Raw genomic sequence first — 230686 nt, 5'->3', positions numbered from 1 at the left:
AGCCACTGAGTTTCACATAATCGCTGTTTTTCCACGAAGCGATATCCTGATTACCGGTCTGTTCTGCAATTTTTTGGCAGCAGCTATCCAGGTTCCTGAAGAATAAAATGTTTTCGGCCTGTAAAGATTCTTCGTTCATGCTTTGATACCTCTGGTTAGGGAGATGGCTACAAATGTTTGCTTGGTTTATCGGTTATCAGATGCGCCATAAAAATACAGAAAAAGGCCCCATATCAAAATAAAAGAATATGATTTTGCCTTGTGGATCATGATTTGAAAATGATAATTACAAGCCAGGGCCCGAATGTAGGCTTTACAGCTTCTTTAAGTTTATCCATTTTAGTTCTTTTTGTCATTTAATTAGTTGTATTCCAGTGTTTTGTCTTGTATTAAATAATGGCTCAGCTTTGGTCAGCCTTTAAGTAGATTTTTGGCTAAATGTGCCCATAAATTTACAGTTGTCTGCTGCTGCCATCGGCAGGCAAAACCAGCAAACTATTTTACAACTAACCAAATTTTAAATGAAAAAGAACCTATTGCTATTGTTCATGCTAACCTGCATTTACTATGCGGCGCATGCACAAACAAAGACCGTTTCGGGACGAGTTACCGATGCGAAAACAAAGGAGAGCCTGATTGGTGTAACCGTGAGTGTGCCTGGTACAAAAACCGGTACTGTTACCGATAACCAGGGCAGGTTTAGCCTTAGCATCCCCGATGACGTAAAAAGCCTTACTTTCGGCTATGTAGGCTATCAGCTGCAAACCATTACCCTTACGGGCAAGCCCATGGAGGTTGCTCTGCTACCCGAACAGAACAATTTGAATGATGTTGTAGTGGTAGGATATGGTACCCAAAAGAAAAAAGATTTAACCGGAGCCATTGCAACAATTAGTGGAGAAGAACTGTCGGGCAGGCAAACCTTGCAGGTTTCTGAAGCTTTGCAGGGTGCGGTAGCAGGGGTATCGGTTACCCGGAGCAGCTCGGCACCGGGCTCTGGTGCCACAGTTAGGGTTCGGGGTATTACTACATTGAATAATAACGACGCACTTGTTGTGGTTGATGGTATTCCTGTAAGTAGCATGGATTTAGTGAACCCGAACGATATTGAATCGCTCAATGTGCTCAAAGATGCAGCATCGGCTGCCATATATGGATCACGTGGTGCCGCAGGGGTAATTTTAATTACTACCAAACGGGGTAAAACCGGCGCTTCTAATCTCGAGTACAATTTTGAGTATGCCTTGCAAAAACCTACTGCATTGCCGGCATACGTAGATGCGCCAACCTACATGAAATATTTTAACGAACAGGCTACGAACGATGGGGCAGCAACCGGCCCCTATGCCAACGATTATATTGTGAATTTTGAAGCCAACAGGGCTGCAACTCCCGATAAATTTCCATTTGCCAATACCGATTGGCAAAAACTGATTATGACCAATAAATATGCTCCCAGAGAGCAACACGACCTGGTATTTACCGCAGGTAACGAAACGCTGAAAACCAAAGCTTCGTTAGGTTACCAGAATGTAGGTGCATTTTACGATAACTACAATTACGAACGCTATCAGTTCAGGATTAATAATGATATCAAAATTTCAGCGCAATTAAATGCAACAGTCGATTTAGGATTGAGAAGGCTGAACAATATTGCTCCTGTAGCCAATCCTTTTAGTGGCCAGATACCAATTTACGAGGCAAGGGTAATGCCACCAATTTATGCCGACCGTTATACCAATGGTAAATATGCTATTGCGAAAGATGGTAGAAATCCGCTTGCACAATTAAATGAAGGAGGTACTACTACAGGCCGTTCCAACCAATTGCAGGGCCGTTTGGCATTAAATTTTAAACCGGTAGCGGGTTTAACACTTACTGGTATTCTGGCGCCAACCTTTGATTTTAATAAAACAAAAGCCTTTTCTAAAAAGATTACCTACACACTTGCCGACGGATCGCCAACAACTTTGTCGAACACTGCCTTAACGGTTTTAAGTGAGAGCCGGAACGAGATTTACCAGTTAACCAGTCAGTTTCTGGCCAATTACAACAAAACAATTAATAATCACAATTTTAGCGCTTTGCTGGGCTACGAGGGCGTATACAGTAACCAGGAGTCGCTTGGCGCATCGAGAAGTGGTTTTGTGCTTACTGATTTTCCGTACCTGGATGCAGGCTCACAATTGTTGAGAGATAACTCGGGCGATGCATCAGAAGCGAATCTCCGTTCGTTCTTTGGCCGTTTAACCTACGATTACAAAAGCAAGTACTTTTTACAGGCAAATTTACGCTACGATCAGTCTTCGCGGTTTGCCCCCGCATACCGCGATGCTTATTTCCCTTCCTTTTCTGCAGGATGGAGCCTGAGCGAAGAAGAATTTATGAAAAATATTAAATGGATCAGTTTCCTGAAGCTGAGGGGTTCTTATGGTGAAGTTGGAAATGAACGGATCGGAAACTATCCTTATCAGGCCAGTATCGACCTGAGCACTGCCTTATTTTACCAAAATGGAAGTGTAATTCCATTAAACGGCGGTGCACAAACTGTTTATGCCGTTCGGGACATTTCGTGGGAGACCACAAAATCAACCGACATTGGTATTGATGCTGCTTTTTTGAATAACAGATTGAGCCTGACTGCCGATTATTACCGAAAAAGAACCACTGATATCCTCCTGGGCCTGGATATTCCGATTAACCTGGGATTTGACAGGCCTACCCAGAATGCTGGAGTCCTCGATGTTAGAGGTTGGGAAATGGCTATAAACTGGAAGGATAAAATTGGCGGATTGAGTTACAGCGCAGGTTTCAACCTTTCAGATGCCAAATCGAATGTTGTAAATATGGGGGGAACACAAATACTTGGCGATCAGTCTATTTTTGAGGGAAGCCAGTTTAACGAATGGTACGGTTATCTGTCAACAGGCATTTACCAAACTGCTGCCAGCGCAAATGCTGCACCACGAACCAGTAATGCAGTTACAGCGGGCGATTTAGGTTATGTTGATATCGATAACAACGGGATTATTAATGCTAACGACAGGGTTTTGCTTGGTGGATCGTTGCCAAGATATCAGTATGGCGGTAACATCAATCTGGCTTATAAAGGATTCGATTTTGGTATCAGTTTTCAAGGGGTAGCTAAACGCCTGAGCAGGTTAAACAGTGAAGTGGTTAGACCCTTTCAGGAACAGTTTGGCAATTTCCCTGAGCTGATTGATGGCAAATTCTATAGCAAAAACAACACGCCTGAGCAAAATCTGGCCGCTCAGTATCCACGTTTAACCAATACCGTTTCCGGAAATAATTATGCATTGTCTGATTTTTGGTTGTTCAATGGGGCATATTTTCGGATCAAGAATACAACTTTGGGCTACACCATAGCCGATAAGCCCTTGCTGAAAAAAGTTGGTTTACAATCTATCCGGTTTTATGTGGCGGTGAATGATTTCTTCACCAGCAGCAAATTTCCCAAATATGCCGATCCCGAGTCGGGAAATGCGTCTTATCCAATTGTAACCACCTTTTTGGGTGGTGTAAATGTAAAATTTTAATACACAGGGATATAAACCTTATTTAAAATGAAAAAGAACCTCTTTATCATATCAATTTTGAGCATTTGCATGTGTGCATGTAAAAAACTCGATCTAAATCCTTTAAGTTCACCTTCAACAGGAAGCTTTTATGCTAACCAGGTAGAGCTCGAACTGGCAGTAAACGACCTGTATCGCTTAGATTTCTGGACACCCATTAAAGAAAATACAGGCGCCTGGGAAGAATTTTTCTCTGATAATTGTTACTATCGCGGCGGAGCCGGCTCAAATCCCGTTATTGCGGGTACACAATCGTCATCAGATGCTTTTTCGCTTACCTTCTGGACCAATTCTTACAAGGCTATTGCAAGGGTTAATGCTTTTCTCGAAAATAAAGACCGTGCAGCAGCCAACACGCCAGCAGCGGTTATAACTACATTGGAGGCCGAAATGCGACTCATCAGGGCCTATCAGTACAGTAAACTCATCACCCATTTTGGCGATGTGCCGCTTAACCTCAAAACCCTTACGCTCGAAGAATCGTATCAGGTAAAAAAGAACACTAAGGCAGAAATCTATAATTTTTTAAAAACAGAATTTGATTTTGCGGCACAAAACCTGCCACAGAGCTATGCCTCTTCGAGTGTAAAAAGGCTTACCAAAGGAGCGGCATGGGCGCTTAAAGCCAGAACTGCACTTTATATGGGCGATTGGGAAACTGCGCGTGATGCGGCCTCGAATGTGATAAACCTGACCGGCGCAGGCGCTTACACTTTAAATACTTCATATAGCGCACTTTTCCAAAGAAGCGGGGAGCTGAGTACAGAAATTATTCTCAGTATTCCCAGAGATCAGACGCAAAAAGTTTCGGCAACACCAGATGATATTTTATCGAGAAATGCCGGAGGTTTTGGTGCAACCATGCCAACCCGCGAACTGGTAGATGCTTATGAGTGTACAGATGGAAAACCAATTAACGAATCGCCACTTTATAATCCGCTTAATCCTTTCGCTAACCGCGATCCGAGGCTTGCAGCAACTGTAGTGCCTTTCAATACTTACTGGCTGGGCTACAATTATAATCCTCATCCCGATTCTTTGCAGGTTTGGAGCTCAAAACTGGGCAGAAAAGCTACCAACAACGATTCGAGGGCTGTGGCACCATTTGCCAGTTTTACAGGTTTCCTGTTTAAAAAAGGAGTAGAGCAAAGCTGGTCTGATACCCATATCGAAGATAACGATGCCATTATTGTACGTTTTGCAGAAATGTTGCTTACTTATGCCGAAGCCAAAATAGAACTCGGTCAGATTGATGCCACTGTGCTCGATGCAATAAACCGTGTAAGGGCCAGGGGGTATGGAGTGGCTGTAACCAATACGGGCGCTTATCCGGCTGTAACAACGCTCGATCCTGTTCAACTCAAAAAAATCCTGAGACGTGAACGAAGGGTCGAATTTGCTTTCGAAGGATTACGTTATATGGATCTGATGAGGTGGAAACTGGCCGAAAAAGCATTGAACAAACCCATTATTGCCTTGCCAGATCCTGCAAACCAAAACAGGGCAAAGTGGCCTTTTCCGGGTATAACACCAATTGATGCAGACGGTATTGCCGATTATTCAGGCTTCGGAACTGATGTTAAAATACAGTTTGTAAGAAAGTTCGATGCCACAAAACAATACCTGTGGCCAATACCACAGCAGGAGGTAAGATTAAATCCAAACCTTACCCAAAACCCTAATTATTAAGCATTTTAAAAAAGATGAAAAACATAAAAACAAGTATCTTTTGGGGTGTCGCATTGGCACTTGCCACACCATTTTTAGTCAGCGCCCAAACAAAACCATTACAAGTAAGTGGGGTGTATCCACATTTGGCCACTTTTAACGAGGGCTGGCCAAAAACCGAGGAACAGAAAAAGAAAGGCGGGCAGGGCTTTGAAAATGGTATTGGTGCCATAACGCCCTGGGCAGGACAGCTTTGGATGGTTACCTATTCGCCACACGAGCCCCATGGCAGTGCCGATAAACTTTACAGTTTGGATAAAGATTTAAATGTAACCATCCATCCCGAAAGCATTGGTGGAACGCCCGCTAACCGCATGATTCACCGCGAATCTAACCAGCTCATTACCAGCAGTTATTTTATTGATGACAAAGGAAAGGTGAGGACAATCCCATTCAGTGTAATGCCTGGCCGGATGACTGCAACCGCAAGACACCTCACTGATCCTGAAAATATGGTCTATTTTTATGATATGGAGGGCATGTTGTATGAAGTAAATGTACATACCCTGGCGGTGAATAAACTCTTTCACAAGCCTGTTCCCGGCTGGCATGGTAAAGGAGCCTATACTGCCCAGGGCAAACTGGTGGTAGCCAACAATGGCGAGGAAGCTGTTTTTAAAATTACCAAAGACATGCTGCAGGCCGGAAACCTGCCACAAAACAATGAAGAAAAAGGCGTGCTGGCCAGCTGGGATGGTAAAAAATGGGAGATTGTTGAACGCAGGCAGTTTACTGATGTAACTGGTCCGGGTGGTATTTATGGCAGTCCGGATAATAAAACCCCGCTGTGGAGTATTGGCTGGGATAAACGTTCGGTAATACTCAAATTGCTTGATAATGGGCAATGGTACACTTACCGCTTGCCTAAGGCGGCGCATACCTACGACCACCGCGGAGGCTGGTATACCGAATGGCCGCGCATACGTGAAGTGGGCAATGGTAAAATGCTGATGGATATGCACGCCATGATGTACGATTTCCCCAAAACCTTTTCGCGTGCTAACAGTGGAGGTATTGCTCCGCTTAATACCCATTTGCGCTATATCCCCGATTTTTGCAACTGGAACAACCAGATTGTAATTGCCACTGATGAAACCACGGTGCTGGAAAACCCTTTGGCCGGAAGGGCGCAATCCAACTTGTGGTTTGGCCAGTGGAGTGATTTAAAAACATGGGGTAGCCCCACAGGTTGGGGTGGCCCCTGGGAAAAAGATGCGGTTAAGGCAAACATTCCTTCAGATCCTTATTTGATTAATGGTTTCGATAACAGGTTGCTGCATCTGCTAGCAGATAAGCAAACCACGGTAACCCTGCAAATAGACGAAAAAGGAAACAATAACTGGAAAGATTACAAAAAAATCAATCTGGAAGCCAATAAGTACCAGTATTATCTGCTATCTGCCGATATGAAAGCGACCTGGATCAGGTTTAAAACCGATAAAGATTGTATTGCAACTGCTTTTATGCACTTTAGCGGAAAGCCGCATAGCTCAAATCCTGCATTGTTTAAGTCGCTGGCAGATATTACCGATAACAGCGAGGTTAATGCAAACCTTATCCGGCCTGCAAATTTTAACAAAAACCTGCAGGTGCTGCAAGTTCCCCAAAATAAGTATACCGAAATAGATGAGAAGCTAACCACAGTTAGCAATACCGCCGATAGCAGTGCACAGGTTTTGCGTTTAGGGAAGTTAACAAAAGGATATTCAGTTGATGATGCTTCGGTAATTGTTAAAGATGCAACAGGTACTTTCCGTTTGCCTAAAGGTTCGGCAGCTTACGAAACTTTTGCCTATCGCGATAAAAGGGAAATAGAATCTGAGCGCTTTATGCTAAATATCACGGGTACTTTTTACGAGGTTGGCCGCGAGAGTGGATTTATCGCTTTGCGCCCGGTAACTACACATAACAAAAAAATAGTCGATTTCTGCACCTGGCGGGGATTATTGGTATTCAGTGGAACAAAGAAAGATGCAAAACCCGATGGGCAATATTTTGGAAATGAAGCAAATGGTTTATGGTACGGTGGTGTAGACGATATGTGGAAGATGGGAAAAGTAGTTGGTGTAGGGAGTGTTTGGAAAAACAGTAGCATTAAGAAAGGCGAGATTTCGCTTCCTTACCTGATGACAGGTTACGATCGCAAAAAGGTTAGCTTAACAGCCAATAAAACAGTAAAAATTACCCTCGAAGTAGATTTCGATCTCACCGGTTTTCACCAGTACAAAACCTTTACGCTTACGCCAGGAAAACCAGTTGAATACGAATTTCCTGCTGGTTTTAGTGCGCACTGGGTTAGGGCGGTAGCCGATAATGATTGCACGGCCACGGTTACTTTTAACTATCAGTAAATTATGGAAAAGATTGATGGTAAAAGTGTGTGGCAGCATTTATTCAGCACGGTAGTAATCGTTGCTGCATTAGGTTATTTTGTAGATATATATGATTTGCTGCTGTTCGGTATTGTCCGCATTCCAAGCCTGATTGAACTGGGGCTTGATGAAACAGCACAATCTGTAGAAGGAGCCAGCATTTTGAACTGGCAAATGAGTGGTTTACTGATAGGCGGTATACTCTGGGGTATTTTGGGCGATAAAAAAGGGCGTTTATCTGTGCTCTTTGGTTCCATTGTAACTTATTCTATTGCCAATTTTGCTTGTGGATTTGTTCAGGATATTACCATTTACAAAGTTTTGCGTTTTGTGGCCGGTATAGGCCTGGCAGGCGAACTGGGCGCCGGAATTACATTGGTTTCTGAAAGTTTGCCCAAAAAACTCCGTGGCATTGGGGCCTCGGTAGTTGCAGGTGTAGGTTTGTTGGGGGCTGTGGCTGCTTATTTTACCGTCGAGCTCTTTAGCTGGCGTTATGCTTACTTTACAGGTGGTGGTTTAGGCATATTGCTGCTTTTGTTAAGAATTGGCGTGTTCGAATCGGGTATGTACACGCAGATTGCCGAGCGCGAGCAGGTGCGCAAAGGGAGTTTCAGCTCTTTCTTTACCAATAGCCGGCGCTTAAAACTTTACGCCAGATGCATCGGTATCGGATTGCCAACCTGGTATGTAATCGGTATACTGGCTACTTTCAGCAACGAATTTGCAAGGGCTTTGGGCATAACCGAAGTGGTAAAACCAGGCCTTTCTGTAATGTGGTGTTACATTGGTCTGGCCACCGGCGATTTGCTGAGCGGTGTATTAAGCTACCTGTTTTGCTCCAGAAAAAAAGCGGTAATTCTGCTCATGCTTTTTACGCTATTAGGAACTGTTATTTACCTGTACGGCGGTGTGGCCAATCCCACAGGTATATATCTTATGTGTCTTTGGCTGGGCTTTGGCATTGGTTATTGGGCCATGTTTGTTACCATCGGCGCCGAGCAGTTTGGCACAAATTTAAGGGCTACTGCAGCAACAACCATTCCCAACATGGTTAGAGGAACAGTGGTATTAATGACTACTTTATATGGGGCTTTAAAACCCGATATTTTACCGCTTCATGCTGCTGCGGTAGTGGGCCTAATTTGTTTTGGTATTGGTATTTACAGCGTGCTTACCATACCCGAAACGCATGATAGGGAACTTAATTTTATAGAGCAGGATTAACAGACGCATTTTTAATTTCTTAAAAAAACAACCATTGTTTGGTCTTCAACATGTTGGATTCAGTTTGGTCTGAATCCAACATTTTTTGTTTTATGGCATTGGAAATAAGTTGTTATGTTTATAGTTGGTGAAAGTTTTTTTAGTTTTGCTAAACAAAATCTGAAGTGCAGGTATAAAAAACTATTGATAATAGTAAATAAGCACTGTCGATTAAAAAATGTTATTTAAAGATTAAACTGTACCTTGGAGCCAGCCAAGCTTACAACAAACCAAAAAACTCAGCACAACGTAACATCCCTGAAATGGCGTGCTGGTTAAACAGCGAATGACTATATTTTTGCAAAAACTTTTTAAAACAGGAGCATTGTATCCCGTAAAAGGAATAAACTGTAGGAAATTTTACCATGGATAAATTTAATTTTCCTGACGGTAAGAGTACCCTGCATACCTTATGGTGGGAGGCGATGTGTATGGGCGAGAAAGATGCCTTTCTAAACCTGTACAAAGGGCTTTACAGGAGTTTAGCCGGATTCGGTTTAAGGGTTCATGCCGACTCCGAAATGGTTACCGATACATTAAATCAGGTATTTCTCGAACTTTGGGAGAAACACGATAAACTGCCGAGGGTAGAACAGGTGGAATCATACCTTCGTACCATTTTAAAGCGAAAAATTTTAAAACGAATCGCACAGGAGCAGCGCTTAAATAAGGCAATCTCAGTAATTGTAACCGAAGATGAGGCGCTGCTGGAAATGCCTTATGAAGAGTTGATTGTAAAAATCCAATCCGATGAGCTGGTTAAAAACAGTTTACTTGCCGCCCTCGAAAAACTAACTCCACAGCAGCGAAAATTAATCCAATTGCGTTTTTACGATGGATTGAGTTATGAAGACGTGGCAAAAAGAACACAATTAACCGTTAGAACAGCCTATAACACCATTTATAGTGCGTTAAAATTTTTGCGTACCCAGCTTAAATTTTAGCCTTTTTATGCCCGCCAGAGCAGGTTTCTAAAATAAATTAAAAAAAGTTAAAAAATACTTGGTAAAAATTTCAATTACTGTGCACTGGTATTAAAAAGCCGTTCCATGATTGACGAATATAGATACCCTGAAGATTTTTTAATGGATGATACCTTTAAGCAATATTGCGAAGGTAGCAACCAAAAATGTGTGATTTTCTGGGAGGAATGGATTAATAAACACCCCGAAAAACATAATACAATATACGCTGCAAAAAAAATGTACCAGCTTTTAAGCGGTAATTTAAAGCCGCTTAACCAGCAGGTAGATTACCTTGCAGCACAGCTAAACCCGGTAATCAAAGTTAAAAGATTCAGGGCTTTACATTACGCTATTGCTGCTTCGGTATTCATTCTGCTATTGGCCGGGCTAATGTACCTGGTTTATGAGCGACCAAATAAGACCATTCATTATGCCGGAAATTTTGTAGCCAAAAGAGGAGAGAAAAAGAAAATTACGCTGCCCGATGGTACTTTGGTATACCTGAATGCTGATAGTAAAATTGAACTTGGAGATCATTTCAACCAAAGTGATAGAAATGTACGGTTAACAGGCGAAGCTTATTTTGATGTAAAGCACGATGCCGCCAGGCCTTTTTTTGTGCGGACCAAAGATTTTAAAATCAGCGTTTTAGGAACTGCTTTTAATGTGAAAAGTTATGCTAACGAACATGAATCGGAAGCTACACTGGTGCGGGGTACCATTAAGCTCGAAGATAATACCGGCTTAAACAAAAATATTGTAATTCTTAAAGCCGGGCAGAAAATTACCTATCACCTGTTACATGCTCAGACAGATCCAGGCCTTTCTGTGACAGATGAGGCAGAGCGCTTGCCTAAAATTGAAGTCAATAACCTTACCCTGATTGATAAAGAAGTAGTAGAATCGGCATGGACGAATAACAATCTCATTTTTGCGAACGACAATTTTGAAGATATTAAAACACGATTGGAGCGTTGGTTTAATGTAACTATTGAGTTTAAAGATAAAGAGCTGGCTGGCTATACTTATACAGGGCACTTTGAAAACGAAGATATCTTAACAATTCTGGATAACCTGCAACGCGTAAAACATTTTAATTTTAAAAAGAAAGGAGAACACATCACCATAACCAAATAAACAAACTAACCAAAATAAACCTGTATCGAAAAGAAAAAGGGGAAGTGCTCGAACACATTCCCCCGATAATTTTTTGATCTTTTTTCTAATCTGGGGTTCCTCACTGGACATGCGTAGCCCCAAATAAACCAATCAAAAAACAAAAATATGATTAAAATTTACATTAGTCAAGCCTCGCCATGGCTCAGGCTCCTTTCTAAAGTCATCATTCAAATGAAGATTGCATTCCTATTAGTCTTTATTACCTGCCTAAATGTTTCTGCAAAGGTTTTCTCGCAAGAAAAACTTACACTCGATCTTAAAAACATCAGGCTCGAGAAAGCTTTGCAAACTATTGAAAAACAAAGTGGCTATCGGTTTGTGTATAGCCCAACCGAAGGTCCTTTTAATAAGGTAGTTAGCATCAAAACCAACCAGGCCTCACTGGAAGAAGTTATGCGCACCTTACTCTCTGGTACAGCACTCAGCTTTTCTGTACAGCAGAATAACCTCATTACCATTTTGAAAGATGAAATGGCCAATCAGGATATAATTGTAAAAGGTATGGTTAAAGACAGTACAGGTGTTGGGCTACCCGGCGTTTCAGTCGCTGTAAAAGGCATTAAGGGAATCGGTACTTCTACTGATGGGGATGGTAAATTCAGCCTGTCAGTACCCGATAATGCTACCCTGGTTTTTTCGCTTATCGGTTACGAAACCGTAGAAAGAAGGGCTACAAGCGCATTAACCGTAGTCTTAAAAGCTTTAGACAATAATCTGGATGAAGTAGTGGTACAGGCTTATGGTACAACCACGAAGCGCAAAACTACAAGTGCAATAAGTACCCTGGATATGGCCAATGTAGCTCCGTTACCGGTACAGTCAATCAATGATGCGGTTGCCGGTAGGTTATCAGGTATTATCGTTACCGCAAACAATGGGGCGCCTGGTAGCAAAAGCGGTATTTTAATTCGTGGCCAAAGTCCTATTTACGTAATCGATAATGTAGTTCGATCTGCTAACGATTTTTCCAATTTAAATCCAAACGATATCGAAAGTTATTCGATATTGAAAGATGCCGGTGCTACGGCCTTATATGGTAATCAGGGAGCAAATGGTGTGGTATTGGTAACTACCAAAAGAGGTAAGGAAGGAAAAGCAAGTATTAGTTATTCGTATAATCAAATATTTTCTCAACCTACGCTATTTCCCGAAAAACTGAACTCTTACGACCAGGCAGTAGCCAGAAATAAATTGTATGCTGCCGAGGGCCGAACTCCTTTTAGAACAGATGCCGAATTGGAGAAACTACGTACCGGTTCCGACCCCTTCAACTTTCCCAATACAGATTGGCAAGCTTTAACAATGAAGAATTTTGCCCCTGAAATGAGGCACGATTTATCGGTAACCTCTGGCACCAAAAAGCTAATGTACTACGCAGGTCTTTCCTATTACGATCAGAAAAGCATCCTAAAAACGGATAATAATTACAATAAGCGTACTACTTACCGTCTAAATACGACCAGTGAATTCGAAAACATCAACTTAAAGGTAATGGCAGGCTTAGATGGTTTCATAGAAAGTAATGTTACTCCTGGTGCTGGTTTTGGTGCCATATACAGTCATATTCAAAACAGAACACCAGAGCAATTGGCTGTTAACGAGTTTGGTTTGCCCACTACACAATCTGATAACCCGGTAAGAGAGTTGGATCCAAAATCAGGTTACAACAAAGGTTTTGCTAAGATTTTAAATACCAATTTGGGCTTAGAATATGCAGCTCATTTTTTAGATGGTTTAAAGTTTAAGTTCAATGGAACCTATACAACCTATAATAATGTAGGCAAAAACTGGAATTACCTGGCACCGGCTTATAACCTCAACAGTACAACACCAATATATGGCAATCCACCGAGTTTGAGTGTATCACAAGGACAAGGCAGTACATTAACGCTTCAAGGGTATATACTATACAACAAAACCTTTGGAGATCATAGCATTGATTTTACAGGGGTGGCTGAGCGCCAGCGCGATGAGGCATCGTCTGTTAATGGAAGCAGGGTTGGTTATCAGATTATTTTTGACCAATTAGTTGCTGGCCCGGCATTAAACCAAACTGTAGGCGGAGGTGAAAGCGAGGCTGCAAGGGCCGCATTATTGGGAAGGCTAACCTACACCTACAAATCAAGATATTCAATAGAAGGATCTGTTAGAAGAGACGGTGACTACCTTTTTGTACCTGGAAAACAATGGGGTACGTTTTATGCTATTTCCGGAAATTATATCATTTCAGATGAGCCATTTATGAAATCGCTCAAAGAAAAACACATATTAGACTTTTTAAAATTAAGAGGTTCTTACGGCGTACTAGGTGATAAAACAGGAGTTGGCGCATTTGGATACGTACCTGCTTACGGTATTAATTCGCAGGCTTATGTTATTAATGGAAATGTGGTTCAGGGCACCTCAGAACCAGGTAGTTTACCTAGTAGTATTTATTCATGGCAAACCATTGGCAACAGAGATTTAGCCTTAGAATTCGGAACGCTTAACAATAGGTTAAATGCGACTTTCGATTATTTTTATACGCGCAGAACCGGATTTGTAACCAGTGATCCACGTTTTGCTCAAACATTAGGTATTGGTTTACCACAAATTAATTTTACCGAAGGCGCTACCCGCACAGAAGGCTTTGATTTTAATATTAACTGGGCAAGTAATATTGGCAGTTTGACCTATAAAATAGGTTTCAATTTTACCAGATTTAATTCGTTAACAGAACGCTCGGCAGCTGACGATGATGCCACCTTAAAAAATCCGTATACACGAATAACCAATACTACAGGTAGCTTTTTACAAACTGGTTATTTAAATGATGGATTTTATACTGATAACAGTCAATTGTTAACTGGTGCCCGTCGTATTACTTCCATCAATGTAGGTGCAGGAGATTTAAAGTATCTGGATTTAAACGGTGATGGGCAGTTAAATGGAGATGATTTTAGAAGGATAGGTAGTAACACTACTCCAAGAACCAATTACGGTGTTACCTTGGACTTAGGTTATAAAGGTTTTTCTTTTAGCGCTGTTGTTCAGGGATCCGGAAATAGAGACCGGTATATTGGCGATGTGATTCAAGGAACAAGCGGACAGAATCTTCTCGTTTATGATTTTCAAACTGATTACTGGCGACCAGACAATACTGATGCTATTTTTCCAAGAGCAGTAAGCAATGATGCCGTTAATGGAAGTAATAGCTCCAGGGGAAGTGATTTCTGGTTAGTTAAATCAAAATATGTACGTCTGAAATATGTGCAATTGGGTTATGATTTTAAACAAGGTTTATTGAAAAAATCGCCCTTTCAAAGCCTGCGTTTATTTGCCTCGGGTACGAATTTGTTAACATCAGCCAAGAGCCAGAAATATTTTATTGACCCGGAGTCAGATACCAACAATTACAGTTATCCTATCCAGCGCACCTTTGCATTGGGCTTAAGCGTAGGTTTCTAATTAAATTATTAAAATCATGAAAAAAATTATAACAATACTTGGAGTTTTTACTGGTTTGCTGGTATTAGGCTCATGTAAAAAAGTTTTGGATGCGGAGCCTTTGAGTTTAATCAGTCCGGATGTGGTATGGAGCAGTAAGGCGAATGCCGAAACTTTTATTTACGGTACTTATGGCATCATGAATGCCTACAATGGTGGTACAAAAGGTGCACAGGATATTTATACCGCCAATATCATTGGTGCTTATGGCAATGCAAGCGATGCTTTACCTGTTTTTACAGAAACCTTAACCAACAGGAGTGATTATGGTTTTAATAACTGGGCAGACATACGCCGTTGCAATGTAATTATTAAAAATGTAACCGAATCGGCTGGTATAGCAGAGGCCGATAAAAAAGCTTTGATTGCAGAAGCAAAGTTTTTAAGGGCTATGTCTTATTATAGCATTGCCAGAAGAACAGGGCGTATAGTCTGGATAGATAAGGTGTTAACCGAAAATGATGACCTTAAATTGCCGAGTACTGCAAACCCAACCGAAAGTTATAACTACATTATTAAAGATCTGGAGGATGCAGTGGCCGATTTACCAACTACTAAAATTACCGGACGTACCAATAAATACGTAGCTGCAGCATTTTTAACTGAAGTGTGCTTACAGGCGCTGGCCTATAAAAACTATCCTGCAGCTCCGAATGTTGCACCTGGCGATCCATTACTGGATAAAATCATTACCAATGCCCAATTGGTAATAAGTGGTGGTTATGCCCTTGAAGCAGATTATGAAGGTATGTTTAACGAAACCAAAAGCACTTCGAATGAGATTATCTTCGCTATTTACAGGAAGGCTATTAACACGTCTCTTTCAGATACACCAATGCAACACCAGTTGCCAAACATTAAGCCTGAAACGATTACGCAATTTGGTGGCTCACCATTATTTAACAAGCCAGTTCCTTTTGAAGTTTGGCCCGAAAACTTCCCTACGCAAAACTTTACCGACGATTATTTAACTATTGATAAAGCAGATCCTACAAGAGCTTTGCCATGGAACCAAACTTCACAGTATCTTAATGCAGTTGATGAAGGGGTAGATGTAATTGCTCCTTTTGTTAAATCAGGTTTTCCGGATGATAAAACCGCTAAGCTAAACAATGACGTAGTAGTCAAAATGGGTCGCATTAAACCTGGAAGTACAGAAACTATGCTGACACTTACCAACGAAAACCGCGACGCCAGGTGGAAAGCTTCTATCATTAGCGACAATAGCACATTTTATGGCGAATTATTTAGAACAAGTTTAAAAGGTAATTCTGGCCGCTTTTTAGGTACCATTAATGGTGGGGGCTACGAAACCAGTTTAAGTAATATGTATTGGCGCAAAGGTTTGTATACCAATGTAGCACCAAGTTATTTAAACAGCGTTAACACCGATTATCATTGGGTTTGCATGCGATTGGGCAGGATATATTTAAACTTGGCCGAAGCCTATTTATTAAAAGGCGATTTAACCAATGCTTTGTTAAACCTGAATAAAACAAGAACCTTTCACGGAAAACTTCCGGCTTCAACAGCGGGTACAACCGCCGCTGCATGGAAAGATTACAAAACTGAAAGAAGGGTGGAACTTGCTGAAGAAAACGATCGTTATTATAGCTTACTGCGCTGGGGTAGATTTGGTGGTGATGCAAATAATGGCTTGGCTTCCGGTCAGTCTATCAGTGAGTTAACTGAGTCGATACGGGTAATGGACTTATCAAAAGACAGCAAATCTTTCTCAATAGTAACCGGGCCGTTTAACAATCAATATAACAATAGAAAATTCGACATTTCCAGAAGATATCTGTTTCCGATAGCACAAGGTTATATCGATAATAATGCCAAGTTCGGTCCGCAAAACCCAGGATGGTAACCTTAATTAATTAAATCATGAAATTAAAAATAAAACACATATCCATGCTGATGATGATCCTATCATTGGCTTTGTTCTCTTCTTGCCTTAAAAAGGGATTAACAGATTACCCGGTATTTGATACTAATGAAATTACGCTGGTAAATGTTGAGTACCGTTTTAATGGTACGCAAACGATGAATGGGCAACCGGTTGTAGCCTATCAGAAATTGAATGCAACCCAAACGGTTGATAAAACAAATGCTATTATTAATGTAGCTATATCAGTACCTGCTGCCAATGGGCAGTTTACCGCTGCCGAAAAAGCTAAAGTAGTGCAGAGTAAATTGTGGTTTTATATGAATATCTCAACGGCAGCAAGCATTGCACCAACTGGTGGAACAGCTACGCTTGGCGATCCGACTGATGCAACCAAACCACTTAAATATGTGGTAACGGCAGCTAATGGTGCAAGCAGAGTCTGGACAATTAATGTTACATCATTTACAAACCTTTAGATTTATTAGAAATGAAAAAAATACAATTTATCATTGCCTTTTTACTTTTTACCAGCTTAGGGGCAATGGCACAACTTCACACAGCTACAAATACATATTCAGGTAACGGTGCAACCTTGCATGTTTATGTTGTACCCAATGATCCGGCTCCATATCCTTTAGATTTCGGATATGCCGGAGGTGGGCAAAATACAAACAGCAGCTATAATGGTACCACATTATATGCTAATTATTCCGAACAATCTCGCACTTATACAGGATATGTAGAGGTAATTTATACTTCTGTGCCTACGGGAAGTAGCCCTCAATCAGGCGATTTTAAACTTTATTTAAGAATTGATAAAGATAGTAATGGTACATTCTATTTCGTTGAGAACGACATGCCTTCACCTGTAAGGATAGAATATTACTAAATATTATAGCGTGATTTGGACAATGCTAGTTAGTTGGTTTAGTTTAGAGTCGCTAAAATTTTAGCGGCTCTTTTTTCACACACACACACACACATTTGAAATTAATTAAGATGATTAAGGTAAAAATACTTTTATCAGGCCTGCTCGCATTTTTTGTATCGCTTTTGCAGGCGCAGGTTTACCAGATTGATATTAAAAATAAACCGCTGCCAGAACGGAGCAATATCGCCATGTCCGCGATAAACCCGGGTGGTATAAAGCTTGGGGTAAACAGTCAGTACTTCACTAAAAACGATCAACCCTGGTTTCCGATGATGGGTGAGTTACACTATAACCGCGTAAGGCCACAGGATTGGGAAACTGAAATTTTAAAGATGAAAAGCGCTGGTTTATCTATTATTGCTACTTACGTTTTTTGGAACGAGCACGAACGAGTGAAAGGGCAATGGAACTGGACTGGCAACAGGAATCTTCGCCAGTTCATTCAGGTCTGTCAGAAACACGATATGTATGTATGGTTACGCATAGGCCCCTGGAGCCACGGCGAACAGTTAAACGGTGGTTTCCCCGATTGGATTCAACGCCTCAAAGGACATCGCAGTAACGACCCTGAATATTTAAAAGCATCGGCTGTTTTGTTCGATCAGATTGCACAACAAACCAGGGGTTTGTTTTTTGCCAATGGCGGACCAATTATCGGTACTCAGTTAGAAAACGAGTATGCCAGTGGTCAGGCAGCACACATCAGTACGTTGAAAGAAATGGCCCAAAAAGCACAGATTAATCCCGTTTACTGGAGTGTAACGGCCAATACCGTATTCGACGATCGCAAAATGGAGGTAATCCCGTTACAGGGTTCTTATGCTTACAGAGGCTGGGAAAGGGCAGGCGGAGGAGCTACAAAAGACTTTTTGTACGGTAACGACCAATGGATCATGACCGATGCTTTGGGCAAAGTTTTTTATGATGTAAATAAATTTCCGCGAGGACTTTGCGAGCAAGGTGCGGGTAGCCAGATGACTTACCGTAACCGTTTTGTTGTAGAACCTGAAGTTATAGCTGCACATTTGCAAAACCAGATCGGCCGTGGAATGAACCTCGTAGGTTATTACATGTTTCATGGAGGTACACAAACTCCGGGTTTAAAAGAACCCGGTTACCCTGAAAGTTATGATTTTCAAGCTCCAATTGATGAATTTGGTTTGCTCCGCCCTTCATACAAACAACTTAAAGTATTGCATACTTTTGTTAACGATTTTGGAAAGGAACTGGCTCCTATGCAGGTTTATGAGCCCGCAAATCCCGTTCGTGAAGAAAAGAATACCAGCGATTTAAGATATGTAGCCCGGGCAAATGGCAATAGTGGCTTTCTGTTTTTAGGTAACACGCAGGTACGCATTACCATGCCCGATAAAACGGTTTCAATGCAGGTAAATTTAGCTGACGAGACGATTCATTTCCCAACATTATTACTTAAAGGACAAACTACAGCCATTTTGCCTTTCAATTTAAAAGCAGGTGCTGCTTTAATTAAGTACGCCACAGCACAGCCCTTTGCCAAATTGGTGAATGGTAAAAATATCAGCTTGTTTTTTAAACGCTTAAATGGTGTAAATCCTCAACTGGCAATCGATAGCCGTACGTTAAAAAGTAAAGATATTGCAGGCTGGAAAGTTACCCAAACCGGCAATCAGTTACAGTTAGTTGGCGGTAGCCGCAACGATTGTAGCTTTACCGATGTAGATGGAAACCAGGTGAAAATAATATTTATTACCACTGCACAAGCCGAAAATGCATGGCGAACCCAATTGAATGGACAGGATGCACTTTTAATTACCCAGGCGGATGTTTTAATGCAAAAAGGCCAGCTTACCTTAGCACAATTAAACAAACCGGTGTTCGACATGATGGTTTACCCTAAAGGCTTTAAAGCCTTTAATACCGCTGCTAAAAAGTCTATCAATACACTTTTTGATACCTATACATGGCAGTCAGCGGTTTACAAACCACAAATTGCCATCAAATACCCTACCCATAAAACAGCCGAAATTACACTGAACCCTGCACTGCCTAAAAATGTAAATGATGTTATCTTAAACGTAAATTACCGCGGCAATGCTTGCGACCTTGTTCAACAGGGAGCAATTAAAACAGATAATTTATTTAATGGCGAAACCTGGCAAATTAGCCTCAATAGATTTTGGAAAAAGGGTAATGTTAGCCTTAATTTACAAGATTGGGATGATAAAACTACTGGAGTATCAGCCAATTTGGTGCAGGAAATAAAAGCCAAAGGAACAGGTTTTACGGCTATCACTGCAGTTCCACAATACAAAACAATTATAAATTTGAAGCCCTAACCATAAAATACACCTGCTTTTTTAAGCAACAAGACTACACAAGATAGATTTTATGAATAGGTTAAAGCTATATTTATAACCACACAATGAAAAAATACATTACACTCTTACTATTGTGCATAGGCCATCAGCTCTATGCACAAACCATAGATGTTACTCAGTTTGGTGCTCAGCCCAATAGTTTTGCCGATGCTACTGCAAGTGTTCAAAAAGCAATTGAAACAGCAAAAGGAAAAGCCAATACCCTGCTGAATTTTCCAAAAGGGAGATATGATTTCTGGCCTGATAGTGCTACAGAAACGAATTATTACATTTCAAACAGTTCATCTGAAGTTGAGTTCCCGGTTAAAAAACAACGGGTGGGGCTGTACCTTAAAGACTTGAAAAACCTCACCATTGAAGGCAACGGATCTGTTTTTGTATTTCATGGTAAAATGATTACCTGGGTAATTGATGGCAGCGAAAATATCCGGATCCAAAATCTTTCAGTCAACTATGAGCGCCCGGGTATGTCTGAAATGACCCTGCAGGAAATTACACCCACCTCGGTTACGGCTAAAGTACATCCTGATAGCAGGTTTGCTATTATCGATGGCCATTTAGAATGGTATGGCGAAAAATGGATCACTAAAAATCATCATGCAGTGCTGGTTAGGCCAACTGCAGGCACCTTGTTTTACAGTAACTGGGATGTTTTTGCCAAAAGTAAAGCTGCACAAATTGCACCAGGTGTAGTGAAATTTACCGGCGATTTCTCCAGATTTAAAGCCCTTCCTGGCGATGTACTGACCGTTAGAGATCGTTACCGCGATTACGTAGGGGCATTTCAAAACCGCTCTAAAAACATCAGTTTGCAAAACGTTAACATGTTTTCGATGCATGGTTTAGGCATTGTATCGCAATTTTGCGAGAACCTGCACTACGATAATGTTGCCATTGCGCCAGAACCGGGGAGTGGCCGCGTAATTGCCTCATCTGCTGATGGTATGCATTTTTCGGGCTGCAAAGGGCAGATTACACTTAATAATTGCCGTTATAATGGCATGCACGATGATCCTGTTAATGTACATGGCACGCATTTAAAAGTAAGTGAAGTAGTATCGGCCAATACTTTAAAGTTAAAATTCATGCACCACCAGACTTATGGTTTTAATGCTTTTATTCCGGGCGATACGGTAGCTTACCTGCACAGCGCTGCATTACAGATTTTTGCACAGGGGGTAGTTAAAACGGCTAAATTAATCTCCGAACGCGAAATGCTTGTAGAGCTCGAAAAACCTTTTCCGGCCGAATTGAAAGCAGGTGATGCTTTAGAAAATGTAACCTGGACACCGGCCGTAAAAATTACCAATTGCAGGTTCGAAGGTACCATTTCTCGGGGTACGTTAATTACTACCAGGCGCAAAGTGCTGATCGAAAACAATGTCTACTACCGCACGGGTATGCAGGCCATCCTGATCGAAAATGATGCCATGGGCTGGTACGAATCGGGTCCGGTAACCGATGTAACCATTCGCAACAATCAGTTTATTGAATGTGGTTTTAATAGTGGGTCAGATAATTATGCGATCAAAATTAATCCAGAAAACAGCGAGTGGGTTAAAAATTACTATGTCCATCGCAACATCAGGATTGAAAATAATACCTTCAAGCAATACGATTATCCGGTTTTATCGGCAAAGAGCACAAATGGAATCTTTTTTATCAATAACAAAATAGAAAAATCTGATTTTATGCCGGCTGGTAAAGCACGTGCAGCGTTAAATTTTTGGGGATGTACAGGTGTACAAATTAAAGGAAATCAGTTTGTCGATGAAAAACCTGCGATCCAATTGAAAGATATGGTTAAAAGCGATATCAAATCGGATATTAAGTTCGAAGTTCCTTTAAAAAAGAATTAACTAAAGGCGTGATTTAGTTTAGCAATTGGCTAAAACTGTTGAAGATTAAAATTTTGTTTTTCTTTAACTTACGCCTTAATTCAACAGATTAACCAAATGAAAATAAGATTTTTACTGAATTTACTTTGCATCGGCGTGTGCCTGAGTGTACATGCACAGCAAAATAATGCGCTTAAACTCTGGTATACCAAACCGGCAACCCAGTTTGAAGAAGCTTTACCACTCGGTAATGGTCGTTTGGGCGCCATGGTATATGGAGGCATTGAGAAGGAGCGGATTTCGCTCAACGAAGCAACATTATGGTCTGGCGGACCAATAGATGCCGCCAAAATCAATCCAAATGCCCACCAATACCTGCAGCCTGTGCGCGATGCTTTATTTAATGAAGATTATAAAAAAGCCGATTCGCTGGTGCATTTTATGCAAGGCCCATATTCTGAAGCTTTTATGCCACTGGGTAACCTGTTTTTTAATTTTGCCAATAGCGGCAAGGTTTCCAATTACAAGAGGGAACTCGATATTCAAAATGCCGTGTCAAGAGTTAGCTACCAGGCCAACCAAACTACCTACACGCGCGAAACTTTTGCCTCACACCCACAGCAGCTTATCATTTTCAGGTTAACCGCTTCCGGAAAGGACAAACTCAATTTCTCCTGCAATTTCGATAGTAAGCTGTTAGCTAAAAGTTTGGTTAAACAAGGTATGCTGGTACTTAAAGGTTGGGCGCCGGTACATACTGAGCCCAATTACCGCGGCAATATAGCTAACGCAGTAGTAAACGATACAGTAAATGCCATGCGCTTTGTTTCCATGCTAAAAGTGTTAAAAACTAATGGTAAACAGGTTTTGAAAGATAGTACTTTAACTATTAAAGGCGCAACAGAAGTGGTTTTAGCCCTTTCTATGGCAACCAGTTACAATGGTGTGGATAAGAACCCCGGAACAGCAGGTAAAGATGAAAATGCGATAGCAGCTGCTTACCTTAAAAATGTTGCTAATCGCAATTACGAAAGCATAAAAACTGCACATCAGGTCGATTTCAGGAATTATTTTGACAGGGTATCGTTACAGCTGGGAGATACTGAAAACGAAAAACTAAGCACTGTAGACCGGCTTAATCGTTTTGCTGCTGGTAAAACCGATAATAGTTTAATTGCTTTGTTTTACCAATACAGCCGTTATTTGTTAATTAGCTCGTCACGTATGGGGGGGCTTCCGGCAAATTTACAAGGCATTTGGAACGAATCAGTACGACCGCCCTGGAGCAGTAATTACACCACCAATATTAATGCACAAATGAACTACTGGGGCGCAGAAACAGGTAATCTATCCGAAATGCATCAGCCCTTGCTTGATTTTATCATTCGTTTGGCCGGGCCAGGTGCCATTACTGCAAAAAACTTTTACAATGCCGAGGGCTGGGTATGTCACCATAACAGTAGCATGTGGGCTATGACTAACCCTGTGGGCGATAGTGGTGAGGGCGATCCCTGTTGGGCCAACTGGCCAATGGGAGGTACCTGGTTAAGCACTCATCTATGGGAACATTATGCTTTTACGCAAGATCAGATTTTTTTGAAACAACAAGCCTACCCCTTAATCAAGGGCTCCGTACAGTTTTGCCTCGATTTTTTAACCGCCGATAAAAAAGGTTATCTGGTTACTGCACCCTCAACTTCGCCAGAGAATGTTTACATCACCGATAAAGGTTACGCAGGCCAGACTTTGTACGGTAGTACTGCCGATATGGCCATGATCAGGGAGTTATTTGCCGATTACCTGAAAACGGCTGTGCTATTAAAAGTAGATGAAGCCCTGCAAACCAAAGTGAAGCAGGCCATGGCTAAACTTTATCCTTATCAGATTGGTAAAAAAGGAAATTTGCAGGAATGGTATCATGATTGGGAGGATCGTGAACCACACCACAGACATTTATCGCACCTGTTTTCGGCTTATCCGGGTTACAGCATCACCACAACCGAAACACCAAAACTGGCCGATGCTGTACGTAAATCGCTCGAATTACGCACCAACGAAGGTACAGGCTGGGCCATCACCTGGCGGATAAACCTATGGGCAAGGATGCAAAATGCCGAACGGGCTTACGATGCAGTGAAAAAATTAATGCGCTTTGTAGGTAAGGATGCAGCCATCAAATATGGGGGTGGCGGTATTTATGCTAATTTGTTTGGTGCCCATCCACCTTTCCAGATTGATGGAAACTTTGGTGGTGGGGCAGGCATAGCCGAAATGCTGCTGCAAAGTCATCAGGGCTACATTGAACTATTGCCAGCCTTACCTGTAGAGTGGAAATCAGGTGCCGTTAAAGGTTTGGTAGCGAGAGGGAATTTTGTAATAGATATGAGTTGGAAAAACGGAAAATTAACAAACGCCAGCATACTTTCGCGTAAAGGTGGTAATTGTAAAATCAGCTATATGGGTAAAACCAAAGTATTGAGCACCCAACCCGGTAAAAATTATCTGGTGAAATTTTAAAGTTGAGGCGGGTAAAAAACTGAATAAACTTTGCTTAAAGTTAATGATGTTTAAATAATTAGGCATAAAAAAGGCCGGGAATATTTCTATTTCCGGCTTTAATTTTTGTCTACGGAGCGAGGGTTACGTGTGTTGCATTCCGGTGGTCTCCAAAGGGGAGGCTTCACAAAATGAAGCATTCGTTACATTACTTATTTCGGGATTTTAAGGCATTTGGGAGTTTCGAAATGTCCTGAAAGTCAGTTTTATTCACCCAGCCTTTACCTAATGTTGGGTCTTTGGCCATATAGCGTTCGTAGAAATTTACACTTTTGGTATCTGAATACCGGTAATGGTCGAAAATATCCCCCTCACCCAATACCCTGGGGTCATGCTGCTCGGTAAGTTTCGCCAGCATTTTTGTTCTTAACCTTTTGATTGTTGCCAGATATTTGGATTGATGAATCAGGTTGTTCATGCATTGCGGATCCCTGGCTATGTCGTATAATTCTTCATCTGGTCTTTTTCCGAAATTCCATAACCAGTATTTGAACCTGTCGTCAGTAGCATAAACATTATTCAGGCACAGCGTTTTTGTTGGGCTGCCATCAGTGTTCAGATAACCGGTAATCGGGTCGCCTGAAGGCCAGCGGTCTGGTTTAAAGTTTTTCAGAAATAACATGTGTTCTTCGAAAATACCTCTAATCGGATAACCTTCATCGTTTGGACGGCCTACATCGTGCCGCTCTTTACCAACCAGCACAAAATTGCGGTCTTTTGCTATTATGCCAGATTGGTCTGAAGAAAAGATATCAACCAAACTTTTACCTGTAATGGCTGCCATTGGGTTTTTATCTTTCCTGACATCTGCCAGCTGTAAAAAGGTGGGTGCAAAATCTATAAAACTGATATAATCATCAATCTTTCTGCCGGGGTGTTTAATTCCATCGGCCCACATCATGGCTAATGGCAGGTGATTGGAATACTCGTATTCTTGACCTTTGACTCTTGGGAATGGCATGCCATTGTCGGAGGTTACCACAATAAGGGTATTGCTAAGCTGCCCGTTTTCTTCAAGTTGTTTGAGCATTTTGCCCAACTGTTTGTCAAAATACTCGATTTCAAATGCGTAATCAAGCAAGTCCGTTCTAACTGAATCTGCTTTAGGCCAGAACGGATAAATGTCTGTATCCGGAACATCGGATAATTTTTTACCACCTTTGTTGAGCCCCGATCCGTATTCATAACTGCGGTGGGGTTCTAATCCGCCATACCAGAAAAAGAATGGTTTTCCCTTTGTTGATTTAAGGAATTCGGTAAAATTAGCCGCATAGTCTACATTGCTGATTTGCGGTGTTGGTGGTACGGTAGTAATTTTGTTGAAAGCATTCACCAGCATCTGGCGGGGCGATCCATCTGTATTTTTGGCTACAACCGGACTTACCCCTTTTCCGGTAAATCCTACCTGATAGCCGTTTTCGGCAAGCACTTCGGCAAATGAGCGAAACTTAGCCGGAAAATAGGACCAGTGATTTGCTGCCTCCTCAAGCTGCCAGGAATTTCTACCGGTAACGATACATGAGCGGGAAGGTGCACATTTGGCATTTGGGGTATAGGCGTTTTTAAACAACAACCCGTTTTTGGCAATCCGGTCAAAGTTGGGCGTTTTTACCCAGCTGCAGCCGTACGCTCCCAAATGCTGGTAGGTAACATCATCCATGATGGCAAACAGAATATTGGGGCGCTTTTGCTCCGCTTTTTCGCGTTTTTGTTTAAATGCGTAAAATGCAAAAATTGCCAATATACCCATTATCAAAATCCATTTTTGTTTCCTTTTATTTTTCATGTGTATCGGATAAGTTGATGGTTAATGCTTCTTTGCCGTTCCAGGTGCGGTTTATGGTTTTTCCATTCTGTAATTTAATGTCGATTTGAAATGCTTTTCCATTCCTTCTAATCACTATATCGAATACGCGATCAAAAGCACAGATATTTTTGAGTTCCATAAAAGCCCATTTAGCTGGCATTGCCGGTTTAATAGCAAAGCGCTGAAGCCCGGTTGGGGTAATTCCGAATAGCCCTTCGGTAATGGTTCTGCAGTAGAGCGCGCTCTCGGCCGAGAGATGCCTTTGCCCACCCTCAGGCCATGCTTCAACGGGGTAGGGCACGTGTTCGCCTAAAAGTCTTGTAGCACTGTAATAGTCAAAATAGTGCATATACTTGTCTTGTTGTCCGGAGGTAAACATTCCCCTGAACGCGTATAACGTGGCGCGATCCCAAAAGGTCTTATCTCCCGATTCAGTTAATATTCCATTATAGGTCCAGAGTTTATCCGAAAACAGTGCCTTTATAGTTTGTTCTTCCCTTTCGTTAATGCCAAAAACCAGTGGCAGGCAAATCCAGGCCCTTAGCTTTTCATTGGCATCATAATAACGGTAGGTTTCAAAACCTTCAACCTTAGCACCAAAATATTCATTTATCGCTTTTCTTAGTTTTTTTGCCTTTTCCCGGTAATATGTAGCCAGTGAATTGTTTCCTAAAGCCTGCATCAGGTCGGCTGATGAAAGATAAGCTGCATAGGCAATGGTGTTGGTTGCCAGATTAATCTTTCCTGCCGGAAACCGGCCTTCGAGCTCATCTGCATCTGAACGGATTACCCCTTGTGGGCTATACTTGCGGTCGAGGTACTCCAGGCACCATTTAACAAGGCTGGAAAGCTCTTTTGCTTCATCTTGTTTTCCCTTGGCCAGTGCAAAACGGGAGGCACCGTACGCAATCATGGCCATGTCGCCACGATCTCCGGCGCCATTCCAATAACTGGTACCTTCAGCCACGATCGAACTCGGTATAGGTTTGTATTCAGGATTCATATATTTTGCAAACATCCTGAAGCTGTTTATTGCCGATTCATTACCGTTGATGTCGCCCAGAAATGGGAAAAATGGATTGGCGTATTCAGCCTGATCATTAGCCCATATAGCAGCATAGTAGCTACCTCCGCCAGGGCCATGCATCAATCCATTTTTAGTATCGTAGATACTTTCTGCTGCCCTGATTTTAGAAAAGGCGAAAAGGCTGTTGATTGTATCATTGGGTGTGACCAGTTGTAGGGAATGCTGCAGACCCTTTAAATAAGCCATGCGTTTTTCCTGCTCGAAATCTGCATGGAAGTTATAGGGCTGGTCAGTGATTTTGCGGCCGTAAAATGCTATCTGATATTGAAATGATGCACCTGGGGCAACGAGCTGTCCGGTAATTGGGCTTGCAGATGCAGCCACAAGGTAGGTGCCATAAACCCCCTTGGCAGAGTCGGTACGATATTCCGGGAAATGGTTTTCAATTGATAATTTAACAGCGGAGTTGCTATTATTTTTAAATTCAATCTTTTCGATAATGGCTGCTTTATCGGTTGAAGGGAAAATAGTTCTGATGATCTTGAGCGGGCCATCAGTTCTGCTTTCGATGCTAAGCGTTCCATTGAGGGTAAATCGTTCAGGATATTCGTGCATCTGTTTACCATCGGCACTAATCTGGAGTAAAGAATTGTCGTTGTACTCCCTGATCAGACTTCCATGGGTATTATTGGGGATGGTTCTGAGCATTGGAAAAACAAGCTTTCTATTCAATAGGAGCATACCATTGTTATCCGTGCCGTAAGTAATGATACCTGATACCTGTAAGCCGCTCATCTCAATATGATCCTGGTGGGTATCTTTATTTTTAACCTGCCAGTAAATAGCATTTTCCTTTTTTTTGAGTTCCCATCTTTTGCTATTCTGGGCTTTGGCTACGCCAGATATTGTCAAAATGGATAAGAGTAGGATTATTTTATTTTTCATTTGTTTGGGTTGCTGCGTAGGGAAGTTGATTGTGATTTTTTGTTATGGATTGCAAAACCGGGATCTGTTATGCTGATGAATTTTTAGGCATTTGTGGATTTGCGTATTTGCGCTGTTATTTTCGGATTTGAAGTAGTAAGCATATTGGATATACCTGTTTTTTCATGTTTCTGTTCCATATACATTGCGCTAATTTTTTGTGTAAAAAGTTGATTAGTATCGTTTATTTCTTTAGAAATTAAGATAAAGATAGGTCTATCCGGCACTAAAATAGCATTTGATCGTATCCAAATGTATCGCAGAAAAATGTATAGTTAAATATTTGTTTATCAGATTTTTATTTTTGTTGTTACTTGTTTTTGGATGATTGACTCAGTTGTGTGCAAAGTGATTATTGTGTTTTTTGAAAGTTTTAGCACCAGTAAGATCAGCTAGCTGAGGCTCTTTTAACTTTATCTATGCCTATGTATCACATGAAACCTCGGGATCTCGTAATAAACCTGAGAATTTTAATGGCAGAAGTTTTGGCTATACTAAACATCTGGAGTTTTAGTCCTGATATTAACCATATTTTTTTATGTTTGTAAACAGATGTTTAGTATGTGTAAATTGCTTTTGCAGGCATACAAGCAGCTATTTTGTTAATCATCGCCCAGTAAAAACAGAAGTATAACCAAATGGATTCCAACGCTTCCCTAGTCAATAATCAATCTGCTTTCGAGGCGCTGGATCTATGCTGCCAGAAAATAATCGAAAAAATGGGCGACAAGCCTATTGAGGACTGGAGGCTATCTGATTACAATGCTTTGAGCAGCAAGCTGGGTAGCCAGACAAAAGTTTACCTGAGTATCAATACATTAAAACGCTTGTTTGGGCAGTTGAAAACCCCGCAACGTTATTTTCCCCAGAAAGCTACGCGTGATGCGCTGGCACAGTTTATCGGATATCGTGACTGGCATGAATTTGAGCTGGTAAACGCTGTTGGAAAAGGAACTGTCACTGAAACGGTCACAATTCCTGAACCACAGCTTCCCCTTAAGAAGAAAAAGGCCAATGGCAGAGTAATGGCGCTAATCCTTTCTTTAATTGTTGTTTCGGTTGCAATCTCAATTTATTTCCTGTTTTGGAAAAATAATGGTCTTGATGCTCAAAGGGCAGAATTGGTATGTGAAAATCCTTTTGGAAGCGTACCGCACACGGCAGTATTTAAACTCAAATCAACTGGCGATTCAGATCGCCAATACCACATAGATTTCATGGATGAGGCTACTACTGCGGAGATAAGTGGCCGCAAAGAAGTGGCTAAATTCTTCCGAAACCCTGGTGTGGTTTATGCTACGTTGTTAGCCGGCAACAAGCCCATCGATACGGTTGCGGTTTACATGCAAACAAAAGGCTGGGTTGCAAATTCAGGAAACGACACTTCCACGGCCTTTCCAATTGCAGGGCTTAAGCCTTTAAATCCTAAAAATATTTCTGTTTCAAAAAAGCAGTTGGATTCTGCCGGCCTGGCAACCAATAAGCCATTTTTAGTAGGCTACAGCAACATTAAGCCTTCAGGTATCAGTGGTGATAATTTTTCGTTCAAATGCCGTGTTTTTGCCGAACAGAGCCGGCCAGGAACACAATGTGTGGAAACAACAATCATTATCCTTGGAGAAAAGCACAGGCACCTTTTAACACTCAACAGGCAAAACTGTGTTGCTTTTTCAGAGTATAAGTTTTCAGAAAAACGGGTGATTGGGTCCGAACAATTCCTGGGCGCATTGGCATTCGACCCCGTAAATGGCGGCGATATTGAAATCCGCGTGGTAAATAAACATGTTTCACTGATACTAAATCAGAAAAAGGTGCTGGAAGTCAGCTACAACAAGACGATTGGTAAGGTGATGGGGATCAAAATTTTATTCAGCGGGATAGGTAAAGCTGTATCGCCTATACTTCAGGATTTATCAACCAGGGAGATTTTTTAACGGTAACGGCATTTATGCCAAACCGAATTGCTGATAAAGCTTACTAATTTGTATGATTTCTCGTCCATTTTGATTTTGTTATATCTATAACTATCTGTCAATTAGTTTTTTAGGTGTTCTTTATTTTGTTGCATGATTTGGACTTAAGAATTGTGACTAATTGTCTACACGCTACATAACTTAGATGTTAAAGTTCCCTGGGTAACCGAAAGTTATGCAGGGCAACAACCTAACCAACAATATGTTCTGGCCGGAATAAATTGATTTTATTTAAAACCAACTCTACATGAAAAGATCCAAAACACTTTTGTACGCTTAAGTTCAGCTATGATGTTTTTGGTATCCTTTTAAGTGATTTGAAACAAACATGCAACCTTAACCAAATTTCCAATTATGAAAAAAACAACTATTTTATTAATGGCCGGCTTTTTATTGATGTTTGGCTGTAAAAAAAACAAAATTGCAGAAGATTTAAATACCAGTACGCTAAAGAGCACAAAAAAAGCCTCAATTGCGCAAAACCTTAGCTTCAGCAGCGACAGGACTTATAATCTGAATGTTGTCTATTTTATTCCTAATGATCTGGATACCCTGGCTGGCTACCAAACCAATTTAAGCGATATAATGCTTTATGCCCAACAGTGGTTTAAAGATGAAATGACACGAAATGGTTATACCAACAAAACTTTTGGCTTGTACAAAGATGGTGCTAATGTGCGCATCTCTGTAGTTCGCGGAGCTCAACCATCAAGCTATTATGGTCGGAATGGCGGCCTGATGGCGACAGAAATTAATACTTATTTTGCGGCTAACCCCACCGAAAACAGCAGTACCCATACTTTAGTACTAACTCCTCCTTATGGTTATAACCCGGATGGTTCGCTTATCGAAGGTCCTTACGGAGGCTCAGGCCATTGGTGTTATGCCATTTACTATGATGGTATGCACCTGAACCACAAAGGCGCTGCAGGTACCGAAGGAGACCGCTGGACTTTATACGTAGGTGGTATGATACATGAATTGGGCCATGCTTTTAATTTGCCACATGATAAACAAAAAGTATCAGAAACAAATACCATAGGGAAAGCATTGATGTACCTGGGCAATTATACCTTGGGTAAAACACCAACAATTTTAACGGCAGCCGATGCCGCTATTATGGACCGTGCAAGTGTTTTCAATACAGATGCAGGATCCTATTACGGTGCAGTGACCAATTCGATAAGTAGGATTTGGGCAAATTATGATGCACTTACGGGCGCTATGGTTGTTTCTGGTAAATTTAGTGCCAGTAATCCGGTTACCGCTGTTGCCTATTATAACGATCCTAATGTGAACAATGAAGGGGTTGGAACCAATAAAGATTATAATGCGATTACCTGGAAATCAGGTATAATCGGCACTGACAGCTTTTACGTATCTATGCCAATCAACGAGTTGGAGTACAAAACCAGTGCAACCCCTTATGAGATGAAACTGAAGTTTGTACATGCTAATGGTTCGCGGACAGATTTCCTATATACCTATAACTTTAATGCAAGTAATGTACCTGTTTTAGACTTTGGTTATAAGACAAATTATCTGAGCAGAACTGGCTGGACAATTGCCTCTTCTAGTGCTACCCAGTCTGGCAATCCGGCAACAGCTGTGTTAGATGGAAATACAACAACTTTCTGGCATTCGCGCTGGTCTACCAATCCGGTTTCATATCCACATAACCTGGTTATTGATATGGGGGCAGTTAAGGCTGTTAACGGTATTGCCTGGAAGCACCGCGAAGGTTCTACCAGAAGGGCTGTAAAAACTGTTGAGATTCTGGGCAGTACCGACGGTGTAAATTTTACCAGCTACGGTACCTTTACGCTTAGTAATAGCAATGATGGAATGAACTATATTAATTTAGGGGGCACCAAAAATATCCGCTATTTTAAAGCAAATATGATTAATGCCTGGGATGGTACCCAATTTGCTGCTATCGCCGAGCTTTACGCCTATTAAATTCTACCTGTGAAAAACAACCTGGCCGATACCATTTTCGGTTCGGTCAGGTTTATTGTTTTGAAGAGAAGATTTTAAAAACAGATTGATTTATTTTTCGATATCCGTTCCTTCAAGTTTAAACTGATAAGGCCATTGATCATAATGTTTAGCCCTTTTTTCAAGTGTAAGATGCTGTTTGGGTGCGCCAGTTATAACCAGCCAGAGATATTTGGTGTTTTTGGGCAAGGTAAACGAAGGAGCTTTGCTGTTCTCATCGAATACTTTTCCATAACTACGTTTTCCTGTTGTGCTACAGGCCATAAAACCATATTTCCAACCTGCTATTTCCGGATGGACATTGTAAAACCCAGGCATGCCTGCAACTCCCTTAAATTGTAAACTTATTTTGCTGCCGGTATCTGGTACTTTAAGTCTAATGGCGTTGTATCCGTAGTTTTCCGGACAATTTTCTGCGTCAACCTGATACCAGCCATCAGTCATCGAAGTCAGTTTGGTATGGTGTTGATTTGCATAAGGACTGGCAATTTCTTTTATCCTTTTAAGATCCCAGCTCACAAAGTGCCTTGCAGCATCAAAAGTTTCTGCAGTAAACTGATCTTGCGAAATTTTTGTGATTCGCTTGTAAGTCTGCACAGGGTCTTCATCTTTTTGTACCGCCCTCAATAGTTTGCCGTAAAAGTCTTTACCGTGTTTTTCTGCCCAATACTCAAGTAAAAATGGTGAATGGTATTGGTTTTCAGGATGTAAAAACGCCAGGTGGGTATGGTTGATAAAACCTTTGAGGTGAAAGTTTTCAAAAGTTAACCAATCGGGGTATACCTGCCATAGCAGATATTGGGCACCCATTTCGTTAATTGGTCCGTCAAAACAAGTATTGTTATTGTCGCATTTTGCCATAAACTGAAAAACGTGCCCCAATTCATGGGCCAGTACGCCATAAGGTTCTTTATTAATACGTACAGCCGGCGACCATAAAATGCCAACTTTTTCTTCCTCACCCCAACCATAGGCTGTGGTGCCAGTACCACCATTAATAAAAAACAAAATCTTATACCGGTCGCTAATCGATTGACCTTTCTTCAAAACTTTCAGTTCATTGACGTAATAATTGTAATATCGTTCAAGTTCTGGTAACATTCTGGCAATATTAAATCTTTTCTCAGGATTGCTGTTTACCATTGGATCATTACCATATTCCTTTGCCCAGTAAATAACAAAATTTTCAGATTGGATACTCCTTTTATTACTGTACTCGCTGTTGTTATTATTAAAATCATTGTTGTCAGGTACTGTAGAGATTTTTTTGGGTAAATATACCTCCTTGTGAGTGTCAGCTAATAGCTTACCTGTGCTTACCGTTATCGCCAACATAATTAAGGCGCAACATAATTTGATTCTCATGGCTTTATTCATTAATTTTTTATAGCAGTAGCTAATAATACCACACTTGTTCTGTTACTGTTTACTTCCGGGTTAAAACCAACTTTCATTAAGAAATCGCCCGAATATACTTTCTCCTTATTTATAGGCGATCTGGTGTTGGGGTAGAGGTTAATTTCTTCGATTTTATATTTTTTTGCCGGGTCTAATCCTTTGAGTTTGATGGGCAAAATAACGCCATTGGTAAACAGGGTTGCCACGTAATAATTAAAAATTACGGCCTGGTTTTGGGCTTCATCCACATAAGCAATGGAAGCGATTTTGTTTTCGTAAGGATCCTGCAGGCGGTATTGCTGCCCGTGCCAAACAATATCTTTAAAACTGTTGTAGGTTTGCACCGCATTTTGGCTAAACAACAGATCGTTTTTGCTGAGTTCATTTACACGAACATCGTAACCCAGTTTACCCATCATGGCCACATCGGTTTTAAATTTAATGGGCTGCTTACCCATGTCGGTAATGTGGTTGTCGACAGCGATAGATGGAAAATAATACGAATATTCCCACTGGATAAAAATACGGTCGTAAGGGTTGGTGTTATCGCTGGGCCAAAATTCGGTAAAGTATTTCAGTGCAGCATAATCTACCCTCGATCCGCCTCCTGCGCAAAGCATCATAGGGGTTTTAGGGTATTTTTTTCTGATCCGCTCCAGTACATTGTTTAACCCGTTGATATACTCCAGGTAAAAATGGTCCTGATTTTTTAACGTTGGCGAATGCGCATTGTAGATTAGCGAATTGCAATCCCACTTAATAAAAGCAAGCTCAGGCACTTCTTTAAAAAGATTTTCAACCGTCTGGTACACAAAATCCTGTACTTTCGGATTGCTTAAATCGAGCACCAGCTGGTTGCGCATGTAATATTCTTTGCGCTCTGGCTGCCTGATTACCCAATCGGGATGCTTTTCGTAAAGTTCGCTCTTGGGGTTAACCATTTCGGGCTCAATCCAGATACCGAATTTTACGCCACTGGCTGTAGCCTCTTTACCCAAAGTACTGATGCCGTTTTTGAGCTTTTGCCGGTTGTACTGCCAGTCGCCCAGGCCCGATGTAGAGCCATTGCGCGGATATTTGTTGCCAAACCAGCCATCATCAAGTAGGAAAACATCAACGCCCAGTTTTTTGGTGTCTTTAGTCAGTTCGTTTAATTTCTCATCATTGAAATCGAAATAAGTGGTTTCCCAGTTATTTAAAATGGTAGCGCGCTCGCCTTTGCCATCGGCTAGCTGGTAATTGCGCGCCCAGTTTTGCAGGTTGCGGCTCGCTTCGCCTTTTCCGTTAGAGGAGTAAGTATAAACAAAGCGCGGGGTAACGAAATTTTCACCGGCTTTAAGGGTATAGTTTGATGAGAAGTTGTTGATACCGGCAGTAACGCGAACATAATACTCGTCGAAAGTTTCATATTCTAGTTTAAAATTGCCCGTCCATTCCAGCGATCCGGCAATTACTTCGCCCAGGTCTTCTGTCGCGGGCTGATCGATAGAGAGCATAAAGGAAGAGGAGTGGAGCAGGTTGGTGCGGGTACCGAGTTTCGAATCGATGGTTTTAATGCCGTGCAAAAGTTGTTGCTCTTCCGAACGCATTTCGCGTGTAGCACCACTGTAATGGCTTTTTAAGAAGAATTTTTTACCGCTTAAGGTGAGGTTGGCCGAAGCATATTTATTGAGCACTACACTACCTTTCTCGTTGTGTGTAATTTCTGCCCATTGCTCAATTACATTTTCGTTGTAATAAGCCAGGTATTTAAGGATAACCCTGAAATTGTATTTCGGGTCTTTAAGTATCACACTGGTGAGTTTGCGGTTTTGATCGAGCTGTTCTGTTTTTACTTCGCTAAAGGCCAGTACGGTCGATTTATTGCCATCGGCATGGGTTACGCTCAAAGCAGGTTCCAGTAAATTAACTGAGCCGGAGGCAATGTAGGCTTCACGCTTGTTTAAAAGGTCGTCTGATCCGGGCTTGTACTTATCTAACTGCTGAATGCCGGGGTATTCTTCACTATTGGTGAGTTTTTTACCCAGATAAGTCGATAATAAGGATTGCTCCTGATCGGTTGCTAAAATGAGTACATTGTTTTTGGTCGCAATTTCGATTGCTTTCTGGGCATAGCCCTTTAAACTGATAGCAAATAGTATTGCCGGTATAATTAAATATTTCCTGGTCATTAAAATTTATAAGCGGTTAAAGTTTGAATGTTGTTTCTGCAAAAATATTCTTAAGTAAGCTGGAAAGAAGCCAAAGCGGGATACAAAATCTGAACAGTATTCTGTATGGCTAAAGTGCTGATGAAGAATGGCTTGTTTTTTAATAAATATAGATTATGGATAGCGATCCCTGCCATACAGTAAAAAATGATTGCAGTAAAGCAGCTGGTTTTACGTCTTTTGGCATATAAGTAAATGATAATGATCATCGCAACAATGAGAGGCATTTTTGTTCATGATGCATACGGGAAAAATTATATTATAACCCTGGTTCCTGAATAAACCGCTTTACAATTAAAAGAAAGATTGTCTATACCGCCAAAATTTCTTCAGTCGGTTGTTTTGAGCCTTGGTTGCAGTCGCTTTTATCCAAAAGTACGATTGGTTTAGCGTAATAAACTACATCCATTTATATTATCTGCTTGTTTTTAATGGTTTGTATCAGAGGTTTTTACGTGTACATTAATTTGATATGAGCTTTGTATGGCTAAATTTTAGCATCTGCTTTATTATAGTCCTAATATTGAGAAACCAAATTTTAAACTAACCCAGGTTTCGTAATTGTTTTGAGTATTACAGACCATGTGTGTTTGCAGACTGCCTTTTAAACGGACGTCCATTAGCATACGAGGTCGTTTTGCAAAATATCGCCATAAGCGCTGGTATTCTGCAGCTGCATATTGTTTAGTATTAGTTAATATATTTTAATTATTGTAAACAATTTGCGTCGGTATAACGAACGAAAAGTATTAAACCGGGTTAACAGAACAAAATAACCAAATTTCAAACCAATAAACATATGACCAAAATTTACTTTCAAAGATTAAACCCCTTAGTTCATTATCGCAGACCGGATTTGACGAATAATAGCCAGTTTATATAAACTATTGGATTGCCAGGCTGTTAGCAACAATTTTCGTTAGAAAATCCTCAACGCCAGGAGATCACCAGCCACACAATTAAATTTTTTTAATATTAACTCTTTTAAAATGGTTAAAGTTTCTACAAGCGTTATATATGTCTTGTTCTTATCTGTTTTTGGAATTAAAGCTGCTTCAGCCAACTTAGTAAATAAGCATTTACTTGTTGAAAGTCGCCTTTTTCAGCAACAAGATACTATTAAAAAGGTCAGTAAACCCGATACGATCGGAGAGATGATGAAGACCCTGGTCAGATTCAACAAATTGAGAGATACTCTGGATATTTTCAGATCGAAAAATGTACCTAACCTTTCACTTCAGCAAATGGTAAAAGGAAACCTGGCAGGGGTATACGTGCAGGAAACCTCGGGTGAGCCCGGATCGGAGCAAAGCATGATCGTACAAGGGCCGTCAGGGCTTATATTTGCTAAAAAGGATATGTATAGTCTGCAACCGGCTGTATATTTAAACGGCGTACCGTTAGCACAGGATCATCCTTTTGCGTATGATGTGCAGAAATATGACTACACCCGTATCGGACCTGCCAATAATCTCCTATCGCAGATTAATATCGATAATGTAAGTTCAGTCGTAGTGATCAAAGATCCCTTTGAGCTTGCGAAGCTAGGCCCAAATGCGGCCAATGGAGCGATATACATCACTACAAAAAATGCGAAGAGCGGCTCGAGGGAAATTAGCTTAAATTCATACTATGGGTATGCACTTCAACCCGGGGTGTCGCCAACGAATGGCGCTTTTGAAAATAACTTCAGAAAGCCTTTCTATCAAAAATATGCCACTACGGCTAATTATAATACCTACGCCAGCTATCTGAGAGATTCAACGAATCTTGATTACTTTGGGAAGTCTAACTGGGATGACCGCTATTACCAGACATCACCCAGCTATACCGTTAATTTAGGCATAACCGGTGGTTCTGAACGCGCAAATTTCAGGTTCTATGGCTCTGCAACTCAGGATGCCGGTAATGCCGATAAAACTGGCCTGAGCCGTTACAATTTATCTTTTGGCCTGAACATGGCACCATTCAAGTGGCTTACCGTGTCGAGTTCGATCAATGCAATCAGATTGGACAGGGATCGTAACCGTAGTCTCCGGGATCGCTTCGCCGAGACGCAATATATCCCCGATACTTCAAATCCCCTGTCGCCAAATATTGATAATTACAGTTCCTATTTAGCAATAGTAGATGGTGCGACTGATTTAAACCGTACCACAGGAATTAATGGAAATTTTATCCTCAGCGCTAAATTTAAGCGGCTTACCCTGACCACTTCCCTGTTGGGTGATTACACAGAAGGAATCAGAGATGTCTTTTTGCCATCGACTTTACTGGCAGGTATTAGCTATGTATCTAACTATTTTGGATATAATCAGCGGTTGATTCTGGATAACCGCGCAAGTTATGAGTTTGATTTGGGAAGTAAATTTCATAAACTAAAAGCTGATTTGGGTCAATCCTTTCAGTCTGATACCTACAAATACAATTACACACGGGGCTATAACGGGCCTAATGATTTTATTAAGATTATACAGGTTAATGGAAACGCAAATTCCGGTTTTGATTACCTGAATGCGTATGGAGATTTTTATGTTTTCAGGTTTTTGGATAAACAGCGCAGCCGGTTGTTTTCCTTTTATGCAAGCGGATCTTATAAATATAAAAACTTAATCAGCGTTGATGCGATTTTGCGCCGGGATGGATCATCTAACGGCCAGCCTGATAGCCGCTGGTTATTTGCTCCATCTTTCAGTGCATCCTGGAGCCTGAAACATCAGTTCCTCGGTTCAAGTGATTTTATAGATGCGCTTGATTTGAGTGCCGGGTGGGGAAGAACAATGCGTCCTTTTATGGATGACCGTTTTGCCGCTGGCCCGCAGTATACTACGGTTAATGGCTGGACAGATGAGCCCACATTGCCTGGATATGGCTCATTTATCGGAGTGGCTCGTCCATATACATCAGGTTATGTAGGCTATAATATACCATTACCGGTTTCTGACAGAACGAATATTACCCTTTCTTCAAGCATGCTGAAGGGAAGGTTAACTGCTGCTGTAACTGTATACAACCGAGATGATAAGCGTCAGGTAATCAATCTTCCGGTGGCCCAGGAGCTTGGCTATACAACAGAATACAAATCCGGACTGGATGTCAACAACCAGGGTGTAGAGTTTTTGGTAACTGCCGTACCGGTTCAAAGTAAGGCCGGTTTAGGCTGGCAAACAGGTTTAAATTTGAGTTATAACCAGAATAGGGTTAATGCACTACCGAATGGCTTGCAGGAGTTGATCTACCAAAACAATAAATTACAGGTTGGTGCATCTGCGGGGTCTTATTGGTTATACACCAATCAGGGCATTTACGCAAGCGATGCTGAGATTCCTGTAAATCCGCAAACAGGTCAGAAAATGACTTTTAACGGAATTGCCCTGAAAGCAGGAGACCCCAGATGGGAAGATGTGAATCAGGATTTTCGTATAGACCAGAACGATAAAACACTCGTAGGAGATAGGTTACCCAAAATTATCGGAGGCTGGAGTAATACGCTCAGTTATAAAAGATTTGACCTTAACTTTAATATTTTTTTCGCCCTGGGTCAAAAGGCCATTAACCAGTATGACGCAGCCCGCTATGATTTTATCAACAGGGAGTCGGCAAATAATATCACTTCCGTTCGTGAAATTACAGCGTGGCAGTCTTTTGATGCAGCCAGGCAATATCCAATATACAACCCATTTAGCTCAGTAGTGCCTTACCGTGAAGATCAGGATCTCTTTCTGGAAAACGCATCCTATGCGAAGTTAAGATCGGTAACCCTCGGTTACGACTTTACAGCCATGCTTAAAAACAAAGCGAAGATAAAACGGGCGTACTTATATGTTAGTGGCACGAATCTGCTGACAGTAACCAGCTTTTCAGGGGTAGACCCAGAGCTTGTTAACTACAATGGAATGTATGATGGGGCCAATATAACCATACCCAAAACATTCGTATTAGGCTTTAAACTTGATTTATAATCCACATTGAGCATGACATTTAATTTTAGATATAACAGGATACGCTGCATCAGCGTCATTATCCTTACGCTGGCCGTGGTCTTATTTTGCGGTTCATGCAAAAAAATAGATGAGACGCAGTCTACAAGACTGCAGAAGGAAACGGACTCATGGAAAACGATTGATGATGCGAAGGCCAATTTAATAGGCATGTATGCATTAATGAGAAATGCATTGGCAGCTGATAATGGCCACTGGCTAATGGGCGACTTGCGGAATGGAGATTTTCTTTCAACCAACAGAGCAGATTTGCAAGCTATTATTGAAGGCCGTTTAAATGCATCTTACCCGGTAATAAACAGCATTACAAACTGGAGAAGATTTTACGCTGTTGTTAATGCTACCACGATATTTATCGAGCGTTCACCTCAAATTGTAAAATCAGATAACAGGTACACTCAGGCCAATAACAATGTAGATATTGCACAGGCCAGGGCGCTAAGGGCCTTTGCCTACTTTTACATGGTTCGCATCTGGGGAGATGTACCATTATTGACCACAACGCACGATGGCGATTTTATTAAGGCACCACGCACTTCAAAAGAGCGGGTATTATCCTTCTGTAAAACCGAATTATTGGCAGCAGCCCAGGTATTGCCTTTTAGATATGGCGGTACAGATGTAATTCTGCCCGGGGCCTACTACGGTTTGACAACAGGTACTGATCCCAATTGGTATGGTACCTTGATGACAAGGATTTCGGTGTATTCCCTATTGGCCCATGTTACTGCATGGCAACAAAATTATCTTGAAACTGATATTTATACCAAGTTTGTGTTAGATAACTACACTCAGCTGGTTGAGCCCGGTGTAACCGATTATAACTGCAGGTACCTTACTATTAATGAGCTTACGCTAAATGTACGTACAAACGAAACGCAGCAGGTTAATCCGTTTGCTTATAAACGTGCAACACAGCTTTTAGGATTTGCTTTTGAGTACGGCTACGGTTATTCTTCAGCAAATGGGCATATCGAGCAGCTTACCCTGGCCTCGCCGTTTGTACCTAAAGTACTGCCCGAAATTTTTGTTCCAAAAGACAGCATTAGAAAGATTTTTACTAATCCTGCCGATTTGAGGTTTAGCATTGATCCCCAGACAGGGCTTTACCGCGAAAACTATTTCACTCAGTACGGTACTCAGCGCCCAATGTTCAGCAAAATTAAGATTATTGAGGCGGTAGCTAATACCAGCGATTATGCCGTATTCTCATCTGCTGTTTTATTTACCCGTCTCGAAGAGATTACGCTGCTCAGAGCCGAAGCCCTGGCGGTAATGGGGCAGAAAGAAGGTGCGGTACTGGCGCTAAATAAAGCTGCAGCACTAAGGGGCTATATTCCATATCCGGATGGATCGACCAAAGATCTGATCAATGAAATTTTTGCTGAAAGAAGAAGAGAGCTAATGGGCGAAGGCTGGCGATGGTATGATCTGATCAGATATAATAGAATCAAGCGGACCAGCGGAACATTTATCACTAAGAATGGACAGCCATTAACATTTGCCCAGGCAGAAAGTGCAGGCGCTATTTACTGGCCGGTTTCACAGGATGTGATTAATGCCAACCCTGCCATCACACAAAATAACTTCTGGAAATAAGCGATCTAAACGATGAAATCAATCATAAAAATAAAAACGATGCTAATACTGGCTATAGCTTGCCTGGTATTGCCATCCTGTAAAAAAGACTCTCCTTATCGTGATTACCAAAACGAGGTACAAGAATTTAACGGTAATGTGCTTCGGTATCTGGAAACGCAACCAGCCACATTCAGCTCCTTATTAAAGGTTCTGGACAGGAGCCCTGATTTAAAAGAACTGCTCAATAGCGGCAAGGTTACCTTGTTTGCTCCTACTAACGAGAATTTTGCTGCAGCGCTTTATGAATTGAACCAGATCAGGACCGAGCAAAACAAACCTCAGATAACATTAGAGAATGCCGATCAGGTGGAGTTGGAAACCATGTTGGATAAGTACATTATCGCCGGGATGAATACCACTGATTACTATAAGTCTTTCCTGGATGGTAGTTATGTCCGTACCGCTAAATTCAATTATCAGATGCACATTCAATATCAAAAGCAAAATGCATCAGGCTTTCAGGGAGGAGGACCGGTTACCATAACTTTCTCAGATCCTAAGAACCTTACGGTCAAAACCAACTGGCAGAGAAGCTTAACCAACGCGGTAAATATCAGAACCAGTAATGGGATCATTAATATTTTAAGTCCTACCCACATTTTCGGTTTTGGTGATTTTACGATCAAATTAAATAAATAATAACATGAGATCAGTTATAAATAAAATAAAGCCGTTTTATGGGCTACTGCTTCTGGTGGTAGTGGCAGCCGGCTGCAGAAAAAATTTACCCGACGATTCACTTTCTTTAAGCAAGGACACGCAGTTTACCCAAACCCTTTACCAACCTGTTTTAGGTAGAAACAACTTGTTTAGTGGAAATTTTAATCCTGGAACTTCATCCTTACCTGTCGACTTCAAAATTGTGAATATGAGAAGATTTAACGGGGAGGCAGCACCAGAACTGAATGATTATTTCCCGGTAAAAATCTGGAAAAAGGCTTATGATGGCACTGAAAAATCACTGGCTGAGATAGAAGGTAAAAGAGGGGTAGAGAACCATAAACTTTTTGAGATTCGTGAGCATTCAGGTCAGTTTTTAATGTGGGATGCTGCTAAGTCTGATTTTGTCAAATCACAACCAGATTCAGGCTATGTATTCGATGTGGAAATGTCTAATTCTGGTGGGAAACGTTATTTCCGTAAAATGCGTTTAAGGCCATTTAGAGAAAGGCCATACGAGCCTTCAAACTTCGATCCGGTTACAGGGCAGGAGGTGCGGACATCGGTCAATCCTTCGGTAGTGAGTAACATCAGAGGTGAGCGCACAAACAGGTTTTTAGGTTCATCAGATATTCAGGTCTTATTTAACAAGGTTACCGGCGGGCCCGGCAATACGATATCATTCAAATTTGTTGATACGCTTTTCCGCACTATTGACCCTAATAAGTTCGCAACCACGCAATGGGAAAATGTGGTGCACGGTTTCAATATGGTTAAAACGGCCGAAAAAGTAACCTATCAGGTTGCCTATCCAATTCCATTAAATGATTACCCAACAAAGTATACTACCAGCTCAGGAGCTCAGGCTAGCTCAATGTTCCGGTTTGAGCGCATAGGATTTGGAAATACCCTGCAAAAATCAATTCTGGGATTAAATTATAATATCTATGAAAAGGGCGACTGGGAAATCATATTCTGGTTCAAAACAGAGAAACCAAGATTTGCTAACGACTAATGGAGACAGTATTTAAAATCAAGCAAAATATAACTATGATAAGATATATCACTGCAGTCATGATGATATTTGCCTGTTTGCTCGGCAAAGTACAGGCGCAGGAAAAAATTGCGGTAACAGGAAAGGTTGTAGATGCCAGTTCTGTTAAAAAAGAAACAGTGCCAGGGGTAACTATCCTGCTTGTAGCCACCAACCAGGTTATCGGGCAAACAGATAACGACGGAAATTTCAGGGTGACGGTTGCTCCGAACGCCGAATTGAAATTTAGCTATGTAGGAATGGCTCCGGTAACGGTTAAGGTGAACAGCAGACGTAATTTTACTGTCAGCCTGGAGCCATTGAATAGTAACACTTTAAAAACAGTCGAAGTGGTTTCGGCAGGTTACGTAACCAAAACCAGGACACTGTCTACAGGTTCAATTGTTAAAATTTCAGGTGCGGATATCCAGGGGCAGCCTGCCGGCGATGCTATTTCCTTGTTGCAGGGAAAGGTTGCAGGTTTAAATATACAAAACAGCACCGGTGCACCAGGTTTCAGGGGATCTGTGCAGGTACGTGGTTTATCAAACATCAATGTTAGCGGATCGGGCAACAACGCCTATTTAACTCCTACTTCACCTTTATATGTGATAGATGGTGTACCGGTAGATGACAATGCTACATTTTCTTATGGCTTTCAGCAAGCCGGACCTGGTACTTCACCGGCATCACAAATCCCGGCAGAAGATATAGAAGAAATCCAGCTGCTTAAAGATGCAGCTGCTACTGCGCTTTACGGTTCAAGGGGTGCATATGGCGTAATTCTGATTACGACCAAACGCGGTAACTCTAAAGTGCCGGTGGTAAGGTATCAGGGCTCAGCCTTTTTAAGTACTGTGCCACAGCTCAGATCGGTAATTGGCGGAATAGAAGAGCGTAATGTAAGGCTAAAGCAGATTATGCAGTATGATTCTACTTATTATCACGCACTGGGCACCATTAATGCCGTAGATTTTCTATCTGATAGTTTAAACGCCTATTATAATAACTCTACAAACTGGCAGTCATATTTCTACAGGCCTACCTATAACCAGAACCATAACCTTTCCATTTCGGGTGGTGATGTGGCCTTTAACTATAAAGTAGCTTTAGGTTTATATGATGAGGACGGTGTACAACGCAATACAGGCTATTCCAGGTATATTTTAAATACCACAATGACGTACAACCCCAGCCGTAAGTTTAAAATTTTGGGGCAGTTAAATAATTCGGTACAACAACAGCAAACCGGAAGCGGTAATGGTATTTTTAATACCGGGGTTGCCAGTGGGGGGAGCGCTTCATCATTACTACCCCCACCATCCCTGTATTCTGCTGTAAACCAGGTGCAAGGGGCCACCGAAAGTGATAATGACAATAAAACATTAAACACCTTTGCCGTGGTACAGCTCGATTATGAAATTTTAAAGAATTTTAAAGCAAGTACGGTAGTCAATTATACCAATATTACCGGCACCAGAGATAATTTTGTGCCAGCAGCTATCAACGGCGGATTTGCTAATTTTTATTCTTATAACGACCGCTCTACCAAACTATATAACAGGAGCAGCCTGAGCTATGTTTTTACGATAAACGATAAGGCAAATGAGCCGGCACATAATTTTAGTGTCTTTGCATTTACCGAGATTAACAGCTCAAATTTCAAGGCAGATGCGATTTTAAATGACCGTACCGTAAATGGCTACATCCGTGGCCCGGTTACCCATAACCCGGCATATAACCAAACGCTTGGAGGTACATTAGATAATTTCAGCGATTTCCGCTCTGTTGGCTTTGCCGGACAGTTCTCTTATAACTACAAGCAAAAGTATGTATTGGATGTTAACTATCGTGTGGATGGAACTTCAACCAATGGCCCTTTGGCTGGTTATGTGAAAAACCCTTCCGTTTCGGTAAAATGGAATTTTGACAAGGAAAACTTCTTACAGGGTAACCACTGGTTGGATTATGGGGATATCCGTTTGAGTTATGGCAGTAACATCACGCCAAACGGAAGTATCTACGATGTTTACGGAAGATATTTTGGTGGTGGTGCCTATAACAATATCCAATCGGTAGTTATTGATCAGAACCGTTTACCAAACCTGAGCTTACAACCAACCAGAAATACAACTTTAAACGCAGGGCTCGACTTTAGTATTTTTAAGAATAAACTTAACGTAAGTTTCGATACTTATTACAAACAGGTAGATAACATCTTCCGCGACAAGGGAATTGCCAATATTAACTCTTTTGCGAATGTAACCACCGTAGAAACCAGTAATGTAAATTATGGATGGGAATTTCAGGTTAACTCAAGACCATTGAACCCAAATAGTCCATTCAAACTTAATGTTTATGCCAACCTGGCGATTAACAGGGAAGTTTTGGCTGCATTGCCTGACGGCGCGAGACAACTTATTGCACTTGACCCCGACTTTAATCAGGATATCTATTACCGGCTGGGCATCAATTCATTATCGAATTTTCTGTATAATACCAAAGGTGTTTACAAAACAACCGATGATGTGCCAATTGACCCTATGACAGGTAAACGGTACCGCACAGGTGGCACTAATGTGCAGAACTATTTCCGGGCCGGCGACCCAATCTACACGGATCTGAATGGCGATTATATACTCGATCAAAATGACAGGGTGGTGGCTGGCAACTCGCAACCTCAGATTACCGGGGGTATCGGCGCGATGTTGAACTACAAGAACTGGAGTATCGAGGTAAATGGTTCGTTCACATTGATCAGGGATGTATTAAATAACGCCCTTGCTGCACAGTTCAGGAATTTTAATAATCCAACCAGGCTCGGTAATCTGGTACCCTTATCTGCTTACAGCTACTGGAATGGTGTGGGTACAAGCGGGGTTTATCCGAATCCTTTCGATTATACCAGGGCTGGTATAGTGGATCCTTTCCGTTATGGTCAGACCTTGTTTCAGGAAGATGGTACTTACTTTAAGCTCAATTCGGTGAAATTATACTATACCCTGAATAAAAGTTTTTCGAGCAAGTTCGGGATCAACCGCGCCAATGTATATGTCACTGCACAAAACCTGGGTTTCATTACCAATTACTCAGGGCCAAATCCCGAGGCGGTAACGGCCCTCGGACGTGACAGTTCAGGCGGTTATCCATTAAGTAAACAATTTGTGTTAGGTCTCAATTTAGAATTTTAACCGGAGTTTCATCATGAAAAAAATAACCCAAATCATATTTGTGCTCATTATTGCCATCAGTGTTTTCAGCTGTAAAAAATTTCTGAATGTTACGCCAATTGATAACCTCTCGGGTAATAACTACTGGCAGAGTCCGTCAGATGTAGAGAAATTTATCAGTGGGATTTACATTAAACTCAGGAGCAGAATTCTCGCTAACGGCAGCACCTTTTTTACTTTTGCCGACATCAGATGCGCCCCAGTGGTAAATGCTGCCAATAACGCGGGGTTTACAAATTTTATCAATAACGACCTTAAAGGCGCTATAGCATCTTCAAATGGCAATAGTTATTTCTACAATTTCAAAGGTGCTACGGAGTGGAAGCCTTTTTACGATGTTATTGGCAGTGCCAATATCCTGGTCAAAGAAGTAAGTGAAATGCCAGCCTCAGCCATTAGCGATGAAGATCGGAAAAGGTATATGGCCGAAGGCGTATTTATCCGGAATTTATGTTACTTCCTTCTGGTGAGAATGTATGGAGACGTACCGTATTATACCAACGCCTACAACGATCAGCCCCTTGGAAGAAGTAATCAGGTTACAGTAATGAAAAGCTGCATTGCCGATATGGCTGCGGTTAAAGACGATTTACCGGTGACTTATGTGGATGCCAGTCAGGTTGGAACAAGGGCTATGCGGGGAGGAGCATTGGCACTGATCATGCACATGAATATGTGGGCGGCCGGTTTTGACAGCGGCGATAAAACAGCCTATTATCAGCAGGTACTCAAGTATGGACAAGAGCTTGCTGCTTACCCGGATTATGGTCTTTTGGATTACACAGCTGAGAATAATAAGAAAATCTTCAAAGGCAATACCAAAGAAAGTCTTTTCGAAATAGTTTCGAATGCAAATTATGGAGAGGTAATTTCCCAGTATGATAATCCCTCAACATTCTTCTCCAGGTATCCGTTTCGTGGCACAGTAACCACCACCACCTCTCAGATGTACTTTACCACTAAATTCATGCAGAAAGTTTTTCCGGCAGGAAACGGCGATGTACGCAGGGCCTTGTGGTTTGAAAATGCTGAGTTAGGAAACAATACTTTCCAGTTGAAAAAGTTTTCGAATACCTATCCAAGTGGTACAAATAATTCGATTTCCCATGACGATAGCCGCATTATATTCCGCTTATCCGATGCCCTGTTGCTAACCGCAGAGGCAGCAGCAAATCTGGACGATAATATAACAGCCCAGACATTTCTAAATAAGGTAAGGGGAAGGGCCCAGGCAACCCCGGTTAGTTCAGTGGGCGACCAGTTAAAAGACGATATCTATTACGAACGCGTAAGGGAGTTGTTTTGTGAGGGGCAGTATTTTTATGATCTGGTACGTACCAAAAGGATCTTAAATTCTGAATACTCCGATCATCCTATAGGTGTTGCAGACTTCAACGCCGGAGCCTGGACCTGGCCAATCAGCGAATCGGCGCTGAATAACAACCCCAATATGACCTTAAACAATTTCTGGAGATAAAAAAATAAGAAATGAAGCATAAAAATATTAACCTGTTGGTGCTGGCAGTATTACTTTTTCTGGCCAGTGCATGCAATAAAGAATATTATGTAGACTCTGGTGTATTAACACCAAATTACAATGGAACCATACTCCAGTATTTAAAATCAAAACCTGCCATGTTCGATACTACCGTAAGGGTTATTGCACTTGCCGGTATGAATGAGGTTTTGGATAAGGAGAATGTAACTTTTTTTGCACCCACCAGTTCATCTATTTATAAATCTGTAAAAGCACTGAATGCCTATCTGTTGCAGAACGGCCGTGATACAGTTAAACAACTATCGCAAATAAAACCTGAGGTCTGGCGTAAAACCCTCTCGCTGTACATTTTTAAAGGTACCAACCGGTTGAAAGATTACCCTCAGATTGATACACTTGCCTACACCGCTTTTCCGGGCCAGTCTTATTCATCGTATGGCGGTGGCCGGATCATGAATATTGGGGTAATCTTTAATGATGCTTCAAGCGGGAGTACAAGTATCAAATACGCAGGTTACAGGCAGCTGTTTCTTTCCTATATAAAAGATTTCACCAAGCCACAGCAGAGCCTGGTGAATATACCTGTGGCCACATCAGATATTGCACCAAACAACGGAATTATCCATGTACTCCGGCAGGCCACTCTATCCGGGAGTACCCTGGTAAATAAGCACAATTTCGGATTTGTCAATGATATTTTTATCAACGATGTATTGGCAAGCGGTATCATGCCGGCTCAGTAAATAATTTAATTAAAGCAATTTAGCAGATGAAATATCTTAATTATAAATATAAGACCAGTGTTTTTCAGATTGGTTTTTTCCTGCTGGCAACGCTTTTGTTTGCCTGTAAAAAAAACGAAGTAGAACTGAAGGATCCTTATGCGAATGGAAAGGAATCGCTTGGTATCCAGTTCAGGTCCAAAGCGCCTAGTCCGGCCATCGCCTCCTCAGGCGATGTGGTTGATGTTAATATCCGGGGGCTACTCAAGTACAAGGATAAGTTTAAATTGTATGTGAATGAACTTGAGGCAGAAGTGCTAAACTATAGCGATAGCACTTTGCAGTTTAAAGTTCCTTTGAATGCAAGTACTGGGGGCATCTGGGTAACTGTTGATGATGCGAGCCTCGATAATCAAACCTTTTTTGGGCCAACATTACAGATTGCCGGCAAGACAAGCCTTGATGCAGGTTTTCAGGTTGTTAATGGTTCTAATTATACCATATATGATATCCTGCGCCTGGCTTCAGGCGGTTATATACTGGCTGGAGCATTTACCGATTTTGAAAATAAGGCAACAAAGGATCTCCCTGTTGGTAACATTGCACAAATCAATGCTGGCGGTGCAGTAGAAACAACACTAAAATTTGGTATTGGGGCTAATTATCTGCTCAATTCAGCAGAGCGCATTTCAAGCGGTGCGCAAAACGGGAAGTTTTTAATTGCCGGTAATTTTTCAAGCTTTAATACAAAACGGCCCAATAGAGCCAATATAAACAGCCTCACCAGGTTAAATGTCGACGGAACGCTCGACTCAACAATCATCGATGTGGTAAATGCAACACCTAACGATCCTTCAAAAAACAGGGATACAGTGCCGAGTTTTAATGGCGGCGTACAGGGCACAATCAAAAAAATCTTCACTTTCAATGACCAGGTTTACGCAGTTGGGAATTTTGATTATTACTTAAGGGCTTTTTACGAGCGCTCGACCTATGATGCTAAAGTATATGACCGCGTGCTGATGAGGCAAATGGTACGTATGGATATGGATGGATCGATGGACCAGACCTTTCACTATAATGCAGCAACCAAACAAAGTCCTAATGGTGCAAATGGGATTATAAACGATGCTATACAGCTCCCCGATGGAAAGCTTATCCTGGCCGGTACCTTCACCAGCTTTAACGGGATAAGCAGAAACCGCCTGGTGAGAATAAATCTGGATGGTTCGGTAGATGCGACTTTCAATATAGGCACGGGAGCAGACGACGAGATTACTTCGATTACCTATAATGCTACAACAAAAAAAATACTGGTTGCAGGGCCATTTAAAACTTTTAACGGTCAACCGCGTACAGGGGTTGCCATGCTAGAAACCGATGGCAGCCTGACAGCAGGTTTTACTTTCCCAAGTCTTAGTGGTGGTATTGTAAACTATGCTGGACAGCTGAATAACGGAAAAATAATCGTTGCAGGAAGCTTTAATAAATACAGGGATATCCTCCGTCAGGGATTTATGGTACTCAATACAGACGGAACACTTGCCAGTGGCTACAACAATACCGGTGTGTTTCAGGGAACGATCGAAAAAATGATAGAAACTACCTCAACGGCAGGGAACCCTGCAATTATCCTGGTGGGAAACATTTTCAGATTCGATAATATACCTGCAAAAAACATCATCAGAGTAGAATTGCTCAATTAAAGACATATTCATAAGCAAATTATTATGGAACAGCATAAAATAGCACTTTCGAAACAGGTTACTTACTGCCTAACGTTTTGTTTTTTCTTTCTTTTGTTAATCGGTAGCGCCTGCAATAAGCGCTTTGAGAATATCTTACCTGTATCCGGCCGCAATGATACGGCTGGGGTAAGCTCCGGCAAACCAAAAGTACTCTATATCATTCTTGATGGTGTAAGGGGCTCGGCAGTTGCTGCAATAAAGCCGGTTAACATCACACAAATCAATAAAAATGCAATATATTCCTTTGTAGGGCTCACCGACAGCACGCAGCTACCCGTGAGCAATGCAGGCGCCTGGACAAGTCTGCTAACTGGAGTGGATCCTGGCCTGCATAAGGTTTCAGGGGATAATTTTTCGGGTAATGATTTGAGCCATTATCCATCAATATTTACCAGGATTAAACAGGAACGGCCAAATTTTTCGACTGTTTCTTATACTTCAAGCGAAGCTTTTAACCAAAACCTGGCAGCCGATGCCGGTGAAAAACAAACCCTGGCTACAGATGCAGATGTGCGCACTTCCACAGTGGCGAAACTAAAAGATGCTAAGGTTGATTTACTGGTGGCACAGTTTCATGGTGCAGAAATAGCGGGAGCTTCAGGTGGCTATACAGAAGGAAATGCAGGTTATCAAACTGCAATCACAACCCTGGATAGTTACATTGGTGAGATGATCGCATCGCTGAAATCACGAGCTAGTTTCCGGGATGAGAACTGGCTGGTTGTAATTGCTTCAAACAAAGGTGGTGTTACTGGTAATCCGCGCACAGATAACAGTTTATTTGGTGATGACACGCGTAATACTTATGTGGCGCTATACAATCCAAAATTTGCATCAAAGCTTTTAGGCAAACCCAATACTACCGATGTGCCATACGCAGGTAGCGCACCAAGGTTTCAATCTACAGCCAGCTCAACGGTAACTGCGGTTTTAAGTAACACCTCAGTTGGAAATTTTGGTACTACGGGAGACTATTGCCTGTTCTTTAAAACAAGAAACGATGAATCAACGAATAGCTACTGGCCAGGCTTTTTAGGTAAAACTACGAATTTCGCAGGTGCAGGTTCAGGTGGCTGGATTTTTACGATGTCTGCGGCAAATTTTCAATTCGACTTTGGAAATTCTTCACGTCCCGATGTCTCTCTGATCCGGGATGGTAAGTGGCATACCATAGCCATGAAATTATCGACTGAGGCAGGTGTGCGTAATCTAACCTTATATTCCGATGGAGTGAAACGCTATACAATTGTGGTTACAGGTAAAAATCTGGATAATGCCACCACTGCTTTGAGAATTGGAGCGCTTCAAGACGGCGCGCGGCTAACCAATATGTTAATTAGGGATTTGGCCATCTTTAATGCTACAATGACTGATGCAGAAGTGATAGCCGCCATGAAAAGGGAAGTTACTGTAAACAGCCCATATTTTGCCAACCTGGTTGGCTGGTGGCCAATGAAAGAAGGCAATGGCTTCGTATTAAAAGACCGTTCGGGAAAAAACAATGATTTTATTTTAAGCAGTAATGCTACCTGGGCAACATTTAACGATTTATCGCCAAATATAAATCCCGAGATAGTTGGGGCTGCCTACCGTACCGTTCCAAATAACGTCGATTTGCCTTTCCAAATCTATAACTGGCTTGGGATTTTACCCCGCGCCGAATGGGGGCTTACCGGCAAGTCCTGGCCTCCCGCTTTTACTGAGGTAATAACTAACTAGTTGATTTATTAAACGAAATTTTTGAGATGAAGAGCATATATAAGCTATCATTATTAATCATAGTTGCCCTGTCAGCCTGTAAAAAATATGGCTATGAGGTAGAAGACGGCTATGATGATAATGCAGGAAATGTGAAGAGTATTACTGTAGATACCAACAGGCTATTTGTAGACCGTTCGGCCTTTGCAAAGGCCAGGGTTTTCCCGGGATTGGTTGGGGATGATGAGCCAAGGGTTACCGATGCAAAGTTTACCCTTGATTTAAATTTTAGTACGCAAACTGCAGATGTGCTACGGATCTCAGTTGCTCCACAGCCACAGTTTGGAACAGGCTACTATGCCCCGCCCGGAGAGTTGATTAAAATCATAGTTCCTGATGGTGTAAACGGACTTAGTGTACAGGTTGGTGGGCATACCGATAACCTCACGGGCGTGAGTCCATTGCTGAGGGATCCGGTTATTGTAGTCCGTAAGCAGCTTTTTTCAGGAGTCAATTATGTGCGTAATCTCTATGGTGGCTACATTTACATCAATGCCACTTTTGCCTTGTCTGCACCAGTAGCTTTTAGCATTACAGGCGCTTGCGTAGCACCGGATTTTGAGCTGGGCAAGTCGATCGATGCAACCTGGATGGCTCAGGTTAAAGCCTCGCAAGTTCCCTGGCTCGAGCTGCGTTGCAGGAGCGTAGTCTATTTGGTTCCAAGAGACCTGGTGGTTGAGAAATTTACCTCATCCAGAGATCCTTTAACAAACCCTACAGCCCTGATGACCAAATGGAACGAAATTTTTGATCAGCATTATAATGCCTGGATGGGTTTATCTGCAAATGCTCCTGATGAAAGGGACAGGAGTCCACAAGGTCCGTGGAGAGGAACCGTTGATATCCAGATCAGCGGTTTCCCGACCGCGGCAGGCCACTCTGGCTTTCCGTTTATGGGATTGTTAAATTACAACGGAAGCGAATGGTTCCAAACCTGGGTAAGTTTAAATCAGTTAACTACAAACCAGCCACATCCTAACTGGGGTACCTATCACGAGTTCGGGCATAACTGCCAGCAAAATACCACCTGGAACTGGTCTGCTTTGGGTGAGTCTACCAATAACCTTTTCTCTTATAAAGTTGCAAAGGCATATGGCCAGGATTTTAGGATATTACATGCCCCTAACGAATGGAACGATGTTGCCCTTGCCTACGCTGCCACGCCGGCCAGTGCTACAAAAAATTTCGATATAGATTTAAACGGCGGCCGCGAAAACGGTTCATTTGCGCGCACCGTACCCTTTGTTCAGTTACTCGAAAAATTTGATTACGGCTTGCTGACCTATATTTATACCAAAGCAAGGCATGCACCGCGTTTAGCGAATAACGACCAGGATAAAAAAGATAATTTTTATGAATGGTCATGCGAGTATACCAAAACCGATTTATTGCCATTTTTCAATGCCTGGGGTATTACGGTGAGCAATATCTCTCAGGCAAAAATCAAGGCTGCAAATTATCCGGAGTTGTCTAAAGCAATATGGACTTACAATATCATGACTAAAACCGGAGGAGACGGCCCGGTACCGGTTTCGGCCACACCGATACCTACTACAGTAATTTCTGCAAGTTCACCTGCCCAGGAAGGCTCTTTGGCGAATTTGGTCGATAATAATACCGCTACTATCTATCATTCAAAATACTCATCGCCCACAGCTGCCGAGAGCTTTCCGTTTACCATCATTGAAAGTACCGGAACAGCTGCTGCGCCTGTTAAAGGGATCAGCTTTGTACAGCGGATTGGGGTAAGCAACGGCTATGTAAGAAACGTTGAGATTTACACCAGTCCTGATAATATAAATTACACACTTGCAGGAACGACAACAGTGCCACAAAATGAAACCAGGTACAATTACGCATTTCCAGGTGGCACAATAACCACCAGATATGTTAAAGTGATTGTTAGGACCGGGGCAAGTACAGTATTTATGTCATTATCAGAACTTACATTATTTAAATAGGCGCTTAAATATTTTAATATGATTCATTTCATCCATAAAAAACAATTATTACTGGTATTGTCATTTTGCCTGCTGGCTTTTGCGGGATGTAAAAAATACCCCAATCCACCCTCATTTAACGAGGAGCTCGATAATACAGTTATTCCATCCAGAAAAGTACTCGTAATTAGTATCGATGGTTTGACAGGTACGGAGTTGCAAACAATCGCACCACCCGCAATTACGGCATTGCAAAAGAACAGCAAATATTCTTACACCCCCCTTAAAGAACCGGTTACCAATGATGTAACATCCTGGGTATCGATGCTGACCGGGGTTTCATACGAAAAGCACCTGGTTTCGACAGACGACTTCCAGCCGACTACCGATCCCAATGCAGGCGAGCATGATGCAGTTCCGATAAGAAGAAATGTACTGGATTATATCATGAGTGCGACAGGATCAAAAACGGCTTTTATTTCGCCATGGAGTAACCTGCGCAATTACATAAAGGTTGCCGATTACCGCCCGCTGGTAGCCACAGATGAAGCCGCTAAAGACTCGACCATAAGTTTACTAAATAAGTATGTTGGCATTAATGCTGCTGTGGTCAATTTTAGGGAGGTAGCTGCGGCAGGGGCCAATGGCGGATACCTGGCTGCTAATGCAGGATATAAAAATGCGGTTTTAAAGGCAGATAACTATGTTGATGAAATCATCAAGTCAATTAAAGCCCGTAAAACATACAATCAAGAAGAATGGTTAATTATCATAACCACTAACCACGGAGGCGCTGATAATGATGCTAAACCTGGCTTTATCATGTTATCAAATCCTTCGTTAAAAGAAGAAACATTGGTAAAAAGAGCCTACACAGGTTTTAATTTAAAAACGCTGAATGCACTGGCATCTGCGCCCAATACCAATAGTCTTTATGATCCGGGATCGAACAAAAGCTTTACAGTACAAATGGACGTCAAATTTAATGATGTTGGAGGATACTGGCCGGGTTTCTTAAGTAAAGGTACACCTTTCGCCAGCGAAAAGATCACCGGTTGGATGTGGGAACAGGCCGGAGGATCGTGGAGCATAAATTATGGGCAGACTTCAAGGGTTCAGTTGTCTGTTGGGGCTGCTTTTGGAGATTTAAACTGGCATACTTTAACCATGACAGTAAAATACATCAGCCCAACAAGCAGGATTATGACGGCTTATGTAGATGGGGTTTATAAAAGCGAAAAGGACTTAACGAATTTGAATCTGACGAATACGGAGATGCTATCTGTGGGCAACAGACAAACGGTTAATACGAATTTTGTTGCTGCCAACCTGCAATACTTCAATGTAGCCCTGGATAGGGAGGTAGTTGCTGCCAATTATAAGATACAGGATATTACCAAGCATCCAAATTATGGTAATCTGACAGGGTTTTGGCCTATGAACGAGAATGCGGGCCGCACGCTTATCAATTATGCGCCAAACGGATATAATATGGCAGTTACGGGAGCATATGCATGGGTATCGCTGGACAAAAACGCTCCCCCAAGCTATCCGGCAATCGGTACCGGCCCATCATCGGTTACTACCCCGAATGCCATAGGAGCGATAATGATGTACTGGACCAGGACAAAGATTGACCCGGTATTTGATATCGATGGAGATCCGATACTATCGAAATTTGAGGCAGATTTTCTAAAATAAGACAACCATTTGGCAAGCCGCCTGATTATTTGAGTAGCATTTAAAGGATTATGATAATTAGTTGATAGTTTAGTTGGAGGTATTGCCCTGGTGGCAATGCCTTTTTTCTACATTGCAGACGAAGTTATAAGAATTAAGTTCAGGAACCAGATAAGTTTTTTTCTGTTCGCATGCCGGACTGGATTATTATTAAGTAAAACAAAAAAAATAGATGTCGAAATTTAAGCCAACAAACAAATGCCTTTTAAGGCGACTATTCGCAAATAAGCGGTGGTCAACTGTTTTTGCCAGATTATTTACCTTGTTCTTAACTATACTGGCGGGAGCAACTTTTGCGCAACAAAAACCCAATGTGATAGTAATTTATATCGATGATTTGGGATATGGAGATTTAAGTTGTTATGGCGCCACAAAAATTAATACACCTAATGTCGATTTACTTGCAAAGCAGGGATTGAAATTTACAAACGGGCATACCACCTCTGCAACATGCACACCTTCCAGATACGCGCTGATGAGCGGTGAATATCCCTGGCGTCAAAAAGGACATAATATTTTGCCTGGCGATGCAGCTTTAATCCTTTCAACCAGTACAATCAGTTTACCCAAAGTGTTCAAAGCTGCAGGGTATCAAACAGGGATTGTCGGGAAGTGGCATTTAGGTTTAGGAGATAAAATAACCAAAGATTGGAATGGTGATATCAGTCCGGGGCCAAATGAAATCGGTTTTGACTATTCCTTTATCTTTCCCGCTACAGCTGATCGGGTTCCTACCGTATTTATGGAAAATCACCGGGTAATCGGATTGGAAAAAACCGATTCAATTGTGGTAAGTTATCAGAAGAAAGTTGGAGATGAACCCACCGGAAAAGAAAATCCGGAACTTTTGAAACTCGATGCTTCTCATGGCCATAATTCTACTATTGTGAACGGTATCGGACGTATTGGATTTATGAAAGGTGGGAAAAAGGCGCGCTGGACCGACGAAGAACTTGCACCGACCTTTTTAACTAAGGCCATGGAGTATATTGAAAAGAACCAGAAAAAACCGTTCTTCTTATATTATGCACTAAATGATATTCATGTTCCACGAATGCCGGCTACTATGTTTAAAGGTAAAAGCCAAATGGGTTACAGAGGCGATGTAATACTCGAAATGGACTGGGCCGTAGGGCAGATTACAAAACAATTAGATCAATTGGGGTTGACTAAAAATACCATCATAATTTTTAGCAGCGATAACGGCCCCGTTTTGGATGATGGCTATGCTGACGAAGCCATTGCTAAACTAAACGGACATTTACCTGCCGGTTCACTAAGAGGCGGTAAGACCAGTGTTTATGAAGGCGGAACCAGAGTGCCCTTTATAGTTTCCTGGCCTGGAAAAATTAAACCAGGTAAATCAGATGCTTTAATTAACCAGGTAGACTTATTGGCTTCATTCGCAAGTTACTTTAAAATTCCAATCAAAAAGGGTGAAGCGGGTGATAGTGAGAATCACTTCGCTGCTTTAACCGGTAATGAAAAGCTCGGCAGGAAAATAATGATTGAGGAGGGAGTTAACAACTTAGCAATTGTAAAAGACGATTGGAAATACATTGCCCCTTTTGGGAAAAATGCAGATCAGTTATACAACTTAAAGACAGATATTGGAGAAAAAGATAATTTGGCAGCAAAATATCCGGAAAAGATAAACGAATTAAAATCATTGCTTTCTGAAGCTATGGATCGCGCTGAACACCTTAATTAACGCAATTCAAATGGAGACAAAATGGCAAGTATTGGTCTAAAGGGATGTCCAAACACTACCAAATATACCGACATGCTACGAAGGATTGGTGATCTATCGTATAACGGTAAACCATTAGGTTAGTTGATTAATAAATTGCGTAGTGATGGATATTGCTGCGCAATTTTTAATTTAAGGCTGCGCCTTGGTGAAAAGTCCGGAAAACAAAAAACCCGACTATCGTCGGGCTTCGTTTCTTTGGGCGGAGAGCGAGGCTCCCGAACCCGGGGCTGAAATCCTGCTTTAATATGGTTTAATAGATATATTCGATAACTGACTCACCGAATTGCTCACCTTGATTTTTTACTGCAAATGCTATTATGTAAAGATAGAAATTTTAATTAATTAAAGGAATGCTTAATTGGTGATGTTAATAATACAACCTACTGCTACTGGTCATATAATCTGGTAATTTTATTTCGGAAGGAACCGAAGGGAGTCGAACCTTTGGTTGTAATGTATTGAAAATCAGTATTTTTTAGTTTTATTGAGCGTTCAGGCACCAAAAACTCACCTCTATTTTTTTTAATGCAAATTCTTTACTATAAAGATACGGAAATAGCCGGAATCTGCACAAAATAAATATCAAATCAAGACCAGGCAAGCATCTGTAAAAAGCTGGTTGGGTAGACTTTATATAAGAGATAAATTTAAAGTGGTCAATTGAATTTTATGCTACTGGGGTAATGCCAGGAAAGTCAACGCCTAGGTCATTACAAAGCCTTCGAACTTTTCTTCTGTAGCTCGACTGAGCTGACATCCAGTTCTTTTTGCCAGCTAGTGGTAAAATGCGATGATCACTATGATTCGGTCGATTTTTTCGTTCTGCGGCTTTGACCTCAAAGTGAAGTAATCGCAATGGATTTCCCACTGGACTTACCTCATTGTCCAAATCAAATATTGTACGATGCTCTTCTTCATTAAAATTTTCTTGTTTGTACCTTAAATCCGCCATCAGTTGCGCAAGCGAGCAATCTTCTGTTAGGTAATCGAGATCATAAATATCCTTACTAGCTCGGTTTGAGGCAGTCATCAATTTGAGTAAACCAATATCTCTTATAGATGCTAGTCTCGCTCCATTAACAAGTTGTGGACCGTCTAAAAAACGAGCGTTCTGAATTATCTCTAATTTAATATTGAATTTGCCTTTTTTTACCCAAAAACGTAGAAACATATATTGATCACTTTCGTCGCAAGGGTAGTCAAGGCGAGAGAGATTTTCTCCAAAGTATGCTTTTGTCTCATCCTCTATTTTTTTATAACCAGATTTACCAATTATATCAGAAAAGAAAAGGTCTATATCTATAGATTCTCTATGGTCATACCTAATGGCAAGATTTGTTCCACCGCCCAATGACGCATTTTTTAGGCTTGAAAGACTTTGAATTTCAATAATGGTTTCAAGCAGTTCTGTAGAAACAGCGGATATTAATACCTAGAAAAGTGTTTTATCTGATAGCGTTTTGCTACCATAGTACATACCATATTGCTGATACGTTCTTTTGTAGATTTAAGTTCTTTAACGATTTCTGTACGCTTGTATAAGCGTTCTAAGCGCATAATATCACTAGTAAATGTACTTTCGGTTGTGGCATAGAGCGCCCTTGGGATAATTAAATCCTTATCTTCCTGAACATCCAGATGAGATGGGTTTACATCCCAGAAAAGTTCTTTAGGAAAAATGGTCGCTATGTTATCTGCCGATTTCTCTGCTGCAGCTTCCAATGCGGCAGAATATGCTTTCAGGTTCGCCGAAATTATTGGCGCTGATCTTGTGGTGGTAAATGCAGTCCGCCTTCCCTTACCCAGTTTGACCCCAGCGGGTATTGATTATCCTATAGATAATCAGCAAAATCTCCTTGAGGACGCGCTGCAAAGACTGAATATAATCAAAAATGAATTAAATACTGAGAAAGATGATCTGTAAAAAGCTAAAGCTGGGCCTGAAGTGACACTAAAGGCTGAAGTCGGAGATGCTGTAACAGTAATGCATTGTTCATTAAAAGTGGTTCTTCCCCAATTTTGGTCTGCGATCCGTTTACACCGGAACTGCTGCGACAGCAGGAAATTAGAGCGCAGTGACGCGTTTAACTGTGGTTCTGTATTGATACGATCCCAATCTCCTGGGTAACGGGGATGAAAGCATAACCCACATAGATATGGCCTGACGATCATATTTATGTATAGCTTGGGTTAAAAGGTCTGATACGGTTTTTTCTTTACATCATCTAACGTTCTGGCTAAAAGTGCCTCAATTTGAGGAAGAGGCATGAGCCTTATCCAGGTAATTTAACCTCAAAACACGTCCGCTCATTAATAGAAGAAACGCTGATGAATCCGCCATGTGCCCGTGCAATTTCACTTGCAATATATAGGCCCAGGCCAAGCCCCTGCTGGCCGGGCTGGACTTTACCCCTGGAAAATGGCTTGAACAAATGCGGCAAGATGTTTTTAGGGATCGGGGTTCCGTCATTCGAGATTTTAATCAGATAACCTTTTTCTTGTTGAGTGAAATCAATAGCTATTGGTTTTCCTTTGCTGCCATGGGTGATCGCATTTGAGAGTATGTTAGAAATTAACTGCGCTATACGCTTGTTATCTACTACCGGAATGTCTGTGTAGGTAATATTTTTGTTGATGATTATATCTGGCCATGCCATCTTAAGTTCTGTGATTACCTGTTCGATAGTTTCCTCCAGGCTGAGATGGTTATCGTAGTTGAGTACAATACCTGAGCCCAGTTTTCCGCTGGCGAAGTCTAAAATGTTATCGATCAGCCCGCGTGTACGAACAGCCGCATCGCTGATGATCTGCGCTAGACGCTGATTCCGCTCATCTAAGTTTCCTTTTAACTGAAGTTGAACTGCGCTTGAGATGGCGCTTACCGGATTTCTGAGGTCATGGCCTAGCATCGCAATGAATTGCTCCCGGAGTTCGGCCTCGCTTCGTTCTTTGGCAATGGTACGATCCCTATCAGCAAGCTGCTCCTGAGAATCCAGGTGAAAGCCGATAAGTTCAGCAAACAGTTTAAGGGTATTAACCACTTTGGGATTATTTACTTTTGCTGGAACGCGGTCAATGGCACATAATGTTCCGAAAAAAGATCCGTTTTTTAATATGATCGGTACAGAAATATAGCTTTGAAGGCCATATATTTTTGGGGTATGATGATCTTTATATAAGGGGTCTTGGTCAACTTGATCAATAACGACTACCTGCCGATGCTGCATGATTTCATTACAGATCGTCGTTTCCAGTTTCAGTTCGCCGCCGGCATGAAGGCCAAAGCCTATTTTATCCAGTGTAGCACATGCGACCCAGGAAAATTCATCAACCCTGGCGATGGCTGCAAATCCCATTCCCGTGGTCTCACAGGCCAGCTCTAGAATATGGTTTACGGAAGGAATGTTAGATACTCGCTCAATATCCTTCAAAATGTGTTTTCCTGGATCGCTCATTAAATATTCTGGCCGGTTTTGGTGTAAATTTAGAAAAAATCAGTTAACTATTAGTGCCTGGTCTGTCCTGGAACAGTAATGTTACCAGGCACTAAAATACTTTGAGAAAACTAGCCCCGGGGGGTATCATCTGCCGGCAGTGTTTGACTTGGACAGGATTTACTAGCTTCACTGGATTAATGATTACATAATAAAGGGTGAGGTTAATTTTTTACTTACAGGCCCGTGCCTACTACCATTTGTGGGAAACTAAATCATTTTAAATAAGAACAATCCATTTAATTAGACTACATTAGAATGTTCACGATATTTTTTTGCCCTCTTATCATCGTTGTTCAATTATTCTCCTACTACCTCACTGTTTTAATATTTAGCTATGGAAAATCTCACCGAAGAGCAAAAGGTAATCGCTTTTGTAGACAAAATAATACTGGAATGGCCGGATATTTTTGATCGTTTCTGCTTTAAAAATAAGCATGTTATCTACATCCACTTCCTCAAACAGGCCTCTTCCAAAACCTTCATCCATACCCTTCTCCCTAAAATGGGAATGTTTGTTGACTTTAAATCTGAGATACAACTTGTTTTTCTGAATAAAGTTCATAGCAGCGAACTGACGATTATCGTTAATGACAAGCTGTCGGAGACCTGCCGGAATGTGGTATGTTAGATCAATATGAGACCTTCAGGGTAGCTGAAATTTTCCAGGCTGTTGATGTACCCGGGTGCGCCATTGATAGAGCAGAATGTTTAAAAGGCCTCAAGAGTTTCCTTCATTAGCATATTTTTCAAAAACCAAATTTGTTCCGCATGGCAATAATATTTCAAACTCTATCTATTGGAGACGCCCATATCAGGTTAGCTGTAGTGACCGATCCTTTTCAGGCCGATTTATGGGTATACCGCGTCTCTTCAATTAAAACCGCGCATGGTGAGTGTTACTGGTTTATCACTCCGGATAAACAAGATGCAACCCTTCTAGTTTATTTTACCTCGGCAGACAGCGCGCAGGTGAAAGTCTATTTTACCAGCAATTACGAGGATGCCGGGTGGCAAAATGAAAGTCTCTTCAGGGGGAAATTTGGGTAAATACAATTTGTTGTTCAATTATTTATATCCAGAGAGATCAACCTTAAGGAGCGACTAGAGCTGATTAATGTGCGCTGATCTTGTTAAGATGCCTCCTCTGATCGGCTTAAAAATATAACTTTTTGATTTTCAATATATTTATGTATATTTGAAGACATTAAAAAAGAAATAATGCAACAAGGAACAGTAAAATTTTTCAACGAGACAAAAGGTTTCGGATTTATCGCACCCGCTGATGGCGCTGCGGAACTTTTTGTACACGTATCAGGTTTAATAGATACTATTCGCGAGAATGATGTCGTAAACTTTGAGGTTGAAGAAGGCCGAAAGGGCCCTAATGCAATAAATGTTAAGATCGCATAAGATAAACCTTTATATTGTATGGACATCTTTCCGCAAGGAAAGGTGTTTTTTTTTTATTCCAGTAATTTATGCAAGAAAATTAATCTGATTAAGTTGAATTGCATCGGTTAAGGTGAGCATTCCCATACCGATGCTGCTTAAATTTCCAGGGCTTGCTCGAAGCCGAGAAATAATAACTATATTGCCGTACTTAATTTTATCCGACACGGGCCTATTTTGGCCGCTAGTTTAATTTTTCGTAATTAAACTTCAAGATAAAATATGTTAATCCCCATCTTCCTGATTATCCACTGGTATGCTTCTTTGTTTTTCCAGTCTTTCTTCCACCATCGTTATGCGGCACATAATCATTTTACAATGAGCAAGGCCTGGGAAAAATTCTTTTATATCTGCTGCTTTCTCACGCAGGGTTCATCTTATATCAGTGCAAGGGCCTACGGATTGATGCATAGGCTTCATCATGCCCATACAGATACGGTGAATGACCCGCATTCTCCTTCATTTTTCCAGAGTATACCAGCATTGCTCTGGAAGACACGCAATAGCTATAACGATATCTTCAAAGGGTACACAATTGTGGAGGAGAAGTACAGTAAAGATCTTCCCGAGTGGCAATCCTTTGATAAATTTGCTCATAATTGGTTGGCGCGGGTACTTTGGGGTGTGCTGTACACTGCTATTTACGCTGTCTTTGTAACCCACTGGTGGATGTGGTTATTCCTTCCCCTAACATTTTCTATGGGTGCCTTGCAAGGAATCGCTGTCAACTGGTGGGCCCATCGGTTTGGCTATAGAAACTATGCGCTAAGAAATACCTCCCGGAACATCCTGCCATTGGATCTGCTTTTCTGGGGAGAGGCATATCATAATAACCATCACAAAAATCCAGGAAGAGCAAATAATGCAGTAAAGTGGTTCGAATTGGATACTGGTTATGCTGTTATTAAGCTCATGCATAGATTGAAGATAATCAAGCTTAAAGCAATGCGTTAATCGCTGGCCCAGATTGATTTTTTGTTAAAAATAGTTATAATCATTTTTCGATCGCGTGGGATTTTAATGATCAGATAAAATACATCCCCGCTGATAGCGATTTCACATAATTTTAAAAAAACAAATTCGATTTGAGCTACCCGGGTTTTCGATACCGAAATTTTAAGCCTGAATCTTTACAACAAATACGAGTTTGAAATTTTCGGTGTAAGCCCTCAACTTCTTTTTAATGTACTATTCTTTTGCGGCTTGGGACTTGAATGCATTAGTTTCTTCTATGGGTAAAAATATCCAAACATGATACGGGATTTTGATATAATGTACAGGAAAACACACTCTAAACCATCATCTCGGAAACGCGTGCAAGAAGTTTATCAATATCAAATGGTTTATCCATGAAACTATCTGCTCCACATTTTCTTGCCAAAATATTCCCGTTAGACTCCGCCGACATCAGTAATACGGGGGTTTTATTCTCCGGGAATCTCGTTTTAAATATTCTACAGAGTTCATTACCATTATATCTAGATCCCAAGAGCCTGATATCCATTACAACCAAATTAAAGTTCTGTTTATTTATAAATTCAGGATCAGGTGCAATCGTGAATACAGTGGTCTGATAGTCTGCGATTTCGAAGATTAATTGAAATAATTCGCTAATTTCCTTATCATCCTCTATTATGAGTATGTGCTTTTCCATCGATGTCGATTTTAAGTGATTCCAATACGGTCACGGCAATCGAAGTCGAAGGCAATAAGAGTATCTCGGAGTATAAACACATGATTGAGGAAAAAGTTTAATAAATGTTAAAATAATAGGTAAAGTTTGGCTGCCGAATTTGCCTGCATAGGATATAGTTTCACCGGCAAGGGGATAATTGGCAAATTGTTCTGGGCTGTAGCCATATTTAACTTGAATGCCCAAAACCAAAATTTATCTCCAGAAAGACCTCTGCCAATTGAGTTCGGTGGTCGCAGCAATACAGGTTTTTCCCGGGCAAAACCACTGGATAGGTTACGCTTATGATTTCTCAATAGGGGCCTTACAAGGTTACTGTGGAGGGACATGAGATCTTTGTAGGTTATTTCTTTAAAACAAAAAATGTAAGGATGCTAACACCCAGGTTTTTTTTAATTTATTAATCGTTTAAGTGAAAACTTGGGTTTACAATGGACGGATAAAGGAATTTTGCAATATTTGAAATCCCTTTAATCATTGACTTAAATTTTAAAATTTTCCCACTTAATATTTGTCAAGAAGTTTTAATCGTCTGTAAACACCCATAATAACACTTGAAACAACGGGCGAAATACTTCGATTACGACCTTTAAAGCTCATTTATTTGTAACTTGCAAATAGTCGAAATGATTTAACCAATGCAAACAATACTAGGATCAAATCCTAAGTATGTTCATCTGTTTAGTCCAATTAGTAATGTCATTATGTTCAAATTTATCCACGCTATTTAGATTATATACATCAACCAGAACATTTTCCAATATATGAAAACTCATACACCTTAAGATGTTACAACCTATGGTAGGATAAGCGCGCTACTTTTCAAAATATTCTCTATTTTTACCAACAGCATAATTTTGTCTGCCTGTGGCGATCGCAAAAATTTGGTTCGCTGCTAATTTAAAGCAATTGTGCGTATCCGTTTATCTATGTCAAACAATAAAAACTACGACGCCGAATTTTGCGGGAGTCTGGCTATTCATCAAACCAATTCTGTACAGGATTATGGTTTTTTGCTCGTAGTCGAAAATGAGAAACTGGAAATTATCCAGGGCAGCGAAAATTTAAGCACATTAACGGGGATTCCCATTCGCGAACTCATCGGAGCTCCCGCTACCTCAATATTTCAACCTGAGGATTTAACACGTTTGAAAGCAGAGATTGCAAAAGGAAACCGGATAAGGATTCCTTTTCCATGCACGATCATGGTCGATCAGCAGCCCAAAGCGCTTTATGTTTTGTTGCATGTAAAAGATGGGCAAACCATTCTCGAAATAGAGCAGGTATACGGCAGGGTAGAGCGAAGCTTTACAGAGGTATTTCAGGAAGTTAGATCCTTTATTTCTTCCATTGATGAAATTAATGACCTGGATGCAATTTGTAAAGCAAGTATCCAGGAGATAAGGCGCCTGGCGGGTTTCGATGGAATCAGGATGTACCGTTTCGACCGCGAATGGAACGGGATGGTAATTGCCGAAGAGGTAAGCAATGGGCTTGAGCATTATCTCGGACAAACCTTTCCGGCATCTGATGTACCAAAACAGGCCCGTGCACTGTATATCCGGAGCCCTTATCGCTTTATTCCAAATCGTGAATATCACACCCACAAACTGTTTCCGGTGATTAATCCCATCAGCAATACCTTTTTAGATCTTTCCGACTGCAACTTGCGAAGTATAGCCGCTGTACATTTGGAATATATGGCCAACATGAACGTTATGGCCTCGATGTCTATCAGGGTAATGGTTAACGGCAAGCTATGGGGGCTCATTTCATGCCACCATATCACAGCTAAATATCTAAATGCGGAGCTACGTTCTATTTTTGAATGGCTTAGTATGGAAATTTCGCACCGGATATCGGCGGTAATTAAGCAGCAGCAACTTAGTCAGCTGGCGGAGTTAGCCCGCGAGCAGGCCATTATCCGTGAGCAGATAATTGGTAAAGGATCTCTCGATGGCGCCATTACAGCAGATGAAAACAAAACGATTCTTTCGCTGTTTAACAGCGCAGGATGTGCCATTAAGCTGGGCGGAAAGATAAGCAGCATTGGCCATGTGCCCGAAATGCATGACCTTGAAAACCTGTTTTTATGGACAAGCGGAAAAACTGTAACGGGTATAATGGCCATAGAAGACCTTGGAAATAGCTATGAAGAGGCTAAAGACTACGCCGGGATAGCCAGCGGACTTTTAATCATACCCATTGATGTAGAAAAAGCAGATTACCTGTTATGCTTTAGGCCGGAACTTATCCGCGATATCAAGTGGGGAGGAGATCCCAATAAGGCCATAAATTTTGAGCCCGATGGCAAGCGTTATCATCCCCGTCATTCTTTCAAGATGTGGCTGGAAACTGTCCGGGGGCAAGCTTTACCCTGGAGTGAGGCAGAAATAGCAATTGCCGGCTCGCTAAAAGACTTTATAACCGACTATCGTTTGGCCAATCCATATCAATTTCAATAATCATCTCAAAATGCCTATGAACAAAAGAGAAAATGGGAATGATAAATACGTAATAGCTATCGGCGCTTCAGCCGGAGGACTGGAAGCTATTCATGAGTTTTTCGACCACATGCCTCTTAATGAGCGCTTCGCATTTATTGTGATACAACACCTTTCATCGGCGCATAAAAGCTTACTGGTAGAACTTGTTTCAAAACATACCCACATGAAGGTGTTTGAAGCGCAGAATAACCTGGCCATACAGCAAAACTGTGTTTACATCATTCCAAACGATAAGCTTATGACCATTAGCGCAGGTAAACTTAAGTTAGCAGAGAAGTCGGTTATTAAAGCACCCAATACCGCCATCGATCATTTCCTTTACACACTGGCCAACGATAAAAAAGAAAAGGCAGTTGCGATAATCCTCTCCGGTACCGGAAGCGATGGCACCAAAGGAATTCAGGCCATTAAGGATTGTGGTGGGCTGGTAATTGTTCAGGATCCACAGACTGCAAAATTTGATGGTATGCCTAACAGTGCTATTTCATCAGGGAATGCCGACTATATTCTTTCGCCTGCTGAAATGAGCAGGGAGCTTTTAAATTACGCTAGCGAGCGCCAGGCAGAGATCCTGGAAAATGGTCATTTTGACGAGCAACAGCTCGAAGAGATCTTCCAAATGGTTCATCAGCATTCGGGCAATAATTTCGATCTGTACAAAACCCCAACCATTGTGCGCAGGATAGGCAGGCGCATGAACGAGAACGGTATAGCTACACTTAAAGATTATATCAGGTTTTTGCGTAAAACACCTGCGGAGGTGAGCACATTAGGACAAGACTTTCTGATTGGCGTTACCAAATTTTTCCGTGATGGCGAAGCCTTTAAGGCGCTTGCTGAGCAGTTAACCAAAATTATTGAAGAAAAAAAGGCCGTAGATTCCCTAAAAATATGGGTTTGCGCTTGCAGTACCGGCCAGGAGGCCTACACGGTGGCCATGATCGCCAATGAATGCGTGGCGCGAGCAAAGAAAACCATCGACATTAAAATATTTGCTACAGACATCGATGAAAAAAGCATTGAAATTGCAGCAAAAAACCAGTACCCGCACACCATAAAAAAAGAAATACCAGAAGAGCTGTTCAACAAATACATGGTTCAGGACGGCCAGTACTACGGTGTTCGATCCAAATTGAGAAAGCAAATTGTGTTTGCCAAACATGATGTTGCCAAATCGCCCCCTTTTATTAAAAATGATTTGGTTACCTGTAGAAATATGCTGATTTATATGAGTAAGGTATTGCAGGAGAAGATTCTTTCTATATTTCATTTTTCGCTGGTTCAGGGCGGAGTACTTTTACTTGGTTCAAGCGAAACAGCCAGTTTGCTGCAGGGTGGCATGACAGAGCTATCCGGTAAATGGAAAATTTACCAGAAAACAGGACCAATCAATTATGCCAACTACAATACCTATAATACAGGGTCCAGAACGGGGGGCAGCATGCAAAAAAAGATTGGCGTTACTGAAAACCCGGCCAGTCAGATTAACACAGCTTTTAATGATTTCCTGACCTCGGCTATGGGCTACATTGGCTTGCATATCGACAAGTCGTTCATTATCCGAGAAGCAATTGGCGATTATCGCAGGTATTTGTCGCTCCCTGAGGGTACAATGGAGCTCAATATCCTGAAAATGGTTTCCAGGTCGGTTTCAATTTCACTCGGAAACGCAGTCAGAAATGCCTGGAAAACAGGGGAGGCAGTTCACCTTAAAAGATTGAAATTTGAGGGGCACACCGGAGAAACCTTTTTAAATATATCCGTTAGGCCGCCACAGCGGGCTGCCAGCGCAGCCAATACCCTTATCGTACTTAGCGAAAATGTCGGCGAGGCAGGCTATGAACGCGACCATTACCTGGGCCATCCACTGGAGGCAAATTACAATGAATATGTGGCCGAGCTGGAAGGCGAACTGACCGAAACCAGAAATAATTTGCAGCAGGTAGTTGAGGAAATGGAAACCACCAATGAAGAACTTCAGTCTACCAACGAAGAGTTACTTTCTGCCAATGAAGAATTGCAGTCATCCAACGAAGAATTACAATCGTTAAATGAAGAACTATATACCTTAAATACCGAACATCAGCTGAAAATCAGAGAGTTATTTGAGCTCAATGATGATTTAAATAACTATTTTCGCAGTACCGATATCGGGCAGGTATTTGTGGATTCGCAAATGCACATCCGCAAATTTAACGCCGCTGCCACCGCTATGGTTAACCTCATCGAAGCTGATATCGGCCGCTCGATTGAGCAAATTACCAATAACATCGAGGCCGATAACCTTAATGCAGATATCAGGCAGGTGATGCAAAATGGAAAGGTGATAGAAAAAGATGTTAGATTGAAAAATGGCCAGCATAGTTTCGTGAAAATTATGCCCTATTTAAGAATGGATAAGAAAACCGATGGTGTAGTAATTACTTTCGTTGATATTTCCAAACTTACCGAGCTGAGTAATATCCTCAATGGTGTATTTAATGCCAGTTTAAACGGCGTGATGGCGTTCAAAGCCGTCCGCAACAAACAAGCGGCCATAACAGATTTTAGCTGCATTGCCATGAACGAGGTTGCATGGAAGTTATTTGCTGAAAGCAAATCTGAATTGCTAAATGCATCTTTAAACACCCAAATTCCAAGCCTTACCGAAGGCGATTTGCTTAAACGGTACATTAATGTTGTAGATACAGGGCAGCCCCTTCAATATGAACTGAAATTAAAAGAAAAAGCCTGGTTTCAGCTGGTGGTGGTAAAAATGGGCGATGGCATCGCGATTACCCTGACCGACATTTCCAGGCAGAAATTATCTGAAGAGAGAATCAGGAAAAATTATAATGAATTACTTCAGGCGCGCGAAAGCCTGAAAGTGCTAAACGCGGAGCTAGAAGACAAAGTAAAAGCGCGCACTAAAAGCCTTTTGGAAAGCGAAACCCGTTTTAACCTTGTTTCACGGGCGACCAACGATACTATATGGGACTGGAACCTGGCAGAAAATACCATGTGGAGGAGTGAGAATTTCAATACCATGTTTGGTTATGAGGATAACCCGGAACATAACAACGTAGCCTTTTATTTTAATTCTATTCATCCAGATGACCGGGAACGGGTTAAAGAAGGGGTTTATGCAGCCATAAATAACAGCCAGAAAACATGGACAGACCAGTACCGGTTGATGAAAAAAGACGGTACATACGCCACAATATTAGACCGTGGAAGCCTACTTTTGGACGAAAACCAAATTCCTTACCGCATGGTAGGATCAATTCTGGATATATCGCTTCTTGTTCATACAGAAAACAGGCTATCATCAACCGAGAAAAAATTCCGCAAAATTTTCGATTCAAATATGATCGGGATGATCTTCTCTAATGTCGAAACCGGACAAATAGAAGATGCCAATCAGGTATTTTTAAATATGCTTGGTTACAGTATGGACGAACTTTTGCGCGGAGAGATTAACTGGGAAGCACTTACGCCGGAGGAATTTTTACCCATCAGCAGAATTTCTGCCCGGCTTACCAGAACCGAAGGTTTTTGCTCTCCCTTTGAAAAACAATATATCAGCAAATCAGGCCAGCCTATTGATGTTTTGATTGGTTCGGCTTTACTCGATGAAGAGGACAGAAGCTCGGCGGTTACTTACGTAATCGACATCACCAGGCAAAAGATTGATGAGAAACGCAGAAACCAGCTTCAGCAGCTGATTAAAAAACAACAGGATGAGTTTTACAGTATTTTTGAAAAGGCTCCTGCACTGATCAGCATCAGAAGAGGTGAAGACCTGCATTACGAATTCGTGAATGAAGCTTACCAAACATTCGAAGGGAAGCACGAACATCTGGGTAAACCCTTACATCCAGACTCCCAATTTGCAGACCCTGGCCTTTTGGAAATTGAAAAGCAGGTATTAAATACCGGAATACCCTATACCGCCAGGGCCTTCCCGTTGGCGCAAAAAACACCAAACGGAGCCATAAAAAAGAGCTGGTTCGATCTGATTATTAACCCAGTATTCTCTGATGAAGGGATCATAGATGGAATTTCTTTTTTTGGCTTTGAGGTGTCAGACCTGATCCAGGCGCAGCAAACCACTAAGGAGCTCATGCAGAAAAAAGACGAATTCATGAGTATCGCCAGCCATGAGCTCAAAACCCCGTTAACAAGTATCAAAGGCTTTTTACAGTTTACCACAAAAATGGCCATGCAACAGAAATTTGATAATATTTTAACTTTTGTTGATAAAGCCAACAAACAAGCTGAAAAACTCGGAAGCCTGGTGGATGATTTATTGGATGTGACCCGCATACAGGCTGGTAAGATGATCTTTACCAGTAGTCGATTTCACATCTTAGAGATCGTAAAAGACGCGATAGACGGTATTCAGGCGAATCTTTCCGGACAGCAGATCATCACGGATATAGCAGATACGGAGCTTTTCGGGGATAAAAACAGGCTCGAGCAGGTTATTACAAATTTTCTTTCAAACGGCATTAAATACGCGCCTGATGGGAAAGAACTTATCATTACCGCGAAAGTAAAAGAAGATACACTCAGGTTATCCGTACGTGACCAGGGTATTGGAATACCTGCCGAGAAGGTGAAACATATTTTCGAGCGTTTTTTCCGGGTAGAAGAATCTAACAATTTTTCAGGTCTGGGCCTCGGTCTTTACATCTCATCAGAAATTATAAAAAGGCATCAGGGCAAAATTGGGGTCGATACCATCGAAGGGAGGGGGGCTGAATTCTGGTTTGAAATTCCTTTGGATTTAGATTCTGCTTAGTTTTGTCAAATTGGGGATTATCCAAAAAGTGGGCCACTGTTTTTCATCAAGTGGCAACTTTTTTCGCGCTGAATTGGTTCTCCGTCACATTTGGTGAAAACAGTATAAAATTCATTACGTGATTGGATCTGTAGCCGCAAAATGGCTTATTGGAAGGTGAAAAACTATTCTTTCATAATCGCATATGAACAGCTTCACCAAATGTGATGGAGAACCACTATTGCCGAAATCTCCACTTTATTAGCCTAAACACTTGGTTTATCAGCTTTTTTTTCGCGTTGGTCGATTTATATTGATAAGAACAGTTAAAAGAAGGAACTTTAGGTATGTCAATGTTTCAATCTGATTTTTTTCTCAACCCAGGCAAAGCCTCGCGCTGGTTGCAGCATAGTTTGTTTTGGAGCCTGCTACTCGGATTGCGCTTTTATATTACAAATATTTCCTTTAACGCCCAAATGAAACACATTGGGGTGATCATAACCAGCGCGTCTTCCCGGCTATTACCTCCCGGCATTGAGTATGATGCTTTTATCGAAAAGCCTTTTGATATAAAATTGCTTGAGGAGAACGTCTTGCGGCTGGCTACTAAAAACTGAGTATTTTTTTATTTTGGTATTGACATATTTTCTGCAATTTGATATTTTAGTGTTAAATCAAATCTTCGGGACGATTTAGATATAAAAATAGCCTTGCAAATGGTTGCAAGGCTTATTTTTGGGCGACTTATGTATTTCCACCATCGGTTCAAAGCAGGACTTTGGGGGAGCTAATATTTGTTATGCCAGTAGACCTATTGATCAGCGTTGGATTCCATTGGCAGCCCATCTAGAATGCAGTATTGCGTTTAAATGTTTGCTCAGACAATCTCTGATTTGCTTGAATTAACTTAATGATTTACCACTAATATAACCATGTTAACAAACTTAACTTTAAGTACAATATTGGATCAGATTTGGACTGAATAAGGATTCTCGGCATTGAAAAATGAACAATAGATGGAGGTCGATGATACCTGCTAAGATTAGTTTATCACTTTATAAAAAGGAAATTGTGATTTTAATCATAACCCTTGATCTTAATGTAAAAAAATATTTATTTGTCTCGATAATACCTGCCAAATACACTATTCAATGAATGATAATGCAATCGATTTTAGCAATGTAAATTTAGATCATCTTCACGTTGGGGTTACATTAATAGCATTGACTGGTGAGAGAGAGGTTATTAGTGAAATTGCATACCTGAGTTCTTCATCTGGCCAGCTCTGGACAGTAACAATGATGAGTGGTAGGATATATCAGCTTTCTAAGGGTGAAAAGCGAGACATAATTCAAAATTTACAAGAAAAATTCACACCTATCGCTTCTTAAAATAACTAGACATATTTACAATCAAATAAGTAATTTTTAGCCTTTTGGGGATGTTTTAATTCCAGTAATAAACACATAAGCATTTAAATTAAATGCTTATGTGTTTATTCTTTCTTGGCATATGAACTTTATGTTCATCCGCCTGTAACACTATGCTTCCGGCCCATTTGCTCTGTACAGTCCTTGCCAGGAAAGCCAATAGGTGAAAATGAGATTAGCGAAGAAGTTGATCTAATCGGTGGCGAAGGAGTTACATGTGGTTCTTTCTTCCGTTGCTACACTGCAGGTTCTTTTAATCTACTGATATGATTATTTTAAGTAATCTATTGTTCTATTAAACTTTATCAATATGGAAATATTTAAAATCAATAAAGATGATGTGAGCTGACGGGCTATCCCCTCATACGCCCTCAGACCTTATTCACTGGCATGTATCCGCTTTTATCCCTGTCGCAAAGTGAAAAAAAGTTGTGACAATGAGTTAGATCGAAAGGGTGTCGAACCTTTGCGTTAATTATTTGTAAATCAGTATTTTGAGTTTTTTTAGTTGGTTAACCAAAAACTCACCTCTATTTTTTTGAATGCAAATTCTTCGTCGTAAAAGTACGGAAATTTCTTATCGTATATATGTTTAAGATCTTAATAATAGAAGTTTTTAACGACAAGTAAATTCAGGACTGCATAGACCTATTCAAAAAAAATAGAATTGTTAAAAAATGTTAAAAGGTTTTGAAAAAAACGTTCACTTTTTTTGTTTTGAATCCTAATCAGATAACAATCCGGAAAACATTTTTTAGAGCAATTATTAAAATTTTTGGTTTAGATCATGTCACAGAAAAATTTACTTAAGACAAACTTTAGACAAGTATTCAGCACAATTTCATTAGCAGCGGCTTTACTAACCGGAGCGAAAGCTAATGGTCAGAAACAACAACCTTCAACAGCGAGTTCAGCACTCAACGCGAAGTTGATTAACATCGAATCCGCTACCAATGAGCCCTTCCGCTTTTCTCTCACCCTGCACAACACAACCTTCTCCCGGCAGCTATACGAGCTAAAGGCAGAACTGCCTGTAGGATGGCAAATGAGTTCCCGGGTAGATGGAAGTACGGTTACTTCCCTGAACCTGGAGGTGGGGCAAAGCAGGGAGATAGCCTTGGAAATTACAGCAACCAGTAATGCCAAAGTGGGCAAATATATCATCCCTTTCAAAGCCGTGTCCCCGGCGCAAACCCTTTCAGTTGCGCTTGAAGCGGTAGTGAAAGGAAATTACGCAGCAATAATCGCTACCCCCAGCGGGAGACTTAGCGAGGAATTGACCTCAGGAAGCCATAAAGACATCGAACTTGAAGTCCGAAATAGCGGAACGCTTCCTTTGCAAAACCTGGAAGTCACCTCGCAGCTACCCAGCGGATGGGAAACGAGTTTTGAACCTGCGAAAATCGAAAAACTCGAAGCCGGTAAAACTAGGAGGGTGAAAGTACTGCTAAAAGTACCTGATAAAACCATTGCCGGAGATTATGCGGCTACTTTTAACCTTGCTAGTAACAACGTCTCCAGCCAGGCTGCATTCCGTATTTTCATCAAGACCTCCCTGCTATCAGGCTGGATAGGGGTGCTGGTTATACTGGTTGCCCTGGGATGTGTATATGCACTCATCCGTAAATACGGCAGAAGATAAATTCATCTTTTATTACCATTAATTTGACTTATAAAAGATGGATCCGATAATAAAACTGCAGGAGCTAAGTAAGCGTTATGGTTCCCAGAAAGCAGTAAACAAGCTTAGCCTTGAAATCAACCGCGGCGAAATATTTGGTCTGCTTGGTCCCAATGGCGCTGGAAAGACCACCAGCATTTTGATGATGCTCGGACTTACCGAGCCTGATAGTGGTAGTGCAACTGTGTGCGGATATGATGCAACACGCAATCCCATACTCATCAAGCGAAAAGTAGGATATATGCCAGATCACCTGGGTTTTTATCCCCAGATGACCGGATTGGAAAACCTGCGTTATATCGCAAGACTAAACGGCCTCGATGAGGCCATTATCAATCAGCGGACCAGCACAGTTTTAGAAATTGTTGGGCTCAAAGATGCAGCGAACAAAAAAACTTCCGCTTATTCACGCGGCATGAAACAGCGCCTGGGCCTTGCAGATGTATTAATTAAATCGCCCGAAGTGATCATTCTTGATGAACCAACCCTCGGTATCGACCCAGCCGGTGTAAAGGAATTCCTGGAACTCATTAAGCGCCTGAGCTCCCAGCATGGGCTCACCGTATTACTCTCCTCACACCATCTTCACCACGTCCAACAGGTATGCGACCGGGTTGGGATATTCGTCGAGGGTGAGCTTCTGGCTCAAGGAACCCTAACCGATTTATCCCGCGAACTTTTTGGAAACACAGGCCTGGAAACCTTAATCAAGCTTGCAAGTATCCCAAAATCCATTGATCACTTGAAGAGCACCTTTGCAAGTTACTCAGCCATTAACGCGCTTGATATATCAGGCGAAGTTTTAAGGTTCCACACCACCGAAGATATTACACCAAAAATTATTCGCACCATTATTGAATCAGGAGAAGACATCCTCAGCGTGAGCAAAAAGGAGTACGGCCTGGACGAAATCTACCAGCGATATTTCGAATACAGCAACTCGAAAACATCAAAAGGTGAATCAAGACACTTTAAAAATATTCAACCATGACAGACTCCAATAAGCTCATAATACCAAGAATCCCAAGTCCTTTCAAGGTAATGGCAAGCAAAGAAATCACAGACCTGATCAGAAGTTGGCGCTTCATGCTACTACTGCTACTTGTTTTTTTTACATTCGCAGCATCCATGTATATCGGAGTATCGAATATCAGAACCGTATTCAACAATACCCAGGATCCTGACCACGCATTCTTATACCTCAAGCTGCTGACGGGTGGAGATGGATCGATGCCTCCATTCCACATCCTACTCAGCTTTCTAGCACCACTGCTTGGCATCAGCATGGGCTTTGATGCGATAAATACAGAAATGAATGCAGGCACGCTCACCAGGCTCATCGCCCAGCCCATTTACCGGGACAATATCTTACTCGCTAAAATCTACAGCCCCATAGTAATCACCGTCACGCTGTTTTTCTCATTAAGCCTACTCATGATTGGCAGTGGACTGCTCATCACCGGCGTTAGGATAGAGCCCCAGGAGGTCATACGGATCATGGGATTTACGCTCACGACAGTTGTTTACATCAGCTTTTATCTAAGCCTTGCTATCCTTTTTTCCATTATTTTTCGACAGCCGGCAACCTCGGCACTGAGCGTTCTAGGGATATGGCTTTTCTTCACCGTGTTCTATCCCATGCTCATTAATTTAGCCGTTAAAGCATTTATGCCCGATCCAGCCTATCTTACCCAGAGCCAGTTGATGGGCTATAATGAGCTAATCCTAAACATACTCAGAATAGCCCCCAACCAGCTTTACAGTGATGCTGCTACAACGCTGCTAATGCCATCTGTGAGAAGTCTGGGGCCAATGAGCATGGAACAACTCTCAGGCGCCATCCCGGCACCACTTCCGGTAAAGGAAAGCCTGATGATCGTGTGGCCTCAAATCAGTGGCATGATTGCCTTTAGCGTAGCTTGTTTCGCACTGGCCTACTATTTATTCATGAGACGTGAAATCAGAAGTTAAAATTTTCCAGAGCATCAAATAGTAACCCTTCCTTCATAGTGCCATTTGGATGATGTTAATTCCTTACGGATAACCCAGCGTTTCCACCCCTGACAAATAAATCCAGGACGGCACAAACACGTGCCATCGCTAACCAGATCGGTTTTAGGGGGGCAGACGAAGTTATCAGCGGCGATGCGCTCATGATGCTCTCTGAGAAGGAACTCCTTGAAAAGGTCAACTGCTCGAATATTTTCACCCGCATGTTTCCTGAGGCAAAGCTGAGGATAATAAATGCGCTGAAAGCTGGCAGACAGGTCGTGGCAATGATTGGGGATGGGGCCAATGACGGTCCTGCTTTAAAAGCCGCCCACATTGGTATTGCAATGGGGAAAAAGGGAACTGAGATTGCCAAACAGGGCGCCTCGCTGATACTCCTGGAGGACGATCTGTCAAAGATGATCAAAGCGGTGGCCATGGGTAGACGTATCTATGCCAATCTGAAAAAAGCCATTCAATACATTATTTCCATTCATATCCCAATTATATTAACCGTATTCATTCCACTCGCGCTCGACTGGGTTTATCCCACTATTTTCTCACCTGTCCATATCATCGTTCTCGAGCTCATCATGGGGCCGACCTGTTCAATGATTTATGAAAACGAACCAATGGAAAAAAATGCCATGTCGCAAAAGCCAAGGCCATTCACTACCACATTCTTCAACTGGAAGGAATTGTCTACAAGCATCCTACAGGGATTGATAATCAGCATGGCAACCCTTTCAACCTACCAGTACGCTATAGGTGTTGGGACTAGTGAAGCGCTGACCCGCACTATGGTGTTTAGTTGCCTTATTAGCGCAAATATTTGGCTAACCCTGGTTAACCGTTCTTTTTTTTACTCTCTGTTTACGGTGATCGCTTACAAAAATAATTTGGTACCCCTTATAATCATGATAACCCTGATATTTTCATTTACATTGATTTATTGGAAACCGCTGGCTTTTTTCTTTGGGTTTGAGCCGCTTAGCCTCGGCGCACTTTTGATAAGCATTAGCCTGGGATTTGTTTCGGTAGCTTGGTATGAAATCGTTAAAATAAAAACACGTTTGGACTATACTAAAATGCAAAGCGGTTAGAAACGTTTTCTTTTGCCATCCTTTTTTACTCCAACGTTTTACGGGGTTCCTTCTTGGGCTTCAATAGGGGGGTTAAATATTTATAGTAAATGTCTAAACTTATTATGAACACAATCGATCAAATTATTATTTATCAAACAGATAAAGGTGATGCTGTTATTGATGTTAAAGTAGCAGATGAAAGTACTTGGCTAGCATTAAATCAAATACCTGAACTTTTTGGCAAGAATAAATCAACTATTTCAAGGCATATCAATAGCATTTTTAATCAGGGTGAATTGCTAGAAGAAGCAACTGTTGCAAAAAATGCAACAGTTCAATTTGAAGGTGGTACAGAAGTAGAAAGAACTATACAATATTATAACCTGGATGCAATTATATCTGTAGTATATTGGGTTAAATCAAAACGAGGTACTCAATTCAGCATATGGGCGAATAAGGTGCTAAAGGAATATCTGGTCAAAGGTTACGCGCTTAATGAGAAAAGGTTGAAGGACCAGGAGCTGCAACTCATTTATTTAAAGAATACGTTTAGTTTGCTTAAGAATGTGGTGAATACCAATGAACTGAGTTCTGAAGAAGCGGTGGGTTTGTTAAGAGTGGTTACTGATTACGCCTATGCACTTGATGTTCTAGATAAGTATGATCACCAGCAACTTGCGATTGAGAACACAACCAGAGACGGAAAGACTTTTATTGCGACTTATGAGCAGGCAATGGAAGCGATTTGAGATTTGAAAGAGAAATTTGGCGGAAGTTGGTTGTTTGGTAACCAGAAGGATGAATCATTTAAAAGCTCTATAGCAACAAATTTATCAGTCATTTGGTGAGGTAGATTTTTATCCGAGCATAGAATAAAAAGCTGCCAACCTACTGTATTTTGTTGTGAAAAACCATTCTTGTTCTGATGGGAACAAACGCATTACCGCCTATCTGTTTGTGTGGTTTTTAGATAAAAATGGGGTTTAATACAAAAATGATGGGTCAAAACGTATAGCAGATAATGCACTGGTGGCACTTACTCTGATGATTGCAGAAAGCAAATCTGAAGAAAAAGATATGATGGCTAAGGCGATTGTAAACCTGATCAATTCCAGGAATAGCTAACGCGCCAGTTTTGTCGTCAGGTGTTTTGTGATAATTCAGGCAGAGTAGTGTGGCTGGTTATGCCGCCATTTTCTCTCATGCGTTGAAATCACGGATCATTCGCGGTGCGGAGCTGTGCTTTTACTCACCGATTTCCAGATATTTGATATAGATTTTTTTGGCGTGTCCCTGAAGGGCCGCGTCTTCCACTGTATCTCCCTGCCGGAGGATGCCGCTGCAGCCACTCACGCTGACTGTGATAAAGAAAAGATTAATTTTCAACAGACTTTTCCAACAAAAACTGGAATTAGCCATTTCGGCTGAAATATTCAATTGCGATAAAAGAATATTCAATAAAGATACAATATATCACTAAGGTCAGTTTAAAGATTTACGGAGCGAAAGGGTGTCGAATCTAGCGGAGTAATTACTTAGAAATCAGCTTTTTTGAATATTTCTCTATGGTTTTAGTGCCGAAAACCCACCTCTTTTTTAATACTATCATTTAACGGTGTAGATAGGGCTGCTGAAAAATTCAAGGTTTTCAAATTTTTATTTAAAGTAGCATCTTTTAAAACAAAAATAAGCCATATATACCAAAAAATTAATAGTAATCAGTTGTGCTTATTGGTCAAAAATTTGTAGCAGAAAATCTAATGCATGCTTTTTAAGCAAACCCTATGAAAAATCTTGAGCTAATGTTAGCGAAAACCAACATAGACAAATGAAAAACAATGCGTTATGCTTTTTCAGCAGACCCGGGATAACATCCATTTTTAATAAGAGATTACGCATTTTGCAGGATTGATAAATTTAGTGATTGAGAATTTATCATTTAATACTAGTGATTATTAACGCTGAATGCGAAGCAAACAAAAAGCCTTTATCATTAGCAAAACTCGTATATGCGATTTTTTTAATTTAAATTTATCTAAAGTCCTGAAGATTCATTTAATAATATGCTGATGATAGTAGATTTTTTTAAAACACGTGAACGCTTTGATTTTTTTCCTCACCCCTATGATATTGGCAATCTGTTCGGTCCCTGGAAGCGAAATGCTGATAGTCATTTTCTGTTAAAGCTTTATAAGTTAGACGCGGGCAAGTATGCCGAATATTATGCATATCACCTTAATCATACCATAAAAAACCGCGTTGCCGGGGAGGAAGAGTTTTTCAGGCAGTTATGGCACCTAACAGAAACCAGAATCAGCTATTTGCAGAGTAAGAATCCTCATGGCAGTGACCACGAGCAAAATTTGATTAGAATAGAGAAATTAAAACAATTTCAAGGATTTCTAAATGGAATTGATAAATGGAACGCCAGACCGGCGGCGCTTGTGATTGAAGAGAAAGACCTGATTATCCAAAAACATCTTAATGAGATAGGTAAATTAAAGCAACAGGTCGCCGAGTTGACCCAATACGAAGTAAAACAAAAAATCAGTATTGAAGATGAACATCTGCCAACTTTGGTCGATCTCCTGCAACAGATGCGTAATCTAAAGTTGCCGTCGGGTAGACTACTGCTTAGATGCGATCACAAGATAACTTACGCCAAAATCATTGCCAAATTCTTCAGCCATGGCGAAAAAGACATTCCGGTAGAAACCGCGAGGAATTACTTTGTCGAAAAGGAGGGAGATATTCCAACTAAAGGAACTTTCATTTATCCGGCCCAGCAATTATTTAAAATTGTAAGCATCAAATAAAAAACTCTATCCAGTACACATTTTAGACATGACCAGCACAATGCACTGGTCATTGTATCTGCCTATTACCATCACATCTTTGCTAAAGAATTAATTAGTAAGGAGGTAATTTATGCAATTAGAAATCTTAACAGAAGCTGATCTCCAAAAGTTTAAAATTGAACTTTTTGATGAGCTGAAAAAAATGAATACTGGTATTTACGTAGCATCTGATCATAGGAAATGGCTACGGAGTGCAGAGGTTCGGCAATTATTAAAAATCTCTGCAGGTACGCTACAAAACCTGCGTATCAACCGTACACTGCCATTTAAAAAAGTTGGCAGTATCTGTTATTATGCTTACGCAGATATCGAAAAACTTATGGGGGAGGGAGGGGAACTATGATTAATACCTCAAAAATTCATCTTGACTTTCTAAAACAGTCGGAAGCTAAGAGAAGTATCCTGCCGAGCCATATCAGTCTCTTCACTGCAATGGTGATTTGCTGCCAAAAACAGGGGCAGAAGAGTCCATTTAGAATTACGCGTAGAGAGTTGATGTCACTTTCTGCTATCCGCTCATTTAGTACCTATCATAAATGTCTCAGGGAACTGGTCAACCAGGGATTGATAGACTATAATCCAAGCTACAACACGATTACAGCCAGCCAAATCAGCTTTAACAGTGTTGCGCCCAAATAGGTATTAGGTGCATAGCCTTTCATGTGAATATGAAATACTGGGATTCGGAGAATCATTTCTCTCGCGTACCTATAGTTTTGTTTTCTATGTAGCTATAGAAAGGTTATACATTATGCTGAAAGGTCCTTTTTCATTTTCAGAAAAAGGAGCAAGCCGAAGTGGGGCAAAGCCCTACTTTTCTTGCCTATTTGCGCTGCAAATAGGGTTTTGGTTCTCCTCCGGGGAGAACCTGCCCTGTTATGGGCTATTTAAGACAATGTTATGGGAGAATAGCGTGTCTCCTGTAAGGATAAGACTAAGTAGTCTATGGGTAAGCAGATAGGTTACACAGATAACAGGCAATATTTTAGGATATAAAGAATAATAACGATGACAGCGCAGACCAAAACCTTTACCAAAACGGTCAGGTTCACCGAAACTACAAATACCAAATTCAATACGCTTGCTTTAAAATTAGGCCGGGATAAGCGAATTGTGTTTGAACAGATGGTAGATTATTTCTACAAGAGTAAGAAAGACCCTTTAGACCTGAATGATGATCTTTTAAAAAATACGCTCTTGAAAAATCACAATAGTTATATCAGTTTTATCAAGAGCCAGGAAGCTGACCTTTTAATCCCCACCAAAAGAGAAATTGGACGCGTGGTCACTGCTTTAGGTAAAGTGCTTGACGCATTCAATACGGAAGTGCTCAGGCATAATGAGTTGCAGATCCAGGGCCTAAAGGTTCTTGAAAAACAACAGGACTTACAGGTGCAGAAGTTTGTAAAGCTTGATTCTCTGATGAAGACGGTTGAGCTCAAACTGGACACCAAAGAGGAACTGAAAGCCAAATTCATGTATATACTGGATAACTATATCCAGATCAGGGATACCTTCGGAATCACCACCTCAGGAATCAGGAGACAGGAGCTTGTGGACAACTGTAAAGCACAGATTAAAAAGCTGTAGAATATGTTTATTAATATTACAGATACTATAACAGCCGACAACAAGGGGAGTAGCGGAGCCTTGATCAATTATCTGGAAAAGGAAAACAGGATATATAATAAACTGGAAGAACGCTGGTTTAACCACCTTGGAAAAGATTTTGAGCCTTTCGAAGTCAGGAGAACCATTGACGGTAATGTTGCCAAACTTAGTAAAAAAGACCCTAAGTTTTTCCTGATCAACATCAGCCCAAGCCAAAAGGAAATCAAACACCTGATAGACAGACATGGGGAAAATAATTTCAGGAACAAGTTAAAAGACTATGCAGTTAAGGTGATGGATGAATATGCCCGTAACTTTAAACGTCATGGGATTGATAGTAGCAAAGACCTGGTATGGTTTGCTAAACTGGAAAACCATAGATATTATGGACATAAGGATAAAGAGGTCAAAGACGGAACCAAACGTCGGGGTGAACTCAAAACGGGCAATCAGGTGCATGTGCAGGTGATTGTGAGCCGAAAAGACCTGACCAATAAGATTAAACTCAGCCCGATGAACAACTCCCAGGGCAAGAATGAGCAGCATTCTAAAAAAGTAGGACAATTTAAACGTACTGCATTTATCCAATCCGGTGAGGGCCTGTTTGATCAGTTTTTTAAATTTGAACGGAACCTGAATGAAACAATGGCCTACGCAGTGGCCGAAAAGAACGGGAACCTGAACCAGCGCGAACAACTGGATATGCTCAGGCAAGGATCAGCCACAAATTACCAGTCCCGGTCCATTGCCAGGGAACTGATCAGAGATGTGGCTGAAGGTATGTTTCAAACCTCCACCGATATGCTAGGCACTGTTGGCAAAACCGCAGGCAATTTTCTTGAAATATTGCTTGAGCCCACATTTGTGCCTGCCCAATCTAATACCGTTGGGAGTATGCGTAAAAAAAGGAAGAAAAAGAAAGGCCGGTCGAAGGATCAATCCCATGGCCAAAGCATGTAAATATTAACCTTTAATCAAACAATATGAGCGAAGAACAGCAGCAGATCGAAACGATTCTTAAAACACAAAAAATACATGCGGAAAGGATAAAACTTCTGGAAGCCCGTGTACCTGAGTATCCCAAATTAAGGGTGCCTGATTATACCAGTGACCTGCAAATGCTCAGGCAGAGTATTGAGCGCTTTCTGGCAAGTAACCATCAGAAAAATATGGATGACACCATGTTGCAGATCAGAGAGATAGTATCACACATTCCAAATACGATAAACGTAAAGAACCACCATCATTTCGCTAAAGCGACTAAACGGGTTGTAATAGCTTTTCTGGTTCTCATCACCTGCCTTGCATTTACAATTTGGTTGGCTTATTATTTTTATAAACACTGACGCATTATTCTAAACTTGATAAAACATGAGAAATTCCGTAAATTTGAATGTCCCAGATTTTCAGCCGTTAGCGTTAAGCATCTATGTTGATGCAATGGAAACCCCACAGGGTGTACTTGTATTACTCAGTGACTGGCCAAAGCTCAAATCTGCAATAGACCCCAACAGTCCTTTTTATAAACTAATGGCCAAATTAACATTTATTCCCTTTCACGAGCGCACATTGCAGGAAAAATCAGAACTCCTCGATGCCCGTATACGTGAAGTGGAGAAGGCCAATCTGGAAAAGGGTTCTTTCATCACCTATCAAAACGATTTGTGTACAAGTCCTGATTTGTTCGTTAATGAATATGCAGATCATAAGGAACTTGTTAGTGTAGATGCTATGACAGGCATTATTAAGGTGATTGCTAAACTGGACTAAATGAAGCCTTTACAGTTGTATGTTTTGAGCGGCCCCAATGGAGCCGGCAAATCAACCCTGTCTGAAACTTTTGTGCCACCGGGTACAGATATATTTAATGGGGATAAGGAACTTGCTATTTTGAAACACAAATATCCAATGACAGATAGCGGAACATTGTATGAGTCGGCAAATGAATATGTGTTTCAGGCAAGAAAAAACAGGGCGATCACTGCCGGAACGGATTTTGCATTTGAAACCAATTTCAGAACCAATGAAGTAATGAAAACTGTTGCCCAGTTTAAAGAGAAGGGATATCAGACCAACTTAATTTTTATTGGGTTGCCATCGGTACAGGCATCAATAAACAGGGTTGATATGAGGGTTAAGGCTGGTGGACACTTTGTTGATGCAGAAAACGTGAATAAAAATTATGCCGGGGGACTGGAAAACCTCATCAAATTCTACGACAGGTTTGATACCGTGGATATCATGCAAAGTAATGTTGGTGAAAATGAATCCTTTAAAATATCTTCTTTAATGACGATAAAACAGGGTATTATTACCGCAAGGACTCGGGATTTACCCGACTGGGTGAATAGGATCCCGGAAGCAATAGAGTTAAAACACCAGCAAAAGATACAGGCGGAGCTGAATTTACAACGGGAAAAACAGGAAGAATTATGGAAAGCTCAGGAACGAGGGAATAATTTGGGGCCTGGCAGGGGCACTTAGTTATGCACCAGGTAATCTGTTGTAACGCTGTTTAAATAACGATTCGAAAGGCATCAAAAGTGATAATTTGTAATAACCACTACTTAATCCGACAGTTGGTCAATTCTTACTAATTGTCAGATTGAATTTCTAATTCTGTTTTTTTCTTTTGAGATCGTTAATTTATGCTTTGCTCTCCCCAGAGAGTCTTTGTTGTATTTCCGGCGCTTGCAAAGGAAGGTATATTTGAAACAGAATTTTCTTTTGAGTATGAGCCCACCGCACATTGCGGCCTGCGGAACCCTTATGCTCAATCCCCCGCTGTTCCCGCTTTTTTGCATATACGCAAAAATTTCCCTGATACCACATATTGTCAATTCACTGTAACTATGCAGGGATCATAACTTTAAGTTTGTTGCAGAAATTGAACTTCTTGTTTACTTAAGAATTCAAGGTGCCATAACGGCTCCTTGAATTCTTCAAAGAACATCTTAAAGATCGTCCGGTTTAAATCCAATACGCTTCCTCGGAGGATTGGGTTTTTCTTTGCTCTCCAACAATTCGTCGAGGTAATGAAATACTATTTCCATGTTTTTATCTTGATTGGTCAACTTTTTCTTGATTTTTTCGAGCTCTATGCGGAACTCCATGTTGTCAGATAGCAAAAGTCGCATCTTGGTAAAAATTCGCATGATCTGAATGTTAACATTAATTGCCCGATCACTGGAAAGGATACCCGAAAGCATCGCTACGCCTGCTTCCGTGAAGACATTTGGTGCTTGGCGCCTTCCTCCCCAGCTTGCTGTTCCATTTTGGAAGAGCAAGTTCTTGAATTCATCATCATTCAGCTTGAACATAAAATCCTCCGGGAACCTTTTTATGTTCCGGACTACTGCTTTATTTAAGTTTCCAGTCGTTACCATATAGAGTTCTGCGAGGTCTTCGTCTAGCATCACTTTTTGTCCCCTGATAATATAGATCCGGTTGATGATTAGTTCATCAGTTATACTGATCACATGATTACTGTCTTCCATGGTCAGCTGATTTGGGACGTACAATCTTTGGGTTGAAGTTGATAGGCTGATAGTTTACCTCTGCTTTCAATTTGGCCATATCTGTGCTTACCCTAATATCCAGCATTTTGGCATAGTGCTGTGTGGTTTTGATATTGGTATGTCCCAGCATTTTCGATATGCTTTCTATGGGTACTCCATTCAGCATAGTAACCGTTGTTGCAAAGGTATGCCGGGCTATGTGGAAGGTGATTTGCTTTTTGATGCCACAGATATCGGCAATCTCTTTAAGGTAGCTGTTCATCTTCTGATTGCTGCAAACTGGAAAAATTGTACCGGTAATTTCACAAACTTGGTTGTCCCCGTAACGGTCAATCAGTGTCATCGCTGTGGGAAGCAGAGGAATGCGTGAAGGGATATTGGTCTTTTGTCTTTTGATCGATATCCACTTTTCGCCATCAATTCCTTGGATAATATCATCACGCTTGAGCTGCTTTACGTCAATGTAAGCAAGTCCGGTAAAACAGGAGAATAAAAAGATATCCCTTATTTGTTGTAGCCGCTCACTCACCATTGCTTTACTGGCTATAGTGCTAATCTCTTTTTCAGTAAGATATTCTCTTTCTACGGGCTTAACTTTATGTTTGTAATTTAAAAATGGGTTAATAGACATCCATTCGTTGGCAAGGCAAATCCTAATAATTTTTCCAAAGTTTTTCAAATATTTTACCGCTGAGTTATTGTTGCATTTGCGAACAGATCTCAGATAAAAATCATATTCGCTTATGAATTGGTGGTTGATCTTCTTTAAAGAGATATCGCTAACCTTATATTTCCATTCAAGAAAATTAATCGTGTGCTTGAGGGATGTGCGATATCTTTCAGCTGTTCCGCTGGTGTATTCACTACCTACCAGAATCTCAACTTTTCGGTTGTGCTCCTGAAAAACACTAACCAATGTAATTGGTGTTTCCTCCTTTCCCAAAAATCTGTCGCGGATGATATCCGCTGTGATCTCTTCATCTTTCTGGATAAGCTGGCGATGGATCTCATAAATCTTTGTTTTTAGATCGTTCAGGTAAGCGTTTAAGGTTCGGGAGTCCTCGGTTTTTCCAGAGGATCTGCCTGCAGAAATACTCCATTTCTCCGGTTCGCAAGACCGGCCAGTGGTAATTTCCGAACGTTTTCCATTCACTGTAACCCGCATGTAGATATCTACAGGGCCGTTTTTGTAACTTTTTCTCTTCTTTAGGTAAAAGAGTAAACTCAAATTAATCTTCATAATGACTCACCTTAAAGTGTAACAAAATTAGCTTTGCAGTCATTAAAAATCAAGATGTATATCTTCGGAACACGTTGTTTGTTAGTGTGTTACGGTCTTTCGAGTGCGCACTTTTCAATTTTGAATTTACTCACCGAATTGCTCACCTCAAGTATGCTATTTTATGCACATTTTGGCGTTTCCAAAAATCAAAAAAGCCCGCTATCATACGATTTGCGGGCTTTTGTAAGGTTTTAAACCATTTTTGGCGGAGAGCGAGGGATTCGAACCCCCGGACCTGTTACAGTCAACAGTTTTCAAGACTGCCGCATTCGACCACTCTGCCAGCTCTCCGCTGCAAAAGTACGAAGTTGAAGCTAATCTGCAAACCTTTTATAACTTATTATTGATATTAATTTTTTAAGTTCTGCTAATCATTTAGTTAGCTTGAATATTTTTTTTGAAAAAATGATTTAGCAGGCTGAAATAAGCGATTTTGGGTCAATTTTAGTTGTGATTTTTGCCTAAAGCTGCCTTACCGGGGTAAGGTTTCTGCCTGTCGACCGATAAAATTCCATTCCCTTCAATTAAAAAACAGACTAATCCGAAGAGTACGGCGCAAGAAAACCAAAATTCAGAGTAAGGTTTAAATATGCCTGCCGAAATATTGATGAAAAATACCGCACCAATCAAAATGGGTAAATTTAAGAGACAAAATAATCGTGTATAGGTACCTAAAGCAATGGCCATACCGCCAATAATGTGCATCAGAATAATTAAATGTGCCAGTAAACTGATACTAATGGCCGTACCCAGAAAAGCGCCACGCATCAGGATGTTAAAGGCCTGCATGTTGATGTAAAAATCTACACCTTTCCAAATTAAAACCAGTCCGAGTAAAATTCTGAAGTAGTCTAACCATTTTGGGTGGTGGTGGTCACCCCAGTTTTGGATTTTCTTAAGCATATTCATAATTTCTATATTTTGGTTAGAACAATTTACGCAAAAAGAAGCACAAAACAAATTGATAATGACTGGATTAAGATTTCTTTTTCTCGGCCAGTTTACTGTTCAGGTAGTCGGTTGGCGACATGCCAAATTGTTTGGAAAAGTTACGGCCAAAGTGCGATTGCGAACTGTAACCCACCATTTCCGAAATCTCATATATTTTTAAATTTCCTTCATTTAAAAGCTCTGCAGCCCTTTTTAGCCTGGCCAGATTAATCAGTTCGTTGGGGCTCAGGTTCGAAATCGATTTAATTTTACGGTACAGCGTAGGCCGGCTCATATTCATTTTCTCGGCAAGATGTTCAACGTCCAGATCCTGGTTGTGGATGTTTTTATTGATGGTATCCTGCAATTTCTCTAAAAATAGCTCATCGGCCTTAGAGTAAGCAATGCTTTTAATGTGTAAAAGCGGCGAGCTTGAGAAATATTCTTTGATTTTGTTCCGGTTTTTAATCAGACTCGAAATCTGCACCTGTAAAAACTCGGGGGAGAAAGGTTTTTCTACATACGCATCGGCACCGAGCTCTAAGCCTTCTATTTTAGATTGCAGTGTGTTTTTTGCCGTAAGCAGGATAACCGGAATGTGGCTAAACTCCAGCGTAGATTTAATTTTGGCGCAAAGCTCAAAACCATCCATTTCGGGCATCATTACATCGCTGATAATGAGCTGTACAATTTCATGTTGTAAAATTTCAAGCGCTTCAAGGCCATTGCGCGCCTGTAGTACCTGGTATTTTTCTTCCAGGTCGTCAGAAATGAAATCAAGGATATCTTCGTTATCATCAACCAGCAATACCACCGATTTTTCGACATCTTTCGAGGCTGGCGCCGTTACAGTTTCTTCCATTTTCCGTTCAGGTTAAATTCAATAAGTTGATGGATGGGGAGCGCCAATACAAATATATTAAAATCAGGGTGATTAAAATCAACATACAGTTCGCCGCTGTGCAGCTGGGCCAGCGATTTGGAAATGGAAAGCCCAATGCCCGTACCGGCTTTAATTTCAGTTTCTTTAGCCCTGAAAAAGGGTTCGAAAATTTTATCTTTAAGTTCCATGCCAATCCGGTTTCCATCGTTTTTAACCAATACCTTAAACTGATCTTCGCCCTCAGGTTGTTCTAAAACAAGTTCTACCGTAGTTTTACTGTATTTAATGGCATTATCGAGCAGGTTGCTGATAATTTTATAAAAGGCCTCTACATCAATATAGGCTAGAAGTGGTTTATCTGGCAGGTTAATGTGGTAGTTGATATTTTCCTGCTCCGCTGCGGGCTGAAACTGCAGGAATACGTCTTTCAAAATCTCCTGGATATCGGCCTTTACAAAGTTAAGCGAGAAATCGCTGGTTTCCGTTTTCCTGAAATCAAGCAGCTGATTGGTTAATTTCAGTAACCGATCGGTATTGCGCCCCATTATTTTCAGGTTTTTTTCGATAGTCGGAACTGCATGTGCCTGTTTAATCAGTTTCTCCATAGGGCCGATAATCAACGTAAGCGGGGTGCGGATTTCGTGCGCCACATTGGTAAAGAATTCAATCTTGGCCTGGTACACTTCTTTCTGCTTTTCGTGTTCGAAAACTTCCATCCGGCGACTGTTTTTAAGCGCAATTTTAAGGTGGTAACGGCGTACCAGGTAAAAGATAATGGCTGCGGCGCTAATCACATAAATGAAATAAGCCAGTGGACTTAGGTAAAAAGGCGGCCTGATCCTGATCAGCAATTTTACATTCTTGTTGCTCCATTTGTTGCTGCCCTCTACCATCGCTTTCACCTCAAAAGTATATTTGCCCGGAGCCAGTTTGGTAAAGTAAACCTTTCTGTTTGTTTTTAAATATTCCCAGTCTTTATACAGGCCGGTCATTTTATAAGCATACTCGGTCATGGCCGGCGAAAGGTAGCTTAATGCGGCAAAATCGATACTAAATGAAGACTGATCATAATTGAGCTCGATGGTATCGGTGTATACAATCGATTTGTTTAACACCGAATCGGCACCTTTTACCCCAATTTCGGTACTGTTTACCTGAAAGCCGGTTAAAAAAACAGGTGTTTCGTAAGAATTGGTTCTGAAATTGGTAGGATTGAAGCTTACCAGCCCCTTTACACTGCCAAAAAACAGGCGGCCATCGCTATCCTGAAAGGCCGAATTATAATTAAACTGATCGGTTAACAGCCCGTTTGCTTTGGTATAGGTTTTACTGAGTCCAGTGGCCGGATCGAAGTGGATAAGCCCACGCGTACTGCTGATCCAGAATCGGTGGCTGGCATCTTCAGCAATGCGGAAAAGGTAATTGCTCGGAAAACCATTTTTACTGCCATAGCGCTTAAATTGCTGCGTTTGGGCATCAAATTTACAGATGCCGCCACCATCGGTGGTAACCCAGATGTTTTTACGGCTGTCTTCAAAAACACTGTTAACCGTATTGTGGCTTAAACTCCCCGGATCGCTTGCTTTGTTTCGGTAATTTTTAAAACCAGGTTTCGATAAATTAAAACAGTACACACCATCGTTAAAACTGCCGGCCCAGATGTTGCCTTGGTGATCTTCGATAACCGAATCGTAAAAAATAAAAGGCAAATCGGGGATGGGTTCAAAATCGTCTTTTTTGCGGTTGTAATGATAAATGCCGTTTATGGTAGCTACTATAATTTCGCCACTGCGTGTGCGGCAAAAGGTAACAATAAAGTTGGTGCGCAGTGCATTGCCCACACCAGCCTGGTAGTGTTTAATAACTTTTTCGCTTTTCAGGTCAAAAAGGTCCAAGCCATGTTCAAAGGTACCTACCCAAAGCTTATCGCCATCTACCAGCAAGCCATGTATGTTGGAATAAGCAATGCTGCCTTTTTTTCCATCGGGCAGAAAATGTGTAAAGGCACCGGTTTGGGCATCGAGTTTATTTAAGCCTGCATCTTCTGTACCGATCCAGAAATTACCTTTCTTATCTTTGGTAATTTCCCTTACATCGCTTCCGCTGATGGAGTTGCGGCCTTCCTGCGGAAAATATTTGGTAAAGAAAGAGGTGTGGCTCGAATAATAGTTAACGCCACCAAAATAGGAGCCTGTCCACACGCCCCCCTCACGATCGGCGCAAATGGTGTAAATGGCATTGTCGCTTAGCGAATAATCGTTATTGTACTGCTTGGTAATGTGCGTAATCTGACTGGTTTCATCGTTGTACACGTAAATACCCGATTCAGTTCCGATCCAGAATTCGTGACTGGCTACCTGTTTAATATCGCGTACAAATATGGGTGTTTGATCACTGTTCAGCCTCAGCAAATCTTTCGATTGCAGCGTAAGCGGGTTAAACAGTTTAATCCCCTGGTTAGTGGTCCCGATCAAAAGCTCACCTTTTGTGGTTTCGGCAATTTTGGCAACCCAGCCGTATTCAGGCTTTTTACCTTTCCCGTTAATGTTAAAACTCTGGAAGTTGTTGCTTTTAGGGTTATACCTTTCAACCGTACCGCGGCCGGTGCTGATCCAGATGCTGCCGTTTTTAAGCACAGCTACCGATGAGGCATCGAAAGGGGCATTGGAAGTAAAAGCGGTAGTGCTCTTATTTTTTTTGTTGTAGAGGTAGATTTTAAAGGAGGAGAGTACCCATAAATTACCTTTATTGTCGCTTCCCAGATCGATAATGCGCATGCCTTTGGTTGCTTTAACCGAAGTAAAACTTTCTTTTAGCGGATTGTATTCATAAACGCCATCGTTGGTACCTACCCAAAGGGTTTTATCATCATGATGCAGGGCGTAAATCAGGTCGTTACCCAAACTGCCAGGCTGATCGGCATCATGGCGGTAGGTTTTAAAGCTATAACCGTCAAAACGGTTCAATCCGTCTTTTGTGCCAAACCACATAAATCCGTTGGCATCCTGTACACTGCAAAATGCGGTATTGTTCGATAGGCCGTTCTCTACCTGATAGCGCCTGAAATAGTAGGGCTGGGCCAGCAGTGCGTTGGCGGTAAATAGCAACAGAAAGAGAATGACAAATTTTTTCAATTGGATATTGGTCGGCAAGATCAAATATATTAAAGATCTGCCTGGTTTTAAGCCAAAATTGAATTTGAGCAGATAAGTAGAAAAATTGAGACAGATCGGTTTTGCGCAGTGGGGCAAATGCCATTATTTGCATGCCACTAACCAAATCAGTTTCAAATTGAAAAATATTAAAACTTTCGGCTTATTTATCCTGCTCATTTTCTCGCTTGAAGCAGGGGCACAGCAAATGCGTATTGCACCTTCACCGCTATATCGCGATCCGGTTTACGATGGCGCCGCCGACCCGGTAATGGTATATAACCATGCCGAAAAAAGCTGGTGGATGCTGTACACCCAGCGCAGGGCCAACGCCCAAACCAGCGATGTTGCCTATTGCTACGGTACCCATATAGGTGTGGCTACCAGCACCGATAACGGCCAGACCTTCGTCTACAAAGGGGCGCTTGATCTGGATTTCGAACCTGGCTTAAATACCTTTTGGGCGCCCGATGTAATTTACGAAAAAGGTGTGTATCATATGTTCCTGGCTTACATTGAGGGCGTTCGTAACCACTGGGGAGGCAAGGCAAGAATAGCGCATTATACCAGTAAAAACCTGTGGAAATGGCAATATAAGGGTTTCATCTCCCTGAATTCAGAAGAGGTAATTGATCCGACTTTGTTAAAAATGCCTGATGGCAAATGGCATATTTGGTATAAAGACAGCTCGAAAGGCAGTATTACCATGACAGCCGAAAGCAACGATTTGCAACACTGGACTGCACAAACCGAGCCGGCCATTGGTGGCGCACCACATGAAGGAGCAAAGGCTTTCTTTTTTAATAACTGGTACTGGATGATTACCGATGAGTGGCATGGTCAGCGCGTATACCGCTCAAAAGATGGTAAAAGCTGGGAAAAACAAGGTCTGGTGCTCGATGTACCCGGTCATAGGCCAGAAGATACCCCAACAGGTGCCCATGCCGATGTTCAGGTAATCGGGAATAAGGCTTATATCTTTTATTTTACCCATCCCGGAAGGAAAGTGCATTTCGAAGGCACGCTTGATGCAGATGGTGCATTTTCTTATTCGAACAAACGGACCTCCATACACGTAGCCGAACTCGAGTTTAAAGATGGCACACTGGTTTGCGACCGCGATAAACCATTTGATTTCTATATGGGGCAACCTTAATAAGGGGGACTTAATTTTTAACCACCCCTGCCCAGCCGGTCAGGCGGGGATGCGCACAGATAAACGCAGATTAGCATAAATAGCTGTGTCCATATTTTTATCTGTGGTTAATTTTTGTTGTTAAACGCAATGATTTGTTGCCACCCATGGCGGGAAGGTTTCATTGCCACAATGATTTGTTGCCACCTATGGAGGGAAGGTTTCATTGCCACAATGATTTGTCGCCACCCATGGTAGGAAGGTTTTATTGCCACAATGATTTGTTGCTGCCCATGGCGGGAAGGTTTCATTGAAATTAAAGCAAAAGCAAAGATATAGGGGCTGAAATTAAACCTGATTGCATAAGTACAGTAGTTAAAGCATTGTACTAAATCGATAAAACGAGACAAATTGAAGAAAGATTGATACAAAGTGTTAGCCCACCCGGTGCCTAAAAAGCCAATCTTTGAAATAGATAATTGGGTGTACACACCTTTATCACAAACTAACCAAATTTTAAACCTTTATGAAAAGAAGTCTACTCTCTTCTGGCAGCATGGCCTGCCGCGATTGGTACCTTTTTCAAAAGCTATTTTTGAAATACAAGGTACGCGCAGTTATTTTCGCCTCATTTACCCTGGTTTTACTTTCATTGCAACTCAGCGCGCAGGAGAAAGCTACTGTTACCGGTACGGTAACCGACGAAAAAGGTGAAACCATTATTGGTGCAAGCATAAAAGTTAAAGGAACTAGTACAGGAGTAACCACTGGTAGCGATGGAAAATTTAAAATTCAGGTAGCGGATAAAAACGCCACGCTGATTTTTATTTACATAGGTTATATTAACCAGGAAGTTGCGCTTGCAGGCCGTTCGCAGGTTAATATTAAACTTAAACCCGCTGATAATGATCTTTCGGAAGTGGTAGTAGTGGGTTATAACACACAAAAGAAAGAAGCCATTACCGGTGCTATTTCATCTATCAGCAGTAAAGATTTAGAAAAAGTACATGGCGGCTCTACCGTAAGTACAGGTCTTGCAGGTAAATTGCCCGGGGTATCTTTCCGGATGCCGGATGGAAGACCAGGTGCATCAGCCAATATTCAGATCCGTAACATGGGTAACCCTTTATATGTAATAGATGGGATTCAGCAGGATGCAGGCCAGTTCAATAACATTTCGCCAAACGATATCGAATCAATCAGTGTGTTAAAAGACGCATCGGCCGCTATTTATGGTAGCCGTGCAGCCAACGGGGTAATTTTAGTAACTACCAAAAGAGGTAAAAACGATACCCGCAATACTTTTAGTGTTGATGCCTACACCGGCTGGCAAAACTGGGTGCGTTTTCCGGAAACTACCGACGCTTACCAGTGGATGCTGGGCAAGGCAACTGCCGAGATGAACCAGAACGGTTCAACCAATATTACCCAGGCCGAGCTTGATAAATGGAAAGCCGGTACCGAATATGGTTACCAAAGCCAGAACTGGAAAGATATTATCATTGCACCCAATGCGCCACAAACTTCGGTTAATTTAAGCGCATCTGGCGGAAGTGATAAAGTAAACTACTACTTTTCTGCTACCCGTTTAGATCAGAAAGGCGTGTACGGAACTGCACGTGAGTTCGAATTTAACCGTACCAATATCCAGAGCAATATCGAAGCTAAAATTACCAACCGCTTTAAGGTAGGGATGCTAATTAATGGCCGTATCGAAAGTCGCGACCAGCCGGGCGTACCAGGGGGCGATGACTACTGGGCTGCACGTTTTGCCCTGTTGCGTAACCGTCCAACCGAGCAAGCCTATGCCAATGGTAACCCGAACTACCCGAATGATATTGGCCACAATACCGAACAGTTTGCCGTACAAAGCAAAGCCTTAAGCGGTTACTGGAAATCAGACTGGCGCGTATTGCAAACCAATTTATCGGCCACTTACGATACCCCGATAAAAGGGCTGGAAATAAAAGGTTTATACTCTTATTACATTGCCGATAATATCATTAACGGGCACGAGTACACCTACAATGTATATACTTATCACCCTGAAACTGGTGTTTATGAAGAGAAGGTGGGTAGCTCAAACCCTTACCGCGAGCGCAGGAACGAGAAAATTTACACCAATACTTACCAGCTTCAGGCCAACTATAACCGCACTTTTGGCAAGCATACCGTTGGAGGCGTGTTGGTGGCCGAACGTTTAGACCGTTTCAGAACCTACACCTTCCAGCATGCGGTACCACAAACCAATATTTTACCCGTACTGCAATTTGCCGATATGGACGGACAGGATTTTGCCGACATACAGGAAGAACAGGCCCGTATTGGTTACGTAGCCAGGTTAAATTACAATTACGACAACAAATATTATCTGGAGCTTTCGGGCCGGAGGGATGCTTCATGGAAATTTGCACCAGACAGAAGGGTAGGTTATTTCCCTTCAGCATCAATCGGCTGGCGCATTACGCAGGAGCAGTTTATGAAATCGCTTCTGGGTGAAAGCAATGTGCTTACCGATCTGAAACTTCGTGCTTCTTATGGAGTACTGGGCGATGATGATCTGGGAATTGATCCTTTTGCTTACATCCCGGGTTATAACTACAATCAGGGTACAGCAATTCTCGACGGAAAAACCATCACAACTTCAAGAGATAAAGGTCCGATTATTAACAACCTGACCTGGTTTAAGAGTAAAATTACCGATATCGGTTTAGACTTTACCCTGTTCGGAGGTAAGCTATCGGGAACAGCCGATTACTTTTACAGAAAACGTACCGGTTTAATGGCGGTTAAAAACGACGTGTTGGTGCCTATCGAACTGGGCTATCCCTTGGCTCAGGAGAATTTAGAAAGCGATGCACAATATGGAGGTGAGTTTTCTTTAAACTACCGTGATAAAATTGGTGAGTTTAATTATAATGTGGGCGGTAACTTCTCTATCAGCAGAAGAAAATTCTTAGAACAATATAAACCACGTTACGGAAACTCGTGGGATAATTACAGAAATAACAGTACCGACCGCTATACCAATATTTTCTGGGGATACGAAGTAACCGGACAGTTCCAGAGCTTTGATGAGATTAATAACTACAAAGTGAATATCGATGGAAAAGGAAACCGTTCTCTATTGCCTGGCGATTTAATTTACAAAGATCAGAATGGCGATGGCATTATTGATGGACTTGACGAAAGGCCAATCGGTTATACCACTACCGGCCAGCCAAACATTGGTTTTGGTTTTACACTGGGCGGTTCTTACAAAAACTTCGATTTTACAGCCGATTTTTCTGGTGGGGCCATGTATTCGTGGAACCAGAACTGGGAACAGCGCTGGGCATTCCAAAACGGCGGTGCTTTATTGCAAAACTTTGCTGACGACAGCTGGCACCGTACCGATCCGTTTAACCTGAACAGCCCCTGGGTAGCAGGAAAATATCCGGCACTTCGTTTTAACGATCGCGATCACAGTAACAATAACCGCAACTCTACTTTCTGGCTGCACAATGTACGCTATTTAAGGGCGCGTACACTCGAACTGGGTTATACCCTGCCTAAAAGATGGGCCGAAAAAATCAAGATCCAGAATGCGAGGGTATATATAAACGGATATAACCTTTTCTCTTTCGATAACCTGAAAGATTATGGCGTAGACCCCGAAATTGCTGATGATAATGGATTGCAATACCCACAAAACAAGTTTTTTAATATCGGTATTAAATTAACGTTGTAACATGAAAAAGACTAGTCAGATGAAAAAATATATATACGCATTTGTGGCCATAGCCTGTTTAAGCTTTGGGCAGTCGTGCAAAAAAGATTCAGAATTTTTAGATAAACAACCTACCAGTACCTTACCGATCGATGCGGTATGGAAAGATCCTAACCTGGTGCTTACCGTGGTGGGCGATTTATACGATCGTTATCCTGATTTTCAACGCATAGAGTCGTGGTGGCTCTTTGCCGATTTCGACGAGGGTTTTGCCTCGGCAGGTGGCGATTATTTCCGTCACCAGAATTTAGAATATGGTTACGATGCCTGGAGATACTGGGATATGGGCGTTTATGGTTACATTCGGGATCTGAACATGTTTATTAAGCGTGGGCAGGAATCTACAGCTTTGAAACCCGCAGACCGCGACCGTTTCATGGCCGAAGCACGCTTTATCAGGGCAGGGGTATATTTCGAAATGGTAAAACGCATGGGCGGTGTACCCTTGATTACCGTACCTTTAGATTACGATTACAGCGGCGATCCCAGCTATCTGCAATACCCGAGAGCAAAAGAAGCCGAAATTTATGATTTTGTAATTGCCGAACTGGAAGCTGTTAAAACCATACTGCCTGATGATGCAACCGTAAAAAGCAGGGCAACCAAAGCCGCCGCGCTGGCAATGGAGGCCAGAGCAGCACTGTATGCAGGCTCTATTGCCAAATACAGCAATTCGCAGTTAAGCTTGCCAGGTGGCGAAGTGGGTATTTCTTCGACCTTAGCCAATGGTTATTTTACCAAAGCCCTAAACGCAGCCAAACAGATTATTGATGGCGGTAAGTATTCGCTTTACCAAAAGAATCCGAACCTTTCTGATAATTTTGCTGCGCTGTTTACCGATAAAGGGAGCAACCCTGAGGTCATATTTGTAAAGGACTTTAAATTGAAAACCAATAAAGTACATGGCTTTACCATCGATAACCAGCCCCGTTCATCGGCAGAAGAAGCACAGGGCGGCAGGTTAAATCCATCCTTAAACCTGGTGCAGTCTTTCGAAAAACTCGATAATACCTATGCTTCACTCGCTTCGGTTGATGCAGGCGGAAATCCGGTTTATTATACCAACATTACTGATATTTTTGCAGGTCGCGATGCCCGTTTAGCCGGTACCGTAATTCTTCCGGGAACACAGTTTAAAGGTAAAACGGTCGATATATGGGCTGGTTACCAGTTAGCCAACGGAACCATTATCACCGGCGATAATTTTGGACAGACTAAAGATAAAGTTTTACCTGATAATCCGGCATCGGTACAGGTGGTTGGAAAAGATGGTCCTGTTGATGGTTTGGAATTCAGCGCCCAATCTGGTTTTTATGTCCGTAAATATTTAGATCCCGCAACAGGTTCGGGGCAAATTGGTACCCGTAGCGATGTTTGGTGGATCCGTTACCGATATGCCGAAGTATTGTTAAATGCAGCCGAAGCGGCTTTCGAACTGGGCGATTTTGGTGCTGCGGCAGGCTATATTAAACCGGTAAGAGATCGCGCCGGCTTAACTACAGCTTTAACTCCTGCAGAAATTACCTTCGACAGGATTGTACACGAACGTAAAGTAGAGTTTGCTTTTGAAGGGCACGAGCTTTGGGATATGAAACGCTGGCGACTGGCCGATAAAGTATGGAACGGCAGTAACATGTCGGCGGCCGATTTTATTAATGCCACAAATATTGGTAGTGCAACACGTACCAGTACCCAGGTATTTGGTATATGGCCTTATAAATATTACAACCCGGGCAACGCCAATCATTTAAAGTATGTTTTTAAAGTAATTAAACCCAGCCGCGTTACTGCAGCACACCGTTTCCGCATTGGCAACTATTATTCTTCAATAGGCCAGGATGTATTAAACGGCAATCCAAAAATTATCAGAAACCCTAATCAATAACCAGATAGAGCGATGAAAAATAGATTTTATTTTATAATTGGGCCCATTATAGCCGTATTATTTTCTGCCTGTAAAAAAGATAATTACGATGCGCCCCAGGCCGATTTTACGGGCAGAATTGTATATAAAGGCGAGCCCATCGGTGTGCAATACGGCCAGGTAAATTTCGAACTCTGGCAATCGGGTTTTGGTAACTATTCGGCACTAAACGTAAATGTAAACCAGGAAGGAAGCTTTTCGGCCAAACTGTTTGATGGTAACTACAAACTGGTTTTCTCGGTTAACCAGGGGCCATTTTTATGGAAAACGAATGCAGCTGGCAAACAAGATACCCTTGCGGTAAACATTAGTGGTAGCAAGACCATGGATATCGAAGTAACACCTTATTACATGATTCGCGGCGCTACCTTAACAGCCGCTTCGGGTAAGGTAAATGGCTTCTGCAAGCTCGAGAAAATCATTACCGATGCCAATGCAAAAAATGTAGAAAGTGTATCGCTTTACATCAATAAAACACAGTTTGTAGATGGGGGTAATAATTTTGGTGGAGCGGCAGTGCAAACCCTTTCAGGTGCTGCAATTGCCGATTTGAACAACCTTAACCTTTCGGTAACTATTCCGGCCATTACCCCGGCACAAAATTATGTTTTTGCCCGTATAGGTGTAAAAATAGCAGGAGTAGACGATATGATTTTCACACCGGTAGCCAAAATTACCTATTAATAACAATCAGCAGGCATACGGATTTAAATCCTATGCCTGCCTTTATTCATTATCTTAGTTAAACCAATTTAATCATTTTGAGATACCGCTCTATAATTCTCGTATTGTGCCTGTTGGTGTGGGGGCAGCTGGTTCGCGCGCAGCAAAAAACGGTGGATGCGAAACCTATTTATTTGGCCGATCCAACCATCTTTTTCGATGAAGGAAATTATTACCTCTATGGTACCAGCGGTGATCAGGGTTTTCTCGTGTATCGCTCTGCTGACCTTAAAAACTGGACTGGCCCTGCCGGGATCAAAAATGGCTATGCCTTAAAAAAGGGCGATGCCTTTGGTACCAAAGGTTTTTGGGCTCCACAGGTTTTTAAACGCGGGCAAACCTATTACATGGCCTATACTGCCGATGAGCAGATCGCCATTGCGCAAAGCAATAGCCCTTTAGGACCTTTTAAACAGGAAACATTAAAAGAGATTTCGGGAAACGGTAAACAAATCGATCCCTTTTTATTTACCGACGATGATGGTAAAAATTATCTGTACCATGTACGTTTAGATCATGGTAACCGCATTTTTGTTGCCGAAATGAAGGCCGATTTTTCTGATATTATACCCGGCACTTTAAAAGAATGCATTTCGGGTACCGACAATTGGGAAAATACAGCCAAAACCGATTGGCCCGTTACAGAAGGACCTACAGTATTGAAAAAGGATAATCTTTATTACCTGTTTTACTCGGCAAACGACTTTAGAAATCCCGATTATGCGGTGGGTTATGCCACTTCAAAATCGCCCTTTGGCCCCTGGACTAAATACAGTGGAAATCCGATCATCAGCAAGGCTAATATCAAACAAAACGGCACCGGGCATGGCGATTTTTTTGTCGATGCCAAAGGTCAGTTGCAGTATGTGTTCCATGTGCATTATTCCGATCAGAAAGTATCGCCCCGCGCAACAGTAATTGTTGCAGCCAAATTTATAAAAGGCAAGGATGGAAAGGCGGTAATGCAGATCGATCCGAAAACTTTCAGGGCATTAACGCTACAGAATGGGCGGTAAAATGATCGGTTTTGTAGAAAAATTGAAACGATAAGGGGTGTCCGGGAAAAAGAAAATCGCTTTTTTAGCGCTGGAGAATTAACCGGAAAATGCCTAACCAAATAAATGGTATGATTAAAAAATATTACTTAGTTTTTGCAGGTCTGCTATTGGCTTTGACTACTCAGGCACAGAATTTTTCCAATCCTTTGTTGCCTTCCGGAGCAGATCCTTATAATTTTTATAAAGATGGCTATTACTACTATACCCATACCACAGGCAACCGCATCGATTTGTGGAAAAGCAAAAGCATTGATGGCTTAAAAAATGCCGAACGGAAAACCATTTGGAAAGCACCTGCCGGCACCGCCTACAGTAAAGAAATATGGGCACCCGAAGTGATGTTTTTAAGGGGAAAGTGGTATGCTTATTTTGCTGCCGATGATGGTAAAAACGATAATCACCGCATGTATGTGCTCGAAAATGCTGCGGCCGATCCTATGCAGGGCGAATGGGTTTTTAAAGGTAAAATAGCCGATGCTACAGATAAATGGGCGATTGATGGCGATGTAATCGATTTTAAGGGCCAGTTATACATGATTTGGTCAGGGTGGGAAGGCGATACCAATGGTAGGCAGGAAATTTTTATCGCCAAACTGAAAAATCCGTGGACAGTAGATGGACCTCGTGTTAAAATATCTTCTCCAAAATTTAGCTGGGAAAAAAATGGCGATTTAGGTGGAGGCGAGCATGTGGATGTGAACGAAGGCCCTCAGTTTTTGCCTCATGGCGATAAACTGTTTATCATTTATTCGGCCAGTGGCTGCTGGACAGATTTTTATGCATTGGGCATGCTAACGGCATCGGCCAAAAGCAATTTGCTCGATCCTGCTTCCTGGAAAAAATCGGAGAAACCGGTATTTGAGCGTTCAGTAGAAAATGGGGTGTATGCTCCCGGGCACAATTCCTTTTTCAAATCACCCGATGGTAAACAAGACTGGATTTTGTATCATGCCAACGATAAACCAGGGCAGGGTTGTGGTGGTTTCCGTTCGCCGCGGGCACAACAATTTACCTGGAATACAGATGGAACACCAAATTTTGGTATTCCTTTGAAAACAGGCACGCTGCTGGCAGCTCCTTCAGTTAAAAAGTAAAATAATCAGATAAAATACCAATGAACTTAAAAAACTATCTTCTTTCTTTCGCTTTTGCGCTTTGTTTAAGCACAGGCTATGCGCAGAAAAACAAAAAAGCTACTGAACCTGCAAAAGTATGGTCGGTAGAGAAAGCCAATGCCTGGTATAAAGAGCATAAATGGCTTACAGGTGCAAATTATATTCCGGCCAATGCCATTAATCAGTTAGAAATGTGGCAGGCCGATACCTTTTCGCCAGCGGTAATTGATAAAGAACTGGGATGGGCCGAAAGCATTGGCTTTAATACCCTGCGTGTATTTCTGTACAGCAAAGCCTGGAGCCAGGATCCTGAAGGTTTTAAAAAACGCATGGATCAGTTTTTAACCATCACGCAAAAACACGGCATTCAACCCATGTTTGTATTTTTTGATGATTGCTGGAACAAAACTTCTACCATAGGCAAACAGCCCGAGCCAAAAACCGGTATTCACAATTCTGGCTGGCTGCAGGATCCGGGTGACCCTGCATTTAAAGAGGAAGCCAATTTTGCGCAGCTCGAAAAGTATGTGAAAGATGTATTAACCCATTTTGCGCATGATAAACGCATTTTATTGTGGGATTTATACAACGAACCCGGCAATAGCGGCAAACTGGAAGCAACTATTCCATTGTTAACCAAAACCATTAGCTGGGCACGTGAGGTAAACCCTGATCAGCCAATCAGTATCGGTCTTTGGAGCTGGGGTTTCGAAAAACTAAACGAAATACAACTGGCTAATTCAGATATTGTTACTTACCACAACTACGAGGCGCCAGAGTGGCACCAACGCACTATCGATTTGTTAAAGGCGAGCGGCAGGCCCTTAATTTGTACCGAATATATGGCACGTCCGCGCAACAGCCGTTTTGCTAATATTTTACCGATGTTAAAAGCAGAAAACGTTGGCGCTATTAACTGGGGTTTTGCCGCAGGTAAAACCAATACCAAATATGCCTGGGATACCCCGCTTGCTGATGGTTCTGATCCGGTTGAGTGGTTTCATGAAATTTTTCAGCCAGATGGCACACCTTACCGTGTTGATGAAGTAAACCTGATTAAAAAATTAAACAACAAATAAGCAGATCATACAGGGCTGAGAATCCATATTGTTATCTGTTATAAACACACCAATTGAAACCAAAAATGAAAAAAACGTCTATTTTATTTGCGCTGTTGGGGCTTTCGCTCTCCCTTTCTGCACAGCAGGCCGGTAAAACATGGTCGGCGGTGAAGGGAAAAATATCATCACCCTGGGCCGATGAAGTTAATCCGGCCAGTGTTCTTCCCGAATATCCACGTCCGCAGTTTGAGCGTAGCGGAAACTGGAAAAACCTGAACGGTTTATGGGACTATGCCATTGCCGAAAAATCGCAGCGCCCGGCCATTAACCAGGGCAAAATTCTGGTTCCCTTTGCCGTAGAAGCTTCGCTTTCGGGTGTAGGTAAAACTGTTGGTAAAGATAGCCTGCTGTGGTACAAAACATCTTTTACCATCCCTTCAAACATGAAAGGAAAGGATATTTTGTTGCATTTTGGCGCGGTTGACTGGCGCGCAACAGTGAGCATCAATGGGAAAGAAGTGGGTAAACACGAGGGTGGTTTTGATCCTTTTAGCTTTAATATTACTCCTTTCTTAAACAAAAGCGGAAACCAAACCCTTACTGTTGAAGTATGGGACCCGACTGATGAAGGCCCACAGCCAAGAGGAAAACAGGTGAAAAGACCTGAAGGAATCTGGTATACACCGGTTACCGGTATTTGGCAAACAGTATGGTTAGAAGCGGTAAACAAAGTACACATCGACCACATCAAAATTACACCTAATCTCGATCAGCAATCTATTGAGGTTAGTTCGTTCGTTGAAAATGCAAATGCCGGCGATCAGGTAAAAATTTCGGCCTGGGATGGCAGCAATAAAGTAGCCGAGCAAACTACCGATGCTAAAGGCACTGTGCGTTTAAAAATTGAAAATCCTAAACTATGGAGCCCGGATAGTCCGTTTTTGTACGATCTGAAAATCGAACTGCTTTCCAAAAATAAAAAAGTAGATGAGGCTAAAAGTTACTTTGCCATGCGTAAAATTTCGATGGGTAAAGATGCCAACGGAATTGAGCGTATGCTCTTAAACAATGCTTTTCTGTTCCAATACGGTCCATTAGATCAGGGCTGGTGGCCTGATGGTTTATATACCGCACCAACCGATAAAGCCTTGAAATTTGATGTAGATAAAACCAAAGAAATGGGTTTTAACATGATCAGAAAACACATTAAGGTAGAGCCTGCACGTTGGTATTATTACTGCGATAAAGCGGGTATGCTGGTTTGGCAGGATATGCCAAGCGGCGATTTAGGTAACAGATGGGAAAACCGCCCGGGGGTATTGGATCATCAAACCGAGCAAAAAAGAAGTCCTGAATCGGAAAGTTACTACAAAACAGAGTGGAATGCCATTATGGAGAAACTGCATAATGTACCTTCAATTGTAGTGTGGACACCATTCAACGAAGCTTGGGGGCAGTTTAAAACGGTAGAAATTGCCAAATGGACCAAAGAAAAAGATCCTTCGCGTTTGGTAAATACCGCCAGTGGAGGTAACTTTTTCCCGGTTGGCGATATTATTGATTTGCATAATTACCCACATCCTGCTATGCCTAGTCCAGATTATTTTGGAAAAGATTATGTGCTGGTATTGGGCGAGTTTGGTGGTTTAGGCTTACCTGTTGATGGTCATGTTTGGCAGCAAAAAAACAACTGGGGCTACCAGAGTTTTAAAAACAAAGCCGACCTGTTTAAAAAGTATTCGGAGTTTGTTGGCCGTTTAGGCGAGCTGATCAAAGTGGGCTTATCTGCCGGGGTTTACACCCAAACTACCGACGTAGAAGTAGAAACGAATGGTTTTATGACTTACGACCGTAAGGTGGTTAAGTTTCCGGAAGCTGAGATGAAACAAATTCATCAAAAACTTTATCAGATACCTGTTGAAGTAAAAAAATAGTATCTTTTTGTTTTAGCAATAAGCCAATGCCTGCAAAGGTGTTGGCTTTTTTATGCGCCCATAAGCTGTCCGTAAAGTGCTTGTTATTCGTAATTATGATTTGCGATAACCCAATTATTTATTGAGATAACGCCCGATTAATTCCGTATTGGTTTTTGTTATATTATAATCTTTCGATAGCGCTTTCCAGCTGGCTAATGCCTGTCGGGTTTGTTCAATAATTTCATGAATAAGATTTTTTGATAGTTTGGCTTCCAATCCCAGTTCTACAAGGTTTTGGGTTGAAGGATTTTTGCCTTCGCCCATCACCATTGTGCTTTGTTCGCCGTTTGGACCACTTGAATAAGTGAGATCGTATGCCGGAGCGAGGTTCCAGTCGCCATTTTCATTCATTATAAAGCTGAAATTTTTTGCATGATCATCTCTGTTATGCGATAGTACATTGAAAACCGCAAGACGATACATTTTCTCCACTTCGCGGATATCTTTTGTAAGTGCTGCAGTTAGATTGAGCAGATCTTCATAATCCAATGATGGGGCTCTAAAATCGCTATGCAAAAGGCCACCCGCGGTATGTGTGTGCAGTCTTTTTTCCTCATTTCTATCAAAACGTTGTACCGCAAAATAGCCTGAGCCATTCTGTGATGGAAATAGGTGTATAGCAGGCATTGAAACACCAGCTTCTTTTGCCATTAAAGCATACACATACTCAATGGCCCCTGCATCGTAACCATCCTGCGAATTAGGGAATTTGACCAGCCAGGGTTCAAATCCTTTATTTAAGATCTTCGCACCATGAGATATATTTGAAAAATCATTATTTACACCAATCAATGCTTTTGGTCTCGCGCCAGCTGACGAGCCATTTAAAGCAAGTAATTCCTTAATGACCTCGTATGAATTGCCGTTTAAAACTGCCGCAGTTTGTGCTGCCAATTGGTCTAAATCAATGAATTGATCCATTTCCGAAGGACTGTGATCCGGTTCGTAAACCAATGCACCCATGCCTGATAATCCGACATGTGCTAAACGCTCCAGAACAGATACATTATTAGGCGATATCCCTTGTGCCCTAATCAGGCGATCAAAGAGCAGGCGGCCCCATCCATCAGGTAAGCTATCGCTGAAAACACCTGCTAAACCTTCGAATGGGCGTGCTGGCAATTCAAGTACACCACCTCTAAGTGGTAAGCGAAATGGCGATATTTCTATTCCTTTCTGTCTGAATTCATCATTATACTCAAAGTATACAGTACGGTTACGCAATGCTAAGCGGCCAACTGGCTGAATTTCAGAGCCGAAATCTAGTCCGACTTTTACTTCTACGATCGGTTTCTTCATTTTTTGCGCCCTCTTTTTCGTAACGTATTACTGTTATCTTTTAATACATCATCTATTGAAGTGAAATTTGGCTTAAAAGGCTTAAGCGCATTAGTCATCTCATCAAGGCCACCAACAACCATTAAAAGTTTCAGAAAGGATTCAAATGAAATTGTGCTTTTTTGTTCGAACTTGCGTAAAGTTGGAAGTGGAACTCCTGATCTTTTTGCTAATTCTTCTTGTGTTAGCCCCATCGACAGCCTTCTATCACGGATAATTTCAGTAATTTTTTGCTGTGCTTTTAATGGAGATATTAATGATATCATAGTAGTATTTATTTGTAATTTTTAACTATTACTAATATTATAATATTACAAATATAACAAATTGTTATAAGAATTATTGATTGTCACCCTTATTTTGAGCGTTTATGAAGCCTGTTAATAGCTTTGATGTGAACAAAACCTAGCATATAATTTGTTGTTTCCATATTATTGATAACTTTAAACTCAGCTCATCCTAAATCTTTACCAGTTATGAAACCATTTGACTTTTCAACCTTCCCGATATTAAAAACAGACAGATTTACATTGCGCAGGCTCTTATTAACAGATGCAGCTGTAATCTATGAATTACGTTCTGATGAAAAAGTAGCCGTGTTAACCGGAAAAGAACCCTATCGAAGTATGGATGAAGCTGTTGCCTATATCAACAAAATCGATAACCTGATTAATAATAACCAAGCTATCTATTGGGTTATCGCTGAGCACGAGACTGCGCCCATGATTGGGGCCGTTTGCCTTTGGGATTTCAGGAACGAAAATAAGACTATCGAGATGGGTTACGAACTCCTTCCTGAGTTTCAGGGTAAGGGGATTATGATCGAGACTGTTCCGCATGCGATTAAATATGCCTTTGAGGTAATGGAGGTAGAAACAATCATCGCCTGTCCGTCAAGTGATAATCCGCCTTCTGTAAAACTGCTCGAGAGGTTAGATTTTAAACTCGCTTCCAAGGAATATGAAAATACGCATGAGGATGTGCCGGGTATGCTAACTTATACATTTTCTAAAGCATAATCGTGATCTGATTGGATTGTCTTATAATTTCGGTTGGTGAGGACACCAACGGATAGATTAATGATTACAACAAACTTCCTTCAGGCAGTTCGTAAGGTGCTTTACCTGGCTCAAATATGCGGGTAAGTTGGGTGCCTTCAACGGTAATTTGATCACCTTTTCTTCTGATCCAGTTTCCTTCCCTAAGTCCAACCACCTTAATGTTGTTTTGGGTTAAAAACTCTTTAATCCGGGTTTCCCTGGTTTCGCCATTATGCTTAAGTGTTGGGTCTGGGTCTAAGTAATGCGGATTGAGGTTGAAAGGAACCAGCCCCATACATTCAAATGATGTTGGATAAACAATCGGCATATCGTTGGTGGTTTTCATGTTCAATCCACCGATGTTACTCCCTGCACTGCAGCCCAGATAGGCTTTGCCACTTTCTACATTTGACTTTAAAACCTGCATCAGCCCCTTTTCGTGTAAGGTTTTTACCAGCAGAAAGGTGTTGCCACCCCCGGTGAAAAATCCTTTAGCTGAGTTGATTGCGGCTGCCTGATCATCAAATTCGTGCAATCCGCGTACTTTGATACCGATGGTTGCAAAAAAATCGCTCGCTTTTTGGGTATATTCTTCATGCGAAATACCACCCGGACGGGCAAAAGGAATAAAAATAATTTCATCGATTCCCTGGTAAAGGTCAATGATTTCTGTTTTCAAATAAGCCAGGTATTCGCCTCCGAAGAGGGTAGAGGTTGAAGCAAGGATAATATTCATGTTAGTTTCGTTTTAACAACAGTACAACTTACGGTTATTTATTGATTTGTTAATACTTTGGTTAATTGGCTAATCTATGCACAAACGTTTGATTTGATTAGAATGCTTGAAATGCGGTGGTTTCTCGAATAAAAATCTATCATGAAAGAATTAAACTAGTGGAAGTCACAAATCTTGGCTGCTAATTTAACTTTCTGATATGAAAAACGACTCAAACGTTTGTGCTTAATTTATCAATAAAGGTAAGTGGTTCCGGACTAACTTAGTACCAAACGCTAACCAATCACTATGCTATCTTTCGAAAAAAAAGTAAAACAACTTTTATGTTGCCTTTTATTGTTTGCAATCAGTTTTCATTCCTCAGCGCAAAGTAAAAGAAATAAATTAAATCATATCAGGATCAACTTGAGCGGAAAAAAGTTTGATGGGCTAAACCTGGTTACTACTGTAGAAGGAAATGTAAAGCTTTCATTTCCGGGTGACTCAAAAGACGGTAGTGCGTGGGATTTCACTTATCCTGATAGTATTTATGAGCAGATCAGGTACTTCGATATCAATAATAAAAAAGATGCGGATACTTCGGCCAATATCGTAGCGTTATCAACTATTTTGGGAAGTGACACGTTGTTATGTAGTGCATTTCATTTCAGCAGGGGGGATATAATTTTTAATGCCTCATTTTCAAGAGTAAATGCCTATCCGGATATGAGGTTTTTGAAAAAAGATGGAACTGAAGGATCAAGAACCGAATATGAGTATCAGTTTTTTATGAGCAAGGTAAAAGATACAGAATTGCTGAGTGCTATGGAAGGGATAAAAATACGGCATAGTTATTTCTTAAAATTCACCGGAACTTACGAAGAGTCATTAAAAAAGTATATTGCACTTACCCAAAAATATCCTGATTCCTATTCCTTAATTGCAGGAATGGCCGGCAGATTGAGTTATTATAAGTCAACCGCTGATGTAGAATCGGTATTTAATCTATTTTCAACCAAAATAAAAAACAGTTATTATGGCAAGGAAATTGCCCGCAATCTGGCATTTAAGCATTTTGATAATGCCATGCTTTTGCCCTGGAATAGTGATCAACCCGAAGCAATTGTAACCCACCCTGATAAACCAACGCTTGTTATTTTTTCAGCCTCCTGGTGTGCCCCTTGTCATAAGCAGTTGCCCATAGTTAGAGAAATTAAACAAAAACTGGGCGGACAGTTAGATGTTGTTTACATCTCCATTGATGATAAAAACACGCTTGCCAGCTGGAAAAAGATGACCGAAGATGGTGAAATTCCAGGGAGAAGTTTATTGGCAATTCATCAGATGCAGCAGATAAAGAAAAAATATTTTGTACAAACCATTCCTTATTCGTTTCTGGTATATCCGGGCGGGGATTTGGCGGTATTAAATGTGAGCATTGAAGCCGATAAACAAAAAATCTACCAATTGATGAACAAGGGGAGCAAATAAAGCACTGTTTTTCTGCTACAGGATGCAACAGGATAGTTTCATCGCTCATATTCTATATCTTAACCGCAAAATAAGAAGCCCCGATTAGCATATAGGCTGTATGGTTAACCAAATGTATATACCCGATTTATGAGAAGCAGATCTGTTTTAATGCTTATAGCTTTTATATTTTTTACAACTGCAGTTTCAGCACAGTTTAAAATGCCCGAATGGGTGAGTAAGGCTGGTGCCCGAAAATTCAGTTTTAAGCAAAAAAACTATCAGGCTAACCAATACGGAGCAGTAAATGATGGTAAAACCTTAGCTACCAAAGCCATTCAACAGGCTATTGATGATTGTGCCGCAAAGGGGGGAGGTACCGTTTCTTTTCTGCCCGGCAAATATTTAACTGGCTCTTTATTTATCAAAACCGGTGTAAATTTCGAAGTGGGCAAAGGTGTGGAGCTATTGGGCAGTCAGGATATAAAAGATTACCCTGAAATTGATACACGAGTAGCTGGTATCGAAATGAAATGGCCAGCAGCGCTACTCAATATCCTGAAGCAGAACAAAGCAGCTATTTCGGGTTCAGGGTTGATTAATGCACAAGGCAAACCCTTTTGGGATTATTATTGGAACCTCAGAAAAGATTACGACGCCAAAGGCCTGCGCTGGATTGTTGATTATGACGCCAAACGCCCGCGAACGGTATTAATCGAATCGGCTAATGATGTAGTGGTAAAAGATGTGAATTTACAGCAGGCAGGCTTCTGGACCGTGCAAATTCTTTACTCGAGCTATGTAACCATTGATAAAATTACCATCCGAAACAATGTTGACGGGCATGGCCCGAGTACTGATGGCATTGATGTAGATTCATCGCTCTGGACTTTAATCCAAAACTGTGATATTGACTGTAACGATGATAATTTTTGCCTCAAAGCTGGTCGCGATTGGGATGGCCTGCGCGTAAACCGGCCAACAGAATATGTAGTAATCCGCAATTGCATTGCGCGCAAAGGTGCGGGTTTACTGACTTTGGGTAGCGAAACTTCGGGCAGTATCCGCCACGTTTGGGCTACTGATTTGGTAGGTTATGGTACCGGAAATGCTTTAAACATTAAATCGGCCAAAACCAGGGGCGGTACCGTAGAAGATGTTTATTTCGGTAATATCACTATGGAAGGGGGAGGTAATGTAATTCAGGTTAACCCCAACTGGAACCCGGCTTACAGTTATTCTACTTTGCCAGCTGGCTATAATCCAGATTCGATCCCTGTACACTGGACTAAGCTGCTAACTCATGTGGAACCCGCAAGCAAAGGAATACCCCAAATACGTAACATTAATGTTTTCAACGTGAAGGCAAAAGACGTTAAAAAAGCCATCAATGCCACTGGTTTCAGCGAAACGATCTTAAAAAACTTCAATTTTAAAAATCTGGATATTGCTACGGCCACAGCTGGGAATATCGAATTTGCCCAAAACTGGACATTCGACCAGGTGAAGATTACGGCTGGCGATGGAAGCACTTTAAAAGTAACAGATGCAACAAACGTAAAGCCTTAATGCCGCGTAGGTTATGTTTGAGAAAAATTAGGGCAATAAAAAAAGGTACAACACTCGCTGTCGTACCTTTTTATCTAAATTAACGCTCTCAATCTATGATTGATGCAGGGCTCTCACCCCCTGCGGTGTCAAAGGTATTATAATTTTTTGTTTTTTCACAAAATCTGAATTTAATTAACAAATTATTTTCTCAACACCCGCTAAACTCCGGTCGTACCCGAGGGCTAAAAATGTCTGGTTCAGCAGGCTATTTGCCAAACTGGGGCTTAAACAAATTCATCCACATCAATAGCATGGCTACCTTTAAATCATAATCGGGCGGCAAATTTCATTGTCTCTCTACAGAATTTAAAATCATGAAAAAATATCAAAAAATCATTTTCAGCAGCGCTTTGGCTTTCGCATTAACAGCTTTTATAACATTTGCAACTTTTGCCCAGCAAACAGGCATTACCAGAACCAACCATCAAAGGCACGACATTAGCCTACCAGGTTACGAAACTATACAAGCAAGTATAGCCTTTGAGCCCGGCGTTCACTTTGGCATGCATTCACATCCGGGCGAAGAAGTAATTTATGTGCTCAAAGGCACATTCGAATATCAGATTGAAGGAGAAAAATCGGTGAGGCTTAAAGCTGGTGATGTACTTTTTATCCCCGCAGGGAAAAATCATCAGGCCAAAAATGTAGGCAAGAATAAGGCTGTTGAGCTGGCTACCTATATTGTAGAAAAAGGAAAAACACTGGTGGTAATGAAACCTTAAATAGGAAATTACCGAAAGTGATTAAAGCATATCCCTTTCGGTAAAAGGTTGTGTGGTTTTATAAAATCTCGATACCTTTTTCTTCCAGCGCTTCGAAAATATACGCATTTACCATGCTTTTGGTTAATTCTGCCTGTGAAATATCCTTGCACCAGAAAAATATCCGCACGTCGCTGCTTGCACGGCTAACCGGACTAATCATGATGACAGGCTCTTTGGCGGCAAACACGTTAGTATTTTCAATAATCACATTTCGGATCAGGGTGGTTACTTCAGATGAATTGAAAGGTTTGGCAATAGAAAGTACCAAATCAACGCGCATCTGGTTGTTGCTCAAAGTCCAGTTGATGATGTTGTTAGACAGGATGGAGCCATTTGGGATAATGATTTCCGCACCTTCATCGCTTAGCAGTGTACTCGATCGTACACCAATTTCTTTTACCCTTCCTTTTTTATTGCTCAGCTCAACTACATCACCAATGCGGATGGTTTTATCGAAGATGAGGATGATACCCGAAACAAAATTGCTTACAATATTCTGTAAACCCAGTCCGATACCCACACCTAAAGCACCCAAAATCACGGTTATTTTATCGATGGGTAAGCCAGAGGCTGCAACGGCGATTAAAAAGCCACTGATAAGTAAAACCAGACGGGTAACCAGTAATTTAGAGCGTTCGCCTTTGTTATCATCCAGGGCATCATCGCCAACATCGCCAAAGAAATAGGCAATGTATTTTTGTAAGAAATTGGCCAGCCAGATAATCGCTAAAAATAGTACTACGCCGCCTAAAGTAAACGAAAAGCTGCCTACAACTCTTCTTTGGGTAAGCTCATCGGTAATGGCCGAATAAATGCTGTTGAATATATTTAAGTTGGTGGTAAAAATAACCGCCCAGATGATAATCGCGCCTGTTGCGGCAATGCGTTTTAAACCTGTGGTAACCGGAATCCAGTCAAAAAACTCCGGATAGCCTTTTCTGATCCTGCTGCTTTTCATTTGGAGTAAAAAGGCTTCGACAAACATTTTGGCCAATACGATTAATGAGGTCGCATTCAGAAAGGCGCTTACTCCGGTATTGTAAAAAATCTGCGTAAGCGTAAAGCGGCCAAAGAGGTTGCAGAAAGTGGCAATAAAGGCAAACAGGATATAAATCAACCCTGTTGATATCAATAATTTATACTTTTTATATTGTTCTTCGAGTGTACGCCAAACCATAATGCCATAGGTGGTGGCTCCAAGGCTTAACACTAAAAGTAACCAGCGTTGATAACGTGGCGGCATACCCAGAATGCGAAGTACTACTGGCGCAAAAAGAAACAGTACAAATACACACCATTGAAAAAATAGCTTTTTGGGTAGTTTTTTGCGAAATAAAACGGTAAGACAAATGGCCAGCAATATGTGCACTGACTCTATGTATAGGGCAGGGGCACGCAGGTCGAACACCGGAGCCAACGCAAAAAGCATAATTAAAGTAACCAGATAGGGCTTTGGCGAAAGCATGGTAAAATTAAAATCATCAACCGCCTCGAGCCTGTCGCGCCGTTTTAAGCTCCTGAAATTAAAAAATACCCAGCAAAAGAAAACCAGGCAGGTAAAAAGGAGCAGGGCGCGGCTGCTTCGGGTATAAACGAAATAGTACGCAGATATTTGCTGCTCGCTGTTCATAAACTTTCTGAAACCCATGCCATTGTTGGCACGTTTATTTACCGATTCCCACAGGTAGCGTCTTTCTTTACCAAAGGCTTTAATGCTTACTGCACTAAGCTGGCTATCGGTAAGGTACATCAGTTCTTTAATATTAATCAGATTGGCTGAGGTACGTGCCTGCTGGTTGTTAATGGTTAAAGAGGCATTTTTAATCAGACTATCCATTACCACCCGTTTTTTCTTAAGTTCGGCAAACTGTGTTTTAAACATTTCGCGCAGGGCAGGCGTAGTAAATATTTTTACCAGCACTGTATCTTTACGCAGGTTAAGTATTTCTGTTTTTAACTTGCGGAGCTCTTTTTCATATTCATCTAAATCAGCCAGGCAATCGCGGTTATTGCTTTGAAGTTCTTCGAGCAAAGTTTCGTCCATTTGCAGGTTTTGCAGGTTCAGATTCCGGTCTGCGTTGGTTAACCTGCTTTTTAAAAGTGCCAGTGCGGCTTCATCCTGCGTAAGATGCCTGTCAATAGGCTTAAGTTTGGTAAATGAATTAACGGTAACCGGTACCTTATTTACTACTTCGAAAACTTTTTCCAGGCGGAATAAGTAATCGCTTTTGGTCAGCACCGCAGAGTCGGCCAAAAAAGCAGTTTCGGGATTCTTATCTGCAGGTTTGCCGCTTTGGGCAAAAGCTGAAAAGAAAGGAAGGGTAATGTAGGCCATTACCAGAAAAAGTATGCGCAACCGGGAAGAACTTTTTATAATCATTTTCTTTTTGACGAAAGATATTGTAGCCAAAAATAAATAATAGAAAATAAAAAAGCGCTCTCCCTTTTGAGGAGAACGCCTGAGCGCTAAAATTCAATGTCTTACTTTTTAGTAGTATTGGCACCAAATTTCCTCGGATAATAAGAAAGCGTTACCATAAAATATTGCTGCAATACGTTTTTAGTACTTGTAGTAAAGCTGTTCACGCTTGCATAGTTAAATACGCTTCTATTTTGGCGCAATAAATCGAGTGCCGAAAATTTCACTTCAGCATTATTGCCTTTAGTAAAACGGTAAGTGGCATTTGCATTCCAGATAGCGAAATTAATAGTTTCGCCTACCGATGGATTGTTGTTATTGAAGTTAATGTTGCTGCTAAGCGAAAACTTTTTGGTGAAATTATAGTTGCCGCTAAAAGAAGTGGTCAGTGTAATGTTTTTATAGGCTGTTCCCAATGCACTTTGTTTAGCAACACTAGTAGCAATGCCTTGTGAGGCTTCAAGGCCTAATTTATCCTTATAGGTGTAAGTGGTTTGAAGGCTGTTGTTAGTCGAAAAGTTGTTCGAAAAATTAAACAAAGTATTGGTATAGGTTGGGTTTTTACTAAAGTTAAACGAGGTATTAAAGCCCAGTTGCAATTCACTGGTTTTTAGTTTAAACGACTTACGGATATTTCCACTCAAATTGGCGTACCGATTGCCATTTGCATTGGTTAAGTAAACTGTTCTGCGATTTTGTTCATCGATGAAAGTACTATCCACAATTGCATTATCAACTATTCCTGCCGAGCCATTGATATTAAAATTCAAAGTATTTTTACTTTTCATATCATAATGATAAAAATTAATATTGATCGATCGGTTCAATTCCTCTCTGAGATTCAGATTACCCCTTTGCAAATTATATAAATTTGTACTGTCTGTTAAGGGGGCAAGCTGGTAAATGGTAGGGATTTTTACCTGGGTACGATAGCTGAGGTTTAAGTTCTCCTGATAGGTGCCAGTTTGATAATTGGAGGCATTTACCGAAATTACCGGTACAAAATTCCGATATGCACGTTTTAAATTCTGGAAGGAGCGGTCGGATGTATTGTCCTGATTAATAAATTGCTGAGCAGCAGTAATTTTAATGTTTAGCGATTTATAATAACGGTTGCTTAGGTTTTTGGAAAACGTTTTGCTAAGCGAGATACCAGGAGTAAAATCGGTAACATTGGTTTTTAGGTTATTAGAGAGGTAATTGTTTTGCAGATAACTACCATTCACAAAATCTTCAATAAAATTATGTTCCTCGTTATTGGTCAAAGCGAGTCTACCTGTAATTTCTGCATCAAATCCACTGAGGTTAGCATTGCCAAAAAAAATAGATTTCAGATTAGTTAGGCCTAAATTCATCGTTTGAGATAAATTCTTGCTATCGGTCTGGTACTTGCGGTTAAAATCACGGTTATTGGCACTATTCAATAAATCTCTAAATGCCGTTATTTCTGTTCTATCGTTATTGCGGTTGTTCATGCTAACATCATAGCTGGCATTAAGCGATTTAAAGCGCTGTTTCCAATTGTTGTAGTTTTGGTAATTGTAGCTTGCCCTGAAAGTGAAATCGGTATTGGTATAGTTGCTTTGCCCCATGCTGTTATTGGTACTGGTAAGCTGACCTGCATTATTCTGAGCACTTCTGACACTGGAGTTATTGTTATCACCTCTTTCGGTATTGAATGATTCACTCAAGTCTAAGCGATGGCTTTTCTTATAATAATTATAGATGGAATTAAACCGGTGCCTGTCGCTGGTATTGGATGAAGTGGTACTGCTGTTTGCATAAAGCTGATTATTATCGGCAATGGTAGTAATGGTTTGTGAATCACCAATGTTTGATGATTCGAGGTTTTTAAAGTAATAATCGGCCGTTAACGAGCTTTTGTTGTTCCAGTCTTTACTATCGGGAGTAAAATTGTAAGTCATTTGTGCCCCGGCCACATTACCTTTGTTTAGTCCGGTTTGCCTGAAATCTGATTGGTATTCAACCGAGGTGCCAACACCTTTATAAGTACTGTTTCTAATCAGCGTATTGATATCATTTGGGATTTTGTTAATATCGTTAGATGCACCAATGACGGAAAGCTGGAGTTTGGGGGTGCTGAAATTTAAATTGCCATCAAACTGGTAATGCTTGTCGGTTCCATAGCCCGCACTTATTTTGCCGAAATAGGATCGGTCTTTGCCTTTCTTTAATTTTAAGTTGGCTACCAGATTGCTATCTAGTGGTTTATCCCGGTCTGCGGTGTTGAAAATCTGTATTTTCTCCAGTGCATTTTTAGGGATGTTTTGCAGGGCAATTTTATTATCGCCCCCAAAAAATTGTTTTCCGTTAACAGTAAGTTGCTTCACCTCCCTGCCATTAACCGTAATAATACCATCGCCCCACACAGTGATGTTGGGTACTTTTTTTAACAGATCTTCAACGGTGGCATTGGTATCGAGCTTAAATGCAATGGCGTTAATTTCAAGTGTATCGTTATTGTAAGAAATTGGAGGAACTGTTACGGTAACCTCTTGTAAATTTACATCCTGTGGGTTAATGATCACGTTTTTAAGATCGAGCAGCGTTTGTCCTTTAGGAATAGTGATGTTTTTCTGAATGGTTTGATAACCTACATTACTGATATCCAGTCGCAGTGGTTTATCAATGGGCAGGTTACTGAATTTAAACTCGCCATAGTTGTTGCTCAACTGGTAATTAATTACCGTATTATCGGCTTTGTAAATCGAAACTGTAGCTGCTTTAAGTACGTAGTTGTGCACCGTATCGCGCACTATGCCTTTAATGGTACCCGTTGGGGCTGGAGGTGTAGTTTGGGCAAAAGAATAGCCTGTTCCTAAGCAAAAAATGCTTAAAAGAAGTAAGAAATGAGCGCGCATGAATTTAGATTTGCTTCGGTTTTAAGATGATGATTACAGGGTTACTTTTTCTATCGCCAGTTTTGAAGTAATTTTCGAGCAATGGCGGGTATTTATTGGTTTTACCAGCGCTACGCTCTTTAAAAGTAAACATGGCCAGTGCAGAATAACTCGTATAGAACTTTTTATCTTCATAGGCTAGAAATCCGCGGTTTTCAAAATCATAACCAAAGCCTGAATCGGTTACCGGTAAAAAGCTCGAAAGGCTGTCTGGTTCCAGATCCTGGAAAGATAACAGTTCTGTAGTTTTGGTATTATAAATCAGGCTTTTCTTCTGGTCTTTATCCCAAAAAATGTTTGATAATTTGAGGTAGAGCTGATCGCCAATTAAATAGCTGCTGCCAATACCGTGAATGGTTTTCTTGTTTTTCTCGAAATATTCGAACCTCTTTTTAACGTATATGGGATTGGTAATAAAATCTTTAGGCAATGTATTTATGGCAGGGAAAATGAACTTGTAAGCCAATTCCATTTTTTTTGCCGTAAGCTTATACAACCGGTAATCGTAGTAATTGGTGTAAAAAGCTTCACTATCATTGTATTTGGTTATTGGGTCGTCGCCATACCAATCGTCTTTTTCGAAAAACTTCGGATCCCGTTTAAAGTAACCGACGGTATCTTTTGTTTTTTTATCGATGGTTACAACCGAATATCGGGTACTATCTTTGCCTTTTTTAATATAGGTATAGGGCCTGATCACGACATCACTGTTTGCAAATGATAACTTAGGCGAATAGTAATTGAAGTTTTTGGTTTTTTTTACAAAGTTACCCTCCAGGGTAAAATATTGCACATTGTTTGGGGTATAAACAGCTATGTATTCTGTGTTTGCTTCCTTTACCAATGTAAATCCATGCGTTACTGCTTTTTCCTTATCGGCCTTTTCTGTTTGCAATTTGGCTGCATCAATTTTGGTCAGGTATTTTCCTTCGTTTGTAAAAACTAAAACGGCCTTAGTATCATAATCGTAAATTAAAAATTTGTTGCCCGCAATTTTAAGTTCAGAAATATTTCCGAACAAACTTTCCCTGGTTGTTTCCAGCGGAACAAATTTAACTTCATCGAAAATCTGCGAAACCGCGGCCCCGCGTGCACTTTGCGGATCAATTCGTAAGGTAACAACATGTGAGCTGTCGATTACGCCTTCTTGCGAAAAGGCGGTGAGAGAGGATAGGCAGGTTAATGCCAAAAAGCATAAGCAATGCTTGAAGCGTTTCATAAGTGTGTTTAGATTTGGTGTGCCGCAATAGCGGTTAACAATAATAACTATAAAATACGTTAGCTACAACTCATTGCATTTGAATTTAACATTTTTTAAGCGTTAGAGAAAGAATATTTTATTGTTTAATGGTTTGATTGTTATGTTGTTGTGATCTTTTGTTAATTAACCGGGCAAACGTTTGTTCAAATTTTATGGAAGCAGGATCGGTACTTTGATCACCAGTTATTGAGCACTCATCTGACCACTCGATTTTAACAAATCTGGCAGCCCACTTTTTTATGTCATAGTTAGATTGCCGACAGTTCGGCAAAGCATATTCCTGTTTTAGCAGTGTTAATATTAAATGTTTCAATTATAATATCAGTTTATCGAGTAAATCAATCGTTTGCGCATTATTTGTGCACCGATTAGAAGAGTTTATTTAATAGATTCAAGAAAAATGTCTCTCAAAATTTAATCCGCTCTTGAATGCTACCAAAATTATCTGATACTCTTTTTCTGCTGTATTTTTGCTTACTAGGCTGCTTTGTTCAAAATATTCAGGCGCAAACTGTTTCTGCACAACAGGCCAGCGTCGATATTCAGGAGCGGGTTCATTTGCATATGGACAAGTCATTTTACCTGCCAGGAGATACCATATGGTTTAAGGCTTATGTGGTTGATGAAGCTAATCTACCTTCAAAAGCCAGCGGAATCCTTTATGTAGAACTGATTAATGCAAAAGATTCGCTCATTAATCGGTTTACACTCCCGGTACTAAATGGGATATCTTTTGGTAATGCTCCTATTGATATTAAAAATAGCAAAGGTCTCTATCGCATACGCGCCTATACCAGGGTTATGGGTAATGCCAGTCCTACCTCATTTTTTGATCAGGTAGTTAAAATAGGTGATGTTGCGCAAATAAAAAATCAAATAACAACGATACAAGACCTGGATATCCGCTTGCTACCCGAAGGAGGAAATCTTTTGCTTGGGCTACCTTCAAGGATCGCCTATAAAGCGATAAGTAACAGTGGACGCGGAATAAATATATCTGGAAAAGTGGTAAATAGTAAAGGAACAGAAATGTGCCTGATTGAAGGTAGCTATCTTGGCATGGGCTCTTTTTTCCTTACCCCCGAAGCAGGGATAACCTATAAAGCCATTATTACTGTCAACGGAGCTGAGCGGGAGATCGAATTACCGGTAGCGCAAAGCAGTGGTTATTCACTTAGTGTTTCCCAGCGTGATACAAGTGAGCTTGTTGTGAAACCAATGTGCACCAGCGATTTGGTTGGTAAAGGGGAATTGAAGTTAAGTGTACATAAAAACGGAGTTGAATTTTTGCGCATTCCATTTGTTATGGATAGCCAGATGGCCAGAATGACGATCGAAACTGCCAAATTACCACAAGGCATTGTGCAAATTTCTTTGCTTGCAGCTAGCGGAGATCTCTTGTGCGAGCGGCTCGCCTTTATTGGTCAGGGGAGAAACAACGATGCTATAAAACAAGGAGGGCTTATTGCGCAATATCCAAAAAGAAGCGAAACCAAAATCGAATTACAAACCCTTATGGATGGAAAACAGGTTACAGATGGCTCATTTTCAGTTGCTGTAACCAATAGCGATGTAAGCATACCCGATCTGGATAATGAGAGCCATATATTGACCGATTTATTACTTTCTTCCGATCTTAAAGGGCATATCGAAAGCCCAAACCGCTATTTTATGGATGGCTCCGATTCGACAAGAATGCATTTGGATAATCTGATGTTAACCCAGGGCTGGCGAAAAATAAGCTGGCAAAAAAAGTATAGCCCCGAAAAGACAATTAGGGTTAGCGGTAAGGTTACTGACAAGAAAGGCGCAGTAGCGGCTGCCAAAGTTACTTTAATGCGTACTGGTAAGGAGATGTGGATAGAGCAGACCGTTACTGACAGTGAAGGGAGGTTTTCTTTTGATTTGGAATATGCCGGACCAGGGAATTTCATCGTTCAGGCAAAAAGTGATCAATCAAAGTGGCTAACCGCTAAACTCGATTCGATGCCTGCTATGCCCATTTTGCCAAATAGCTTTGTCAAAAACTATCTCAGCGATACTTTATCTTTTTCTTCAAAAGAGGTAATGCAGAAAAATGCCCAAAAATACCTTAAACAAGAAGGGATTAAACTGAAAGAAGTAGAAATAAAAGGACGTAAAAAGTTAGACTACAACGACTCAGGGGCACCGCTTAATTCCGGGCATGTTTTTCAGGTAATTTTACCAAAAGACCTGGTTCATGTTGAAGATATTATGGATTACCTTTCCCGGCATTTAGGAGGTGGGGGAGTTATCGCTACGAACGATCAAGGGGTGATGAAACCAATGTACTCTTTATATATTAAGGGAGCCAACGTAATTAAAATGATGCCAATAGGAGTCAGTATAAACGGCTTTCCGGTAGATGAATATTTTGACCTTTCAGTACTGCCCGTAAAAGAAATCGAAAAAATACAAGTATATATGTCAGGGTTTCCGCCACATCCAACATTTATGACTATTTCGATGAAGGACAAAAACATCCTGTATCAGAATTTTAGAAAAGGAACACCTCCGGGTACAGCTTATTTGAAACAGGAGGGCTATACCATAAGCAAAGCATTTTATGAGGTAAAGTATCCCTTGAAAAAGCAAAGTAATGAGGAGGATTTGAGAACAACATTATACTGGACACCTAACCTAATTCCCGATAAAAATGGTAAAATGAGTTTTAGTTATTTTAATGGCGATTTAACCGGCAAACACCGGATCGTGGTGGAAGGTTTTGACGGCCAGGGAAACCTTTTTAGAAAAGAATGGAGTTATAAAGTGGAGGAATAACTTGTTGGTAATAAGTATTTTGGGATATCATAAATAAAAAAGCGCTCTCCCTTTTTAAGGAGAACGCCTGAGCGCTACATCTTAAAAATTTAATCCCTGCTAAGCAATGTTTTGCAGGTAGCGGTGTACTTCTTCTTTCTTCCGGCTCGAAACCGGTATTTTTTCGCCGTTTTCCATTTGTAAAAAACCCTCCCTGAAATATTTTTTCACGTATTGGAAATTAATCAGGTAAGACTGGTGGCAGCGCAAAAAGCCAGAAAAAGCAAGCATATTTTCATATTCTTTTAAGCCTTTTGAAACCACTATTTCGCGTTTGTTTTTTAAGCAAAAAGTAGTGTAGCTTTTATCGCTTTTGCAATAGATTATATCATCCAGATCTACGATCTCAATATACTCGAGACTTTTAAGGGCAATCCGTTTAATGCCTTTAACGCCCTGGGCCAGGTAATGCTCGCGTGCAATTTCCAGCTGTTGCCTGTCAAACTGTTCCTGCTCGCGCTGGCGCAGGTATTTGCCCAGTACTTCACCTAACGATACTTCATCAACCGGTTTTAAGAGATAAGCAAAAGCACCCATGTTTAATGCCTGTATGGCATACTGATCGTAAGCAGTAAGGAAAATGACCTGAAAATCTTCCATACCAATCTCGTTAAAAAGGCTAAAGCTGTCTCCATCTTTCAGCCGTATATCTGCCAGGATTAGCTCCGGTTTCAGTACAGGTATTTCGGCGGTTGCCCTGGCTACTTCGCCCGAATGGCCAACAATCTGGAAAGCGCTTATTTTCTTCACAATCTGCAAAATGTGTTGCATAATGTGTACCTCATCTTCTAATATGTAAATCTTCATATCTTTAATCTTTTACCAGTGGGATATTAATTTTTACCATTACACCACGGCCGCCTGTATTACTTTTATCTTCGAGTTCGAAACCTGCCTGCTGCCTGGCCGTGTTGAAAAGCACATCGAGTCTTTCTTTTAAAATAACCTGCGCCAGCGATTTTTTAGTTTGAACCGCTGCTTTGGCACTCACACCGCATCCGTTGTCATCTACGGTAATCAGCAATTGGTTGTTTAGTGTTTGAAAATTGATTGCCAGACTCCCGTGGTAAGCAATATTCCTAAAGCCATGTTCGATTGCGTTTTCTACAAAAGGTTGGATAAGCATTGGGGGAATCAGGATGTTTTCACCTTCAAGATGATTTGTTGAAATCTGATAATCGAACAGGCCCGCAAAACGCATTTGCTGCAATTGCAGGTAATTATGTAAGGATGCTATTTCTTCATCCAGTTCAATAAATTCTTTGGTGTTTTGTTCCAGAACATTACGCAGTAATTTAGAAAAGGTACTGAGATAACGTACCGCTTCTTTCGAATCGCCCGATGATATTAGTCCTTGCAGGTTAGCTATGGCATTAAAAATAAAATGCGGATTAAGTTGCACCTGCAATAACTTCTGCTCAATATTTAAACGTTTATTTTCTGAGGCTAGCAGCGTATTTCTTCCTTTCAGCCGTTGCTGCCGGTAAAGGATAAATAGAAAAAAAAGAACACTTAAAAATACAAAAAATGCCAAACCTAAAGTCCACTTCTGCTGCGTGATGATTTTTTGGTAAAGTTCGTTCCTGCTATTCAGCTCGGTAATGTGCTGGTCTTTTTTTTCTACCTGATATTTTTCATGCAGTTCGGCAATTTTTACCGCTTCTATCGCGGCAACATCACGCATTTCTATGGTGTAGGCCGAATCTGCAGCCTCAAGCGCCTGGGCATAAGCTCCCTGGTTTTTATATGCGCTAAGGAGCCCGTTATAAAACATGCTTTTTCTTCTTCCTGCCGGGTTCTTTTTCTCGAAGGCAATACCTTGACGGTAATAGTAAATGGCCGAATCGGGCATCTGATTATGCTCAAAACTGGTTGCCAGGTTATTAAAGGCAATATCGTTCAGGTTGTTGGTGTTTTTGAGGTAGTTAAAATAAATTTTGCTGCTGGCAAGCGACCTGGCAAATTGGCCCTGTTGATCGTAAATTTGTGCTTCATTATCGTAAGTACGGGCCAGGGCCAGGCTATCGTTAATGCTTTTAGCCAGGATACGTGCTTTATTATTGTAAAAAATCATGTTTTTATAATCGCCCATCTTGGTAGCCAGCAGAAATGAAATGTCGAAATACCGTTGCTCAATAACCCTGTGCAATTTATACGGATGACTGTTGTAGTACCGTGTAGCATATCGCAGCGCCTCTTTTGGATTATTGTTTTGGTAATAAATTTTAGCCAGCAAATCATAAAACAGGTAAGTGCTTCTGCTTTTTAACAGTTCTGCCTTTTCAATTTTAGCTAAAGTCTGTTTTACTAAGCTTGCACTTACTGCTGCACCGCCATTGGTTTGGCTACTTAAAATGCTGTAATCCCTAAGCAGATCAGTTTCGGGGTTTGTACCCATGCTATCCATCTGTTTATAAGTGGCGATAGCACTGTCGCGATGCTTTTCAAGTACTAAACACCGGGCCCTGAAATAGTAGCGGAAAGGTTTATCTGCTTCGCTTGATGAAAGATTCAGGAGGCTATCTTCCTTGTAAATCGCTTTTTTATAGTCATTTGGTGCTAAGGTGTCCATGGCTATAATCCGCGCCAGGTAATCGGTATCGGTAATGTTTTGATCATTAATATGAACTACCTGGTTTTGCCGCTTTTTTTCCGGCCTGCAGGCACTGCTCAACAAAATCGCCAGACAGAAAAAAACAGTTGGAACAGACTTGATATGGATTGATTTAAATATGGTTACCAATTGAAAAAACATAAGTAAGGGACAGTTATTCGTTCATGTTTGGAGTAAATACGGCTGGTTTTTAAATATAGCCAAAGCTTTATCGCCAAAAACAGCTAATGCATATTCAGCTGTTTCCGTTCCATATCCGTGGCATTTAGCTTCATATTCGAAATTGGGCGTAAAAAAGTGCTTGATTACAGATATCGGCGCAAAGGCTACGAATATTGGAATTCATCTATCAAATATAAACTCTCACTTGTGAGATTTATAATTTGCCGCTAAATTTATTTGATAGGAGTAAACTAAATGGCTTTTCTCCTGATGAATAAAGATCGATTGTAATGCAAATATAAACCCGAACGCCAGGGTAAGGTGGCGGAATTTATCTATCAATTTTAAATTTAATAATTATGAAGACAAGCAAAAGTTTGTTCGAAAAAAGAATCAACTTAAAAGATTGCCAAATTAATGGTGGTAAACTTGGACTTAGCAACCTGGTATCTGTAGCAGAAACCGGAACAAGAGAAAACCCTGATACTTGCACCGATATTGGCTTTGACCAACCTGGCACTAATGTACCAGTAGGTTTCAACCCTACGTTAACAGGAAAATAATACCTGCTAACTTAAGATTTGACACAACAAAGTTGTCAATCTTATGCATATTAATTTATAACCTTAATCAAAAAAGAAATGAAAAACAGCAACAAATTATTCGATAAAAAAATCGAACTGAAAAATTGTCAAATCAGTGGTGGACTTGCAAACCTAAGTTATCAAAACATCAACACGACTTATACAAATAATCAAGGTTGTACTGTTACGGTATCTAAAGTTGTAACAGATAATAAGCAACTGGTTGAAGAGTGCTTTTTCACCAACTGTCCGTAATAAACAAGCTTTAATTTAATAAACTTTTTAAGATATGAAAAACATCAAAAAATTGCTGGAGAAAAAAATAGCGCTGGAGAACAGCCAAATTAATGGTGGTCTTGCTATGGGAAGCCACGCGGTATGCAGCAGCTATACTTATGGAGATCATTGTGCAGATAAAACAACAACCATGTACAATGATCAGGGCCAAACCATCGGCTCTCCTGCTACTTCATCATGGCAAACTTAATTAACTAGCTCAGTTAACCATCGGGCGATAATAAGCCCGGTGGTTAACTAAAGCTAACCTTACCATCCGGAAATCATTACTGCGCAAATAAAACACAATAATTAAGGCAATAGCTGGCTGCGTAAGCTATAAAAATTTATAAAACCGAGTTTCGTGATACTAATATTCTCCATAAACAGCGATTATTCTACCAGTGCTGTAATCAATTGGCTTATACGGCTCAAAAAGAAGTTTATCAGAATCAATGAAGATACCTTATTCGAACTGCTTTGGCTTAATTCGTCAGATTTTGCCATCGCTATAAACGGGGAAATGGTTTTGGGCAGCCAAATTACCAAAATGTGGTACCGAAGGGGAGGGTTGGATCTCTTTGCTAAATTTAAGCATACTTTAATTAAAGACTATTTACGTGTTGAGCATACTGCCCTGATAGAATATTTTTATCACAGGCTGGATAAAATTCCATCGGTAAACAAAATCAAAAACAGCGATATCAACAAGCTATATTTGATGGATCTTTGCCGGCAATACGACATTTTGGCTCCAAAATACCTGGTTACAGGCTGCAAAAGCGCAGTGGCCAATTTTTTCGAGGAGGAAAAACATATTATTTCCAAGCCTATTAGTACACCGTTTTCATTTCAGGATGAAGAAGATTTCTCGCACATGGCATATACCTCAATGGTTAACCGCGAAGATATTGATGCCCTACCGGAGCGATTTGTACCGACTTTTTTTCAGCAGGCCATTGCAAAGGCTTATGAGATCAGGGTATTCTACCTGAATGGTAAATTTTACGCCATGGCCATATTCTCTCAAAACAACAGCAATACCAATGTCGATTTCAGAAATTATGATAGGGATAAACCAAACCGCGTTGCGCCATACACCTTAGCAAAAACATACGAAAAAAAGTTAAAAAGAATGCTTGATGCATACGGTCTTAACTGTGCATCCTTTGATGTGATTTACGCTGCTGATGATGCTGAATATTATTTTTTAGACTTAAATCCCGTTGGCCAGTTTGGTATGGTATCAACCCCTTGTAATTATAATTTGGAGCGGGAGATCGCATTGGCACTTTAATTTTAACTAACTTGATTTGTATTGTTGTCAGGTCAAAACGCCCTTTCGAAACTTAAATTAAGCCATATCTATAAAACCTATGAAAAACATAAAAGACCTGATAGATACCGGAGAAGCACCATTACACATAAAATCATTGGTAAAAAAGCCTAAGCCTACATACCTGATTAAAACAAGGGTTTCTAAAATTTACCATACCAATAGCTTACAACTCGACCTATACTTTAAATCGCCGATATGAATAAATTGTACCTCCGAAACCAACTGTGTATTCCGGTAATTGGGTTTAACAGGGCTATCATTTACGATTTGGGCCGCAAAGACTATCATTTTATTTCAAAAAAACATTATCATATTTTAAACACCGATGGCTTTGTAAATTTCACCAGGATTGCTGATCAATCTGAGCGTAGCGAGCTGATAGATTTTCTTTTAAGTTTAGAGATTATTTTTGAAGTTGCATCTGCTCAGGAAAAGAAAAGATTTCCGAAAATATCCAGAGCACTACATCAAACTAACGAGCTAACCCATGCTGTTATACATACTAATATTAGCAATAATTTTATTGATTTAATCGATCAGAATCATCTTCAAAACTTAAGCATCATTTCACCACAAATAGATGATGAACTCATCAATTTGGTAGCGTCATTTGCCCAGCTGGAAATTGATGGGATATACCTGTATATTGAAAAATTTGATGCAGAAAGCCTCGAAAAATACGAACTTAAATTAGCCCGGCAACCTATCCTATTCTCAGTTAATTTTTTTGGAGTGGATAGCTCACATACCGAACTGAAAGATAATATTTACTATAATTTTTTTACTGAAAGTTTTGGGCAATACCAACAGCTGCTAAGCGTAGATAAATTGTTTGTAAATCAAGCGTTTTTTCTGGAAGCTTATAACAAACACTCGTATTACAACGGCAAAATCTATATCGATCAAAGTGGCAATATTAAAAACGGACTCAATAGCAAACAAGCTTTCGGCAATATCAATTCAATGAGCGTTGATGAATTTCAGCAAACAATTAATAGCAAACTATTTTTGGAGCCTGGAAACATCAATAAGAACCAAACCCTGGTTTGCCAGCATTGCGAATTTAGGTATATGTGTACAGATGTACGTGTACCCGAAAAGGAAGCTGAACAATGGTTTCATCAGGTAGAATGTGTTTATAATCCATATATTTCTAAATGGAATAATGAAGAAGGATATCTTAATTTAAAAGAATCCGGAGTAACGGTTTCAGCGTCAGGTTGCACCATAAATAAAGATAAATTGTCGAAAACCTTTAATAAAATCTGGTCAGAATAGAATGAAAAAATTCCCGTTCTACAAACAACCCGATTCTAAAGACTGTGGTCCAACCTGTCTCCGTATTATCGCGAAATACCATGGGCAGAATATTCCTTTGCAGCAGATTCGCGATCTTGCTGAAACCACACGTGAGGGAAGTGGCTTGCAGGGTTTAAGTAATGCGGCAGAAAATTTAGGGTTCAGAACTTTAGGTGTGCAAATAGACTTTAACACCTTAATGACTGAAGTTCCTTTGCCCTGCATGGTACATTGGAACAAAAACCATTTTGTTGTTGTCTACAAAATTGACAAGTCAGGAAAGGTTTACGTATCTGATCCTGCTCATGGCTTAATTACTTACACCAAAACCGAATTTATTAAAAGCTGGATAGGTGAAAATGCGCGGGAAGATACAGAAGAGGGCGTTGCCCTGGTTTTAGAAACTACCCCGACTTTTTTTAATGACGAATTTAATGAGGATGAAAAGAAAACCAGCTTTTCTTTCCTTTCCAAATATCTCTTCAAATATAAATCGCTTATTTTTCAACTGGCCATAGGTTTGCTGGCTGGCAGTTTATTGTCGCTGGTTTTTCCTTTTCTTACCCAGAGCATTGTAGATGTAGGGATTCAGAACCAGGATCTCAATTTCATTTACCTGATTTTGCTGGCGCAGGTAATGCTATTTGTTGGTAAAACGGGTATTGAAGTTATTCGCAGCTGGATTTTATTGCATCTCTCTACCCGGATAAATATTTCTATTATCTCCGATTTTTTCATCAAGCTCATGAAACTGCCCATTAGTTTCTTTGATACCAGAATGACCGGCGATATTATGCAACGCATTAACGATCACCACCGGATTGAGCAGCTGTTAACCAATTCATCGCTAAATACGCTCTTCTCGCTGGTTAATTTGATCATCTTTAGCATTGTGCTGCTATGTTACGATTACCGTTTGTTTCTGGTCTATTTAACGGGAGCAATTGTGTATGTGATCTGGATCAGCTTTTTTCTGAAGAAAAGGAAAGCACTCGACTATAAAAGGTTTTCGCAAGTTTCGCAGGAACAGAGCAAGGTGATTGAGCTGATTAACGGCATGCAGGAAATAAAAATGCACAATGCCGAAAGGCAAAAACGCTGGGGTTGGGAGTTTTTGCAGGTGAAATTGTTTAAACTGCAGATCAGGTCGCTTTCTCTGGAGCAATGGCAATCGGTAGGTGGAAATTTTATCAACCAGATGAAAGATATCCTGGTTAGTTTCCTTGCTGCAAAATTGGTGTTAACCGGGAATCTAACCCTGGGGATGATGCTTTCGGTACAATACATTATCGGGCAGCTAAATAGCCCCTTGATGCAATTGATTGAATTTATTAGACAGAGTCAGGATGCTAAAATTTCTTTAGAAAGATTAGGCGAAATTCACGAAAAGGAGGATGAAGACAGGCACGAGGAACGCTACGTATCCGAAATTCCGCAAAATGATATTGCCCTGAATAACGTATCGTTTCGTTACACCGGTTCGTCGGCTTTTGTGTTCGAACATTTAAACCTGACCATTCCGTACCAGAAAACAACAGCCATAGTGGGCGCCAGTGGGAGTGGAAAAACCACCTTGTTAAAATTATTGATGAAATTTTATGATCCTAATAGCGGTGAGGTAAAAATCGGAAATACTGATATGAAAAACATTTCTTCGAGGCTGTGGCGCGACCACTGTGGTGTGGTGATGCAGGAGGGCTACGTATTTAACGATACCATTGCCAATAACATTGCCATTGGTGAGGAAATAGTTGATAAGCAGAAACTGAGAAAAGCAATTGAAATCGCCAACATCAAAGATTTTATTGAGAGTTTGCCTTTAAGCTACAATACCAAAATTGGGAACGAAGGGCTGGGAATTAGTGGCGGCCAGAAACAGCGGCTGTTTATTGCGAGGGCCGTTTATAAATCGCCCGATTTTATTTTCTTCGATGAGGCAACCAGTGCGCTCGATGCCAATAACGAAAAAATCATTATCGAAAACCTCGAACAGTTTTTTAAAGGGAAAACAGCAATCGTTATCGCTCACCGCTTATCAACAGTAAAACATGCCGATAAAATTGTGGTGCTCGATAAAGGAAAGGTTGTGGAAGAGGGTAGCCACGAACAATTGGTGGCAAAAAAAGGAGAATATTACAGGCTAATTAAAAACCAGCTCGAACTTGGAAACTAAGAAAGATATATTGGATAGCATAGAACTGCGCTCAGAAAGTGTACAAGATGTACTTTCACAGCCACCGCACTGGATGTTCCGTTGGGGGAGTGCCATTATTTTGCTTGCCATTTTAATGGGATTACTGATGAGCTATTTCATTAAATACCCCGAATTTGTGCCGGCTCCCATTGTGGTTACCTCGCAAAACCCACCCGAAAAACTGCAGGCCAGGATTGATTCCAAAATCGAGAAAATATTTGTCAGCAACCACCAAAAGGTAACGAAAGGGCAGGTGTTATTGGTTTTGCAATCTACTGCAAACTACCGCGATTTGCTCGAACTTAAGCAGATAGCAGATTCAATTTCTCAAGATCAGCTATCATCCTTCCCGATTCATCAAATCTCGAGGCTGAAATTGGGCGAACTTCAGGCCGATTACAATGCATTTGCCAAAGCCTTTCAGGACGAACAATTGTTTAAACGTTTGCGGCCTTATGCCCCCGAAAATGTAGCTGCCGATCAGAATATATCAGCCTACCGAAGTAGGATCATCAACCTGAAGCAACAAAAAGAGCTCGAGCTGGCTAAATATGAACTGGTAAAGAAAAGTTATCAGCGTTCGCAGAAGCTTTTCGGACTAAGCGTTATTTCGGCAAACGAGCTCGAAACCGAAAAAATAAAGTTCCTGCAGGCACAGCAAAGTCTCGAGAATATTAATATTACCCTATCTCAAACCGAAGAGGGCATTGCCAACCTGAGCAAAACCAAAAGTGGCTCGACAATTAACGCCGAAAAAGACAAAATTAATTATGCTTCGCAAACCCAGCAGTTGTTTGAGCAGCTGAGAAAATCGCTGCGGCAATGGGAACAAGATTATCTAATGGTATCATCTACAGATGGCGAGGTTAGTTTTCAGCAGTTTTGGGGCGAAAACCAGTTTATTAAAAGGGGAGATGCCGTTTTATCTGTTTTGCCTGATAATAAGCAGGCACTGGTAGGCCGCATGTCGGTTCCGGCCGGTAATTCAGGCAAAATTAGCCCGGGTGAGAAGGTTTTAATCAAATTAGATAATTACCGTTACCAGGAATATGGCATTGTAGAAGGCAGGGTGGAAAATATTGCCTTTGCACCCGATGATAAAGGAAATTATTATGTAGATGTTACGCTGCCTAAAGGTTTGAAAACTTCTTATCACAAAAACCTTGCTTTTGATAAAGAACTTAAAGGTAATGCCGAAATTGTTACGCAGGATTTAAGGTTGATAGAGCGGATTTTTTACCAGCTGAGGAAGCTTTTAAGGTATCAGTGAGATTAAAGGCCTACAGATGGTGCAACAAGTTTAGATATAAGGCTTACGATTTAATCATTTGCAGAACTGCATGCTGATTTGCAATGGCTATTTTTTAAGCAAATGTTTTCTTTTAACTTTCAGACTTTCTATCAGTCTATCTGCCATGAATTCCAGCATAGAACCTTCTTTTTGTTCCTCCTTTGTAAAGCAGTCGAGATATAATCTTTTATCTACCTGATTGATAAAAATAGGGGGGAAGCCATGCTGCAATAATATGAGGTTCATGAAAATTCGCGCAATTCTGCCATTCCCATCACCAAACGGGTGTATTTGATTTAAGAACACAAAATGAAAACGTGTTGCCACATGTAAGGGATGTTTTTCAATCTTTTTAGAATCAATATTTTTTAAAGCTTTATTTGTTTCATTAATCAATGTTCCCATTGCAGATGCTACCTCATCAGGTGCAAGGTATAAATGCTCTTTACCATCCACTCTATAGGTTCTGTTTTCGAATAATTTATACTTTCCCGGGTCATAATATACATCATCTCCCCATTGAGCTGGATTTTTCATCAGCTCTTTGTGCATTTTTTTAATATTTGATTCAGTAATCTGCTCTGCAGTATAATTTTCAAATACGATATCCAATACCTTTTTATGGTTTAGAATATCAAGATAATCTGAAACAGCCACATCTTTTGGGCTGATGAAATCTTTTAAAATCTGTATGGTTTGCCCGTGAGTAATTTTATTTCCCTCAAGATTATTAGAAGCATAAGTAAAATCGATCTTAACCCGCTCCAGATACTCCTTATCCCATTGCTCGGGCTGAGGTTCAAGCTTAAGAATTTGCTTTTGAAGTCTGTTTATTATCTTAAATTGATCTTCGATTGCCATTATATAAACTTTACATCATAATCAAAACCCCTGGTTTTAATTTTGTGAAGCCATTGTTTATAAAGGTTTTTTCCAATAATCATTTTTCCATCCCTAACGGTTAATGTTTCGCCAACAATAAAATTGCTCAAATCCTGACGATATTCCTTCTTTACATCTGTAATAAAGATTTCCGCCTTCTTTTCTGGCAACATCATTAATGTATTTATTCTTCTGGAAATAGAATCTATGGGGTTCATAATACACTAAACAATAAATGTAATTCAAAAATACCGAAAATATGTCTTTATTGCAAAGTTAATGCCTATTTGAGATTTAGTGAAAATTTTGCAGATGTTCAGATTCTGACAGATCTTAAACAAAAATTACTTTCGTATTAATCTGGAATAAAGTAATCATCACATTTGTTTCTCTTCTTAACATTAACTTAACCTTTTCGCTCTTTCTTTGCTGAAAATTACTTTTCTGTATGATGAAATACGTTTGTGTATGCCTGATATTTTTTCAGTTGTGCGCTGCTGCCGGTGCGCAGGAAAAAGAACCTGGACAGTTTTTCGATCAACAATCTAAAAAACCAATCGAATCGCTTATCGAACTGAAGAAAATATATGCTCAATCTATCGAGAATAATGACACGATTTTAGAAGGAAAATGTTTGCAGCAAATGGGGAAGGTCTGCTACAGGCAAGGCCATTTCCGGCAGGCGCTCGATTTTTTCCTAAAAGCCGAAAAGATATTTAACGGTAACGATAAGCCTGTGTTACTGGCCGCAAACCTGAGCGATATTGGTGTACTGTACTATTATCTTAAGCAGCCAGATAAAGCCATGAAAAATTATCTCCTGGCCTTAAATATTTATAAAAAGGAGCATAACGTAAAGGGACAAGCAGCTATTTTCGGGCAGATTGGCCAGCTTTACGAGAAACGCATGCGTTATGATAGTGCTTTTCATTATCAGAACCTGGCTTTAAAAGCAATCGAACAAACAAACGACATCAGTGATGCTGCCAAAATTTACGAAAACCTAGGTAGCATTTACGAAGATTTAGAGAAGTATGATTTGGCTTATCAGCATTTCAGAAAATCACTCGATTTATATCAGAAAGATCATAATGAACTTGGCAGTATAGAGGTAATTAATAACCTGGGCGATATTTTGCGTAAAACAGGCAAATACCAGGCGAGTATTGCAGAAACACAAAAAGCGATGAAACTTGCCAATAAAATGGGAAATATTTATCAGCTCGCTTCCTGCTGTCGCGATTTGGGTAAAGCTTACGAGTTACTGAACCAAATGGATAGTGCTTACCACTATGTTAAGCTGGGCTACAAATATACCATCGATTTATACTCGGAAGACGGAGCCCGTCAGGTTGCCTTTCTGCAGGTGCTTTACGATATCAATAAAAAATCGGATGAAATCACCCGGTTGCAAAGCGATAAGAAGATCAACCGGGTGATTGCATTTTCAGCCACCATTGTGGTGGTATTAACCATTGTTTTGGGCTTTGTTATTTTTAGCAGGCAGCGCTTAAAATTAAAAGATCAGCAAATGCTGGCTAAACAGAAAGATATTCAGCACGATTTAACCAGTCTGGAGCTTAAAAACCTGCAATTAGAAGAGCAGCAGCTCAAACAACAGCTCGAAGTAAAGAGCCGGGAGCTTTCCACCCATACCCTAAACCTGATTAAGCACAACCAGTTTCTCGAAAACTTGCGCAATACCCTGCAGGCTATGGTTAAAGATGATAAACGGGATCAAAAGAGGCAAATGAACCAGATCCTCACCGAGATAAATCAAAGTTTTAACCACGAGCGTAACTGGAAAGAATTTACACAAGCTTTTGAGCAGGTGCACCATCAGTTTCTCGAACAGCTTAAAAAGTTTAGCAACGAACTTACCTCTGCTGACATGCGCTTAATTGCTTTGCTTAAAATGAATCTTGACTCAGCCGATATCGCCACTTTGCTGGGTATTTCTACCGACAGCCTGAGGGTTTCCAGATACCGGTTACGTAAGAAGCTAAACTTAGCCCAGGGCGATAATTTATCCGCTTTTATACAGGCACTTTAAGCGTTACAACTATGCAGATAAAATTGCTTTTTCATGCGTATTTGTCTGCTTAACAATTTGTTAATGTAACGGTAATAAAAGCATAACGGCGCTTATGTTGCTGTTTAAGTATTTGATTTACAGTATTTTGTTGTTTTGTGTTGCTTTTTGATATATGCTCTTTGTAACGGTGTTGCCTTTATGTAACCCTGATAATTTTTGCATATAAACTGGCGTATACATCTTTGCCCCGTCAGTTAATAAAAAGACATTACCAAACAAAATGAACAAACTTTTACAAATTCTGTTTTTTCTTGTTTTTTGTGCAGGCACAGCCAACGCTACAAAAATAAAAGGGCACGTTTACGATAAACAAACCGGCGAGGCCATCGTTGGCGCGACCGTAGTGCTCGAAAATCCCAGACGGGTAACCAACACCGGTCTTGATGGAACTTTTGAGTTTAAAGGGATATCTACCGGTACTGCCAAAATCAGTGTAAGTTACATCACTTACAAAACCATCACTAAAACCATTACGGTGGCAAAAGAGGATAATGATCACCTGAAATTTTATATGGAAAGTGACTCAAAAAGCCTTGATGATGTAACCATCCAAACCAATGCGGTAGCTTCGACAGATCAGGGAGCACGTCGTCTGGAGAAAAATTCGACCCAGATTATGAACATCGTATCGGGTAAAGCCATTGAAATTTCTCCTGATTTAACGGTAGCCAACATTACGCAGCGTGTTTCTGGTGTTTCTATCGAGCGCAATAGCAATGGCGACGGACAGTATGCCATCCTGCGGGGTATGGACAAGAGATACAATTACACACTGGTAAATGGTGTGAAAATCCCAAGTCCCGATAACAAGTACCGTTACGTACCGCTTGATTTATTCCCGGCAGATTTATTAGACCGCCTGGAAGTTTATAAAACGCTTACCCCAAATCTGGAAGGCGATGCCATTGGTGGAGCCATCAACATGGTGATGAAAAACGCACCGGGAAAATTTCAGGTAAATGCGAATGTTTCAACCGGTTACAGTCAGTTGTTTATCGATCGTAAATTTGCCAGCTACGATGCATCAGCCATTCAGTATAAATCGCCTTACGAGCTAAATGGGAAAAATTATAATGCTACGCAGAACGATTTTACTAAAGGAACGCTGGATTATAAATACAAAAGCCCTGCGCCTAATTTAATTGGAAGCTTATCAGTAAGCCAAAGGTTTTTAGAGAATAAGCTAGGTGTGGTTTTGGCCGGAAGTTACCAAAATACTTACCGTGGAAGTAATAGCACATTTTACAATAATGCAGTAGCTGGTACCGATGCTTATGCGGTAATTACCAGCAAAAGCTACCGCGAGTTTTCCGAACAGCAACAACGTACCGGCTTACACGGAAAGGTCGATTATTCATTTAACCGGAACCACCAGTTAAGCCTTTACAATGTGTACGTTAATTTGAAAAACCAGCAGCTTAGAGATGCAGTAAGTACTACTTATAATGGGGTGTACAATCCTACTGCCGGAAATGCAGAGCTGGTTTACGATACCCGTAGCCGTTTAACCGAGCAGCAGATTTACAATAGTACGCTGCACGGCGATCACAAATTTTTCGACGATAAATTCAAGGTGCAGTGGTCGGCAGTTTATTCGTCAGCTAAAAACGATGTGCCCGAAAATACCAGCATCAGCTTAAACGGAATCGAACAAAATTTCCAGCGTACACGAACCAGTTTAGTGAATACCAATCCGGTAACCCGCCGCTGGGAGCGCAATACCGATGAGGATATGGCAGGTTATCTTGATCTTACTTATCGCTTTACTCTGGGCGAGAACAAACTCGATATCATGGCAGGTGGTTTATACCGCGATAAACAAAGAAGCAGTTTCTTTAATAATTATAACCTGGCGCCAAGTGCTGCTGATGCAAAAAAGCTGTATGGAGTAGATTTTCAAAGTTATACAGATTTAAACCTGGTGGTGAGCAATCCAACGGGTGCCGTAGCCAATTCACTTACCTATGATGCATCAGAGAAAATTGCCGCGGGTTACGGAATGTTTAAATACAGCTCGGCTAAACTTGAGCTAATTGGAGGTGCACGCGTAGAACATACCAATCAAGGTTATAATCTGCTTTTCCCTGCAGGAGAAACTTATCCGAAAGGAAACCAGGTATATACTGATGTTTTACCAAGCTTAACCGCGAAGTATTTTTTGAGTGATAAAGCACAATTACATGCTTCGTATTACAAAGCATTAAACCGTCCGGGTTTTTACGAAATTGTACCTGGCAAAGTGGTTAATGAAGAGTTTCAGGAGCGCGGAAATCCAAACTTGCAGCGTGCGCTGGCTGATAACTTCGATTTGCGCTACGAACTTTTTCCAGGCGCATCCGAGCAATTGTTAATCGGTACTTTTTACAAGCGTATCAAAAATCCGATCGAATATACTTTCCAGGCTGATGCCGTTCGCGGACAGGATATTTATTATACTCCGGGTAATTTTGGTACAGCCAATAATTATGGTGCTGAGGTCGATTATATCAAATATTTCAGTAAAATCGGTGTTAAAGCAAACTATACCTATACCCACTCGCGGATTGTAACACCTAAAACAACCCGCACCATTAATCCGGCAACTGGCGATATTCAGGCGCTTTCTGTTGATCAGGAACGCCCGCTTTACGGACAGTCTGAGCATATTGCGAATTTATCCGTGTTATTTAAAGATACCAAAAAAGGCTGGGATGCACAGCTTGCAGCTGCTTATACCGGTTCGCGGATCAATACTGTTTCACAGTTCTTAAACAACGATTTGTGGCAGAAAGGTTTCGTGCAGATGGATGCTTCGGTTGAGAAAAGATTTAAGGGCGGAATCAGTGTTTTTGTTAAAGCCAATAACATCTTAAATACACCTGCAAAATTATTCATCAAAGGCACCAACCCTGAAAATAACAAAATCAACGAAGATTTGGTAAAAGACGGTAACACCTTGATCAGGAGTGATTATTATGGCCAGAACTATTTAGTTGGCTTCAGATATAAGTTTAATTAATTGAATTTTAAAAAGATAAAGACATGAAATCGAATCAGATTTTTAAACTACTTATGCTTGCCCTGCTTGCTCTGGCAGGATGCGAAAAAGCCAATATTGATGTAGATACTACCGCAGTAGATGGCTCTGCCATTGGTGAAGTTTCAGGTGTTTGGGCAAAGGGAAGTACGCAGGTTATTAAAGGCGATATTATTATTCCTGAAGGAAAATCGTTGACCATTGAAGAAGGAGTTACTGTTTTAATGGATACCCTTGCCAAACCCGAAATTATTGTAAAAGGTAATTTATATGCCCTGGGAACTGCTGAGAACCCAATTAAATTTACCGTAAATGAGTTTTATAAAACTCCGCAAAAGAAATTCGGTAAACTTTGGGGAGGTATTTTGGCGGGGCCAACCTGCGAAGAGCTGGTTTTAGATCACGCCATTATCGAATATGGTGGTTCTACCACTTCTGATGCTTCAACTTCGGTTAAAATGGGACTTTACAAGGCTGTAGCCGGCGAAAACCTTCCGGCGCTCTGGTTTGCCAATGCAAAGGGCAAATTAGTGGTACAGAATAGCATATTCAGAAACCTGCAGGAAGATTGTACCTATATTGAGGGTGGAAAGATCATTTTTGCCAACAATGTATTTTATACTACGGGTGTAACCGGTGGTGAGGCTATGAACTTTAAATCGGGCTGTTTGGCTGATATTGCCTATAACCTGGTTTACAGCACCAATACCAATGCGCTAAAACTATCTAATACCGGCGATAAAACACCACAAACTTATATTATCGCTTACAACAATACCATGGTTAACACCGGGTGGAGAAGACCAACTGCAAAAGGCGGATCGGTATGGATGGAAAGCACCGTGCGTGCCGATTTATACAATAACCTTTTTGCCAACACCCGTTTTGGCGTGAAAAGGGATCCTAAAAAGCCAGAAGATGCCCGTTCTGCCTACAGCAATAACTGGTATTATGGATACGATCAGGCTACTGTTAATCAGTTTCAACCGGGTGGCGATATTATTGGTGGTAAAAATGATGTAATTGGCACTGCTGCTGGCGCCAACGATCCTAAATTTGTTAATTATCCGGTAAATACTGCAGTTAGTAATGCAGATTTTAACACCCCCTGGGATTTTCATTTACAGGGAAACTCTCCGGCTTTAGGTAAAGGCATCACCAACTTTATCCGTCACCATGCAGCTGGCATTGTAATGAAAAATGGTATTACTTACATCTCTCCAGCGCCAGCTACATTTGTAGGCGCTTACGGTACTAAAATTTAAAATGAAGAATAGAATAATTATACCCTTTGCAGCAATTGCAATTTTAACCCTGTGCTTTTCTTGTAACGGAACAGCGCAAAAAGCAGATAGTACTGCAGTAAAACCACTTTACGTTTCAGAGCCTGTTGATTTTGATACCGACGATCCCGCCATTTGGGTTAACCCCGCCGATGCCTCACAATCTTTGGTAATCGGTACTGATAAAGATGCAAACGGAGGTTTGTATGTTTTCGATCTGAAAGGAAAGATCATCAAATCGAAAACAGTTAAAGGTTTGCAAAGACCCGATAACGTTGATATTGCTTACGGATTAAATCTTGGAGGTAAAAAAACAGATGTCGCTGTTACCACCGAAAGGTTGAGTCATAAACTCCGGATTTATTCTCTTCCGGACATGAAACCGATAGATAATGGGGGGATCCCGGTTTTTGTTGGAGAAACCGGCACTGAGTACCGTGATTTAATGGGTATTTCCATGTATACCGATCCCAGCGGGAAAATATATGCCATTGTTGGCCGTAAAACCGGGCCAAAAGAGGGTTACCTTTGGCAATATTTGTTAACAGATGATGGAACTGGTCATGTTAAAGCTGAACTGGTGAGGAAATTTGGTACTTACAGCGGTAAAAAAGAAATCGAAGCTATTGCAGTTGATAATGAACTTGGCTATGTGTACTACTGCGATGAGCAGTTTGGTGTACGTAAATATTATGCCGATCCGGCTAAAGGCGATAAAGAGCTTGCACTTTTTGGTCAGGGTGATTTTGCCGTTGATAATGAAGGTATAGCCATTTATAAAACTGCCGGAAACAAAGGTTATGTATTGGTATCTGATCAGGGAGCCAGGCAGTTAAAAGTGTATAGCAGGGAAGGTAAGGCTGGTGCTCCTAATCAGCACCCTTTAATAGCCACCATAAAGTACAATGCGAACCAAACCGATGGAATAGATGTGGTATCGGTACCTTTAAATGCCGATTTTAAACATGGTTTGCTGGTAGCGATGAGCGATGATAAAACTTTTCATTTTTACCGTTGGGAAGATATCGCGGGTAAGAAATTGTCGATTAATCCATAAATGGTTTGATAGTTTAAAACACAACAAAAAAGGCGGCCATGGCCGCCTTTTTTGTTTAACCTGATCTATAATTGTAATCAGCATTTTGTTTTTTTACTTATGCGCTAAATTTCCCATTCCAAATATTTAGTTAATATTTCATTGTAACTTGAAAGATAAGGTATAGTCAAATAAACCCCATTGGGAAGAAAAAGTAGCTTAGTTGGGTAGCTTCTGATTTTAAAATCGTGCTCAACTTTACCATCCGACATTAAAACAGTGTAAGTATAATTCTGTTTAGTCATGAAATCATCCACGTTTTTCTTTTTATCGTAGCAGGCAATAGTGGTGACCTGAAGTTTTTCCGGATTTGGATTCTTAATATGTATCGCTTCAATTTCGCCAATTTCACTTACACATGCACCACACCAGGTACCCCAGAAATCTACAAACACAAATTTGTTTGCCTGATCTGCGTTGGTTACTATTGTTCCTTTGCGTTCATTTAACGAAAAATTTGGGACCACAGGCAGCTTGCGTTTTAAAGCTTCACTAAAAAAAGATTTAAAATCGCCAGCAGGATAGGATTTCAAATAGTTTGCTTTCAGTTTTGTATAACGTTCAGGTTCGAGGATAACCATATCAACCTCTTTATTTAATTTATCTTCAATGCTCATACCTGCAGAACCACCTGCAGCAAGATACATATCCGTGTAAGGAATAAAAGGTGTGAATTTATATTCAGTTTGCAAATTATTGTTGTTATCTATCAGGTCTTGTTGAGTTGGTAAATAATCAACTGCCATCTGAAGGTAAGCGATTTCTGTATTTTTATTTAGTTGGCTTTTTCTATAATAAGCATCGGCAAGATTTTTTTTATAAACAATCCTGTTCGGTGCAATATAATGCTTTAGTGTAAAAGAATCTACGTTTGGTATTGCACCAGAATTGATCTGCTCGATTCTTTTCCTATTTAAGTCAATGGTATAATCGATATACGCTAGTTTTACCGAATCGGCTACCTGTTTCTTAACCAACTCATCGTAAATTAGTATCCTATACCTGCCAGCTTTATCAAATAAAGAGTTAAATTGAGTTTTGGCAACATTTTCAAGTTCTTTTGGCGTTACAGCAAGTTTAGCTTGCACTAAAGTTTTCATTCCTCTCATCAGTTCGGTCACATCAGGAATTTGTAATGCTTCAATTTGCTTGATAATACCTAATGCATTTTGCAGCGAATCCTTGTTTTTAATTCTATAAATTAATGCACCAAAAGTATTGTGTATATTGTTACTGGTACTTCCCATGTTTTCAAGATAAAATTCTTCATCCTTAAACTTTGTAAACGAAAGTTCAATCGCCTTTTTTACATTGCTGAAATCACCTTTGTTAAGGTCAATATCCATCTTGTTATCGATATCATTAGAGGAGGGTAGATATTGATAGGGAACCTTATCCAGAAGCTCCCAATAACCTGGACCAACATAAGTTAATACACCTAATTTCGCTCCAAGGTACTCATAATCATCTTTTGCAAAGCCCTTATCCAAAGAGTCGAGTGATTTCATAATCCTGCTTTCAATCGTTTGATCTCCTTTCACACTGTTGAAAAGATCAGCAAGTTCCTGGATTTTTCGCTTAGCTTTGTTTATGGGAAGATAATATTTAGCATAATCTAATTTTTCTTTTGCCTCTGTCAATAATTGTGATGAAGAGTTAGTTGCCTTACCGTCGAGTGAAATCAGGTTAAATTTAACAATGTCATAATTTGTAGCCTGTTTTTTCTCTGAAGAAGAATCAGTTGTTGTTTCGATTATTGATGATTTGTTTAGTCCTTTATCATTAATGGCAAAATGTCCTATTCTTTGAAAAAATGGGGTGTGTACTTTAAAATATTCGTCAGTAAATACCTCTTCAATGCGCTTACTGTTTGTTTGTCCGTTCTGGTGGATGTTCAGCGCCTTAAGTTTCGCCAAAATGGCTGTTTTAATTTTGGGTAAACCATTTACCCTAATAATTCTACCGTATTTATCTATTTCCAGTTCATAGGATGTTAGCGTGAGTACTTTATTCGCAATGGCCATAAAGTCTTTTGGTTGTTCCTTGAAAGGTAATTGGGAGTTCTGTAGACTATGAGCCTGTTTTAAAAATATTTCGGGAGATGCCTTTAATCTATAGACGCCATTTTTAAGGCTTAAAACCTCGAAGTTGGTCTTCCAATATTCATAGCTTTCATAACCGTATGAGCTGATGGGACCATCTGCAGTGCTGGTGGCATCGTAACTGAATTTTTGTCCTTGTTTTAGTTTTAAGGTTTGCGCATATCCTACTTTAAGGACAAGCAGCAATGCAATTGAGAGTGTAAATTTCATATTATCTTCTACTCAAAGATAGAAAATTGTTGATTTTGAACAAACTTTGGATGCTATGTAGGAAATTATAAATTGTGAACAATCGGGCGCATTGGTTAGTTGGTTTGTCAAAACAAAAAAAGCGGCCAGGGCCGCTTTTTTCATTATCTAAATCTTCGGGTGCTTATTTAGCCAAAGCTGCGGTTCTTACAGCAACTTCTGGTGTGCTCATTTCTGTTTTTGCAGCTGCAAAACGATCTAAATTTAATTTTGGGGTGCTTCCCATTACCAGGCTGTGGTTTTCGGTAGTACCGCTTAATTTTAAATCTGTACGGTCTGAAATTACAGTGTAAAGGCTTTCAGTTTTCGAATCGATTTTGGCTGTTGCATTTCCGCTTAAGAAAACCTGAAGGTTGGTTACATTTAATTTACCGGCTGTTTTTACTACTGCATCGTCAGATGCCATTACGCGGTAAATGCTTTTTACGTAAACGGTAACTTTAGCTACCTCGTTATCCGCCGAAGTAATTTTTAGTGCGCTACCATCCTGAATCACTTTTACTTTTCCGGTATTGTCATCAGTGTAGCTTACACCTTCTTTACCATTCTGGATCAAGGTTACTTCAACATTTCCGCTTACTACTACTTTATCAAAGTTTTTAGGAGCAGAGATTTTAACAGGTTGTTTTTCGGTAGCCATTACAGTTGTAGAGAAGATTGAAGTGCTTAAAACAACAGCTGCCATTAATGATTTTGCTAGGGTTGAGAATGAAGTTTTCATAATATCTTGTTTTATAGTTTTAAATAATAATTTGTGAATGTTTTGATAATAAGACGTCGCTTTTTGGCAAACGTTTCAGTGCATTTGGCCGTATTATACCAACGGCTGTAACTTCTCGACGAACGCCCTTTTAAATCGGGCGAAAAATGACTGGTCTGACGAAAAAATACACGCCGTTTAATCACTTATTGCCTCCGTTTAATCGGTAAATGCACGAAATCAGTAAAATTATTCGCATTTTTATATAGAGAAAACAAACAGGTTTATTTACCAGTTAAAAACAAAGGTTATGGAATTTACTGTTAATATTAGGGCAATATCGCAGGTAACACATAATGTAAAATGCCTTCGTTTTGATAAACCGGAGCACTACCAATTTGTTCCGGGGCATGCAGCCGATGTATCCATCAATAAACCTGATTGGGTTGAGGAAAAGCGGCCGTTTACTTTTACCGCTTTAGCAGATAAACCCTATCTGGAATTTACCATAAAATCTTATACCGATCATGATGGGGTTACCAATCAGATCGGCCAGCTTAAGGTAGGAGATGAACTGGTGATTTCCGATTCATGGGGAGCCATTGAGTATAAAGGTGAGGGCTGCTTTATTGCAGGGGGTGCCGGGATTACACCTTTTATAGCTATTCTGAGAGCGTTGCATCAGGAAGGAAAAGCAAAGGGCAACAAACTGTTTTTTTCGAATAAAACAGAAGCTGATATCATTTACAAAGAAGAGTTAACAGAAATTCTTGGCGAAGACGCTGTTTTTTTAGTGAGCAGCGAGACATCGAATCGCTATCAAAACGCACGCATTAACGAAGCTTTCATCGATACCAATGTCAAAGATTTCAATCAACCATTTTATATCTGTGGCCCGGATTTAATGATCGAAGAGATTTCGGCCATTCTGGTAAATAAAGGGGCAAACCCTGATAGGGTAGTTTTCGAAAAGTGAGGAAGTGATTTAAGTGCGGAGTAATATAATTCGGATCAAAAAGGGAGTACAGTTGTTTGCTTGATTTGCCGCATCACAAATGAACTTTGAATTTTACTTATATTCGGGATAACAGATAGCTTTCTGGTTACAAAATCATTAAATGCGTCAGGATCTTTTACAACCACTTTTAGGATAACATCAAAAATTCCTCCGGTTACATAGGCCTCCATTATTTCTTCAAGTCCGTTAACTTTCTCTAAAAATTCTTCAACATATTCAATTCGCTGCGAGTTGAGCGAAACATTTACGATTACCATAAAATTTAGTCCTACTTTTTTGGGATCAACCAGAGCCACATAATCTTTTATATATCCTTCACTTTCCAGTTTTTTTATTCTTTCATAAACAGAGGTACGCGACATATTTAAGCGTTCGGTAAGCGTAGTTATTTCAAATTTTGAATCTTTTTGAAGTATTCTTAATAATTCTATTTCCTGCTTGCTTAATATTTCCATCTGGATTTTTTCCTGCTAAGATACCAAAATGTTATTTGATTTTGGACGATGTACGGTATTTTTTATTTATTTCGAATGTTGTCTGTATTTTTATTTTTATTCTCGAACATTGTTTTGTTGTTTTTAGTTTTGTCCGTATTTGGTAAAATAAATAACGGTAAGATGTTAAAATATATGATGATGGTTGCCTTTGGTGCAATGAGTTATGGAACATTGACTTCCTTTGCAAAAATTGCTTACACAGAAGGTTATACACCAGGAGAAATTACTTTTACACAAGCCTTTTTAGGTGCATTGATTTTGTGGCTGCTGGCATTCTTAAGGAGCATAAAAGAAAAAAAATCCAAGATCGCTTTCAATTGGAGATTGATATTAGCGGGTACTGCTATGGGGCTTTCGGCTTATTGTTTTTACCTTTCCGTTAAATATATCCCGGTTACACTGGCTATAGTTTTATTGATGCAGGTCTCCTGGATCAGTAATATTGCCGAATGGCTGATATTCAAAAAGAAATACTCAAAAACAGATGTTCTGGCTACCAGCCTGATTTTGCTTGGGACTGTGTTAGCGGGAAATCTTTTGAATGTTCAAAATCTAAACTTTTCTTTAAGCGGTATATTGTTGGCAACTTCATCAGCAATTTTTTACACTATTTATGTCATTTCCACTAGCAAATTAGGGAACGGTATACCCATGTTAGAAAAGAGTGCTTTAATGACTACTGGTTCTGCATTATTGATTTTAATCATTAACCTACCCTCATTTGCGATCAGTTCTCATATTGATTTTGGCTTATTGAAATGGGGAAGTTTTTTAGCCGTATTTGGTACGGTAATACCACCAATTTGTTTTACAACCGGTATGCCCAGGATTGGACCTGGCTTGAGTGCTATTTTGTTAACTCTGGAGTTACCTGCAGTCGTTTTATGTGCTTATATTATTCTGGGTGAACAAGTAAGTTTCATTCAGGTAATCGGGATTCTGATCATGATTGGTGCCATTGTATATCCTAACCTTGTAAAAGCAAGAGGAGAGAAGCAGATTGAAGTAAAAACAGTGAATAAAATCAGCCAAAGCCCATAATTTTGATAGTTTGATGATGAAAGAGAAAGTTATTAATGGAATGGTGATAAGCTATTCCAAAAAATATGCAGATAGACCAACACTCGTATTTCTTCACGATAGTTTGGGTTGTATTGAACTTTGGAGAGATTTTCCGGAAAAGCTTGCTGAAGCTACAAAATGCAATCTGGTAATTTATGATCGTTTGGGCTATGGAAAATCAAGTCCAATGGCAGCTCAGCAACGGCCAACTAATTACCTGGAAATAGAAGCTGATATTTTGAATAATTTACTCATTGAGCTAGAAATAGAAAATGCCATTTTATTTGGCCACAGTGATGGAGGCTCTATTGCGCTAATAGGGGCAAGTAAATATCCCACGAAGATTAAAGCGGTAATAGCCGAGGCTGCACATATTTTTGTTGAAGAGATTACGCTGAAAGGAATTTATGTAGCAATAGAAAAATATAGAACTACTAATCTTGCTGAACGATTGGCCAGGTATCATGGAGATAAAGTAGAAAGCCTGTTTAATGCCTGGACAAAAACATGGACGCGAAATGATTATCGGGACTGGAATATTGAACATTTTTTAACCAGCATCAGATGCCCGCTTTTGATTATTCAAGGTGAGGCTGACGAATACGGAACTTTGGCTCAGGTAGAAAAAACAATCGATCAGGTAAGTGGTAAACCCCAAAAATACATCATTCCAGATATTGGTCATACCCCACATAAAGAAGTGCCTGAATTGGTTCTGGAAAGTTGTAAAGATTTCATAATAGCTTATGAATGATGGGAAAAAGTTTACTAGGCTGAAAAATAGTTGTAAATTGATTAATCACTTGCCTTTTCGTAAAGTGAGTTTCTGTAAGCTGTTCCCCATTTGGCAATTTCATCTATAATGGGTTTCAGTGTGCTGCCATATTGTGTAACTTCATATTCTACTGTAATGGGCTTGGTATTTAAAACTGTCCGACTAACCAGATGATTTATTTCCATGTCTTGTAATTCTTTCGAAAGCATTTTCGCAGCTATACCATCTACTTCGCGCAACAAATCCATAAAACGCATTTTACCACCCTCGAGCAAAGTGCCCAGGATGTGAAACTTCCACTTCCCCGATAAAATCTCCATGGTATCCTTAATGGCAGTTATCCGTACTTTACAAATGCTGGTGTTATTTACAGTCTGGTTTTTCTTCATCAATTAATTTTCCTCATTCGTTTGTGCCATAAAACTAGCAAAACTCCAGGTGGTTTCCAATGGGTAAGTAGTTTCCAATAGGTAACTGATAACATTTGTAAACCAGGACTGCTTTAACTTTGTATGGATAAAAAGGATAAAAAATGTCAAACGATACCACCAAAATCAACCCATTGTTGTGCAATCCAGAAACAGGTATTTGCGAAATGCCAGATTTAGACAATGAAAAATTAACTTCAATTGAATTTCAGTCGAATACCAAGCCAGTTAAGGTGGTTTATTTTACCGATCCGATTTGCTCTACCTGCTGGGGAATTGAACCTCAGCTTAGAAAGCTAAAACTGGAGTATGGTAACAGTGTTGAAATTGAATACCGCATGGGCGGATTATTGCCCGATTGGAGTTACAACAGCGGCGGTATCAGTAAGCCATCAGATGTGGCGCACCATTGGGATGAGGTAAGTGCTTATTATGATATGCCAATTGATGGAGATGTTTGGCTGGAAGATCCACTCGATTCTTCATACCCGCCGTCAATTGCTTTTAAAGCGGCACAATTGCAGGACAATAAAAAGGCTATTTTGTTTTTGAGGGCGATCAGGGAAATGGTTTTTATGGAGAAAAAGAATATTACTAAATGGGAACATCTGGAGCTGGCCGCTACAAAATCAGGATTGGATACCGTTCAGTTGAGATTAGCTATAGAAGGACAGGCAAAGAAAGATTTTGAGGAAGATTTAAAATTAGCAAGGGCTTATGGCGTAAGAGGTTTCCCTTCTTTGTTTTTCGAGTCAGGCCATGGCGCAAAGGAATTTGTTTATGGTGCTAAACCCTATGCCTATTATGAGCTGGCTGTGTTAAAGTTATTCCCAAATGCTGAAAAAACAGTTTACAGCAAAAACTGGGAAACACTTTTTGGTAAATATACTTCACTTACTGCTAAAGAATTTACTGAGCTTTCAGGAACGCCTCGAAGCGAAAGCGAACAATTGTTGAACAATCTGGTCATAGCAGGAAGTTTAGAAAAATTAACAACAAAAAACGGCAGTATCTGGAAGCTAAGAGCTTAACTGGTTGCACTAAAAGTATAGGATGTATAGAAACAAAAAAAGCGGCAAGAGCCGCTTTTTTTGTTGTTAAATCTTCGGGGCTTATTTAGCCAAAGCTGCGGTTCTTTCAGCAACTTCTGGTGTATTCATTTCTGTTTTGGCAGCTGCAAAACGATCTAAGTTTAATTTTTGCGTGCTTCCCATTACCAGACTGTGGTTTTCGGTTGTTCCGCTTAATTTTAAATCTGCATGGTCTTCGATTACAGTGTATAGGCTTTCAGTTTTAGAGTTAATTTTGGCTGTTGCATTTCCACTTAAGAATACCTGAAGGTTGGTTACATTTAATTTGCCATCAGTTTTTACTACTGCATCATCAGATGCCATTACACGGTAAATGCTTTTTACGTAAACGGTAACTTTAGCTACCTCGTTATCCGCCGAAGTAATTTTTAGTGCGCTACCATCCTGAATTACTTTTACTTTTCCGCTATTATCATCAACGTAGCTAATGCCTTCTTTACCGTTCTGGATCAGAGTAACTTCTACATTTCCGCTTACCACTACTTTATCGAAGTTTTTAGGAGCAGAGATTTTAACAGGTTGTTTTTCGGTAGCCATTACAGTTGTAGAGAAGATTGAAGCGCTTAATACAACAGCTGCCATTAATGATTTTGCTAGGGTTGAGAATGAAGTTTTCATAATATCTTGTTTTATAGTTTTAAATAATAATTTGTGATTGTTTTAATAATAAGACGTCGTCTTGCAGCAAACGTTTCACAGGTTTTGGCCGTATTATACCAACGGCTGTAACTTCTCGACGAACGCCGTTTTAAATCGGGCGAAAAATGACTCGTCTTTTCAGAAAATATGCTTATTTGATAAAATTGCAGGCAGTATACCTCCTTAGCTTCAGAAGATGTAAATAAATGATTGCCTGTTGAGCGAAGGAAAGGTGGAAAACAAGAGGTATGAAAACGCTAAAAGGCATATCCTGCAGTTAAACCCTGACCAGATATGCCCTATATAAGTGATGTTTTATTTTTTTAGCGGTCCGGTGTGTTTATAGGTATTAATAAGTAAACCCGTAGGGGTAGCTTTTGAATCAACGAAAACCAGTTCGCGGGCATCAATAGTATCTGCCAGTAAACGTTTTCCATGACCGAGTAGAACAGGGTACGTGATGAGGATCACCTCATCAGCAAGGCCCTGGTCAAGCAGTAATGAAGTAAGCGTAGAGCTGCCTACCACAATCAGGTCTGGCCCTTCTGTCGATTTAAGTTTACCAATGGCATTGATCACGTCCTCACTAAGGCCTTCAACAGGGCCCCACTGCAGGCTATCAGGCCTGTGGGTTACAATGAATTTGGTTGCGGCATTTATTGCGTTTGCCATGGGGAAATCTCCGGCATTTGGCCAGAAATTGCTAAAGATATCGTAAGTGGTACGGGCAAGTAGCAAATCAAACTCTGCTCCATAAGCTTCTAAAAGCATTGCTGCCCCTGCAGGGCTACGGTATGCTGTGGTCCAGGCGCCATAGGTATAGTCTCCGTCGTGTTCTATTACACCATCAAGTGAAATATGTTCGAAAATCCTGATCTTTCTCATGTTGTTTAAATTAGGTTAAATCATAATCCAAATTTAATGCGGATTAAAGTACACCCGTGAGGTGGAATCGCGACAATATCAGGTGTAAGATTGTCCGGATTTAGCAGGTAATTTTAAAAATCGATTGTACCGTAAAATAAAACAGGGTATACTTAATTTAAAATATACCCTGTTTTTTATTTTTTCGTTGTCGCTTTTAATTATTTCGAAGGCATTTTAAAAGACGGCGGTAAGGCGCTTTCATCAGCAGCCCATAGTTTGTTAGGGCGTTTACCCATGGTCAGTTCCAGTTTCCCACCTTTCATTAAGTCTTCGTGAGAAAACCAGGATTTATTCCATACTTGCCCGTTTAGTTTTGCCGATTGGATATATTTATTTTCAGGTGCATAATTTAAACAGGCTACCTCGAATTTTTTACCATTTCCAAGATCGAGTTTTACATTGGCAAATGTTGGGCTACCAATAACATACATAGGTAAGCCAGGCGTAATGGGATAAAAACCCATTTGCGAGAAAACTACGAAAGAAGTTAAACCGCCGCCATCTTCATCACCCGGAATGCCCATCAAATCGTTACGGAACCATTGTGTAAGTAAACTGCGCACGCGTTTTTGTGTACGCCACGGTTGCCCTGCGTAATTATATAAGTATGGGATATGCATGGCAGGTTCGTTCCCCATCGAAAACTGGCCTACGTTACCGGTATGATCTGGCAGTTGCGCATAAAAATCAAACCTGCTTTTGCCCAGTGGTGTATTGTACATTTTCTCCAGTTCATCAACAAATGCCTGTTTTCCACCTATCATTTCGACCAGATCACCCAGGTTGTGCAGAACATCCCAGCGGTAAAGCCAGCCATTGTTTTCATCATAGGTTTCGCGTGCACCCAACCCACCGGAAAAGCGGTAATCTAACGGCTGAATAAATTTACCATCAATATCTTTAGGGTGGAAAAACTTAGTATCTGGCTTAAAAACGGTATGGTAGCTTTTGCTTTTCTCTAAAAAATCTTTGGCTTCATCGGTTTTGCCCAATTGATGTGCAATGTTGCCCAGGCACCATTCATCGTAAACGGTACCCAATGTAACGGCTATTGGCTGGCGTTTCTCAAAACCATGTACTTCAGGGGCAGTTTCTTTTTCGCCTGCAGGCAATGCCGGAAAATATCCTTTGTCTTTAAAAAACTGATCTAATACACCAGCTTTTTTCGCCGACCATGGCGCTAAGGTTTTTTCGGTAATGCCTGCTTTACAATATTGATAGGCTTCTTCGAGGTTAAAAGTTCTTAAACCCTTGTTATAGGCATCGATAATGGTAGCCACACCATGATTACTGTTCATCCTGCGGCTATCGCCTGTAACTTCCGGAAAGGTTGGCATCCAGTGATCGTCCATTTGCTGGGCCATACGCAAATAAGAGTTAATCATATTGCCTTCCATTTTTGGCTCAATAATTACCCGCAGGGGGTGTGTTGCACGGTAAGTATCCCAAATCCAATCGTCAGTAAAAAAAGGTGTGCCGTTATCATTGTGGATTTTCCCATCAAATGCACTAAAATATTGTCCATCTTCCGACAAGCAGATCATGCGCTCGTAAGTACGGTAAAGCGAGGTATAAAAAATAGTCTTGGCTGTTTCATCCGTTCCTTCAATCGCAATTTTGCCGAGCGTTGCATTCCAGATATTTTTACCGTTTTGTGCTACTTTAGTCAGATCGTAATCCTTTATTTCCCGGTTAAGATTTTTTTTGGCTTGTTCTACACTGATAAATGAGATCCCGTAATGTGCTTTAATCTGTTTGGTATTGGCCGGATATTTCAAAATCAGGTAAGCGTTTTGTCCGCTGGTGGTAAGATCTTGTGTATCTATCGTTTCACCTTTATGTGCACCCGATTCAACCGGCAATAAATCAGTTTCAAAATAAATATAAACTTTGGTGTTGTTACTCAGTTTCTGAAAACCACTTACCACATTCTTGTTTACTGCGAGTTCGCCGTTTCTGGTATTTAAAACCAGGTATGCCGGAGCCGTTTTTGAAAAATTAAGATTGTAAATGCCCGATTGATGTGCAGGGGCAAATTGGACATTAATGCCATAATCATCTAAATCTACCTCATAATAGTAAGGCTTAATTATTTCATTGTCATAGCCATAGGCGAGGGTGTTTTTAACGTTTTTCAAATCGCCCTGAAAAGGACTCAGGTTAAATGCTGAGCTGCCACGGTGACTGGTAATTACCAGCGGTAAACCATGGATTGTATTAGCGGTGAAATTATCCCTTTCCGGATAAACCCTCAGCAAGCTATTGGGTAAATGCACCGTGGGGTAGGTGGGCACCAATAAATGACTGATATTGCCAATATAGGGGTTAACGTAATCTACAGGTTGTTTTTTTAACTGAGCATTTGCTCCACTGATAAGAAATGGAACTGCTAAAGCAGAACAGAGTAACGAGTATAAGTATTTTTTCATATTTAAAATTTCAACAGAAGCCGGCAAACGAACGTGATATTTTCATCATCATTCGATAGTAAGTGTATCATTTGCAGGTAGAATATTTAATTAGCCAAGCAAGTTAGTAAAACGATTTATTAATTCATTAAAAATTACTGCAATTTGCCTGGTGTAACTTTTAACTTACGATAGGGATAAAACAATTTGATAAATCACTAATCTTTTAATGTTTTTTCTTTCTGAGTAAAATTCATTTGGTATTTTGCGGCCCCAAATAGATAAGGATATGGCTTCAGGTTTTTTTGCTGTTTTAGACGATATAGGTGCTTTAATGGACGACGTGGCGGTAAGCGCTAAAGTTGCCGCAAAAAAAACAGCCGGGATATTGGGCGATGATCTTGCCGTGAACGCAGAAAAGTCGACTGGTTTTCTTTCCTCTCGCGAACTTCCGGTGCTGTGGGCCATTACCAAAGGCTCTTTGGTAAATAAACTCATTATTGTGCCTGTTGCACTTTTATTAAACGTGTTTTTTCCCGTAGCCATCAAGGTAATTTTGGTGTTGGGAGGCATTTACCTGGCTTACGAAGGCGTAGAAAAGGTGGTAGAATATCTTTTTCACCGCCAGGCCGGGCCGCATGAAGCAGCAACAGAGGTTGTAGAAGAAAGCGAAAACGCAGAAAAAACTAAAGTCAGATCGGCGATTACAACTGATTTTATCCTATCTATAGAGATTGTAATTATTGCCCTGGGCAGTGTGCTTGAAGAAGGTTTATGGTTACAAATTGCAACGGTTTCCATTGTGGCGCTTTTGGCAACTATTGGCGTTTATGGTATTGTGGCACTTATTGTCAGAATGGATGATGCTGGTTACAGGTTAATTCAACGTTCAAAAGGAAAAGGAGCACTTGCATCTTTGGGCAAGTTACTCGTTTCATCACTTCCGGTAGTAATAAAAGTTTTAAGTGTTGTGGGCACAATTGCTTTAATCCTCGTTTCAGGAGGTATTTTTGTACACAATATCGATTTCATACATCATTTTTTACCTGGTATTCCTTCAATCATTAAGGAATTTGGGGTGGGTTTGATTGCAGGCCTCTTAGCTGTTGCCCTTGTAATGTTGTTAAAAAAGGTTATTCAGCTTTTTAAGCGTAAAGCCTAAAACTTCCAAATTCAACAGCCTGGCTAAAGGCTGTCTCCTTATTTATTCTTATCATCAAACAGCCTGCTCAATTGGCCACTGAAGCTGGCGGGGATGGCATTATGTCTTTCATTTGTGTTAGCATGTGGCTTACTAACAAGCCATTTCAATACTATTGTTTTGTCTGGCTAATAATCTTTACTGCTTAACTTCCCGGCAGAGTGTGTAATCTGTAGCACTTAATCTATTGGCTTTACCTGTTAAAGCTGGTTTAGAATGCTTTCAAGCTAGAATTCTCTATTTGAAAACCACCAAATCAAGCCGCATTTTCATTATTTTTTCACATTGATAATTGTCAAAAACTATCTATTTTTTGTAGTATTTATAATGCAATTAGTTTTATTTTTGTTCAAATGAAAAATGCAGTTTCCATATTTTGTGTTTCTTTATTGTCGTTCTGCGGCCTTAGAGCTACAGCACAAGGAACTGTGGCAGGCTGTCTGGTGGTTGGTGCTCAACGGGTGTACATAGTTGATGGTGGTGGGAGTGTATATGACCCTCGTTATTTCACTGATCTGTCGGCAAATTATTGCTCATGGACTCCGAGTACTGGTACTACCTGCAATATTTGTAGTACCGCTCTAAACGGCGGAGGTAATTGCCCGGGCCATAATTATCAGGCACAAGGAGTAGAGGGCGTTTTTACGATGGTTGCTTGTCCAATAGACGATTCTCTTTTACCGTTCATGATGACTTTAGGAGGCTTAGGCTTTTATGTTTTGCGAAAAAAGAGTTGTTTTATCGCTTGAATAAAGGAGTTCATTAACCAGCAGCGTGTAGATCAAAATGAAGAGGTTGGTCGTATAACTTGTCAGTATGGAAACAAGTATTGCTGATTAAAGAATTGAGCTAGTTAGAGGATTGAGCGATCCTATTTGATGGAATATATTTACGTCTTTCATTCATCCATTCCTTAATTTTTGGGAAAATATAAAGAATAGCAAAGGCCAGTACTGACATGATTAACTGTAACACCAGGTTTATTTTCGTAACCGGATTGGCATCAACCTCAGGCATTACAACAATTAACCGATAAATGCTTCTGGCAATAATGAGCACCAAAAGATATTTGCTCCATTCAAAGCGGCGTTTGATAAGAATAAAGAGTACATACCGCATAATTAAGATAGCAATAAGCACCACAAATTCTTGCGTGCTCTCGAAATCGTAGAAAAATAAATTAATTATCCCGATTAAAAAAGTAATTAAAATAAGATTGGAAGATAGTGAATACTTGTTCTTCCTAAATTTAAAATTAACCAACTTATAAATATTTATGCAATAGACCCTGCAAATGTCTCGATAATTTTCATAAAGCGCCAATTTATTGTTTAATAGAATGGAAATTATTTTGACAATTATCAATGTAAATGAAAAACGAGATCTGATTATGATCTCGTTCTTTGAAATATTGCTAAAAATTAACGCTTTGCGACTTAACTTTTAAATATGCGGTCTTTAATTTTTACAGCCGGATTGCCCTGGTAAATGCTAAAAGCTGATAAATCTTTTGTGGCCACACTGCCCATGCTTAAAACCGCGTGGCTATGCAACGTAATGCCTGGACAAACTTTAGCTGAGGCTCCAACCCATGCGCCTGTTTCTAAAATGATTGGGGCCACCATTAAATCAAAATTCGTACTGCTAAAGTTGTGGTTGCCGGTTATAAGCACAGCTTGTTGCGATATGCAACAGTTTTCACCGATGATAACCCGGTCCAGATTTTCAATGTAACAATCGGCAAGCCAGCTGTAATTATCAATTTCCAGTTTCCATGGATATTTAATATGAATACCCGGTTTAATGCGCACTTCATTACCTATTTTGGCGCCAAATAGCCTCAGCAAAGCCACCAGTACCGAACTAAAAGGCATCATACGGCTTTTAAAAAATAAAATATCCGTAAAATACCATAAGAATTGTTTCAATTTGCCCGCACCTACCTTAAAATCGCCGGTATCGAAATTTTTGCAGAGTTGTGTTTTTAACAAAATATAGGACTTAAATTAAGGTTTAATTATAGCTGGTTTATTGTTCTTTTTAATCCAGAAATACAACATGGTAAACACACACACATATACAATAATGTTAAACACTTCATGGTGATAGGTGAAATTTTGTCGCTGCGATTTAAAGAATCCCAGCAGTACACCCAGGCCTGCTATCCGCAAAACGTTTAAGATATAAATGGTAATAATGCCAATCAAGAGCATTTTTAAGGTCGATTTCCATGTAGCAGGAAAAGCAAGCACAAATGCAGCCAAAAAACTCATAACCCCTAAGCCAAGGCAAGAGTAATTTATCCTTAGATATGGGCCGGCTACTACCATTACATCCATTTCGTTATAAATAGCGTAAAAACCAAAGAGTTTAATGATCCATACAGCAGGGATAATCAGTGCTGATTTTAAACCTTGTATGTAGTTAAAATGTGAGGAGAGGTAAGCATTGTAATACTTCGATCCTGGAGTCATAACGCTATTCATAAACAGGTTGCCCTGGCTAAACAGGATATAGAGTAAAAACAATGCAATTACAAATTTGATAGCCTTTTTATTGGCTTGTTTTTTAGCTTCTTCTGGAGTCATATTTATCGGCAGTTATATTTTATGGGTTTGTTTTTGCAAAGCTTTAATCTTTTTATCTACCAGCTGCCTGAACCAGAAGCTGTGCAGATAATGAAATTTAATACCTGTGGCACCTTCAAATATACCCAGTTTAAAAAACATTCGGTAACCAAAATAAAGATAGGGGCGAAAGCCAAGCGGGAGTTTCCACCATAAGCGTTTCAGCCATGCGCGCTTTTCATCAGGGCTGCCCAATAGGTTGGGTTTAATACGCTGTATCCTTAATTTTTGCATCCTTTCTATTTCTTCCTGGGCTATCAAATCGCTGTAGCGCTCATGCTTTATTTTCCAAAAAGCAATATCATTTTCTTTCAGGTTTTCTTCCAGTATCCAGCCTTTTTTCCATATTTCAGTTTTACCCGGAACAATAAAACGGTGGTCCATATTTTCGTTCAGGTCAGAGTAACCAATGCCTGTTCTGAACATTTTTAGAAGGTAAAAAGGGTAGAAGGTACCAAACCTGATCCAACTCCCCTGAAAAAAGTTTTTGCGGTTAAAATAAATGCCGTTAATATCACCATGTTCAGCATCATTAAAGTTAGCCAGCATTTCAAAAAGCTCAGGGGTAACTCGCTGATCAGCATCCAGACCAATTGTCCATGGCGTGATAATTTGGAAGTGTTTTAAAGCAAAATCCCACTGCTTAGGGTGGTTTTCGAAAGGATTTTGTAATACCTCCGCACCGTAAGCAGCGGCAATTTTAAGGGTTTTATCGGTACTGCCACTATCTAAAATATAGGTTTTGGCATGTAGGTCTTTGATTGATTCCAGTAACCTGGGCAAATGAATTTCTTCATTAAAAGTGAGTATAATGAAACTGAAATCTTTGTTCATGAAATTGATTATTTCAACGGGTAATTGAAATATAATTTATAGGGTTTTGTAAAAATCTAGATATTGCTTAGCCAATGTATCATCATTAAAATCTCTCCTGATGCTTAAAGGAGCTGTATTTCTGATAACTTGTCTTTTTTCGCGATTTTGGTAGGCTGTATTAATATTCTTTTGTATTTCTTCCATTTCCAAACTGGTAATCCAGCCAAAGGCTTTATCCTCAACATAATCAGAAAGGCCAACTCGTTCACTAATCAATACTGGTGTACCAACACTGAGGCTTTCTACCACCACATTGGCAAAGTTTTCGTTATAAGATGTGAGCACAAGCAAATCATGGGCAGCTATCAGCGTATATTTATCATGATTGCTTATTTGCCCAAGCCAATAAATTTTATCATTTAGTTTTAGTTCCCTGGCCAAAAGCTTCAGGCTTTGTAAGTATTGTGCTTCGCCAGAGCCTGCAATGGTTAATCTCCAGGAGATATCGATTGTAGACAATGCTTTAAACAGCAGTTCAAGCCCTTTCTTTTCTTCGATGCGCGAAAGAAAAATTAGTTTAAAACAATCATCAGACTGGTTCCCGCGCTTTGCTTCAAGCTCCATGCTCAATGCGCCTGAAGCATCGTAATTTTCCCCTTCAGGAGGCAAGCTAACCAAGTTCGGAATCACACTGATACTTTTTGGCCTTATAATGCTTAAAATATCAGCTTTCTCCTGTTCACTCGTAGCATGGATGTGGCAGTATTTTAATAGGCTTTTACCCAGTAATTTATGAAATAGTCTTTTTGATAAAGAATTCCGGTTGCCAAGCGTGTAAGCGGTCAACATGCCTCGGGGCGATAGCATTACCGGAATATCATACCACTTTGCAACCAAGCAGCTCAGCACCGAAACTAAATTCCACCAGGCATGGATATGTAACACTATCTTGTCACCCTGAGCCTGTCGAAAGGGCTTCCTTAATCCCCACAACAAGCCCGGCGAAAAATGACTATGGTCTTTAGTCCATCGTTTAAAATAAGTAACTGGTACCCCTTCAATAAAAACTGGTATACCGGTTTTAACATCCAGTTCCTTTGTACCGTTAGCAGCAGTTGTAAATACCTGAACTTTAAACGCATCATTGCCAACCGCCAACCGCTGATCTCTTAGCTCTTCCAGTACCTCACATAGCTTGGCTACACTCTGTATCGGCCCACCGTAAATGTAAGCTGGTTTATAAGAAGCTGTAATGTGAATAATTTTCACACCGAAGGTTTAATGTTAATCAAAAGTTGGCTTTAAAACCTTTATTGTTCTCAGTAAAGCAAACAAGATCCACATAATTACATAGCCCCAAAAAATATTGTTGAACATAAATTCGAAGTTATTCCCACGCCAAAGTCCCTGAAAAATACTGTTAAACATAATTACACAGCCCAGTTCGTAGCCCCCAAATATTTCTTCAGACTTGTCTGATAGGTGCTGTACCAGCATGCCATAAAGCAACATAAAAAAGAAAACCCCCGGAATGCCAAAACTTAAATAGGCATCAACAATTGGGCGTGTTTTTGCCGAAACTGCCGACATTTTATTGGCAACACCAGCATCATATACACGTTCCATTGAAAGGGTTTCCATATTGGGTTTACTGGGCCAAAATACTCTTGGGATAAGCCCTTCAAGAGAATTTCCAATAATTTCCCATTCATAAAAAGGATGATGGCTTGGTACATAATCCACAAATTGGGTAAACATTTCTATTTCACTAAGTCTTCTGGTTAAAAAGCCCCAATTTGTTTCTTCAATTTGCTCTTCGTTATTCGAATTCAAGTTTTCAAAGGCCTGACTTTGTGCTTCTTCTGCGCTAATTTGTCCGCTCCAACTCTGCCTTACAGTATTATTGTACGTAGGCAGAAAATAAAGCAATATATAAGTAACTGGGATAGCTAAATAAAGTATCAGTTTTTTATAATAGGGAAAAAACACACAGGCAATTACAATAATATTGATAATGATGGGCTCTTTATAGCCCGATAACGATGCATGTAAAAAGTTTAGCATAAAAATGGTTGCACCTATACCCAGATATTTAATGTTTTTGGTATTAAATCCTTTAACAAATAGTACAGCCGCACATGATATGCCAATAAGGGTAAGCGGAAGGGAAATCTGGCTAAGCCCTGATACTTTTTGGGCCAATGAGCCGATTCCAAACACGATGATACTTAACCAGATTAAAAAGTCATCGTTATCAAAGGTTTTTTCACTCTTTATACTAATATTATTCTTTTGAACTAGTAGTATTCCTGTTACCAATGCGGTATGGGCCAATAAGCTCATGCGTTGGCAACTGGCAATCAAAGCTGTTTGTTCACTTTCTTTAAATTGTGCGCCATAATTAACTTCTGTTAAATACCGATACCCCAAATGATCCATAAAGTAAAATATAGAGGTGGTACACATAAATCCGGCAAAAATTAACTGCGTTAAAAATATGGGGCGCATAATCTGCTTATGGATAGGTAAATCTGTCTTAATAATTGCAGCAGGAGATAATATAGTAGTATAAAAGATAAAAAGTGAACCAAACCAGGCTACAAAATAAGATATGATGGGGCTATTAATTAATAAATAGGCGATCAGAATAGGGAAATATAAGGTGAGGATCAGTCTGGTAGGATTGTTATTTTGCATGCTCATTCTGTATAGAATCGACAATCACAGTGACTTGTCTTTCAAACGACCAGTCTTGGATGATTTGTTTAGAAGCCATTCCCATTTGCGCTAAAATAGCTTTACTTTCAATTAGTGTTTTCAGTTTTTGCTTTAAATCAGCTAAATCGCCTGATTTAAATATTGCTCCATTAACTCCTTGTTTAATCAGATCAACTGCACAGCCAACTTTATCAGATACCAGCACTGCATTTCCGGCAGCCATGGCTTCGTTAACAGCCAACCCCCAGGTTTCACCAGGCCCCTGCGAAGGTAAACAGAACAAATCACAAGCCTGATACACAACCGGCATTTGGCTTTGATTTTGAAAATCCATGAAATATACGCTTTTCAACTTTTCTAATGCTACTCGTTGTTTAAGATCTTCTTCCAATACCCCGTTGCCAACAAGTAATAGACTTACATTTTTTAAACCTAATGAAGCAAAAGCATTTAATAGCAATGTCGGGTCTTTCTTTGGTTCCAATTTACCTGCAAAAAGAATAAGGATGTGCTCTTCTGGAATACCAAGGGCCTCTCTAAAAGTATTGTTGATTGCCGTTTTGAAGCGCTGATTATCAATTGCATGCGGTGCAAAAATCAATTGATTTTCTTTTAGTCCATAGGCCTTAAAATAGGCTTTACTTGCCGAGCCAACATAGAATGCGGTATCGATATGGCTATATACCCACTTTAGAAATATTTTTTTTAATAAGCCTTTGATGTTCCTTTGCTGGTCGAGCAAAGTCGAATCTCCTCTAAAATAAACGGGTGTGCTACCTTTATAATAACGTATAATTTTGAGATGGCTTTGGTTTGCCCAACCGTAAACTAAAACGGCATGTGGACAAAAATCCTTAATTTGTTGGATCGCATCTGGATTAATGATGCCTTTAAAATGATGACTTCCGGGTTGCGGGGATACATTCTTAAGGAATTCGAAATCATAGCCTATTAACAGCGGGATATCCCAGGCAATTTCTTTTTTGAAACCCTGATCTACTCTGTTAAAATCAGATCCACCAGTATAAAAAACTTTTAATTCAATCCTTTTTGCCAATAACTCGAATACAGGAGCATAATATTGAATAGGATGGGTGGTAATAATGGCTAGCTTCTTCATTTTTGATTCACAAGTTTACCAAATTGTTGAGTTACCCGTTCAAAAACGTTCACTTGTCTTTCGGTCAAATAAGAAGCGGTATATGGTGTAAAAGCGCTCCACTTTGTTTGTGGTGTCCTATGTGACAAGATATCTTCAATAAAGAACTTAAATGTCTCGAAAGCCATTTTAGGGGTTTGATTTAGAGTAATTAAATGGCCTGCATTGCATTTATGAATAATTTTAGCGGCACTGCTTTCGGCATTAAAAATGCCTAGCAGATTTTTTTTAGTGAGGATATAAGGATACAACTTTGAGGCGGTATAAGCAGCCTGGTCAGATCCAATGATAACTAGGCCATCTGCATGTTGAAGATTGTTTATGCTTTGATAGAAACCAATCCGATCTGTATATTCGGTAACATATGCAGAAAGGCCAAACTTTTCTGCAATCGGAGCAACAGTTAGCGTGCCCTGCCCGGCTGGCGCATAACTTGTGCCAATAAAATATAGCTTAATATTTTCAAACAACTGCGGCAATTGATTTATTCCTTGTTTAAATGCGCCAAAAAGAAGTGCGAGGCTGTTCCTCATATCTTCGCCACCACGGCCAATATATACCAGATTAAGGTAGTTTTCTTTTTGTGGAAAAACGAGTTTCAGCTCTGTTTGTTTTTTTTGGGCAATGCTAAAATCTGGTTGAAAGGCTCCAAATGTAATCACCTCGTTTGGTTTATCGATTATAAGAGGGTAACGCTGAAAAAGCGTATCAATATAAGCCTGGGAAACACTAATTAGACCATCCGCATTTTTCAGTGCCAGAGGTTCAAGGTATTTGTTTAGCCGATAGGAAAACCAATATTTTTTTGGCCTTTGTGATTTTGGTTTATTCTGATAATAGTCGGTATGCCAGGGATCTTGCATATCTATAACATAAGGAATATTGAATTTTCTTTTCCAATAGGCACCCAAAATACAAACAGGAAATTGGGTAGTAGAAAAATATACTAAATCAAAATCTTCAGTTTTAAGTAATTGATTTACTTTTTTTAAGTAATACCAAAGCGAGCGGAGCGCCAAACTGCCCAGTCCAAATTTAGATGTCCATTTTTTCGAAAATGCCTGTACGCGATGGATTTTAATTGCAGCAGGGATGGATTGCAAAAGTAGTGGATCTTTTAACGCATCAATGTATTGTTCATCAACTGCCACAACTTCTGCTACCCAACCAAATTTTTCAAAGTAAGGCAAGCTCATGCGTACACGCTGCGAATCTGCAGTATTGGCCGGAGGGAAGTAAGGAGAAACAATTAATACTTTTTTCAAAAAACTAAATTCTTTTCTTATAATTAAGGGCAATACGCTCCGAATAATAATAAATTAGGTATACAATTGGGATTATAGCCATTATTGATCCTGTTACATACCATAAATGGTAAGGTAGTTCCCTATTCTTGTTGTAGTGGATAGCCAGGCCCTTAAACAATAAGAGTATTGGGAAGTGTAATAAATAGAGCGAATAGGAAAAAGTACCAAGCCAGGCTAAATAAGATAACGCTCTGGCCAAAAGTGAATTATTTTTTTTGATTATTAATGCAATAAAGCCTGTTGTAATTAATCCAAAACAAAGGTCTAACCAAGGGTAATTACTGTTTATCCTGACAATGAAAGGATATGCCAGACAACAAACGATCAATATTGGAATGTAGTTGAACAACCTTGCATTTTGCTGATAAACAGTCGCCATTATAGCACCTAAAAGCCAGATCGATATTGTGTAAGCAGCCGCGCCTATGTAATCGATTTTGTAGTCGAATAAATATGCGACAAAAAGAGCTATACTCAGCAATAACGGTACAATTCTTTGCTGATGATAACACCACAATAGTAATGGGTACATGAGATAAAAGAACCATTCATGTTTTAAAGACCAAACCGGATAGTTGGAACCCCAAAGTGGACTCTCGGGAATTAAAAACAAATTAAACAAAAATCTGCCCAGCGAATATTGACTGAGTGGATAAGAATCGCCAGTGATTGCCCGAAGGATATAATCTGTTAAAAAACAAATTATAAATGAAACAATTAAAGTTGGATAAATCCTGATTATCCGTTTTTTTAGGTATTGATTTAATTTAAATTCAGAAAAACTGTACTGTGCACCAGCATATCTAAAGTGAATTAAAAAACCCGAGAGCACGAAGAAAATGATCACTGCTTCGTGCCCAAATTTGAACAATGAAAAGAAATAGACCATTAACTTATCATACCACTGATATTGTTCGGGATGTTTGGATAAACCATTAAAATAAGGTTGGGTCAGGGTTAAACGTGCATGATGGATGAGTACATATATAGCCGATAAGCCCCTTAGACCATCCAGTACTCTTAAATTATCTTTCAACCGGTTCAAATTTTGATAACGTATTTTTGATAAGAGTTTTCAACTTTCACAGCTACTGGTTAAACTTATTGCCTATAAACCTGGCAAAATGATGAAATGGCTTTTCTATTAAAAGATAGAAAATGTAGGATAGGATTATCGCAGTAATAACTATTAAAATGCTTGTTAAATTGTTGATTTGTATAAGCTTGTGAATTAGCAGAATATTTAAGGGGTGAAAAATATATAGTGAGTAAGACGATTTCCCCAATTGCTCCGGAAAGCGCAGTATTTTTTTATACTTTGAGTAGATGATTTCATTTTTTAACCAATAATAACATAGTATGGCAAAAAAATTCATTGAGAGGATATAACTAATGAAATATTCTTCTTTCAGAAAATGAAGTAAAACTGAACATATTAAAACGCTTATTCTGTAAAGGAAAACTACTTTAAATGATGTTTGGTCATCGCTATGGATATCTTCTGCAATTTTAACGCCAAAAAGCCAACACGGCAAGCCAATAATCCAAGTGTATAATGGGCCAGCTTGCCAATAATAACCATGATAATGATTTGCAGATTGATTAACCATTGCCAAAATATCATGATAAGCGAAAAAGTAAATGGCAATTAATGATACCAAGAAGCTAATTATTAGTTTGCTGTTCCAGTTTAAGTTAATTTTCTGTATAAAGGGATATAGCGCGTAAAAAATAAGCTCACAGAGCAGGCTCCAAACTACACCTTTTTCAGGATGTCCAAATCTATATCCCAATAAGAAAACCACAGCTAATGGCCCTAAAATGCGAATAAACCTCCTGGCATAGAATTTTTTTAACTGGGTTACCTGAAGTTTTGAGGTATAATGGATAATAAAACCAGATAAGATAAAGAAACCTATAACTGCAGCAGTACCGTTCGAGATTATTCTTATTAACGTGTAAATTATGCCGCTGATTTCTGTATTAGGGATAAGCTGAAAATCAGGATGCGTAAAAATATGCGATAACAATACTACAAGAGCTAATATAAACCGTAAACTGTCTAACCCATTAAGCCATTGAATGCATTGTACTTTTTTATCCAATTGTTTCTTTAACTAAAATTAAAAACTTTTGACATTCATTTTCCCAGTTTAAACTTTTTTGGCCAAGTTCATAGCTGGCCTTTTTGGTAGCGTTTAACATTGTTCTGTTTTCGTGGTAATAGTTGATTATAGAGGCCAGGTCTGAAGCATCATGGTAAATTTTACCGATATCGCTAAAATTACTCATAAAGGCACTTTGGGCTGTAGTATTACTGGCAACAACCGCCAATCCGCATTGAATATAGGTGAAGAGCTTATTGGTTAAGCATATGTTACGATTAAGGGGTGAGGTATTTTCAGATGCTATGCCAACATCATAACTGCCCACCATTTTTAATAATTGATCTGGACTTACCGTATGGTGAAAGAATAAATCTTTTCGCCTTTCTGCAGTAGCCTGTTGATTTAATTGTTCCTGATAGTTAAGATCAAACTTCCCAAGTAAATGTAATTCAAGCGGTATGATTATGCTGTTTATAGCGTTAATTATGGTTTCAATGCCCCGGTTTGGGCCAAGAGTTTGCGAAAACCAAAAAAGTTTAATGGCCTTTTGGGGATTGATGGCCGAAGCATATGCTATTTTGGGAAAAACATTGTTAATGCTTTGTACCTTAATATTATATAAAGATTTGTAAAGATTACCAATTAATGGGCTGGCAGCGGTAAAGTAATCTAATTTAGGTATATAGTAATTCTCAATTTCTACTTTAAGTTGGTAATCGCTATTGTGCTGATCATCGGTTAATTCTTGGCGGTGAAAATCTTCTGCATCAAAACCACTCTTAGCTTGGTTTGCCTTTGCTGCATTTACTGCAACAGGCAATGCCCCAAGATTATGGCCAATATATAATGCTGCTTTAACTTTAATTGCTTTGGCTAATTGCCAGCCATAATTCCTATTTAAAGTGTAATGTAAGTTGTTTATAGGTAGTAAGTTCAGTGTTTTTAGTCTTAAGCCCGATTTAATTTTAGAAAATGCGGTTAATAAATTTTGTGGTGTCCAATTGAGTGCATCAAAAGTCCATGATGGATTAGCTTCAAGGATTTCTTGATCATACTTAACCAGCGAACTAACATATTGCGTAAATATTAAGTGCACGTTATAACTTTCTTTAGCTAATGATGTAGCTTCTTTAACCAATCTGGGGTTTGATGAGATATGCCCAGGCGTAATTAAGCAGATGGTTTTGTTTTGTGCTCCGTCCATTTATTGAAAATTATTTCGCTTAATTTTTCCCGATATTGATGCCATGTCCAGGTTTTTGCCTTTCTTAATGCTGCAGCACCAAATTTTGGCAGTTCAACTCTATTTGCCGTACACCATTTTAATTGGTTTATTAGAGCCTCTGAATCGCCGGCTGGAATAATCCAGCCATTCTCCATGGGCGATATCAAATCTGGCCCACAGCACATATCGGTTGCAATAACCGGAATTCCATTTGCCATGGCTTCGGTAACAACCATCCCAAAACCATCAGCCAATGTTGGGAGTACAAATACATCCACCTCATTGTATAGATCCATCAGTTCCTGATGCGGAATATTTTCTTTAATGATTACTTTACCCGGCAGATTTCTTCTGATTTTTTCGGGCAGGGTCATTTTACCGATCAAATAAAGTTCTGCCTGTTGTTCGTTAAAGTTGCATTGCCTCCAGGCTTCATATAGAAGATGTGAACCTTTTCTTATAGATTGGTTACCTGCATACAAAAATTTAACTGGTCCGGTTGAATTTTTTTCTTGAATAATACGGGTTTGGCCCACAGGAAATGCCAATGGAATAACTTCAATTTTTGCAGCATCAATACCGGCCTCAATCAGTGTTTTTTTCGTAAATGAAGAGTTACATATAATCAAATCTGCTATTTTAAGTTCCTCATCACGCCTGTTGTTTCTTCTAACGGCATTTGAATTAACTAACAGGTCCGTATTTTCTGTTCTTAATTCAGGATAAAGCTCAAACTGTTTCTGCACTACTTTTGTGAAAAAGAGATGGTGTTGACTGGGCTGCTCATAAACAGACAATATATTCCTGGCCTTCGCTTTAACCAAAGTTTTTAATGCACAGTGCTCATAAGTATGCACTACATCAGTTTGATCATGTGTTAAGGCTTTAGCTACCCAATTATCAAAACTGAGTTCACTCCATTCCCAAATCCTGTCGGTAATTAGAGGATAACCCAACCTCGAAAAAAAAGTCCGCATTAATTCGGGTAAAGGTCTACTAATAAACTTTTCAATTGGAAGCTCATTAAACTGCCTTCTATTGATTAATTTTTTTAGCCAGCTGAAAGCTGAAAGTTTGTTTGATAAGCTGTTTTCCGAATGTTCAAAAAATGAGGTGTAAAAATGATTAAGATATGCCGCTTCTTGGTAGGCCATTACTGTTTGTTTAACATGCGGTGCAATTGATGGATGTGAAACGATAACTTTCATTAAAACTGTTGGTACTGCTGTAAATATTGTTGGGTAATTACCTGTGCTGAAAACCTTGATTTGGCCATTTCCAAAACTGAGAGCCTATTTATGGAATTAATTTCGGTCACCCTCTCTGTTAATTCGTCAACAGTATTGCAGAAAAATCCGGTAATCCCACTAACTACTACCTCAGGTACAGCGCCCCTGTTTAAACCCAATACGGGAGTGCCGCAAGCCATCGCTTCTACCATCACGATCCCAAAAGGCTCATCCCATAAGATTGGCATGAGTAGAGCTGCCGCTTTACTTAGGATTTCGCTTTTTTGAATATCATTAACAGCCCCTACATATTGGATCTGATCGCTTAAGAATGGTTTGATTTTTTCATTAAAATAAGGTTCATAAAACTCAGGTATATTACCGGCAATAATCAGTTTTTTACCTGTTTTTATGGCCATTTCAACAGCTAAGTGAACGCCCTTGATCGGCTCTATACGCCCTAAAAAAACAAGGGGTGCATCTGTTGCGACAACTGCTGAAAAAGTATATTTATTAAAATTAACGCCATTGTAAACGGTTTCGGCACTGGCATATGGCTTAATTTGGTTGGTAATGTAATTACTGCAGCCGGTAAAATGCAGTGAATTTTTGCGAGAAAGTAAGTGGCCCCTTTTAATTTGTTTAATTGTGGGTTCCCGTTGATAACTCATCAGCTTTGGTGTTTTTGTGGGCATAATTGGCAATAAATAAGCCAACCTGCCAAAACTGTGCACCACATCAAACTTTTGACGATTATTATTTATTAATAAACTGTTGTTGAGCACATCCTTTAGCGAATTGCCACTGCTTTGGTAGGGTATGAGTTGGCTGTTTACACTAGATTTGCTATTGGCGAATAAAGTAACCTCATGTCCTAAGTTTAATAGTTCAACCACTATCATATCAATAATGCGTTCGATACCGCCATAAAACAGTGGCGGAACAGCAATCTCTGGATCTGCGGTAATACCTATTCTCATGAGTTTAAGAGTTCTTTTTTAACGTAAAGGTTGTTGGAATACCACAGTTTACGTTTATCGAATAAATTTCTCCGCGTTTCGTATATGCCACATAACATAAAACCTTTTTGCTCCATAAATGCTTCTACATCTGAAAAATGAACTTTTGTAATCTCCCTTTCATAGCCAACCTCCAATAGGATTATTTTTGTTTGGTTAATCAAGCTACCCTGGCCTTCCAAAACTTCAAATTCAAAACCTTCTACATCAATTTTGATGATATCGATCTGATCAATCTGCTGTTCAAGCAATACCTCTTCCAACCTCACTACCTCAATTTCCTCTTTACCAATGATGTTTTCGCTATTATAGGTAGCTTTGATAGAATTGATTGTATTTTCTCTATTAATTTCAATGGTAATTTTACCTGGGGCAGCGCCGAGTGCTTTTTGAAAAAAAATGATGTTGGGATAGTTTCCCAAATGCTTCAACAATTGATCGAAAGTATGCTTAACCGGTTCAAAAGCGATTATTTTGGCCAAGGGGAACCAATAGCTCAACTCTTTACTGATGGATCCGATATTTGCGCCTGCATCAACAATAACTGAAGGTTCTTTGGCTAGTATTCTTTTTGCATCAAACATCCAATTTCTACCATATGGGTAATTTTTGGAGATGAAATTAAGCTGTAGTTTTAATAAACCTTGTTCCAAACTTGAAAATGTTTTGCCTGTTAAGTATTTCCAGTTCATAAATTTTTGGGGTTATTCATTTCAATAATCAGGTTTAGGTTAAACTATATACCCCATTCAGAATTGATGACATTTGTTCTGCACTTTTTTCTAGTGATAGGTTTTCCAATATGTAATCCCGTGGCGAGAATTTAGAACGGTTTAAGGCTGAGTAGTACAACGGGAATTTGTTGTAAAACTCGTTTAGGTTTTTAAATTTATCGCCGCAACGTTCATCAAAATAGGGTACTGATGTTGCTTTTACCGGCGCTGTTTCGCCCCATTCAAACCGGCTAGGATCCAGCCATAAGCCTTGGTCCCAGGCCAGTATTGGCACGTTCATGGATAATGCTTCTTGATAAGCTAAACCCTGGCTTTCGTGTTCGCATAAAAAAATCATTCCTTTACTGCTGGCCAGTAATTCCTTGTAGGTTTTTACATCATAGGCTCCATAAACTATTAGCCGATGTGAGATCTGTTCTTTTTCCAAAAAAGCAACAATCGGATTAAGTAGGTTTAAACGATTTTGTTCCTGATCCCATAAAAACTTGACATATATCAAAATATCTATTTTTGATTCACTTGGCTTTGGCTTCCAAAATCCTGTATCAATTCCGGCGGGCCATATGCTACACGTATCTTTACCAAACCATTTATTGTAAATGTCTGCAGTCCATTTTGAATGTTGAAGATAAGTTGCAACAGGGTAATCCATAAACAAAGTTGGCCAGTTTGATGGGTGTGTCATCAAGCCAATACCTGCAACGAGCTTATTTGTTTTACGGTATCCGTTTAAGGCCTGCAATCCCAAACCAAGTACAATAATGTGGTCACGCTCGGTAATTTGATCGAAAGGGATATTGGTCAAATAAGGTTGTTTTACATGATCGAAAGCTTTGCAAAGGTTTTTAAAAACTATTTCTAAACTACTTATTCTTTCGCCTCTTATCACTTTTCTAATTTTGGGCAAAATATACCGGTCTCCCCAAAAGAAACGGTCTTTTACTGGCGGTTTTATAAAATAAATAATTAAACGTGGGCTGCTCAAGTTAAATGCTCAATAATTTTTTGGATTGAAGCGCTGATCGAATGATCAGATAGTGCTCTTTTCTGCCCAGCTTCTCTTAATTGCATCCTCATTTTTTTATCTGCCAGCAGCCTGCTGCATTGTTCGTCAAGTTCTTGGGCACTGGTATATGTTACAATCTCCTTTCCAGTTTCGTATAGTTCATCAATGCCTTCGGTCCATTCGGTTAAATAGCAGGCTCCAAGCATTGGTGCTTCAATATCCCTTAAGCGCGAGTAAGTATTTGGTTTTTGCGGCGGATAATTAAAGCTGGGATACCGGTTAACTCCAATGATGATATTGCTTTCTTTAGTGATTTTGATATAGTTTTCAAAATCGGGCTTACCCTTAAATAAACGGTCCAGTGCCGATGTTGATGGCGCTTTGTAAGAACGTGATCTGATTTTATTGGTATAAGCATAAAATCCATTTTGCCGTATAAAATCTAACTGGTTTAAAATTTTTTGCCTGGCTGAACTGGCAGGTATACTTGAAAGCCGATCCTTATTTAGCCAATCGCTTCCGTAAATGTTAATTATCCGTTCGGGGTTATGCTTAATTAAGGAGTCGAATAGTAAATGCCTTTGGATATCTTTTGATCCGATAAAAGAAATCTGATTATTTTCAGTTTTGTTAAATGATCTATATTTTGGCTCGACCCACATTGGCATGGGCAGGTTAAGGTAGTTTAACCTGGCTTTTTGATAAAATTTAATGGCTTTATATTCTGGTACCCAGTTCAAATTGAAAACATGAAATGCTTTAGGCACCGAACGGTAAAGCCGAACATGATCACAAAAAAAATTGACACAAAACACACCCATTTTTTTTAGTTCGCGAATACTACTTTCATCTATTTGCTGCGGGTATAAATAGCTTAGAAATAAATCAGCCCCCTGCTCTTTAACCTGTTTCAGCACCCTGCTCCAGGTAAAACTTTTCCAATCCTGAAATTCCTGATCAGATTGTTGAACGAGGCCCTGCGCCCAATCAACATCACTGCATTCAATATATTGGCATCCGGCTTCTGTAATACCGTTTTTAATATAGTATTCCCAAAAGCCGTATGCAGGTATGGGGTGTTGGGTTTTTGATTGAAAGAAGGAAAGAAAAATTTTCATTCTTCAATAATGCTTTTGTTTTCGAATCCGGCTATAGTGCCGCTAATACCCAGTTTGTCAACATACTCCGTATGGTAGCCAGCATATTTCAACACTCTAGCCCCTGCAAATTCAACGGACGCACCACGGGGGACATTAAAAACTGGTTTTAAAAACTGTTTGACAAAATTGATTAAGCTTCGTATGCCAACCACTCTTTGTTCATAGGAGAAAGTTTCATTCAAGGTTTTGAGCAGAAAGTCTTCATAAATGTGCTTATTTCTTACAAAATACCCCCTTGTAGAAATAGACGAGCTTTTAGTACCCAAATGGTATGGCTTAACTTTAAAATCATATGCTTCATCAAAGTTGGCTTTAAAATTTTCGTTGGGTAAATAGCGTGCACTTATTTTAAAAATAGGTTCATTTTCGGGTAAAATATCCAATATGGCCAAAAGCATTAAAAATTCGTTTATGCCTTTATTGATAAATTGATATTGTTTAACGTGTATCACCTGAACAGCTTTGCAGGCTGAATTAATTACATCCAGATTAGTGGAGACAGAATTATCAACCAGGATAATTTGGCTAAAATTACAGTTTTCGAGCGCCCTTAAGGTCGAAATGGTTTGCCTTTCTCGCTCTTCGCGGGTAAAATGGCTCCGTTTTGATTCCCCTTTTTTTTCCTCTGGATATAAGCATGAGGATACAATTGCTATCATGCAAGTTTAGTTTTAAATGCCATTAATTTTCGTGTAAACTTCCAACCCAAAATATAGTTAAGAGTTTTGGCGAGCTTGCCACCTCCTACATCTGCACTAAACTTACGATCGATGGGGGGTAATTCTGCTAATGCTTTGGCCGAAATTGTGGGGTAATTGGGGTAACTTAAAACTGCTACATTATGCAAAAGCCTGTAAATGGCAAAGTTTGCATCGTGCGAATCTGTTCTACTTAACAGTTGTTCCTTTTTAGACAATGCAGACTCGAGCAGGCTTTGATAGGCGGATTTAGTTTGACTAGCAGAAAGATTTTTAGCGCCTGTAGATTTTCTATAATAATTATATCCTTCAGTTTTTACTATTCCTTTTGATTGGAGTACAACTCTCGAGAAAAATTCGCCATCGTCATCCAGTGTTAGGTTTTCGTTCCAAAAACCAGCTTTATCAATAATCTTTTTTGGGGTAAGCCAGGTATTAGGCTGTACCATAGCCCCTTTATTATCTAAACCGCCCCATAGCCGGGTTAAAAAATAAACAGGATCATCCGTACTTTTGATAAACCTTTCTTCATACGCTGAAGGCAACAATGTAGGAAGCTGATCTTCTTTTTGAAAATGAATGGTGCTACAAACCATTAGTTTACCAGGGTTTTGAGCGGCAGCTAGCACCTGTTGTTCAATTTTATCTGCCGAAATAAAATCATCTGCATCCAAAAACTGAATATAGCTGCCCTTTGCTTCCAGCATGCCTTTATTTCTTGCCCTTGCTGCTCCACCTTTTTTTAACGAAAATAGCCTGATGTTTTCTGCTCTGTAGGCACTGGCCAACGCTAAAGAACCATCTGTAGATCCATCATCTACCAAAATAATTTCGATTTCTGGCCAGGTTTGTGCAATAACCGATTCAACGCATTTATTTAAGTAAATAGATGCATTATAAAATGGAATAATTACAGTGACCAGATCTTGTTTAATCATTTAGCTTTTAGGCTTTTCCACGCTGAAATAAAATAAGGCTTTTTGGATAAATCAACGTAATGATGAAGCGTTCCTTCTTGGTTTTCAACTTGTTTGTTGCTAGGATTTACAATATATTCTTCTTTCGGCAAACGCCTTTCGTTTCTATTGCAAGAAACGAGCATGGCTGTTAAGGCCTGTTCTAAAAAATAAGTGGTTCCTTCTTGATTTTCCAGTGTCTGTATCCAAAGTTCGATCTTTTCCCAATCGATTATTGCTGAATTAAATCCGATAAGACCAACATTTAACATTGGAGTAAGTTGAAACCCGCAAAGCTCTTCCATTAAGGATGTAGAATAGCCATAAGATTGAGTGCTATCTGCTATATCAATAATGCCGTTTGGTTTTTTAAGCCAATTTATTACGGCTACAGGCTCTTTCCAGAATAACATATCCGAATCCAATATCAGCTTATTTGTACCTGGTTTGTAGGTATGGATATCGGTTAATTTTTTTAAATGGTTGTAAACTTTTCTTTTCTGTCTGATTACAGGATACTTACCTAATGGCAAAACGGTATCCAGGTTTTGATTGATTGTATCTAAGGTAACCAATTCTGCCCCCGGTAAAAGTTTGGCAACTATTTCATTAAGTTCTGTATCAAAAGTGCCATCATCCATCAAAATAAACTTAAATTTTTCATCTGTGAGTTGAGTTAAGGATCTGATACAGAAAAGGGTTTGATATAAGAACTGCTTTCCTGTAAGGAAATAAACAGGTAGGCCATCGGGATAAGAATAAACAGGAGGTAATCTGTACGCTTCGGCTTTCATCTGTTCGGATCCATTAATCATTTTCCTGTATTGCATATGGCCGCCAAATCGTTTCACTAACCGTAAATACGATTTCGGCTTTCTGTACAGCTCATCAATAATCAGCTGTATTTGTTTTCGTTTTAGGAAATTAAAATATCTTTGATACACCCTAAACTAAATCTGTTAAGTCTTTTTGTTGGCTTTTCCCAAATTCCCTTAATTATTAAGCCAATTTTTTGCTGTTTTGGATACAAACTTGAGGCAATGGCATTTATATGGGCCATCCAGCTCATTCGGTCGAGGCCAGTCTTTGCCAATCGCGAAATTTTTAAATTCCCATGTTCAATATAGTACTGATAAATCTTATAGATTTCTTCTCCAAATTTAGCCTGATCTTTTAAAGTCTTAGACAACTCATGTAACCTAAAATTAACTAGGATACTGGCGGTATAATTAACTAATGGGTAATTTTCCAGTATAGATAAGATGAATTTAGCATCAAATCCAAAATGTAAATGTTCATCTATCGCTTGGTTCTGGATCAATGCTCTTCCTAGCCATACGCCTGGCTGATGAAAATTAAAACTTCCGTTCTGAGCAAAATAATTATCTATATTCAGGCCAGTGTTTTTGATCAAGCCATAATAGCTATCATCAACATTCTTACTATCGTCAACTTCCTTAAAGTTATTTACCGATCCTGCAATAATCTGATCAGTGCCTTTAAAGCATATTCCTAACTCAAATAACGCCCCATATTCAAGAAAATCATCACTGTTTATCCAATTAAATAAATCGCCGCTAATCAAATGCAAACCCTTGTTAATGGCATTTGCCTGTCCATTATCTTTTTCTGATATCCAATAATTAATAAACTGGCTGTATTTTTCAATAATTTCTTTACTATTATCAGTGCTTCCTCCATCTATAATGATGTATTCGAGGTTAGGATAGTTTTGAAGGAGAATTGATCTGATGGTTTGCTCCAAATATACGCCCTGGTTATAGCTTGGTGTAACAATCGATATTTTTGGCCAGTCCTTTTTAATGCTATAAATTTTAGGATCTACCTCTTTATCCCATGGCCAAGCCTTCAAATTTGTATTTTGCGGTAATTCGTTTAGCAACCCATTATTTTCGGTAATAAGATTTTTCATCTAATGGTTTAAAAGTTGCGATAAAAATTGATCAACAATATGGCTTACCATTAGACGCTCCTCGAAGAACTTAGCGCAGTTAGAAGCATCAATTCCTTTTAGGCTTCCGTTTAAAATATGAAAGCTGAGATTTTTTTCTGGCGTAATTAATTCACCAATTTTGTAATCCGCTAATATAGATACATAACTGCGGCATGGAGATAATAAAACAGGCATGTTTTGAGATAAGAAAGCTGAGAATTTGCCCGATGATAAACCTATTTCTTTAATGTTCATCCCTGTAAAAATACCGTCATCCGGAACATACATTACAATTCCATAATCAAAGCAGCTTAAAAAGCTCAAATAATCATTATAATTTTCGAAAACATCATCATGTATAATTACGTTTTTCCCTTGGGTCTTAAGCGCATTTAATTTGACAAAAACTGGGTTTTCGGGATGGAATTTAGTTTTGCTGTGGATAAGTATGTATTGATTTGGAGCTAGCCCATTTTCAATGGTATCAATAATCTGATTAATGCCCGACCATTCAGCCACACTCCCAGTGTGTACATAAACGGTATCGCTCTGCTGAAGGCCAAAGTCGGCTTTTATATACTTCTTGCCCTGATAATTTTTATTAATGATAGGATATACGGGAATAAGGAACCAGTTGTTAAAGTATTTAATTTTGTTTTCCTTTACTAAAAGCTCTTTTCTGATTTCATCTTGTATGATAATTGAAGAGAGTATTTTACTGTATTTCGATTCTTCTTTTTTTAATTTAACCAAGGCTGGGTCTGCTGCAATTTCATTTTGAAAAAAGATTTCAAAAGAGCAGTAGTGTATATTTAAATTTTTATTAAACACCCTAATCCGACCGGTGAGTACCAAACCAGCAGGATCAACTGCGATAAGGTGTTTGATTTTATTTTTTTTGATAAAAAAAAACATGCTCCAAAAAACTTTGAGGTAATGCAAGAGCTTGTTGGGCCTTTTTGGAAAGATTAGGCCATTGGGCGCATCAGCATAAGAGACATGCCTAAATTCACCAGGGATTTTACTATCTCTATTGTTATTGAACAACATTACTTGTATACCTTTTTTACCGAGAGCTTCAATTATCCCATATAAAGTGGGATTGGTAAAAGTATCGCGATTAAAAGTTATGATCCCAATCATTTTTATTCTTTATTAAAAAATTGGTCAAAAAAGTACTGTATTTTTCTCTGCTGCTTTCTACTAGATGATTCCCATCGTAAGTTTGAAGTGCATTTAAATTTGGGTAAGGGGGGATTCTTGAAACCTTTTTAAAATACAGCTCAACAAAACGTTTGGTTTCGATATTACGTTTGGTACTCCGCATTTTGGGATGGACCGGTAATTCCATCATATAGATTTTAACCCCATGTCGTTCAAAATAATCTATATACCTTTTAATTTTTTCTGCGGATTCTTTAATCTGTAAAGTATCTACGTATTTGTTTTCAAACTCCACGTTCCTGCTCATATTGTATGAGACATACCGCATGGCCTCGTTAAAATTAATTGTATGTGTTTCTGATGATAATTGCCCTGTTAAAACATTTATTGGATGGTTTTTTTCCTGTAAGAAGGGTAAATAGTTTAAAAAACTACTGTAAATTGGGTTTAATGCTGGCCTGATCAGGTTTTCATCAAGGGGCCGTTCTAACCAATTTGTTTCTAGTATAATGGCTTTCGGCAGTTTTTTTTTCTTCTTTATCAAAGCTAAGCCGGTAAGGCTTCCGCCACCAATAAAATTTAATGTAGTGGTACGTTTACTTAAACCTGGAAGCATTAAACCCTCAGACATTGAACTTCCAACTATTATTATATCATGAGTTTGGTTACCGAAGTGAAAGTCTTCAGCGCGAATCTGGTTCTCCTGTAAATAGCTGTAGTAACTGGCTTTTACAGGATACATCTTTAAAAATAGGGTATAAGCCAAAACAATGATAATAAACAAGAAAATAACCTTTAAAATAAAGCGCATTAAAACCTGAAATAGATAAAGTTACCACTAAAGCCTGCATTTGATAGGATTAAAAATAGCAGTAAGGCATATAGAAATGGTTTTAACTTATTAATTGTCAATGCGTAATGGTTTCTTAATAAGTGAAAAATGTAATAAAATAAAACAGGCAAACAATAAAAGAAAACGTACCACTCTCTATTGCTCAGTGTAAAACCATGCCAATAGGAAGGGGACAATGCTTTATAAAAATTAAGAACTTCATTAATGGTTAAGAGTTTAAAAAACAGCCAGGCAAACGATACAACCGTAAAAACCAAAAGTAACTTAAAAGCCTTGTACCAGGTGGCATTATTTGGTTTAAAATAGTTACTGATGAGCCTTTCTATGGCAAGCGCTAATCCATGAACCGTGCCCCATAAAGCAAAATTCCACGTTGCACCATGCCATAGGCCACCTAAAAACATGACAATAAATAAGTTGAAATAAGTTCTGAATACACCTTTTCTATTGCCTCCCAGTGGAATATATAAATATTCCTTTAACCATTTGGAAAGGGAAATATGCCACCTTGTCCAAAATTCGGAAAAACTTTTCGAGATATAGGGGAAGTTAAAATTGTTAATGAGATCGTAACCCAGTAATCTGGCCAAACCCAGGGCTATTAACGAATAGCCGGCAAAATCGGCAAAGATCTGAATTGAATAACCAAATAGCAGGGTAATTAAAGTGATAGGATGATAAATTTCAAAAGGATAAATCAGATCTGCTGTAATATCCTTTAAATTATCAGCAACAACCATTTTTAAAAAATATCCCAATATGAGCTGCTTAAATACTTTTTCCCAGTTGATATTTTTAAAATATTTAATCCCCATTTGCGGAATAAACTGATCTGCCTTTAAGATAGGGCCGGCTATTAAATGTGGAAAAAAAGAAATAAATAAGCTGGAGCGTATAAAATGGCTATAAAAGCTTTGGTTCTTGATGATACCTTGCACTTCTTTTTGCTTATAAGAATCGATCAATAAGCTAATCCCTTCAAAGGTGAAGAATGAAACACCTATTGGCAGTGGGATTAAAATTAAAAAATGAAAAAAAGGTTGTGCGTGTAAGCTACTATCAACAAAAGTTAAGGTAAATAGCTTGATATACTTGAAAAAGAATAAGGTGGCTAAATTAAAAGCAATACCCCAAAAAAGCCAGGCCTTTACATTTTGCTTTTTATCGGTACTTACTTTATAACTTATGATGGCATTAACCAAAATGGAAATTAACAGTATTGCGGTAGCTTTCCAATAAGCTGTTCCATAGAAGTAGGTGCTTACAATAACCAGGAATGGCGTTTGCCATTTTTTAACAAATGGTAAATAATAGATTGTAAATACAGCAACAAAGAAAAAAACGAAAGTGAGCGAGTTGAACAGCAAAACTAGTTTACGAAATTATTGCTTTTAATACTTCTGTTACCCTAATTAATTCTTCTTGCTTCAGGCCAAGGCCACTTGGTAAATAAAAACCTTTATTGGCCAATTCTTCGGCAATGGGGTAGGATTCATTTTTGAACAAACCCATGTTCTGAAAAACAGGTTGTTGGTGCATGCACCAAAAGAATGGCCTGGTACCAATTTTTTCTTTAGCTAGCCCCTCAACAATTATTTCTTTTATTTTAATACTTGGGGCCACAATGCCGAAAACCCAATTAATGTTGTGTGCGAATGCCGTGTTGGGTTTGGGCAGGCGAAAACCCAATTCGGTTAAAAAAGAAAGCTGGCTTTGATAGGTGTTACCAATATCTTTTTTTATTTTTAAAAAGTGATCAATCTGTTCTAACTGCGCTAAACCAAGTGCGGCTTGCAAGTTAGTCATCCTGTAGTTCCATCCCAATTCATGGTGAACAAATCTCGGTCCGTTTGGCTCAAAACAAAGATTCCTTAATTTTTTGCATCTTTCAGCCAGTGATAAATCGTTGGTCAAAATCATGCCGCCCTCTCCGGTGGTAATGTGTTTATTCGGGTAAAAACTAAAAATACTCAGATCGCCAAAACTGCCGCATTTTTGCCTGTTGTAGGTTTGGCCATGCATTTCTGCAGCATCTTCAATAATTTTTAGCTGGTATTTTTTAGCCAGTTTAAGTATGGGCCCCATATCAACGGGGAGTCCATAAATGTGTACTACTAGAATAGCTTTTGTTCTCGGCGTAATTTTTCCTTCAATCTGCGATACATCCATATTCCAGGTTATGGGATCGCTATCCACCAAAACAGGTACTGCACCAGCAGTAACAACTGATTGAGCTGGCGAAATGATCGTAAAAGTTGGCATAATTACTTCATCCCCAGCGCCAATGTTTAATGCCTTTACTGCAATATCCAATGCAGCAGATCCATTGCTTACAGCTACACCATATTTTGGACCAATATACTGACTGAATTGTGTTTCGAATTTATCAATAAATGGGCCTTCGCTACTAATCCATCCGGTTTCAATGCAGGCTGTTAAATATTTTAACTCGTTGCCATTAAGCATGGGAGTGTTAACAGGAATTGGATTCATGTATTAAATTTTTTTAAGAATGTAGCACACGCCCCAAGTATCTTCTGAAGGAATCGCTTTGGTTAAAAATTCTTCCGAATGTAAAATTTCGAATTGTGTAGCGAAAGCCAAAAGTTCTATTTCTGGTTTGCTAAAATGGCGCATGGGGTGTTTTTCGGTAAAGACGGTTTTAGTTCCTGATTTTAAGTCAGTAACTTCTATATCGTAGTTTACCTCTACAACATTTTGCTCTGGATAAATTATTGGATTTGCATTTCTAATTACACTGATCTTCCCATTGCTAAGCTGTTTCGTCCGTTTTTCAGGAATTAAGGCATGCACCGCGGCACTGTGCCAAACATCAAAAATAAATAATCCGCCCTTATTTAAGTACCTATACACATTTTGAAAGGTAAGAATTAAATCTTGGTTACTATTTAAATAACTGATTACATGAAATAATGACAATGCAATATCGAATTGCTTATTCACTTCAAAAGCGCTAATGTCCGAAACCTGAAATTCAATATTTTCGCGCTTACTTTGATTGGCAATATTAACCATTTCGGAACTGCGTTCGATTCCGTAAACATGATATCCGTTTTGGGAAAAGAGATTAGCATGCCTTCCGGTTCCAGAGCCCAGTTCAAGCACGTTTTTGCTTTTCGGCTTATATTGTTTGATAAGCTGATCAATATAATCGGTTTCAAGAGCATAATCTTTATCTTTATACAAAAGATCGTAGTATTGACTATAGAGCCTAAAATTTTGCAGCATTATTTTAAGAGGTAATATTAATTTTATTGGGCTTATGGTCGAATCTTACCTTGTCTTCATCGCCACAGTATGGTCCCTGTTTAATTTCGATCATTTCTGAGCTTTCCAGCATTTCAAAACCATGTCCGCCGGCAGCCAATAAAATTACATCTCCGGTGTTAACAATTCTGCTTTCCAGATAATTGCGTTCATCATCATAAAAATCAACGCGAACTTTACCCGATTTGATATAGAGTACTTCTTGAGTTAAGGTAACTTTGCGCTCCACCAAATTATGAACATGGGGGGCGATAATGTATCCCTTAGGCCTGTTCATGTAGCCTAATTGCTGGGAAAAATCTCCAGGGGTAAAAAATTCGATACCGTCTTTTTTAAACTGTGCCCTCACAATGACAGCTAGTAGCTTAGATTGGTGGTATACTTGGACTATCATTTCTGAATTTTTTATTTTATATATACAATAAACTGATTTTCGTTCAATAAGTGCACATTGTACTGACCAGATGAAATAATTGTTTCATAAACAGTTTTTACACCTGGATAGCTAAAATCATCAAAAGCAATTATAAGTTTTGGGTTGGCCGCGAACAAGGTTTCGCAGTTTTTCCAATCTTCTTTTACAACACTGTAATCGTGGCAGCCATCAACATAAATTAAGTCTATTTTTTTTGAATTTGTTTTAATATATGCAGGAAGTGTAATGATAGTATCGCCTTTAACAAGCTCATACACATGTGGTGTAATAACCTGGCTTAGTTTCTCACTAACCTTAGCAAAGCTATGCGCACCTGATTCAAATTCCCAGTAAGGAAAATCAGCCAGATTGTATGCTTTATAATCTTCAGGATAGTGTTCTTCCAAGTATGTTATTTCATCAAATAGGTCAAAACCTATATAATTTAGGTTCAGGCTAAAAAAGGTTTTAAGCCAGCTAATTAAAGCAATAGCATTATCTCCCTTAAATACACCTATTTCTAAGAAGCAGAAGCTATCTATTTTGTATTTATTAATGAGATAAAAAGCTACATCATTTAAGCTATTACACTGGGTTAAGCTAGTTAGTTCTCTAACTTTTTTAAATCTTTTTAATACTTTTTTGATGCCGAACATGGCTGTTTTTAAGCTGTAATGTAAGTACTTCTTTCGTAATTTTTCCTATCTAGGTAGTTTTTGAAAAGGGGGGTTGCTATCTTTCTGATCAATTTGTTTGTCATTTTCGAAAATAAAGTGTTTCCTCTGAAAATACCCTTGGAAGTTAAAAGAAATGCATTTCTGTAATAGCTTATATTTGTTCTATTAAGCGTTTTGTTCTTCGATGCTGCTCCATAGTGTATGTATGAGTTGTAATAAAATACAGGGCAGTGGATAAAATTGAAGCCTTTTTTTCGCAAGTGTTGCTGGAAATATGCCGCAGAATCGTATGCTACTATTTGATTACTACTGTCTATTTCTTCATAATAATAGTGAGAACCATTACAGAGATTAAATGCCTCGAGTTTGTAAATACAGAACCAAGTATGATTTCGCTCTTGTAATATTATTTTTCTGTTACTATAGCTGTCATAAATAGGTTGTGGGCTTGTTGCACTGTAGCAAGTGCTTGCTCCAATTAATGATGGGTTTTTAGATAGCTGACTGATAAGGTAGAAGTAAAAGTCTGCATTCAATATTTCAAAATCAGCATCTACGGTGGCAATATATGGTGTGTCTATTTTTTTTAGTTCTGTTGTCCAAAGTTCATCACAAAGCTCATTATAACCTTCAACCTGCCGGCTAATCCCCTCTGGAGAAGTTACCATCTGTCCGGGATAAGGTTTTTCAGCCAAACTATTAAGCTTTCCTGTGTTATCATACAAGTTAGTGTAAGGATAATTTGCCCATTTTTCTAAATAATAGGTTTTATTTTCTTCAGAGAGGTTATTCAGATAAATGTATAAAACGAAATCTTTTCCTCCAAAAGCTTGATTCCGATGGTAAATTTTGTTGTAACTTTTTATAGCAAAATCTGCAATGATGCAGTCTCTGTCGGTAACAAGCATAAAAAAAGTTATCTGCGGCGATTTTTTCATGTAGATGGAAGTTGATAATCCCAATAATCGTTTTTTAATACCCATTTTCTTACTTCAGCTTCGCGGCTAAAATGAGTTTGATGAAAATGATAGCCTGATTTTTCTGCTGCTGCTAGATTATCTATAAGTGCTTTTATTTTTGGAGAAATATTTTTGTTAGTAGGGTGGGCAACGAATAAGCGCTTTACCCATTGATAGTATGGATGAATGCGGTGTCTAAAGTTTGCCGGTTTTGTTAAAGTTTTTGATGGTTGCTTTCTTAAATCAGTATAAGAATTACATACTCCTTGGTAAAAGGCTCTTTTTTTAAAATATTCGATAGTTAACCTATGCTTAGAAACATGATGGTAAAGCATTAAGCCAGGGATGTATTTTGCTTTTAACCCTTTTTCAATGGCCTTTAAGGTTAGTCCAGTTTCTCCATCGCCTTGATATTGCTGCAGCCTATCGGGGATACAATCTGGATGAAAGCCACCTAAATAGATAAGGGTCTTTTTACGGATACAGAAATTAAGCCCCCAAACAAAGTTGGGATCTATCTCTATTTCACTATCGCCAAAATCGAGTAGGCTTAGCCAACCACAATACTGCCCTGAATGGCTACGCTGCCAAAAATGAGCAAGCCATTGTGGTGGTTCAACTTCGTAATTTGGTAAGCAAGGGCCAGTTGCCAGATGCAGATTCTTGTCGTTTAAAAAAGTTTCGGCAAGATTTTTTAAGTATCCCTGATTGAGTATTATATCATCATCTAAAAAACACAATATTTCGCCTCTTGCTATATCGGCTCCATGGTGTCGGCCTGTAAGTAAGCCAGGCATTGCATCGTATCGATAAATCAGGTTTGGAATTTGAACCACGAATTTTTCAACAACTGTTTTGGTATCATCGGTCGAACCATTGTCTACAACAATTACTTCAGCGGGTATATGCCAGTCTTGTTTAGCCAAGCTGGCCAGTGTGACTGTTAATTGGTTTGCCCGGTTAAATGTTGGAATTATGATGGAGATGATCAATTTCATTGATTTAGCTGTAGCTAATCTGGATAGAAGTAGGTGCCGAAATAAAACCATCACTTTTATGATATGGGAACACGCGGTTTTTAGTCGGGTTTTGCGCAATTTCAAATACTAAAATATCTTCTTGTCTATTATATGTAACGGTATTTTGTGGGCCTATCCAAGGACTTAGGCTGTAAAAGCCAGGAACTAGCCCAGTGAGCTCAACTTTTAAGTCGAGATTGGCAGTACCTTGGTTTATTTGTATAAAAGGAGTAGCTGATGGCATCGATTGGATAATGGTTTTGCCACGATCATCTTTAATGTCGAAAGTAATAAATGCTGGAGCATATTTTTGATCTGAAACAAGGCGGGCATTAATATTAAGTGTTAGATATGGTTGATTTCCGGTAATATCTATAGCAACGGATTCAAATCTTGGCGAATGGTTTTCGTTGGTGCTTTCCCAAAGCAAAACCTCATTTTGACTAAATTCTTGATAAATATTAATGGCTTCTTCTACAGCTGAGCTGATTTGTTTTCTGCCATTTTGCAATACAATCCCTTTTTGGCAGAGCGCGGAAACCGCATCCATATTGTGACTAACAAACAATACTGTTCGTCCTTCACCCTTACTCACTTCACCCATTTTCCCGAGGCATTTTTTCTGGAATTCGGCATCACCTACAGCCAAAACCTCATCTACTATCAATATTTCACTTTCTAAATGCGCAGCTACGGCAAAGGCCAACCGTACGTACATGCCGCTACTGTAGCGCTTTACTGGTGTATCTAAATAACGTTCAATTCCAGCAAAATCAACAATTTCATCTAATTTGCGTTGAATTTCCTTTTTGCGCATGCCTAAAATGGCACCATTTAAAAAAATATTTTCTCTCCCGCTTAACTCTGGATGGAAACCCGTGCCTACTTCTAATAAACTCGCAATGCGACCCTTGCCAGAGATTTTGCCAGTACTAGGAGCAGTTACTTTGCTTAATATTTTAAGTAAAGTACTTTTCCCTGCACCATTTCTGCCAATAATGCCAACCGCATCTCCCTGCTCAATTTCAAAATTGATGTCTTTCAAGCTCCAAACCATATTGCTTTCGCTTTTAATATTTTGATCATTGCTTTCGCCAATGCGTAGAAAAGGATCTTCTTTACCACGAATACGGGCATACCAGCGTTCTAAATCACGACTAATTGTTCCAGTCCCTATTTGTCCCAATTGGTAGGCTTTGCTCAGGTTTTCTACTTTAATCGCAATATTTTTCGACATGGATTGGGTTAAACAGTATCAACAAAATTCTTTTCTACTTTATTGAAAACAACTATGCCTGTCAATAAAATAACAATAGTTATCAAAGAAGTATAGCCCAAATATTCCCAGCTAAAGGCCCCTTTGCCTAAAAAACCATATCTAAAGGTCTCAATTAGACTGGTCATGGGGTTAAACTCAATGAGCCAACTGTATTTTGGGTATTTCTCAATTGCTGTAGATAGGGGGTAGATCACTGTAGTGGCGTACATGAGCAATTGTACCCCAAAGCTGATGAGGAACGATAAATCGCGGTATTTGGTAGTCATAGCCGAAATGATCATTCCTAAGCCTAATCCTAACAACGCCATTAAAACAACCACTAGTGGGAATAAAAGGATAGCCCAACTCGGTTGAAAATGAGCGCCTTTTGCAAAATAAAAATAACCCATAAAGAGAAAGAACAGAATCAGTTGCACTCCAAAACGTACTAAATTGCTTACCACAATACTGAGCGGCATAATTAACCTTGGAAAATATACCTTTCCAAAAATACCAGCGTTATCTTTAAAAACCGATGAGGTTTTGGTTAAACAATCAGCAAAATAATTCCAGGCGGTAATGCCTGCCATATAAAATAAGGGTTTTGGCAATTCATCTGTTGATATACCTGCTAAGGTACCGAAGATAAAAGTGAAAATAATGGTGGTAAATAAGGGCTGTATAAAAAACCAAAGGGGGCCTAATATGGTCTGTTTGTAAAAAGAAACAAAATCTCTCCTTACCAACAGTACCAGTAAATCGCGATAAGCCCAAACTTCATTCAGTTTCAGGTCGAATAACGACGAACTTGCCTCAATAGTCCAATCTTGTTCTTCCTTAACCATAAATATGCTGATTATTCATCATGTTTTCAATGTTGTCATTTTCTAACCGCTAACCAGTAATGCTTAGCATTCTGCGAGCTCAGCATTACTAATTTTTCTATTTAATAGCAGTTTACGCATCGATTCGAGATATTGTTGGTATCCAAATGCCTGAATACATTTTTCCTGAAGGTTTTTTTTCTCCTGTTGTGTTTGTACATGCCGAAGCAACGAGCAGATGCTGGTTAATATTCCTTGTTGATCGTCTGGATCGACAAGCATCCCCAGTGACCCTCCACGAAGTGCATCTACACTACCATCTTTATTGCCGGCAATTACCCTGAGCCCACTTGCCATTGCTTCTATAAATACAATGCCGAAACCTTCCTTTTTGCTGGGCAGAATAAAAAGATCGGACAATAAAAAGTGTTCGGTTAGCTCTGCCTCGTCAATAAAACCAATCATTTTGATGTGGTTTTGAAGCTTGTTTTTATCTATCAGGTCATCCAATCGTTTCTTTTCTGCTACATCCCATTTGCCGGCGAGTAAATAAACCAGGTTAGGAAATTTTTCCAATAATTTTGGTAATAACCCGATGGTATGGTCGTAACCTTTATATTTTTCTGATGAGGATAAACGGGAGAGGGAGAACAAAATAATATCCTCAGCCCTTAAATTATACCGGTTTAATAACAACTGTGGTTTTTTAAACTGAGTAGTAAGATGATAAAAAGGGTCGAGGCAATTGTTTAGTACTTCAATCCGTTCTGCAGGAATATGGTGCAGATCCATAACCTTTTGTGCAGTGAATGCGCTTACACAAATAATTTTATCGAGTTGTTTCAGCATCCTGAGCTTTGCATCCGAGAATTTCTTCCAGATTTCGATACCGTGTGCCAGCAGGTAAATTTTTTTGTTGGGGTGTATTTTTTTGATGAAATAAACAATATTGATGAGGTGGATGTGGCTCAGCAAAATTACATCTGACTTTAAACCCGCCAGAAATGATTCTACTACAAAACGTTCCCGTTTCCCTGCAAAACCCTTAAATTGTTTTTTGCTTAAGTATCTCGAATCGCGATCGGTATTCTTATCATACATCGAAAATACCGTCGACTGTACCACTTCTTCTTCGCTTAAATCGTACAAAACGCGGCTTACGCTGCGGCAAACTTTCTCAATGCCACCAGTTAAACTAAAGGTTTTAAGTGTTAAAAATAAAACTTTAACTGGCATGGTAGGTTCTGTATAAAGCCAGTGCCGAACTCCAGTGCAATTTATTTTCAGCAAAGTTTTGCATCAGCGTTTTTGCCCGTTTATTGGTGTAGCGCGATGGATCCGCAATGTCGCTGTTTTTACGCATCCACTCCTGAAATGGGAAAGTAAAGCCCATTTTAGACCTTTTCCAGGTTTCTGCTGGCAAATCTTCCTTATATGCTTCTACCAGCAATTTCTTTTTCTGCTCATAACTGAATTTAATTTCGTTAGAGATAGAAAGCACCAGTTTTACGAAGTTAATATCAAGAAAAGGTACACGCACTTCAACACCATGGCTCATGCTCATAAAGTCAGTATCTTTTAACAGCTGGTTTTGCATGTACATATTAAACTCAAACCAGCTGGCCCGGGTTTCATTGCTGGTTTTTTTAATTCCGGATTGAATGGGAATCTCCTCCAGGCAATCGATCACCGTTTTCATGTCAATATCGAGCAAATCGGCAATTACATCAGGCGAATAAACGCCTCTTAAACAAAGATATTCGCCAATAGGGGAGTTGAGGCTGAGGTAATACAGACGCTTAAACCTGGTATTGTTAGCGAAACGCATGCTCCTCAAAACACTTTTGCTCAGCCAGTTTAAATTCTGTATTTTGTGAATGCGATCAAAAGACGGATAGCCACCAAAAAGCTCATCTGCACCCAAACCTGAGAGCACTACTTTTATACCATTTTCTTTTGCTGCTTTGCATACAAACCAGGTATTAATCCCATCGTTGGTAGGCTGATCCATACTGCTTAAGACCGTTTCGAAATTTTGTACGAAATCCCGGTACGTAATTAAACGTTCAATTTTATGCGCATCTATTTTTTGCAATAAGCTGCTACGTTGTTTTTGTTCAGAAAAATCTATTTCGTTAAAATTGGCCGAAATGCAGGATAATTTTTTGCTATCGAACTGGTTGGCCAAAATGGTAATGATGCTTGAGTCGAGCCCACCGCTAAAGAGCACGCCTATATTCACATCCGAAATCATTTGTTGCCTGATCGAATTATTCAGTTGCTCGCGGATTTGATCAACAGCATAATCTTCATTGCGGATATAAGTGGTATTTTCGAACTCGTGATAGGATTGGGTAAAATGTTTGGCATTTCTGAGGTTGTATTTCAAAAATGAACCTTTGCCTAAACTGCAAACACCTTTAATTGTGGTGTAGGGCTCAGGGATATGACCGAACGCAAGATAATAGATTTTCCAGTTACTGTTTTCCTGATAAATACCAGCATGTTTAAAGGCTTTAACCTCTGATGCAAAAGTTAAGGTTTCCTGGTCAAAATGATAATATAAAGGTTTAATCCCGTTTTGATCCCTGACCAGATAGATACATTGCTGGCGTTTATCAAAAATGCAAAAGGCAAAAATGCCATCTAACTTACCAAAGGCAGTTTCACCCCAATGTTGGTAGGCATACAATATAACTTCGGTATCGGTTTGTGTTTTGAATATATAGCCCAGGTTAATCAGCTCGGTGCGGATTTGCTGATAATTGTAAATCTCACCATTATAGGTAATTACAAAATCTGCTTTATGGCTTACCATAGGTTGATGGCCACTGTTGCTAAGATCTAAAATGGCTAAACGGCGGTTACCTAAACAAACAGATTCTTTTTGTGCGGTATAAATGCCATAATCGTCAGGGCCACCATGCTGCATGCTATCACACATGGCTTTCACTTGACCATTTACCTTTTCTAAAGAATTTTTGCTGTTAATAATGCCTGCTATGCGACACATATTCTTTTTTCCGACGAATTTTTATGCTTTTCAATCTGCACCAGATACAGCTTCGCCCCCTCAGTCACATTTTATTTTAAAAAATGACTGACTATTTATTTTTATGAATAATGCTGAAGCATAAAGCTCCAACGTTTTCTTAATTAGTATTTGAGTTATTCTGTCTCATATCTACATTCTAACCTCTCAAATCTATAAGAGCGGCTCAACAAAAGCCACCGAGGTATTGATATTGATAGAATAACCCATATTTTGTAAACGCAATACAATACGTTGTTTATTTTGTACCGATACCAGTTCGGCAATCATTCCTTTAAAAGGACCTGCTTTAATTAATACCCTTTCGCCCGCTTTAATGTCGTAATCAATTACTTCCAAATCCGCATCTGTGGCCAGTAAAAGTTTCAGGTCATTAATTTGCTGATCGGGAATAGATGCGATTTTGCCCGAAAAATAAATAAACCTGGCAATGCCATTCGTCATTAATACTTCTGCATATTCTTTAGCCGAGATATAAGCAAACAGATAAGATTTAATCAGAGGCTCCTCCACGATTTTTTTACGATCGCTCCATTGTTTAACCGTCTTTTTTAGCGGTAGATAGGCCAAAATGGCTTTCCTGTTCAATTCTTCGTATGCTTTTTTTTCAGCCCTCGAATGGGTATAAACCGGATACCACCTATAATTTTGATCTATCATTTGGCTTAACCTTAAGCTCAGTTTTTTTTAATACTTGCAATTTCTCTCCTTTCGCAGTCAGTTAACCACTTTAAACAATTAAACAGTTAACCATTTATCCTTTCTTCTTCCAAAACTCCCACCAGCTTCGCTCATCATCATAGTAACCACTCTTGCCATAACCTGTATAATTTGAGTAATAATAAGTTCCGGTATTACTATGGGCATAATTTGTAGTATAAATGTTGGCGTGTAGTTTTTCATCGCCAAAAGAGTTTAAAATAATGGCAATGTTGTTCAGACCATATTCTTTTGATAAACGATCTGGAATGGTGGCTGCTCTGAATTTAGATACGCCCGAACGGATAATAAACAGGTTGATATCTGCTTTTCTGATTAACGGAACTGAATCTGAAACCAATCCCACCGGTGCTGTATCAATAATAATATATTCGTAGGTTTCCCTAAGTCTTTCAATCAGTGCAGCCATCGCTTTATGGTGTAAAAGCTCAGATGGATTTGGTGGTACAGGGCCTGAGGTGATATAATCGATGTTGTGCTTTTCGTCGGTAAATACAATATCATTTAAACCAGCCTGATTGGATAAATAATTGCTCAAGCCAATTTTATTATCCGAACCAAAAGCACGGTGCAGTTTCGATTTGCGTAAATCTGCTGCAATCAAGATCACCTTTTTATCAATAATGGATAATGTTCCGGCGAGGTTTAAACTCACGAACGATTTGCCTTCTCCAGATACTTCGGAAGTAATACAGATAACTTTCGTATCCTGATCGCTGGCCATAAAACTCAGGTTGGTCCTAACCGATCTTACTGATTCGGCAAAAATAGATTTTGGTCTTTCAATCGAAAGAACACTCTCGCCAAGCTCCACTTTTTTAGGATACTTTAAAATTACGCCAATAATTGGGGTGGCTGTTAAGCCTTCAATTGTTTCGATATCGTATAGGTAAGGATTCAGTATCCTAACCAGCAAAATTAAACCCAGGCCAGAAAATAAGCCCATAAACAGGTAAGAAGAGTAAATTTTCTTTGGAATAGGGGAGATTGGAAAAAAAGAAGGCTGAGCTGCACTTATAATCGTTGCCCCTGAAATTACTGCTGCCGAACTGATCTGTGCAGAAAGTTTACGTTCAAATAACATCGAAAACATACGTTGATTAATATCAAAATTGCTCTGCAGTTTGGCAAAATCATTTTGTTTAGCCGGTATGCTACCCAAAGCCTGGTTGGCCTGGCCAATTTGTCCGTTGATATAGCTAATGGTTTTTTGATTGCGTTCGTGTAATAACCTGATGTTGGTTACAATGGCCTGCTTAACCTCATTAATTTGCCGGTTAATATCCTGAATGGGTTGCGCATCGGCATTAAAATTCTGCAGTTTATTCTCACGGTTAATAATCAGCCCGTTGAGTTGGGTAATTAAGCCTGTTAAAAGCGTACTATTGGTGCCTTCAAGGTTTAAATTCAGCTGGATACGATCTTTATTGTTTTTAACCTGGTTTTCTAACTGTTGGATGCCTAGTTCTTGCAATTGCAGCTCCGCAATCTGATTCTGTAAATTAGCAAGTTTAGAATTACTAAGCTGCTTATCTGTTGAAGGATCTATGATTTTATTGTTGCTTTGAAAACTCGATAGTTTGTTGCCCGATTTATTTACCTGTTCATCAAGAAAGGCAATTTGGCTGTCTAAATAATCGATCGTTTGTTTAGCCGATCTTTTCTTTAGCGTTGCATCATTTTTAACGTACTGTTTAATGATTTCGTTCAATACGTCAGCCGAAAATACAGGGTTACTATCGGTATGCGTAACGCCCATAATATTCGTGTTTTTTTCCTGCTCAAAAACGTTTAACCCTCCGGCAGCCCTCCCATAAAGATCGCGGATACCATTAAACTTAAAACTATAATTGCCCGTTGCAGGAATTTCTGTTTTGACAGCAAATACCATATTGCCGGCATTTATGGCCTGCCCGTACTGGTATTTTTTAGTGCTTTTATGGTTATCGTCACTGCTCGATAATTCGAAAGTCCGGTTGTCAACAGGTTTAACCGTGTAAGTTGCCCTGCTGAAATTAACGGAGTCCTGGCTAAGAATATCAACTTGAAAAGGTTGTTTGGGATATAGCTCTGTTACCCTTACTCTGCCCTCTAAATAGTAGCTGATTTTATAGTCGAGATTTCTTAATGCATTTAAAATCACAGGCTCCGAACGCATAATAATACCTTCTGTCTGAATCTGATTTTGGTTAAATGGTCGATAATTTACAGGTGTGCCCGGCAGCGACATCTGTTGCTGCTGATCGCCATCTAATTTTAATGATGCCGAAGTAATGTAAATAGGGGTAATACTACGCACATAAAGCCAGGCCAGCACAAAGCTAATGAGCACGGTACCAGCAACCCAGTACCACCTGCTTAAAAAAATCAGGAGAATTTTCCAGTAGTTAATCGTCTGACTGGCTAATTTTCTATTTTCTATGGGTGCTGTAGAATTATCCATTAGCGGGTTAGGGTAAAGATTAATACGGCCAGGTTCACTACAACCAGAAAAGGTTGCACAACATTGTTAATGCTAGATAATTTTTCACTTAATGCCGAACTCTTTGTTTGTTGAAGTACAATAATATCATTGTTTTGAAGAATAAGCTTCTTGCTGGCCAGGCTATTAATATCGTTCAGGTTTACGTAAATAATTTCCGGGTGGCTCCTGTCGCCACGGATAATTTTAAGTGTTTTTGGGTCTGCGGTTTTATTAATACCACCGGCTTCGCCAATAATATCAATAAGTGTAGTGTTTTCCCGTTCCAGTAAAAAGTTTCCCTGCCTGCCAAATTCCCCTAATAAAGTTACTTTCAGGTTTACTACACTGAGTTCTATAATCGGATCGCGCAGCAATTGTTTAGCATATAAATCCTGTATTTTAATGGCTGCTTCCCTGCGGCTTAAACCCAATACTTCTACTTTACCTATGGCTGGCAGATTTACTTTACCATCAATATCAACGGGGTACGATAAAACATTGTTAATATTCCCTGATGTTGTGTTCTGAGCATTGCTGGTTGTGTTACCAGATAGAGTTGCCGAAGCACCAAATTCTTTATTTTGTACATTTCGGATGGCCAGTTGATCGTTAACTTTTATTTTATAATATGCGTCGCTAATCCCCTGGTCATTCACCACATACACCTGTTTAATAGTGTCTGTAACAATATCGCTTGGAGCATTAAAAAGACTATGCTCCTTTCTGGCTGCACAACCAGCAAAAATGGCACAAACAGATAGAACACAAAGGAATTTTAAAACTGCTTTTGTCAGAATCATAATCTAGAATCGGGATATATGTCGATTGCTCATCAGCAATAACACCAAAAATATGGGTTAAAGATGCTTAAAAAAAAATTAAATTGGAAAGTATGTTCCGCTAAATGTAGCTGCTACATGGCTTAAAATATGACAACGTTTAATTGACTTGTTGCTTTGTATAACCGATCTCCCTCATTAACAGGTGCTTCAGGTAAATATGGCCTCTCAACGGTCAAAAGGATATAGAAAAGACATTATTAGTACATTTTTTCGCATTGATAAAAATCAACATGAAAGTTTGTTTGTGTATGTTTATAGCTACGCTTTTGGGGTAGGTTTGCCCATATTTTTCTTCGTATGGCAAAGCGTTACATCTTATTATTTTATTTTTGGATACTTTGTATTGTTCAGGCTTTTGCAGATACAGGTTGTGCATATGCAGGGTATGTATATACCAGAGCTCCGTATTTCAATAATATTTTCGATTTTAATATATATTGGTCAGTTCCGCTGCAGGATAATTGTCCCTCCGGGTCACTTCAAACTACCCAATATGCAAATATTTCTAACACATCCGGAACTACCTGTAACGTTGGCTTTTTTCAGGCAGGAGTTGAAGTTAGCTATCAGGTTGATTTTTGTTCTCTGGATGATTTGATTTGGATAATGCTGTTTCCAGTATGTTTTTGGAGTTATAGATTTATGATTAAAAGGGAGCGGATTACTTTATTTAATTGATTTCATCATTGCACTCTGAATGATAAGATATAATTGAGCTTTATTAGTTTCTAATCGATATTGGAATGCTTTTGTTGCATGGTATATTTTGAGATATCTGATGTGTTACATATTTTTAAGCCATAATTGTTCCCTTATTATTTCATGAAGAGCACTCTATTTGTACTGGTGGTTTTGCTATTATTTCCAATTTTTTCTAAAGCAGCAATTGTTACCGGCTGTCAGGCAACTTTAGGTTCCAATACTATTTATTACGATCGGGATGGTACTATCTTATTTAATGGCGTTCCACAATATCGCAATGATAACTATGTAAACAGATACACGCTTTCTGAAGTACATTGCTACAGTGGATTAGGGAGTGGACAAGGTTCATGCTATATTAAAGGTTATGGAGGTCCAGGTGATGACTATGGAACACTCGTTACTTTTTCAACAAGCCCAACAGATTGTCCTATCGATGGTTATGTGCCTTTATTGCTGTTTTCTTTTTCTTCATTGTCTTTTTTTTGGATCAGGAAGAGAGTTGAGGTTGCCAGTATTTAACTGAGACCACCCTTGGTAATGTTTGCAATTTTTTATAGACTAAAATTAAGAGATGTATTAATCATACTATATATTGATAGATAGCTATCTGTCATAATTGGTGAATTAATATTTGCTTCTACTTAGTTTTTGTTTGCAAAATGTCTTTTTTGTAGTTTTATATTTACTTTGTTGTATTTTTTAGGTTATTATTGTGATCTTTGTAATCTATGGTGGCAAAGGTGTTCAAGGTCTTATTATCGCTTTTAATTTTTATTTCTTTTTCGGTTACCGCTTCAGCTCAAACAGGTTGTTTGGTGCTTAACTTCGATGCCTACAGTAAGGTTTTTAATAACCACGAAACGGCAACGCAATTTTATACAGGTAATGGTAATAACTTTGTGTGGTGGGAAGGCGTCTGCGGTCCGCATACCTATATTGCCACTTCTGGCAATTCATTAGGGCCTTGTACCCTGAATGGGTCTACTAAAACCGGACAGATTTATGCTATTTCGGGTACTTTTACCGCGCCATGTGGGGTCCCACTGGATGATTATAGCATTTTTATGGCTTTGTTTTTTGGTTTGGCAGGAACTTATGTAATTTGTAACAGGCGCTTACTGGTCTAAAAAATGTATCGTCTTTATTGCGTTAAAGCATAGGGGGTATGTACGCGGTTAAAGCAGTGAGTATACTGTTGATGTATGATTAAATAGATTTTTGCATTTTTTCTATAAAGCTTATTAATTTTAGGCATCTATCCTTAAGTAAGTCTATGAAAAAAATGTCAATTACTCTGCTATGCGGGTTATTTTTCATTATTAACAATGTTAAAGCCCAAACTTATGGTTGCCTGGTAACCGACGGCGGAAACAGGAGACTGTACACGGTACCAGAATCCCCTGCCAGTACTTATACTGCAAACTGCGGAGGTGTTTCTCAATCTAATCTTAGTGGTTATACAGGTAGTCCTGTTACAATAGATGCCGCTTGTTCATGGACACCGGGGGTGGTTGACGTTCAACCGCATACCTGTTACATACCATCCGGAGGCTATTGTGGTAAGTTGGGAACTTATGTTTTAGCTTGTTCATTAGATGATTATGTTGGATTAATTGTCTTGGTTGCAGGTTTTTTGGCTTGGTACATTTTAAGATCAGATACCCGGAAGTCTGTGTTTTTAAAAAAAATTGTTTAAATCTTAGGTTGTAAAATTTGCTTGTATTTAAAGCAAAATTTACTTGGCACAAATCAAATTTCTTAAATGCTTTGTACTGAGATATGATTTTCTCAGCTTTTGTACTTTTTCTAGTAATAGATTAATCTTCCATTTATACCTCTCATTTCCCAATTGATATCATTAATATTCAATATAAATATCTGAACGCTGTTCATTTTGTTCATGATATTTGTCAATTGATTTTTCCTACCCAAAAATGGCTTAAGGCGCTAAAATAGTGTCTCCTAGGCGCCTTAAGCTACACTGTCGCTTGTTCTGCGTAAAATATTGGACATTTCGATTGTCTGTTGATTGTCGTTTTTAAAAACCACGGGAAAAGCTGCTTCGTACATAGCATCTTAATTCACAATATTTGCAAAATATTGTAGTATTAATGATACTATATTCTTTGTTTATGATTTTTTGTAGAGTAATTTTTTTAAGTCTGTCGATTTTAGTTTTTTCTAGTTATTACGGTAAGGCTCAGTCGTCAGTAACAGGCTGCTTAACCGATGGTGATACACGTTTATACCCTAATTCTATCGGCAATAAAGATCCTTATGGCGGTACCAGCATACCCGCATATAATGGAACGCCTTATGTCGTAGATAATAGAAACTTCTCAGATGTTGAGTGCGATACTTACTATATTTACAATAAAGGAGGAACAAATTGTGTTATTTATGATAATAGTGGCACTGTTTTTCAAAATAAAAATGGGGTCATATCAGAGATTCGACTAAAAGTATGTAATGTGCCATTAGATGATTTTGATTGGGTTCTTTGTAGTACTTCTATTGTATTAGTTTATTCAGCATTTAGAAAGCAAGCTAAATCCTAAGATTAAAAGTCCTGTTCTTCTTGAACAAAACGAACGAGCTTTTTAGTTTATGAAGGCGGTAACTTCGTGTATCCTACAATTGATACATGAAATTTCTATGCGTTTTTCTAATAACCTCACTAATTTCTTTGGGTAGTTTTGCTCAAGGCTCAGCAACAGGTTGCTTAATACCATCTCAAAACATCGTATATCAAACCCCAGAGGATGCTTTGGTTAATGCCGTGCTTAAATTATTGTTGGGGGGTAATCCATCATATAGTGCGGCTTCTGGGGTAAGTTTGAGTTCTAATTATTGTTCCTGGACCCCCAATCCATCAGGCTCTTTTAACTGTGGTGTTTGCACCACTTATACTTTTAATATCTTAGGCCTTGTTAACGGATGTCAATCGGGTGCTCTGCTGGAAGGCTATGTAGGAACATATACCATGGTAGAATGCAATCTCGACGATCATTCCTGGCTCTTTGGTGCTGCGGCAGGGGTATTCGGCATCTTTATCATCAGAAAAAGAAATAAACCCTGAATTGCTTTCTTTAAATTATCTCTTCTGCGTATCCTTACTTAATTTTATATTTACCCGGGCTTCAGCTTTTGCATCCATGCTAGTTGATGACCGATTGGTTAATTATGAAAATATCCCTCATCACTGTCGTTTATAATGGCGAAGCTTTTTTGCAGGAATGTTTTAATTCTGTTAAGTCTCAAACTTACCCGGATGTAGAATATTTAGTAATTGATGGCGGATCGAAAGATAATACGCTGGGCATTATAGCCGAAAACCAGGCCACTATCCATTATTTTGTTTCAGAAGCTGATCATGGACTTTACGACGCTATTAATAAAGGTATAGCAAAAGCAACCGGCGATATTATTGGTATTTTAAACGCCGACGATATGTTTTCGCGACCAGACGTATTGGCTGCTGTAGCAGAAACTTTTAAAAACCAGCCCGAAATAGCTGGTTTGCATGGCGATTTAAATTATATACACCCTGTTACAAATAAAATTGTAAGAAAGTGGCGATCAAAAAATGCTGATTTTAGGGATTTGGCAAAGGGGTGGATGCCTGCTCACCCTACACTTTATTTAAAAAGATCGTTATTCGAAAAGCACGGTAACTATGCCTTAAATTTAGGAACCACTTCAGATTACGATTTAATACTTAGGTTCCTCTATACCCATCAAATTAAAACAGCTTATTTGCCCATGCTTATGGTTAATATGCGTGTGGGAGGAGTGAGTAATAAATCGCTGCATAACCGCTGGCTTGCGCTTGTAAATGATTATAAGTCACTCAGGAGGAATAAAATACCGCATCCATTCTGGGTATTGGTAAAGAAAAAACTAAGCAAGTTAAGGCAGTTCTAAGCTTAAAAAGAGTAGAGTCTGATCATGTCTTTTCTTCAAAATGCTTGATCTATGTCATGTTAATAGCTTGTTACTAATGTAGTTCATTCTGCAAATTTTCCTACATTTGATCATAATTCATCCCGTTTTGCTTAAAGATATACTGCACGCTAATCCCGCTTATTTTTACAGCGCCATATTTATTCTGGCGTTTTCGGCTGTAATTTTAAGTGTGCCCAGTGTAATTTATACTTCGTTAAAATATGGGCTTTTTGATAAAAATGACTTACACCGCAAAACCCATAAGCACAACATTTCGCGTTTAGGAGGGCTGGCTATTGTAGGTAGTTTTACCGTTTCAATTTTGCTTTTCTCTGCAATTATTAATTTCAAAGAAGCCAATTTTGTTATTGCATCCTGTATCATCCTTGCTGCCTTGGGCTTAAAAGATGATGTATATGGCACCAATACCAGCACCAAGTTTATTCTGCAAATTGTGGTAGCTTTTATTCTGGTGTTTTTTGGCGCATTTAGGCTAACCAGTTTATATGGGGTATTGAATGTGGGCGATATGCCTCCTTTATGGGGTAGCCTTTTCTCCATCGCGCTGATTATCTTCTTAAATAACGCCTTTAATTTAATTGATGGCATTGATGGGCTGGCGGGCGCAATTGGGATATTAACAAGCCTGGTATTTGGTATATTGTTCGCCAGCATGGGGCAGATTGCCTACTCCTTTATTGCTTTTGCTCTGGCAGGGGCCATTGCGGGTTTTTTAAAATATAACTGGTTTCCGGCCCGGATTTTTATGGGCGATACCGGTGCATTGATTATCGGGTTAATTTCTGCTGCTTTGGCCATCAAATTCATTGAACTTAATAAGTTTACCGGTAACAATCATCCGGCCTTTTATTCTGCACCTGCTATTGCGGTTGCTATACTTATTGTGCCAATATTCGATTCGTTAAGGGTGTTTTGCATCCGCATTTTAAAAGGTTCTTCGCCTTTTAAAGGAGATCGCAACCACATTCACCACCGTTTAGAACGGCTTGGCTTAAAACCAAACTGGATTGTACTTGCTTCATTAGCGCTTAATATCGTTATTCTGGTCGCTACCATTGCCCTGCAAAGGTTGGGTAACTTTGTACTCATTTGCCTCATTATAGGCATTTGCGCTGTCTTTAACGGACTGCTTACCTTAAGTTTGTTCCGAAAATCTAAAGCTTAACAACTGTCTGTTTATACCACAAAGTAGCTTTCATCATCCCATTTCCATCTTATGATATCATCCTGTTCAATTCATAAATTAATACTAATTTTGCGCTCTAATTTTTGATAACATGAGGTTGGCAATAAATGGTTTTGGTAGAATAGGAAGAACATTTTTACGTTTGGCATTGGCCGAGGGCTTTGAAGTAGTAGCGGTTAACGATCTGGCAGATGCCAAAACAATGGCGCACCTGTTTAAATATGATACCGTTCATGGGGTTTTTGCAGGTAATGTTTCGGCTAAACCCGATGCACTGGTAATCGATAACCTTTCTATCCCGGTTTTTGCCATTAAAGATGCCGATGAATTGCCTTGGTCGGCATTGAGGGTTGATCTGGTGATTGATTGCACCGGCAGAAATTTAACCCGTTCTTCAGCCGAAAAACACATTGCCTCAGGTGCCAAACAAGTATTAATTTCTGCCCCGGCAGCTGATGATATTCCAATGGTCGTACTGGGGGTTAACGACGATCAGATTGATTTGAGTAGTCCGGTACTTTCTAATGCAAGTTGTACCACCAATAACATTGCACCCATGATTAAGATTCTGAACGATAACTGGGGAGTAGAAGAGGGCTATATTACTACAATCCACTCTATGACAGGCGATCAGAACCTGCACGATGCCAACCACAAAGATTTAAGAAGGGCCAGGGCAGCTTCTTCGTCAATTATCCCAACTACAACGGGTGCGGCTAAAGCCATTACGCATATTTTTCCTGAACTGGATGGCCGTTTGGGAGGTGCCGGAATCAGGGTGCCGGTTTTAAACGGATCGCTTACCGATTTTACCTGCCTTTTAAAGAAAAAGACAACTATTAAGGAAATTAATACGGCTTTTAAAAAGGCTGCAGAAAATGAGCTTAAAGGCCTGGTACAATATACCGAAGATCCTATTGTTTCGATTGATATTATCGATAATCCTCATTCCTGTGTATTCGATGCACTGCTTACTTCTATTGTAGGCGATATGGTTAAAGTGGTAGGCTGGTACGATAACGAATATGGTTATAGCAGCCGTTTAATTGATGTGGTAAAAAAAATAAACTTGTTGCAAAAAAACTGATCTTCTTAATCTGGTTTTGTCCAAATACCTGGTGTGCTTAGGTGTCTGTGGTGGTAAATTATTGACCGCTTATTCGCTACGGTTATTTCAGGAGCAGGCAGGAGATTTTTCGTCTTACCAAATGCTCAGGTGTGCTTAGTTGTCTAAGGTGGTAAATTATTTGATAACTATACATCACATATTATCTTCCCATATGGCTAATTTCCTAAATGTACTGAATTGTCTAAGCTGATAAATTTTACTTGCTTATTAATCTGTCGATTTTAACGCCCAGTATACCAGTACCGGCTGAAAAAACAGGCGCAAAAATCTCTTCGTATCGGTATTCAAGCCAAAGGCACTTCTTTTATGGGTATACTGCGAAATATTTCCGGGAAAAACAGCGATAAACAGGCCTGCCGCAATTTTACCAACCAGCGTTTCATGTCTTTTCGGCGCCAGTAGCATGGCGCCACCCAACGCAATTTCGACCAGGCCAGAGTAAACTACTGTGTCATCTTTTTGCAGTGGCACCCAATCAGGCACCTGCGCCTGAAAGGCTTTTCGTGCAAAAGTTAAATGACCGGTTCCTGCTACAATTAAGCCTGCGCCCAGTAGTAGTTTCGCCGCCGTTTGGATGTTTCTTGCTTTTATCATACTTTGTTTTCTCGCCAACAATTAATGAACAACCGTTAAAGGTATTCTGTTTTAATTAACAGTATCGTTTCTTTTTCAGCAGTCTTAATCTATCCAATTCATTACATTTTGGTTAATATCAGAAGTTTATATTTGGTTAATCTACTGAAACTAAATACCAAAAACATGAATAAAGAGCCCATAACCTTTGCATGGTTGGCAATTTTGATTTTAACAAGCACCTTAAATGCAAATGCCCAGAAAAAGATAACCAAAACAAAGGCACCCAACGTAATTATTATTTTAACCGACGACATGGGCTTTAGTGATGTGGGCACTTTTGGTGGTAAATTTGTACCCACCCCTAATATCGATCGGATTGCGGCCAATGGCTTAAAGCTTACCCAGTATTACAGTGCGGCACCTATCTGCTCGCCATCACGTGCGGGGATGCTTACCGGTATGTACCCGGGCAGATGGAATTTTTGTACTTACCTCGACAATAAGAAACACAATAAAGACGCTGAACAAGCCGATTTCCTCGATCCCAAAGCCCCAAGTATGGCCAGGTTTTTTAAAGATGCGGGCTACGCAACAGGTCATTTTGGTAAATGGCATCTGGGGGGCGGTCGCGATGTTAAAAATGCACCAGGCTTTGATCAATATGGTTACGATGCGCATGCCAGTACTTACGAAAGCCCCGATCCCGATCCGGCAATTACCGCTACCAACTGGATCTGGTCAGACAAGGATAGCATTAAACGTTACGACCGCACAAAGTATTTTGTAGATAAAACCCTTGCCTTCTTAAAAGCACATCAAAACCAGCCTTGTTTTGTAAACCTTTGGCCCGATGATGTGCATACACCCTGGGTGCCGAGAAAGGAAGCTGAATATACAGGTCAATATCCGATGAATCCTGAAGAAGAAGCTGCCTTTAAACTGGTACTGAAAGAATACGATAAGCAAATCGGGCGGCTTTTGGATGGGCTGAAAGCACTCGGGATAGATCAGAATACAATTGTTATTTTTACCAGTGATAACGGGCCGCTGCCGAGTTTTAAAGGAAGCAGGGCAGCAGGCTTGAGGGGATCTAAACTTTCGCTGTACGAGGGAGGTATTTGTATGCCTTTTCTCATCAGCTGGCCCGGGCACATTGCCAAAGGTAAAACTGACAATCTATCTATAGTAACAGCTACGGATCTTTTGCCTTCTTTAAGTAAAATGGCCGGCATTAGTTTGCCTCAGAGCTATCAGGGCGACGGTATGGACAGGAGTTCGGTTTTGATGGGAAAACCCTCATCAAGGAATAAGGAGATATTTTGGGAATATGGGCGGAATGATATTGCTTATAAATATCCCCGTGCGGTTGATAAAAGCCCAAATCTTGCTATCCGGGAAGGAGATTGGAAATTGCTGATGAACAGTAACAACACTGATATGCAGCTGTATAACATCGTTAAGGATAAAAAGGAGACCACTAATTTGGCTGCCAGCGAGTCTAAGATTGCAAGCGGTTTAAAAGATAAGTTACTGGCTTGGTGGAAATCCCTTCCAAAATTGGAAGCCAATTAATGCGCCAGTCATAAATAAGGCATCCAGTTTTAACCAAATGTTTGGATGTGGTTTGTTTGGGTCAATAACCGAATTTACCACGAAAATGTTAAAACTTTATGCTTGATATTATAACCGTGTTTCAATTGCTTTGTTAACTTTGCAAACCTGAGCGGAGCTTCCATATCGCAATATATGGTTAGTTAGCGCTAAATTGTTGCTAATAAATATGGTCAAATTTATTCTTCCCGAAGAAGTTCTGCCTTTAAGAAGCCTCGTTTTACGCAATGGCAAACCCTTACAAGAATGTGTTTTTGAAGGCGATGATGCCTACGATACTTTTCACCTGGGTTTTTGGGCAGACGGAGAAATTAAGTCAATAGCCACTTTTATGCGCAACGACTTCTTTCCTGAAGAAGGTGAAGGTTATCAGTTACGTGGAATGGCCACACATCCCGATGCCGGAGGCAGGGGATATGGCGCGGCGCTGGTTAACTTTGCTATCGAATACTTAAAAGAATATAAAACCGATTATTTGTGGTGCAATGCACGCTCTACGGCAGCAGCATTTTACAAAAAGATTGGCTTTACTACCGAATCGCCCGAATTCGATATCCCGGGTATCGGTTTCCATTACGAAATGAAATTAAACTTAAATCAAAATAATTAAACATGAACACCATTGACCAGTTTGACTTTAAAGATAAAAAAGCATTAATCAGGGTAGATTTTAACGTGCCTTTGGATGATGAATTTAAAATTACCGACGATAAAAGGATCAGGGCTGCATTACCAACCATCAGCAAAATATTAAAAGATGGTGGCGCAGTGATTTTAATGTCGCACCTGGGCCGTCCGAAAGATGGACCAACTGATAAATATTCTTTAAAACATATCTTAGCTGATCTTTCTTCTTTAACCGGTGTTGAGGTTAAATTTGCTGATGATTGCATTGGCGAGAGCGCGGCAACCCAGGCTGCTGCTTTAAAACCAGGTGAGGTTTTATTGCTTGAAAACCTGCGTTTCTACAAAGAAGAAGAAAAAGGTGATGTAGCTTTTGCCGAAAAATTATCGAAATTGGGCGATGTTTATGTAAACGATGCTTTTGGTACTGCACACCGTGCACACGCTTCTACATCGATTATTGCGCAGTTTTTTCCTGATGCAAAATACTTCGGTTACTTAATGGCATCGGAAGTTGAAAATGCTGAAAAAATCTTAAACCACGCTGAAAGACCCTTTACTGCTATTATGGGTGGTGCTAAAGTATCAGACAAGATTCTTTTGATCGAGAAATTGTTAGAGAAGGTTGATAACCTGATTATTGGCGGTGGTATGGCTTATACTTTTGCCAAAGCACAAGGTGGAGAAATTGGTACTTCGTTATTAGAGGCCGATAAGCAAGCACTTTCTTTAGAGCTCCTTGAAAAAGCAAAAGCTAAAGGTGTAAATCTGATTTTACCGATTGATACCGTAATTGCAGATAAATTTGCCAACGATGCTGCTAAACAAGATGTGGCTGCGGGCCATATCCCGGCTGATTGGATGGGATTAGATATCGGTCCAAAAACTGCTGAATTATTTCAGGATGTAATCAAAAACTCTAAAACCTTATTGTGGAATGGTCCGATGGGTGTTTTCGAAATGGAAAGCTTTCAGGTGGGTACCAAAGCTGTTGCCGATGCGGTAGTGGCTGCAACTAAAGATAATGGTGCGTTTTCATTAATCGGAGGTGGCGATTCGGCTGCGGCTATTGCGAAATTCGGTTTGGAAGATGAAGTAAGCTATGTGTCTACAGGTGGTGGTGCTTTATTAGAATATATGGAAGGTAAAGAATTGCCTGGCGTTAAAGCCATTAATGGATAATTCATAAAGATCAATATTAATAAGGCCCTTGCAGATTAATTTGCAAGGGCCTTTTCATATCTGCACGTAATATGTGTTTGCTGCAAAAGAAAATAAGTTATACCTTTCTTAAATTATCCTAACAAAAAAAGATAGCAGGATGCAGATAAAAAGCACTGCTTGATAAATGAAATTACACTTATGAGAAAAAAAATCTGTTTGCTTGGTTTAGGTTGCCTCTTAATTGCAGGTCTATCTGAAAAAACATTTGCTTCAGCACCGGTTAAAGCTGATTATAATCGTTTGGTTGCCGAGCCCGCTGCCCTTATTGGCCGCTGGGATATAACCGTTGATGTTAATGGTAGACAGGCGCCATCATGGCTCGAGGTTAAACTATCTGGCACCAAAACTTTAGTAGGTTACTTTGTATCTGTAGCTGGCAGTGCCCGCCCGGTATCGGAAGTAAAGTTTGATGGCAAAAGTTTCAGGTTCGAAATTCCGCCACAGTGGGAGAGTGGAACTGCAAATTTGGTTATGGAAGGCGAATTAACCGATGCTGGAATCAGCGGAACAATGACTGAATGTGACGGTAAAAAATATAGCTGGAAAGGTGTTAAAGCACCGTATTTAAAAAGAACTACTGCTCCGGCATGGGGTAAGGCTGTAAACCTGTTTAATGGTAAGGATCTAACCGGCTGGAAAGCCAGTGGTCAAAATCAATGGATCGTAAAAGATGGTATTTTAACCAGTCCTAAAGCAGGTTCAAATCTGATTACCGAACAGAAATACAATGATTTCAAGCTTCATGTCGAGTTCCGGTATCCTAAAGGAGGAAATAGTGGTGTGTATTTAAGAGGCCGTTATGAAGTGCAGATTGAAGACAGCAAGAAAGATGCACATCCAAACAGTGTACTCTTCGGTGGGGTTTACGGATTTCTGGCAGCCAATGAAATGGCTACGTTAGGCCCTGATGAATGGCAGAGCTATGATATTACCCTTGTAGGTCGCCTGGTGACAGTAGTGGCCAATGGTAAAACCATCATCAGTAATCAGGAAATTCCGGGTATTACAGGAGGGGCTTTAGATAGCAATGAGGGAGAACCTGGACCAATTTACCTGCAGGGCGACCACATGCCGATTGAATACAGGAAGATTGTGATTACTCCTGCTAAATAATTGCCAATAAGAGGCCTGGATATTTCCCAGGCCTTTTTGTTATTAATTTATTATTCAATGAGCTGAGTGCGTAATACCGCAAACTGATCAAAGGTGAGGCTTGGGGTTTTATCCATAAAAAGAAAATGGGTATCGGTATTTCCCTTTAGGTATAATTTAGACTTATCGTGAATGGCTGTATAAAGCTGCTGACTGGTTGTATTGATATCGGCACTTGAGTTTCCCTTTAAGATGATTTGGAGGTATTTGAGTGATAAAATTCCATCTGTTTTTACAATAGCATTTTCGCTGGCCTCTATTCTGTAAAGCTCATTCACATAAACACGTATTTTGCAGCGTGTGGTACTGGTGCCCGTAATCGAAAGTATTTCTCCCTGTTGTGTTACCAGAGCGTTTCCCTCATTGTCATCAGTGTAAGAAATGTTAAGGCCAGGTTTCTGGATCAGGAGCACTTCAATATTTCCTTTTATTAAAATTTTTCTGAAAGGGGAAATCCTACCGGTTTTTATGGGCTTATGCAATTTAGCATTGGCAAGAGTTGGGCAAAGAGGTATCAGTAATAAAATGATAAGTAATAGTGCAATTTGGGTTTTGAGGTAACGTTTCATAACTTAATTTTATTTAATAAATGTTTATCCGATAACCGAGCTGCTGTTTCTTTTTGCATTCGTATCGCTTGACAGCATGTTAACGAAGGAAGTGCCAAAACAATTATTTCTGATTATTTTGCTTATAATCAGTTATTTAAGTGTGTAGTTGGGTTGCTATGGTGTTCGTTATCGAACAGTTTGGCGTACAGGACCGAACAGATGGAATAGGTAGAATTATATCGAGGTATTGAATCGCCTTAATGTTTATCGCGCTATGAATCCCCGACAATCGCAAGCCAGATGTCGTTTTGTTAAGAAGTGATGTTACAACCCTATTTTCAGATTATGGAAATATTTTAGAAAATCTCCATACCTGTATTCAACAATACCATATAAACAGCCAGGTAACAAACCAAAAATGCGGCCGATAGTGCAAAATAACGGGTTAGCCTATGACTGCCCTTTTTAAATGGCAATAAAAACAGGAGATTGAAAAGCTCGGCTAGTAATGCACATATAAAATTAAGGCATACCATAACTGCGCTAAAGGCGACTACGAAAACAGCTGGCTGGATTATAATGCCCGAGGGCAAGCCATAAAGTGCGCCCATTATAAAACTTACAAGCAAAATAACAGTTGCATATTTAAAGCCCACTTTAAAATTCGCCACGAAATATCTGCCCAACTTTGGGAGCGGTGTTTTGATTTTTGCTGGTTTTAATTCTTTTTCAGATACCGGAGTTTCTGATGTTTCATTCAAAGCTGCTTTAGTCGTTTTCTTCTTTTTGCCTCTTTTTTGTTTTTTATAGCGAGGCCACCAGATAATAAAACCCGTAATAAAAAGTGCCAGTGGCATCAATCCGGCAATAATGGCAATAACTTGTGTCGGCCGGCCACCAAAGCTACCGTAGTGGATAGGCGTGAGCCAGCTGAGGTAAGCATTGCCCACATTCGGGAAATCGCTGCGGCTATTCAGTAAGGTTTTAGCGGTATACTGATCAACAATCAGCATTTCCCTTTTACCTACTTTAGGGAGGTCGCCGCTTAGCATATCTAAACGGTAAGTGCCTGTTTTGTCTGTAGGAAAAGCAATTCCGCCGATATGGGCATTGGGCATTTTTTCTTTATCTGCGGCTGTAATCGCACTAAGCGGCGAGGGTACAGCCTGTGCATGCCAGGCCGATTTTGCACCTAATAACTTGGCTACACCTTGCGGGGATTTTCCATTCAACAGGAAAAGGAAAGGAATAACAAGTGTAGAAAAGGTAATACAAAAACCCGTTAGGCTCAGTATGGCCACAATAGGCGAGGAGTAAAAACCAAGCGAATTGTGCCAGTCGTAATTTTGACGTTTAAATGAACCGCTAAACCTTACCGTAAGTACCGATTTAAGTTGTTTCCATTTCTTGGGCAACCATAAACGCAGGCCCGAAATGGTTAAAATTAAAAGGCAAAGCGAAGCCAGTCCGCAAATGTAACGGCCCGCAACCGGGATTAATAAGGTTCTGTGCAATTCGGTAACCACATGGATAAAAGAACTGGTGTGGATTCTTTTGCCACCTATCTTTCCGGTATAAGGATTAATAAAAGTTTCCTCACCACTTTTCAGATCCAAAACACTGTAAGCTTCATTGGGGTTTTTGAAGTTATTCAGCATCAGGTAGTCGATTTTTAGCTTAGGGTAGTTCTTTTTAATGATGGGCACAATCTCTTCGACCGGCATTTTTTGCTTTTGAGCAATAACTTCAAACAAATTTGGGTTTAAAGCCCGGTCAATTTCATCCTGAAAAACAAGAATACTGCCTGTAACGCCCACAAAAGCCACTATTGCACCTGCAATAATACCCAAATAAAGGTGCCATTTACCGAACCATCTTTTTTGGTGTTTTGCCCAACCGATTTTTTTAGAATTGCCTGCTGATTTCATTTAGCGGAGATATACCCTTGACTGGGAACGTATTTCAGAATTTGTTTTGCTACAAAGAAATAGTTTTAATCCCGCTTATCCAAATTATTTTTAATGAGTCTAAATAAGTAAATTGAGAAATGCTGGCGATAATTAATTTTTAATATTTCGTTTATTTCGAATATTTCGTTTATTTTTGTAAAAAATAGCAACATGATATCAATTGAACAATTACGTCGACCTTCCAAATCAGAACAGAAAACGGCGATAGAATCTTTTCCTGCTTTATCATCTATACTTTCAAATATCCATTCTGAACAAACGGAGATAGAAATTGAAGAAACTGGTGAAAGGATTAAAATACCTGTAAGGGCTTTGGCATTTCTTGGGGATATTTTAAAGGCTATGGGAGAGGGAAAGCCTGTTTCTATAGTTCCGGTGGCAACAGAAGTAACTACCCAAAAGGCCGCCGAAATTCTGGGTTGTTCAAGGCCATATTTGGTCAAGCTATTAGAAGAAGGTGCGATCGACTTTATCAAAGTAGGCAAGCATCGCAGAATTAAATTCGAGGATGTTTTGGCTTACAAGGAGAAGATGAAGGCTGAACAGAAAAAGAACATTATCGATATCATGGGGTTTGACGAAGAGCTTGGGTTGTATGATTCATAGTGTAAGGTTTAAAGCTGTGCTCGATACCAATGTGATTTATCCGGTTGTGATAAGGGATTTGCTTTTCTGGTTTGCACATTTTGATCTTTATACGCCAAAGTGGAGTGCTAATATATTTGGTGAGTGGAAAGAGGTAATGCTTAGACATGGAGTTGAAGAAAAAGAAGCTCAGAAGCGTGTGCAAAAAGCAAACCTGGCTTTCCCTGATGCAATAGTTGAGAATTATCTGGTGCTCGTTGGACAGCTGGAACTTCCGGATGAGGATGACCGCCACGTACTGGCCGCCGCAATCAAGACAAATGCGATTGTTACCAATAGCCTAAAGGATTTTCCGGAGGAATACCTTGATATTTTTGGTATAAAGGCGAAAAGTGCCGACGATTTTCTCACCGATATTATTGATCTGAATCAAGAACAGGCAATTAAGGCTTTCAGAGAGATGGTTCTCAATAGGAAAAACCCTGCTATGGATGAGTACGAAGTTTTAGAAAGCCTGCGTAGGAATGGGCTTTTGGATACTGCCAATTATCTGCACGCACTTTTGTAATTAAATGAAATTCGGCAACAACCCGCCAGGATGAGCTCGATTATTTCAAATCCAATATGCACACGAATTCATGCACATATTGGAAACAGGATTATTATTTGTTTTCTACCACATTCAGCCGATCGTCCGGGCTCAGGTTATAAGTAAAATTGCCGTAGCTTTCAGTTCCTTTAATACCCCTAACTTCTGCTCTCAGTTCGTATTTAGCCTTCGGATTATAATGATTAAGCTGCAGGTGATATAAAAATGTTTTTACCTTATTGGTGCCCCTAAATTTATCGGCTATTCCAATGTGTTCATCCTGCGCTACAACTTTGCCATCCTGAAGCAGTTCCACCTTTCTGATTTCCATGAAATTAGCTCCGTTGGTATAAAAGAACCCTGTGGTAATGCGGCCGTTTGCATAGGTTTTTTTGGTCACGTCCCAGCTAAGGGGCTGGTATTCGCTGCTAATTTCTTGAGCTGTCCATTTGCCCGAAATATAGCCACCCGGTTTATAATAATCTATTTTGAGCAAGTCAAGGCGCTTTAGGTTGTTGGCTAAGCGTTTTTTGAAGTTATCCAGGTCTTTATTCCCTTTTGGTATCCAGGCTATTTCAGCCAGGGCCATTAAACGTGGGAAATTCTGTATATTCATGTCTTTCAAGTCTTGCGTAATTGCAGTCCATTGATTGGCTTGTACGCCTAAAATAAATTTTGCTTCATCTTTATTTAAGCCTGTTTCCGGTTCGTAATTGTATACCTTTTCTAAAGAATTGATGTTGCCGTAAGCCAGATCGCTCATGGTACCATCGTTACGGTCGGCCTGGGTAATGTCGAAGTAAAGCGGATCGGTAGGTGTGGCTACTGCATAAAAGCCATTCTTTGCGGCGTCGGCAATAGCCTCATCACCCAGCCACGACATAATTGCTGTTTCTTTGGTCAGGTTTTTTGCATCGCTTAAAATATCGTTCCATCCAATTGGTTTTTTGCCTTTACTTTTAATAATGGTAGAAATGCGCTGTACAAAATAACTTTGCAGCTCGTTGGTATTCTTTAACGATTTCTCTTTCATGAAGGCCTGCACGTGTGGCTCCTTTTCCCACAATACATGCCTTACCTCATCTCCACCGAAATGAATATAAGTCGCAGGGAAAAGGTCGGCTAGTTCAGTAAATACCCCATCTAAGAATTCGTAAACCTTTTCATTGGTTGGGTCGAGGGTATTTGGGGTAAACTGGTTGCCCCAATGCGACCACGAATCCAGAAACGGAAATACATAATCTGGTTTACGGTTTTGGTTTACGCCCAGTTCGGGATAGGCCAACACGGTAGGCCAGGAGTGACCGGGCACATCAATTTCAGGAATAATGGTAATATTTCGTTGTGCTGCATATTTAACCAGCTCGCGGATTTGATCCTGCGTATAAAATCCACTTCTTTCGGCAGGTTGATTGGTGCTTTTATCAAATACAGTGGTTTTTGGTACTGGTTAGCAACGGATACCTTTTAATTTCGATCCGCCAGCCCTGGTCGTCGGTTAGGTGTAAGTGCAATACATTTAATTTATACAATGCTATCACATCCATATATTTCTTCATCACCTCTACGCCATAAAAAGTGCGGCTAACATCCTGCATGTAACCGCGCCAGCTGTAGCGTGGTTTATCAGTAATTTCACCGCAAGGAATGCTCCATACGGTGTTGCCATTGGTTTTGCTTTCAATCTGTATTGGCAATAACTGCCTGATGGTTTGAGTGGCATTAAATATCCCTGCACCAGTTTTGGCATAAACGCTGATGGCAGTTGGCGCAATCCTGATGCGGTAACCTTCTTCGCCCAGGCTGTTCAAGGTATCTGATACCATAAATAAAATGCCCTGGCTTTGGTTGGTTAGGGGTAAAGTCTTAGCTTTTACACCAGTGCTACCGGCCAGTTGACCAATGAATACGCTTATTGGTGCCTGCGCTTGTGGTTGGTAATAAATAGGTGTGGTAGGTTTGAATTCAAATTTACCAGTATGGGCGCTAACCGATAATGGTTTAGGAATGATACTGTTTAAAGCGAGATTACCGGACTTGCTTGTTTGGGCAAAACCGATGGAAGTGCTTAAAGTCAGCGCCAGCATCATTTTCAGGATTTTGGTTTTCATTTTTGGTGTTTAAAGGTGAGTTTAACCCAAATTAGAGATAAACAACCGATAAAGAAAATGCAAATAACGGGCAAACGTTTGCGTAATCGCCACCTCTCATGAGATATTTGGAAAGTGGGAGATTTTCCCAAAAATTGAATAATTAAGCTTAAAAAATGGGGGTGATCGGGAGGTTTTAAAACCTATAAATGAGCGCTTTTAGTTCAAACCTTAGAATTTTCAGGTAAAAATGGGCCGGCGTGACACTTTTGGTTAAATTATTTTTAATTGCCTTATTATCAGCTTGTAGTGGGTTTTTGAGTATGGCAATCTATATATTCTGGCTATATTGCATCCTCCAAATTGTAACAAAAACGATGTGGAAAACTTTTTTGTGGTAAAAAGTGGTAAAAAGTGGTAGAACTCTTTACTTTTACACTAGATAAAAAGTGTAGATACCACTATGACCCAACTTTTAGGAGAATTTGATTGTAAACTTGACGCAAAAGGTCGCCTTATGGTGCCTGCTGCGCTTAAGAAACAATTGCCTAATGCCGAGAATGATGGGCTCATAATTAACCGTGGTTTTGAGAAAAATCTGGTTATCTATCCTAAAAATGTTTGGGATGCTGTTGTAGCCGACCTTGCCAAGCTTAATATTTACGATCAGGAAAACCGTGCCTTTGTGAGGGCTTTTACGCGTGGGGCAACTGAGCTTTCGCTTGATGCTGCTGGTCGTGTGCTGTTGCCGAAATCTTTGGTTGAGTATGCAGGTATCGGTAGTGATCTGGTTTTGGCTTGCCAGTTAGATCGCATCGAGGTTTGGGATAAAAAATCTTACGAAGATATTTTTGATGATGTGCCGGCGAATTTTGCCAGTCTGGCTCAAAAAGTAATGGGCGATAAGAAAGGAGGTTCGGATGGAGAATAATTACCACGTGCCTGTAATGTTGCAGCCTTGTATCGATGGTTTGAATATTAAGCCTGATGGGGTTTATGTGGATGTTACTTTTGGTGGTGGCGGCCATTCCAGAGAAATTTTAAAGCATTTAGGTCCGAAAGGTACTTTAATTGCTTTTGATCAGGATCCGGATGCGCAGGCAAATATTCCTGCTGATGATCGTTTCGTGTTTATCGATCAGAACTTTGGTTTCTTGAAAAATAACCTGCGTTTAAAAGGTTTCAGACAGGTAGATGGTATTCTGGCTGATTTAGGGGTTTCTTCTCATCAGTTTGATGTGCCTGAGCGTGGTTTTTCAATCCGTCATAATGCGGATTTGGATATGCGCATGGATCAGCACCGTAATTTAACTGCTGCCGAGATTCTCAATACCTATACAGAAGATAAGTTGCATAAAATTTTTGGGATTTATGGTGAGGTGAAGAATGCGAAGTCTTTGGCTCGTGCTGTTGTTACTGCGCGTTTGGAGAAACCCTTTACTGATATCGATAGCTTAAAATCGGCTATATCGGCCAATATTCCTAAAGGAAAAGAAAATAAATACCTCGCGCAGGTTTTTCAGGCGCTCAGAATAGAGGTGAACGCAGAAATTCAGGTGCTTGAAGATTTTTTACAACAAGCAGCTGAGGTGTTGAAACCTGGTGGGCATTTGGTGGTCATGTCTTATCATTCCCTGGAAGACAGGCCGGTTAAAAACTTCATGGCTAAAGGTAAGTTTCAGGGTGAGGTAGAGAAAGATTTCTTCGGGAACCAGCAGAAGCCGTTTAATGTAATTACACGTAAAGCGATTATAGCCACTGATGAGGAGATTGCACAAAACAATCGGGCTCGTAGTGCGAAACTTAGAATTGCAGAAAAAATATGAACAGGTTTAGAGAGGAGATAGAAGAAGAGGAAGTTGGACCTGAGCCAGAATTAAAAGCTGCGCCCAAAAAGCCAAAAACTGCTGAAGAGAAGATGGATAGTAATTCCTTTATCAGCAAGCTTTTTAATGATGGATTAGTAAGTAAAGAGGCGGCAACTGATGCTTTGCCTTATTTGTGTTTTTTGGCCTTTCTGGGGATGGTTTACATTGCCAATAGCCATTTTGCGGTAAACAATGTGCGCCGCATTGATAAGTTAAATAAAGAAGTAAAAGAATTGCGATGGGAGTATAAATCGCTAAAGGCCGATCTGATGTTTAAAAGTAAACTGACGGAGGTTGCTAAAAAGGTTGATACCCTGGGGATAAAAGAACTGATTGAACCACCAAAAAAAATAATTGTTAAAAGCGATGAATATTAGAGCAAACATCTTGCTTCGTGTATATCTGGCATTTGGCTTAATTGTGCTTTTTGCTTTCGCGGTGTTTTTACGCCTCGGTCAGGTGCAGTTTGTACAGGGGAAAAAATGGAAAGCTATGGCAGATAGTCTTTCTACGCGATATGTGAGTGTGGAGGCAACCCGTGGTAATATTTACTCTAATGATGGTAGTTTGCTGGCTACTTCAATTCCGGAGTACGAGTTGCGTATGGATATGTTTGCCGGTGGTATTACTGAGGATAAAGTGTTTAACGAAAAGGTAGATTCGCTGGGTTATAAACTGGCGCAGATTTTTCAGGATAAAACCGCTAAAGAATATGCCCGTTACCTGCGTAAAGGTCGTCAGGATAGTGCGCGTTATTTATTAATTCACCGTAAAGTGGGTTATGCCGATCTGAAAACGATCAGGACCTTTCCGCTTTATAATATTGGTAAGTTTAGTGGTGGCTTAATTGCGGTGCAGCAAAATAAACGTATTCTTCCTTTTCAGGCTTTAGCGGCCCGTACAATTGGTTATAAAAACGAGAACGTGGCCAATGGGGTAGGTTTAGAAGGGGCTTATAAAGAATATATCAACGGCGAAACCGGAAAAAGACTCATGCAGCGCATTGCTGGTGGGGTTTATATTCCGGTGAATGAAGAGGCGGAAGTTGCCCCTAAAGATGGAGCTGATATCATTTCTACCATCGATGTGAATATGCAGGATTTGGCACAAAGCGCTTTAGAAAAGCAGTTGATTAAATCGCAGGCCGATCACGGTACAGTGATTTTAATGGAAGTGGCAACGGGCGAAATCAGGGCAGTAGCTAATTTCTCTAAAGTGGAAGAAGGTGTTTATAAAGAGAAATTTAATTATGCCATTGCAGGTAACCAGGATCCCGGTTCAACTTTTAAACTCGCCTCTTACATGGCGCTCTTGGAAGATAAGCTGATTGATACCAATACCATGATCGGTACAGGTTATTATCAGATTCCTGGTAAGCTGATTAAAGATTCGCACCCGAAAATTGAAACAGTTACCGCTAAAAAAGCATTTGAAGAATCTTCAAACGCTGCGATTGCGAAATTGATCAATATGCACTATGGTAGCGATCCGATGAAATTTACCGATCACCTGTATGATTGGCAGCTGAACAAAAAAATGGATCTGCAAATCCCGGGAGAGGCAACACCGGTGGTTAAGAACATAAAAGCGAACCGAAGCTGGAACAAAAACATGACCCTGCCGCAAATGGCTTATGGTTATGAAATGCAGTTAACGCCGTTGAAAATGCTTACCCTGTATAATGCAGTGGCTAACAATGGTAAAATGGTAGCGCCAATTTTTGTGAAGGAAATCCGAAGACTTGGGAACCCAATCGAGCAGTTTAAAGCCAGGGTGATGAATGACAAAATCTGTTCAGATGTTACTCTGAGCAAGATCAAGAAAATGCTGGAAGGCGTGGTAACCGAGGGGAGCGGAAAGCGGATTGTTTACAATCCTTTATACCCGATTGCCGGTAAAACGGGTACGGCTCAGGTAGCTGATGCGAATAAGGGGTATAAAGCAAAAAAACAATATCAGGCTTCTTTTGTAGGGTATTTTCCGGCCGATAAGCCTAAGTATTCTTTAATCGTAGTAATTAATGATCCTAAAGGCGATTACTATGGTGCTTCGGTTTCAGGTCCGGTGTTTAGAGAAATTGCCGACCGCATTTATGCCAGCGACATGCAGATGTACAATGATGTGCCTACCCGTTTGGTGGGTAATACCGGTACGCCGCCAACAAAAGCCGGGCAAAGTAAGGCTACACAAAAAGTATATAAAGCATTCGGGTTTAAGCCGCTTTTTGCGTCAAAATCTGAATATTACAATATAATAGATACTAGTGCAGGAACCATTTTTCAGGAGAATAACGAGCGTAAAGGTGTAATGCCAAACGTAGCGGGAATGGGACTTAAAGATGCTTTGTATCTTTTAGGAAATGCGGGGTTAAAAACAAAGGTTTTCGGATCAGGCAAAGTAATCAGTCAGTCGATAGCTGCTGGTACAAAAGTGGGTAAGGGATTAGGTGTACAAATAGAATTGAATTAAGGTGTAAGGTAAAAGGTTTAAGGGCTTTAGGTCTTGATACTTGATACTAAATACTTGATACTAAGAATAAAAAAAATGCAATTACAAGATTTACTTTACGGTGTAACGATTAAAGAATTGGTTGGTAAAACCGATAGGGAAATCAATGCGCTGAATTTCGATTCGCGTAAGGTAGGTGCAGCTGATGTTTTCTTTGCAGTAGTAGGTACACTGGCCGATGGCCATCAGTTTATCGATCAGACTATTGCTCAGGGAGCTACCGTGATTGTTTGCGAAAATCTGCCCGAAAATCCAAATGCAGAAGTAAGCTACATTAAAGTAGATAACACTTCGGTTGCTTTGGGCATTATGGCTGGTAATTATTTTGGTAATCCTTCAGCTGATTTGAAGCTGGTTGGCATTACCGGTACAAACGGAAAAACCACCATTGCAACCATTTTATTTAAGCTATTTAAAGCCCTGGGATATAAAACAGGATTATTATCAACGGTCGAAAATTACATTAACGATACCGTGGTGCCTGCTACGCATACTACACCAAACCCGATTGCACTTAACCAGCTGTTAAGGGATATGGTAAATGCAGGCTGCGATTACTGCTTTATGGAGGTAAGCTCGCACGCAGTGGCTCAGCACCGGATTGAGGGTTTAACTTTTGCAGGTGGCGTATTTTCGAATATTACACATGATCATTTAGACTTTCATAAAACTTTTGATAGTTACCTGAAAGCTAAGAAAGCATTTTTTGATGGCTTGCCTAAAACGGCCTTTGCATTAACCAATACCGACGATAAAAACGGTATGGTGATGTTGCAGAACACTAAAGCACATAAAAAAACTTATGCGCTTAAGCAGTTGGCTGATTTCAAAGCTAAGATTATCGAAAATCAGTTTAGCGGTTTGCACCTGGATATCGATAACGAGGATGTTTATTTTAAACTGGTTGGCTCATTTAATGCCTATAATTTACTTGCGGTGTACGGTACAGCTGTTTTGCTTGAGCAGGATAAATTGAAGGTGTTGACGCTGTTAAGTAGCTTGTCTGGAGCTGAAGGCCGTTTTGATTATATCACCTCGCCAGATAAGATTATCGGTATTGTGGATTATGCGCATACTCCAGATGCAGTGCAGAATGTGCTGAGTACCATTGCCAATATCCGCAAAGGTACCGAGCAGGTGATTACGGTAATTGGCTGTGGTGGAGATCGCGATAAAACCAAACGTCCGGTGATGGCGCAGGTGGCTTGTGATTGGAGTGATAAAGTGATTCTGACTTCTGATAACCCCCGTATTGAAGATCCGCAAACGATTATCAGCGAAATGGAAGCCGGTGTATCGCCAAGCAACAAGCGTAAAACATTATCAATTTTAGATAGAAAAGAAGCCATTAAAACAGCTTGTCACTTGGCTCAGCCAGGCGATATTATTTTAATTGCTGGAAAGGGACATGAGAAATACCAGGAAATAAACGGTGTTAGGAATCATTTTGATGATAAAGAGATTTTACTTGAACAATTAAACCCAATCAGCTAATGTTATATTTATTATTCGAATACCTGCATAAGCACTACGACATTCCCGGATTGAGGTTGTTTCAATACATCACTTTCCGTGCTTCGGTATCAATCATTCTCTCGCTGATTATTACTACGGTATATGGCCGCAGGTTAATTGATTATCTGCAGAAAAAACAGGTTGGCGAAACCGTAAGGAATTTAGGTCTGGAAGGGCAGATGCAAAAACAAGGTACACCAACAATGGGAGGGATCATCATTTTGCTTGGTATTTTAATCCCTACTTTGCTTTTTGCCAATATTTCCAATATCTACGTCATCCTGATGATTATTACCACAATCTGGATGGGAGCAATCGGCTTTTTGGATGATTATATCAAGGTTTTCAAAAAGAATAAGGAAGGTTTAGCCGGCCGTTTCAAAGTAGTAGGCCAGGTTGGTTTGGGCTTAATCGTGGGTACCACCATGTATTTCCATCCGAATATTGTAGTGCGCGAAACTGTTCAGGATAATGTTAAAAATACCTCGTCGGTGCCGATGGTGCTGCGTCAGAAAGGTGAAACATTTTACTATACGCAAGATGTAAAATCGAGTAAAACCAATATGCCTTTTTATAAAAATAATGAGTTCGATTATGCAAAAGTGCTGAAGTTTCTAGGTGGCGATTACCAGAAATATGCTTTTATCATTTTTCTGGCCTTTACCGTATTTATTATCACTGCAGTTTCAAACGGCGCTAACATTACCGATGGTATAGACGGGCTTGCAACGGGTACCTCTGCTGTAATTGGTATAACACTGGGTATTCTGGCTTATGTTTCGGGTAATACCATCATGGCCGATTACCTGAACATCATGTACATTCCCAACTCAGCAGAACTAATGATTTTTGCCGGGGCATTTGTTGGGGCATGCGTGGGTTTCCTTTGGTACAACTCTTACCCCGCTCAGATTTTTATGGGCGATACCGGAAGTTTAGCTATAGGGGGTATCATTGCTGCTTTTGCACTGATGATCCGTAAAGAGTTGCTGATCCCGATTTTATGTGGTGTATTCCTGGTAGAGCTGGTGTCGGTAATTATGCAGGTTTCTTACTTCAAATACACCAAGAAAAAGTTTGGAGAAGGACGCCGGATTTTCCTGATGTCACCTTTACATCATCATTATCAGAAAAAGGGATATCACGAAGCAAAAATTGTTACCCGCTTCTGGATCATTGGAATACTGTTGGCCATTATGACCATTGTAACACTTAAGCTAAGGTAGTTTAAGGTGTAAGGTTTAGAGGTTGAGGGTGATTAAATAAGGAAAAAAAATATACTAGAATGCCCCAGGTGTTTCAGGTAATAAAAAAGACCGAAGTCGGAAAGTCCGAGGTCCGAAGACATAAAGATTAAAGAAAAAAAATAAAAAGTAGTGAAGGTGAGATGGTGTCTTGATACCTGATACTCATTACTTAATACTAAAAAGATAAAAATGAGCACAAGTAATATCACATCAAGCAATACTACGTCAGCAATGACCGGGCAGGGCCGTGTGGTTATTCTTGGTGCCGGCGAAAGTGGCGTTGGTGCTGCAAAGCTGGCGCAGGCCAAAGGTTTTGAGGTATTTGTTTCCGATTTTGGCGTAATTACCGATAAGTATAAAGCTGCTCTTGAAAAAATGGGTGTTCCCTTCGAATCTGAAAAGCATACTGAAGAATTGATTCTGAATGCAACAGAGGTGATTAAAAGCCCGGGAATTCCACCAACCGCGCCAATTGTAAAAAAATTGGTTGCTCAGGGCATACCGGTGATTTCGGAAATCGAGTTTGCCAAACGCTATACCAATGCTAAAACCATTTGTATTACAGGTTCTAACGGAAAATCGACCACCAGCTTATTAACCTACCACATTCTAAAAAATGCAGGTTTAAGCGTTGGTCTTGCAGGCAATATCGGGCAAAGCTTTGCAGCGCAGGTAGCTACTGATCATTATGATTATTATGTGCTGGAAATTTCGAGTTTCATGCTCGATGATATGTTTCAGTTCAAGGCAGACATTGCGGTTTTATTGAATATCACACCCGATCATTTAGATCGCTACGATTATAAAATGGAGAACTATGCAGCATCAAAAATGCGCATTACCCAAAACCAGACAGCTAATGATGTTTTCATTTACTGTGCGGATGATGAGGAAAGTTTAAAAGCCATAGCTATTGCTCAACCTCTTGCCAAAACCTATCCTTTTTCAATTGTTAAACCGGTTGAAACAGGCGCTTATTTAGAAGAAACAACTATACATATCCTTACTGAACCAAATAATCAATTAACCATGTCTATTTCAGATTTAGCCTTACAGGGCAAGCACAACGTTTATAATTCTATGGCTTCTGGCATTGTTGCTAAAGTTTTAGAGTTAAGAAATGATTCTATCCGCGAAAGCATGGGTAATTTCAAAAACATTGAACATCGCCTCGAGCATGTAGCCAAAATTTCTGGAATCGATTTTATCAACGATAGTAAAGCTACCAATGTAAACTCTACCTGGTACGCCTTAGAAAGCATGACCAGCGATGTGGTGCTTATTATGGGCGGTGTCGATAAAGGCAACGACTACAACATGCTTAAAGATTTGGTGAAAAGCAAGGTTAAGGCTATTGTTTGTTTGGGTAAGGATAACAAACGTATCCACGATGCTTTTGAAGACGATGTAGACGTGATTGTAAATACTTTTTCGGCTGATGAGGCTGCGCAGATCGCATTCCATTTGGCTAAGCGTGGTGATACCGTTTTGCTCTCACCAGCTTGTGCAAGTTTTGATTTGTTTAAAAATTATGAAGACCGCGGTAACCAGTTTAAAGCGGCAGTTAGAGAATTATAATAGGAGGCTCAGTTATGTTGCAGGCACTACTTGATAAAACAAAAGGCGACAGGTGGATCTGGTTGATCATCATCCTGCTTTCGCTTATATCTGTAATGGCGGTGTACAGTGCAACGGGAACTTTAGCGTATAAAAAAGGCGAAGCCGTTGAAAAGCTTTTGCTGACCAAGCACCTGATTTTTGTGTTGATGGGTATTGGTATGATTTATATCGCCCACCTGCTCGATTACCGCTATTATGCTGGTATTTCCAAGGTGTTGATGATTGTAACCATTCCCTTGCTGTTTTATACGCTGATATTCGGAACCAACTTAAATGATGCATCGCGCTGGGTAAAAATCCCGGTAATCGGTTTAACGTTTCAAACTTCCGATTTGGCTAAGCTTGCATTAATTACATTTTTGGCGCGGATGCTCACCAAAAAACAAGAAAATATTAAAGATGTAAAAGAATCATTTATACCAATTATGGGATCGGTTTGCGTAGTGTTTGTGTTAATTGCACTAGCCAACCTCTCTACAGCATTAATGCTGTTTGGTGTAAGTATTTTGCTGTTAATTATCGGAAGGATCAGTATTAAGCAGATTGCCATAGTATGTGCAGGCGGCTTTATCCTGCTAATGTTTGTTTTCTTTTTAGGTCCAAGAAGGAAAACCTACATGTCGCGTATAAACTCGTTTATGCACCCCGAAATGCAGCATTCAGATAAAACTTTCCAGGCAGATCAGGCAAAAATTGCCCTGGCTACTGGTGGTGTTTTTGGTAAAGGACCAGGTAATAGTACACAGCGCAACTTCCTGCCACACCCGTATTCCGATTTTATTTTCGCCATTATTATTGAAGAATGGGGAACACTGGGAGGAATTGTTATTATGATACTATACCTGGTGCTTTTATACCGATGTATCAAGATCGTAACGCGGGCACCCAAGGCATTTGGGGCATTGCTGGCAGCCGGGTTAAGCTTTAGTCTCACCATTCAGGCTTTTGCCAATATGGCCGTAGCAGTTGGTTTGGGGCCTGTAACAGGGGTTCCGCTTCCGCTGGTTAGTATGGGCGGTACTTCAATGATTTTTACCAGTGTTGCCTTTGGTATTATTTTGAGTGTAAGCCGTGATGTGGAAGAAAATGCAAAACTGACTTCGAAAGAAGAAAAAACAAATAATAAAATCATCGTAGGTGAGATTCCAGCGATAGCTTAAATAGGTAGATCGTCATTGCGAGGAAGAATGACGAAGCAATCTGTTTAGCGAACAAAAGTTAAAACAAATTAACCACAGAGAACAAAGAGGCAGGCACAGAGCAACACAAAGTAAAGTTTTGTTCAAAAGCATCTGGTTTCTCTGGCGCTTTGCGGTTAAAAAATAAAACTAAGTGTCCGCTGTTAAAACTCAGTGCACTCGGTGGTTAAAATATACTTAGCGTGCTTTGCGAAAAACTTTGTGCGCTATGCGGTTAAAAAATAAAACTAAGTGCCCTCTGTGAAAACTCAGTGCCCTCGGTGGTTAAAATATACTTAGCATGCTTTGCGAAAAACTTTGCGCGCTTTGCGGTTAAAAATATAATTAAACAGTAAATGAATAATTCCCCAAAAATTATCATATCAGGTGGTGGCACCGGCGGGCACATTTTTCCCGCCGTAGCCATAGCCAATGCGCTCAAACGCTTGGTGCCTGCCTGTGAAATTTTGTTTGTGGGTGCAACAGGCCGGATGGAAATGGAAAAAGTTCCTGCGGCAGGATATAAAATAATTGGTTTAAACATTAGTGGGATGCAGCGGGGCTCGATTGTGAAAAATCTGGCGCTTCCATTTAAGGTAATCGGCAGCGTACGCAGGGCGATCCAAATCATTAATGATTTTAAGCCCGATGCCGTAGTAGGGGTTGGTGGTTATGCATCCGGACCTTTATTGTATGCTGCGTCACTCAAAGGAATTCCCTCCCTCATACAGGAACAGAATTCTTATGCCGGCGTTACCAATAAGTGGTTGGGTAGAAAAGCAGCTAAAATTTGTGTTGCTTTTGATCACATGGATCAGTTTTTTCCTGCAGACAGGATTTTAAAAACCGGTAATCCTGTGCGTCAGGAAGTGGTGGATATTAAAGGAAAACACCATGCCGGTGCCGAACTGCTAAAGCTCGATCCTTTAAAGAAAACCATTATGGTTACTGGTGGAAGTTTGGGAGCCGGTACACTGAACAAAGCAATTGAAAAACATTTGCCTGAAATTATTGCGCAGGATGTGCAGGTGATCTGGCAAACCGGTAAATATTACTATAAGGGGATTATTGAGCGGTTAGGGGAAGACTATCATCCTAATGTTCGGATCCTTGAGTTTTTAAATAAAATGGACCTGGCTTATGCCGCTGCAGATGTAATTATCTCGCGGGCTGGAGCTGGAACCATTGCTGAGCTTTGCCTCATTGCCAAACCGGTAATTCTGGTGCCTTCGCCAAATGTGGCAGAAGATCATCAAACCAAAAATGCAATGGCCCTGGTAAAAAATGGAGCTGCGATTTTAATTAACGACCGAACTGCAGAAGATACCCTGGTTAAAGAGGCCTTAGCCTTGTTGAACAATAAAACACAAAGTGAGCAACTCTCGGCGAACCTGGCGAAAATGGCATTGCCACAGGCAGATGAGATTATTGCAGGAGAAGTATTAAAGTTGATTGAATAAGCTTAAAGACCAAAGCAGAAAGACCAAAGCAAAAACAGATCGTCATTGCTAGGTACGAAGCAATCTGAAAGCGATAGGAAATAAAAAAATAAAACGGTAGAAAGGCAGCTTTTAGCTTTAGTCTTTTTGCTTTTAGCTTAAAAAAAATGGAACTAAGTAAAATAAACAGGGTTTTCTTCGTGGGTATCGGTGGTATCGGTATGAGTGCGCTTGCCCGTTATTTTGCTAAACGCGGACAGGTGGTTTGTGGCTATGATAAAACCAGGACCAAGCTGACCGAAAAACTAGAGCAGGAAGGTATTTTAATTACCTATCTGGATGAAGCTGCTTCGTTGCCTTGTGCATTTTTGGATAATGAAGATGATACGTTAGTGGTTTATACACCGGCTATACCAAAAGATTCGAAGATTTTAAATCACTTCATTCATAAAGGTTTTAGCCTGAAAAAACGATCAGAAGTATTGGGTATTATCAGTAAAGGCATGTTTTGCATTGCCGTTGCCGGTACCCATGGTAAAACAACCACTTCTTCAATTGTAGCACATATTTTAAAAGATACCGGCTACGATTGTACGGCATTTTTAGGTGGGATAACCAGCAATTACAACAGTAATGTGCTTTTTGGCGATAATAATGTGGTGGTGGTAGAAGCTGATGAGTACGACCGTTCTTTTCTTACTTTACATCCCGATGTTGCTGTGGTAACCTCTATGGACGCCGATCATTTGGATATTTATGGGGATAAAAGCCATCTGGAAGAATCTTTCCGTCTTTTTGCTGCACAGTTAAAAGACGGTGGAAAGCTTTACACGCACGAGGGTCTGCCTTTAGCCAACGGAATCACTTATGCTGCCAGTGCAACTGCCAGCGCAAGGGCGGAAAACCTGAGGGTAGAGGGGGCGAAATTTGTGTTTGATTATGCCGATAACATTCATAGCATAAAAGATATCAGCTTAATGCTACCGGGCAAGCATAATGTAGAAAATACTACTGTAGCCATTGCAATTGCCCTGGCTTTGGGTATTGATGCTGATAAAGTGAAACAGGCTGTTGCGAATTTCAAAGGGGTTAAACGCCGTTTCGAATATATTGTAAATAATGGCAATCAGATCTATATCGATGATTACGCACATCATCCTGAAGAGCTGAAAGCCTGTTTTGATGCAGTAAGACAACTTTATCCGGATAAAAAGTTAACGGTTGTTTTTCAGCCACATCTGTTTACCCGTACAAGAGATTTTGCTGATGAATTTGCAAAAGTTTTAAGCACAGCCGATGAATTGTTGCTGCTTGAAATTTATCCGGCCAGAGAATTGCCTCTGGAAGGTATAAATTCACAGTTTTTGCTCGATAAAGTTACATTGAGTGATAAGAGAATATGTGGAAAAGATTTTGTGGTTCAGTATGTTAAGGACACAAAACCTGAATTAATTTTAACTGTAGGTGCCGGTGATATTGATACCATTATTGAACCTTTAAAAAATACATTAAACAATGCTTAAACGAATAAACTGGAGCGCAATTTTTACTGGCTTTGCCTGGCTAATCAGTCTGGCAGGGGTGGTTGTGCTTTTGGGTTTTATCAACGTTAAAAAGCAAACCGTTAAATGTACCGATGTTAAAATTATTATCCCTGGTGCCGACAATTTTATTGAGCGCGAAGAAATCGATGAGATTTTAAAACAGGATCAGGGTGTACTATTGGGCAGAAACCTGGAGAACATCAACATCCACCAGATTGAAAAGAAACTGCAATCTAACCCTTACATCGGCTTTGCTAAGGTGTATGTAGATATGGATGGGGTATTGCATATTGAGGTAAAGCAGCGCCAGCCTATTGTGCGTATTTTAAATGAAAACGGGCAGGATTTTTACATCGATAACGATGGCTTAAAAATGCCTATTTCATCAAACTTTACCGCCAATGTTTTGGTAGCTACAGGGCACATTAGCGAAGTTTTTGGTAGCAGGGTAGATACTTTGCACACGCAATTGGCGCGCGATTTGTATAAAACGGCGCAATACATTAAAAAAGATACGCTCTGGGATTCGCAGATTGAGCAGATTGTGGTTGATCAGAAAAACGACATCACATTGATTCCAAGGGTGGGTAACCAGCGTATTATTTTGGGTAATGCCGATTCGCTTGAAAAGAAAATGAAAAACCTGCTGTTGTTCTATAAAAAGGCGATGCCGCAGGTAGGTTGGGATACTTATAAAACGATAAATATCAAATACACCAATCAGATTGTATGCGAAAAAAGAGATTCGACAGAGTTAGGTAAAAAAGGCAAAACTTTTTCTCTAGCCGATAGTTTGAGGATACAACGCAGTGTAGCCGATTCGCTGATCAGAAGTACAATTGACGATGCGATGGATGACAGGCCTGAAGCAGACGAACCCGAAAAAGAAGAACCAAAAAAGGTCGTGGTAGCTAAACCAGAACCTAAAAAGCCTGAGCCGAAAAAAGTGGAACCAAAAAAGGTTGAAGCCAAAAAAACGGAACCAGCTAAAAAAGAAGAAAAAAAGCCGGCAACAACGCAGGCAAGTAAACCAAAGGAAGTAAAACCAGCGGATAAAAAAGAAAAACCGAAGCAAACGGTAACAACACAGCCAAAGCCGGCAAAATCTGCGGCAGATTTAAAAAAACAGAGAGAGGCGAGAGAGAAAGAAATCAAAGCCCTGGAGAAATTGTATAAAACTCAGCAAAATTAACGAATATGGACAAGGCAAAATTTACCAGTCAGTCGCCCATTGTAGTAGGATTGGATATCGGTACTACAAAAATTTGTGTTATCGTTGGTCGTAGAACACAGCACGGTAAGATAGAAATCTTAGGGATAGGGAAAGCAGAATCGGCGGGAGTAACACGTGGAGTGGTTTCTAATATCCAAAAAACCGTGCAGGGCATTGCTCAAGCAGTTGAAGTAGCAAGCGGACAATCCAATGTAGAAATACAGGTGGTAAATGTGGGTATTGCTGGTCAGCACATCAAAAGCTTACAGCACAGAGGAATTTTAACAAGAAGAGAACTAAACAACGAAATTGGCAAAAAAGATATCGATAAGTTAATCGACGATATGTTTAAGCTGGTAATGCCACCGGGTGAGGAGATCATCCATGTATTGCCGCAAGAATTTACTATCGATAACGAACCGGGTATCAAAGATCCGATTGGTATGGCGGGAGTACGTTTGGAAGCCAACTTCCACATCATCTCCGGTCAGGTTACCGCAGTAAAAAATATTATTAAATGTGTAAACAATGCAGGACTGCAAACTCAGGATTTAATTCTTGAGCCATTGGCTTCGTCTGAATCGGTGTTGAGCGAGGAAGAAAAAGAAGCTGGTATTGCCCTGGTTGATATTGGTGGTGGTACTACCGATATCGCTATTTTCCACGAAGGTATTATCCGTCATACAGCGGTAATCCCATTTGGTGGCAATAGTGTTACCGAAGATATCAGAGAAGGCTGTTCAGTAATGCGCAACCAGGCTGAGTTGTTGAAAACGCGTTTCGGTTCGGCGCTGGCTGAGGAAAACAAAGAAAACGAAATCATTTGTGTTCCGGGATTACGTGGCCGCGAACCGAAAGAAATTTCTGTTAAAAACCTGGCTTATGTAATTCAGGCCCGTATGGAAGAAATCATCGAGCATGTTTACTACGAGATTAAGTCTTCAGGTTACGAGAAAAAACTTATTGGTGGTATCGTAATTACAGGTGGTGGCGCTTTATTAAAGCACTTATCGCAGGCGGTAGAATATGTAACCGGTTTAGATTGTCGTATTGGCTATCCAAACGAGCATTTATCTAAATACGAAGATATGCCTAAGGCTATTTACGACGATTTGAAAAGCCCGATGTATGCAACCAGTGTTGGTTTGTTGATTAAAGGAATTCAGAAAGCTGAAGAGCTGATTGAAGAAATGAAACAACCTGGTGTTTTTGTAGAGAAACCAAAAGCTGCAAAGGAAAAGGAAAAACGCGGACCTGGTTTGTTCGATAAATTATTGGCAAAAACAAGGACTTTCATTCAGGATGATATGAATGTGAGCGATGAAGATTACTTGAAAAGCTAATTATTTTTCAACAAAGAAAGAGTTTTCCACATTCTTAACACTTGTGGAAAACGTCTGTTGAAAAAGTGTTAATATTACATTGAGTAATGAACAGAATTTAAAAATTTTTAAACAACTGATTCATAAAGATATGCAGTTCGAAATGTTAAAAGATAAGTCTTCAATCATCAAGGTAATTGGTGTTGGAGGCGGTGGCGGCAACGCGGTGAACCATATGTACCTGTCGGGTATTACTGGTGTGGATTTTATTATTTGTAATACAGATGCCCAGGCTTTGGAATCTAGCCCTATCCCTAACAAGGTACAATTAGGTGCAAGTTTAACCGAAGGAATGGGTGCTGGTTCTATTCCGGAGGTTGGTAAAAACTCTGCAATAGAAAATATAGATGATATTAAGGCAATGTTGGGTAGTACCACTAAAATGCTTTTTATTACAGCAGGAATGGGTGGTGGTACCGGAACAGGTGCTTCGCCAATTATTGCAAAAGCTGCTAAAGAACTCGATATTTTAACCGTGGCCATTATCACTACACCTTTTTCTTTCGAAGGGAAAAGACGTAGGTTGCAGGCTGACGAGGGGATGGAAGAACTGAAGAAATACGTAGATTCTTATCTCGTAATTTCTAACGACCGCCTGCGCGAGATTTTCGGAAACTTAACCTTAGGTTCCGCTTTCGGTCAGGCCGATGATATCTTAACCACTGCTGCTAAAGGTATCGCCGAAATTATTACTGTGCCAGGTTACATCAACGTGGATTTTAAAGATGTGCGTACCGTAATGAAAGATAGCGGCGTAGCAATTATGGGTAGCTTTGCTGCCGAAGGTGACGATCGTGCATTACAAGCGGTAGAAGGTGCTTTGGCTTCTCCATTATTAAAAGATAACGAAATTGAAGGTGCACGTTATATCCTGTTGAACATCAGCTCTGGTTTGCGTGAAGTAACCATGGATGAGGTTTCGATCATTACCGATTACATTCAGGAAAAAGCAGGTTTATCTGCCGATTTAATCTGGGGTAACTGTACCGACGAATCTTTGAGCGATAAGCTTTCGGTTACCATTATTGCTACAGGTTTCCAAACTTCAGAAGAACGCGTTTACGAAGAAAAAAATAAAAAGAAAATATCACTGTTAACACCAGAAGAAGCACCACTAGTTCGTCCCGTTGAACCAGTAAATTCTTTTATCCAGCCTAAAGCTGCTCCATCATACGAGCCGGTTTTAAAAGCTAAAGAAGAGATTTCGCAAGTGGATTTGTTTGGTGGTATGTTCAATAAACCTGAACCTCAAAAAGTTCAGGAGCCTGAAAATAATATTGTTCGTCATACATTGATCGAGGAAGAGCCTCGTGGTGTGGAAGAACCTCAGGAAACTGGTTTCGAATTTGAAGTGAAACTGGCAGAAACCAATTTTGTTTTCGAAACCCCAGTTGCAGAAGTAGCTCAAATGCATGTGCCTGAGCCAGAACCAGAAATGCCTGTTGTTGGTTTAGACGATGATAAGAGCGACGAATCGATGGAAGAGCAATTGAAAAAATCGAAAGAACGTATTTTACGTTTAAAAGATTTGAGCATGAAATTGCGTACTACCAATGGTTTACAGGAACTGGAAAACGAACCAGCTTACAAACGCAAACAAATGCAGTTACAGCAGGTTCAGCATTCATCAGAATCGCAGGTTAGCCGCTTTACGCTAAGCAACGATCAGGATGGAGGTACAGAAATCAGACCGAACAATTCTTTTCTGCACGATAACGTTGACTAAATCGACCCGAAATAATACCTTTAAAAGCCCCGAAATAAAAACCGGGGCTTTTTTGGCATAAAATTAGCACATTGAAAATGTTAATTGACAGCCAGCGGATGAACACGGTTGATTTTAAGCTGAATAAAGCGTAAATTCGCAAAATTTTATAATAAAAAAACAGGTAATACATTGGATATATTTGATAAAATAGCAAAACACATGGGGCCAATCGGCCAACACCAGAAATGGTCTCATGGGTACTTCTCGTTTCCAAAATTAGAGGGAGAAATTGCACCACACATGCAGTTTAAAGGAAAAGAGCATTTGGTTTGGAGCTTAAACAATTATTTAGGTTTGGCCAATCACCCTGAAGTAAGAAAGGCAGATGAAGAGGCAGCAGCGCAGTATGGTATGGCTTACCCTATGGGAGCCCGTATGATGAGCGGTAACTCTAAGTATCACGAACAACTGGAGCAGGAACTGGCTGCATTTGTAGGAAAGCCTGATGCATTTTTATTAAATTATGGTTATCAGGGCATGGTATCGATCATCGATACCCTGGTTGATCGTAACGATGTTATTGTTTACGATGCCGAATCGCATGCTTGCATTATCGATGGTTTGCGCTTACATATGGGCAAACGTTTTGTGTACAAACACAACGATATCGAGAGTGCCCGCAAACAATTAGAGCGCGCTACCAAATTAACTCAAGAGTCTGGTGGTGGTATTTTATTAATTACCGAAGGTGTTTTCGGAATGAGCGGTGCTCAGGGTAAACTGAAAGAAATTGTTGACCTTAAAAAAGAATTCGAATTCCGTATCCTGGTTGATGATGCACATGGTTTTGGTACCATGGGTAAAACAGGGGCAGGAACACACGAAGCTCAGGATTGTATCGATGGGATTGATGTGTATTTCGGTACTTTTGCTAAATCGATGGCGGGTATTGGTGCTTTCGTAGCTTCTACCGAAGAAATTACCAATTTCTTAAGGTATAACATGCGTTCGCAAACTTTTGCCAAAGCTTTACCAATGCCAATGGTAATCGGTTTATTAAAGCGTTTAGAATTATTGAAAAGCCGTCCTGAGTTAAAAGATAAACTTTGGGAAATCGCCATGACCTTGCAAAAAGGTTTACGTGAGCGTGGTTTCGATTTAGGCGTTACCGATTCGGTAGTTACTCCTGTTTTCCTAAAAGGAGAGCTTTCTGATGCGACTGCACTTACTTTCGATTTACGCGAAAACTATGGTATATTCTGTTCAATCGTAGTGTATCCGGTAATTCCTAAAGGAATGATCGAATTGCGTTTAATCCCTACGGCTGTACATACTTTAGAAGATGTACAACGTACTTTAGATGCATTTAGTGAAGTAGCTGAGAAATTAGAAAACGGTTATTACAAAGAAAACCAATTTGCTACTGCATAAGCAGCAAATTAATCATAAAAAAGCCGGTTATTGATAAAATAACCGGCTTTTTGCATTCAAGGGCATTTTTAAGATTTAATAAAAGCTAAAATATCTTTATTAATGGTTTCAGCTTCTGTAGTTGGCATGCCATGTGGAAAGTCTGGATAAGCAATCAGTTTACCGTTTTGTAATAACGCTACAGCTTTAGGTGCCTGGTGGAAAGGAACAATCTGATCGTCTTCGCCATGCAGTACCAACACAGGTACTTTGATGCTTTTAAGGTCTTCAGTTAAATCAGTCTCAGAGAAGGCTTTAATGCCTTCGTAGTGCGCTTTAACCGAGCCCATCATGCCCTGGCGCCACCAGTTGTTTTTAACGCCTTGACTCGATTTTGCACCTTCGCGGTTGTAACCGTAAAATGCATCAGTAAAATCATGGTAATACTGTGCACGATTAAAGCCAGTACCCTGACGTATTTCATCAAAAACAGCTAAAGGTACACCTTCAGGGTTCTGCTCGCTCTGGATCATAATTGGGGTAATGGCACTGATCAATACCGCTTTTGCAACGCGGTCACCATTTTTTGCTACGTATCTGGCTACTTCGCCACCACCGGTAGAATGGCCGATATGTATGGCATCCTTTAAATCTAACGCTGCAGTTAACTCAGCAACATCGGCTGCGTAGGTTTCTATGTTATGCCCTTCTGAGGCTTGACTCGAACGGCCATGTCCGCGGCGGTCGTGCGCAATTACACGGTAGCCCTGGTTAACAAAAAACATCATTTGGGTATCCCAGTCATCTCCCGATAATGGCCATCCGTGGTGAAATACGATAGGCTGTCCTGTACCCCAATCTTTAAAATAGATTTCGGTTCCGTCTTTTACTTTAATTGTACTCATAGCTGTAAATAAATTTTATGATTTGTTTGGAGGCGTCTGCTGCAATTTACATCATAAGCTTTAATTAATTGTTAACGCTTTGTTTGTTTATGCATTAGTTATTTGGTTATTGGTCATTGGTTCATTGGTCATTGCTCATCGGTTATTGGTTCATTGGTCATTGATTATTGTTCATAATCCAACTGAAAACCATTAACTGATAACTGTTAATTGAGAAATGTCAACTGAAAACCGATTATTTCATTACTCATTCATTATTGCTCCATAGCTCTCCTTCATTCATGTTGTTTATGTATGAATAAAATTACATAAGGTCGTTTTGGGCTGTTTTTGATGATGTTTTTAGGTTTTTTGTTTGTATTTTGTTGATTAACAGTTGTTTGTTTTATTTTTTTAATATTGTGTGTGTTTATAATTGTCGTTAATGTGGAAAAAAAAGGCCTTTTGAGGGCTTTTTTTATCATTGCAAAAATTTTTTTATTACACTAAACCGTTTAAATTAGAGTTAGATAATTAAAAATCAAACCTTTAAAATTATAGGAGCCATAAAAAATGAAAAAATTCGAAGAAGTAAAAAGTTTAGTGGCAGCTTTAGAAGCTGATGCAGACAAGTTTTATAACAAAGGTAACAGCGCAGCCGGAACCCGTGTACGTAAAGGTATGCAAGATTTAAAAAACCTGGCCCAGGCTATTCGTTTAGAAGTACAGGATACCAAAAACAAAGCCTAAGCCGTCAAAATATTTAAACAAAGGTCTCTTGAAATTTTCAGAGGCCTTTGTTGTTTTTAAGTGCAATTATCATACGATAGTTGTACTCCTGTTTCTCTCTCTTTGTAAAAATAATAAGACGATTTAATAAGCTTTATGCTATTCTGCTATTAAGTCTCATTTGTTTTCTATTTTTACGATCATTAAAAATTTCTTTACAAGCTGACCGTTTATCGCGTAAATACTTGACTATTCCCCGTTTTTTGCCGTAATACCGGGTATTTACTTAAGAAATAATCTCTTCTGCTTACAAGCTGAAGAAAAAATCTAATCAATATTGTTGTTGTGAGTTAATTTAGGCTGATATGGACAATACACCAGTAATTTAGGATATAAGATGTCGGGATATTTAAAATACAATCGTTCAAATCAGGCAGATATTAATCACATACTTGAGATTATGTCGGTTGTATACCCTATCAGTAATGGGTTGATTAGGGAGTTTGAAGCGCATATACTTTCATTAAGCATTAAAAAAGACCAGATTCTTTTTAACGAAAATGAGGTATGTGAATATATCTATTTTATTAAGAAAGGTGCATTAATGGGATGCACTACTCATAAAAAGCAACAGATTACCACTTATATATCTATCGAAAACGAATTTGTAAGTTCGATATCGGGGTTGCACGGCTTAGCCCATTCGCAAGAATATGTGATTGCTGTAGAAGATACGGATTTACTGGCCATCCATAACCAGGAAATAAACAGATTGTTTCTGCAGTATTTCGAACTGAATTATATTTTCAGGGTAATTTTAGAGAAATATTACAAACACGCACAGCAGCGTGCACATATTATCCGTGTAGGCAACGCCAAAGAGCGGTATCAGTATTTTGCCCAAACCAATCCGGGTTATTTAGACCGTTTACCTTCCGAACTGATTGCCTCTTTGCTGAATGTAAAACCCTCTACATTATTGAGTGTAAAGAAAGATTTCGCCGCGCAGGAAGAGCAAAATAAAGAACTCGACATGTGGGAGGAAAAGTTAAGCATCCATATGGAAACGCACCAATCTTTCAGAGATAAGGGCATTAGACTGCAATCCTTAGCGAAGGAGATAGGATTGAGCAGCCATAAACTCTCTATTGTGCTCAACAGTTATCTAAACAAAAGCTTTATCGATTACATCAACCAATATCGCATCAACTGGATTAAAGAAAGCCTTCGCAACCCCGAAATTGTTCAAAATTTTACCTTAGAAGCACTGGCTTACAGTGCAGGCTTTTCGTCGAGAAGTGCCTTTTACAACGCTTTTAAAAAGCTTGTAGGTATGAGCCCGGTTGAATATACCAAAAACTGCTGTAAATAAAAGCGTTATCATAACGTTTTTGTTACGAACATACTCTTCCGTGCAACTTTTTCAGATATACTTGTGTTGATTTATAATACAGGACAAACTTGTTTTATTAAACAGATATAAAAGATACTGTTTTGGGTACTTTTGTAGTATAAACAAGATAGACTATAGGGTATATGGGTTATTTTTTGACTCAAAATTTGATTAAACTATGATAAGAGCAATGCGTGCAACGGATTGGGATGAGGTGAGTAGAATTTATCAGGAAGGAATCGAAACCGGTGTGGCAAGTTTTAGAACTCCGGATTTGTCATGGAAAGACTGGGACTCATCGCACAGTAAAGTATGCAGGTTTGTAGCCTGCAAGGATAATGAAATTATTGGCTGGATTGCTTTATTGCCTGTATCGGCTAAATATGACAGGGCAGGTGTTGCCGAAATAGAAGTTTATGTAAAGCAGGAGCATAAGGATAAAGGCATTGGTTTTTTGCTGTTGGATACCTTAATTAAAGAAAGTGAAAAAGTTGGCGTTTGGATGCTGCAGGCAGGAATTTTTCTGCAAAATGCAGCTGTATTAAAAATTCACGAAAAAGCTGGTTTCAGGGTAGTTGGTTATCGGGAAAAGATTGGTAAAGTAAATGGGGTATGGCAGGATAATTTGCTCATGGAACGCAGAAATAGGTTAATTGCTTAAAACGAAAAAATCCCTTTGAATTAAATTGCAGTGCCCCCAAAAAGTTAGACACTTTATGGGGGCATTTTTATGAGTAGACAAGTTAAGCACAGCTTAGAATTTAAATTGACTATCGTCAATCAGGTATTAAAAAGAAATAAATCTCTGTCGAGCATCTCAAGAGAAAATGGTCTTGAACAGCGTATGATCCGTCAGT

General features: G+C 40.0%; 179 protein-coding genes, 1 tRNA gene and 2 pseudogenes (1 of these 182 cut by a window edge). 108 read left to right on the top strand and 74 right to left on the bottom strand.

Features of this window, described 5'->3' with window-relative positions; genetic code table 11:
• Positions 1 to 139, bottom strand: the beginning of a protein-coding gene (locus OC25_RS07805) for a hypothetical protein (RefSeq protein ID WP_039473799.1). 1163 nt of this gene lie to the left of the window's left edge; the window shows 139 of its 1302 coding nt (coding positions 1–139); it begins with the start codon at positions 137 to 139; the stop codon falls past the left edge of the window.
• Positions 140 to 521: 382 nt separating this feature from the next.
• Between OC25_RS07805 and OC25_RS07800 the strand changes: the two genes are divergently transcribed.
• The 13 genes from OC25_RS07800 (at position 522) to OC25_RS07740 (ending at position 24126) form a co-directional block, all read left to right on the top strand.
• Positions 522 to 3557, top strand: a complete 3036-nt coding sequence (locus OC25_RS07800; protein WP_039473796.1) for a SusC/RagA family TonB-linked outer membrane protein — start codon at positions 522 to 524, stop codon at positions 3555 to 3557.
• A 27-nt stretch (positions 3558 to 3584) separates the two neighbouring features.
• Positions 3585 to 5285 (top strand): RagB/SusD family nutrient uptake outer membrane protein, encoded by a 1701-nt coding sequence (locus OC25_RS07795; protein WP_039473792.1) that lies wholly within the window; start codon positions 3585 to 3587, stop codon positions 5283 to 5285.
• Positions 5286 to 5299: 14 nt separating this feature from the next.
• Positions 5300 to 7675 (top strand): hypothetical protein, encoded by a 2376-nt coding sequence (locus OC25_RS07790; RefSeq protein ID WP_052266046.1) that lies wholly within the window; start codon positions 5300 to 5302, stop codon positions 7673 to 7675.
• A gap of 3 nt (positions 7676 to 7678) precedes the next feature.
• The gene (locus tag OC25_RS07785; RefSeq protein ID WP_052266045.1) at positions 7679 to 8920 is read left to right on the top strand and encodes an MFS transporter; all 1242 of its coding nucleotides are present in this window, start codon (positions 7679 to 7681) and stop codon (positions 8918 to 8920) included.
• Between the two features lie 404 nt (positions 8921 to 9324).
• On the top strand, positions 9325 to 9903 hold the full coding sequence (locus OC25_RS07780; protein ID WP_039473787.1) for an RNA polymerase sigma factor: 579 nt from the start codon (positions 9325 to 9327) through the stop codon (positions 9901 to 9903).
• A 105-nt stretch (positions 9904 to 10008) separates the two neighbouring features.
• The gene (locus OC25_RS07775; protein ID WP_039473785.1) at positions 10009 to 11061 is read left to right on the top strand and encodes a FecR family protein; all 1053 of its coding nucleotides are present in this window, start codon (positions 10009 to 10011) and stop codon (positions 11059 to 11061) included.
• Positions 11062 to 11208: 147 nt separating this feature from the next.
• Positions 11209 to 14550, top strand: coding sequence for a SusC/RagA family TonB-linked outer membrane protein (locus OC25_RS07770; RefSeq protein WP_039473782.1), 3342 nt, complete (start codon positions 11209 to 11211; stop codon positions 14548 to 14550).
• 16 nt (positions 14551 to 14566) lie between these two features.
• Complete coding sequence (locus OC25_RS07765) at positions 14567 to 16459, top strand: RagB/SusD family nutrient uptake outer membrane protein (RefSeq protein WP_052266043.1); 1893 nt, start codon at positions 14567 to 14569, stop codon at positions 16457 to 16459.
• A 17-nt stretch (positions 16460 to 16476) separates the two neighbouring features.
• Positions 16477 to 16956 (top strand): DUF5018-related domain-containing protein, encoded by a 480-nt coding sequence (locus tag OC25_RS07760; protein WP_052266042.1) that lies wholly within the window; start codon positions 16477 to 16479, stop codon positions 16954 to 16956.
• An 11-nt stretch (positions 16957 to 16967) separates the two neighbouring features.
• On the top strand, positions 16968 to 17369 hold the full coding sequence (locus OC25_RS07755; protein WP_039473779.1) for a hypothetical protein: 402 nt from the start codon (positions 16968 to 16970) through the stop codon (positions 17367 to 17369).
• Between the two features lie 110 nt (positions 17370 to 17479).
• Complete coding sequence (locus OC25_RS07750) at positions 17480 to 19729, top strand: beta-galactosidase (protein WP_039473777.1); 2250 nt, start codon at positions 17480 to 17482, stop codon at positions 19727 to 19729.
• 86 nt (positions 19730 to 19815) lie between these two features.
• Positions 19816 to 21630: a right-handed parallel beta-helix repeat-containing protein gene (locus OC25_RS07745; RefSeq protein WP_039473774.1), complete on the top strand. Its 1815-nt coding sequence runs from the start codon at positions 19816 to 19818 to the stop codon at positions 21628 to 21630.
• A gap of 96 nt (positions 21631 to 21726) precedes the next feature.
• Positions 21727 to 24126 carry a glycoside hydrolase family 95 protein gene (locus OC25_RS07740; protein WP_039473772.1) on the top strand — a complete coding sequence of 800 codons (2400 nt, stop codon included), beginning with the start codon at positions 21727 to 21729 and terminating at the stop codon, positions 24124 to 24126.
• Between the two features lie 187 nt (positions 24127 to 24313).
• Here OC25_RS07740 and OC25_RS07735 read toward each other — a convergent pair whose 3' ends face one another.
• Together OC25_RS07735 and OC25_RS07730 are read right to left on the bottom strand one after the other, a co-directional pair.
• Complete coding sequence (locus OC25_RS07735; protein WP_052266041.1) at positions 24314 to 25951, bottom strand: sulfatase family protein; 1638 nt, start codon at positions 25949 to 25951, stop codon at positions 24314 to 24316.
• The gene (locus OC25_RS07730) at positions 25941 to 27944 is read right to left on the bottom strand and encodes a glucosidase family protein (protein WP_039473769.1); all 2004 of its coding nucleotides are present in this window, start codon (positions 27942 to 27944) and stop codon (positions 25941 to 25943) included. Before OC25_RS07730 ends, OC25_RS07735 begins: the two co-directional genes overlap by 11 nt.
• A 677-nt stretch (positions 27945 to 28621) precedes the next feature.
• Between OC25_RS07730 and OC25_RS07725 the strand changes: the two genes are divergently transcribed.
• Positions 28622 to 29917, top strand: a complete 1296-nt coding sequence (locus tag OC25_RS07725; protein ID WP_039473765.1) for a hypothetical protein — start codon at positions 28622 to 28624, stop codon at positions 29915 to 29917.
• A gap of 393 nt (positions 29918 to 30310) precedes the next feature.
• Positions 30311 to 31915, top strand: coding sequence for a discoidin domain-containing protein (locus tag OC25_RS07720; protein ID WP_039473762.1), 1605 nt, complete (start codon positions 30311 to 30313; stop codon positions 31913 to 31915).
• 90 nt (positions 31916 to 32005) lie between these two features.
• On the opposite strand, the gene OC25_RS07715 is transcribed toward OC25_RS07720, so the two are convergent.
• The gene (locus OC25_RS07715) at positions 32006 to 33319 is read right to left on the bottom strand and encodes a DUF6055 domain-containing protein (RefSeq protein WP_039473974.1); all 1314 of its coding nucleotides are present in this window, start codon (positions 33317 to 33319) and stop codon (positions 32006 to 32008) included.
• 11 nt (positions 33320 to 33330) lie between these two features.
• Positions 33331 to 35523, bottom strand: a complete 2193-nt coding sequence (locus tag OC25_RS07710) for an alpha-galactosidase (RefSeq protein WP_039473760.1) — start codon at positions 35521 to 35523, stop codon at positions 33331 to 33333.
• A gap of 1028 nt (positions 35524 to 36551) precedes the next feature.
• On the opposite strand from OC25_RS07710, the gene OC25_RS07700 reads away from it, so the two are divergent.
• The 12 genes from OC25_RS07700 to OC25_RS07645 all read left to right on the top strand — a co-directional run bounded on the left by OC25_RS07700 (position 36552) and on the right by OC25_RS07645 (position 57244).
• Positions 36552 to 39524, top strand: coding sequence for a SusC/RagA family TonB-linked outer membrane protein (locus OC25_RS07700; RefSeq protein ID WP_082018542.1), 2973 nt, complete (start codon positions 36552 to 36554; stop codon positions 39522 to 39524).
• Positions 39525 to 39713: 189 nt separating this feature from the next.
• Positions 39714 to 41162: a RagB/SusD family nutrient uptake outer membrane protein gene (locus OC25_RS07695; protein ID WP_052266038.1), complete on the top strand. Its 1449-nt coding sequence runs from the start codon at positions 39714 to 39716 to the stop codon at positions 41160 to 41162.
• A gap of 12 nt (positions 41163 to 41174) precedes the next feature.
• The gene (locus OC25_RS07690) at positions 41175 to 41843 is read left to right on the top strand and encodes a fasciclin domain-containing protein (protein ID WP_039473754.1); all 669 of its coding nucleotides are present in this window, start codon (positions 41175 to 41177) and stop codon (positions 41841 to 41843) included.
• 4 nt (positions 41844 to 41847) lie between these two features.
• The gene (locus OC25_RS07685; protein WP_052266037.1) at positions 41848 to 42879 is read left to right on the top strand and encodes a DUF5007 domain-containing protein; all 1032 of its coding nucleotides are present in this window, start codon (positions 41848 to 41850) and stop codon (positions 42877 to 42879) included.
• A gap of 35 nt (positions 42880 to 42914) precedes the next feature.
• The gene (locus OC25_RS07680; RefSeq protein ID WP_167335376.1) at positions 42915 to 46088 is read left to right on the top strand and encodes a SusC/RagA family TonB-linked outer membrane protein; all 3174 of its coding nucleotides are present in this window, start codon (positions 42915 to 42917) and stop codon (positions 46086 to 46088) included.
• A gap of 13 nt (positions 46089 to 46101) precedes the next feature.
• Positions 46102 to 47604, top strand: a complete 1503-nt coding sequence (locus OC25_RS07675; protein ID WP_039473748.1) for a RagB/SusD family nutrient uptake outer membrane protein — start codon at positions 46102 to 46104, stop codon at positions 47602 to 47604.
• A gap of 11 nt (positions 47605 to 47615) precedes the next feature.
• Positions 47616 to 48368, top strand: a complete 753-nt coding sequence (locus tag OC25_RS07670; protein ID WP_039473745.1) for a fasciclin domain-containing protein — start codon at positions 47616 to 47618, stop codon at positions 48366 to 48368.
• 26 nt (positions 48369 to 48394) lie between these two features.
• Positions 48395 to 50053 (top strand): DUF5008 domain-containing protein, encoded by a 1659-nt coding sequence (locus tag OC25_RS07665; RefSeq protein ID WP_039473744.1) that lies wholly within the window; start codon positions 48395 to 48397, stop codon positions 50051 to 50053.
• 24 nt (positions 50054 to 50077) lie between these two features.
• Positions 50078 to 51814: a LamG-like jellyroll fold domain-containing protein gene (locus OC25_RS07660; RefSeq protein WP_039473743.1), complete on the top strand. Its 1737-nt coding sequence runs from the start codon at positions 50078 to 50080 to the stop codon at positions 51812 to 51814.
• A 26-nt stretch (positions 51815 to 51840) separates the two neighbouring features.
• Positions 51841 to 53814 carry a M60 family metallopeptidase gene (locus OC25_RS07655; protein ID WP_039473742.1) on the top strand — a complete coding sequence of 658 codons (1974 nt, stop codon included), beginning with the start codon at positions 51841 to 51843 and terminating at the stop codon, positions 53812 to 53814.
• 18 nt (positions 53815 to 53832) lie between these two features.
• Positions 53833 to 55494 carry an alkaline phosphatase family protein gene (locus OC25_RS07650; protein ID WP_039473741.1) on the top strand — a complete coding sequence of 554 codons (1662 nt, stop codon included), beginning with the start codon at positions 53833 to 53835 and terminating at the stop codon, positions 55492 to 55494.
• Between the two features lie 211 nt (positions 55495 to 55705).
• The gene (locus OC25_RS07645; protein ID WP_082018541.1) at positions 55706 to 57244 is read left to right on the top strand and encodes a sulfatase family protein; all 1539 of its coding nucleotides are present in this window, start codon (positions 55706 to 55708) and stop codon (positions 57242 to 57244) included.
• Positions 57245 to 57953: 709 nt separating this feature from the next.
• Here OC25_RS07645 and OC25_RS26815 read toward each other — a convergent pair.
• The 3 genes from OC25_RS26815 to OC25_RS07625 all read right to left on the bottom strand — a co-directional run bounded on the left by OC25_RS26815 (position 57954) and on the right by OC25_RS07625 (position 60741).
• The gene (locus tag OC25_RS26815; RefSeq protein WP_052266036.1) at positions 57954 to 58637 is read right to left on the bottom strand and encodes a nucleotidyl transferase AbiEii/AbiGii toxin family protein; all 684 of its coding nucleotides are present in this window, start codon (positions 58635 to 58637) and stop codon (positions 57954 to 57956) included.
• A gap of 74 nt (positions 58638 to 58711) precedes the next feature.
• Positions 58712 to 59008: a DUF6922 domain-containing protein gene (locus OC25_RS07635; RefSeq protein ID WP_039473735.1), complete on the bottom strand. Its 297-nt coding sequence runs from the start codon at positions 59006 to 59008 to the stop codon at positions 58712 to 58714.
• A gap of 551 nt (positions 59009 to 59559) precedes the next feature.
• Positions 59560 to 60741 carry a GAF domain-containing sensor histidine kinase gene (locus OC25_RS07625; protein ID WP_039473727.1) on the bottom strand — a complete coding sequence of 394 codons (1182 nt, stop codon included), beginning with the start codon at positions 60739 to 60741 and terminating at the stop codon, positions 59560 to 59562.
• 376 nt (positions 60742 to 61117) lie between these two features.
• Here OC25_RS07625 and OC25_RS27855 point away from each other — a divergent pair, with 376 nt between their 5' ends.
• From OC25_RS27855 to OC25_RS07610, 4 genes are all read left to right on the top strand, one after another.
• On the top strand, positions 61118 to 61411 hold the full coding sequence (locus OC25_RS27855; protein ID WP_156131423.1) for a hypothetical protein: 294 nt from the start codon (positions 61118 to 61120) through the stop codon (positions 61409 to 61411).
• Positions 61412 to 61551: 140 nt separating this feature from the next.
• Positions 61552 to 61830, top strand: coding sequence for a 7(1) septoil knot domain-containing protein (locus OC25_RS07620; RefSeq protein WP_039473725.1), 279 nt, complete (start codon positions 61552 to 61554; stop codon positions 61828 to 61830).
• 171 nt (positions 61831 to 62001) lie between these two features.
• A complete protein-coding gene (locus OC25_RS07615; RefSeq protein WP_039473721.1) occupies positions 62002 to 62193 on the top strand; it encodes a cold-shock protein in 192 nt (63 codons plus the stop codon).
• A 261-nt stretch (positions 62194 to 62454) separates the two neighbouring features.
• A complete protein-coding gene (locus OC25_RS07610; RefSeq protein ID WP_039473717.1) occupies positions 62455 to 63186 on the top strand; it encodes an acyl-CoA desaturase in 732 nt (243 codons plus the stop codon).
• A 337-nt stretch (positions 63187 to 63523) separates the two neighbouring features.
• Here the strand turns inward: OC25_RS07610 and OC25_RS07605 are convergent, their stop codons facing one another.
• Entirely contained in the window at positions 63524 to 63886 is a 363-nt protein-coding gene (locus OC25_RS07605; RefSeq protein ID WP_039473713.1) for a response regulator transcription factor, read from the bottom strand.
• Positions 63887 to 64854: 968 nt separating this feature from the next.
• On the opposite strand from OC25_RS07605, the gene OC25_RS07595 reads away from it, so the two are divergent.
• From OC25_RS07595 to OC25_RS07520, 16 genes and pseudogenes are all read left to right on the top strand, one after another.
• Complete coding sequence (locus OC25_RS07595) at positions 64855 to 66390, top strand: GAF domain-containing protein (RefSeq protein ID WP_039473707.1); 1536 nt, start codon at positions 64855 to 64857, stop codon at positions 66388 to 66390.
• 16 nt (positions 66391 to 66406) lie between these two features.
• Positions 66407 to 71215 (top strand): chemotaxis protein CheB, encoded by a 4809-nt coding sequence (locus OC25_RS07590; protein WP_039473964.1) that lies wholly within the window; start codon positions 66407 to 66409, stop codon positions 71213 to 71215.
• 1130 nt (positions 71216 to 72345) lie between these two features.
• The gene (locus OC25_RS07580) at positions 72346 to 72585 is read left to right on the top strand and encodes a hypothetical protein (protein WP_039473699.1); all 240 of its coding nucleotides are present in this window, start codon (positions 72346 to 72348) and stop codon (positions 72583 to 72585) included.
• 967 nt (positions 72586 to 73552) lie between these two features.
• Positions 73553 to 74266 carry a COG1470 family protein gene (locus OC25_RS07575; RefSeq protein ID WP_167335375.1) on the top strand — a complete coding sequence of 238 codons (714 nt, stop codon included), beginning with the start codon at positions 73553 to 73555 and terminating at the stop codon, positions 74264 to 74266.
• 37 nt (positions 74267 to 74303) lie between these two features.
• Positions 74304 to 75296, top strand: a complete 993-nt coding sequence (locus OC25_RS07570) for an ABC transporter ATP-binding protein (RefSeq protein ID WP_052266034.1) — start codon at positions 74304 to 74306, stop codon at positions 75294 to 75296.
• Positions 75293 to 76276, top strand: a complete 984-nt coding sequence (locus tag OC25_RS07565; protein WP_209435578.1) for an ABC transporter permease — start codon at positions 75293 to 75295, stop codon at positions 76274 to 76276. The genes OC25_RS07570 and OC25_RS07565 overlap by 4 nt, the downstream gene beginning before the upstream one ends.
• An 89-nt stretch (positions 76277 to 76365) precedes the next feature.
• Positions 76366 to 77397: an HAD-IC family P-type ATPase gene (locus OC25_RS07560; RefSeq protein ID WP_082018539.1), complete on the top strand. Its 1032-nt coding sequence runs from the start codon at positions 76366 to 76368 to the stop codon at positions 77395 to 77397.
• Between the two features lie 104 nt (positions 77398 to 77501).
• Positions 77502 to 78128, top strand: coding sequence for a virulence RhuM family protein (locus tag OC25_RS28225; RefSeq protein ID WP_209435577.1), 627 nt, complete (start codon positions 77502 to 77504; stop codon positions 78126 to 78128).
• A gap of 139 nt (positions 78129 to 78267) precedes the next feature.
• Positions 78268 to 78366 (top strand): annotated as a pseudogene (locus tag OC25_RS28535) (hypothetical protein); the annotation flags it as partial.
• A 1082-nt stretch (positions 78367 to 79448) separates the two neighbouring features.
• Positions 79449 to 80195, top strand: coding sequence for a hypothetical protein (locus OC25_RS07550; protein WP_039473954.1), 747 nt, complete (start codon positions 79449 to 79451; stop codon positions 80193 to 80195).
• A 112-nt stretch (positions 80196 to 80307) separates the two neighbouring features.
• Positions 80308 to 80580, top strand: coding sequence for a helix-turn-helix domain-containing protein (locus OC25_RS07545; protein WP_039473694.1), 273 nt, complete (start codon positions 80308 to 80310; stop codon positions 80578 to 80580).
• A 665-nt stretch (positions 80581 to 81245) separates the two neighbouring features.
• The gene (locus tag OC25_RS26810) at positions 81246 to 81827 is read left to right on the top strand and encodes a BfmA/BtgA family mobilization protein (protein ID WP_052266033.1); all 582 of its coding nucleotides are present in this window, start codon (positions 81246 to 81248) and stop codon (positions 81825 to 81827) included.
• A 3-nt stretch (positions 81828 to 81830) separates the two neighbouring features.
• Positions 81831 to 82808: a DUF5712 family protein gene (locus tag OC25_RS07535; RefSeq protein WP_039473691.1), complete on the top strand. Its 978-nt coding sequence runs from the start codon at positions 81831 to 81833 to the stop codon at positions 82806 to 82808.
• A gap of 23 nt (positions 82809 to 82831) precedes the next feature.
• The gene (locus tag OC25_RS07530) at positions 82832 to 83194 is read left to right on the top strand and encodes a hypothetical protein (RefSeq protein ID WP_039473688.1); all 363 of its coding nucleotides are present in this window, start codon (positions 82832 to 82834) and stop codon (positions 83192 to 83194) included.
• Between the two features lie 25 nt (positions 83195 to 83219).
• The gene (locus OC25_RS07525; RefSeq protein WP_039473685.1) at positions 83220 to 83618 is read left to right on the top strand and encodes a hypothetical protein; all 399 of its coding nucleotides are present in this window, start codon (positions 83220 to 83222) and stop codon (positions 83616 to 83618) included.
• Entirely contained in the window at positions 83619 to 84332 is a 714-nt protein-coding gene (locus tag OC25_RS07520) for an ATPase (protein ID WP_039473682.1), read from the top strand.
• A 470-nt stretch (positions 84333 to 84802) separates the two neighbouring features.
• On the opposite strand, the gene OC25_RS07510 is transcribed toward OC25_RS07520, so the two are convergent.
• The 6 genes from OC25_RS07510 to OC25_RS07485 form a co-directional block, all read right to left on the bottom strand.
• Positions 84803 to 85345, bottom strand: a complete 543-nt coding sequence (locus tag OC25_RS07510) for an ORF6N domain-containing protein (protein WP_052266032.1) — start codon at positions 85343 to 85345, stop codon at positions 84803 to 84805.
• A complete protein-coding gene (locus OC25_RS07505) occupies positions 85332 to 86606 on the bottom strand; it encodes a site-specific integrase (RefSeq protein WP_039473678.1) in 1275 nt (424 codons plus the stop codon). The genes OC25_RS07510 and OC25_RS07505 overlap by 14 nt, the downstream gene beginning before the upstream one ends.
• A gap of 245 nt (positions 86607 to 86851) precedes the next feature.
• Positions 86852 to 86939 (bottom strand) — tRNA-Ser (locus tag OC25_RS07500).
• Positions 86940 to 87092: 153 nt separating this feature from the next.
• Complete coding sequence (locus tag OC25_RS07495) at positions 87093 to 87557, bottom strand: DoxX family protein (RefSeq protein ID WP_039473673.1); 465 nt, start codon at positions 87555 to 87557, stop codon at positions 87093 to 87095.
• Between the two features lie 67 nt (positions 87558 to 87624).
• Positions 87625 to 88440, bottom strand: coding sequence for a response regulator transcription factor (locus OC25_RS07490; protein WP_039473671.1), 816 nt, complete (start codon positions 88438 to 88440; stop codon positions 87625 to 87627).
• Positions 88425 to 91595 carry a ligand-binding sensor domain-containing protein gene (locus tag OC25_RS07485; RefSeq protein WP_167335374.1) on the bottom strand — a complete coding sequence of 1057 codons (3171 nt, stop codon included), beginning with the start codon at positions 91593 to 91595 and terminating at the stop codon, positions 88425 to 88427. The genes OC25_RS07490 and OC25_RS07485 overlap by 16 nt, the downstream gene beginning before the upstream one ends.
• A gap of 157 nt (positions 91596 to 91752) precedes the next feature.
• Here OC25_RS07485 and OC25_RS07480 point away from each other — a divergent pair, with 157 nt between their 5' ends.
• The 8 genes from OC25_RS07480 to OC25_RS07440 all read left to right on the top strand — a co-directional run bounded on the left by OC25_RS07480 (position 91753) and on the right by OC25_RS07440 (position 104332).
• Positions 91753 to 92769 (top strand): exo-alpha-sialidase, encoded by a 1017-nt coding sequence (locus tag OC25_RS07480; RefSeq protein ID WP_167335373.1) that lies wholly within the window; start codon positions 91753 to 91755, stop codon positions 92767 to 92769.
• A 505-nt stretch (positions 92770 to 93274) separates the two neighbouring features.
• Entirely contained in the window at positions 93275 to 96478 is a 3204-nt protein-coding gene (locus OC25_RS07470) for a SusC/RagA family TonB-linked outer membrane protein (RefSeq protein ID WP_245221927.1), read from the top strand.
• 19 nt (positions 96479 to 96497) lie between these two features.
• Positions 96498 to 98402, top strand: a complete 1905-nt coding sequence (locus OC25_RS07465; RefSeq protein WP_039473939.1) for a RagB/SusD family nutrient uptake outer membrane protein — start codon at positions 96498 to 96500, stop codon at positions 98400 to 98402.
• A gap of 12 nt (positions 98403 to 98414) precedes the next feature.
• The gene (locus OC25_RS07460) at positions 98415 to 99125 is read left to right on the top strand and encodes a DUF3823 domain-containing protein (RefSeq protein WP_039473664.1); all 711 of its coding nucleotides are present in this window, start codon (positions 98415 to 98417) and stop codon (positions 99123 to 99125) included.
• A gap of 77 nt (positions 99126 to 99202) precedes the next feature.
• Positions 99203 to 100180 carry a glycoside hydrolase family 43 protein gene (locus OC25_RS07455; protein ID WP_156131421.1) on the top strand — a complete coding sequence of 326 codons (978 nt, stop codon included), beginning with the start codon at positions 99203 to 99205 and terminating at the stop codon, positions 100178 to 100180.
• Between the two features lie 110 nt (positions 100181 to 100290).
• The gene (locus tag OC25_RS07450) at positions 100291 to 101316 is read left to right on the top strand and encodes a glycoside hydrolase family 43 protein (RefSeq protein WP_209435576.1); all 1026 of its coding nucleotides are present in this window, start codon (positions 100291 to 100293) and stop codon (positions 101314 to 101316) included.
• Between the two features lie 20 nt (positions 101317 to 101336).
• Complete coding sequence (locus OC25_RS07445) at positions 101337 to 102416, top strand: glycoside hydrolase 5 family protein (protein WP_039473659.1); 1080 nt, start codon at positions 101337 to 101339, stop codon at positions 102414 to 102416.
• 65 nt (positions 102417 to 102481) lie between these two features.
• Positions 102482 to 104332: a glycoside hydrolase family 2 protein gene (locus tag OC25_RS07440; protein ID WP_039473655.1), complete on the top strand. Its 1851-nt coding sequence runs from the start codon at positions 102482 to 102484 to the stop codon at positions 104330 to 104332.
• A 114-nt stretch (positions 104333 to 104446) separates the two neighbouring features.
• Here the strand turns inward: OC25_RS07440 and OC25_RS07435 are convergent, their stop codons facing one another.
• Both OC25_RS07435 and OC25_RS07430 read right to left on the bottom strand, forming a co-directional pair.
• Positions 104447 to 105673 (bottom strand): type II toxin-antitoxin system HipA family toxin, encoded by a 1227-nt coding sequence (locus OC25_RS07435; RefSeq protein ID WP_039473651.1) that lies wholly within the window; start codon positions 105671 to 105673, stop codon positions 104447 to 104449.
• Positions 105670 to 105978, bottom strand: a complete 309-nt coding sequence (locus OC25_RS07430; protein ID WP_039473648.1) for a helix-turn-helix domain-containing protein — start codon at positions 105976 to 105978, stop codon at positions 105670 to 105672. Before OC25_RS07430 ends, OC25_RS07435 begins: the two co-directional genes overlap by 4 nt.
• 210 nt (positions 105979 to 106188) lie before the next feature.
• Here OC25_RS07430 and OC25_RS07425 point away from each other — a divergent pair, with 210 nt between their 5' ends.
• Complete coding sequence (locus OC25_RS07425; protein ID WP_052266028.1) at positions 106189 to 106731, top strand: GNAT family N-acetyltransferase; 543 nt, start codon at positions 106189 to 106191, stop codon at positions 106729 to 106731.
• A gap of 64 nt (positions 106732 to 106795) precedes the next feature.
• Here the strand turns inward: OC25_RS07425 and pepE are convergent, their stop codons facing one another.
• The gene (pepE, locus tag OC25_RS07420; protein WP_039473645.1) at positions 106796 to 107488 is read right to left on the bottom strand and encodes a dipeptidase PepE; all 693 of its coding nucleotides are present in this window, start codon (positions 107486 to 107488) and stop codon (positions 106796 to 106798) included.
• Between the two features lie 405 nt (positions 107489 to 107893).
• Here pepE and OC25_RS26805 point away from each other — a divergent pair, with 405 nt between their 5' ends.
• The 3 genes from OC25_RS26805 (at position 107894) to OC25_RS07405 (ending at position 111270) form a co-directional block, all read left to right on the top strand.
• Complete coding sequence (locus OC25_RS26805) at positions 107894 to 108958, top strand: TlpA family protein disulfide reductase (RefSeq protein ID WP_167335372.1); 1065 nt, start codon at positions 107894 to 107896, stop codon at positions 108956 to 108958.
• Positions 108959 to 109087: 129 nt separating this feature from the next.
• Positions 109088 to 110506: a glycoside hydrolase family 28 protein gene (locus tag OC25_RS07410; RefSeq protein WP_039473641.1), complete on the top strand. Its 1419-nt coding sequence runs from the start codon at positions 109088 to 109090 to the stop codon at positions 110504 to 110506.
• A gap of 356 nt (positions 110507 to 110862) precedes the next feature.
• The gene (locus tag OC25_RS07405; protein WP_039473635.1) at positions 110863 to 111270 is read left to right on the top strand and encodes a cupin domain-containing protein; all 408 of its coding nucleotides are present in this window, start codon (positions 110863 to 110865) and stop codon (positions 111268 to 111270) included.
• A 58-nt stretch (positions 111271 to 111328) separates the two neighbouring features.
• Here the strand turns inward: OC25_RS07405 and OC25_RS07400 are convergent, their stop codons facing one another.
• The 3 genes from OC25_RS07400 to OC25_RS07390 form a co-directional block, all read right to left on the bottom strand.
• A complete protein-coding gene (locus OC25_RS07400; protein ID WP_245221925.1) occupies positions 111329 to 113692 on the bottom strand; it encodes a mechanosensitive ion channel family protein in 2364 nt (787 codons plus the stop codon).
• Between the two features lie 101 nt (positions 113693 to 113793).
• Positions 113794 to 116613, bottom strand: a complete 2820-nt coding sequence (locus OC25_RS07395; RefSeq protein WP_039473631.1) for a carboxypeptidase regulatory-like domain-containing protein — start codon at positions 116611 to 116613, stop codon at positions 113794 to 113796.
• A gap of 4 nt (positions 116614 to 116617) precedes the next feature.
• A complete protein-coding gene (locus OC25_RS07390) occupies positions 116618 to 117871 on the bottom strand; it encodes a 6-bladed beta-propeller (RefSeq protein WP_039473628.1) in 1254 nt (417 codons plus the stop codon).
• 471 nt (positions 117872 to 118342) lie between these two features.
• Between OC25_RS07390 and OC25_RS07375 the strand changes: the two genes are divergently transcribed.
• A complete protein-coding gene (locus tag OC25_RS07375; protein ID WP_156131420.1) occupies positions 118343 to 120715 on the top strand; it encodes a hypothetical protein in 2373 nt (790 codons plus the stop codon).
• A 99-nt stretch (positions 120716 to 120814) separates the two neighbouring features.
• Here OC25_RS07375 and OC25_RS07370 read toward each other — a convergent pair whose 3' ends face one another.
• Together OC25_RS07370 and OC25_RS07365 are read right to left on the bottom strand one after the other, a co-directional pair.
• A complete protein-coding gene (locus OC25_RS07370; protein WP_039473616.1) occupies positions 120815 to 121561 on the bottom strand; it encodes a LytR/AlgR family response regulator transcription factor in 747 nt (248 codons plus the stop codon).
• A 4-nt stretch (positions 121562 to 121565) separates the two neighbouring features.
• Entirely contained in the window at positions 121566 to 123509 is a 1944-nt protein-coding gene (locus tag OC25_RS07365; RefSeq protein WP_052266026.1) for a histidine kinase, read from the bottom strand.
• A 380-nt stretch (positions 123510 to 123889) separates the two neighbouring features.
• On the opposite strand from OC25_RS07365, the gene OC25_RS07360 reads away from it, so the two are divergent.
• From OC25_RS07360 to OC25_RS07330, 8 genes are all read left to right on the top strand, one after another.
• Positions 123890 to 124093 carry a hypothetical protein gene (locus OC25_RS07360; RefSeq protein WP_039473613.1) on the top strand — a complete coding sequence of 68 codons (204 nt, stop codon included), beginning with the start codon at positions 123890 to 123892 and terminating at the stop codon, positions 124091 to 124093.
• A 78-nt stretch (positions 124094 to 124171) separates the two neighbouring features.
• Positions 124172 to 124369: a DUF4179 domain-containing protein gene (locus OC25_RS07355; RefSeq protein ID WP_039473610.1), complete on the top strand. Its 198-nt coding sequence runs from the start codon at positions 124172 to 124174 to the stop codon at positions 124367 to 124369.
• Between the two features lie 34 nt (positions 124370 to 124403).
• On the top strand, positions 124404 to 124601 hold the full coding sequence (locus OC25_RS07350) for a hypothetical protein (RefSeq protein WP_039473607.1): 198 nt from the start codon (positions 124404 to 124406) through the stop codon (positions 124599 to 124601).
• 153 nt (positions 124602 to 124754) lie between these two features.
• Positions 124755 to 125687, top strand: coding sequence for a grasp-with-spasm system ATP-grasp peptide maturase (gene gwsG / locus OC25_RS26800; protein ID WP_052266025.1), 933 nt, complete (start codon positions 124755 to 124757; stop codon positions 125685 to 125687).
• 79 nt (positions 125688 to 125766) lie between these two features.
• Positions 125767 to 125928, top strand: coding sequence for a hypothetical protein (locus OC25_RS27850; RefSeq protein WP_156131419.1), 162 nt, complete (start codon positions 125767 to 125769; stop codon positions 125926 to 125928).
• Positions 125925 to 127007 carry a hypothetical protein gene (locus tag OC25_RS07340; protein WP_039473604.1) on the top strand — a complete coding sequence of 361 codons (1083 nt, stop codon included), beginning with the start codon at positions 125925 to 125927 and terminating at the stop codon, positions 127005 to 127007. Before OC25_RS27850 ends, OC25_RS07340 begins: the two co-directional genes overlap by 4 nt.
• A gap of 1 nt (position 127008) precedes the next feature.
• Positions 127009 to 129201: a peptidase domain-containing ABC transporter gene (locus tag OC25_RS07335; RefSeq protein WP_039473601.1), complete on the top strand. Its 2193-nt coding sequence runs from the start codon at positions 127009 to 127011 to the stop codon at positions 129199 to 129201.
• Positions 129191 to 130492 (top strand): HlyD family secretion protein, encoded by a 1302-nt coding sequence (locus OC25_RS07330; protein ID WP_039473598.1) that lies wholly within the window; start codon positions 129191 to 129193, stop codon positions 130490 to 130492. Before OC25_RS07335 ends, OC25_RS07330 begins: the two co-directional genes overlap by 11 nt.
• Positions 130493 to 130579: 87 nt before the next feature.
• On the opposite strand, the gene OC25_RS07325 is transcribed toward OC25_RS07330, so the two are convergent.
• Positions 130580 to 131374, bottom strand: coding sequence for a Fic family protein (locus tag OC25_RS07325; protein ID WP_039473595.1), 795 nt, complete (start codon positions 131372 to 131374; stop codon positions 130580 to 130582).
• The gene (locus tag OC25_RS07320) at positions 131374 to 131613 is read right to left on the bottom strand and encodes a hypothetical protein (RefSeq protein ID WP_039473592.1); all 240 of its coding nucleotides are present in this window, start codon (positions 131611 to 131613) and stop codon (positions 131374 to 131376) included. Before OC25_RS07320 ends, OC25_RS07325 begins: the two co-directional genes overlap by 1 nt.
• 230 nt (positions 131614 to 131843) lie before the next feature.
• Between OC25_RS07320 and OC25_RS07315 the strand changes: the two genes are divergently transcribed.
• From OC25_RS07315 to OC25_RS07300, 4 genes are all read left to right on the top strand, one after another.
• Positions 131844 to 133448: a tetratricopeptide repeat protein gene (locus OC25_RS07315; RefSeq protein ID WP_039473590.1), complete on the top strand. Its 1605-nt coding sequence runs from the start codon at positions 131844 to 131846 to the stop codon at positions 133446 to 133448.
• A 262-nt stretch (positions 133449 to 133710) separates the two neighbouring features.
• Positions 133711 to 136488 (top strand): TonB-dependent receptor domain-containing protein, encoded by a 2778-nt coding sequence (locus OC25_RS07310; RefSeq protein WP_039473587.1) that lies wholly within the window; start codon positions 133711 to 133713, stop codon positions 136486 to 136488.
• A 23-nt stretch (positions 136489 to 136511) separates the two neighbouring features.
• Positions 136512 to 137771: a hypothetical protein gene (locus OC25_RS07305; protein ID WP_039473585.1), complete on the top strand. Its 1260-nt coding sequence runs from the start codon at positions 136512 to 136514 to the stop codon at positions 137769 to 137771.
• A 1-nt stretch (position 137772) separates the two neighbouring features.
• A complete protein-coding gene (locus OC25_RS07300) occupies positions 137773 to 138846 on the top strand; it encodes a phytase (protein ID WP_039473582.1) in 1074 nt (357 codons plus the stop codon).
• Positions 138847 to 138950: 104 nt separating this feature from the next.
• Here OC25_RS07300 and OC25_RS07295 read toward each other — a convergent pair whose 3' ends face one another.
• Both OC25_RS07295 and OC25_RS07290 read right to left on the bottom strand, forming a co-directional pair.
• On the bottom strand, positions 138951 to 141197 hold the full coding sequence (locus OC25_RS07295) for a TlpA family protein disulfide reductase (protein ID WP_039473579.1): 2247 nt from the start codon (positions 141195 to 141197) through the stop codon (positions 138951 to 138953).
• A gap of 163 nt (positions 141198 to 141360) precedes the next feature.
• The gene (locus OC25_RS07290; RefSeq protein ID WP_039473574.1) at positions 141361 to 141957 is read right to left on the bottom strand and encodes a GIN domain-containing protein; all 597 of its coding nucleotides are present in this window, start codon (positions 141955 to 141957) and stop codon (positions 141361 to 141363) included.
• A gap of 289 nt (positions 141958 to 142246) precedes the next feature.
• On the opposite strand from OC25_RS07290, the gene OC25_RS07285 reads away from it, so the two are divergent.
• A complete protein-coding gene (locus OC25_RS07285; protein WP_039473571.1) occupies positions 142247 to 142912 on the top strand; it encodes an FAD-binding oxidoreductase in 666 nt (221 codons plus the stop codon).
• A gap of 35 nt (positions 142913 to 142947) precedes the next feature.
• On the opposite strand, the gene OC25_RS07280 is transcribed toward OC25_RS07285, so the two are convergent.
• The gene (locus OC25_RS07280) at positions 142948 to 143409 is read right to left on the bottom strand and encodes an Lrp/AsnC family transcriptional regulator (protein ID WP_039473568.1); all 462 of its coding nucleotides are present in this window, start codon (positions 143407 to 143409) and stop codon (positions 142948 to 142950) included.
• 162 nt (positions 143410 to 143571) lie between these two features.
• Here OC25_RS07280 and OC25_RS07275 point away from each other — a divergent pair, with 162 nt between their 5' ends.
• Both OC25_RS07275 and OC25_RS07270 read left to right on the top strand, forming a co-directional pair.
• Positions 143572 to 144492 (top strand): EamA family transporter, encoded by a 921-nt coding sequence (locus OC25_RS07275; protein WP_039473927.1) that lies wholly within the window; start codon positions 143572 to 143574, stop codon positions 144490 to 144492.
• 13 nt (positions 144493 to 144505) lie between these two features.
• Positions 144506 to 145267, top strand: coding sequence for an alpha/beta fold hydrolase (locus OC25_RS07270; protein ID WP_209435575.1), 762 nt, complete (start codon positions 144506 to 144508; stop codon positions 145265 to 145267).
• A gap of 41 nt (positions 145268 to 145308) precedes the next feature.
• Here the strand turns inward: OC25_RS07270 and OC25_RS07265 are convergent, their stop codons facing one another.
• A complete protein-coding gene (locus tag OC25_RS07265) occupies positions 145309 to 145677 on the bottom strand; it encodes a winged helix-turn-helix transcriptional regulator (protein WP_039473565.1) in 369 nt (122 codons plus the stop codon).
• A gap of 143 nt (positions 145678 to 145820) precedes the next feature.
• Between OC25_RS07265 and OC25_RS07260 the strand changes: the two genes are divergently transcribed.
• A complete protein-coding gene (locus OC25_RS07260) occupies positions 145821 to 146747 on the top strand; it encodes a ClpXP adapter SpxH family protein (protein WP_039473561.1) in 927 nt (308 codons plus the stop codon).
• A gap of 81 nt (positions 146748 to 146828) precedes the next feature.
• On the opposite strand, the gene OC25_RS07255 is transcribed toward OC25_RS07260, so the two are convergent.
• The 3 genes from OC25_RS07255 to OC25_RS07245 form a co-directional block, all read right to left on the bottom strand.
• Positions 146829 to 147425, bottom strand: a complete 597-nt coding sequence (locus OC25_RS07255; RefSeq protein WP_039473559.1) for a GIN domain-containing protein — start codon at positions 147423 to 147425, stop codon at positions 146829 to 146831.
• Positions 147426 to 147761: 336 nt separating this feature from the next.
• Positions 147762 to 148331 (bottom strand): dihydrofolate reductase family protein, encoded by a 570-nt coding sequence (locus OC25_RS07250; RefSeq protein WP_039473556.1) that lies wholly within the window; start codon positions 148329 to 148331, stop codon positions 147762 to 147764.
• A gap of 200 nt (positions 148332 to 148531) precedes the next feature.
• Positions 148532 to 150802 (bottom strand): GH92 family glycosyl hydrolase, encoded by a 2271-nt coding sequence (locus tag OC25_RS07245; protein WP_039473553.1) that lies wholly within the window; start codon positions 150800 to 150802, stop codon positions 148532 to 148534.
• Between the two features lie 268 nt (positions 150803 to 151070).
• Between OC25_RS07245 and OC25_RS07240 the strand changes: the two genes are divergently transcribed.
• Entirely contained in the window at positions 151071 to 151943 is an 873-nt protein-coding gene (locus OC25_RS07240) for a DUF808 domain-containing protein (RefSeq protein ID WP_039473550.1), read from the top strand.
• Between the two features lie 888 nt (positions 151944 to 152831).
• Here the strand turns inward: OC25_RS07240 and OC25_RS07230 are convergent.
• From OC25_RS07230 to OC25_RS07055, 36 genes are all read right to left on the bottom strand, one after another.
• Entirely contained in the window at positions 152832 to 153101 is a 270-nt protein-coding gene (locus OC25_RS07230) for a hypothetical protein (protein WP_156131418.1), read from the bottom strand.
• 317 nt (positions 153102 to 153418) lie between these two features.
• Positions 153419 to 153973 (bottom strand): WcaF family extracellular polysaccharide biosynthesis acetyltransferase, encoded by a 555-nt coding sequence (locus OC25_RS07225; protein ID WP_039473543.1) that lies wholly within the window; start codon positions 153971 to 153973, stop codon positions 153419 to 153421.
• Positions 153974 to 153988: 15 nt separating this feature from the next.
• Positions 153989 to 154570, bottom strand: a complete 582-nt coding sequence (gene xrtY / locus OC25_RS26795) for an exosortase Y (RefSeq protein ID WP_052266023.1) — start codon at positions 154568 to 154570, stop codon at positions 153989 to 153991.
• A 12-nt stretch (positions 154571 to 154582) separates the two neighbouring features.
• Positions 154583 to 155443, bottom strand: coding sequence for a glycosyltransferase family 2 protein (locus tag OC25_RS07215; protein WP_039473538.1), 861 nt, complete (start codon positions 155441 to 155443; stop codon positions 154583 to 154585).
• 36 nt (positions 155444 to 155479) lie between these two features.
• Positions 155480 to 156694, bottom strand: a complete 1215-nt coding sequence (locus OC25_RS07210) for an XrtY-associated glycosyltransferase XYAG1 (RefSeq protein WP_039473535.1) — start codon at positions 156692 to 156694, stop codon at positions 155480 to 155482.
• Positions 156695 to 156709: 15 nt separating this feature from the next.
• On the bottom strand, positions 156710 to 158122 hold the full coding sequence (locus OC25_RS07205) for an exosortase Y-associated Wzy-like protein (RefSeq protein WP_039473921.1): 1413 nt from the start codon (positions 158120 to 158122) through the stop codon (positions 156710 to 156712).
• Positions 158112 to 159263 (bottom strand): glycosyltransferase family 4 protein, encoded by a 1152-nt coding sequence (locus OC25_RS07200; protein ID WP_039473533.1) that lies wholly within the window; start codon positions 159261 to 159263, stop codon positions 158112 to 158114. The genes OC25_RS07205 and OC25_RS07200 overlap by 11 nt, the downstream gene beginning before the upstream one ends.
• Positions 159260 to 160567 (bottom strand): glycosyltransferase, encoded by a 1308-nt coding sequence (locus tag OC25_RS07195; RefSeq protein ID WP_039473531.1) that lies wholly within the window; start codon positions 160565 to 160567, stop codon positions 159260 to 159262. Before OC25_RS07195 ends, OC25_RS07200 begins: the two co-directional genes overlap by 4 nt.
• 4 nt (positions 160568 to 160571) lie before the next feature.
• Complete coding sequence (locus OC25_RS28530) at positions 160572 to 161645, bottom strand: acyltransferase family protein (protein WP_039473529.1); 1074 nt, start codon at positions 161643 to 161645, stop codon at positions 160572 to 160574.
• A gap of 52 nt (positions 161646 to 161697) precedes the next feature.
• Positions 161698 to 162714, bottom strand: a complete 1017-nt coding sequence (locus OC25_RS07185) for an acyltransferase family protein (protein WP_039473526.1) — start codon at positions 162712 to 162714, stop codon at positions 161698 to 161700.
• Positions 162707 to 163921 carry a glycosyltransferase family protein gene (locus OC25_RS07180; protein WP_039473523.1) on the bottom strand — a complete coding sequence of 405 codons (1215 nt, stop codon included), beginning with the start codon at positions 163919 to 163921 and terminating at the stop codon, positions 162707 to 162709. Before OC25_RS07180 ends, OC25_RS07185 begins: the two co-directional genes overlap by 8 nt.
• Positions 163888 to 164919, bottom strand: coding sequence for a glycosyltransferase family 4 protein (locus OC25_RS07175; RefSeq protein ID WP_209435574.1), 1032 nt, complete (start codon positions 164917 to 164919; stop codon positions 163888 to 163890). The genes OC25_RS07180 and OC25_RS07175 overlap by 34 nt, the downstream gene beginning before the upstream one ends.
• 230 nt (positions 164920 to 165149) lie before the next feature.
• Positions 165150 to 166151 carry a glycosyltransferase gene (locus OC25_RS07170; RefSeq protein ID WP_039473517.1) on the bottom strand — a complete coding sequence of 334 codons (1002 nt, stop codon included), beginning with the start codon at positions 166149 to 166151 and terminating at the stop codon, positions 165150 to 165152.
• Entirely contained in the window at positions 166148 to 166882 is a 735-nt protein-coding gene (locus OC25_RS07165; protein WP_039473513.1) for an FkbM family methyltransferase, read from the bottom strand. Before OC25_RS07165 ends, OC25_RS07170 begins: the two co-directional genes overlap by 4 nt.
• A 34-nt stretch (positions 166883 to 166916) precedes the next feature.
• Positions 166917 to 167813: a glycosyltransferase family protein gene (locus OC25_RS07160; RefSeq protein ID WP_245221923.1), complete on the bottom strand. Its 897-nt coding sequence runs from the start codon at positions 167811 to 167813 to the stop codon at positions 166917 to 166919.
• 92 nt (positions 167814 to 167905) lie between these two features.
• Positions 167906 to 169048 carry a glycosyltransferase family protein gene (locus OC25_RS07155; RefSeq protein ID WP_039473507.1) on the bottom strand — a complete coding sequence of 381 codons (1143 nt, stop codon included), beginning with the start codon at positions 169046 to 169048 and terminating at the stop codon, positions 167906 to 167908.
• Positions 169045 to 169749, bottom strand: a complete 705-nt coding sequence (locus OC25_RS07150) for a hypothetical protein (protein WP_039473504.1) — start codon at positions 169747 to 169749, stop codon at positions 169045 to 169047. The genes OC25_RS07155 and OC25_RS07150 overlap by 4 nt, the downstream gene beginning before the upstream one ends.
• On the bottom strand, positions 169746 to 170726 hold the full coding sequence (locus OC25_RS07145; protein ID WP_039473501.1) for a glycosyltransferase family 2 protein: 981 nt from the start codon (positions 170724 to 170726) through the stop codon (positions 169746 to 169748). Before OC25_RS07145 ends, OC25_RS07150 begins: the two co-directional genes overlap by 4 nt.
• A complete protein-coding gene (locus tag OC25_RS07140) occupies positions 170723 to 171688 on the bottom strand; it encodes a glycosyl transferase (protein WP_156131417.1) in 966 nt (321 codons plus the stop codon). Before OC25_RS07140 ends, OC25_RS07145 begins: the two co-directional genes overlap by 4 nt.
• Positions 171661 to 172677 carry a glycosyltransferase family 2 protein gene (locus OC25_RS26790; RefSeq protein ID WP_052266020.1) on the bottom strand — a complete coding sequence of 339 codons (1017 nt, stop codon included), beginning with the start codon at positions 172675 to 172677 and terminating at the stop codon, positions 171661 to 171663. Before OC25_RS26790 ends, OC25_RS07140 begins: the two co-directional genes overlap by 28 nt.
• Entirely contained in the window at positions 172678 to 173841 is a 1164-nt protein-coding gene (locus tag OC25_RS07130; protein WP_039473498.1) for a hypothetical protein, read from the bottom strand. It lies immediately after the preceding gene.
• Positions 173819 to 174673, bottom strand: coding sequence for a hypothetical protein (locus OC25_RS07125; RefSeq protein WP_039473496.1), 855 nt, complete (start codon positions 174671 to 174673; stop codon positions 173819 to 173821). Before OC25_RS07125 ends, OC25_RS07130 begins: the two co-directional genes overlap by 23 nt.
• A complete protein-coding gene (locus OC25_RS07120) occupies positions 174673 to 176082 on the bottom strand; it encodes an MBOAT family O-acyltransferase (protein ID WP_039473493.1) in 1410 nt (469 codons plus the stop codon). The genes OC25_RS07125 and OC25_RS07120 overlap by 1 nt, the downstream gene beginning before the upstream one ends.
• Positions 176083 to 176089: 7 nt before the next feature.
• Positions 176090 to 177208, bottom strand: coding sequence for a DegT/DnrJ/EryC1/StrS family aminotransferase (locus tag OC25_RS07115; RefSeq protein ID WP_039473490.1), 1119 nt, complete (start codon positions 177206 to 177208; stop codon positions 176090 to 176092).
• Between the two features lie 3 nt (positions 177209 to 177211).
• A complete protein-coding gene (locus OC25_RS07110; RefSeq protein WP_167335370.1) occupies positions 177212 to 177922 on the bottom strand; it encodes a class I SAM-dependent DNA methyltransferase in 711 nt (236 codons plus the stop codon).
• A gap of 46 nt (positions 177923 to 177968) precedes the next feature.
• Positions 177969 to 178397, bottom strand: coding sequence for a cupin domain-containing protein (locus tag OC25_RS07105; protein ID WP_039473484.1), 429 nt, complete (start codon positions 178395 to 178397; stop codon positions 177969 to 177971).
• Positions 178398 to 178408: 11 nt separating this feature from the next.
• Positions 178409 to 179074: a class I SAM-dependent methyltransferase gene (locus tag OC25_RS07100; protein ID WP_039473481.1), complete on the bottom strand. Its 666-nt coding sequence runs from the start codon at positions 179072 to 179074 to the stop codon at positions 178409 to 178411.
• Between the two features lie 8 nt (positions 179075 to 179082).
• A complete protein-coding gene (locus OC25_RS07095) occupies positions 179083 to 180033 on the bottom strand; it encodes a hypothetical protein (RefSeq protein WP_039473480.1) in 951 nt (316 codons plus the stop codon).
• Positions 180030 to 181052: a glycosyltransferase family 2 protein gene (locus OC25_RS07090; protein WP_039473477.1), complete on the bottom strand. Its 1023-nt coding sequence runs from the start codon at positions 181050 to 181052 to the stop codon at positions 180030 to 180032. Before OC25_RS07090 ends, OC25_RS07095 begins: the two co-directional genes overlap by 4 nt.
• Positions 181053 to 181056: 4 nt before the next feature.
• Positions 181057 to 182310: an ABC transporter ATP-binding protein gene (locus OC25_RS07085; protein WP_039473475.1), complete on the bottom strand. Its 1254-nt coding sequence runs from the start codon at positions 182308 to 182310 to the stop codon at positions 181057 to 181059.
• A gap of 8 nt (positions 182311 to 182318) precedes the next feature.
• Positions 182319 to 183176, bottom strand: a complete 858-nt coding sequence (locus OC25_RS07080) for an ABC transporter permease (protein ID WP_039473471.1) — start codon at positions 183174 to 183176, stop codon at positions 182319 to 182321.
• A gap of 63 nt (positions 183177 to 183239) precedes the next feature.
• Positions 183240 to 184391 carry a glycosyltransferase family 4 protein gene (locus OC25_RS07075; protein WP_039473468.1) on the bottom strand — a complete coding sequence of 384 codons (1152 nt, stop codon included), beginning with the start codon at positions 184389 to 184391 and terminating at the stop codon, positions 183240 to 183242.
• Positions 184381 to 186168, bottom strand: a complete 1788-nt coding sequence (gene asnB, locus OC25_RS07070) for an asparagine synthase (glutamine-hydrolyzing) (RefSeq protein WP_039473466.1) — start codon at positions 186166 to 186168, stop codon at positions 184381 to 184383. Before asnB ends, OC25_RS07075 begins: the two co-directional genes overlap by 11 nt.
• Before the next feature lie 192 nt (positions 186169 to 186360).
• Complete coding sequence (locus OC25_RS07065; RefSeq protein ID WP_039473464.1) at positions 186361 to 186867, bottom strand: UpxY family transcription antiterminator; 507 nt, start codon at positions 186865 to 186867, stop codon at positions 186361 to 186363.
• Between the two features lie 94 nt (positions 186868 to 186961).
• Positions 186962 to 189370 (bottom strand): GumC family protein, encoded by a 2409-nt coding sequence (locus OC25_RS07060; protein ID WP_052266019.1) that lies wholly within the window; start codon positions 189368 to 189370, stop codon positions 186962 to 186964.
• Positions 189370 to 190191, bottom strand: a complete 822-nt coding sequence (locus OC25_RS07055) for a polysaccharide biosynthesis/export family protein (protein ID WP_039473462.1) — start codon at positions 190189 to 190191, stop codon at positions 189370 to 189372. The genes OC25_RS07060 and OC25_RS07055 overlap by 1 nt, the downstream gene beginning before the upstream one ends.
• A gap of 864 nt (positions 190192 to 191055) precedes the next feature.
• On the opposite strand from OC25_RS07055, the gene OC25_RS07045 reads away from it, so the two are divergent.
• The 8 genes from OC25_RS07045 to gap all read left to right on the top strand — a co-directional run bounded on the left by OC25_RS07045 (position 191056) and on the right by gap (position 197177).
• Positions 191056 to 191457: a hypothetical protein gene (locus OC25_RS07045; RefSeq protein ID WP_039473457.1), complete on the top strand. Its 402-nt coding sequence runs from the start codon at positions 191056 to 191058 to the stop codon at positions 191455 to 191457.
• Positions 191458 to 191678: 221 nt separating this feature from the next.
• Positions 191679 to 192065: a hypothetical protein gene (locus OC25_RS07040; protein WP_156131415.1), complete on the top strand. Its 387-nt coding sequence runs from the start codon at positions 191679 to 191681 to the stop codon at positions 192063 to 192065.
• 146 nt (positions 192066 to 192211) lie between these two features.
• Positions 192212 to 192634: a hypothetical protein gene (locus tag OC25_RS07035; RefSeq protein WP_039473453.1), complete on the top strand. Its 423-nt coding sequence runs from the start codon at positions 192212 to 192214 to the stop codon at positions 192632 to 192634.
• Between the two features lie 415 nt (positions 192635 to 193049).
• On the top strand, positions 193050 to 193496 hold the full coding sequence (locus OC25_RS07030) for a hypothetical protein (protein ID WP_039473451.1): 447 nt from the start codon (positions 193050 to 193052) through the stop codon (positions 193494 to 193496).
• Between the two features lie 86 nt (positions 193497 to 193582).
• A complete protein-coding gene (locus tag OC25_RS07025) occupies positions 193583 to 194017 on the top strand; it encodes a hypothetical protein (RefSeq protein ID WP_156131413.1) in 435 nt (144 codons plus the stop codon).
• 104 nt (positions 194018 to 194121) lie between these two features.
• Positions 194122 to 194862 carry a glycosyltransferase family 2 protein gene (locus tag OC25_RS07020; protein ID WP_039473910.1) on the top strand — a complete coding sequence of 247 codons (741 nt, stop codon included), beginning with the start codon at positions 194122 to 194124 and terminating at the stop codon, positions 194860 to 194862.
• A 127-nt stretch (positions 194863 to 194989) separates the two neighbouring features.
• Complete coding sequence (locus OC25_RS07015) at positions 194990 to 196069, top strand: MraY family glycosyltransferase (protein WP_245221921.1); 1080 nt, start codon at positions 194990 to 194992, stop codon at positions 196067 to 196069.
• Positions 196070 to 196181: 112 nt separating this feature from the next.
• Positions 196182 to 197177 (top strand): type I glyceraldehyde-3-phosphate dehydrogenase, encoded by a 996-nt coding sequence (gene gap / locus OC25_RS07010; protein WP_039473448.1) that lies wholly within the window; start codon positions 196182 to 196184, stop codon positions 197175 to 197177.
• 249 nt (positions 197178 to 197426) lie between these two features.
• On the opposite strand, the gene OC25_RS07005 is transcribed toward gap, so the two are convergent.
• Entirely contained in the window at positions 197427 to 197813 is a 387-nt protein-coding gene (locus OC25_RS07005; protein WP_039473446.1) for a DoxX family protein, read from the bottom strand.
• 165 nt (positions 197814 to 197978) lie between these two features.
• Between OC25_RS07005 and OC25_RS07000 the strand changes: the two genes are divergently transcribed.
• The 4 genes from OC25_RS07000 (at position 197979) to OC25_RS06985 (ending at position 202367) form a co-directional block, all read left to right on the top strand.
• Positions 197979 to 199367 carry a sulfatase family protein gene (locus OC25_RS07000; protein ID WP_039473443.1) on the top strand — a complete coding sequence of 463 codons (1389 nt, stop codon included), beginning with the start codon at positions 197979 to 197981 and terminating at the stop codon, positions 199365 to 199367.
• A gap of 208 nt (positions 199368 to 199575) precedes the next feature.
• Complete coding sequence (locus tag OC25_RS06995; RefSeq protein ID WP_039473441.1) at positions 199576 to 200016, top strand: GNAT family N-acetyltransferase; 441 nt, start codon at positions 199576 to 199578, stop codon at positions 200014 to 200016.
• A gap of 2 nt (positions 200017 to 200018) precedes the next feature.
• Positions 200019 to 201212: a phosphoglycerate kinase gene (locus OC25_RS06990; RefSeq protein ID WP_039473438.1), complete on the top strand. Its 1194-nt coding sequence runs from the start codon at positions 200019 to 200021 to the stop codon at positions 201210 to 201212.
• Between the two features lie 180 nt (positions 201213 to 201392).
• Positions 201393 to 202367, top strand: a complete 975-nt coding sequence (locus OC25_RS06985; protein ID WP_039473436.1) for a 3-keto-disaccharide hydrolase — start codon at positions 201393 to 201395, stop codon at positions 202365 to 202367.
• Positions 202368 to 202417: 50 nt separating this feature from the next.
• On the opposite strand, the gene OC25_RS06980 is transcribed toward OC25_RS06985, so the two are convergent.
• Positions 202418 to 202975, bottom strand: coding sequence for a GIN domain-containing protein (locus tag OC25_RS06980; protein ID WP_039473434.1), 558 nt, complete (start codon positions 202973 to 202975; stop codon positions 202418 to 202420).
• 338 nt (positions 202976 to 203313) lie between these two features.
• A complete protein-coding gene (locus OC25_RS06975; RefSeq protein WP_052266017.1) occupies positions 203314 to 204885 on the bottom strand; it encodes a PepSY-associated TM helix domain-containing protein in 1572 nt (523 codons plus the stop codon).
• 192 nt (positions 204886 to 205077) lie between these two features.
• Here OC25_RS06975 and OC25_RS06970 point away from each other — a divergent pair, with 192 nt between their 5' ends.
• Both OC25_RS06970 and OC25_RS06965 read left to right on the top strand, forming a co-directional pair.
• The gene (locus OC25_RS06970) at positions 205078 to 205533 is read left to right on the top strand and encodes a helix-turn-helix domain-containing protein (RefSeq protein WP_039473432.1); all 456 of its coding nucleotides are present in this window, start codon (positions 205078 to 205080) and stop codon (positions 205531 to 205533) included.
• Complete coding sequence (locus OC25_RS06965; RefSeq protein ID WP_039473430.1) at positions 205523 to 206080, top strand: PIN domain-containing protein; 558 nt, start codon at positions 205523 to 205525, stop codon at positions 206078 to 206080. Before OC25_RS06970 ends, OC25_RS06965 begins: the two co-directional genes overlap by 11 nt.
• A gap of 94 nt (positions 206081 to 206174) precedes the next feature.
• On the opposite strand, the pseudogene OC25_RS27300 reads toward OC25_RS06965, so the two are convergent.
• Both OC25_RS27300 and OC25_RS28435 read right to left on the bottom strand, forming a co-directional pair.
• A pseudogene (locus OC25_RS27300) lies at positions 206175 to 207509 on the bottom strand (beta-N-acetylhexosaminidase); the annotation flags it as partial.
• A 16-nt stretch (positions 207510 to 207525) separates the two neighbouring features.
• The gene (locus OC25_RS28435; protein ID WP_052266015.1) at positions 207526 to 208212 is read right to left on the bottom strand and encodes a family 20 glycosylhydrolase; all 687 of its coding nucleotides are present in this window, start codon (positions 208210 to 208212) and stop codon (positions 207526 to 207528) included.
• Between the two features lie 442 nt (positions 208213 to 208654).
• Here OC25_RS28435 and mraZ point away from each other — a divergent pair, with 442 nt between their 5' ends.
• The 14 genes from mraZ to OC25_RS06885 all read left to right on the top strand — a co-directional run bounded on the left by mraZ (position 208655) and on the right by OC25_RS06885 (position 226844).
• Positions 208655 to 209122: a division/cell wall cluster transcriptional repressor MraZ gene (mraZ, locus tag OC25_RS06955; RefSeq protein ID WP_039473427.1), complete on the top strand. Its 468-nt coding sequence runs from the start codon at positions 208655 to 208657 to the stop codon at positions 209120 to 209122.
• Entirely contained in the window at positions 209112 to 210017 is a 906-nt protein-coding gene (gene rsmH / locus OC25_RS06950) for a 16S rRNA (cytosine(1402)-N(4))-methyltransferase RsmH (protein WP_039473425.1), read from the top strand. The genes mraZ and rsmH overlap by 11 nt, the downstream gene beginning before the upstream one ends.
• Positions 210014 to 210436, top strand: coding sequence for an FtsL-like putative cell division protein (locus OC25_RS06945; protein WP_039473423.1), 423 nt, complete (start codon positions 210014 to 210016; stop codon positions 210434 to 210436). The genes rsmH and OC25_RS06945 overlap by 4 nt, the downstream gene beginning before the upstream one ends.
• Positions 210426 to 212528: a penicillin-binding protein gene (locus OC25_RS06940; protein WP_039473421.1), complete on the top strand. Its 2103-nt coding sequence runs from the start codon at positions 210426 to 210428 to the stop codon at positions 212526 to 212528. Before OC25_RS06945 ends, OC25_RS06940 begins: the two co-directional genes overlap by 11 nt.
• 75 nt (positions 212529 to 212603) lie before the next feature.
• Positions 212604 to 214061 (top strand): UDP-N-acetylmuramoyl-L-alanyl-D-glutamate--2,6-diaminopimelate ligase, encoded by a 1458-nt coding sequence (locus tag OC25_RS06935; protein ID WP_039473418.1) that lies wholly within the window; start codon positions 212604 to 212606, stop codon positions 214059 to 214061.
• A complete protein-coding gene (gene mraY, locus OC25_RS06930; RefSeq protein WP_039473413.1) occupies positions 214061 to 215308 on the top strand; it encodes a phospho-N-acetylmuramoyl-pentapeptide-transferase in 1248 nt (415 codons plus the stop codon). Before OC25_RS06935 ends, mraY begins: the two co-directional genes overlap by 1 nt.
• 210 nt (positions 215309 to 215518) lie before the next feature.
• Positions 215519 to 216907 carry a UDP-N-acetylmuramoyl-L-alanine--D-glutamate ligase gene (gene murD / locus OC25_RS06925; RefSeq protein WP_082018533.1) on the top strand — a complete coding sequence of 463 codons (1389 nt, stop codon included), beginning with the start codon at positions 215519 to 215521 and terminating at the stop codon, positions 216905 to 216907.
• Between the two features lie 14 nt (positions 216908 to 216921).
• The gene (locus OC25_RS06920) at positions 216922 to 218109 is read left to right on the top strand and encodes an FtsW/RodA/SpoVE family cell cycle protein (protein WP_208599673.1); all 1188 of its coding nucleotides are present in this window, start codon (positions 216922 to 216924) and stop codon (positions 218107 to 218109) included.
• A 374-nt stretch (positions 218110 to 218483) separates the two neighbouring features.
• Positions 218484 to 219587 carry an undecaprenyldiphospho-muramoylpentapeptide beta-N-acetylglucosaminyltransferase gene (gene murG / locus OC25_RS06915; protein WP_039473406.1) on the top strand — a complete coding sequence of 368 codons (1104 nt, stop codon included), beginning with the start codon at positions 218484 to 218486 and terminating at the stop codon, positions 219585 to 219587.
• Positions 219588 to 219733: 146 nt separating this feature from the next.
• Positions 219734 to 221089, top strand: coding sequence for a UDP-N-acetylmuramate--L-alanine ligase (gene murC / locus OC25_RS06910; protein ID WP_039473402.1), 1356 nt, complete (start codon positions 219734 to 219736; stop codon positions 221087 to 221089).
• Positions 221082 to 222302, top strand: a complete 1221-nt coding sequence (locus OC25_RS06905; RefSeq protein WP_039473400.1) for a cell division protein FtsQ/DivIB — start codon at positions 221082 to 221084, stop codon at positions 222300 to 222302. The genes murC and OC25_RS06905 overlap by 8 nt, the downstream gene beginning before the upstream one ends.
• A gap of 5 nt (positions 222303 to 222307) precedes the next feature.
• Positions 222308 to 223666 (top strand): cell division protein FtsA, encoded by a 1359-nt coding sequence (gene ftsA, locus OC25_RS06900; RefSeq protein WP_039473398.1) that lies wholly within the window; start codon positions 222308 to 222310, stop codon positions 223664 to 223666.
• Between the two features lie 130 nt (positions 223667 to 223796).
• Positions 223797 to 225431, top strand: a complete 1635-nt coding sequence (ftsZ, locus tag OC25_RS06895; RefSeq protein WP_039473898.1) for a cell division protein FtsZ — start codon at positions 223797 to 223799, stop codon at positions 225429 to 225431.
• Between the two features lie 171 nt (positions 225432 to 225602).
• Positions 225603 to 226844 (top strand): aminotransferase class I/II-fold pyridoxal phosphate-dependent enzyme, encoded by a 1242-nt coding sequence (locus tag OC25_RS06885; RefSeq protein ID WP_039473394.1) that lies wholly within the window; start codon positions 225603 to 225605, stop codon positions 226842 to 226844.
• A gap of 68 nt (positions 226845 to 226912) precedes the next feature.
• On the opposite strand, the gene OC25_RS06880 is transcribed toward OC25_RS06885, so the two are convergent.
• Positions 226913 to 227728 (bottom strand): alpha/beta fold hydrolase, encoded by an 816-nt coding sequence (locus OC25_RS06880; RefSeq protein WP_039473392.1) that lies wholly within the window; start codon positions 227726 to 227728, stop codon positions 226913 to 226915.
• A gap of 552 nt (positions 227729 to 228280) precedes the next feature.
• On the opposite strand from OC25_RS06880, the gene OC25_RS06870 reads away from it, so the two are divergent.
• The 3 genes from OC25_RS06870 (at position 228281) to OC25_RS06860 (ending at position 230490) form a co-directional block, all read left to right on the top strand.
• Positions 228281 to 228457 carry a hypothetical protein gene (locus OC25_RS06870; protein WP_010602932.1) on the top strand — a complete coding sequence of 59 codons (177 nt, stop codon included), beginning with the start codon at positions 228281 to 228283 and terminating at the stop codon, positions 228455 to 228457.
• Positions 228458 to 228896: 439 nt separating this feature from the next.
• Positions 228897 to 229808, top strand: coding sequence for a helix-turn-helix domain-containing protein (locus OC25_RS06865; protein ID WP_167335369.1), 912 nt, complete (start codon positions 228897 to 228899; stop codon positions 229806 to 229808).
• A 199-nt stretch (positions 229809 to 230007) separates the two neighbouring features.
• A complete protein-coding gene (locus OC25_RS06860) occupies positions 230008 to 230490 on the top strand; it encodes a GNAT family N-acetyltransferase (protein ID WP_039473386.1) in 483 nt (160 codons plus the stop codon).
• The last annotated feature ends 196 nt before the right edge of the window (positions 230491 to 230686 follow it).

The sequence above is a fragment of the Pedobacter kyungheensis genome (assembly GCF_000812965.1).
Classification (GTDB): domain Bacteria; phylum Bacteroidota; class Bacteroidia; order Sphingobacteriales; family Sphingobacteriaceae; genus Pedobacter; species Pedobacter kyungheensis.
The sequence above is the reverse complement of the archived record's forward strand: the minus strand, read 5'-3'. Positions and strand labels throughout refer to the sequence as shown.

What these genes read in the sequence shown, in the direction of transcription:
- OC25_RS07645 (WP_082018541.1), top strand. Translation starts at nt 55,706, where the DNA reads ATGTCGAAATTTAAGCCAACAAACAAATGCCTTTTAAGGCGACTATTC.
- pepE (WP_039473645.1), bottom strand. Translation starts at nt 107,488, where the DNA reads ATGAATATTATCCTTGCTTCAACCTCTACCCTCTTCGGAGGCGAATAC.
- OC25_RS07800 (WP_039473796.1), top strand. Translation starts at nt 522, where the DNA reads ATGAAAAAGAACCTATTGCTATTGTTCATGCTAACCTGCATTTACTAT.
- OC25_RS07550 (WP_039473954.1), top strand. Translation starts at nt 79,449, where the DNA reads ATGATAGTAGATTTTTTTAAAACACGTGAACGCTTTGATTTTTTTCCT.
- OC25_RS07125 (WP_039473496.1), bottom strand. Translation starts at nt 174,673, where the DNA reads ATGCGCTTTATTTTAAAGGTTATTTTCTTGTTTATTATCATTGTTTTG.
- OC25_RS07795 (WP_039473792.1), top strand. Translation starts at nt 3,585, where the DNA reads ATGAAAAAGAACCTCTTTATCATATCAATTTTGAGCATTTGCATGTGT.
- OC25_RS07400 (WP_245221925.1), bottom strand. Translation starts at nt 113,692, where the DNA reads ATGATTATAAAAAGTTCTTCCCGGTTGCGCATACTTTTTCTGGTAATG.
- OC25_RS07060 (WP_052266019.1), bottom strand. Translation starts at nt 189,370, where the DNA reads ATGGATAATTCTACAGCACCCATAGAAAATAGAAAATTAGCCAGTCAG.
- OC25_RS07730 (WP_039473769.1), bottom strand. Translation starts at nt 27,944, where the DNA reads ATGAAAAATAAAATAATCCTACTCTTATCCATTTTGACAATATCTGGC.
- OC25_RS07735 (WP_052266041.1), bottom strand. Translation starts at nt 25,951, where the DNA reads ATGAAAAATAAAAGGAAACAAAAATGGATTTTGATAATGGGTATATTG.
- OC25_RS06905 (WP_039473400.1), top strand. Translation starts at nt 221,082, where the DNA reads ATGCTTAAACGAATAAACTGGAGCGCAATTTTTACTGGCTTTGCCTGG.
- OC25_RS07715 (WP_039473974.1), bottom strand. Translation starts at nt 33,319, where the DNA reads ATGAGAATCAAATTATGTTGCGCCTTAATTATGTTGGCGATAACGGTA.
- OC25_RS06980 (WP_039473434.1), bottom strand. Translation starts at nt 202,975, where the DNA reads ATGAAACGTTACCTCAAAACCCAAATTGCACTATTACTTATCATTTTA.
- OC25_RS07685 (WP_052266037.1), top strand. Translation starts at nt 41,848, where the DNA reads ATGAGATCAGTTATAAATAAAATAAAGCCGTTTTATGGGCTACTGCTT.
- OC25_RS07105 (WP_039473484.1), bottom strand. Translation starts at nt 178,397, where the DNA reads ATGATAGTCCAAGTATACCACCAATCTAAGCTACTAGCTGTCATTGTG.
- OC25_RS07080 (WP_039473471.1), bottom strand. Translation starts at nt 183,176, where the DNA reads ATGGTTAAGGAAGAACAAGATTGGACTATTGAGGCAAGTTCGTCGTTA.
- OC25_RS06860 (WP_039473386.1), top strand. Translation starts at nt 230,008, where the DNA reads ATGATAAGAGCAATGCGTGCAACGGATTGGGATGAGGTGAGTAGAATT.
- OC25_RS07335 (WP_039473601.1), top strand. Translation starts at nt 127,009, where the DNA reads ATGAAAAAATTCCCGTTCTACAAACAACCCGATTCTAAAGACTGTGGT.
- OC25_RS07700 (WP_082018542.1), top strand. Translation starts at nt 36,552, where the DNA reads ATGGTTAAAGTTTCTACAAGCGTTATATATGTCTTGTTCTTATCTGTT.
- OC25_RS27850 (WP_156131419.1), top strand. Translation starts at nt 125,767, where the DNA reads ATGAAAAACATAAAAGACCTGATAGATACCGGAGAAGCACCATTACAC.
- OC25_RS07530 (WP_039473688.1), top strand. Translation starts at nt 82,832, where the DNA reads ATGAGCGAAGAACAGCAGCAGATCGAAACGATTCTTAAAACACAAAAA.
- OC25_RS07000 (WP_039473443.1), top strand. Translation starts at nt 197,979, where the DNA reads ATGAATAAAGAGCCCATAACCTTTGCATGGTTGGCAATTTTGATTTTA.
- OC25_RS07055 (WP_039473462.1), bottom strand. Translation starts at nt 190,191, where the DNA reads ATGATTCTGACAAAAGCAGTTTTAAAATTCCTTTGTGTTCTATCTGTT.
- OC25_RS07300 (WP_039473582.1), top strand. Translation starts at nt 137,773, where the DNA reads ATGAAGAATAGAATAATTATACCCTTTGCAGCAATTGCAATTTTAACC.
- OC25_RS07095 (WP_039473480.1), bottom strand. Translation starts at nt 180,033, where the DNA reads ATGAAAAAATCGCCGCAGATAACTTTTTTTATGCTTGTTACCGACAGA.
- OC25_RS07670 (WP_039473745.1), top strand. Translation starts at nt 47,616, where the DNA reads ATGAAGCATAAAAATATTAACCTGTTGGTGCTGGCAGTATTACTTTTT.
- OC25_RS07065 (WP_039473464.1), bottom strand. Translation starts at nt 186,867, where the DNA reads ATGATAGATCAAAATTATAGGTGGTATCCGGTTTATACCCATTCGAGG.
- OC25_RS07740 (WP_039473772.1), top strand. Translation starts at nt 21,727, where the DNA reads ATGAAAATAAGATTTTTACTGAATTTACTTTGCATCGGCGTGTGCCTG.
- OC25_RS06965 (WP_039473430.1), top strand. Translation starts at nt 205,523, where the DNA reads ATGATTCATAGTGTAAGGTTTAAAGCTGTGCTCGATACCAATGTGATT.
- OC25_RS07305 (WP_039473585.1), top strand. Translation starts at nt 136,512, where the DNA reads ATGAAATCGAATCAGATTTTTAAACTACTTATGCTTGCCCTGCTTGCT.
- OC25_RS07390 (WP_039473628.1), bottom strand. Translation starts at nt 117,871, where the DNA reads ATGAAACGCTTCAAGCATTGCTTATGCTTTTTGGCATTAACCTGCCTA.
- ftsA (WP_039473398.1), top strand. Translation starts at nt 222,308, where the DNA reads ATGGACAAGGCAAAATTTACCAGTCAGTCGCCCATTGTAGTAGGATTG.
- OC25_RS07620 (WP_039473725.1), top strand. Translation starts at nt 61,552, where the DNA reads ATGGCAATAATATTTCAAACTCTATCTATTGGAGACGCCCATATCAGG.
- OC25_RS07230 (WP_156131418.1), bottom strand. Translation starts at nt 153,101, where the DNA reads ATGCGGTATGTACTCTTTATTCTTATCAAACGCCGCTTTGAATGGAGC.
- xrtY (WP_052266023.1), bottom strand. Translation starts at nt 154,570, where the DNA reads ATGACTCCAGAAGAAGCTAAAAAACAAGCCAATAAAAAGGCTATCAAA.
- OC25_RS07655 (WP_039473742.1), top strand. Translation starts at nt 51,841, where the DNA reads ATGAAGAGCATATATAAGCTATCATTATTAATCATAGTTGCCCTGTCA.
- OC25_RS06975 (WP_052266017.1), bottom strand. Translation starts at nt 204,885, where the DNA reads ATGAAATCAGCAGGCAATTCTAAAAAAATCGGTTGGGCAAAACACCAA.
- OC25_RS07595 (WP_039473707.1), top strand. Translation starts at nt 64,855, where the DNA reads ATGTCAAACAATAAAAACTACGACGCCGAATTTTGCGGGAGTCTGGCT.
- OC25_RS07425 (WP_052266028.1), top strand. Translation starts at nt 106,189, where the DNA reads ATGAAACCATTTGACTTTTCAACCTTCCCGATATTAAAAACAGACAGA.
- murC (WP_039473402.1), top strand. Translation starts at nt 219,734, where the DNA reads ATGGAACTAAGTAAAATAAACAGGGTTTTCTTCGTGGGTATCGGTGGT.
- OC25_RS07090 (WP_039473477.1), bottom strand. Translation starts at nt 181,052, where the DNA reads ATGAAATTGATCATCTCCATCATAATTCCAACATTTAACCGGGCAAAC.
- OC25_RS07765 (WP_052266043.1), top strand. Translation starts at nt 14,567, where the DNA reads ATGAAAAAAATTATAACAATACTTGGAGTTTTTACTGGTTTGCTGGTA.
- OC25_RS07405 (WP_039473635.1), top strand. Translation starts at nt 110,863, where the DNA reads ATGAAAAAATATCAAAAAATCATTTTCAGCAGCGCTTTGGCTTTCGCA.
- OC25_RS07760 (WP_052266042.1), top strand. Translation starts at nt 16,477, where the DNA reads ATGAAATTAAAAATAAAACACATATCCATGCTGATGATGATCCTATCA.
- OC25_RS07460 (WP_039473664.1), top strand. Translation starts at nt 98,415, where the DNA reads ATGAAAAATAGATTTTATTTTATAATTGGGCCCATTATAGCCGTATTA.
- OC25_RS07250 (WP_039473556.1), bottom strand. Translation starts at nt 148,331, where the DNA reads ATGAGAAAGATCAGGATTTTCGAACATATTTCACTTGATGGTGTAATA.
- OC25_RS07355 (WP_039473610.1), top strand. Translation starts at nt 124,172, where the DNA reads ATGAAAAACAGCAACAAATTATTCGATAAAAAAATCGAACTGAAAAAT.
- OC25_RS07295 (WP_039473579.1), bottom strand. Translation starts at nt 141,197, where the DNA reads ATGAAATTTACACTCTCAATTGCATTGCTGCTTGTCCTTAAAGTAGGA.
- OC25_RS06935 (WP_039473418.1), top strand. Translation starts at nt 212,604, where the DNA reads ATGCAATTACAAGATTTACTTTACGGTGTAACGATTAAAGAATTGGTT.
- murG (WP_039473406.1), top strand. Translation starts at nt 218,484, where the DNA reads ATGAATAATTCCCCAAAAATTATCATATCAGGTGGTGGCACCGGCGGG.
- OC25_RS07165 (WP_039473513.1), bottom strand. Translation starts at nt 166,882, where the DNA reads ATGAACTGGAAATACTTAACAGGCAAAACATTTTCAAGTTTGGAACAA.
- OC25_RS07370 (WP_039473616.1), bottom strand. Translation starts at nt 121,561, where the DNA reads ATGAAGATTTACATATTAGAAGATGAGGTACACATTATGCAACACATT.
- OC25_RS07755 (WP_039473779.1), top strand. Translation starts at nt 16,968, where the DNA reads ATGAAAAAAATACAATTTATCATTGCCTTTTTACTTTTTACCAGCTTA.
- OC25_RS07445 (WP_039473659.1), top strand. Translation starts at nt 101,337, where the DNA reads ATGAACTTAAAAAACTATCTTCTTTCTTTCGCTTTTGCGCTTTGTTTA.
- gap (WP_039473448.1), top strand. Translation starts at nt 196,182, where the DNA reads ATGAGGTTGGCAATAAATGGTTTTGGTAGAATAGGAAGAACATTTTTA.
- OC25_RS07410 (WP_039473641.1), top strand. Translation starts at nt 109,088, where the DNA reads ATGAGAAGCAGATCTGTTTTAATGCTTATAGCTTTTATATTTTTTACA.
- OC25_RS07200 (WP_039473533.1), bottom strand. Translation starts at nt 159,263, where the DNA reads ATGAAGAAGCTAGCCATTATTACCACCCATCCTATTCAATATTATGCT.
- OC25_RS06985 (WP_039473436.1), top strand. Translation starts at nt 201,393, where the DNA reads ATGAGAAAAAAAATCTGTTTGCTTGGTTTAGGTTGCCTCTTAATTGCA.
- OC25_RS07280 (WP_039473568.1), bottom strand. Translation starts at nt 143,409, where the DNA reads ATGGAAATATTAAGCAAGCAGGAAATAGAATTATTAAGAATACTTCAA.
- OC25_RS07275 (WP_039473927.1), top strand. Translation starts at nt 143,572, where the DNA reads ATGTTAAAATATATGATGATGGTTGCCTTTGGTGCAATGAGTTATGGA.
- ftsZ (WP_039473898.1), top strand. Translation starts at nt 223,797, where the DNA reads ATGCAGTTCGAAATGTTAAAAGATAAGTCTTCAATCATCAAGGTAATT.
- OC25_RS07325 (WP_039473595.1), bottom strand. Translation starts at nt 131,374, where the DNA reads ATGGCAATCGAAGATCAATTTAAGATAATAAACAGACTTCAAAAGCAA.
- asnB (WP_039473466.1), bottom strand. Translation starts at nt 186,168, where the DNA reads ATGTGTCGCATAGCAGGCATTATTAACAGCAAAAATTCTTTAGAAAAG.
- OC25_RS07725 (WP_039473765.1), top strand. Translation starts at nt 28,622, where the DNA reads ATGGATTCCAACGCTTCCCTAGTCAATAATCAATCTGCTTTCGAGGCG.
- OC25_RS07315 (WP_039473590.1), top strand. Translation starts at nt 131,844, where the DNA reads ATGATGAAATACGTTTGTGTATGCCTGATATTTTTTCAGTTGTGCGCT.
- murD (WP_082018533.1), top strand. Translation starts at nt 215,519, where the DNA reads ATGAGCACAAGTAATATCACATCAAGCAATACTACGTCAGCAATGACC.
- OC25_RS07290 (WP_039473574.1), bottom strand. Translation starts at nt 141,957, where the DNA reads ATGAAAACTTCATTCTCAACCCTAGCAAAATCATTAATGGCAGCTGTT.
- OC25_RS07450 (WP_209435576.1), top strand. Translation starts at nt 100,291, where the DNA reads ATGATTAAAAAATATTACTTAGTTTTTGCAGGTCTGCTATTGGCTTTG.
- OC25_RS07785 (WP_052266045.1), top strand. Translation starts at nt 7,679, where the DNA reads ATGGAAAAGATTGATGGTAAAAGTGTGTGGCAGCATTTATTCAGCACG.
- OC25_RS07255 (WP_039473559.1), bottom strand. Translation starts at nt 147,425, where the DNA reads ATGAAAACTTCATTCTCAACCCTAGCAAAATCATTAATGGCAGCTGTT.
- OC25_RS06945 (WP_039473423.1), top strand. Translation starts at nt 210,014, where the DNA reads ATGAACAGGTTTAGAGAGGAGATAGAAGAAGAGGAAGTTGGACCTGAG.
- OC25_RS07780 (WP_039473787.1), top strand. Translation starts at nt 9,325, where the DNA reads ATGGATAAATTTAATTTTCCTGACGGTAAGAGTACCCTGCATACCTTA.
- OC25_RS07535 (WP_039473691.1), top strand. Translation starts at nt 81,831, where the DNA reads ATGTTTATTAATATTACAGATACTATAACAGCCGACAACAAGGGGAGT.
- mraZ (WP_039473427.1), top strand. Translation starts at nt 208,655, where the DNA reads ATGACCCAACTTTTAGGAGAATTTGATTGTAAACTTGACGCAAAAGGT.
- OC25_RS07260 (WP_039473561.1), top strand. Translation starts at nt 145,821, where the DNA reads ATGTCAAACGATACCACCAAAATCAACCCATTGTTGTGCAATCCAGAA.
- OC25_RS07155 (WP_039473507.1), bottom strand. Translation starts at nt 169,048, where the DNA reads ATGAAAATTTTTCTTTCCTTCTTTCAATCAAAAACCCAACACCCCATA.
- OC25_RS07775 (WP_039473785.1), top strand. Translation starts at nt 10,009, where the DNA reads ATGATTGACGAATATAGATACCCTGAAGATTTTTTAATGGATGATACC.
- OC25_RS06940 (WP_039473421.1), top strand. Translation starts at nt 210,426, where the DNA reads ATGAATATTAGAGCAAACATCTTGCTTCGTGTATATCTGGCATTTGGC.
- OC25_RS28225 (WP_209435577.1), top strand. Translation starts at nt 77,502, where the DNA reads ATGAACACAATCGATCAAATTATTATTTATCAAACAGATAAAGGTGAT.
- OC25_RS07265 (WP_039473565.1), bottom strand. Translation starts at nt 145,677, where the DNA reads ATGAAGAAAAACCAGACTGTAAATAACACCAGCATTTGTAAAGTACGG.
- OC25_RS07175 (WP_209435574.1), bottom strand. Translation starts at nt 164,919, where the DNA reads ATGCGGACTTTTTTTTCGAGGTTGGGTTATCCTCTAATTACCGACAGG.
- OC25_RS07680 (WP_167335376.1), top strand. Translation starts at nt 42,915, where the DNA reads ATGATAAGATATATCACTGCAGTCATGATGATATTTGCCTGTTTGCTC.
- OC25_RS07510 (WP_052266032.1), bottom strand. Translation starts at nt 85,345, where the DNA reads ATGGAAGACAGTAATCATGTGATCAGTATAACTGATGAACTAATCATC.
- OC25_RS27855 (WP_156131423.1), top strand. Translation starts at nt 61,118, where the DNA reads ATGGAAAATCTCACCGAAGAGCAAAAGGTAATCGCTTTTGTAGACAAA.
- OC25_RS07100 (WP_039473481.1), bottom strand. Translation starts at nt 179,074, where the DNA reads ATGTTCGGCATCAAAAAAGTATTAAAAAGATTTAAAAAAGTTAGAGAA.
- OC25_RS07520 (WP_039473682.1), top strand. Translation starts at nt 83,619, where the DNA reads ATGAAGCCTTTACAGTTGTATGTTTTGAGCGGCCCCAATGGAGCCGGC.
- OC25_RS07605 (WP_039473713.1), bottom strand. Translation starts at nt 63,886, where the DNA reads ATGGAAAAGCACATACTCATAATAGAGGATGATAAGGAAATTAGCGAA.
- OC25_RS07470 (WP_245221927.1), top strand. Translation starts at nt 93,275, where the DNA reads ATGAAAAGAAGTCTACTCTCTTCTGGCAGCATGGCCTGCCGCGATTGG.
- OC25_RS07570 (WP_052266034.1), top strand. Translation starts at nt 74,304, where the DNA reads ATGGATCCGATAATAAAACTGCAGGAGCTAAGTAAGCGTTATGGTTCC.
- OC25_RS07505 (WP_039473678.1), bottom strand. Translation starts at nt 86,606, where the DNA reads ATGAAGATTAATTTGAGTTTACTCTTTTACCTAAAGAAGAGAAAAAGT.
- OC25_RS07625 (WP_039473727.1), bottom strand. Translation starts at nt 60,741, where the DNA reads ATGAGCGATCCAGGAAAACACATTTTGAAGGATATTGAGCGAGTATCT.
- OC25_RS07665 (WP_039473744.1), top strand. Translation starts at nt 48,395, where the DNA reads ATGAAATATCTTAATTATAAATATAAGACCAGTGTTTTTCAGATTGGT.
- OC25_RS07590 (WP_039473964.1), top strand. Translation starts at nt 66,407, where the DNA reads ATGAACAAAAGAGAAAATGGGAATGATAAATACGTAATAGCTATCGGC.
- OC25_RS07130 (WP_039473498.1), bottom strand. Translation starts at nt 173,841, where the DNA reads ATGATTGGGATCATAACTTTTAATCGCGATACTTTTACCAATCCCACT.
- OC25_RS07695 (WP_052266038.1), top strand. Translation starts at nt 39,714, where the DNA reads ATGTATGCATTAATGAGAAATGCATTGGCAGCTGATAATGGCCACTGG.
- OC25_RS07240 (WP_039473550.1), top strand. Translation starts at nt 151,071, where the DNA reads ATGGCTTCAGGTTTTTTTGCTGTTTTAGACGATATAGGTGCTTTAATG.
- OC25_RS07350 (WP_039473607.1), top strand. Translation starts at nt 124,404, where the DNA reads ATGAAAAACATCAAAAAATTGCTGGAGAAAAAAATAGCGCTGGAGAAC.
- OC25_RS07270 (WP_209435575.1), top strand. Translation starts at nt 144,506, where the DNA reads ATGATGAAAGAGAAAGTTATTAATGGAATGGTGATAAGCTATTCCAAA.
- mraY (WP_039473413.1), top strand. Translation starts at nt 214,061, where the DNA reads ATGTTATATTTATTATTCGAATACCTGCATAAGCACTACGACATTCCC.
- OC25_RS06970 (WP_039473432.1), top strand. Translation starts at nt 205,078, where the DNA reads ATGATATCAATTGAACAATTACGTCGACCTTCCAAATCAGAACAGAAA.
- OC25_RS07340 (WP_039473604.1), top strand. Translation starts at nt 125,925, where the DNA reads ATGAATAAATTGTACCTCCGAAACCAACTGTGTATTCCGGTAATTGGG.
- OC25_RS07750 (WP_039473777.1), top strand. Translation starts at nt 17,480, where the DNA reads ATGATTAAGGTAAAAATACTTTTATCAGGCCTGCTCGCATTTTTTGTA.
- OC25_RS07465 (WP_039473939.1), top strand. Translation starts at nt 96,498, where the DNA reads ATGAAAAAATATATATACGCATTTGTGGCCATAGCCTGTTTAAGCTTT.
- OC25_RS07030 (WP_039473451.1), top strand. Translation starts at nt 193,050, where the DNA reads ATGATACTATATTCTTTGTTTATGATTTTTTGTAGAGTAATTTTTTTA.
- OC25_RS07525 (WP_039473685.1), top strand. Translation starts at nt 83,220, where the DNA reads ATGAGAAATTCCGTAAATTTGAATGTCCCAGATTTTCAGCCGTTAGCG.
- OC25_RS07170 (WP_039473517.1), bottom strand. Translation starts at nt 166,151, where the DNA reads ATGAGAATAGGTATTACCGCAGATCCAGAGATTGCTGTTCCGCCACTG.
- OC25_RS07310 (WP_039473587.1), top strand. Translation starts at nt 133,711, where the DNA reads ATGAACAAACTTTTACAAATTCTGTTTTTTCTTGTTTTTTGTGCAGGC.
- OC25_RS06870 (WP_010602932.1), top strand. Translation starts at nt 228,281, where the DNA reads ATGAAAAAATTCGAAGAAGTAAAAAGTTTAGTGGCAGCTTTAGAAGCT.
- OC25_RS07025 (WP_156131413.1), top strand. Translation starts at nt 193,583, where the DNA reads ATGAAATTTCTATGCGTTTTTCTAATAACCTCACTAATTTCTTTGGGT.
- OC25_RS07790 (WP_052266046.1), top strand. Translation starts at nt 5,300, where the DNA reads ATGAAAAACATAAAAACAAGTATCTTTTGGGGTGTCGCATTGGCACTT.
- OC25_RS26810 (WP_052266033.1), top strand. Translation starts at nt 81,246, where the DNA reads ATGACAGCGCAGACCAAAACCTTTACCAAAACGGTCAGGTTCACCGAA.
- OC25_RS07660 (WP_039473743.1), top strand. Translation starts at nt 50,078, where the DNA reads ATGGAACAGCATAAAATAGCACTTTCGAAACAGGTTACTTACTGCCTA.
- OC25_RS07565 (WP_209435578.1), top strand. Translation starts at nt 75,293, where the DNA reads ATGACAGACTCCAATAAGCTCATAATACCAAGAATCCCAAGTCCTTTC.
- OC25_RS06920 (WP_208599673.1), top strand. Translation starts at nt 216,922, where the DNA reads ATGTTGCAGGCACTACTTGATAAAACAAAAGGCGACAGGTGGATCTGG.
- OC25_RS07005 (WP_039473446.1), bottom strand. Translation starts at nt 197,813, where the DNA reads ATGATAAAAGCAAGAAACATCCAAACGGCGGCGAAACTACTACTGGGC.
- OC25_RS07745 (WP_039473774.1), top strand. Translation starts at nt 19,816, where the DNA reads ATGAAAAAATACATTACACTCTTACTATTGTGCATAGGCCATCAGCTC.
- OC25_RS07285 (WP_039473571.1), top strand. Translation starts at nt 142,247, where the DNA reads ATGGAATTTACTGTTAATATTAGGGCAATATCGCAGGTAACACATAAT.
- OC25_RS07150 (WP_039473504.1), bottom strand. Translation starts at nt 169,749, where the DNA reads ATGATAGCAATTGTATCCTCATGCTTATATCCAGAGGAAAAAAAAGGG.
- OC25_RS07245 (WP_039473553.1), bottom strand. Translation starts at nt 150,802, where the DNA reads ATGAAAAAATACTTATACTCGTTACTCTGTTCTGCTTTAGCAGTTCCA.
- OC25_RS07395 (WP_039473631.1), bottom strand. Translation starts at nt 116,613, where the DNA reads ATGCGCGCTCATTTCTTACTTCTTTTAAGCATTTTTTGCTTAGGAACA.
- OC25_RS07075 (WP_039473468.1), bottom strand. Translation starts at nt 184,391, where the DNA reads ATGCCAGTTAAAGTTTTATTTTTAACACTTAAAACCTTTAGTTTAACT.
- OC25_RS28435 (WP_052266015.1), bottom strand. Translation starts at nt 208,212, where the DNA reads ATGAAAACCAAAATCCTGAAAATGATGCTGGCGCTGACTTTAAGCACT.
- OC25_RS07545 (WP_039473694.1), top strand. Translation starts at nt 80,308, where the DNA reads ATGCAATTAGAAATCTTAACAGAAGCTGATCTCCAAAAGTTTAAAATT.
- OC25_RS07205 (WP_039473921.1), bottom strand. Translation starts at nt 158,122, where the DNA reads ATGCAAAATAACAATCCTACCAGACTGATCCTCACCTTATATTTCCCT.
- OC25_RS07650 (WP_039473741.1), top strand. Translation starts at nt 53,833, where the DNA reads ATGATTCATTTCATCCATAAAAAACAATTATTACTGGTATTGTCATTT.
- OC25_RS07145 (WP_039473501.1), bottom strand. Translation starts at nt 170,726, where the DNA reads ATGATTAAACAAGATCTGGTCACTGTAATTATTCCATTTTATAATGCA.
- OC25_RS07045 (WP_039473457.1), top strand. Translation starts at nt 191,056, where the DNA reads ATGAAGAGCACTCTATTTGTACTGGTGGTTTTGCTATTATTTCCAATT.
- OC25_RS07365 (WP_052266026.1), bottom strand. Translation starts at nt 123,509, where the DNA reads ATGTTTTTTCAATTGGTAACCATATTTAAATCAATCCATATCAAGTCT.
- OC25_RS07430 (WP_039473648.1), bottom strand. Translation starts at nt 105,978, where the DNA reads ATGATATCATTAATATCTCCATTAAAAGCACAGCAAAAAATTACTGAA.
- OC25_RS06995 (WP_039473441.1), top strand. Translation starts at nt 199,576, where the DNA reads ATGGTCAAATTTATTCTTCCCGAAGAAGTTCTGCCTTTAAGAAGCCTC.
- OC25_RS07720 (WP_039473762.1), top strand. Translation starts at nt 30,311, where the DNA reads ATGAAAAAAACAACTATTTTATTAATGGCCGGCTTTTTATTGATGTTT.
- OC25_RS07375 (WP_156131420.1), top strand. Translation starts at nt 118,343, where the DNA reads ATGCTACCAAAATTATCTGATACTCTTTTTCTGCTGTATTTTTGCTTA.
- OC25_RS07675 (WP_039473748.1), top strand. Translation starts at nt 46,102, where the DNA reads ATGAAAAAAATAACCCAAATCATATTTGTGCTCATTATTGCCATCAGT.
- rsmH (WP_039473425.1), top strand. Translation starts at nt 209,112, where the DNA reads ATGGAGAATAATTACCACGTGCCTGTAATGTTGCAGCCTTGTATCGAT.
- OC25_RS07085 (WP_039473475.1), bottom strand. Translation starts at nt 182,310, where the DNA reads ATGTCGAAAAATATTGCGATTAAAGTAGAAAACCTGAGCAAAGCCTAC.
- OC25_RS07360 (WP_039473613.1), top strand. Translation starts at nt 123,890, where the DNA reads ATGAAGACAAGCAAAAGTTTGTTCGAAAAAAGAATCAACTTAAAAGAT.
- OC25_RS07610 (WP_039473717.1), top strand. Translation starts at nt 62,455, where the DNA reads ATGTTAATCCCCATCTTCCTGATTATCCACTGGTATGCTTCTTTGTTT.
- OC25_RS07215 (WP_039473538.1), bottom strand. Translation starts at nt 155,443, where the DNA reads ATGAACAAAGATTTCAGTTTCATTATACTCACTTTTAATGAAGAAATT.
- OC25_RS07115 (WP_039473490.1), bottom strand. Translation starts at nt 177,208, where the DNA reads ATGAATCCAATTCCTGTTAACACTCCCATGCTTAATGGCAACGAGTTA.
- OC25_RS07020 (WP_039473910.1), top strand. Translation starts at nt 194,122, where the DNA reads ATGAAAATATCCCTCATCACTGTCGTTTATAATGGCGAAGCTTTTTTG.
- OC25_RS07320 (WP_039473592.1), bottom strand. Translation starts at nt 131,613, where the DNA reads ATGAACCCCATAGATTCTATTTCCAGAAGAATAAATACATTAATGATG.
- OC25_RS07710 (WP_039473760.1), bottom strand. Translation starts at nt 35,523, where the DNA reads ATGACCAGGAAATATTTAATTATACCGGCAATACTATTTGCTATCAGT.
- OC25_RS07690 (WP_039473754.1), top strand. Translation starts at nt 41,175, where the DNA reads ATGAAATCAATCATAAAAATAAAAACGATGCTAATACTGGCTATAGCT.
- OC25_RS07615 (WP_039473721.1), top strand. Translation starts at nt 62,002, where the DNA reads ATGCAACAAGGAACAGTAAAATTTTTCAACGAGACAAAAGGTTTCGGA.
- OC25_RS07580 (WP_039473699.1), top strand. Translation starts at nt 72,346, where the DNA reads ATGAATGATAATGCAATCGATTTTAGCAATGTAAATTTAGATCATCTT.
- OC25_RS07435 (WP_039473651.1), bottom strand. Translation starts at nt 105,673, where the DNA reads ATGAAGAAACCGATCGTAGAAGTAAAAGTCGGACTAGATTTCGGCTCT.
- OC25_RS07180 (WP_039473523.1), bottom strand. Translation starts at nt 163,921, where the DNA reads ATGGACGGAGCACAAAACAAAACCATCTGCTTAATTACGCCTGGGCAT.
- OC25_RS07490 (WP_039473671.1), bottom strand. Translation starts at nt 88,440, where the DNA reads ATGGAAGAAACTGTAACGGCGCCAGCCTCGAAAGATGTCGAAAAATCG.
- OC25_RS07495 (WP_039473673.1), bottom strand. Translation starts at nt 87,557, where the DNA reads ATGAATATGCTTAAGAAAATCCAAAACTGGGGTGACCACCACCACCCA.
- OC25_RS06865 (WP_167335369.1), top strand. Translation starts at nt 228,897, where the DNA reads ATGTCGGTTGTATACCCTATCAGTAATGGGTTGATTAGGGAGTTTGAA.
- OC25_RS07770 (WP_039473782.1), top strand. Translation starts at nt 11,209, where the DNA reads ATGATTAAAATTTACATTAGTCAAGCCTCGCCATGGCTCAGGCTCCTT.
- OC25_RS26790 (WP_052266020.1), bottom strand. Translation starts at nt 172,677, where the DNA reads ATGAAAAATCTTATTACCGAAAATAATGGGTTGCTAAACGAATTACCG.
- OC25_RS06880 (WP_039473392.1), bottom strand. Translation starts at nt 227,728, where the DNA reads ATGAGTACAATTAAAGTAAAAGACGGAACCGAAATCTATTTTAAAGAT.
- OC25_RS07440 (WP_039473655.1), top strand. Translation starts at nt 102,482, where the DNA reads ATGAAAAAAACGTCTATTTTATTTGCGCTGTTGGGGCTTTCGCTCTCC.
- OC25_RS07035 (WP_039473453.1), top strand. Translation starts at nt 192,212, where the DNA reads ATGAAAAAAATGTCAATTACTCTGCTATGCGGGTTATTTTTCATTATT.
- OC25_RS06990 (WP_039473438.1), top strand. Translation starts at nt 200,019, where the DNA reads ATGAACACCATTGACCAGTTTGACTTTAAAGATAAAAAAGCATTAATC.